This window comes from Sulfitobacter sp. 1A10359 (assembly GCF_043558145.1).
Lineage (GTDB): Bacteria > Pseudomonadota > Alphaproteobacteria > Rhodobacterales > Rhodobacteraceae > Sulfitobacter > Sulfitobacter faviae.
The window spans coordinates 1-176,036 of record NZ_JBIFGB010000007.1; the positions used below are offsets into that span (position 1 = coordinate 1).

The 176,036-nt window shown below is 63.8% G+C and carries 174 protein-coding genes and 1 tRNA gene; 106 read left to right on the plus strand and 69 right to left on the minus strand.

From position 1 onward, the window contains the following. The first annotated feature begins 99 nt into the window (after nucleotides 1-99). From ACGYK2_RS14210 to rlmH, 3 genes are all read left to right on the plus strand, one after another. Nucleotides 100-1,455, plus strand: coding sequence for a mechanosensitive ion channel family protein (locus ACGYK2_RS14210; RefSeq protein ID WP_271688773.1), 1,356 nt, complete (start codon nucleotides 100-102; stop codon nucleotides 1,453-1,455). A 186-nt stretch (nucleotides 1,456-1,641) separates the two neighbouring features. Further along, complete coding sequence (rsfS, locus tag ACGYK2_RS14215; RefSeq protein ID WP_067268516.1) at nucleotides 1,642-2,013, plus strand: ribosome silencing factor; 372 nt, start codon at nucleotides 1,642-1,644, stop codon at nucleotides 2,011-2,013. A 22-nt stretch (nucleotides 2,014-2,035) separates the two neighbouring features. Next, on the plus strand, nucleotides 2,036-2,506 hold the full coding sequence (gene rlmH / locus ACGYK2_RS14220) for a 23S rRNA (pseudouridine(1915)-N(3))-methyltransferase RlmH (RefSeq protein WP_271688774.1): 471 nt from the start codon (nucleotides 2,036-2,038) through the stop codon (nucleotides 2,504-2,506). A gap of 11 nt (nucleotides 2,507-2,517) precedes the next feature. Here the strand turns inward: rlmH and ACGYK2_RS14225 are convergent, their stop codons facing one another. Further along, on the minus strand, nucleotides 2,518-2,874 hold the full coding sequence (locus ACGYK2_RS14225) for a hypothetical protein (RefSeq protein ID WP_271688775.1): 357 nt from the start codon (nucleotides 2,872-2,874) through the stop codon (nucleotides 2,518-2,520). A 185-nt stretch (nucleotides 2,875-3,059) separates the two neighbouring features. Here ACGYK2_RS14225 and ACGYK2_RS14230 point away from each other — a divergent pair, with 185 nt between their 5' ends. The 9 genes from ACGYK2_RS14230 to ACGYK2_RS14270 all read left to right on the plus strand — a co-directional run bounded on the left by ACGYK2_RS14230 (nucleotide 3,060) and on the right by ACGYK2_RS14270 (nucleotide 10,708). After that, nucleotides 3,060-4,511: an FAD-linked oxidase C-terminal domain-containing protein gene (locus tag ACGYK2_RS14230; protein WP_271688776.1), complete on the plus strand. Its 1,452-nt coding sequence runs from the start codon at nucleotides 3,060-3,062 to the stop codon at nucleotides 4,509-4,511. Continuing rightward, nucleotides 4,508-5,620 (plus strand): FAD-binding protein, encoded by a 1,113-nt coding sequence (locus ACGYK2_RS14235; RefSeq protein WP_271688777.1) that lies wholly within the window; start codon nucleotides 4,508-4,510, stop codon nucleotides 5,618-5,620. The genes ACGYK2_RS14230 and ACGYK2_RS14235 overlap by 4 nt, the downstream gene beginning before the upstream one ends. Continuing rightward, on the plus strand, nucleotides 5,617-5,985 hold the full coding sequence (locus ACGYK2_RS14240; protein WP_271688778.1) for a hypothetical protein: 369 nt from the start codon (nucleotides 5,617-5,619) through the stop codon (nucleotides 5,983-5,985). Before ACGYK2_RS14235 ends, ACGYK2_RS14240 begins: the two co-directional genes overlap by 4 nt. A gap of 13 nt (nucleotides 5,986-5,998) precedes the next feature. Then, nucleotides 5,999-7,327 (plus strand): glycolate oxidase subunit GlcF, encoded by a 1,329-nt coding sequence (glcF, locus tag ACGYK2_RS14245; RefSeq protein ID WP_276154388.1) that lies wholly within the window; start codon nucleotides 5,999-6,001, stop codon nucleotides 7,325-7,327. A 75-nt stretch (nucleotides 7,328-7,402) separates the two neighbouring features. Next, a complete protein-coding gene (locus tag ACGYK2_RS14250) occupies nucleotides 7,403-8,206 on the plus strand; it encodes a serine protease (protein ID WP_271689910.1) in 804 nt (267 codons plus the stop codon). Nucleotides 8,207-8,355: 149 nt separating this feature from the next. Then, nucleotides 8,356-8,826 carry an Hsp20 family protein gene (locus ACGYK2_RS14255; RefSeq protein ID WP_067268529.1) on the plus strand — a complete coding sequence of 157 codons (471 nt, stop codon included), beginning with the start codon at nucleotides 8,356-8,358 and terminating at the stop codon, nucleotides 8,824-8,826. A gap of 246 nt (nucleotides 8,827-9,072) precedes the next feature. Next, entirely contained in the window at nucleotides 9,073-9,579 is a 507-nt protein-coding gene (locus ACGYK2_RS14260) for a hypothetical protein (RefSeq protein WP_271688780.1), read from the plus strand. A gap of 182 nt (nucleotides 9,580-9,761) precedes the next feature. After that, complete coding sequence (locus tag ACGYK2_RS14265; RefSeq protein ID WP_271688781.1) at nucleotides 9,762-10,436, plus strand: metal-binding protein ZinT; 675 nt, start codon at nucleotides 9,762-9,764, stop codon at nucleotides 10,434-10,436. A gap of 14 nt (nucleotides 10,437-10,450) precedes the next feature. Beyond that, nucleotides 10,451-10,708, plus strand: a complete 258-nt coding sequence (locus tag ACGYK2_RS14270) for a DUF6525 family protein (RefSeq protein WP_271688782.1) — start codon at nucleotides 10,451-10,453, stop codon at nucleotides 10,706-10,708. A gap of 58 nt (nucleotides 10,709-10,766) precedes the next feature. On the opposite strand, the gene ACGYK2_RS14275 is transcribed toward ACGYK2_RS14270, so the two are convergent. After that, nucleotides 10,767-12,242, minus strand: a complete 1,476-nt coding sequence (locus tag ACGYK2_RS14275; protein ID WP_271688783.1) for an NAD-dependent succinate-semialdehyde dehydrogenase — start codon at nucleotides 12,240-12,242, stop codon at nucleotides 10,767-10,769. A gap of 91 nt (nucleotides 12,243-12,333) precedes the next feature. Here ACGYK2_RS14275 and ACGYK2_RS14280 point away from each other — a divergent pair, with 91 nt between their 5' ends. The 3 genes from ACGYK2_RS14280 (at nucleotide 12,334) to ACGYK2_RS14290 (ending at nucleotide 16,464) form a co-directional block, all read left to right on the plus strand. Beyond that, nucleotides 12,334-13,122 (plus strand): alpha/beta hydrolase, encoded by a 789-nt coding sequence (locus ACGYK2_RS14280; protein ID WP_271688784.1) that lies wholly within the window; start codon nucleotides 12,334-12,336, stop codon nucleotides 13,120-13,122. Between the two features lie 128 nt (nucleotides 13,123-13,250). Beyond that, nucleotides 13,251-13,880: a DUF1523 family protein gene (locus tag ACGYK2_RS14285; RefSeq protein WP_271688785.1), complete on the plus strand. Its 630-nt coding sequence runs from the start codon at nucleotides 13,251-13,253 to the stop codon at nucleotides 13,878-13,880. Between the two features lie 76 nt (nucleotides 13,881-13,956). Then, the gene (locus tag ACGYK2_RS14290; protein WP_271688786.1) at nucleotides 13,957-16,464 is read left to right on the plus strand and encodes a cation:proton antiporter; all 2,508 of its coding nucleotides are present in this window, start codon (nucleotides 13,957-13,959) and stop codon (nucleotides 16,462-16,464) included. Nucleotides 16,465-16,576: 112 nt separating this feature from the next. Here the strand turns inward: ACGYK2_RS14290 and ACGYK2_RS14295 are convergent, their stop codons facing one another. Then, entirely contained in the window at nucleotides 16,577-17,089 is a 513-nt protein-coding gene (locus ACGYK2_RS14295) for a PepSY domain-containing protein (protein ID WP_271688787.1), read from the minus strand. 100 nt (nucleotides 17,090-17,189) lie between these two features. After that, nucleotides 17,190-18,767, minus strand: coding sequence for a DUF5928 domain-containing protein (locus tag ACGYK2_RS14300; protein ID WP_271688788.1), 1,578 nt, complete (start codon nucleotides 18,765-18,767; stop codon nucleotides 17,190-17,192). A gap of 170 nt (nucleotides 18,768-18,937) precedes the next feature. Here ACGYK2_RS14300 and ACGYK2_RS14305 point away from each other — a divergent pair, with 170 nt between their 5' ends. The 5 genes from ACGYK2_RS14305 (at nucleotide 18,938) to ACGYK2_RS14325 (ending at nucleotide 24,598) form a co-directional block, all read left to right on the plus strand. Then, entirely contained in the window at nucleotides 18,938-19,756 is an 819-nt protein-coding gene (locus ACGYK2_RS14305) for a sulfotransferase family protein (protein WP_209218525.1), read from the plus strand. 47 nt (nucleotides 19,757-19,803) lie between these two features. Beyond that, nucleotides 19,804-20,292, plus strand: a complete 489-nt coding sequence (gene smpB, locus ACGYK2_RS14310) for an SsrA-binding protein SmpB (protein WP_209218524.1) — start codon at nucleotides 19,804-19,806, stop codon at nucleotides 20,290-20,292. Between the two features lie 320 nt (nucleotides 20,293-20,612). After that, nucleotides 20,613-21,467, plus strand: a complete 855-nt coding sequence (sseA, locus tag ACGYK2_RS14315) for a 3-mercaptopyruvate sulfurtransferase (protein WP_067266820.1) — start codon at nucleotides 20,613-20,615, stop codon at nucleotides 21,465-21,467. A 33-nt stretch (nucleotides 21,468-21,500) separates the two neighbouring features. Beyond that, a complete protein-coding gene (locus ACGYK2_RS14320; protein WP_067266822.1) occupies nucleotides 21,501-22,682 on the plus strand; it encodes an amino acid aminotransferase in 1,182 nt (393 codons plus the stop codon). Between the two features lie 191 nt (nucleotides 22,683-22,873). Further along, nucleotides 22,874-24,598, plus strand: coding sequence for a histidine kinase N-terminal 7TM domain-containing protein (locus tag ACGYK2_RS14325; RefSeq protein ID WP_276154389.1), 1,725 nt, complete (start codon nucleotides 22,874-22,876; stop codon nucleotides 24,596-24,598). 59 nt (nucleotides 24,599-24,657) lie between these two features. Here ACGYK2_RS14325 and ACGYK2_RS14330 read toward each other — a convergent pair whose 3' ends face one another. Further along, nucleotides 24,658-25,965, minus strand: a complete 1,308-nt coding sequence (locus ACGYK2_RS14330) for an ammonium transporter (protein ID WP_271688790.1) — start codon at nucleotides 25,963-25,965, stop codon at nucleotides 24,658-24,660. Nucleotides 25,966-26,236: 271 nt separating this feature from the next. On the opposite strand from ACGYK2_RS14330, the gene ACGYK2_RS14335 reads away from it, so the two are divergent. The 8 genes from ACGYK2_RS14335 to ACGYK2_RS14370 all read left to right on the plus strand — a co-directional run bounded on the left by ACGYK2_RS14335 (nucleotide 26,237) and on the right by ACGYK2_RS14370 (nucleotide 35,336). Then, on the plus strand, nucleotides 26,237-28,486 hold the full coding sequence (locus ACGYK2_RS14335; RefSeq protein ID WP_271688791.1) for a transglycosylase domain-containing protein: 2,250 nt from the start codon (nucleotides 26,237-26,239) through the stop codon (nucleotides 28,484-28,486). Between the two features lie 112 nt (nucleotides 28,487-28,598). Further along, complete coding sequence (locus ACGYK2_RS14340) at nucleotides 28,599-30,335, plus strand: type I secretion system permease/ATPase (RefSeq protein ID WP_271688792.1); 1,737 nt, start codon at nucleotides 28,599-28,601, stop codon at nucleotides 30,333-30,335. Then, nucleotides 30,332-31,642, plus strand: a complete 1,311-nt coding sequence (locus ACGYK2_RS14345; protein ID WP_271688793.1) for an HlyD family type I secretion periplasmic adaptor subunit — start codon at nucleotides 30,332-30,334, stop codon at nucleotides 31,640-31,642. Before ACGYK2_RS14340 ends, ACGYK2_RS14345 begins: the two co-directional genes overlap by 4 nt. A gap of 84 nt (nucleotides 31,643-31,726) precedes the next feature. Next, nucleotides 31,727-32,185, plus strand: a complete 459-nt coding sequence (locus tag ACGYK2_RS14350) for a RidA family protein (RefSeq protein WP_271688794.1) — start codon at nucleotides 31,727-31,729, stop codon at nucleotides 32,183-32,185. Beyond that, nucleotides 32,182-32,937, plus strand: a complete 756-nt coding sequence (locus tag ACGYK2_RS14355) for a glycerophosphodiester phosphodiesterase family protein (protein WP_271688795.1) — start codon at nucleotides 32,182-32,184, stop codon at nucleotides 32,935-32,937. The genes ACGYK2_RS14350 and ACGYK2_RS14355 overlap by 4 nt, the downstream gene beginning before the upstream one ends. Before the next feature lie 48 nt (nucleotides 32,938-32,985). Further along, complete coding sequence (locus ACGYK2_RS14360; protein ID WP_394374323.1) at nucleotides 32,986-34,173, plus strand: GNAT family N-acetyltransferase; 1,188 nt, start codon at nucleotides 32,986-32,988, stop codon at nucleotides 34,171-34,173. Beyond that, on the plus strand, nucleotides 34,170-34,478 hold the full coding sequence (locus ACGYK2_RS14365; RefSeq protein ID WP_209218515.1) for a 4a-hydroxytetrahydrobiopterin dehydratase: 309 nt from the start codon (nucleotides 34,170-34,172) through the stop codon (nucleotides 34,476-34,478). Before ACGYK2_RS14360 ends, ACGYK2_RS14365 begins: the two co-directional genes overlap by 4 nt. Before the next feature lie 12 nt (nucleotides 34,479-34,490). Further along, nucleotides 34,491-35,336, plus strand: a complete 846-nt coding sequence (locus ACGYK2_RS14370; protein ID WP_067266837.1) for a mechanosensitive ion channel family protein — start codon at nucleotides 34,491-34,493, stop codon at nucleotides 35,334-35,336. 221 nt (nucleotides 35,337-35,557) lie between these two features. Here ACGYK2_RS14370 and ACGYK2_RS14375 read toward each other — a convergent pair whose 3' ends face one another. Next, the gene (locus tag ACGYK2_RS14375) at nucleotides 35,558-36,046 is read right to left on the minus strand and encodes a peroxiredoxin (RefSeq protein WP_209218513.1); all 489 of its coding nucleotides are present in this window, start codon (nucleotides 36,044-36,046) and stop codon (nucleotides 35,558-35,560) included. An 88-nt stretch (nucleotides 36,047-36,134) separates the two neighbouring features. Here ACGYK2_RS14375 and ACGYK2_RS14380 point away from each other — a divergent pair, with 88 nt between their 5' ends. The 8 genes from ACGYK2_RS14380 to ACGYK2_RS14415 all read left to right on the plus strand — a co-directional run bounded on the left by ACGYK2_RS14380 (nucleotide 36,135) and on the right by ACGYK2_RS14415 (nucleotide 43,736). After that, entirely contained in the window at nucleotides 36,135-37,340 is a 1,206-nt protein-coding gene (locus tag ACGYK2_RS14380) for an NAD(P)/FAD-dependent oxidoreductase (RefSeq protein WP_271688798.1), read from the plus strand. Next, nucleotides 37,337-37,894 carry a 16S rRNA (guanine(966)-N(2))-methyltransferase RsmD gene (rsmD, locus tag ACGYK2_RS14385; RefSeq protein WP_271688799.1) on the plus strand — a complete coding sequence of 186 codons (558 nt, stop codon included), beginning with the start codon at nucleotides 37,337-37,339 and terminating at the stop codon, nucleotides 37,892-37,894. Before ACGYK2_RS14380 ends, rsmD begins: the two co-directional genes overlap by 4 nt. A 128-nt stretch (nucleotides 37,895-38,022) precedes the next feature. Beyond that, entirely contained in the window at nucleotides 38,023-39,285 is a 1,263-nt protein-coding gene (locus tag ACGYK2_RS14390) for an imelysin family protein (protein ID WP_271688800.1), read from the plus strand. 64 nt (nucleotides 39,286-39,349) lie between these two features. After that, on the plus strand, nucleotides 39,350-39,598 hold the full coding sequence (locus ACGYK2_RS14395) for a bacterioferritin-associated ferredoxin (protein WP_067266845.1): 249 nt from the start codon (nucleotides 39,350-39,352) through the stop codon (nucleotides 39,596-39,598). Then, entirely contained in the window at nucleotides 39,595-40,080 is a 486-nt protein-coding gene (gene bfr / locus ACGYK2_RS14400; RefSeq protein WP_136720255.1) for a bacterioferritin, read from the plus strand. The genes ACGYK2_RS14395 and bfr overlap by 4 nt, the downstream gene beginning before the upstream one ends. A gap of 52 nt (nucleotides 40,081-40,132) precedes the next feature. Beyond that, nucleotides 40,133-41,674, plus strand: a complete 1,542-nt coding sequence (locus tag ACGYK2_RS14405; RefSeq protein ID WP_394374324.1) for a di-heme oxidoredictase family protein — start codon at nucleotides 40,133-40,135, stop codon at nucleotides 41,672-41,674. Continuing rightward, a complete protein-coding gene (locus ACGYK2_RS14410) occupies nucleotides 41,674-42,660 on the plus strand; it encodes an imelysin family protein (protein WP_271688801.1) in 987 nt (328 codons plus the stop codon). The genes ACGYK2_RS14405 and ACGYK2_RS14410 overlap by 1 nt, the downstream gene beginning before the upstream one ends. Then, nucleotides 42,660-43,736: a DUF1513 domain-containing protein gene (locus tag ACGYK2_RS14415; protein WP_271688802.1), complete on the plus strand. Its 1,077-nt coding sequence runs from the start codon at nucleotides 42,660-42,662 to the stop codon at nucleotides 43,734-43,736. Before ACGYK2_RS14410 ends, ACGYK2_RS14415 begins: the two co-directional genes overlap by 1 nt. A 28-nt stretch (nucleotides 43,737-43,764) precedes the next feature. Here ACGYK2_RS14415 and map read toward each other — a convergent pair whose 3' ends face one another. Both map and sfsA read right to left on the minus strand, forming a co-directional pair. Next, entirely contained in the window at nucleotides 43,765-44,595 is an 831-nt protein-coding gene (gene map / locus ACGYK2_RS14420) for a type I methionyl aminopeptidase (RefSeq protein WP_271688803.1), read from the minus strand. 51 nt (nucleotides 44,596-44,646) lie between these two features. Beyond that, nucleotides 44,647-45,354 carry a DNA/RNA nuclease SfsA gene (gene sfsA, locus ACGYK2_RS14425; RefSeq protein WP_271688804.1) on the minus strand — a complete coding sequence of 236 codons (708 nt, stop codon included), beginning with the start codon at nucleotides 45,352-45,354 and terminating at the stop codon, nucleotides 44,647-44,649. Between the two features lie 47 nt (nucleotides 45,355-45,401). Here sfsA and ACGYK2_RS14430 point away from each other — a divergent pair, with 47 nt between their 5' ends. Genes ACGYK2_RS14430 through ACGYK2_RS14445 form a run of 4 tightly spaced genes read left to right on the plus strand, consistent with a single transcriptional unit; the run spans nucleotide 45,402 to nucleotide 48,365 of the window. Continuing rightward, nucleotides 45,402-46,121, plus strand: a complete 720-nt coding sequence (locus tag ACGYK2_RS14430; protein ID WP_271688805.1) for a molybdopterin-binding protein — start codon at nucleotides 45,402-45,404, stop codon at nucleotides 46,119-46,121. Then, nucleotides 46,118-46,834 (plus strand): GNAT family N-acetyltransferase, encoded by a 717-nt coding sequence (locus ACGYK2_RS14435; protein ID WP_271688806.1) that lies wholly within the window; start codon nucleotides 46,118-46,120, stop codon nucleotides 46,832-46,834. The genes ACGYK2_RS14430 and ACGYK2_RS14435 overlap by 4 nt, the downstream gene beginning before the upstream one ends. A gap of 11 nt (nucleotides 46,835-46,845) precedes the next feature. Then, entirely contained in the window at nucleotides 46,846-47,415 is a 570-nt protein-coding gene (locus ACGYK2_RS14440) for a peroxidase-related enzyme (protein WP_271688807.1), read from the plus strand. Beyond that, on the plus strand, nucleotides 47,412-48,365 hold the full coding sequence (locus ACGYK2_RS14445) for an OmpA family protein (protein WP_271688808.1): 954 nt from the start codon (nucleotides 47,412-47,414) through the stop codon (nucleotides 48,363-48,365). The genes ACGYK2_RS14440 and ACGYK2_RS14445 overlap by 4 nt, the downstream gene beginning before the upstream one ends. Nucleotide 48,366: 1 nt before the next feature. Here ACGYK2_RS14445 and ACGYK2_RS14450 read toward each other — a convergent pair whose 3' ends face one another. Next, nucleotides 48,367-48,798: an Lrp/AsnC family transcriptional regulator gene (locus ACGYK2_RS14450; RefSeq protein WP_271688809.1), complete on the minus strand. Its 432-nt coding sequence runs from the start codon at nucleotides 48,796-48,798 to the stop codon at nucleotides 48,367-48,369. Nucleotides 48,799-48,921: 123 nt separating this feature from the next. Between ACGYK2_RS14450 and ACGYK2_RS14455 the strand changes: the two genes are divergently transcribed. Next, entirely contained in the window at nucleotides 48,922-50,163 is a 1,242-nt protein-coding gene (locus ACGYK2_RS14455) for an MFS transporter (RefSeq protein WP_276154390.1), read from the plus strand. Here the strand turns inward: ACGYK2_RS14455 and ACGYK2_RS14460 are convergent. Genes ACGYK2_RS14460 through ACGYK2_RS14480 form a run of 5 tightly spaced genes read right to left on the minus strand, consistent with a single transcriptional unit; the run spans nucleotide 50,160 to nucleotide 53,971 of the window. Further along, the gene (locus tag ACGYK2_RS14460) at nucleotides 50,160-51,074 is read right to left on the minus strand and encodes an ornithine cyclodeaminase family protein (RefSeq protein ID WP_271688811.1); all 915 of its coding nucleotides are present in this window, start codon (nucleotides 51,072-51,074) and stop codon (nucleotides 50,160-50,162) included. The two genes, ACGYK2_RS14455 and ACGYK2_RS14460, sit on opposite strands and share 4 nt — an antisense overlap. Continuing rightward, a complete protein-coding gene (locus ACGYK2_RS14465; RefSeq protein WP_271688812.1) occupies nucleotides 51,071-51,691 on the minus strand; it encodes an HAD family phosphatase in 621 nt (206 codons plus the stop codon). Before ACGYK2_RS14465 ends, ACGYK2_RS14460 begins: the two co-directional genes overlap by 4 nt. A gap of 32 nt (nucleotides 51,692-51,723) precedes the next feature. Continuing rightward, the gene (locus tag ACGYK2_RS14470) at nucleotides 51,724-52,176 is read right to left on the minus strand and encodes a YaiI/YqxD family protein (protein WP_209218498.1); all 453 of its coding nucleotides are present in this window, start codon (nucleotides 52,174-52,176) and stop codon (nucleotides 51,724-51,726) included. Between the two features lie 3 nt (nucleotides 52,177-52,179). Next, a complete protein-coding gene (fghA, locus tag ACGYK2_RS14475; RefSeq protein WP_271688813.1) occupies nucleotides 52,180-53,013 on the minus strand; it encodes an S-formylglutathione hydrolase in 834 nt (277 codons plus the stop codon). A 28-nt stretch (nucleotides 53,014-53,041) separates the two neighbouring features. Next, nucleotides 53,042-53,971, minus strand: coding sequence for an AEC family transporter (locus ACGYK2_RS14480; RefSeq protein WP_271688814.1), 930 nt, complete (start codon nucleotides 53,969-53,971; stop codon nucleotides 53,042-53,044). A 253-nt stretch (nucleotides 53,972-54,224) separates the two neighbouring features. On the opposite strand from ACGYK2_RS14480, the gene ACGYK2_RS14485 reads away from it, so the two are divergent. Beyond that, nucleotides 54,225-54,686 carry an I78 family peptidase inhibitor gene (locus ACGYK2_RS14485; RefSeq protein ID WP_271688816.1) on the plus strand — a complete coding sequence of 154 codons (462 nt, stop codon included), beginning with the start codon at nucleotides 54,225-54,227 and terminating at the stop codon, nucleotides 54,684-54,686. A 9-nt stretch (nucleotides 54,687-54,695) separates the two neighbouring features. On the opposite strand, the gene paaK is transcribed toward ACGYK2_RS14485, so the two are convergent. Both paaK and paaI read right to left on the minus strand, forming a co-directional pair. Further along, entirely contained in the window at nucleotides 54,696-56,006 is a 1,311-nt protein-coding gene (gene paaK, locus ACGYK2_RS14490; RefSeq protein WP_271688817.1) for a phenylacetate--CoA ligase PaaK, read from the minus strand. Then, nucleotides 56,006-56,443, minus strand: coding sequence for a hydroxyphenylacetyl-CoA thioesterase PaaI (gene paaI / locus ACGYK2_RS14495; RefSeq protein WP_067266022.1), 438 nt, complete (start codon nucleotides 56,441-56,443; stop codon nucleotides 56,006-56,008). The genes paaK and paaI overlap by 1 nt, the downstream gene beginning before the upstream one ends. Before the next feature lie 130 nt (nucleotides 56,444-56,573). Here paaI and ACGYK2_RS14500 point away from each other — a divergent pair, with 130 nt between their 5' ends. Then, nucleotides 56,574-56,921, plus strand: a complete 348-nt coding sequence (locus ACGYK2_RS14500) for a DUF2794 domain-containing protein (RefSeq protein ID WP_209218493.1) — start codon at nucleotides 56,574-56,576, stop codon at nucleotides 56,919-56,921. Here the strand turns inward: ACGYK2_RS14500 and ACGYK2_RS14505 are convergent. The 3 genes from ACGYK2_RS14505 to ACGYK2_RS14515 form a co-directional block, all read right to left on the minus strand. Next, a complete protein-coding gene (locus ACGYK2_RS14505) occupies nucleotides 56,918-57,700 on the minus strand; it encodes a C40 family peptidase (protein WP_271688818.1) in 783 nt (260 codons plus the stop codon). The two genes, ACGYK2_RS14500 and ACGYK2_RS14505, sit on opposite strands and share 4 nt — an antisense overlap. Then, a complete protein-coding gene (locus ACGYK2_RS14510) occupies nucleotides 57,697-59,079 on the minus strand; it encodes a M17 family metallopeptidase (RefSeq protein ID WP_271688819.1) in 1,383 nt (460 codons plus the stop codon). The genes ACGYK2_RS14505 and ACGYK2_RS14510 overlap by 4 nt, the downstream gene beginning before the upstream one ends. Before the next feature lie 63 nt (nucleotides 59,080-59,142). After that, complete coding sequence (locus ACGYK2_RS14515; RefSeq protein ID WP_271688820.1) at nucleotides 59,143-59,520, minus strand: hypothetical protein; 378 nt, start codon at nucleotides 59,518-59,520, stop codon at nucleotides 59,143-59,145. 154 nt (nucleotides 59,521-59,674) lie between these two features. Here ACGYK2_RS14515 and ACGYK2_RS14520 point away from each other — a divergent pair, with 154 nt between their 5' ends. After that, nucleotides 59,675-60,325 (plus strand): carbonic anhydrase, encoded by a 651-nt coding sequence (locus tag ACGYK2_RS14520; RefSeq protein ID WP_209218489.1) that lies wholly within the window; start codon nucleotides 59,675-59,677, stop codon nucleotides 60,323-60,325. Nucleotides 60,326-60,403: 78 nt separating this feature from the next. On the opposite strand, the gene ACGYK2_RS14525 is transcribed toward ACGYK2_RS14520, so the two are convergent. The 3 genes from ACGYK2_RS14525 to ACGYK2_RS14535 form a co-directional block, all read right to left on the minus strand. Then, on the minus strand, nucleotides 60,404-61,426 hold the full coding sequence (locus tag ACGYK2_RS14525; RefSeq protein WP_067266005.1) for an aspartate-semialdehyde dehydrogenase: 1,023 nt from the start codon (nucleotides 61,424-61,426) through the stop codon (nucleotides 60,404-60,406). A 108-nt stretch (nucleotides 61,427-61,534) separates the two neighbouring features. Next, the gene (locus ACGYK2_RS14530; RefSeq protein ID WP_082852096.1) at nucleotides 61,535-62,209 is read right to left on the minus strand and encodes a hypothetical protein; all 675 of its coding nucleotides are present in this window, start codon (nucleotides 62,207-62,209) and stop codon (nucleotides 61,535-61,537) included. A gap of 1 nt (nucleotide 62,210) precedes the next feature. Then, on the minus strand, nucleotides 62,211-62,504 hold the full coding sequence (locus ACGYK2_RS14535) for a hypothetical protein (protein ID WP_271688821.1): 294 nt from the start codon (nucleotides 62,502-62,504) through the stop codon (nucleotides 62,211-62,213). Nucleotides 62,505-62,721: 217 nt separating this feature from the next. On the opposite strand from ACGYK2_RS14535, the gene ACGYK2_RS14540 reads away from it, so the two are divergent. From ACGYK2_RS14540 to ACGYK2_RS14550, 3 genes are all read left to right on the plus strand, one after another. Further along, nucleotides 62,722-63,303 (plus strand): hypothetical protein, encoded by a 582-nt coding sequence (locus tag ACGYK2_RS14540; RefSeq protein WP_394374325.1) that lies wholly within the window; start codon nucleotides 62,722-62,724, stop codon nucleotides 63,301-63,303. 124 nt (nucleotides 63,304-63,427) lie between these two features. Further along, nucleotides 63,428-64,057: a ribonuclease HII gene (locus ACGYK2_RS14545; protein WP_067265994.1), complete on the plus strand. Its 630-nt coding sequence runs from the start codon at nucleotides 63,428-63,430 to the stop codon at nucleotides 64,055-64,057. Between the two features lie 88 nt (nucleotides 64,058-64,145). Continuing rightward, on the plus strand, nucleotides 64,146-65,246 hold the full coding sequence (locus ACGYK2_RS14550; RefSeq protein WP_271688823.1) for a site-specific DNA-methyltransferase: 1,101 nt from the start codon (nucleotides 64,146-64,148) through the stop codon (nucleotides 65,244-65,246). A 129-nt stretch (nucleotides 65,247-65,375) separates the two neighbouring features. Here the strand turns inward: ACGYK2_RS14550 and ACGYK2_RS14555 are convergent, their stop codons facing one another. From ACGYK2_RS14555 to mutY, 3 genes are all read right to left on the minus strand, one after another. Next, the gene (locus ACGYK2_RS14555) at nucleotides 65,376-65,801 is read right to left on the minus strand and encodes a response regulator (RefSeq protein ID WP_271688824.1); all 426 of its coding nucleotides are present in this window, start codon (nucleotides 65,799-65,801) and stop codon (nucleotides 65,376-65,378) included. A 68-nt stretch (nucleotides 65,802-65,869) separates the two neighbouring features. After that, a complete protein-coding gene (locus tag ACGYK2_RS14560; protein ID WP_271688825.1) occupies nucleotides 65,870-67,018 on the minus strand; it encodes an alkane 1-monooxygenase in 1,149 nt (382 codons plus the stop codon). Nucleotides 67,019-67,084: 66 nt separating this feature from the next. Next, a complete protein-coding gene (gene mutY / locus ACGYK2_RS14565) occupies nucleotides 67,085-68,149 on the minus strand; it encodes an A/G-specific adenine glycosylase (protein WP_271688826.1) in 1,065 nt (354 codons plus the stop codon). 82 nt (nucleotides 68,150-68,231) lie between these two features. Between mutY and ACGYK2_RS14570 the strand changes: the two genes are divergently transcribed. Genes ACGYK2_RS14570 through ACGYK2_RS14580 form a run of 3 tightly spaced genes read left to right on the plus strand, consistent with a single transcriptional unit; the run spans nucleotide 68,232 to nucleotide 70,581 of the window. Continuing rightward, a complete protein-coding gene (locus tag ACGYK2_RS14570; protein WP_271688827.1) occupies nucleotides 68,232-68,741 on the plus strand; it encodes a DUF721 domain-containing protein in 510 nt (169 codons plus the stop codon). Nucleotides 68,742-68,776: 35 nt separating this feature from the next. Beyond that, the gene (locus tag ACGYK2_RS14575) at nucleotides 68,777-69,463 is read left to right on the plus strand and encodes a DsbA family protein (RefSeq protein ID WP_271688828.1); all 687 of its coding nucleotides are present in this window, start codon (nucleotides 68,777-68,779) and stop codon (nucleotides 69,461-69,463) included. Next, on the plus strand, nucleotides 69,463-70,581 hold the full coding sequence (locus ACGYK2_RS14580; protein ID WP_271688829.1) for a CaiB/BaiF CoA-transferase family protein: 1,119 nt from the start codon (nucleotides 69,463-69,465) through the stop codon (nucleotides 70,579-70,581). The genes ACGYK2_RS14575 and ACGYK2_RS14580 overlap by 1 nt, the downstream gene beginning before the upstream one ends. Here ACGYK2_RS14580 and lpxK read toward each other — a convergent pair. From lpxK to ACGYK2_RS14610, 6 genes are all read right to left on the minus strand, one after another. After that, nucleotides 70,578-71,564: a tetraacyldisaccharide 4'-kinase gene (gene lpxK / locus ACGYK2_RS14585; protein WP_271688830.1), complete on the minus strand. Its 987-nt coding sequence runs from the start codon at nucleotides 71,562-71,564 to the stop codon at nucleotides 70,578-70,580. The genes ACGYK2_RS14580 and lpxK overlap by 4 nt on opposite strands. Further along, entirely contained in the window at nucleotides 71,551-72,795 is a 1,245-nt protein-coding gene (locus ACGYK2_RS14590; RefSeq protein ID WP_271688831.1) for a 3-deoxy-D-manno-octulosonic acid transferase, read from the minus strand. The genes lpxK and ACGYK2_RS14590 overlap by 14 nt, the downstream gene beginning before the upstream one ends. 6 nt (nucleotides 72,796-72,801) lie before the next feature. Further along, nucleotides 72,802-73,044, minus strand: coding sequence for a DUF4170 domain-containing protein (locus ACGYK2_RS14595; protein ID WP_067262181.1), 243 nt, complete (start codon nucleotides 73,042-73,044; stop codon nucleotides 72,802-72,804). A 63-nt stretch (nucleotides 73,045-73,107) separates the two neighbouring features. Next, nucleotides 73,108-73,884 carry a 3'(2'),5'-bisphosphate nucleotidase CysQ gene (locus ACGYK2_RS14600; RefSeq protein ID WP_271689912.1) on the minus strand — a complete coding sequence of 259 codons (777 nt, stop codon included), beginning with the start codon at nucleotides 73,882-73,884 and terminating at the stop codon, nucleotides 73,108-73,110. After that, nucleotides 73,877-75,223, minus strand: a complete 1,347-nt coding sequence (locus tag ACGYK2_RS14605; RefSeq protein WP_136720263.1) for a TldD/PmbA family protein — start codon at nucleotides 75,221-75,223, stop codon at nucleotides 73,877-73,879. Before ACGYK2_RS14605 ends, ACGYK2_RS14600 begins: the two co-directional genes overlap by 8 nt. 112 nt (nucleotides 75,224-75,335) lie before the next feature. Further along, nucleotides 75,336-76,865, minus strand: coding sequence for a DUF2125 domain-containing protein (locus ACGYK2_RS14610; RefSeq protein WP_271688832.1), 1,530 nt, complete (start codon nucleotides 76,863-76,865; stop codon nucleotides 75,336-75,338). 143 nt (nucleotides 76,866-77,008) lie between these two features. On the opposite strand from ACGYK2_RS14610, the gene ACGYK2_RS14615 reads away from it, so the two are divergent. Both ACGYK2_RS14615 and ACGYK2_RS14620 read left to right on the plus strand, forming a co-directional pair. Further along, nucleotides 77,009-77,758 carry an SDR family oxidoreductase gene (locus tag ACGYK2_RS14615; protein WP_067261708.1) on the plus strand — a complete coding sequence of 250 codons (750 nt, stop codon included), beginning with the start codon at nucleotides 77,009-77,011 and terminating at the stop codon, nucleotides 77,756-77,758. Further along, complete coding sequence (locus ACGYK2_RS14620) at nucleotides 77,755-78,369, plus strand: enoyl-CoA hydratase/isomerase family protein (protein ID WP_271688833.1); 615 nt, start codon at nucleotides 77,755-77,757, stop codon at nucleotides 78,367-78,369. Before ACGYK2_RS14615 ends, ACGYK2_RS14620 begins: the two co-directional genes overlap by 4 nt. Here the strand turns inward: ACGYK2_RS14620 and ACGYK2_RS14625 are convergent. Continuing rightward, entirely contained in the window at nucleotides 78,366-78,671 is a 306-nt protein-coding gene (locus ACGYK2_RS14625; protein WP_231886283.1) for an HNH endonuclease, read from the minus strand. The two genes, ACGYK2_RS14620 and ACGYK2_RS14625, sit on opposite strands and share 4 nt — an antisense overlap. A gap of 121 nt (nucleotides 78,672-78,792) precedes the next feature. Here ACGYK2_RS14625 and ACGYK2_RS14630 point away from each other — a divergent pair, with 121 nt between their 5' ends. Continuing rightward, nucleotides 78,793-79,971 carry a TIGR03862 family flavoprotein gene (locus ACGYK2_RS14630; protein WP_271688834.1) on the plus strand — a complete coding sequence of 393 codons (1,179 nt, stop codon included), beginning with the start codon at nucleotides 78,793-78,795 and terminating at the stop codon, nucleotides 79,969-79,971. Here ACGYK2_RS14630 and ACGYK2_RS14635 read toward each other — a convergent pair. From ACGYK2_RS14635 to ACGYK2_RS14655, 5 genes are all read right to left on the minus strand, one after another. Beyond that, the gene (locus ACGYK2_RS14635) at nucleotides 79,968-80,561 is read right to left on the minus strand and encodes a glutathione S-transferase family protein (protein WP_271688835.1); all 594 of its coding nucleotides are present in this window, start codon (nucleotides 80,559-80,561) and stop codon (nucleotides 79,968-79,970) included. The genes ACGYK2_RS14630 and ACGYK2_RS14635 overlap by 4 nt on opposite strands. Nucleotides 80,562-80,580: 19 nt before the next feature. Beyond that, the gene (gene holA, locus ACGYK2_RS14640; RefSeq protein WP_067261716.1) at nucleotides 80,581-81,579 is read right to left on the minus strand and encodes a DNA polymerase III subunit delta; all 999 of its coding nucleotides are present in this window, start codon (nucleotides 81,577-81,579) and stop codon (nucleotides 80,581-80,583) included. Next, complete coding sequence (gene lptE / locus ACGYK2_RS14645; protein WP_271688836.1) at nucleotides 81,576-82,076, minus strand: LPS assembly lipoprotein LptE; 501 nt, start codon at nucleotides 82,074-82,076, stop codon at nucleotides 81,576-81,578. Before lptE ends, holA begins: the two co-directional genes overlap by 4 nt. Next, on the minus strand, nucleotides 82,063-84,609 hold the full coding sequence (gene leuS, locus ACGYK2_RS14650; protein ID WP_271688837.1) for a leucine--tRNA ligase: 2,547 nt from the start codon (nucleotides 84,607-84,609) through the stop codon (nucleotides 82,063-82,065). The genes lptE and leuS overlap by 14 nt, the downstream gene beginning before the upstream one ends. An 82-nt stretch (nucleotides 84,610-84,691) precedes the next feature. Next, a complete protein-coding gene (locus tag ACGYK2_RS14655) occupies nucleotides 84,692-85,186 on the minus strand; it encodes a DUF3576 domain-containing protein (protein WP_067261722.1) in 495 nt (164 codons plus the stop codon). Between the two features lie 280 nt (nucleotides 85,187-85,466). On the opposite strand from ACGYK2_RS14655, the gene ACGYK2_RS14660 reads away from it, so the two are divergent. Together ACGYK2_RS14660 and ACGYK2_RS14665 are read left to right on the plus strand one after the other, a co-directional pair. Further along, complete coding sequence (locus tag ACGYK2_RS14660; RefSeq protein ID WP_271688838.1) at nucleotides 85,467-86,429, plus strand: porin; 963 nt, start codon at nucleotides 85,467-85,469, stop codon at nucleotides 86,427-86,429. Between the two features lie 102 nt (nucleotides 86,430-86,531). Then, nucleotides 86,532-87,185 (plus strand): YggS family pyridoxal phosphate-dependent enzyme, encoded by a 654-nt coding sequence (locus ACGYK2_RS14665; RefSeq protein ID WP_271688839.1) that lies wholly within the window; start codon nucleotides 86,532-86,534, stop codon nucleotides 87,183-87,185. Here the strand turns inward: ACGYK2_RS14665 and ACGYK2_RS14670 are convergent. Beyond that, nucleotides 87,175-87,669 carry a L,D-transpeptidase gene (locus ACGYK2_RS14670; protein ID WP_271688840.1) on the minus strand — a complete coding sequence of 165 codons (495 nt, stop codon included), beginning with the start codon at nucleotides 87,667-87,669 and terminating at the stop codon, nucleotides 87,175-87,177. The two genes, ACGYK2_RS14665 and ACGYK2_RS14670, sit on opposite strands and share 11 nt — an antisense overlap. Next, nucleotides 87,666-88,757, minus strand: coding sequence for a GTP cyclohydrolase II (gene ribA / locus ACGYK2_RS14675; RefSeq protein ID WP_271688841.1), 1,092 nt, complete (start codon nucleotides 88,755-88,757; stop codon nucleotides 87,666-87,668). Before ribA ends, ACGYK2_RS14670 begins: the two co-directional genes overlap by 4 nt. Nucleotides 88,758-88,919: 162 nt before the next feature. On the opposite strand from ribA, the gene ACGYK2_RS14680 reads away from it, so the two are divergent. The 5 genes from ACGYK2_RS14680 (at nucleotide 88,920) to ACGYK2_RS14700 (ending at nucleotide 92,517) form a co-directional block, all read left to right on the plus strand. Beyond that, nucleotides 88,920-89,606: a response regulator transcription factor gene (locus ACGYK2_RS14680; RefSeq protein ID WP_067261731.1), complete on the plus strand. Its 687-nt coding sequence runs from the start codon at nucleotides 88,920-88,922 to the stop codon at nucleotides 89,604-89,606. A gap of 296 nt (nucleotides 89,607-89,902) precedes the next feature. Next, the gene (locus ACGYK2_RS14685) at nucleotides 89,903-90,691 is read left to right on the plus strand and encodes an exodeoxyribonuclease III (protein WP_271688842.1); all 789 of its coding nucleotides are present in this window, start codon (nucleotides 89,903-89,905) and stop codon (nucleotides 90,689-90,691) included. Between the two features lie 54 nt (nucleotides 90,692-90,745). Next, nucleotides 90,746-91,666 (plus strand): thioredoxin, encoded by a 921-nt coding sequence (trxA, locus tag ACGYK2_RS14690; protein ID WP_271688843.1) that lies wholly within the window; start codon nucleotides 90,746-90,748, stop codon nucleotides 91,664-91,666. Nucleotides 91,667-91,693: 27 nt separating this feature from the next. Beyond that, nucleotides 91,694-92,338 (plus strand): LON peptidase substrate-binding domain-containing protein, encoded by a 645-nt coding sequence (locus ACGYK2_RS14695; protein WP_067261736.1) that lies wholly within the window; start codon nucleotides 91,694-91,696, stop codon nucleotides 92,336-92,338. Next, complete coding sequence (locus tag ACGYK2_RS14700) at nucleotides 92,335-92,517, plus strand: Trm112 family protein (protein ID WP_067624385.1); 183 nt, start codon at nucleotides 92,335-92,337, stop codon at nucleotides 92,515-92,517. Before ACGYK2_RS14695 ends, ACGYK2_RS14700 begins: the two co-directional genes overlap by 4 nt. A gap of 15 nt (nucleotides 92,518-92,532) precedes the next feature. Here the strand turns inward: ACGYK2_RS14700 and ACGYK2_RS14705 are convergent, their stop codons facing one another. Next, on the minus strand, nucleotides 92,533-93,759 hold the full coding sequence (locus ACGYK2_RS14705) for an FAD-dependent oxidoreductase (RefSeq protein ID WP_276154392.1): 1,227 nt from the start codon (nucleotides 93,757-93,759) through the stop codon (nucleotides 92,533-92,535). 85 nt (nucleotides 93,760-93,844) lie between these two features. Here ACGYK2_RS14705 and ACGYK2_RS14710 point away from each other — a divergent pair, with 85 nt between their 5' ends. The 4 genes from ACGYK2_RS14710 (at nucleotide 93,845) to ACGYK2_RS14725 (ending at nucleotide 100,217) form a co-directional block, all read left to right on the plus strand. Next, on the plus strand, nucleotides 93,845-95,179 hold the full coding sequence (locus ACGYK2_RS14710) for an amidase (protein WP_271688845.1): 1,335 nt from the start codon (nucleotides 93,845-93,847) through the stop codon (nucleotides 95,177-95,179). A 121-nt stretch (nucleotides 95,180-95,300) separates the two neighbouring features. Next, nucleotides 95,301-96,485, plus strand: a complete 1,185-nt coding sequence (locus ACGYK2_RS14715; protein ID WP_271688846.1) for an aminotransferase class I/II-fold pyridoxal phosphate-dependent enzyme — start codon at nucleotides 95,301-95,303, stop codon at nucleotides 96,483-96,485. Between the two features lie 12 nt (nucleotides 96,486-96,497). Then, a complete protein-coding gene (locus ACGYK2_RS14720; RefSeq protein WP_271688847.1) occupies nucleotides 96,498-99,431 on the plus strand; it encodes a DNA translocase FtsK in 2,934 nt (977 codons plus the stop codon). Nucleotides 99,432-99,611: 180 nt separating this feature from the next. Next, nucleotides 99,612-100,217: an outer membrane lipoprotein carrier protein LolA gene (locus ACGYK2_RS14725; protein ID WP_067261746.1), complete on the plus strand. Its 606-nt coding sequence runs from the start codon at nucleotides 99,612-99,614 to the stop codon at nucleotides 100,215-100,217. Between the two features lie 68 nt (nucleotides 100,218-100,285). Here ACGYK2_RS14725 and ACGYK2_RS14730 read toward each other — a convergent pair whose 3' ends face one another. Further along, complete coding sequence (locus ACGYK2_RS14730) at nucleotides 100,286-100,876, minus strand: lytic transglycosylase (RefSeq protein ID WP_271688848.1); 591 nt, start codon at nucleotides 100,874-100,876, stop codon at nucleotides 100,286-100,288. Nucleotides 100,877-101,180: 304 nt separating this feature from the next. On the opposite strand from ACGYK2_RS14730, the gene hspQ reads away from it, so the two are divergent. Continuing rightward, a complete protein-coding gene (hspQ, locus tag ACGYK2_RS14735; RefSeq protein ID WP_067261750.1) occupies nucleotides 101,181-101,507 on the plus strand; it encodes a heat shock protein HspQ in 327 nt (108 codons plus the stop codon). A gap of 33 nt (nucleotides 101,508-101,540) precedes the next feature. Here hspQ and ACGYK2_RS14740 read toward each other — a convergent pair whose 3' ends face one another. The 3 genes from ACGYK2_RS14740 to ACGYK2_RS14750 all read right to left on the minus strand — a co-directional run bounded on the left by ACGYK2_RS14740 (nucleotide 101,541) and on the right by ACGYK2_RS14750 (nucleotide 104,152). Next, nucleotides 101,541-103,118 carry a gamma-glutamyltransferase family protein gene (locus tag ACGYK2_RS14740; protein WP_271688849.1) on the minus strand — a complete coding sequence of 526 codons (1,578 nt, stop codon included), beginning with the start codon at nucleotides 103,116-103,118 and terminating at the stop codon, nucleotides 101,541-101,543. Between the two features lie 226 nt (nucleotides 103,119-103,344). Further along, nucleotides 103,345-103,809: an ATP-binding protein gene (locus ACGYK2_RS14745; protein ID WP_271688850.1), complete on the minus strand. Its 465-nt coding sequence runs from the start codon at nucleotides 103,807-103,809 to the stop codon at nucleotides 103,345-103,347. Between the two features lie 4 nt (nucleotides 103,810-103,813). Next, on the minus strand, nucleotides 103,814-104,152 hold the full coding sequence (locus ACGYK2_RS14750) for an STAS domain-containing protein (RefSeq protein WP_271688851.1): 339 nt from the start codon (nucleotides 104,150-104,152) through the stop codon (nucleotides 103,814-103,816). An 86-nt stretch (nucleotides 104,153-104,238) separates the two neighbouring features. Between ACGYK2_RS14750 and ACGYK2_RS14755 the strand changes: the two genes are divergently transcribed. The 4 genes from ACGYK2_RS14755 (at nucleotide 104,239) to ACGYK2_RS14770 (ending at nucleotide 107,479) form a co-directional block, all read left to right on the plus strand. After that, nucleotides 104,239-105,411, plus strand: coding sequence for an acetyl-CoA C-acyltransferase (locus tag ACGYK2_RS14755; RefSeq protein WP_271688852.1), 1,173 nt, complete (start codon nucleotides 104,239-104,241; stop codon nucleotides 105,409-105,411). A gap of 75 nt (nucleotides 105,412-105,486) precedes the next feature. Beyond that, nucleotides 105,487-105,945 (plus strand): GAF domain-containing protein, encoded by a 459-nt coding sequence (locus ACGYK2_RS14760; RefSeq protein ID WP_209218454.1) that lies wholly within the window; start codon nucleotides 105,487-105,489, stop codon nucleotides 105,943-105,945. 49 nt (nucleotides 105,946-105,994) lie between these two features. Beyond that, nucleotides 105,995-106,642 carry a pseudouridine synthase gene (locus ACGYK2_RS14765; protein ID WP_271688854.1) on the plus strand — a complete coding sequence of 216 codons (648 nt, stop codon included), beginning with the start codon at nucleotides 105,995-105,997 and terminating at the stop codon, nucleotides 106,640-106,642. Nucleotides 106,643-106,825: 183 nt separating this feature from the next. Next, nucleotides 106,826-107,479, plus strand: a complete 654-nt coding sequence (locus ACGYK2_RS14770) for a peroxiredoxin (RefSeq protein ID WP_271688855.1) — start codon at nucleotides 106,826-106,828, stop codon at nucleotides 107,477-107,479. Between the two features lie 15 nt (nucleotides 107,480-107,494). Here ACGYK2_RS14770 and ACGYK2_RS14775 read toward each other — a convergent pair whose 3' ends face one another. The 8 genes from ACGYK2_RS14775 to rbfA form a co-directional block, all read right to left on the minus strand. After that, nucleotides 107,495-108,496, minus strand: a complete 1,002-nt coding sequence (locus tag ACGYK2_RS14775) for a stealth family protein (protein ID WP_271688856.1) — start codon at nucleotides 108,494-108,496, stop codon at nucleotides 107,495-107,497. A 198-nt stretch (nucleotides 108,497-108,694) separates the two neighbouring features. Then, the gene (gene pnp, locus ACGYK2_RS14780; protein WP_394374326.1) at nucleotides 108,695-110,836 is read right to left on the minus strand and encodes a polyribonucleotide nucleotidyltransferase; all 2,142 of its coding nucleotides are present in this window, start codon (nucleotides 110,834-110,836) and stop codon (nucleotides 108,695-108,697) included. A gap of 282 nt (nucleotides 110,837-111,118) precedes the next feature. Continuing rightward, complete coding sequence (rpsO, locus tag ACGYK2_RS14785) at nucleotides 111,119-111,388, minus strand: 30S ribosomal protein S15 (RefSeq protein WP_067266742.1); 270 nt, start codon at nucleotides 111,386-111,388, stop codon at nucleotides 111,119-111,121. 168 nt (nucleotides 111,389-111,556) lie between these two features. Beyond that, nucleotides 111,557-112,522, minus strand: a complete 966-nt coding sequence (locus tag ACGYK2_RS14790) for a calcium-binding protein (RefSeq protein ID WP_346429133.1) — start codon at nucleotides 112,520-112,522, stop codon at nucleotides 111,557-111,559. 60 nt (nucleotides 112,523-112,582) lie between these two features. Next, nucleotides 112,583-113,119, minus strand: a complete 537-nt coding sequence (locus tag ACGYK2_RS14795; protein ID WP_271689914.1) for a DUF1643 domain-containing protein — start codon at nucleotides 113,117-113,119, stop codon at nucleotides 112,583-112,585. Between the two features lie 6 nt (nucleotides 113,120-113,125). Then, nucleotides 113,126-114,052, minus strand: a complete 927-nt coding sequence (gene truB, locus ACGYK2_RS14800; RefSeq protein WP_276154393.1) for a tRNA pseudouridine(55) synthase TruB — start codon at nucleotides 114,050-114,052, stop codon at nucleotides 113,126-113,128. A gap of 77 nt (nucleotides 114,053-114,129) precedes the next feature. After that, entirely contained in the window at nucleotides 114,130-114,876 is a 747-nt protein-coding gene (locus tag ACGYK2_RS14805; RefSeq protein WP_394374327.1) for a phosphodiester glycosidase family protein, read from the minus strand. After that, nucleotides 114,873-115,316, minus strand: a complete 444-nt coding sequence (gene rbfA / locus ACGYK2_RS14810; protein ID WP_271688858.1) for a 30S ribosome-binding factor RbfA — start codon at nucleotides 115,314-115,316, stop codon at nucleotides 114,873-114,875. Before rbfA ends, ACGYK2_RS14805 begins: the two co-directional genes overlap by 4 nt. A gap of 96 nt (nucleotides 115,317-115,412) precedes the next feature. On the opposite strand from rbfA, the gene dapB reads away from it, so the two are divergent. Continuing rightward, nucleotides 115,413-116,231 (plus strand): 4-hydroxy-tetrahydrodipicolinate reductase, encoded by an 819-nt coding sequence (gene dapB / locus ACGYK2_RS14815; RefSeq protein WP_271688860.1) that lies wholly within the window; start codon nucleotides 115,413-115,415, stop codon nucleotides 116,229-116,231. Nucleotides 116,232-116,310: 79 nt separating this feature from the next. After that, nucleotides 116,311-116,670, plus strand: a complete 360-nt coding sequence (locus ACGYK2_RS14820) for a dihydrodipicolinate reductase (RefSeq protein WP_271688862.1) — start codon at nucleotides 116,311-116,313, stop codon at nucleotides 116,668-116,670. Nucleotides 116,671-116,675: 5 nt separating this feature from the next. On the opposite strand, the gene ACGYK2_RS14825 is transcribed toward ACGYK2_RS14820, so the two are convergent. Then, nucleotides 116,676-116,876, minus strand: coding sequence for a DUF1674 domain-containing protein (locus ACGYK2_RS14825; protein ID WP_271689916.1), 201 nt, complete (start codon nucleotides 116,874-116,876; stop codon nucleotides 116,676-116,678). A 199-nt stretch (nucleotides 116,877-117,075) separates the two neighbouring features. Between ACGYK2_RS14825 and ACGYK2_RS14830 the strand changes: the two genes are divergently transcribed. Continuing rightward, entirely contained in the window at nucleotides 117,076-118,347 is a 1,272-nt protein-coding gene (locus ACGYK2_RS14830; protein ID WP_271688864.1) for an RsmB/NOP family class I SAM-dependent RNA methyltransferase, read from the plus strand. A 3-nt stretch (nucleotides 118,348-118,350) separates the two neighbouring features. Here the strand turns inward: ACGYK2_RS14830 and ACGYK2_RS14835 are convergent, their stop codons facing one another. Continuing rightward, the gene (locus tag ACGYK2_RS14835) at nucleotides 118,351-119,100 is read right to left on the minus strand and encodes a phosphate/phosphite/phosphonate ABC transporter substrate-binding protein (RefSeq protein WP_271688866.1); all 750 of its coding nucleotides are present in this window, start codon (nucleotides 119,098-119,100) and stop codon (nucleotides 118,351-118,353) included. Between the two features lie 164 nt (nucleotides 119,101-119,264). Between ACGYK2_RS14835 and ACGYK2_RS14840 the strand changes: the two genes are divergently transcribed. From ACGYK2_RS14840 to ACGYK2_RS14865, 6 genes are all read left to right on the plus strand, one after another. After that, complete coding sequence (locus ACGYK2_RS14840; protein ID WP_271688868.1) at nucleotides 119,265-121,013, plus strand: heparinase II/III family protein; 1,749 nt, start codon at nucleotides 119,265-119,267, stop codon at nucleotides 121,011-121,013. Nucleotides 121,014-121,029: 16 nt separating this feature from the next. Continuing rightward, on the plus strand, nucleotides 121,030-122,616 hold the full coding sequence (gene purH, locus ACGYK2_RS14845; RefSeq protein WP_271688869.1) for a bifunctional phosphoribosylaminoimidazolecarboxamide formyltransferase/IMP cyclohydrolase: 1,587 nt from the start codon (nucleotides 121,030-121,032) through the stop codon (nucleotides 122,614-122,616). 15 nt (nucleotides 122,617-122,631) lie between these two features. Then, nucleotides 122,632-123,120 (plus strand): signal peptidase II, encoded by a 489-nt coding sequence (gene lspA, locus ACGYK2_RS14850; protein ID WP_271688870.1) that lies wholly within the window; start codon nucleotides 122,632-122,634, stop codon nucleotides 123,118-123,120. A gap of 52 nt (nucleotides 123,121-123,172) precedes the next feature. Beyond that, on the plus strand, nucleotides 123,173-123,685 hold the full coding sequence (locus tag ACGYK2_RS14855; RefSeq protein ID WP_271688871.1) for a DUF3035 domain-containing protein: 513 nt from the start codon (nucleotides 123,173-123,175) through the stop codon (nucleotides 123,683-123,685). Between the two features lie 64 nt (nucleotides 123,686-123,749). Then, nucleotides 123,750-125,096, plus strand: a complete 1,347-nt coding sequence (locus tag ACGYK2_RS14860) for a pitrilysin family protein (protein WP_271688872.1) — start codon at nucleotides 123,750-123,752, stop codon at nucleotides 125,094-125,096. Then, on the plus strand, nucleotides 125,093-126,415 hold the full coding sequence (locus tag ACGYK2_RS14865; RefSeq protein WP_271688873.1) for a pitrilysin family protein: 1,323 nt from the start codon (nucleotides 125,093-125,095) through the stop codon (nucleotides 126,413-126,415). Before ACGYK2_RS14860 ends, ACGYK2_RS14865 begins: the two co-directional genes overlap by 4 nt. 56 nt (nucleotides 126,416-126,471) lie before the next feature. On the opposite strand, the gene ACGYK2_RS14870 is transcribed toward ACGYK2_RS14865, so the two are convergent. Together ACGYK2_RS14870 and deoC are read right to left on the minus strand one after the other, a co-directional pair. Next, complete coding sequence (locus tag ACGYK2_RS14870) at nucleotides 126,472-128,817, minus strand: aldehyde dehydrogenase family protein (RefSeq protein WP_271688874.1); 2,346 nt, start codon at nucleotides 128,815-128,817, stop codon at nucleotides 126,472-126,474. A 44-nt stretch (nucleotides 128,818-128,861) separates the two neighbouring features. Beyond that, the gene (deoC, locus tag ACGYK2_RS14875; RefSeq protein ID WP_271688875.1) at nucleotides 128,862-129,875 is read right to left on the minus strand and encodes a deoxyribose-phosphate aldolase; all 1,014 of its coding nucleotides are present in this window, start codon (nucleotides 129,873-129,875) and stop codon (nucleotides 128,862-128,864) included. 177 nt (nucleotides 129,876-130,052) lie between these two features. Here deoC and ACGYK2_RS14880 point away from each other — a divergent pair, with 177 nt between their 5' ends. The 12 genes from ACGYK2_RS14880 to ACGYK2_RS14935 all read left to right on the plus strand — a co-directional run bounded on the left by ACGYK2_RS14880 (nucleotide 130,053) and on the right by ACGYK2_RS14935 (nucleotide 143,173). Further along, nucleotides 130,053-131,042, plus strand: a complete 990-nt coding sequence (locus ACGYK2_RS14880; protein WP_271688876.1) for a metal ABC transporter solute-binding protein, Zn/Mn family — start codon at nucleotides 130,053-130,055, stop codon at nucleotides 131,040-131,042. Nucleotides 131,043-131,045: 3 nt separating this feature from the next. Further along, the gene (locus ACGYK2_RS14885; protein WP_271688877.1) at nucleotides 131,046-131,840 is read left to right on the plus strand and encodes a metal ABC transporter ATP-binding protein; all 795 of its coding nucleotides are present in this window, start codon (nucleotides 131,046-131,048) and stop codon (nucleotides 131,838-131,840) included. Next, nucleotides 131,837-133,042: a metal ABC transporter permease gene (locus ACGYK2_RS14890; protein WP_067266713.1), complete on the plus strand. Its 1,206-nt coding sequence runs from the start codon at nucleotides 131,837-131,839 to the stop codon at nucleotides 133,040-133,042. Before ACGYK2_RS14885 ends, ACGYK2_RS14890 begins: the two co-directional genes overlap by 4 nt. After that, complete coding sequence (locus tag ACGYK2_RS14895; RefSeq protein ID WP_271688878.1) at nucleotides 133,039-133,968, plus strand: metal ABC transporter permease; 930 nt, start codon at nucleotides 133,039-133,041, stop codon at nucleotides 133,966-133,968. Before ACGYK2_RS14890 ends, ACGYK2_RS14895 begins: the two co-directional genes overlap by 4 nt. A gap of 296 nt (nucleotides 133,969-134,264) precedes the next feature. Continuing rightward, nucleotides 134,265-136,154, plus strand: coding sequence for a DNA mismatch repair endonuclease MutL (gene mutL, locus ACGYK2_RS14900; RefSeq protein WP_271688879.1), 1,890 nt, complete (start codon nucleotides 134,265-134,267; stop codon nucleotides 136,152-136,154). Beyond that, a complete protein-coding gene (locus ACGYK2_RS14905) occupies nucleotides 136,151-137,395 on the plus strand; it encodes a DNA recombination protein RmuC (protein ID WP_271688880.1) in 1,245 nt (414 codons plus the stop codon). Before mutL ends, ACGYK2_RS14905 begins: the two co-directional genes overlap by 4 nt. After that, on the plus strand, nucleotides 137,396-138,409 hold the full coding sequence (locus ACGYK2_RS14910; protein WP_271688881.1) for a pyridoxal-phosphate dependent enzyme: 1,014 nt from the start codon (nucleotides 137,396-137,398) through the stop codon (nucleotides 138,407-138,409). 136 nt (nucleotides 138,410-138,545) lie between these two features. Beyond that, complete coding sequence (locus tag ACGYK2_RS14915) at nucleotides 138,546-139,865, plus strand: NAD(P)/FAD-dependent oxidoreductase (protein WP_271688882.1); 1,320 nt, start codon at nucleotides 138,546-138,548, stop codon at nucleotides 139,863-139,865. Beyond that, nucleotides 139,862-140,650, plus strand: a complete 789-nt coding sequence (locus ACGYK2_RS14920; RefSeq protein ID WP_271688883.1) for a DUF1365 domain-containing protein — start codon at nucleotides 139,862-139,864, stop codon at nucleotides 140,648-140,650. The genes ACGYK2_RS14915 and ACGYK2_RS14920 overlap by 4 nt, the downstream gene beginning before the upstream one ends. Further along, complete coding sequence (locus tag ACGYK2_RS14925) at nucleotides 140,647-141,882, plus strand: MFS transporter (RefSeq protein ID WP_271688884.1); 1,236 nt, start codon at nucleotides 140,647-140,649, stop codon at nucleotides 141,880-141,882. Before ACGYK2_RS14920 ends, ACGYK2_RS14925 begins: the two co-directional genes overlap by 4 nt. Then, a complete protein-coding gene (locus ACGYK2_RS14930) occupies nucleotides 141,879-142,445 on the plus strand; it encodes a DUF3833 family protein (protein WP_067267771.1) in 567 nt (188 codons plus the stop codon). Before ACGYK2_RS14925 ends, ACGYK2_RS14930 begins: the two co-directional genes overlap by 4 nt. After that, a complete protein-coding gene (locus ACGYK2_RS14935) occupies nucleotides 142,442-143,173 on the plus strand; it encodes an SDR family oxidoreductase (protein WP_271688885.1) in 732 nt (243 codons plus the stop codon). Before ACGYK2_RS14930 ends, ACGYK2_RS14935 begins: the two co-directional genes overlap by 4 nt. Before the next feature lie 3 nt (nucleotides 143,174-143,176). Here ACGYK2_RS14935 and ACGYK2_RS14940 read toward each other — a convergent pair whose 3' ends face one another. From ACGYK2_RS14940 to ACGYK2_RS14950, 3 genes are read right to left on the minus strand one after another with little or no spacing between them, the layout of a single operon-like run. Then, nucleotides 143,177-144,232: a saccharopine dehydrogenase gene (locus ACGYK2_RS14940; RefSeq protein WP_271688886.1), complete on the minus strand. Its 1,056-nt coding sequence runs from the start codon at nucleotides 144,230-144,232 to the stop codon at nucleotides 143,177-143,179. Continuing rightward, nucleotides 144,229-144,852, minus strand: coding sequence for a glutathione S-transferase family protein (locus ACGYK2_RS14945; RefSeq protein ID WP_271688887.1), 624 nt, complete (start codon nucleotides 144,850-144,852; stop codon nucleotides 144,229-144,231). The genes ACGYK2_RS14940 and ACGYK2_RS14945 overlap by 4 nt, the downstream gene beginning before the upstream one ends. Nucleotides 144,853-144,877: 25 nt before the next feature. Next, complete coding sequence (locus ACGYK2_RS14950; protein WP_209218422.1) at nucleotides 144,878-145,528, minus strand: histidine phosphatase family protein; 651 nt, start codon at nucleotides 145,526-145,528, stop codon at nucleotides 144,878-144,880. A gap of 173 nt (nucleotides 145,529-145,701) precedes the next feature. On the opposite strand from ACGYK2_RS14950, the gene fdhF reads away from it, so the two are divergent. Continuing rightward, nucleotides 145,702-148,467 (plus strand): formate dehydrogenase subunit alpha, encoded by a 2,766-nt coding sequence (gene fdhF, locus ACGYK2_RS14955; RefSeq protein ID WP_271688888.1) that lies wholly within the window; start codon nucleotides 145,702-145,704, stop codon nucleotides 148,465-148,467. 15 nt (nucleotides 148,468-148,482) lie between these two features. Further along, a complete protein-coding gene (locus tag ACGYK2_RS14960; protein ID WP_271688889.1) occupies nucleotides 148,483-149,676 on the plus strand; it encodes a Zn-dependent hydrolase in 1,194 nt (397 codons plus the stop codon). Between the two features lie 6 nt (nucleotides 149,677-149,682). Here the strand turns inward: ACGYK2_RS14960 and ACGYK2_RS14965 are convergent, their stop codons facing one another. Beyond that, complete coding sequence (locus ACGYK2_RS14965) at nucleotides 149,683-150,399, minus strand: response regulator transcription factor (RefSeq protein ID WP_271688890.1); 717 nt, start codon at nucleotides 150,397-150,399, stop codon at nucleotides 149,683-149,685. Continuing rightward, complete coding sequence (locus ACGYK2_RS14970) at nucleotides 150,396-152,306, minus strand: PAS-domain containing protein (protein WP_271688891.1); 1,911 nt, start codon at nucleotides 152,304-152,306, stop codon at nucleotides 150,396-150,398. Before ACGYK2_RS14970 ends, ACGYK2_RS14965 begins: the two co-directional genes overlap by 4 nt. 127 nt (nucleotides 152,307-152,433) lie before the next feature. Between ACGYK2_RS14970 and ACGYK2_RS14975 the strand changes: the two genes are divergently transcribed. The 9 genes from ACGYK2_RS14975 to ACGYK2_RS15015 all read left to right on the plus strand — a co-directional run bounded on the left by ACGYK2_RS14975 (nucleotide 152,434) and on the right by ACGYK2_RS15015 (nucleotide 163,450). Then, a complete protein-coding gene (locus ACGYK2_RS14975) occupies nucleotides 152,434-152,856 on the plus strand; it encodes a cytochrome c (protein ID WP_271688892.1) in 423 nt (140 codons plus the stop codon). 159 nt (nucleotides 152,857-153,015) lie between these two features. After that, nucleotides 153,016-154,986: an AMP-binding protein gene (locus ACGYK2_RS14980; protein WP_271688893.1), complete on the plus strand. Its 1,971-nt coding sequence runs from the start codon at nucleotides 153,016-153,018 to the stop codon at nucleotides 154,984-154,986. 50 nt (nucleotides 154,987-155,036) lie between these two features. Beyond that, nucleotides 155,037-155,855, plus strand: coding sequence for an ABC transporter ATP-binding protein (locus tag ACGYK2_RS14985; RefSeq protein WP_271689917.1), 819 nt, complete (start codon nucleotides 155,037-155,039; stop codon nucleotides 155,853-155,855). 56 nt (nucleotides 155,856-155,911) lie between these two features. Further along, entirely contained in the window at nucleotides 155,912-156,901 is a 990-nt protein-coding gene (locus ACGYK2_RS14990; protein ID WP_271688894.1) for a branched-chain amino acid ABC transporter permease, read from the plus strand. 159 nt (nucleotides 156,902-157,060) lie between these two features. Beyond that, nucleotides 157,061-158,137, plus strand: coding sequence for a branched-chain amino acid ABC transporter permease (locus ACGYK2_RS14995; protein ID WP_067267750.1), 1,077 nt, complete (start codon nucleotides 157,061-157,063; stop codon nucleotides 158,135-158,137). An 82-nt stretch (nucleotides 158,138-158,219) separates the two neighbouring features. Further along, nucleotides 158,220-159,500, plus strand: a complete 1,281-nt coding sequence (locus tag ACGYK2_RS15000) for an ABC transporter substrate-binding protein (RefSeq protein WP_271688895.1) — start codon at nucleotides 158,220-158,222, stop codon at nucleotides 159,498-159,500. Between the two features lie 67 nt (nucleotides 159,501-159,567). Then, nucleotides 159,568-160,404 carry an ABC transporter ATP-binding protein gene (locus tag ACGYK2_RS15005; protein WP_067267747.1) on the plus strand — a complete coding sequence of 279 codons (837 nt, stop codon included), beginning with the start codon at nucleotides 159,568-159,570 and terminating at the stop codon, nucleotides 160,402-160,404. Between the two features lie 94 nt (nucleotides 160,405-160,498). Then, nucleotides 160,499-161,725 (plus strand): phenylacetate--CoA ligase family protein, encoded by a 1,227-nt coding sequence (locus ACGYK2_RS15010; protein WP_271688896.1) that lies wholly within the window; start codon nucleotides 160,499-160,501, stop codon nucleotides 161,723-161,725. Between the two features lie 165 nt (nucleotides 161,726-161,890). Further along, the gene (locus ACGYK2_RS15015; protein WP_394374328.1) at nucleotides 161,891-163,450 is read left to right on the plus strand and encodes an ABC transporter permease; all 1,560 of its coding nucleotides are present in this window, start codon (nucleotides 161,891-161,893) and stop codon (nucleotides 163,448-163,450) included. A gap of 447 nt (nucleotides 163,451-163,897) precedes the next feature. Here ACGYK2_RS15015 and ACGYK2_RS15020 read toward each other — a convergent pair whose 3' ends face one another. The 4 genes from ACGYK2_RS15020 to ACGYK2_RS15035 all read right to left on the minus strand — a co-directional run bounded on the left by ACGYK2_RS15020 (nucleotide 163,898) and on the right by ACGYK2_RS15035 (nucleotide 166,322). Then, the gene (locus tag ACGYK2_RS15020) at nucleotides 163,898-164,914 is read right to left on the minus strand and encodes a Fe(3+) ABC transporter substrate-binding protein (RefSeq protein ID WP_271688898.1); all 1,017 of its coding nucleotides are present in this window, start codon (nucleotides 164,912-164,914) and stop codon (nucleotides 163,898-163,900) included. A 129-nt stretch (nucleotides 164,915-165,043) separates the two neighbouring features. Further along, nucleotides 165,044-165,919, minus strand: coding sequence for a glutathione-dependent disulfide-bond oxidoreductase (gene yghU, locus ACGYK2_RS15025; protein WP_271688899.1), 876 nt, complete (start codon nucleotides 165,917-165,919; stop codon nucleotides 165,044-165,046). Between the two features lie 126 nt (nucleotides 165,920-166,045). Beyond that, nucleotides 166,046-166,171 carry a type B 50S ribosomal protein L36 gene (ykgO, locus tag ACGYK2_RS15030; protein ID WP_005850168.1) on the minus strand — a complete coding sequence of 42 codons (126 nt, stop codon included), beginning with the start codon at nucleotides 166,169-166,171 and terminating at the stop codon, nucleotides 166,046-166,048. Between the two features lie 76 nt (nucleotides 166,172-166,247). Further along, nucleotides 166,248-166,322: transfer RNA gene (locus ACGYK2_RS15035), tRNA-Val, on the minus strand. 145 nt (nucleotides 166,323-166,467) lie between these two features. Between ACGYK2_RS15035 and ACGYK2_RS15040 the strand changes: the two genes are divergently transcribed. Further along, nucleotides 166,468-167,328, plus strand: coding sequence for an N-formylglutamate amidohydrolase (locus ACGYK2_RS15040; protein ID WP_209218410.1), 861 nt, complete (start codon nucleotides 166,468-166,470; stop codon nucleotides 167,326-167,328). Between the two features lie 2 nt (nucleotides 167,329-167,330). Here ACGYK2_RS15040 and ACGYK2_RS15045 read toward each other — a convergent pair whose 3' ends face one another. Then, nucleotides 167,331-168,584, minus strand: coding sequence for a DNA polymerase IV (locus ACGYK2_RS15045; protein ID WP_271688901.1), 1,254 nt, complete (start codon nucleotides 168,582-168,584; stop codon nucleotides 167,331-167,333). Nucleotides 168,585-168,644: 60 nt separating this feature from the next. Here ACGYK2_RS15045 and ACGYK2_RS15050 point away from each other — a divergent pair, with 60 nt between their 5' ends. Beyond that, the gene (locus ACGYK2_RS15050) at nucleotides 168,645-169,061 is read left to right on the plus strand and encodes an NUDIX hydrolase (protein WP_271688902.1); all 417 of its coding nucleotides are present in this window, start codon (nucleotides 168,645-168,647) and stop codon (nucleotides 169,059-169,061) included. Between the two features lie 181 nt (nucleotides 169,062-169,242). On the opposite strand, the gene pyrF is transcribed toward ACGYK2_RS15050, so the two are convergent. Together pyrF and ACGYK2_RS15060 are read right to left on the minus strand one after the other, a co-directional pair. Beyond that, on the minus strand, nucleotides 169,243-169,938 hold the full coding sequence (gene pyrF / locus ACGYK2_RS15055; protein WP_271688903.1) for an orotidine-5'-phosphate decarboxylase: 696 nt from the start codon (nucleotides 169,936-169,938) through the stop codon (nucleotides 169,243-169,245). Nucleotides 169,939-170,182: 244 nt separating this feature from the next. Then, a complete protein-coding gene (locus ACGYK2_RS15060) occupies nucleotides 170,183-170,497 on the minus strand; it encodes an orotidine 5-phosphate decarboxylase (protein WP_067265831.1) in 315 nt (104 codons plus the stop codon). A gap of 355 nt (nucleotides 170,498-170,852) precedes the next feature. On the opposite strand from ACGYK2_RS15060, the gene clpB reads away from it, so the two are divergent. Continuing rightward, entirely contained in the window at nucleotides 170,853-173,468 is a 2,616-nt protein-coding gene (gene clpB / locus ACGYK2_RS15065) for an ATP-dependent chaperone ClpB (RefSeq protein WP_271688904.1), read from the plus strand. Between the two features lie 74 nt (nucleotides 173,469-173,542). On the opposite strand, the gene ACGYK2_RS15070 is transcribed toward clpB, so the two are convergent. Beyond that, entirely contained in the window at nucleotides 173,543-173,977 is a 435-nt protein-coding gene (locus ACGYK2_RS15070) for a DUF302 domain-containing protein (RefSeq protein WP_271688905.1), read from the minus strand. A 123-nt stretch (nucleotides 173,978-174,100) separates the two neighbouring features. Here ACGYK2_RS15070 and msrP point away from each other — a divergent pair, with 123 nt between their 5' ends. Next, nucleotides 174,101-175,006: a protein-methionine-sulfoxide reductase catalytic subunit MsrP gene (msrP, locus tag ACGYK2_RS15075; RefSeq protein WP_271688907.1), complete on the plus strand. Its 906-nt coding sequence runs from the start codon at nucleotides 174,101-174,103 to the stop codon at nucleotides 175,004-175,006. 64 nt (nucleotides 175,007-175,070) lie between these two features. Beyond that, entirely contained in the window at nucleotides 175,071-175,718 is a 648-nt protein-coding gene (gene msrQ, locus ACGYK2_RS15080) for a protein-methionine-sulfoxide reductase heme-binding subunit MsrQ (RefSeq protein WP_271688908.1), read from the plus strand. Nucleotides 175,719-176,036: the final 318 nt, after the last annotated feature.

Sequence of the window (176,036 nt, forward strand, 5' to 3'; positions counted from 1 at the left end):
CATAAACCACGACGCATAACTGAGGGTGGGTCAAATCTCGGTGAAAATACCGGGTCAGTTCTCAGTGACAATCAACATCCCTAGCCACAAAGGCCGTCCATGATCCCCGAATCCCACCCTTTTTCGAACTTCCTGCTGTCGCTACAGGCTTTGTTCGACGGGGTGCTTGGCTTTGGGGAAAGCATCCTCAGCCCCGGCTGGCGGCAAAACCAAATACTGATCCTGCTGGCCTTGGTGGCGTTGGCGTGGGTGTTGCACCGGGTCACCGGCGTGATGTTGCAAAACTGGGTCCGCTCCCGCGAGGGCTGGTCCAAGTGGCAGTTGCGCGTGGTGGTGCAGGTCAAGCGGCGCTTGGGGTTGATCTGGTTCGCTTTGCTGGCGGGGCTGCTTTATCAGGTGATGCAGAACGTGACTTGGCCGTCGCGGTCGTACCTCATCGGTTTGGCAGCGACGCTGGCGGCGATCTATGTGGGCATCGCTTTCGCCGCGCGTCTGGTGCGCAACCGACCCTTGCGCCGCATGGTGACATGGGGGCTGTGGATCTATGCCACGCTCTACATGTTGAACGTCGCCGATGATGTGGCTTTGTTTCTGGACGGGGTCGCGCTGACTGTGGGCGAATTCCGCCTTTCGGTGCTGACCATTATGACCGCGCTGGTGGTTGTCGGTGCGCTTTTGACCATGGCGCGGCTGGTCAGCACGACCACCGCCGCGACGATCCGCAAGAACGAAGACATCAGCCCCTCCATGCAGGTGCTGGCCGTGAAGGGGGTGCAAATCCTGCTCTACGGGCTCGCGTTCTTCATCGGTGTGCGGGCGGTGGGGATTGACCTGACCGGGCTTGCGGTACTGTCGGGCGCAATCGGTGTGGGCCTTGGTTTCGGTCTGCAAAAGGTGGTGTCGAACCTCGTCTCTGGCGTGATCATTCTGCTCGACAAGTCGATCAAGCCCGGCGATGTGATCAGTCTGGGAGAGACCTTTGGCTGGATCCAAACGCTCGGCGCGCGCTATGCGTCTGTGGTGACGCGGGATGGCAAGGAATACCTGATCCCGAACGAAGATCTGATCACCGGGCAGGTGGTGAACTGGTCGCATTCCAATGACTTTGTGCGGCTCGATATCTATTTCGGCACGGCCTATTCCGACGATCCGCATCTGGTGCGCAAACTGGCGGTGGAGGCGGCCAAGGGCGTCGACCGGGTGCTGAGCTACAAGGCGCCGGTCTGCCATATTGTGGGCTTTGGCGATTCGTCGGTGGATTACATCCTGCGCTTCTGGATCAAGGATCCGACCGGCGGGCTGACCAACATTCGCGGCAATGTCTATCTGGCGCTTTGGGATGCGTTCAAGGAACACGGCATCTCCATCCCCTTCCCGCAGCGCGAGGTAAAAGTCATCGAAGACAGTCAACTGGCCCTGTCGCGCGCCGCGGCATCGCGGGATATGCCTGAGTGAGCGGGGATTTGCGCCGTGGTTAACGCTATGGCTACGCGATCCATTGAAAAATAAACCCCGGGTCGCTAAATTGGGGCTGCTCGGCACCGGGGCAAGCGTTCAGCATTGATGGTGCTATTTACGAAGGAGGACAATGTCCTGTCTCTTAACGTTGACGCAGCGCAGGCTGCTGACCATGGGGCTGCAATGACTGCCGCCTCGCAAATCGCAACCAGCGACGACCTGCTGGCGCTTATCCTTTCCTCGCTGAATGACGACAAGGCCGAAGATATCGTGCAGATCGATCTGCGCGGCAAGACGGCCATCGGCGACTATATGGTGATCTGCTCGGGCCGCTCCACGCGGCAGGTTTCGGCGATCTCGGAAAAGCTGGCGCAGGCCGTCAAAGACGCCACCGGACGCACGTCCAAGATGGAAGGCCGCGAAACCGGCGACTGGGTCTTGATCGACACAGGCGACGTTGTCGTGCATGTCTTCCGGCCCGAAGTGCGTGAATTCTACCAGCTTGAAAAGATGTGGCTGGGCGGCGACGACGCGGCCACAGCGGCACCTCACTGATCCCGCTTTGCGGGCCTAGGTCATGCGGGTTCACATCTGTGCCATGGGCCGGCTTCGCGCCGGTCCGGAAAAATCCCTTGTCGATGATTATCTGACCCGGTTCGACCGGACCGGGCGCGGTCTGGGCCTTGGCCCCGCGCGCGTGGTCGAGATGGAAGACAAGAAGAACGGCGGCATGGCCGCCGAAGCCGTGCTGCTACGGCGCGCGATCCCCCAAGGGGCGGTGATCTGCGTGCTAGATGAACGCGGCAAGGTCGAAACCTCCCCCGCATTTGCCGAACGGCTTGGCAATTGGCGTGACGCCGGGCGGGGGGATTTGGCCTTTGTCATCGGCGGGGCCGATGGCATCGACCCCAGCCTGCGGGCTAAGGCGGATCATGCCCTCTCTTTTGGCAAGATGGTCTGGCCGCATATGCTGGTGCGGGTCATGCTGGCCGAACAGCTTTACCGCGCCGCCGCGATCCTCTCGGGCGGGCCTTACCACCGGGTCTGAAAGGGCGTAGGTCAGGGCAGCGGGATCGTCACCAATTCCGAAGACCAGCCGCTGACGCTGTCGCGCGCCTGAATGCTGACCTCCGTCATCCCCTCGGGGATGCGCACGCCCGAAAGCGAGCGGGTGAAGGGCTGCTCTTTCACATGCGGATGTGCCAGATTGCGGGTGCCCAAGGGTTTCCCATCGGGCCCCAGAATGCGCCAAGCGTCGGCATAGTGGTCCCAGCCACTGTCGTTGTGCCGAATGGTGACGTCAAACTTCCACAAGTCGCCCTGTCGATCGACCGTGACATTCAGAATGGCGGGCGGATCGGCGAAACCCGGCGCGGCAAAGGCCAAAAAGGCGAGAATGAGGCTACGTTTGAACATGGGACACCAATAAAACAACGAACTGAATATAGCGCATTTCGGAAAGGTTCCAAGGTAGGCGGAAGTTGGGCCCGGTGCAATTCACCCTGAAGCCGCAATTTAGTGGTGCAATTGCACCAGGCGCGCGGCAAACTGGCCAAACCCGCGCCATAGGCTCTATGCTGCGGGCCAGAGGAGGGACCGCAATGCAGATGCCAACACCCGATGCCGGGATCATTGCGCGCAAGGCGCGTGTCGTGGCGCGGCTGCGTGCGGCGCTGCCCCGCGATGCCGTGATCGACGATGCGCATGAGACCCGCGCCTATGAATGCGACGCGCTGACGGCCTATAAATGCCCCCCCTTGGCCGTGACCCTGCCTGCCAGCTCCGAAGAAGTCTCGTCAATTCTGGCGATCTGCCATGAGGAGGGCGTGCCGGTGGTGCCGCGCGGCTCGGGCACCTCGCTTGCCGGAGGGGCCTTGCCCACTGCCGATAGCGTGGTGCTGGGGGTGGCGCGCATGGCCGAGGTGCTTGAGGTCGATTACGACAACCGGCTTATGCGCGTGCAGACCGGGCGCACCAACCTCAGCGTCACCGGCGCGGTGGAGGAAGACGGCTTTTTTTACGCGCCTGACCCTTCCAGCCAGTTGGCCTGTGCCATCGCGGGCAATATCGCGATGAACTCGGGCGGGGCGCATTGCCTGAAATACGGGGTCACCACCAACAACCTCTTGGGCGTCACCATGGTGATGATGGACGGCGAAGTGGTCGAGATCGGCGGCGGCTATATGGACGCGGCTGGGCTGGACCTTTTGGGCGTGATCTGCGGCTCCGAGGGGCAGTTGGGCGTGGTGACCGAAGCCACGCTGCGCATCCTGCCCAAACCTGAAGGCGCGCGGCCCGTGCTCATGGGCTTCGACGACAACGCCGTCGCCGGGGCCTGTGTCAGCGACATCATCAAGGCGGGTGTGCTGCCCGTGGCAATCGAATTCATGGACCGCCCCTGCATCGAGGCGACGGAGGCTTTTGCCCATGCGGGGTACCCGATGTGCGAGGCGCTGCTGATTGTCGAGGTCGAAGGCTCGGATGCCGAGATCGACCACCAATTGGCCCTGATCACCGAGATTGCCCGCCGTCACAACCCGGTGGAACTGCGCGAAAGCACCAGCGCCGAGGAAAGCGCCGCGATCTGGCTGGGGCGCAAGTCCGCCTTTGGCGCGATGGGGCAGATCAATGACTACATGTGCCTCGATGGCACCATCCCGGTGAATGAGCTGCCCATGGTGCTGCGCCGCATCGGTGAGATGTCCGATGACTATGGGCTCAAGGTCGGCAATGTTTTTCACGCGGGCGACGGCAATATGCATCCGTTGATCCTGTTTGACGCCAACAAACCCGGCGATTTGGAGAAATGCGAGGCCTTTGGCGCCGACATCCTGCGGCTCTGCGTCGAAGCGGGCGGTTGCCTGACCGGGGAGCATGGGGTTGGGATCGAGAAGCGCGATCTGATGCATGAGCAATACGCCCCCGCTGATCTAGAGGCGCAATTGATGGTGAAGGATGTCTTTGACCCGGCATGGCTGTTGAACCCGGCCAAGGTCTTCCCCCTCGACGTGACGAAAGGGCGGCGCGGCAGCGGCGCGTCGGTGGCGGCGTGACGGTGACTTCCGAGGCGGAACTGGCCGAGACGATCGGTGGCGCAGATGCGCCCCTTTCCCTGCGTGGCGGCGATACGCGCGGCATGGCAGGGCCGGGTGCGGCACTGTCGCTTGCCGGTCTGCGGGGGATCACCCTTTACGAGCCGGGCGCGCTGACGCTGGTCGCGCAGGCGGGCACGCCGGTCTCCGAGATCGAGGCCGCTTTGGCCGTCGAGGGGCAGCGGCTTGCCTTTGAGCCGATGGACCATCGCGCCCTTATGGGCCGCAGCGGCACGCCGACCATCGGCGGGGTCTTTGCCGCAAATGTCAGCGGCCCGCGGCGGCTTGCCGTTGGGGCCGCGCGGGATTTCCTGTTGGGGGTGCGGTTCGTCGATGGGCAGGGGGCCATCATCAAGAATGGGGGCCGGGTGATGAAGAACGTCACCGGCTATGATCTGGTCAAGCTCATGGCCGGGTCGCAGGGCACCTTGGGCGCGCTGACCGAAGTCTCGCTGAAGGTGCTGCCGAAACCCGAAACCAGCGCGACGCTTGTGCTGTCCGGGCTGAACGACCCCGCCGCCATCGCCGCGATGGCGCAGGCCATGCGCAGCCCCTTCGAGGTGACCGGCGCGGCCCATGACCCGGCGCAGGGCCGAACGGTCCTGCGGTTGGAGGGGTTCGAGACCTCGGTCAGCTACCGGATCGGGCGGCTGAAGGATCTGCTCGCCGCCACGGGGGGCGAGATTGAGGTGCTTGCAGAAGGTAGCTCAGAGACCCTCTGGCAGGGTTTGCGAGATGTGGCACCTTTCCATGGGGCGGCGGGCGATGTCTGGCGCCTGCATTGCCGCCCGACCGAGGCTCCGGCGCTTGCGGCAAAGGCCGGGGCGGAGGCGCGGCTCTATGATTGGGCCGGGGGGCTGCTATGGCTGCGCATGGCCCCCGGCACGGACCTGCGCGCGCGCTTGGGGCGGTATGACGGCCACGCGACCTTGTTGCGGGCCGAGGCGGCGGGGGCGCTGCCCCGACAGGAACCCGAAGCGCCGGGGGTGGCGCGGTTGACGGCGGGGCTCAGGGCCAAGTTCGACCCCCGTGGCCTGTTCAACGCCGAAGCCTTGGCCCGCAGCGCATGACTTTGGTGCTGGTCTTCCTCATCGTCTTTCTGATCGGCCCGTTTCTGTTCAAGGCGCTGATTGCCGTGCCGCCTTCGCTTAGGGTCATCCGCGCCTTGGCGGCGATGGTGCTGGTGACCTTTCTCATCGCGCTTGCCCTGCGCTATGGTCTGCTGCGCTATTGGGGTGACAGCGCTTGGCTGTTGGGGGCCATCGCCTTGGCGCTCTGGGCCGCTTGGATCGGGGTGATTGCGCTGGTGGTCCAAGCCCTGCGCCGGGCCGATCCGCGCCCGGCAATGCGCCGGTGGAGCGGGGTTTTGGGAGCCGTGGGCACGACGGTGCCGTGGTTCGGCCTCGTCCTCGCCAATCTGATGCGCAGCACATAGGAACGGAGCCGCCATGCAAACCACCTTCACCCCTGAGCAGTTGCAGGATCCTGATACGCAGCGCAGCAATGAGATTCTGCGCGCCTGTGTGCACTGCGGCTTCTGCACGGCGACCTGCCCGACCTATCAGGTCTTGGGCGATGAGTTGGACAGCCCGCGCGGTCGCATCTACCTGATCAAGGACATGCTGGAGAACGACCGCGACCCGGACCCGAAAACGGTTCAGCATATCGACCGCTGCCTGTCTTGCCTCGCCTGTATGACGACCTGCCCCTCGGGGGTGCATTACATGCATCTGGTCGATCACGCCCGCGCCTATATCGAAGAACGCTACAAGCGCCCCATGGGCGAACGCGCCCTGCGCTGGATGCTTGCGCGGATTCTGCCCTATCCCACACGTTTTCGGCTGGCGCTGCTTGGGGCCAAGATCGGGCGGCCCTTTGCCCGGCTGATGCCCGACGCGCGGCTGCGCGCCATGCTGGAAATGGCGCCCAAGACGGTCCCCCCGGTCAGCCGCAACGACGACCCGCAGAGCTTTCCCGCCCATGGCAAGCCGCTGCGCCGGGTGGCCCTGATGACCGGCTGCGCCCAAAAGGCGCTGAACACCGATATCAACGACGCCACGATCCGGCTGCTGACCCGCGCGGGCTGTGAGGTGGTGGTGGCCCAAGGGGCGGGCTGTTGCGGCGCGCTGACCCATCACATGGGCAAGACCGATGAGAGCCACGCCCACGCCGCCCGCAACATCCGCGCATGGCGGGCCGAGATGGACGGCGAGGGGCTGGATGCCATTGTGATCAACACCTCGGGCTGCGGCACCACGGTCAAGGACTACGGCCATATGTTCCGCAATGGCCCGCTGGCAGAGGATGCGGCACGGGTTTCGGCCCTTGCAAAAGATGTGACGGAACTGCTGGCAGAGCTGGAGCTGCCCTTCGCCGAACCGGCAGCGCCGGGCATGGTCGTCGCCTATCACGCGGCCTGCTCGCTGCAACATGGGCAACAGATCAAGGCCGTGCCGAAGACCCTGCTGAAACAGGCGGGATACACGGTGGTGGAACCGGCGGACAGTCACCTCTGCTGCGGCTCGGCGGGCACCTATAACCTGATGCAGCCCGAGATTTCGGCCAAGCTGAAAGAGCGCAAGATCAAGACCTTGGAGGCCAAATCACCGGATGTGATCGCGGCGGGCAATATCGGCTGCATGATGCAGATCGGATCGGGCACCGGGGTGCCGGTGGTGCATAGCGTCGAACTGCTCGATTGGGCCTGCGGTGGGCCAAAACCACCCGCGCTCAGCCGCGATCCCGACGCGCCTGCGCAGGTGCCGCGTTTGCGTTAAGCCTGCGCCGTATTTTCGCCGCAACTCCCCTATATCCGCCAAGGAAACAAGGTTTTGAGGTGCATTTTGCGACAATTGTTGGCGGCTATCTTCGGCGTCTTTACCCTAGCCACGGCGGCGCTGGCCCAAGACAGCGCGCTCAAAGCGCTCGACAACGGTGTAGATGCCGCCGCTTGGGAGGCGGTGGGCCGTCTCGACATCGGCGGGACCGGCTTTTGCACCGGCACGCTGATCGCCCCGCGTCTGGTGCTGACCGCTGCGCATTGCCTGTTTGACCGCGAAACCAAGGCCCGGATCGACCATGGTGAGGTGCAGTTCCTCGCCGGTTGGCGCAATGGCCGCGCCGGGGCCTACCGCGACATTCGCCGTGCCGTGGTGCATCCCGATTACGTCTACGACGGTGAGGTCTCTTCGGGACGGGTGCGCAATGATCTGGCGCTTCTGGAACTCTCCCGCCCGATCCGCAACACCACCATCCGGCCCTTCGGCACCGCCGCGCGTCCGCGCCCCGGCGACCGTGTCGGCGTGGTCAGCTATGCCCGCGACCGGGCCGAGGCACCATCATTGCAAGAGGTCTGCAAGGTGCTGGCCCAGCAAGAGGGGGTTCTGGTGACCTCCTGCGCGGTCGATTTCGGCTCTAGCGGCGCGCCGATCTTTAGCTTCGTCGCAGGCGAGGCGCATATCGTCTCCGTCGTTTCGGCCAAAGCCGAGGTCGAGGGCGCGCAGGTCTCGCTCGGCACGGCGCTTGGCGCGCCTTTGGCGCTGCTGCAAGCGGAACTGGTGGCTGGCAAGGGCGTGTTTCTGGATTCCAACCCCGCAGGCAAGCGCATCCGCGTTGGCGAAGAGCGCGGCACCGGGGCGAAATTCATCCGCCCGTAATTCTGCGCGGCAGGACTTGAAAGCGCGCAAACCCTTTCCCACATGAGCTTTGCCGAGGTGCCTCAATAGGGCTTCGGCGCTTGAACAACCGGGTCTGTCCAATGGTGGAAGGCCCGATATGTCAATCGCTCACTGATGAGGATGAACACATGCGTAGCTTTGATTTCGCACCCCTTTACCGCTCCAGCGTTGGTTTCGACCAGATCGCCAACATGATGGACCGGGTTCTGACAAACGATGGGGCCACCCCCAGCTATCCCCCCTACAACATCGAAAAGCTCGACAACGATGCCTATCGCATCTCGATTGCCGTCGCCGGTTTCTCGGATAGCGATCTGAGCGTCGAAGTGCGTGAGAAGGCGCTTATCGTTTCGGCCCGCAAGGCGGATGAGGATGAGGCCAAGACCTATCTGCACCGTGGCATCGCCACCCGCGCCTTTGAGCGTCGCTTCCATCTGGCGGACCACGTTCAGGTCATCGGCGCGGCCCATGCCAATGGCATGCTGCATATCGAGCTTGAGCGTCAGGTGCCCGAGGCCCTGAAACCGCGCCAGATCACCATCTCTTCCGAGGTGAAGGCGATCGACAAGGACGTGGTTGACGCCAAATCCGTGAACTAAGCGCGACCGTTCCAGCGCTTTGCGAAGGCCCGCTTTTGGCGGGCCTTTTTTGTGGGCGGTCGCCTCCCAAGCTCGACCCTTTCGTGGGTGAATATCTGCCGAAGCTTGGGGGCGAAAACGGCGGCTTTCTGCTGCGCGGGGGGCGGGGTGAAACCAAGCAAAAGCTGTCGGGTTGAGTGGGGGGCCGGGCAGGCGTGCCCGGACAACAGCGTGCAGAGTACCGTACGCGCAATGAAAGGAAGAACCATGACGACCTATGCAAATTCCCTACGCAAGCTTTCCCTGACCACGGCTGTCGCCGCTCTTATGGCGGCCCCAGTCGCCGCACAGACGCTGGACGCCGGTGTTGGCACCGATGCGACCGCCGATCTGGCGGGCACGGAATTGGACACCACAGCCGGGGCCGAGGCGAATGGCACCCTGACCACCGAAGAGGCCATCGACCAAACCGCGACCTCGGACATTGATACGGATGCCGATATCGCGCTGGATGGCAGCACCGTGGCCGTCGCCTCAGATGATACGGTCATCGGCACCATCTCAAACGCAGAGCCGCAAGCGGACGGTTCCATGCGCTATTCCATTGATCTGGCCGAGGAATTCGCCGCCGATAGCGACCGTGCGGTCGTGCAGATCGACCAAGATGTCGACGCCGATGGCCAGCTGCTCATCGGCATGACGGGCGAAGAATTCGCCGCGGCCCTGTCCCAGCAAGTGAATGCGGACGGCGCGGCGCAGACCCGGACCAACTAAGACGGGTCACCCCAGGGCGGATCTCTCCCCCGCCCGAAAGCCGACAGCATGAAAGTGCTGTCGGCTTTTTCATGTTCGGGCTAGCGGCCATCGGGTTGCAAACTCTCCGGGACAGGGCTACTCCGCGCTAGTTATGATATAACATATCGAATCATGACGCAGGCCAACCTACGGAGAACGACATGCCCCAAACATCCGCATCCCCGCTATTCTTCCTGACGCTCAGCGCGGGCCTTGCCCTTTCGGCCCCGGTCGTGGCCGAGACGAAAGAGGCATCGCATGACCACGATCATTCCCATGCGCATGACCACGCCCACGACCAGAACGACATCTACAAAGGCTACTTCGACGACGCGCAGATCAAGGATAGGCCCCTGTCGGATTGGGCGGGCGACTGGCAATCGGTCTACCCGCTGTTGCAGCAGGGCGCGCTGGACGCGGTGATGCAGCACAAGGCCGAGCACGGCGACAAGACGGCGGCGGAGTACAAGGCCTATTACGAGGTTGGCTATGCCACCGATGTGGACCGCATCACCATCGACGGCAATGCCGTGACCTTCTTCCGGGACGGTGATCCGGTGCAGGGGCGCTATGCCAGCGATGGCTATGAGGTACTTACCTACAAGAAGGGCAACCGCGGCGTGCGCTATGTCTTTGCCAAAGAGGGCGGCGATGCCGAGGCGCCGGAATATATCCAATTCAGCGACCATATCATCGCGCCGCAAAAGGCCGATCACTATCACCTCTACTGGGGCGACGACCGTGCCGAGGTTTTGGAAGAGTTGACCAACTGGCCGACCTATTTCCCCGCCGAGCTGAGCGCGTCTGAGATCGCGGCGGATATGCAGGCGCATTAAGGGCGGCCCGCGGCATGACTGGCAAAAAGCGAAACCTGCGGAGCGGGCTGAAACAGCGGCGGCGTCAGGGGAACCCGATGGCGGCCTTTGACCAACTGCCGCCGCCCCTGCGGGCATGGCTGGCGCAGGCGGCGCTGCCGTGGTCGCCCCGTTCGGCGCATCGGCTGTGGTGTCGGGCGTTGCAGCGTTGCGAAGGTGATGTCGCGCAGGCGGTCTCGCATCTTTCGCGGGCGGAGCGCCGGATGCTGGCACAGGACCGGCTGACGCAATAGCCCGATGCAAAACGGGGCGCGCCATGGCACGCCCCGTTTCTTTAACTTCCGCCGGTGCTTAGACCGACAGGCAGACGTATTTCATCTCAAGATAGTCTTCGATCCCATGGTGCGATCCTTCGCGCCCGAGACCGGATTGCTTGACCCCGCCAAAGGGCGCAAGCTCGGTCGAGATGATGCCGGTGTTGACGCCGACGATGCCATATTCCAGCGCCTCGGCCACCTTGTAGACGCGGCTGAGGTCCTTGGCGTAGAAATAGGAGGCAAGGCCGAAGATCGTGTCGTTCGCCATGGCGATCACGTCGTCCACATCCTCGAACTTGAAGAGCGGCGCGAGGGGGCCGAAGGTCTCTTCCTTGGCGACCTTCATGTCCTGCGTCACGCCGGTCACGATGGTGGGCCCGAAGAAGTTGCCGCCCATATCGTCCTTGGCATTGCCCAGAATGATCTCGGCCCCGTTGTCGACCGCGTCCTTGATATGCTCTTGCACCTTGTCCGAGGCTTCGGGGTTGATGAGCGGGCCAAGGTCGGTGCCCTCTTCAAGGCCGTCGCCCACCTTCATCTGGCTCACGCGCTCCTTCAGCTTGGCCGCGAAGGCGTCATAGACACCCGTCTGCACATAGATCCGGTTCGCGCAGACGCAGGTCTGGCCGTTGTTGCGGAACTTGCACATGATCGCGCCCTCGACCGCCGCATCCAAATCGGCGTCGTCGAAGACGATGAAGGGCGCGTTGCCGCCCAGTTCCATCGAGCATTTCATCACCTGATCCGCGGCCTGTTTCAACAGGATGCGCCCGACCTCCGTGGAGCCGGTGAAGGTGAGCTTGCGCACGGCGGGGTTCTCGCAGAACTCCTTGCCCACGACGGAGGAGGAGGAGGATGGCACCACGTTGAACACGCCCGCCGGGATCCCTGCGCGTTCCGCGAGTACACCCATGACGATGGCCGACAGCGGCGTCTCCGCCGCCGGACGCGCCACAAAGGAACAGCCCGCCGCCAGCGCTGGCGCGGCTTTGCGGGTGATCATCGCGTTGGGGAAGTTCCACGGGGTGATCGAGGCCGCGACGCCGATGGGCTGTTTCATCACCATGATGCGCTTGTCGCGCTGGTGGCCGGGGATCATCTCGCCGTAGACGCGCTTGGCCTCTTCGCCGAAGAATTCAATGAAGGAGGCGCCATAGGCGATCTCGCCCTTGGCTTCGGCCAGCGGCTTGCCCTGTTCGGCGGTGAGGATGGTGCCCAGATCGTCTTGGTTCTCCATCATCAGGTCGAACCATTTGCGCAGCACGGCGGCGCGCTCTTTGCCGGTCCAAGCGGCCCAGTCCTTCTGCGCCTTCTCGGCTTGGGCAATCGCGCCCGCGACCTGCGCGCGGCTGAGGTCGGCGACCTGTGCGATGACATCGCCCCGCGCGGGATTGGTCACGTCAAATGTACCGTCGTCGCCTTCGACCCATTGGCCGCCAATATAGGCGCGGGTTTCAAGCAGGCTGGGGTCTTTCAGCAGTGATTTCAGATCCGTCTTAGCATCAGTCATGTCATCTCTCCGCTATTCTCTATAGCCTCCAAAGCAACAACGAGTATGATTGTCCAGTTAAGTTTGATCAAATCCGGGGTGGGAGACCCAAATGATGCTAGATGACGCCTATGCAAACGCTGCCTATATCGACGGGGCCGACGGCTTTCCGCCCCGCTGGGAAAAGGAGGCAGAGGCATTCCGCGCGTCATTGGGGGCGCGCGCGCAGCTTAACGTGCGCTATGGCCCTTCGGACCGTCAAAAGTTCGACTTTTTCCAGCCCGAGGGCGTGTCGCGCGGCACGGCGGTCTTCGTGCATGGTGGCTATTGGAAGGCTTTCGACAAGAGCTATTGGTCGCATCTGGCCGCCGGTCCGCTGGCGCGGGGCTATGCCGTGGCGGTGCCGTCCTATGACCTTTGCCCCGAGGTGCGCATTTCCGAGATTTCCACCCAGATCGCCGCGGCGCTGACCGAAGTGGCGAACCGCACGCAGGGCACCATCGTGTTGTCGGGCCATTCGGCGGGGGGGCATTTGGTGGCCCGCATGACCGACCCGCTGCTGCTGGGGGCCGAGGTGCGCGACCGGATCACGCGGATCGTGCCGATCTCCCCCGTGGCTGATCTGGCGCCCTTGTTGCAAACCGAAATGAACGACACTTTGCGGCTGGATGAGGCCGAAGCCGCCGCTGAAAGCCCGATCAAGATGACCCCGCCCCATGGTGTGGACGTCACCGTCTGGGTCGGCGCGGCGGAGCGGCCCGCCTTCCTCGAACAGGCCGAGAATTTCGCCCGCAGTTGGGGCGCGAAACATGTGGTGGCCGAGGGCAAGCACCATTTCGACGTGATCGATCCGCTGTCAGAGCCGGACAGCGACCTGACCAAAGCGCTGCTGGGCAGCTAAGGCCCGAATTTTGCGGCAAATGTCCCGCCTTATTGCGCGTAAGGCATTTGCCGCAGCGCCGCGGAAACACTATGTCAGAAGGGCAAAGGCCCCTGTCCGGCCGCGCGACCTAATGGAAAGGGCCGAAGATGAGAATCGTTAAATGGGTGTTCTGGGTGACCGTCTGGGTGCTGGTGGGGGCGTTCTTCCACTATACGCTGCCGCAGACCGATATCGTCCGCGTCACGGACACCTATGAAAAGCGGATCGACTTCGGCAACAATTCGATCTTCTGGTCCGGCTCATCGACCGATAGCGCTGGCCAAGCAGTCAACCGCGATGTTTTTTTCATCCAGACCCGGCGTGCCAAGGGCGATGTCATGGTCTACCGCAACGAAGACACCGGCTGGGGCTGGCCGCCCTATTTCAAGTTCGACACCGCCAACCTTCAGGCCGAGGCAGCCGATGCCCGCAGCACCACCGGCGCGCCGCAGTATTACGCGCTGAAACACTATGGCTGGCGCAGTGAGCTACTGTCGATCTACCCCAATGCCATCTCGCTCCGCCCGGTTGAGGGGCCGGAAGCGAGCAAGGGTATCCCCTTCGTAACCATCATCGTGCTGACCCTCGCCGCGGCGCTGTTCTATGCGATCTGGGTGCGCTGGCGGCGGTTCCGCCGGGCGCGGCTGGACCCCAAGATCGAGGCGATCGAGGATGACATCGCCGCGCGGCGGGGCCGCTTTGCCCGCTGGCGGGCCGAACGTCGCGCGCGGAAATAACCTCACCACGAACTGCAGGCGCTGAGCGGGGCAAGAAACGCCCTGCATTCAGCTAAATTCTGGTATTCCATCCTATATGGACATCATCCTCGTCACCACGGTCATCGCGTCGCTCTTTGTCGTCATCGGCTTGGCCGAGCCCTTGGCCGCGCGATTGCGACTGCCGTTCAGCGTGATCTTGGCGGTCGTCGGCATCCTCATCGGGGCTTCGGCGATCTTTTTCCTGCGCACTGATCTGACGGATGCGTTGAACCCGGTGGCGGCGGCCATTCTGGGGCTGCCGATCCGGTCGAACGTCTTCCTCTATGTCTTCCTGCCGACGCTGCTGTTTCAGGCGACACTGGGGATGAACCTGCGCCGCATGGTCGACGACTGGGTGCCCATTCTGGTGTTGGCGGTCGTGGCCGTGGTGGTGGCGACGGTCAGCATTGGCTACGCGTTGTTCTGGGTCAGTGCGATCCCGCTGGCGGCCTGTCTGCTGATCGGGGCCATCGTCTCGACCACGGACCCCTCGGCGGTGGTCTCGATCTTTCGGTCGATCTCGGCCCCGCGGCGGCTGGCGCGGATCATTGAGGGCGAGAGCCTGCTGAACGACGCCGCTGCCATCGCGCTTTTCGGTCTGTTCATGGGCTATGTCATGCTGGGCATTCCCGACCCGGAACTGGGCAGCGCGCTTGCGCAATTCCCGATGCTGATCGCAGGCGGGGCGCTGGTGGGCTGGCTGGGCGCGCGGATCGCGGTTTGGGTCATGGCGCTGTTTGCGCGGCATGAATTGGCGCAACAGTCGATCTCGGTCGCGCTGCCCTATCTGGCCTATATCGTGGCCGAGCAAAGCGTCGGCGCGTCGGGGGTGATTGCCGTGGTGGCGGCGGGGCTGACGCTGAACCTCACCGCGCCGGGGCGGCTGCCGCCGCAGGCGTTGACCAACCTGCGCGAGCTTTGGGACGTGCTGGCCCATTGGGCGGGGGCGCTGATCTTTATCCTCGCCGCCCTGCTGATCCCGCGGCTGCTTGAGGAAGTCCGGCTGGAGGATTTCTTTCTCATCGCCGTGGTCGTGGTGGCCGCCATTTTCGCCCGCGCGGTGATCCTTTTCGGCCTGCTGCCCCTGTTGACGGCGGCGAAGCTTTCGCCCGCGGTCGAGCGGCCCTACCGGGTGGCGATCCTCTGGGGCGGCTTGCGCGGGGCGGTCACCTTGGCGCTGGCGCTGGCGGTGACGGAAAGCGTGCGGGTGCCGGATGACATTCAGCGGATCGTGGGTATTCTGGCCACCGGCTTCACGCTCTTCACCCTGCTGGCCCAGGGTACGACGCTGCGCTGGATCATCGGGCGGCTGGGGCTGGATCAACTCTCGCCCATCGACCACGCCCTGTCGCGGCAGGTCATCGCCGTGGCCCTGCAGACCGTGCGCGAGGACGTGGCCCAAACGACCGAGAATTACGACCTGAACCGCGACATCGTCCGCTCTGAGGCGAAACGGTTTGGCGAGCGGCTTGAGACAGCGGTCAAGACCGCGGAGGAGGCGACCGATATCCTCGACCGCGACCGCATCGCGCTTGGGCTGATCGCGTTGGCGGGGCATGAGCGTGACACGATCCTTGCGCGGGTGCGCGAGCGGACGATCTCGGCCCGGATGGCCGATCTGGTGCTCTCGGATGCGGACCGGCTAATCGAAGGGGCGCGAACCCAAGGGCGCAGCGGCTATCAACGCGCGGCGCGGCGCAGCGTGGCCTATGGGCGCACTTTTCGCGCGGCGGCAGTGCTGCACGGGCGCTACGGCGTGTCGGGGCCGCTGGCGCGGATGACGGCGGACCGCTTTGAAATGCTGCTGTCGCAACGGTTGATCCTGCGGGATCTGGGCACTTTTATCGATGGCCGCATTCGCCGGATCCATGGGCGGCGGGTGGCCGAATTGCTGCACGACCTGTTGGCGCGCCGCATCGAAGGGATTGAAACCGCGCTGGAGGGGCTGCGCTTGCAGTATCCCGGCTATGCTGAGGAGTTGGAACGGCGTTTCATCCGCCGCACGGCACTGCGTTTGGAAGAGCGCGAATATACATTGATGCGCGAAGACGGTCTGTTTGGGGCCGAGGTCTATACCGCCTTGATGCAGGAACTGGCGACCCGGCGCACCGCGGCAGAGGGGCGGCCGGGCCTTGACCTTGCAGTGCGGCGCGGGGCTTTCATCGAGCAGTTTCCGCTGTTTGCGGATCTGGAGGAGGGCGCGCTCAAACGGCTGAGCCGGGCGCTCAAGACCCGCTATGTCGATATCGGCGACGTGGTTTTGCGCAAGGAAAGCCCCGCGCGCAGCGTGTTTTTCATCGCCTCAGGCGCTGTCGAATTGGAAAGCGCGGGTCAGACTTGGCGTTTGGGGCGGGGGGAGATGTTTGGCCAAATGGCCATCCTGACGAACCGCGTCCGCCGGGTGGATGTGCGCGCCATCGCGCCGACCACGCTTTTGGTTCTGGACGAGGACCGGTTCCGGCGCCTGCTGGAACGAAGCGCGGCCCTGCGCGAGGCGGTGCGTGCCAGTGCGGAGAAGCGCGGGATCGATCCGGTGGATCTGATCTCGGGCGGGCGGGGGTAGCTCGGCGCGTCAAACGTTGGGGGGCGTTTGGGGCGGTGTTGTGCAGGGTATTTGAGAAAGGATGAAGATAGGGGGGTGCGGCCGGTAGAGGCGGCCGCACCTTTGGCTGGGGTTAGTCGTCGGGGGTGATTTCGCCGGTGGTGGCGTCGATCAGTAGTTCGCGTTCGCCGGTGGCGTCGGTCAGTTCGACTTCATAAACCATGCGGTCATCTTCATCGTCGAGCGAGACTTCCTCGATCCGTGTGCCGTCTTGGCCTTCCAGCTCGGTCAGCGCGGTCATCAGCACTTCGCGGGCCGTGCCAGCGACGCGCAACTCGTCCTCTTGGAAGAGGCCGCTGAGGAAGCTTGTGAGTTGCTCTTCGGACTGCTTCATCACATCGCCGGTGGCGGCATTGACGGTGACTTCGTACACGGATTCGCGGCGGACGAGGTCGATCTCATAGACCAGCGCGTCGCCTTCGGTTTCGATTTCGGCTTCCAGCACGCCGCCGTCGATGCTGCTTTGCGCGGATTTGATGGCTTGGGACATGCTGATGCGCTCAGCCTTGGGGGCAGTCTCTTGCGCGAAGAGGGCTGCGGGGGCGAGCAGGAGCGATGTGGCGAGGGCGGTGAGCTTATGTGTCATGGAAAAACCTCTTGCGTTGTGGTGCGTCGGGCCGCGTGGCGGCGTTCTTGGTTCAACGCTTGGCGCGGGGGGCTGTTCCGGACGGTAGGGGCGGGCGGCGCTAATCTGCGAAGAGGCCTGCGGGCTGGACGATCGCGCGGGCCTCGCCTTCGGTCAGCTTGAGGAAGTGGGCGAGGGCTGCGGCGTTGGTTTCGGGGTTGGCGTATTCGGAGAGGCGGCTGTAGTTTGCGAATTGGGCATCGCGGATTTGGTCGACCTCATGCAGCATGTTCCCGCGGATCGTAGGGAGCAGGCGGGACAGGTTTTCTTGCGATGTTTGCGCGCCGCTCAGGCCGATGCGCCGGGCGTGGCCGCTGAGATAGGCGTCGGTCAGTTTGCATTCGACTTCGAGCATGCGCACCTGCGCGCGGTCCGAGGCGAAATCGCGCAGCAGGTCAAGGTTCGACGTGTCGATGCAGACGATCAGCCGCGTGCTGTCGTAGTAGTCGTAGAGCATCCGCATCAGGGCGCGGCGGTGGCGGGTGCGTTTTTCCAGCGTGGTTTGAATGCCGCCGAGGTCGGGCAGAGGGGTGTCTTCTTCGTTGAAGAGGAAATCCACCGCCGGGAGGCCGGTTTGCTGGCGTATCCGTCCCACGAGCCGTTTTGCCACATGCCATTTCTTGGCGATGATGATCAGCAGTTCACGTTCGCGGCCAAGGCTGGATTCCCTCTCCCAAAAGCGGGGGGCGAAGCGGCGGCCAATGCGGCCCCGCGCGGTGAGGAATTCGAACAGGTTGCGGCCTTCGTCGCTGATCTGGAAAGGCACCCCTTGGGCGGCATAGAGCAGGCCGAGGCGGCGTTTGAGGTCCAGTGCCTCGGGGCTGATTTTGCGGGCGAAGAGGTGGTTCTGGCCGAGCAGCAGGTCATAGTGGTCATTGTAGAAGGTGACCGGCATGCCGTAGTCGGAAAACAGCAGAAAGGTCAGGCTGCGGTTGGCGATTTCACCTTCGGGGACGAGGTGGCGCACGAGGGTTTGAAAGAAGGTCTCATCTGGGATCCAAGTGCTGCGGAAAAAGCGGATGACATCGGGGCGTTCGTGGCTGAATGCCATCAGCGCCTCCACGGTGCGGCGGCGCAGGCACCACCATTGGCTGCCGATCTGCACCTGAAGGTCGGCAGGGATCTTGCGGGTCAGGCCGAGACGCTTTTGCGCCTCGAACATTGCGTAGAAGCGTTTGCGTTGTGTGCGTTCGTTGAACCAATGGCGATAGATCAGCCGCTCTTCTTTCCAGCCGGTCTTGATCCAATCGCTTTCGAAGTAATCCACGCTTTCGATGAAGTCGGTGTCATTCTCATCGAGGAACCGATGCGCGTATTCGGCGGATTTGATCGCCATGCAATCGCCAGAGAGCAGGTAGAAATGCGTGGCGCGCGGGAAGGCTTCCATCGCGGCGGTAAGCGTGTCGAGCGTGGCTTGCACCAGTGACCATTCGCCCCAGCCGCAGCGGATGCGTTTGCGCGGGAAGGCGACGTTGGGGTTGTCGCGCAGGGCCGCGGTGACCTGGGCGTAGTCTTCGGCGCTGGCGGAGGCGTCGAAATGGATCGCCATGTAATCGCCCACGGCGGTCAGCCGCTCGGCTTGCCGGATGATGGCCTCCGGATCCTTGTGGCACAGCAGGATATAGGCAATTTTCGCCATGCAGGATACCGAATGTCCTTGTCGCGGCCCGCTTGCATCGGCCTTTTGTCGTGGATCACCTTTCTAGTTAATCCTGAAGACCGATTGAATAAACAGCATTTCTTTGCTTTTTTGCACCGAGGTCTGACTGTTGCTTAAAACAGCCAGCGCCAGCAGGAGGCAGGACGCGCATGGGTTTTCCCGGAACATGGATGACGGAAAGTGAGAGCATGGTGTACCGCGTGGTGCCAAAATGCGCCTGTTCGACCATCGGCCAGATCATGTATTATTCCGATCATGGCGAATTTTTTGACGGCGACATCCATGATGCCAAATCAGGCATTCATAAATGGGCCTTGGATGGGTCGCAGGGGCCGATCACCGAGAATGTGACGGCGCGCAAGTCCTATGCCTTTACCTGCGTGCGCAACCCTTACACGCGAATCCTGTCGTCTTTCTTTGACAAGATTTGCGGCATTCAGCGCAACGGGCGGCGCTATCGCGGCAATCTGGTGCCGCTGCTGGTGCAGAAATACGGGATCGACGTGGGCGGTGAGGACGGCAAGGAGGAGTTCGACCAGATCGCGAGCTTCCGGCGGTTCCTGCTGTTTGCCCGCGATACCATTCGTTGGCGGCGGCCAATGGACCCGGACATTCATTGGTCGGCGGTCTCGGGCCATGTCAGCACCTTTATCGTCAATGGCGGCACCTACGACCAGATCTTCTGGACCGAGCGGTTCAACGATGGGATGCAGCAGGTGCTTGATGCCGTGGACACGCCGCACCCTGTCGATCTGGCGGCGATCCCGCGCTTTAACGAGAGTGAGGGCCATGGGCCCAAGCGGGCGCATCCGGTCGAGGATTACTTTGACGATCTGTCGATGCATCTGATGCGCGAGATCTACAAACGCGACTTCGATCTGTTCAAATATGACTTTGACAACCCCGGCAATAAGCACCCCCTGGGGGAGATCGATTTGGATGAGGTGCACGCCAAACTCGGTGACTGAGCGGCAGCATCTTGCACCGGGGCGGGGGGCGCTCTACATGCTTTGGCATGTCACAGGTCAAATCCAGTTCCAAATCCGATCCGAATTACAAGGTGATCGCCGAAAACCGCCGCGCGCGGTTTGATTACGCGATCGAAGAAGACATCGAATGCGGTATTATCCTTGAGGGATCCGAGGTGAAATCCCTACGCGAAGGCGGGGCGAATATTGCCGAGAGTTACGCTGCCGTAGAGGATGGCGAACTGTGGTTGGTGAACTCCTATGTGGCGCCCTACAAGCAGGCCAAGACCTTTCAGCATGAAGAACGGCGCCGGCGCAAACTGCTGGTCAGCCGCAAGGAATTGGCCGATCTGTGGAACGCGACGCAGCGCAAGGGCATGACGCTGGTGCCCTTGGTGATGTATTTCAACCATCGCGGCATGGCGAAGATCAAGATCGGCGTGGCCAAGGGTAAGAAGCTGCATGACAAGCGCGAGACGGCGGCCAAGCGCGATTGGTCGCGGCAGAAGCAGCGGTTGCTGAAAGATCACGGGTAGGTTTCGCTTCGACCGAGATTACCACCGGCCCGGAATGAAGCCGCAGGCGCCGGGCCATCGCCTGCCCGCCCGTCTCGCCAAAGGCGTGCCAGATTATACTAGGCGCACCTTTGGTGCGACCGGGTAGGCGATTTGGCGAGGCTGGGCGTGACCTCGTGAGCGCACATCGAAGCTGAACCATAAAGTGGCATGTGGCACCGTCACATCGCCCACCCGCGGGCAGGCGATGGTCCTCAGCACGCCTCACCGCCCCCCTTCCACTTGCCAGCATCCCCCGCCGGTTATAGGCATGGGCAACGCCCGCGACGAAGGAGGCCCCCATGGCCGACGATCCCAAGACATTGGTTTCAACCGATTGGTTGGCTCAGCATCTGAAAGACCCGGACCTGCGCATCCTTGATGCCTCGTGGTATCTGCCCGACGCCGGGCGCGATCCGAAGGCGGAGTATGACGCCGCGCACATCCCCGGCGCGCGCTTTTTCGACATCGACGATATCTCGGACGCGCGTTCGGACCTGCCGCATATGGCCCCGCCGATCGAGAAATTCATGTCGCGGCTGCGCGCCATGGGCGTGGGTGACGGGCATCAGGTGGTGGTCTATGACGGCGCGGGGCTGATGTCCGCCGCGCGGGTCTGGTGGCTGTTCCGCCTGATGGGGCAGGAAAATGTCGCCGTTCTGGATGGCGGGTTGCCGAAATGGCAGGCCGAGGGGCGCGAGACCGAAGACATGCCCCCCGTGCCGCGCGACCGCCATATGACCGTGCGCTTCCAGAACCAATTGGTGCGCGATGTGACACAGGTGGCCCATGCCTCCAAACTCGGCGATCCGCAGATCGTCGACGCCCGTGCCGCAGCACGTTTCCGCGGCGATGCGCCTGAACCGCGCGAGGGGCTGCGCGCAGGCCATATTCCCGGCGCGCGTAACGTGCCCTTCACCGAATTGCTCAACGACGACAAGACGATGAAAACCCCCGAAGAGACCCGCGCCATTTTCGAGGCGGCGGGCGTGGACCTGTCGAAACCCGTCATCACCTCCTGCGGCTCGGGCATCACCGCCGCCGTGCTGGCGCTGGCGCTGGAGCGGCTGGGCCACCGCAAATGGTCGCTCTACGATGGCTCATGGGCGGAATGGGGAATGTTCCCCACCGTGCCCGTGGCCACTGGCGCGGCTTAATCCTTTACCGTTACCTTCCAACCGGAGAACCCAATGTTCGAGACGCTCAAGGCGCAACCCGCCGATAAGATCCTCGCCCTTGTACAGGCCTACCGCGAAGACCCGCGCGACACGAAGATCGACCTCGGCGTCGGTGTCTACAAAGACGCCAGCGGCAACACCCCGGTGATGCGCGCCGTCAAAGCCGCGGAGCAGCGCATCTGGGAAAACCAAGACACCAAGGTCTACACCGGTCTGGCTGGCGATCCGACCTATACCAATGCGATGGCTGCGCTCGTTCTGGGCGATGCCGTGCCGCGCGGCGCGATTGCCGCTGCCGCCACCCCCGGTGGCACCGGTGCCGTGCGTCAGGCCTTTGAACTGGTGCGTATGGCCAACCCCGAAGCGCGCGTTTTCGTTTCTGATCCGACATGGCCGAACCACCTGTCGATCCTGTCCTATCTGGGCATGGAAGTGGTGAACTACCGCTATTTCGACAGCGCGACCGGCGGCGTGAACTTCGACGGCATGATCGAAGACCTCAAGACCGCCAAGAAAGGCGATGTGGTCCTGCTGCACGGCTGCTGCCACAACCCCACGGGCGCGAACCTCAACAGCGCGGAGTGGGACGCGGTGATCGAAGTGCTGCAAAGCACCGGCGCCGTGCCGATGATCGACATCGCCTATCAGGGCTTTGGCGACGGGTTGGAGGCGGATGCCGCTGCGACGCGCAAAGTGGCCGCCTCGGTGCCGGAATGCCTGATCGCGGCAAGCTGCTCTAAGAACTTCGGCATCTACCGCGAACGGACCGGCATTCTGATGCTGGTGGCCGCCGAGGCGGCGCAGGGGCTGAACCAAGCCACTTTGGCCTTCCTCAACCGCCAGAACTACAGCTTCCCGCCCGATCACGGCGCGCGGATCGTGTCGACCATCCTGACCGATGATGAGCTCAAGGCCGATTGGATGGCCGAGCTTGAGGATGTTCGCAACGCCATGCTGGGTCTGCGTGAGCAACTGGCGGGTGAGTTGCAGAAACTTTCCGGGTCGGACCGCTTTGGCTTCCTCGCCCAGCACCGGGGCATGTTCTCGCGGCTTGGCACCACGCCGGATAAGGTCGACGCGCTGCGTGAGAAACATGGCATCTATATGGTCGGCGACAGCCGTATGAACATTGCCGGGCTGAATCAAAACAGCGTGCCGATCCTCGCCCGTGCGATCATCGACGTCGGTATCTAATCGCGCTCCGGGCCGCGCATGTCGCGGCCCGGTCAGCCTTCGATTGTTGCGGAACAATCGCCCTATGCCTCTATTCTGGCCTCTTTTAATCAAAACTTGGTCGAAATGGCATGTTTGGATAGCTTGAGTGAAAACTCAGGGTCGGGCCAATTTTAGAATCATTCTTACAGTGCATCCGCTTGGATGTGAGCTTGCCAGCGGTAGAGCTGGTGATCGTGACAGCCACGCTTGTCACCGTGTTGGGCTATTGGGTGCGTGGGCACAGCAGCCTACCCGGTAAACATTGGTTTTTGCTGGCCATTCTGGCCATGGACCTCTGGCTTCTGTCGGTCGGGGTCGAGCTTTCCGCCACCTCTGCCGCCTGCGCCTTTGGGGTCAGCCGTTGGGCGTGGATCGGCTTTGTGCTGCTGCCGACCTTCTGGGCTTTTTTCCTCTATGAATATGCGCTTGGGGCCAAGGTGCCGCGATGGCTCGTGCCGCTTTGCGCGGGGCTTGCGCCTGCGCTGATCACCCTCGCCGCGGTGACGAGCGGCTGGCATGAGACATTCTATGGCCCCGAAACCAAGTGGTTGCTGAGCGCAGAGGGGGCCTATGTCCAATCCGACCACGGCCCGCTGTTCTTCATCGCGATCACCTATCTTTACATGGTCATCATGGCGGCGGCGGTCGTGGCGGGGCGGGCGGTGCGTTCGGCCAACCCCGCAGTGCGCAGCTTTTTCCTCAAGCTTTTTGCCGCGACGCTGATCCCCATGGTGGCCAATCTGGCCTATATCTTGGGCGGCATCACCCTGTTCAATACCGATCCGACGCCTTTCTCATTCGCGCTTTCGCTGACGCTGGTGGTCTGGCTGGTGGCCGATAATCGCTGGATCGACGTGAACGCAATCGCGCGCGAGCTGTTGTTCTACAACAGCACCGATCCGGTTTTCGTGGTCGACCCGAGCGGCGCTGCGATTGAGACCAATCCAGCCGCCGCCGACCTCTTGCGCCGGGAGGCCGATCCCGAGGCCCCGCTGAGCGCCTTTGGGGAGTTGGGGCCGATCATCCGCTATCTCGCGGCCCATGGCGGCCTACCCGATGTGACCGATATCCAACTGGGTCACCGCCATTTCGCCGTGCGCGCCCATGCGATTTCTCTGGGGGCGGGGCAAAAACAGGTGGGCTGGGCCGTGGCGCTTTTGGATGTGACCGTGCAAAAGATCGCCGCCGAAAAGGCCATCGCCGCCGAGCAGATGCAGGCGCAGTTCCTCGCCACGGTCAGCCATGAGCTGCGCACCCCGCTGACGGTCATTAACGGCGCGCTTGGCCTGTTGTCGCAGGGCGGGGCCAAGGTGAGCGATGCGCAAAAGGCGCGTCTGCTGGCAAAGGCCGCAGGTAGCTCCGAGACGCTGACGACCTTGGTCAATGATCTGATCGACACCCAAAGCCTCAGCAGTGCCGAGTTCAGCATCGACCTGCAGCCTGCCGCTCTCGCCCCGCTGGTGCAAAAGGCCGTGGTCCGGGCGGAGAGCCTGCAACCGGAGAAGGATATACGCTTCCGTTGCGAGATGCCCGAGGCGGTGCTGACGGTCCAAGCCGATGCAGAGCGGTTGGGGCAGGTCTTTGGCAACGTGCTGTCGAACGCGGTGAAATTCTCTGCCCCGGGCGGGCAGGTGGAGGTTAGCCTTCAGCAGTCCGAAGGCATGGCGCATGTGCAGGTCAGCGACAGCGGCTGTGGCATCCCGCCGGGCGCGGAAGAGCAGGTCTTTGCGCCCTTTTCGCAGGTCGATGGCTCCGACACCAAGGTCGCCTATGGCAGCGGTCTGGGGATGCATATCACCCGGCAGATTCTGGACCGACACGGCGGCAGCATCCGCTATGTCAGCGCCCCGGGTGTCGGCACGACCTTTACCATTTCTTTACCTCTAGTGGCCTAACGCAAACCGCCCGGCCATTGCGGGCCGGGCGGTCGATTGTTTGGCGATGTCGCCGGGGCTTAGCCCTTGGCGAACTCGGGGTAGGCTTCCATGCCCAGTTCGGACATGTCCAGACCGGTGATCTCGGCCTCTTCGCTGACACGGATGCCACCGGCGGTTTTAAGGATCAGCCAGACGACGAAGCTGACGATGAAGACAAAGAGGCCAACCGCGGCGAAGCCGATGATCTGTGTGACGAAGGATGTGCCTTCGGTATAGACCGGCACGACCAGCGTGCCCCAGAAACCGGCGATCAGGTGAACCGGGATCGCGCCGACCACATCGTCGATCTTGAACTTGTCGAGCATCGGCACGGTCAGCACCACGATGACACCGCCCACGGCACCGATCCAAAGCGCACCAAACAGCGTCGGGTCAAGCGGCCCTGCAGTGATCGAGACGAGACCGGCCAGCGCGCCGTTCAGCACCATGGTCAGGTCGACTTTCTTGTACATCACCTGCGTCAGGATCAGCGCGGCGACGGCACCGGCAGCAGCGGCCATGTTGGTGTTTGCAAAGATCTGCGCCACGGCGTCCACGTCTTCGATGGTGCCCATGGCAAGCTGCGACGCACCGTTAAAGCCGAACCAGCCCATCCACAGGATGAACGTGCCCAAAGTGGCGAGGGCAAGGTTGGAACCCGGCATCGGCACAACGCGGCCATCCTTGCCGTATTTACCCAAACGCGGCCCCAGGACGATGGCCCCGGCGAGGGCGGCAAAGCCACCAGCGGCGTGCACGAGGGTCGAGCCGGCGAAGTCGCTGAAGCCCATGGCGGAAAGGAAACCGCCGCCCCACTGCCAGGACGCTTCGATCGGGTAGATGAAGCCGGTCAGCACGACCACGAAGATCAGGAAGGGCCACAGCTTGATCCGCTCGGCCAGTGCACCCGACACGATGGAGGCGGTGGTGGCGCAGAACATCAGCTGAAAGAAGAAGTCGGAGGCGTTGGAATAGCCGCCTGCGTCGATCTCGGTCTTGATATCCTTGGTCGCGAAGGTGCCAAAGACGCCTTCCATGATCCAATTGCCGTCACCGGGATACATGATGTTGTAGCCCACCAGCCAATACATGACCGCGGCAAGCGCAAAGAGGCCCATGTTCTTGGTCAGCTGCGTGGTGACGTTCTTGGAACGCACCAGCCCCGCTTCCAGCATGGCGAAACCCGCCGCCATCCAGAAGACGAGGAAACCGCCGATCAGGAAAAGCAGGGTGTTGAAGATGAAGGTCGTATCCGCCAGCGTCGCGTATTCCGCGTCCTGTGCCAGCGCCAGCCCGGGCAGGGCGCTGACCGCCGCTGCGAGGGGAAGTATTAAGATGGGTTTCATATGGTCGTTTCCTGTCTGCGGGTCCGAATGCGTGCTTACCGAAGCGGGCGGCTGCCCGTGCAGCATGAGAAAACCGGATATCGGGCGCTCTTGGACAGGTTTGCCTGCCATACTTGCGCCATTGCGTGGCAGTGCCGCCTAAAAAGCGGGCGCAGGCTGGAATCTGCCTATAAATTAATCAGACATTTGACGACGATTGGACCTTGCAGCGCTAAACAAACCGCTGCAGTCAGGCTAAAGTGGCGAAAAATAGGGCCGAGCAGGCGATATTATGACCGACAAGAACAAGCGCAAACGCCCTTTGGTGGCCGACAAGCGGTATCCCGGGAAGGCCAAACCCAAGGCCAAGACCGCAGCGCGGGGCAAACCGGCCACGCGCAAGGCCGCGCCCGCCCGCCGCAAAGCCGCCCGTCCCAAACGCCCCCGGCGCGGCGGTATCCTTGGCTTTTTTGCGGGGGTGGCCCGTTGGATTTGGCGGCTGATCTGGACCATCACATGGCGGGTGAGCCTTGTGGTCTTCCTCGTCCTCGCCTTGGCCGTTGGCTATATCTACACCACGATCCCGCCCCTCGAAGCGTTGTTGGATGGCCGCGCGCGCGGGTCTGTCACTATGCTTGACCGTGAGGGAGAGGTCTTTGCATGGCGCGGCGATCAGTTCGGCGGCGTGGTTTCAGCGGAATCGGTCTCTAGACATCTGAGAAACGCGGTCATCGCCACCGAGGATAAGCGATTCTATCGCCATCTGGGCGTCAGCCCGCGGGGCATCGCCTCGGCTGTGCGCATCAACCTGAGCGAGGGGCGCGGGCCGCTTTCCGGCCACGGCGGTTCGACCATCACCCAGCAGACAGCCAAACTGCTTTGTCTGGGCGAGCCCTATGACCCCAGCAGCGGCATGACGGAAAAGGAATATGAGGCGGAATGCCGTCGTTCGTCCTTGGGTCGCAAGGCCAAGGAAGCGCTCTTTGCCATCGCGATGGAGTTGAAATACACCAAGAACGACATCCTCTCGATCTACCTTAACCGCGCCTATATGGGCGGCGGTGCCTTTGGGGCGGAGGCCGCGGCGCAGCGGTTCTTCGGCAAGCCCGCAGCGGCCCTCTCGCCCGCCGAAGGCGCGATGCTGGCCGGTCTTTTGACCGCGCCCACGACGCTTTCGCCCACCAACAATCTGGACCGGTCGCAAAGCCGCGCCGCCACGGTGATCCGCCTGATGGAAGAGCAGGGCTATCTCTCTGCCGCCGAGGCTGATGAGGCCATCGCCAACCCCGCGCAACTGTCCGAGGCGGCAGAGGCCGAGGCGGGCGGTTATTTCGCCGACTGGGTCATGTCCTCGGGGCCCGAATTCTTTACCCGCAACACCACCGAAGATGTGATCATCAAGACCACCCTCGATCAGCGCATCCAGCGCGCAGCCGAGGAAGGTTTGAAATGGGTGTTCGAGAATAAGGTCCGCGAAGGCTCCAAGGCGCAGGCGGCGATCGTGGTGATGTCTTCTGATGGCGCGGTGCGTGCGCTTGTGGGCGGGCGCAAGACCAAGGTCGCGGGCGCCTTCAATCGCGCCACGCAGGCGATGCGTCAGACCGGCTCGGCCTTCAAACCCTTCATCTATGCCGCGGCGCTCGATCTGGGCTATTCGCCCGATGACATCATCGTGGATGAGCCCTATTGCCTGAACATACCCGGCTCGGGACAATGGTGCCCCAAGAACTACACCAAGAGTTTCAAGGGGCCGGTGACCCTGACCGAGGCGCTGAAAAGCTCGCTGAACATTCCGGCGGTGAAAGTCTCGGAAAGCGTGGGCCGCGAAACGGTGAGTTCGGTCGCCACGCAGTTCGGCATCAAAAGCGATCTGGCCGCTGGTCCGGCGCTGGCGCTTGGCGCATCAGAGAGCACCCTGCTTGAAATGACCGGCGCCTATGCCGGTATCCTCAACGGCGGCTCATCGGTGACGCCCTATGGGTTGGTCGACCTGCGCCTTCTGGGCGAGACGGAGCCGCTGATGGGCACCGGCGGCGGCATCAACGAACGTGTGATCCAAGAAGATGCCGCACGCCAGTTGGTCTATATGATGGAAAAGGTGATCTCTGAAGGGACCGGCCAGCGCGCCAAGTTTGGCGGGCGGCAATTGGCGGGCAAGACCGGCACCACCTCGGCCAACAAAGATGCCTGGTTCGTGGGCTTCTCGGCGGATTATGTGGCCGGGGTCTGGATGGGCTATGACGACAACACGCCGCTCACCGGGGTCACGGGCGGGGGCCTGCCCGCAGAGATCTGGCGCGAAACCATGAGCCGCGTGCATGAGGGGATGCCCCTCAAGGAGTTACCGATGCAGGCGCCCGCCCCGCCCAGCAACCTGAGCGAGGCACAGCCCGAACCGCAGCCACAGCCGCAACCCCAAGGCGGTGGCAACCAAGGCGGCGGCGCGGACAATGTGATCGACAGGGTTCTGCGCGATATCTTTGGCGGCGGCAGCAGCGGCAGCGGGGCCAGCGCGCCCGCGCCGAACTTCCTCGACCGCTGAGGCGGTCGGGGGCGGGCCGAAAAATCAATAGCATTGGGTTGTTAAACTCAGTATCAATTCCCCAAAGGCGGGAAGGTGCTGCGCGCGTGGCGGGCAGCGTTGAAGGGGTTTGATGCAAAGCGATGTGGTGAACAGGGGGCTGTCCGAGCTGCGTCGCGTGCGCAGGCGCAGCCGCGGGCTTTATTGGGCGGTGGCCTTGTTCAGCCTTTTTGCCAATATGCTCATGCTCACCGGCCCGCTCTATATGTTGCAGGTCTATGACCGCGTGCTCGGCTCAGGGTCAGAGGAAACGCTGATCGCCCTCTCGGTTCTCGTCGTCTTTCTCTATGCGGTGATGGGGCTTTTGGATTACACGCGCGGTCGGATCATGGCGCGGGTGGGGGCGCGGTTTCAATCCGATCTCGACCGGCGGGTGTTCGACGCGGTGGTGCGCAAATCCGCCGTGGCCCCGGATGTGAAAACCAACGCGGGCCTTGCCGATCTCGAAGCCGTGCAGCGCCTCATGACCTCCCCGGTGCTGATGGCCGCCTTTGACGCGCCATGGACGCCGATCTTCTTTGCCGCGATCTTTCTGTTCCACCCGATGTTGGGCTGGCTGGCCTTGGGCGGTGCCGCCGTGCTGGTGGCAATCGCGGTGGCCAATCAAATGCTGTCGCGCGAAAGCCAAGCCCGGGCTGGCATCTCGGGGCAGGCGGCGGATGCCATGTCGGGCCAGATCAGGGTCGAGGCCGAGATGGTGCAGGCCATGGGGATGCGCGATGCCGCCTTTACCCGCTGGCAGCAGGCCCGGGGGCAGACGCTGGCGCAGCAGGTGAAATCGACCGACGTGGGCGGCACCTTTACCGCGATGACCAAGACGCTGCGGCTGTTTCTGCAATCCGCCATGCTGGGCCTCGGCGCTTGGCTGGTCTTGAAAAACCAGATGACGCCGGGCGCGATGATCGCAGGCTCGATCCTCTTGGGCCGGGCGCTGGCGCCGGTGGAACTGGCGTTGAACCAATGGCCGGTCGTGCAGCGGGGCCGGGCCGGTTGGGCCAATTTGGCGCAGCTTCTGGGGGCGGTGGGGGAGGAGCCCGCGCGCACTGCCCTACCACAGCCTAAGGCAAAACTCGCCGCAAAAGCGCTGACCGTCGTGGCGCCGGGTGAGAAACAGGCGGCGCTCAAGTCGATCAACTTCACCGTTGAGCCGGGGCAGGCGGTTGGCGTGATCGGCCCCTCGGGGGCGGGGAAATCGACCTTGGCCCGCACGCTCACCGGGGTTTGGCCGCCTGCGGGCGGGTCTATCCGCCTCGACGGGGCCGCGCTGGAGCATTACGGGAGCGAGACCTTGGGGCGGCATATCGGATATCTGCCGCAGCGCGTTCAGTTGTTCGACGGCACCATTGCCGAAAATATCGCCCGCCTCTCCCCCAATCCTGACGACGCCAAAGTGGTCAAGGCGGCCAAGATGGCGGCGGCCCATGAGATGATTCTCGAATTCCCGCAAGGCTATGACACGCCCATCCGCGCGGGGCAGGTGCGGCTTTCAGGCGGGCAGATGCAGCGGATCGGGCTGGCGCGTGCGCTTTATGATGACCCGGTGATCGTTGTGCTGGATGAGCCGAACTCGAACCTCGACAATACCGGCTCTCAGGCGCTGAACCACGCGATCCGACAGATGAAGGCCAGCGGGCGGTCCGTGCTGATCATGGCGCATCGTCCGGCGGCCATTCAGGAATGCGACACGCTGCTGGTGCTGGATAACGGCATGCGCAAAGCCTTTGGCCCCAAGGATGAGGTGCTGGCCGGGATGGTGCAAAACCACCGCGAGATTCAGAAAGCGCCCGCGCGCTCGGGAGGCGTGGTATGAACGCCCGCGAGGACAAGCGCTGGTCGGCGAGGCGGCCCCTGATCCTTGGGTTCATCGGGCTGCTCCTGCTCTTCGGCGGTTTCGGCACATGGGCGGTGACCAGCCAAATCGCCGGGGCGGTCGTGGCCTCGGGCCGGATCGAAGTCGACCGCAACCGGCAGATCGTCCAGCATGAGACCGGCGGTGTCGTGGCCGACATCCTTGTGGATGAGGGCGACAGCGTCGCTGCCGGGGATGTGCTGCTGCGGCTGGATGCGGAGCAGTTGACCTCGCAATTGGCCATCGTCGAGGGGCAGCTTTACGAGCTTATGGCTCGGCGTGGGCGGCTCGAAGCGCAGCGCGATGAGGTCGAGACGGTCACATTTGACGAAGAGTTGCTGACCGCCGGGGCGACGAACCCTGACGTGCAGGAATTGGTGGACGGGCAGCGCAACCTCTTTGACGCGCGCCGCGTCAGCGTGGCGCAAGAGCTTGAGCAATTGGGCAAACGCCGGGCGCAGATCAACGCGCAAATCCGCGGGGTCGACGCGCAGGAGGCCGCGCTTTCGCGGCAGTTGGAGTTGATCGAAGAGGAATTGGCCAACCAGCAATCGCTGCTGGACCGGGGCCTGACGCAGGCCTCCGCCGTGCTGACCCTCATGCGCGAACAGGCCCGCCTGCGCGGCCAGATCGGAGAGCTGTCGGCGCAAAAGGCGCAGTCGCAAGAGCGGGTGACAGAGATCGACATCGAACGGCTCAAACTGCGCTCCGCCGGGCGGGAAGAGGCGATCACTCAACTGCGCGATCTACGCTACCGTGAGTTGGAGATGGCCGAGCAGCGCCGCGCGCTTAGGGCCGAGATCGACCGCCTTGATATCCGCGCGCCGGTGTCGGGGGTGATCTATGGCATGCAGGTGCAAACCCCGCGTTCCGTCGTCCGCGCGGCGGAGCCGCTGATGTATCTCGTCCCGCAGGACCGTCCGCTGATCATCGCCTCGCAGGTGCAGACCATTCACATTGATCAGGTCGCCGTGGGCCAAGAGGTGAACCTGCGTCTTTCGGCGCTGAACCAGCGCACCACGCCGGAACTGGTGGGCAAGGTCCTTCAGGTCTCTGCCGACTCCATCGAGGATGACGCCACCGGTCAGAGCTATTACCGGGCCGAGATCGCGCTGAACCCCGGTGAGACGGATAAGCTGGAGGAGGGCACCATTCTCCTCCCCGGCATGCCGGTCGAGGCCTTTATCCGCACCGGGGAGCGCTCTCCCATGGCCTATTTGCTGAAACCGATGGCCGACTATTTCGCCCGCGCCTTCCGCGAAAGCTGAGGCGGGGCAGGTGGCAAAGGGGCTTTCCCTTGGCGCGGCGGGCGGTTAGCGTCCGCCCAGAACCGCAACCAAAGGAAGCCCGTCATGTCCCTGACCGCCCGCCTTGCCGAACTCGGCATCACCCTGCCCGACGCGCCCGCACCCGCCGCGAACTACGTGCCCTTCGTGGTCACCGGCAATACCGTCTATGTCTCGGGCCAGATCTCCAACGGGCCGGATGGGTTGATCACCGGGCGTTTGGGCGCTGATATGGATGTCGACGCCGGTGCCGCCGCCGCGCGCAGCTGTGCGCTGAGCCTTCTGGCGCAGGTCCGCGCCGCCTGTGATGGCGATCTGGACCGGCTCAAGCGTGTGGTGAAATTGACCGGCTTCGTGAACTCCACCGCCGATTTCACCGACCAGCCCAAGGTGATCAACGGCGCCTCCGATTTCATGGTCGAGGCGTTGGGCGATGCGGGCCGTCACGCCCGCTCGGCGGTCTCTGCCGCGTCGCTGCCGCTGGGTGTCGCCGTCGAAATCGAAGGCATCTTTGAGATCGAATGACCCTTCCTGCCGCCTTTTTGAACATTCCGCTGGCGCATCGCGCGCTGCATGACCTTGCCGCCGGACGGCCCGAAAACAGCCGCGCCGCCGTGTGCGCGGCTGTCGATGCGGGGCTAGGCATCGAGATCGACCTGCAACTCAGCGCCGATGGCAAGCCGATGGTGTTCCACGATTACGGGTTGGAGCGGCTGACGGAAGAGCAGGGCGCGGTTCGGCTGCGCGACGCAAGTGCCCTTGCCACGATCCCGCTGAAGGGTGGTGATGAGGGGATTCCGACGCTTGAGGACATCCTCGACCTCGTTGCCGGGCGCGTGCCGCTCTTGGTGGAGTTCAAGGATCAGGACGGTGCCATGGGGCCGGATGTCGGTGCGCTTGAGGCCGCCGCGGCGGAACTGCTTGGCCGCTACCGGGGTGATCTGGCGGTCATGTCCTTCAACCCGCATTCGGTGCGCGCGCTGGCCCGGCTTTTGCCCGAGGTGCCGCGCGGCCTGACCACCAGCGCCTATCGCCCCGATGAATGGCCGCTGCCCGAAGCGACCTGTGACCGGCTGCGCGAAATTCCCGATTACGCCGACAGCGGATCCTGTTTCATCAGCCATGAGGCGGACGATCTGAACCGCCCCCGCGTGGCGGAACTGAAAGCAGAAGGGGCGGCGGTGCTCTGCTGGACGATCCGCAGTCAAGCGGAGGAAGAGATCGCGCGTCAGGTGGCGCAGAACGTGACCTTTGAGGATTATCTGCCGCGCCCTTGATCTGCGAGGCCGAGGCCACACATAGGACGCAAGGCAGGCAAGGCTCAGATGAACGCGCAGGAAATCGAGATTACCGTGGTGCCGGAATTGGCGCAGATCGGCCAAGAGGATTGGGACGCCTGCGCCTGTCCCGAGGCCGCGGATGGGGGCCGTCCGCGCGACCCTTTCACCACCTATCGCTTCCTTTCGGCGCTTGAGTGCAGCGGCTCGGTCGGCCCCGGCACCGGTTGGCAGCCGCAGTATCTGGTGGCGCGGATCGCAGGCCAAGTGATCGCCGTCGCGCCGATGTATGCCAAATCCCACAGCCAAGGCGAATATATCTTCGATCACAACTGGGCCCATGCCTATGAGCGCGCGGGCGGGCGCTATTACCCGAAACTTCAGATCGCGGTGCCGCATACCCCCGCCACCGGGCGGCGTTTTCTGATGCGGCCCGGGTTCGAAGAGGCGGGCACCGCCGCGCTGGTTCAAGGCGCGGTGCAGTTGACCGACAACAACGCGCTGTCGTCGCTGCATGTGACCTTTTGCACCGAGGGCGAAGTCGCGCGGGCCGAAGAACTCGGCTTGATGAGCCGCAAGAGCCAGCAGTTCCATTGGCACAAACGCGACTATGCGGATTTCGACGGGTTCCTCGCCAGCCTGTCCTCGCGCAAGCGCAAGAACATCCGCAAGGAACGCGCGCAGGCGCAGGACTTCGGCGGCAAGATCCATACCTTCACCGGCGACCAGATCGAGCCGGAACATTGGGATGCCTTCTGGCAGTTCTACCAAGACACCGGCGCGCGGAAATGGGGCTCACCCTATCTCACGCGGGAATTCTTTGACCATGCGCAGGAAAATCTGCGCGACGATATCGCATTGGTGCTGGCCGAACGTGACGGGCGTTGGGTGGCCGGGGCGCTCAACTTCATCGGGCGCGAGACGCTCTTTGGCCGCTACTGGGGCTGCACCGAACACCACCCCTTTTTGCATTTCGAACTGTGCTATTATCGCGCCATGGATTTCGCCATTGCCCATGGGCTTGCCCGTGTCGAGGCGGGCGCGCAGGGCGAGCACAAGCTCGCGCGGGGCTATCTGCCTTCGCCCACATGGTCGCTGCATTGGATGCGCGACCCGGGCTTTGCCGCCGCCGTGGGGGAGTATTTGCAGGCCGAACGCGACGCCGTGGACGAAGAGATCAGCGTGCTGACCGACTACGGACCTTTCAAAAAGAAGACGATCGAGGAACAAGAATGACCGAAAGATTGAGTATCGAAACCCGCAAGACCCTCCTTCAGCCGCTGTTCAACACGGGCTGGGAGATGGTGGAAGGCCGGGATGCGATCCACAAGACCTTCAAGTTCAGTGATTTCGTGGATGCCATTGGCTGGATGACAAGGGTAGCAATCTGGGCGGAAAAATGGAATCACCATCCGGAATGGAGCAACGTTTACAACCGGGTGGAGGTAACGTTGATCACCCATGATGTGGATGGGCTCAGCTCGCTCGACGCGAAGCTGGCGCGTAAGATGGATGGTCTCTTTGGGGCCGGCAAAGACTGACGGAGAGACCGGATGCAAGATTTGTTTGAAACCGAGTTGTGGCAGGGCAAGACAGTTGCCGATCTGCTGACGCTGGAGTTCTTGGCCAGCGCGGCGGGGTCGGTGATCGCCGCGATTGCCATTTTGCTGCTGGGCTGGGTCATCTCCAGTTGGCTGCAACACCGGGTCGAGAATCTGGGCAAACGGCATAAGCATCTCGATGAGATGCTGTTCGAATTTCTCGCTTCCATCGTGCGCTATGTGGTGCTGGGTTTCACCGTTCTCTTTGTGCTCAATACCTTCGGGGTCAAGACGACATCGGTCGTGGCGGTCATTGGTGCCGCGGGTCTGGCGATTGGTCTGGCCCTGCAAGGCACCCTGTCGAACGTGGCCGCGGGCGTCATGCTGATCCTGTTCCGCCCTATCAAGATCGGCGATTTCGTTGTGATCGCGGGCGAGATGGGGACGATCAAACAGATCAACCTGAACTACACGGTTCTCGCCGATCTCAGCAACGTGCAGGTCATCGTGCCGAACTCCGAGGTTTGGGGCAATGTGATCACCAACTATTCCGTCAACCCGACGCGCCGGGCGGAGTGGACCTTTGGCGTGGGCTATGGCGCGAACCTCAAGACCGCCGAGGATATCATCCGCAGCACAATCATGTCGGATGAGCGCGCGCATACGGATCCCGAGCCCTTCATTCAGGTGAACAACCTCAACGATAGTTCGGTGGATTTCCTTGTGCGGGTCTGGTGCAGCGCGGACGATTACTTTGCCTTCAAGGCCGATATGACCCGCAAGGTCAAAGAGGCGCTGGATGAGGGCGGGGTGGATATCCCCTTCCCCACGCGCACAATCGTTCAGGCGGCGGAGTAAGGCGGCTGAAGGGCGTTGCCTGCTGAAACGAAGGGCATCGCCCTCCCTGGGGGGCGATGAGGGGCTCGCTGTATGGCGGGCCGGTTCACCCTAAATTGAGGTTCCGTCTGCCAGACCCTTGCAAAATCGCCCTCCGGGGGGAGGGAGGGCGATGCCCGGTGTGCCACCGGGCGGATCGTTGAATGGGCAGCGCCTGATCCGCTTAGCCGCTGCCCGTCACTTTACATATTATCCAGCAACGCTTCACCGCCGGAAATCTCGCAGGTGCCTGCGCTTTCTTCGGGCTGCCAGAGCGTGACCTTACCGTCTTCGACCAGCATCGCATAGCGTTTGGACCGGCCCACCAGCCCGGCGCCCTCGGCGTCGAACTCCATGCCGATGGCGCGGGTGAACGCGCTGCTCGCGTCGGCGAGCATGGTGATCCCGGCCTCTGTCGCGCCGGTCGCCTCGCCCCAAGCCTTCATCACGAAAGGATCATTGCAGGAGATGCAGATCACCTCATCCACGCCCTTGGCGTCGAACTGATCCTTGGTGCGCACGAAGCTGGGCACATGGGCAGAGTGGCAAGTCGGCGTGAAGGCGCCCGGCACGGCAAAGATCACCACTTTGCGGCCTTTTACCTTGTCGGCCATCTGCACCGGCTCGGGCCCGTCGGCGCCCATCTGAACCAGTTTCGCGTCCGGCAGTGTCGAACCTTGAGAAATCGTCATGGGATAGCCTCTCCTGTCATTGCGGTTGTCTTGGGGCCAGATATAGGCTTTGACCGCGACTGAGACCAGATCAATCGGGGGGTGGCAGATGCAGCATGTGGTGGTGATCGGAGCCGGGCAGGCGGGAGCGTCATGCGTGGCAAAACTGCGAAGCGGCGGGTTCGAGGGGAAAATCACCCTCATCGGCGCCGAGCCGTGCCCCCCTTACCAACGCCCGCCCCTGTCCAAAGGCTACCTGCTGGGGGAGATGAGCCAAGAGCGTCTCTTGCTCCGGCCCGAGGCATTCTACGCCGATCAAGGGATCACGCTGAAAACCGACTGCCGCGTCACGGCGATTGACCCCGAGGCGCGGGTGCTGAGCACCTCCGACGGCGCGGTCGCCTATGACGAACTGGTGCTCGCCACCGGCTCGACCCCGCGCCGCTTGCCCGCCGCGATCGGCGGGGCGCTGGAGGGTGTCTTTACCGTGCGCGATCTGGCGGATGTCGATGCCATGGCCCCGCGTTTCGTCAAAGGTGCGAAAGTGCTGATCGTCGGCGGCGGTTATATCGGGCTGGAGGCGGCGGCGGTCGCGGCCAAGCTGGGGCTTGAGGTCACGCTGGTGGAAATGGCCGACCGGATCCTGCAACGGGTGGCAGCGCCGGAGACCAGCGATTATTTCCGCGCCCTGCACGAAAGCCACGGCGTGCGCCTGCGCGAAGGCGTGGGGCTGGAGCGGCTTTTGGGCGAGGGCCATGTCACCGGCGCACGGCTGAGCGACGGCACAGAGATCGCCGCCGATTTCGTCATCACCGGCGTCGGCATCGAACCCGACATCGCGCTGGCCGCCAGCGCGAGGGTCGAGATCGACAACGGCATCAAGGTCGATGCGCAGGGCCGCACGAACCTGCCCGGTATCTGGGCGGCGGGGGACTGCACCTCGTTCCCCTATCGCGGCGGGCGCATCCGTCTGGAAAGCGTGCCAAACGCCATCGATCAGGCCGAGGTCGTGGCCGAAAACATCCTTGGCGCGGGCAAGGACTATGTCGCCAAACCGTGGTTCTGGTCTGACCAATATGACGTGAAACTGCAAATCGCTGGGCTAAACGCAGGCTATGATCGCGTCGTTACCCGCCGGGGCGCGGGCAGCGCGTCCTTCTGGTATTACCGCGGTGAGACTTTGCTGGCCGTCGATGCGGCAAACGATCCACGGGGCTATATGGTCGGCAAACGGTTGATTGAGGCGGGCAAATCGCCTGACCCCGCCTTGGTCGCGGACCCTCAGGCGGACCTCAAGGCGCTCCTGCGGGCATGAGGATCATCGCTGGGAAATACCGGGGCCGCCCGCTGGCGGCACTTGGCAAGGGCGACGCCGGGGCGCATCTGCGCCCGACCTCGGACCGGGTGCGCGAAAGCCTTTTTTCGATGCTGACCCATCACGACGTAATCGAAGGCGCGCGGGTGTTGGACCTCTTTGCAGGCACCGGCGCGCTAGGGTTCGAGGCGCTGTCGCGCGGGGCCGCCTCGGTTTGTTTCGTCGAGAATGGCCGCAGCGGGCAGCGGCTGATCGGGGAGAATATGCGCAAGCTGGATGCGGCGGCGGACACGCAACTGCTGCGCCATGATGCCACGCGGCTGGGGCCGTGGGCGCAGGCGGCTTTCGATCTGGTCTTTCTTGACCCGCCCTATGGCAAGTCCATGGGGCAAAAGGCGCTTGCCGCGGCGGCCGAAGGCGGCTGGCTCACCCCCGGGGCAATGGTCGTTTGGGAGGAAAGCGCCCCCATGCAGGCGCCTGAGGGATTCGCCCGGATCGACACGCGCAAATATGGCGATACCCATGTGACCCTGTTGGAAAGGGCCACCAACTAACGGGGTTCCCTAGGTTCAGCCCGCGTGAGGTTGTACCTTGTATTTTCCGACAAAATAAGTCACCTATTGCCCGAAGGCCCGATACGCCCTGTGTCGGGACCATGGTGATTTTCAAGGAAGGACATCCGATGCGCCTCAAAGCGTCCACGGCCATTGCGCTGATCACATTCGCCGCCGCCCCGGCATTCGCCCAAGGCAAGGCCGAGGTGCTGGACACCTATGCCGACATCGCGCAGGCCGGATACGAAGACAGCCTGACCACCGCGCAGACCCTGCAAGCCGCCGTCGAGACGCTGATCGCCTCCCCCTCTGCTGAGGCGCTTCAGGCGGCGAAAACCGCATGGCTGGCCGCCCGCGTGCCCTACCAGCAGACCGAGGTGTTCCGCTTTGGCAATGCCATCGTCGATGACTGGGAAGGCAAGGTAAACGCATGGCCGCTGGACGAGGGTCTGATCGACTATGTCGACGCCTCCTATGGCGGTGAAACAGATGAGAACCAACTGGCGGTTCTGAACGTCATCGCCAACCCGACATTCACGCTCGGCGGGGAAGAGGTGGACGCCACCGAAATCACCCCCGAACTGCTCGAAGGGCAGTTGCATGAGGCGGGCGCGGTCGAGGCCAATGTCGCCACCGGCTACCATGCCATCGAATTCCTGCTCTGGGGCCAAGACCTGAACGGCACCGACCACGGCGCGGGCGACCGTCCTTGGACCGACTACGCAGCGGGCGACGACTGCACCGGCGGCAATTGCGACCGCCGTGGGCAATACCTCAAGGCCGCCACCGATCTTTTGGTCAGCGATCTGGAATGGATGGCCGGGCAATGGGCCGAAGGCGGTGAGGCACGCGCCGCCGTGCTGGCCGACGAAGACGCCGGGATCGACGCGATCCTGACCGGCATGGGCTCGCTCTCCTACGGCGAACAGGCCGGGGAGCGGATGAAGCTGGGCGTCATGTTGAACGACCCCGAGGAAGAGCATGATTGCTTCTCGGACAACACCCACAACAGCCACTACTACGATGGCCTGGGTGTGCGGAACGTCTATCTGGGCGAATACCTGCGCGTCGATGGGCGCGTGGTCTCGGGCGCGTCGCTGTCCGATCTGGTGGCCAGTGCCGATGCCGGTGTCGACGAAGACCTGCGCGCCAAGCTGAACGCCTCCATGGTGGAACTGGGTCAGATCAAGACCGCCGCCGAAGCGGGCTTCAGCTATGACATGATGCTTGAGCGCGGCAATGCCGAGGGCGAGGCACTGATCATGGGCGCGGTCGACGCGCTGGTGAACCAGACCCGCGCCATCGAACGCGCAGTGACGGCTCTGGGCGGTGACGAGATCGCCTTTGAAGGCTCCGACAGCCTCGACGCGCCGGAGGCCGTCTTCCAGTAATCCTAAACTTTCCCCCGGGGCGCGCGTGTCGCGGCCCGGGGCCAGCCAAGGAATACGCAACACCATGATTGTTTGTCACTGTCAGAACATCACCGATCGCGACATCAACAATGCCATCGACTGGATGCGCGCCTCAGACGCACGCACGGTCATCACGGCCGGTAAAGTCTACCGCGCCTTGGGCAAAGCGGCCGATTGTGGGGGCTGTATGCCTCTGTTCTTGTCTACCATGCGCGGAAATGGCAACTTTTCCGTGCCGGTGCTGACAACCACTCTATGTCAGGCAAAACCAAACAAGGAGACAGGTTCATGAAGGGCGACGACAAGGTCATCGAATATCTCAACGCTGCACTGCGCAGCGAATTGACAGCGGTCAGCCAGTACTGGCTGCATTACCGGCTGCAAGAAGACTGGGGCTATGGTCGGCTTGCCGATAAATCGCGCGAGGAAAGCATCGAAGAGATGAACCACGCCGACAAGCTGATCGAGCGGATCATCTTCCTCGAAGGGCATCCCAACCTGCAAAAGCTGGACGCGCTGCGCATCGGTGAGACGGTCAAGGAATGTCTGGAGGCCGATCTCGCCGCCGAGCATGAGGCCCGCACCCTCTATATCGAAGCGCGCAATCACTGCGATCAGGTGGGCGACTACGTTTCGAAGAACCTGTTCGAAGAATTGATCGCCGATGAGGAAGGGCATATCGACTTCCTCGAAACCCAACTGGCGCTTCAGGCGGAACTGGGCGAGGCCGTCTATGGCCAGCTTCAGGCCAAGCCGACAGACGACAGCAAGTAACCACGACAGGCAGGCCCGGTTTCGGGCCTGCCGCTTATCCAAGGCATTCCCCATGCGTTTCCTCATTCCGATGCTCATGGTGGCCGCCGCGAGCATGGCCGCCGCCGCTCCGCAAGCCTTGGAGGAACCGCATCTAAAGGTGATCCCCCGCACCGCGGAAGAGGCCGCCCGGATCGCTAAGGTCACCGCCCCCGCGACCGAATTCGACAAGCCCGAACCCTTTGAGACGAACCCGGCAGGGGCCGCCACGGTCAGCCCGCGCGGCAATGCCGATGCGTTTTCGCTGCCTTCAGGCAATATCCCTTTCGAGCGTGAGTTGGACTTCAAGGTCGGCAACGGTCTGTTCAAAAAACTCTGGGTCTCTTCGCCCTCGTCGACGCTGGCCTCTGACGGGCTGGGGCCGCTCTTCAACGCGCGTTCCTGCCAGCGCTGCCACCTGAAAGACGGGCGCGGCCATCCGCCCGAGGGGCCTCAGGATGATGCGGTGTCGATGTTCCTGCGCATCTCGGTCCCCACGCCCCCCGAAGAGGCGATGAGCGAGATCGAGGCCTTCCTGCTCTCGGTCGGCGATGAGACCCCGCGCACGCGGCCCGATCCGGTCTATGGCGGGCAATTGCAGGATTTCGGGGTGGCGGGCCATCCGGCGGAATACCGTCTGGGCGTGAGTTATGAAGAGGTGGAAGTCGCCCTGTCGGAGGGGGAGACAGCCAGCCTGCGCCGCCCGACCTACAGTGCCGAAGACCTCGGCTATGGCCCCTTGGCCGACGGCGCGATGCTCAGCCCCCGCGTCGCCCCGCCGATGATCGGCTTGGGCCTGTTGGAGGCCATTCCGGCGGCAGATATCTTGGCGCTGGCCGACCCGGAGGACGCCGATGGCGACGGCATTTCGGGCAGGGCGCAGATCGTCTGGTCCTTTGAACATGCGCGTCCGATGCTGGGCCGCTTCGGCTGGAAAGCCGGGGCGCCGACGATCCGCGAACAATCGGCCAGCGCCTTTGCGGGGGACATCGGCATTTCCTCCCCCATTTTCGACGCGGCATGGGGCGATTGCACGGCAGAGCAGACCGCCTGCCGCGCGGCACCCCATGGGGATGGTGACGACCGTGGCACCGAGATCGACGCCGAGGGGCTGGATCTGGTGACCTTCTACAGCCGCAACCTTGCCGTGCCTGCCCGACGTGATGTCGGCGCGCCTGAGGTGCTGCGCGGCAAGGCGGTGTTTCATGAGGTCGGCTGCACTTCCTGCCACCAGCCGAAATTCGTGACCGAACGGCTGGAGGATCAGCCCGAGCAGAGCTTCCAACTGATCTGGCCGATGACCGACCTTTTGCTGCATGACATGGGCGAAGGGCTGGCCGACAACCGTCCCGAGGGCCGCGCGAACGGGCGCGAATGGCGCACCGCGCCGCTTTGGGGCATTGGCTTGACCGAACAGGTCAACGGCCATACCCAATTCCTGCACGATGGGCGCGCGCGGTCACTGCTCGAAGCGGTGCTCTGGCACGGCGGCGAAGCCCAGCCCGCCCGCGATGCCGTGGTCGACATGCCCAAAGCCGACCGTGACGCCCTGATCCGCTATCTGGAGAGCCTCTGATGCGCAGCCTGCTGACCGCCACCTTCCTTCTGACTGCCGCCCCCGCCCTCGCCGGGGTAGAGGAGGTGATCCAAGATCACGCGCTGCCCGGCACCGCCCGTTTCGCCTCGGCCACGGCGGCGCTTGATGCGGCGGCGCAGGCCGATTGCACCGATGCCGCCCTGCGCCCGGCCTATCAGGAGGCTTTCGACGCATGGCTCGGCATCGCGCATCTGACCCTTGGACCGCTAGAGGAAGACGGGCGCGGGCTGGCCATCGCCTTCTGGCCCGACACGCGCGGCATGGTGGGGCGCAGCGTGGCGCGGATGGTGGCCGAAGAAGACCCGATTGCGACAAGCGGTGATTACGCCGAAGTCTCCATCGCCGCGCGCGGGCTCTTTGCGCTGGAACGGCTGCTTTATGACGATGACTTCGCGGGCTACGAGGCTGACAGCTATAGCTGCGCATTGGCCCGCGCGATGGCAGCAGATCTGGCGGAACTGGGGCGGGAGGTCGACACCGCATGGCGTGAGGACTTCGCCGCCACGCTCCGCAGCGCAGGCGAGGCGGGCAATGACCGTTTCCTCAGCCCGCGCGAGGCGTCTCAGGCGCTCTATACGGCTTTGGCAACAGGGCTGGACTTCGTCGCCGACCAACGTCTGGGCCGCCCGATGGGCCGTTTCGACTCCCCCAAACCGCAGGTGGCCGAGGCGCGCCGTTCGGGCCGCAGCCTGCGCAATGTGGTCCTGTCGCTCGAAGCATTGCATGGTCTGGCCGACACGCTGTCGGACGCGCCCACCCCCAAGACCGACGCCGCATTCGACCGCGCCTTGAGCGCCGCGCGCGCGTTGGAAGACCCCGTTTTTGCCGGAGTGGCCGATCCGATCAGCCGTATCCGGGTCGAGGCGCTGCAAAACGATGTGCGCGCCATTTCCGAGGCGGTGGGGGCAGAGATCGCCCCGGCGCTTGGCGTCTCGGTCGGGTTCAACTCGGCGGATGGGGATTGATGCCCTCGCGCCGCCATTTCCTCGCCGGTCTCGCCGCCGCGTCGAGCCTGCCGGCGATGGGCTGGGCCGCCGCCGGGAGCCCTGTCTATCTTGCCGCCGCGCGTGATCCTTCGGGGGCCTATGCGCTTTTCGGGCTGGACGGGACCGGCCACGACATTTTCCGCATTCCGCTGCCCGACCGGGGCCATGCCGCTGCCGCCCATCCCACCGCGCCCGAGGCGGTCGCCTTTGCCCGCCGTCCGGGCCGGTTCGCGCTGGTGATCGACTGCGAGAAGGGCCGTGTGGCCCATCGGCTCGACGCGCCAGAGGGGCGGCATTTCTACGGGCATGGGGCGTTTTTGCAGGGCGGGGCCATCCTCGCCACCAGTGAGAATGAGATCGACAGCGGCGAAGGGCGCATTGGCCTGTGGTCCCGCGCCGATGGCTATGCCCGGATCGGAGAGATCGCCTCGGGCGGGGTCGGCCCCCATGAAATCCGCCGCTGGGCCGAGGATGTGCTGGTTGTGGCCAATGGCGGTATCCGAACCCATCCCGACAGCGGGCGGGAAAAGTTGAACATCGACGTGATGCGGCCCAACCTGTCTTATGTCAGCTTCTCGGGCGAAGTGCTGGAGCAGGTTTCGCTGCCCGATGATCTGCATAAGAACTCGATCCGGCATCTGGCCTTGGCGCCGGACGGGCAGGTGGCTTTTGCGATGCAATGGCAGGGGGAGCCGGGCGACGGCGTGCCGCTGCTGGGGCTGCATCGTCGCGGGGAAGACCCGATCTTGGCCGAGGCCGATCTGGCCGAGCAAATCGCGATGCAGGGCTACGCGGGCAGCGTGGCATTTGCCGTCGATGGCGGGGCGGTCGGGATCACGTCACCGCGCGGCGGGCGGCTGCATGTTTTTGACAACAAGGGTTCTTTCCTTGCCAGCCATCGCCGCGCCGATGTCTGCGGGTTGGCACCGGGCCGGGGGGGCTTCGTGGCTACGGATGGGCTGGGCGGTATCCTGTCGCTGCAAGAGGCGACGCTGTCGCGGCTGACCACGGCCAAACGGGCGTGGGACAATCATTTGGTTGCCATCGACGCATAGGCGGGCGGGGGCCGTGCCCCCGCTGCATTTAGTCGGTCTTGTAGGTCGGGTGGAACAAACCACCGGGCGAGAGGGTGAAGATCTCCACCCCGTCTTCGGTCACGCCCACCGAATGTTCGAACTGTGCCGAGAGGGATTTGTCGCGGGTCACCGCGGTCCAATCGTCGGCCAAGGTCTTGGTTTCGGCGCGGCCAAGGTTCACCATCGGCTCGATGGTAAAGAACATGCCCGGCTCAAGCACAGCACCGGTGCCGGGGCGGCCATAGTGCAGCACGTTGGGCGGCGCGTGAAAGACCTGCCCCAGACCGTGACCGCAGAAGTCGGTCACGACCGACATGCGGTGGCCTTCGACAAATGTCTGGATCGCGTGGCCGATGTCTCCAAAGGTGTTGCCCGGCTTCACCGCTTCGATCCCGCGCATCAGGCTGTCGTGGGTCACGTTGATCAACCGCTCGGCCTTGCGCGACAGTTTGCCCGCCACATACATGCGGCTGGTGTCGCCGAACCAGCCATCGACGATCACGGTCACGTCGATGTTCAGGATGTCGCCGTCTTTCAGCTTCTTGTCGCTGGGGATCCCGTGGCAGACCACATGGTTCACCGAGATGCAGCTGGCGTGTTTGTAGCCCTTGTAGCCGATGGTGGCGGATTTCGCCCCGGCGGCGTTGACCTTCTCTTCGATCAGGCGGTCCAACTCTCCGGTGGTTTGACCGGGGAAGACATGCTCTGCGATCTCGTCGAGGATGGTGGCGGCGAGACGGCCCGCTGCCTGCATCCCGGCATGATCGGAAGGCTCGTAAATGCGAATGCCGTCGCGCGTCTGGCGGCCTCGGTGTGCGTTGTTCACCGCTCTCTCCATGCTTGTGTTCGCTCCTACTTAACGTGGCTTTCGGGCGAGGGCCAGAGCGGCTCAGCCCGCGAAGGGGATCGGTTGCGCCAGTGTGACGGCTTGGGGCGTGATATGGGTGCCGATGGCGTAGATTTCCAGCCCCGCCGCCCGCGCGGCATGGGAGGCGGCGGCATAGGTCGGGTCGATATCGGCAGCGAGGCGCATCTGCGAGCAATCGGTGCGCTGCACCAGATAGAGCAGCACGGCGCGGTGCCCGGCCTGCGCCATCCGCGCCAACTCGCTCAGATGTTTCGCCCCGCGGGCGGTCACGCTGTCGGGGAATTCGGCCAGCCCGGTTTCGCGTGACAGGGTGACGGATTTCACCTCGACATAGGCATCGGGCAGGCCATTGCCGCTGAGCAGGAAGTCGATGCGGGAGTTTTCGCCGTATTTCACCTCGGGCCGCACCTCGGTATAGGCGGCGAGCGGGGCGACCTCACCCGCGAGCAGCGCTGCCTTCATCGCGCGGTTGGGCAGGGCGGTGTCGACGCCAGTGAAATGGCCGTTCTCATGGTCCACCAACCGCCAGCCGTAGTTCAGCTTTTTCTTTGGATCGTCGTTCGGCTCCAGCCAGATGCGGCTGCCCGGTTCCGCCAGCCCCATCATCGAGCCGGGGTTGGCGCAATGGGCCACCACCTCTTCGCCCGTCTCCTCAAGCCTGCAATCGGCCAGAAAGCGTTTGTAGCGGCGGATCAGCCGGGCGGGGACAAGTTGGGTTTGAAAGCGCATGGGGCGCGGCCTATACCGAAGGGACGCCATCCTCAAGGAGCCGCCCCATGTCAAACCCCACCGCCGCGATGATCGTGATCGGCGACGAAATCCTCTCGGGCCGGACCCGTGACAGCAATATGCATCACCTTGCGGGGGAGTTGACGAAAGTGGGGATCGACCTGCGCGAAGTGCGCGTGGTCTCGGACGATCATGGGGCGATCATCGCCGCCGTGCAGGCGCTGTCTTCGGCCTATACCCATGTCTTCACCTCGGGCGGGATCGGGCCGACCCATGACGACATCACCGCCGATTGCATCGCCGCCGCCTTTAACCGCGACATCGACGTGCGCGACGATGCGCGCGAGATTTTGGCAGAACATTATGCCCGCGCGGGGACCGAGATGAACGCGGCGCGCCTGCGCATGGCGCGCATCCCTGAAGGCTCCGCGCTGATCGAGAACCCGGTCTCTGCCGCGCCGGGGTTTGTGGTTGAGAATGTGCATGTCATGGCCGGGGTGCCTGCGGTTTTTCAGGCGATGGTTGCCAGTGTTCTGCCGGGGCTGACCGGGGGGCAGCCGCTGATCAGTGAGACCCTGCGCATCGACCGCGGCGAGGGCGATATCGCCGGGCCACTGGGGGCGCTGGCCGAGGAATATCCGCATCTGTCCATGGGCAGCTACCCGTTTCAAAAGGACGGCGTCTTTGGCGCGCATGTGGTGATCCGGGGCAGCGATCCGGGGATGGTCGAAGCCGCAATGGCCAAGCTCAAGGCCGCCTTCGCATGAGCGAGGCGCAGGCGTTTTTCGACGCGGGTGACGCGACATGGCCCGCCGCGCGGCGCTTCGAGCACGGCCCCTGGACCCTGCGCGAAGGGCAGGGCGGCGGCAAACGGGTCTCGGCGGCGACGGCGCGCGGGGCGATAACCGACGCCGACATTCCGACCGCCGAAGCCGCGATGCGCGAGATGGACCAGCGCCCGCTGTTCATGGTGCACGCGGGGGAAGATGACCTCGACGCGCTGCTGGCCGCGCGGGGCTACGGCGTGGTCGACCCGGTCACGGTGCTGAGCGCGCCGATCACTCGGCTTACGGATGTGCCGATGCCCCCGGTCACCGCTTTTTGTATCTGGGAGCCGCTGGCGATCATGGCCGAGATCTGGGCCGCCGGAGGGGTCGGTCCCGCCCGCCTTGCCGTGATGGACCGTGCCGCGACCAAAACGGGCATTCTCGCCCGCTGGAACGAGAAACCCGCGGGGGTGGCCTTTGCCGGGGTGCACAATGATATCTGTATGGTCCACGCGGTCGAGGTGCTGCCCCATCAACAACGCCAAGGCGTGGCGACTTGGCTGATGCGGGCCGCCGCCCATTGGGGGCAGGCGCAGGGGGCCGCGCGGCTTTCGGTGCTCTGCGTCGATACCAATATCCGTGCGCAGGCGCTCTATGCCAAGCTGGGCTTTGCACCGGTCGGGCACTATCATTACCGTCAAAGCACCGAGTGAAGGATAAGCCCATGGCCAACGACATGCCCACCGCCCTTGATCTGCCGATGGTCGATCCGCTGCCAGAAGCGACGCAGAAGTATTTCGATGTCTGTCAGGAAAAGCTCGGGATGGTGCCCAATGTGCTGCGCGCCTATGCCTTTGACATCGACAAGCTGAACGCCTTTACGGGCATGTATAACGATCTGATGCTGGCTGACAGCGCGCTCAGCAAGCTTGAGCGTGAGATGATCGCGGTGGCGGTGTCTTCGGTCAACAAATGCTACTATTGCCTCGTGGCCCATGGGGCGGCGGTGCGCGAAATGTCGGGCGATCCGCAGTTGGGCGAGGCGCTGGTGATGAACTACCGGGTTGCCAAGATCAGCCCCAAACAACGCGCCATGCTGGATTTCGCCGTCAAGCTGACCGAGGCGAGCGCCAAGGTCGAAGAAGCCGACCGTCAGGCGCTGCGCGACGCAGGCTTCACCGACCGTGACATTTTCGACATCGCCAGCGTGGCGGGTTTCTTTAACATGACCAACCGGGTGGCCAGCGCCACCGACATGCGCCCCAACGACGATTACCACGCGCAGGCGCGATGAGCCGGGCGCGCGTCGTTGCGGCTCTGGTCGGGGTGCTGCTGGCGGCCCCGGCGGCGGCGCTTGAACTGGCGCTGCCCAGCACCGCGCGCCTGACGGCTGAACGCAATACCGCACCGGATCGCTATGCGGCACCGGTCGGGGTCTATGCCGAAGGGCAGGTGGCGCGGGTCAATGTGGATGGCGACCTGCGCCGCGCCGCATGGCGGATGGACACGCCGGGGCTGACCGCCTTGCAAGTGATGCGCCCGCTGCGGCGGCAGCTTGAAGAGGCGGGTTTCGACATTGTGCTCGACTGCGCGGCGCGGGAGTGCGGCGGCTTTGATTTCCGCTTTGCGATAGAGGTGCTGCCGGGGCCGAATATGTATGTGAACCTGCGGGCCTTCCACTTCATCACCGCCCTGCGACGGGGCGAGGACGGAACGCCGACCGAGGCGATCAGCATCCTTGCCAGCACGGCGGCGACCTCGGCCTATGTGCAGATCATCCAAGCCCGCAGCGGCGACGCGGCGGAGGGTGACAGCCCCCCTGTCACGCCTGCGGCTACGGGGGAGGTGCCGCTTGCCAGCGCCACGGGGGATTTTGCAGCGACGCTAAAGACCGAGGGGCATAAGGTGCTGAACCGGTTGGAGTTCGAAACCGGCACCTCCGCGCTTGGCCCCGGCCCCTTTGCGACCCTGGCGCGGCTTGCCGAATTGCTCAAGGCCGAGCCGGGTCTGCGGGTGGCGCTGGTGGGGCATACCGATGCGGTGGGCAGTCTCGACGCCAATACCGCCCTGTCGCGCAGGCGGGCAGAGGCGGTGCGGGACCGGTTGGTTGAGAGCTATGACGTGGCCCCCGACCGGCTGGAGGCGCAGGGCGCGGGCTATCTCGCGCCGCGCGACAGCAACCTGACCGAAGCGGGGCGCGAACAGAACCGGCGGGTCGAGGTGGTCGTCCTTTCGGTGCAATAGCCTAGGTCGTGACCGTCATCTGCGTGGCCAGCAGCAGGTTCGTCTCGCTGGAACTCACCCCCTGAATGCGGCGAATTTGGCCCAACACGCTGTCGAGTTCTTCGACGGTCTCCGTCCCCGTCTCGACAATCAAATCCCATTTGCCATTGGTGGCATGGATCGCCTGCACCGCGGGCATGCCTGCAAGAATGCGTTTGATCCGGTCGGTGCCCGCGCCTTCGATGGCCAAGAGCGTATGGCCCCGGATTGGGCTGTGGCGTATGTCTTCTTTCAGGATCAGCGTGAACCCCAAAATCGCGCCCGAGCTGACCAGACGCTCCACCCGCGCCCGCACCGTCACCCGCGACAGGCCGGTGGTGGCGGCCAGCGCGGAATAGGACATGCGCGCGTCGCGGCGCAGTTCCGCGATGATCTTGTTGTCGATCTCGTCCATCAGCTTCCCGTCTTTTGCACGGGGCCATGTTTACGGCAGCGCGGGCGGGCTGGCCAGTCTTTGGAGATGCGCAATTGACGACGCCCGGGAAACCCATAATCTGCCGTGGAAAGGAACACTTCCATGCAAAGCCGCGCGCCCCTGTTCACCCCGGTCCTGATGGTCGGATGTATCATCATCATGGTCAGCTTCGCCGTGCGGGCCTCCTTCGGCGTGTTCCAGATCCCCATTGCCGAGGAATTCGCATGGGCGCGCAGCGAGTTCTCCCTCGCCATCGCGATCCAAAACCTCGCTTGGGGCATCGGGCAGCCGATCTTTGGCGCGCTGGCCGAGAAGATTGGCGATAGGCGGGCGATTATCATCGGGGCGGTGGTCTATGCGGTGGGGCTGCTCTTGTCGGCCAATTCCGCGACGCCGATCGAACATCAAACCTATGCTTGGCTCGTCGGCTTCGGCATCGCGGGCACCGGGTTCGGCGTGATCCTCGCCGTTGTGGGGCGGGCGGCCTCGGACGAGAACCGCTCGATGGCGCTGGCGATTGCCACGGCGGCGGGCAGCGCGGGCCAAGTCTTCGGCGCGCCAGTGGCGGAATGGATGCTGGGCTTCATGTCCTGGCAGATGACCTTCGTGAGTTTCGCGGGGGCGATCCTGCTGATGCTGCTCACTCTGCCGATGATGCGCGCGCCCGCGATGGCGAGCCGGGCGGAGCTTGAAGAGTCGATGGGCCAGATCCTCGGCAAAGCCTTCCGCGACCCCTCCTATACGCTGATCTTCCTCGGGTTCTTCTCCTGCGGCTACCAGTTGGCCTTCATCACCGCGCATTTCCCCGCCTTCGTGACCGAGATGTGCGGCCCGATCCTAGCGGGCGGCGTGCTGCACAACATCGGCATCACCACCACCTCGGCGCTTGGCGCGGTGGCGATTTCTCTCATCGGTCTGGCCAATATCGCGGGCACGCTGCTGGCGGGCTGGGCGGGCAAGCGCTATTCCAAGAAATACCTGCTGGCGGGGATCTATGTCGGGCGCACGGTGATCGCGGCGGCCTTCATCATGTTCCCGATCACGCCGATGACGGTGATCCTGTTCTCTGTGGGCATGGGCGCGCTCTGGCTCGCCACGGTGCCGCTTACCTCCGGCCTCGTCGCGCATATCTACGGGCTGCGCTACATGGGCACGCTTTACGGCATCGTGTTCTTCAGCCACCAGTTGGGCAGTTTCCTCGGCGTTTGGCTGGGCGGGCGGATGTACGACATCTACGGCAGCTATACCGGCGTCTGGTGGGTGGGCGTGGCCGTGGGGGCTTTCAGCGCCGTGGTGCATCTGCCGATCCGCGAGAAACGGCTGGAGGGGCTGGTGACCGCTTAACGCGCGCGCCAGCGTTCGAGGATGTGGTTGGCGGTCATCAGGTCCAGATGCGCGCCGCCGCCGTTCTTGAACAGGGTGATTTCATCATCGCTCTGCCGGGTGAAGGCCGAAAGGTCGTAGTAATCCGCGATCAGGTGATCGCGGGCGATGGTGCCTGCCTCAAGCGGGATGTTGATCTCTCCGATATGGCCGATGGTGGTGTCGAAGCTGTCGACGAAGACGCGGGCGCGCAGCAGCGCCGTGTCGTCCACCTCGCGCATGTCGGGGCGGTAGGCGCCGATGAGATCGACGTGCTGGCCGGGCTGCAACCAATCGCCCTTGATCAGCGGGTCGGTCGACATGGTGGCAGAGGTGACGATATCTGCGGCGCGCACCGCCTGCTCCAGATCGGTCGCCACGTTGATCTTGAGCTCTGCGGCCATCGCCTCGGCGTTCTTGGGCGTCCGGTTCCAGACCGTGAAACGCGCCTGCGGGAAGGCCGCGGAATAGGCCGCGTGCAGCGCGCGGCCTTGGGTGCCCGCGCCGACGATCAGGATGTTCTCGCTGTCCGGTCGGGCAAGACGGCGCGCGGCCAAGAGGCTGTCACCCGCGGTCTTCCACTTGGTGACGAGGTGGAAGTCCACGATTGCGGAGAGCGTGCCGGTTTCGTCATCGAAAAGCGAGACGCCGCCGTTGACCATCGGCACCTCCCGGTCGGGGTTGCCGGGGAAGATCGTGGCGGATTTCACCGCCATGCCCAGCCCGTCGATCCATGCCGCGCGGCTTAGAAGCGTGTCCTTGCCGCGATAGAGGAAGGTGTCGCCGATCTCGGCCTTCGGCAGGTCGTGGCCCGTGGCCAGCGCATCGGTAAGCGCGATCCAATCCAGCAGCGCCTCCCCCGCGTCGAAGGAGATGTTCGGGATGTCGGTCATGCGGCCTCCTCCCGGGTCAGCAGACCGGCGGCGACCAGACGGTCGGCCCAGCCTTGTGGTCCGGTGAAATGGTGGGTTTGCCAGCCCCGCGCGGCGGCGGTGGCGATGTTGTCGGCGCGGTCGTCGGTGAAGAGCAGGGCCTCGGGCGGCAGGCCGCTGCCTTGCTCCACGGCCTCGTAGATTGAGGGCGCGGGTTTGATCATGCCGAGGTGGCCGGAAATGAAATCACGGTCGAATTCGCGCAGGAAAGGGTAATGGGTCGCGGCCAGATCATAGCTTTGGATGCCGAAGTTGGTGAGCGAGAAGACCGGGACGCCGCGCGCTTGCAGCGCATTCTTCAACCGCAGGGAGTGGTCGATCACCGGGGCGGCCATCTCGATCCAGCGGTCGTGCCAGAGGCGGATTTCATCGCCCCACTCAGGCGTCGCCTCGGCCATGGCATAGATCGTGTCGCGGAAATTCTCGCCGCTGTCGACGCGGTCGTTCATGCCGTGCAGGTCCACGGCGTCGAACATGGCGCGGCGGCGATCTTCGCCGATGACGCTGTCGTAAAACCGCTCCGGTTGCCATTCGATCAATACGTTGCCGATGTCGAAAACGACCGCCTGTGGTGTCATATCACTTGCCCTAACAATTGCTTAACGCGGGCCTACCCCCGCGCCGCCGCGCGCAGTTCCCGCTCCAATGCTTCGAGGAAACGGGAGCGGTCGGCCTTTGTAAACCCCTTGCCGCCGCCTTGGCGAAAGGGGTCGGCGGCGCGCAGGTCGGCCATCAGGTCGCGGGTGGCCAGCACGTTGCCGATGTTGCGCGCGGTCAGCGCCTCGCCGTTGTGTTTCAGCACCCTTGCCCCCGCTTCGACGCATTTGGCTGCCAGCGGGATGTCCCCCGTCACCACCACGTCACCCGGTCCGCACCGCTCGGCGATCCACATGTCGGCCACATCGGGCCCGTCGGGCACGATCACCACCTCCACCAGCGGGTTCTGCGACAGGCGCAGCCCGCCGTTGGAGACGAGGAACATCTTGATCTTGTGCCGGGTCGCCACCCGCTCGGCCTCGGCCTTCACGGGGCAGGCGTCTGCGTCGATGTAGAGCGCGGTCATGGCTCAGCCCGCGTAGAGCGCGTCGGCATGGAAGGCGACGTGATCCTCCATGAAACTCGCCACGAAGAAATAGCTGTGGTCATAGCCCCGCTGCATGCGGAAGCTGCCCTGCTGGCGTTTGGCGGCCATGGCCTCGGCCAGCGCCTCGGGCATCAAGAGGTCAAGGAACTGGTCGCTCGCCCCTTGGTCGATCAGCACCGGCCCGTCGAAGCCCTTCTCACGCATCAGGAGCGTGCTGTCGTGTTTCGTCCATGTGCTCTCGTCGGACCCGAGGTAGGCGCTGAGCTGCTTTTTGCCCCAGTCGCTCGCCGTTGGATGGGTGATCGGCGCGAAGGCCGAGACTGAGAGGAAGCGCCCCGGCAGGTTCATCGCGAGCGTCAGCGCGCCGTGCCCGCCCATGGAGTGGCCGGTGATGCCTTGACGCTCCATATCGAGGGCGAAATTTTCGCCCAGCAGGGCGGGCAACTCCTCGGCCAGATAATCCCACATCTGGTAGTGCGCCGCCCAAGGGTCTTGGATCGCGTTCACATAGAACCCCGCGCCCTTGCCAAGGTCGTAAGCGTCATCATCGGCCACAGCTTCGCCACGCGGGGAGGTGTCGGGGAAGACCAGCGCGATGCCGTGTTCCGCGGCCCAAGCCTGCGCGCCCGCCTTGGTCATGGCGTTCTCATGGGTGCAGGTCAGGCCTGAGAGATACCAGAGCACCGGGACCGGGCCGTCCTCCGCCTCGGCAGGGAGAAACAGGCCGAATGTCATGTCGCAGCCACAGGTGTCGGAGACGTGGGAGTAGACCCCCTGCGTGCCACCGAAACAGGCGTTTTCCGAGATGGTTTTCATGGCAGCGTTCCTTTCGAACTTGAGTGTGTCACAGGGCCGAGACCCAGCCTACGACAAGGCTGACGGTCACGATACTGACCGTGGTTGAAACGAGAATGGCGGCAGAGACCCGCTGAGGGGCGACGCCGTAGTGTTGGGCGAGCATATAGACATTGCCCGCGACCGGGAGAGAGGCCGTGGCGATGATGACCCCGGCTTTATACGGGTCAACGCCAAAGAGAAACAGCGCGCCGAAGGCCACGAAGAGCGGATGTAGCACAAGTTTGCAAAAGGTCAGCCAGCCCGCGATCTCAATCCGCTCGGCGGATTTTGAGGCCAGCGAGGCGCCGATGGCAAAAAGGGCACCGGGGGTGGCAGCGCCCCCGAGGATGGCCAGAAATTCGTTCAGCGGCACGGGGATCGGGATGCCGAAGCCGGACCAGAGGAACCCCAGCGTGATGGCGACGATCATCGGGTTTTTCAGCAGGCCAATCCCGACGGTTTTGAGTGTCGCCAGCCGCAACTGCCCCTCTCGGGAGCCGGTGATCAGGATCACGATGAGGCTGGAAAAGATGATCATGTCGACGGTCAGCGCCAGCAGCACGGGGCCGATGGCATCCGGCCCTAAGAGCAGCGTCAGCATCGGCACGCCCAGAAAGCCGGTGTTGCCGATCACGGCACATTGCGCCTCGATCCCATTGGTGGCCACGTCGAGCCCGCGCAAAAAGCCGACGAGGCTGGCGATGGCATAGACGAAGGCCGTCCCCCAGAGGTAGGCGGCGACAAGGCGGCTGTCCCAGACCTCGGCCAAGGACAGATTGGCGGAAAAACGGAACAGCATCGCCGAGAGGGCGAAGTAGAAGACGAATTTGGTGAGATAGGCCGTCGCTTCGGCAGAGAAGAACCGCGTGCGCCCGGCCCAGTAGCCAAGGCCGATCAGCGCAAAGAACGGCAGGGTTTTCAGGAAGATCGCGACCATGGGTCAAGCATTAGCCAGCCCGCCCTTGGGGTGCAATGGGGCAGGGGCGTGGCCTTGGCTGAACCGATCGGCACCACCCGCGCGCTCAGGCGGCTGCGGCCAGCGGGATCGCCCCGGGCGGCTCCGTGATCTCGCTGCCACAGCAGTCCTATTGGCAGGTTCCAGCAAGGGCAAAGCGCCCGGCCCTTGGCGGGGCGGGTCAGGGAGCTACCTGTTGCGGGATGGACGCCACGCGAAGAACGAGGTTTGGAATATGAGAGTATTTTTCTTGGCACCCCTAGTGCTGGCCGGTTGCGCCGAATTATCGACAGCGCCGGTGCAGAACCCGATCCCGGCCCCCGCGCCTGTGGCGACCACGCCCGCGCCGCCACCGGCTGTCTCTAAGCCATCGGCCCCTGCGCGGTCCGAAACCCCCAGCAGCCCGGCCAAGCCCAAGCCCCTGCCGGATTCGGTGGTCAATGCGGTGAATGACACCTCCAGCCCCTCTGAGGACGACGGTCAGGAAGAGCTCGCAGCCGCCGAGCGCCCGACCGACACCTGCAAAGAAGGCAGTTGGTGGGGGCTGATCGGCCGCCCGAAGTCGGCGGCGAGCATCGTTTCCGAGCCCAAGCGCGTTTATACCGAGGGCGACCCGGTGACCATGGATGCCAACCCCAACCGCACCAACATCGTGTTGGACGCGGAGGGGAAAATCGCCAAGGTCACCTGCGGCTAGGGTGTGCCCCTAGCCCTTTGGCCGATTGTCGAGAATGCGCACGGCTTTGCCCTCTGACCGGGCAACGCCGCCCACATCCATCACCTCAACCGTGACCGAGATGCCGACCGTCTGCTTGATCTGCGCCGAGAGCGCTTTGATCGCGGTGGCGCGGGCGTCGGTGGTCACGCTGGCATCGGCGCATTCGCATAGCACGCGCATCTGATCCATCCGGTCGGGGCGTGTGAGCTCGATCTGGAAATGCGGGGCAAGCCCCGGCGTCGCCATCAGCGCTTCTTCGATCTGGGTGGGGAAGACATTCACCCCGCGCAGGATGATCATGTCGTCGCTGCGGCCCGTGACCTTTTCCATCCGCCGCATGGAGCGCGCCGTGCCCGCCAGCAGACGGGTCAGGTCGCGGGTGCGGTAGCGGATGATCGGGAAAGCCTGTTTCGTGAGCGAGGTGAAGACCAACTCGCCCATTTCGCCATCCTCGACCGGGGCGCCCGTCTCGGGGTTGATGATCTCGGGGTAGAAGTGGTCTTCCCAGATGTGCAGCCCGTCCTTGGTTTCCACGCATTCCATCGACACGCCGGGGCCCATGACTTCGCTGAGCCCGTAGATGTCGACCGCATGCATGTCGAAGGCCTGCTCGATCTCCTGCCGCATGGCGTTGGTCCAAGGCTCGGCCCCGAAAATGCCGACTTCGAGCGAGGATTGACGCGGGTCGATGCCCTGTTTGGCAAACTCATCCAAGATCGACAGCGCGTAGGACGGGGTGACCGTGATGCCCTTGGGGGCGAAATCTTCGATCAGGCGCACTTGGCGCGGGGTCATCCCCCCCGAGATCGGCACGGTCGATAGGCCAAGCGCATCGGCGCCAAGGTGGATGCCCAAGCCGCCGGTGAACAGCCCATAGCCATAGGCATTGTGCAGCATGTCGCCCGGGCGCATCCCCGCCGCGCGTAGGGAGCGGGCGACGACTTGCCCCCAGTTCGCCAGATCGTCCTTGGTATAGCCCACCACGGTCGGCTGCCCGGTGGTGCCGGAGGACGCGTGAATGCGCGCCACCTGATCACGCGGCACGGCGAACATGCCAAAGGGGTAATTGTCGCGCAGGTCGGTCTTTACCGTGAAGGGAAAGCGCGAAAGATCGGAAAGCTGTTTCAGATCATCGGGATGCACGCCCGCCTCATCGAAGCTTTGCTTGTAGAAGGGCACGTTGTCATAGGCATGGCGCAGGGACCATTTCAGTCGGTCCAATTGCAGGGCGCTGATCTCGTCCCGGCTGGCGATCTCAATCGGGTCGAGCGTATCCTTCGCGGGGGTCAGGTCTTTCATCAGGTCGGCTCCTCCTCGGTAAATAGCTGGCCCTTGATGCTGCGGGAGAGCCCGCGAAACAGGGCCACGACACGGTCATCCTCGCCCGTGACGGTCACATCATAGATGCCCGACCGACCGCTGCGCGACACTTCGCGGGCGGTGGCGGTCAGCCGCTCCTCCGGCTGGCCGGGGCTGAGATAGGTGATCTGGTTCTGCTGGGCGACAGTGGTCTGGTTGTAGCTGTTGCAAGCAAAAGCAAAGGCGCTGTCGGCCAGCGTGAAGATGAAACCGCCGTGGCAAATCCCATGCCCGTTCAGCATGTCCGGGCGCACTGACATCGACAAAACCGCGCCGCCGGGGGTGACCTCGTCGATCCTCATGCCCAATCCGGCCGAGGCGGAATCTCGGGCGAACATCACCTCGGCACATTTGCGGGCGCGGGCGTCTGGGGTCATTCCGTCATGCCTTTGTGTTTCATTTTTCAGATTGGTTGCACAATTCTGTAACGCTTTCAAGAAATTTTGAGCCGCGCTTTCGGCCATGTCAGGGCTTGATTTGGCCCCCGTCAGGGTCAACTGTAAAGCCATGAGCATAGAGCCCCCATCGCCAATCACGGCTTTCGAGCGCCCTGCCGAACAGGTCGCTTTCCACCGCACCGAACTGTCGCTGATCCTATCGCTCTACGGGCGTATGGTCGCGGCGGGGGAGTGGCGGGACTACGGGATTTCGCACCTTAAGGACGTGGCCGTCTTTTCGGTCTTTCGGCGCACGGCTGAGATACCGCTTTACCGGATCGAAAAACGGCCCAAGCTGCGCAATCGGCAGGGGATGTATGCAGTGGTCGGCACCGGCGGGCAGGTGCTGCGCCGGGGCCATGATCTGAAGGCCGTGCTGCGCGTGTTGGAGCGCAAGCTGATCCGCGCGGTGGATTAAACGCCGGGGCGGCGATGTGCGGTGACCGGCCCGTCACCGCCCGCTTCGATCCGGGCGATGGCCTCGGCGATGTTTTCATAGCTCACGGCCATGGCGTGGGCATTGGCGTGGATCATCGTCTCGCCGTCCACCACCAGCGCGACATGGCCTTTCCAGAACAACAGATCATTGCGCTGATAGGCGTCGCTGACGGGGGCGCCCACGGTCTTTTCCTGCTGGTCGCTGTCACCGGGGCAGGGGATGCCGCAGGCCAGCAGCGCCGCTTGAACAAGGCCCGAACAATCGATCCCCCAACGGCTGTTGCCGCCCCAGAGATAGGGCGTGCCAATGAACAGCGCCGCGATCTGCGCCGGGTCGGCCTCTCGGCTCTCGACGGGTGCAAGATGGCCCAGCGGAATGTGCCCCTGCGGGGTTTCGGCGAAATCCTTGGTCTCTGCCGTGACTGTGACGCGCGCAGCGTAGCTGAGGCTCAGCAGGTCCGGCGATTTCAGATCGGCGTCGCGATAGGCATGGGTGGCAGGCACGCAGACGCGATGCGTGGCCTTGCACGGGGTGCCGAGGGTGCTTTGCAGAACATGCCCGCAATAGCCATCTTTCTCGGCCTTCACATAGGCCCAGCCCGACGCCTCATGCAGCACGGTCACCTGCTCGCCGAACAACAACTGCCGGTCGCGTGGCCCGTCAGGGCGGCGGCAGAGGTCGGCCACCGGCACCGCCACCTGCGCGGGGCGGTTCTGGGTCGCCAGTGCCGGGTCCGGGGTGAGACGCGGATCGCTCATGGTTTCAGCAAGGCGGGCAGGGCGGCATAGATCGCGCGGGTGCCTTGGCCGGTGCCGCCTTTTGGGCGGGCGGGGGCGTCGGCAGGTTGCCAGCCGTAGATGTCGAAATGCGCGTATTTGCTGTCGGTCACAAAGCGGCGCAGGAAGAGCGCGGCGGTGATCGACCCGGCAAAGCCGCCCTTGGGCGCGTTGTCGAGGTCGGCGATGCCGGGCTCGATCAGCGCCTCGTAGGCGTCGTGGAATGGCATCCGCCAGACCGGATCGGCAGACCCGGCCGCGGCGCTTTCCAAGGCCGAGACGAAGGCGGCGTCGTCACTGTAGTAGGGCGCGAGGTCCGGCCCCACGGCCACCCGCGCGGCCCCGGTGAGTGTCGCCATCGAGATGATCTGATCGGGCTTGTCCTCATCCGCCAGCGCCAGCGCATCGGCCAGCACCAGACGCCCTTCGGCATCGGTGTTGTTGATCTCAACCGTCAGCCCCTTGCGCGAGGTCAGGATGTCGCCGGGGCGGAAGGCATTGCCCGAGACGGAGTTCTCTACCGCCGGGATCAGTACGCGCAGCTGCACCTCCATGCCGGTGGCCATGATCATATGCGCCAGCCCCAGCACGGCGGCGGCCCCGCCCATGTCCTTTTTCATCAGCGCCATCGACGCGCCGGGCTTGAGGTTCAGCCCGCCGGTGTCAAAACAGACGCCCTTGCCCACCAGCGTCAGCTTTGGCCCCGCCTCGCCCCATGCCATGTCGATCAGGCGCGGCACGCGGTCGGCGGCGCGGCCCACGGTGTGGATCATCGGCAGGTTGTTTTCCAGAAGGGCATCGCCGGTGGTCACCTCGATCTGCGCGCCATGCCGCTCGGCCAGTTTGCGCGCGGCGGCTTCAAGGTCGGGCGGCCCCATGTCGGAGGCGGGTGTGTTGATCAGGTCGCGGGTCAGCATCTCACCCGTGGCCAGCGCGGTGATCTGTTCGGCGTCGACCCCCTCGGGCGCGACGAGGCGGGCGGTCAGCGGGGACTGCTCGCGGTAGCGGTCAAATCGGTAACCCGCCAGCAGCCAGCCAAGCGCCTCTGTCGCCGCCTGATCCTCGGGCAGGCCGCTTTCGATCCGGTAATCCCCGGCAGGAAGCTTGGCTGCAGCGGCGGCGAGGTGAAAGCGGCTCCGGCGGCGGGCAGCCTCGGACCCGTAGCCCGCCAGTGCCATCACCGGCGCGCCCTCGGCACCCGGCACGACAAGCGCCTGACCAAGGCCGCCCGCAAAGCCGCTGGCCTTCACCCATGCCTGCACCGCGCCGGGCTGATCGGCAAGCCAGCCTTCAAGCGCGGTCTCGCTCAAGACATGAAGCGGCAGGGCATTGGCGGAGGAGGTGGCGAATTCGGCGGACATGACAAACCTTTGCAAATCTGGATTTGCGCGCAGCCTACCTTTTCCATCGCCACCCGCAAGCGATCAGATCGTGATCTCGGGCAAGTCCCATATCGCGGTCAGCGACCGTTCGCCGTTGCGGATCAGCCGCGACAGCGTGGCTGCCGTGGCGATGTCATCCCCGTCGTCGATACAGACCATCACATCCGCCGCCACCCGGGCGACGAGCGCCATGCCGATTTGATCGGCGATGGCGATCAGGCGGTGCACGCTTTTGCGCAGGCCGGCGCGGTCTTGGCCCTCATGGAGCCTTTTGCAATGGGACAGGCGCAGGGCCAATTCCTCCATCGCGCGGCAGAGAACATCTTCGGCCCCCACCTCACCCAGTTGTGTGTAGAGCAGCGCCAGCCGCTCTTGATCGACGCAGACCTGTTCGGTCGGGCGAATTTGCATAAGTTGCATTCCAGTCATCCTTCGATCGCCCCCACGGCCTAAGGGCAATATGGCGCGTGAAGGTGTGCAAAGGGTTGCGATGATTGTGCCTTTTCTCTCGAATTCGTATGGCATTTGCGCTATCTGCGCTAAAACCGCATTTCGCATTAGGGGACGTTTACACATGGACAAGGCCAAGGCTCTGCCGTCGTATCTGTTGCAACGCTATCAGGGGTGGAAGGCGACCGGCTATGCCGAGAACCAAACATGGTATCGCCGATTGGCCGCCGAGGGGCAGCGCCCGCGTGCGATGGTGATCTCCTGCTGCGACAGCCGCGTGCATGTGACCTCGATCTTCGGGGCGGATCAGGGGGAGTTCTTTATCCACCGCAACATCGCCAACCTTGTCCCGCCCTATGAGCCGGATGGCAAGCAGCACGGCACCTCGGCGGCGGTGGAATATGCTGTCAACGCGCTGAAGGTCGCGCATCTGATCGTGCTGGGCCATTCCAGTTGCGGCGGCGTGGCGGGTTGCATCGAAATGTGCAAAGGCAACGCGCCCGAGCTTGAGAACCAAGACAGTTTCGTGGGCCGCTGGATGGACCTGCTGCGCCCGAAATACGAGACGGTGGAAAAGGTCGAAGACCCAGCGGAGCAGCAGCTTTTGCTGGAGCGTCAGGCGGTGCTAACCTCGCTCGAAAACCTGATGACCTTCCCGTGGATCAAGGAAAAGGTCGAAGACGGCACGCTGAGCCTACACGGCCTGTGGACTGACATCGGCGAGGGCAGCTTGGAATATTACGACGCCAAGGCGCAGAAATTCGAGCCGGTCTGACGCTCGCGCAGACAGATGGCAGAGACGAAAAAGGGGGCCGCTTGGCCCCCTTTCTTATTCCTAGACTGTGGCTGAACCTCAGCCCTTTTTCAGCACTTCGCGGCCCAGCAGTTCGGCGATCTGTACGGCGTTCAGGGCGGCACCCTTGCGCAGGTTGTCGCTGACGCACCACAGGTTGATGCCGTTGTCGATGGTGCTGTCCTGACGGATGCGGCTGATGAAGGTGGCGAAATCGCCGACGCATTCCACCGGCGTGACGTAGCCGCCGTCTTCGCGCTTGTCGATCACCATGATGCCCGGCGCTTCGCGCAGGATGTCGCGGGCTTCGGCCTCATCAAGGTGGTCTTCGAATTCGATGTTGATCGATTCCGCATGGCCCACGAAAACCGGCACGCGCACGCAGGTCGCGGTGACCTTGATCGACGGATCGACGATCTTCTTGGTCTCGGCGACCATCTTCCATTCTTCCTTGGTCGACCCGTCTTCGAGGAAGACGTCGATATGCGGAATCACGTTAAAGGCGATCTGCTTGGGGTAGACCTTGGCCTCGTAATTGTCGGTCGGGTTGTAGACCGATTTGGTCTGGTCCCAAAGCTCGTCGATCGCCTCTTTGCCCGAGCCGGAAACCGACTGGTAGGTCGAGACGACGACGCGCTTGATCTTGGCGCGGTCATGCAGCGGCTTCAGCGCCACGACCATCTGCGCGGTGGAGCAGTTGGGGTTGGCGATGATGTTCTTCTTGGAATAGCCGTGCACGTCTTCGGGGTTCACCTCCGGCACGATCAGCGGCACTTCGTTGTCGTAGCGGTAGAGCGAAGAGTTATCGATCACCACGCAGCCCGCTTTGGCAGCGGCAGGCGCGTATTTCTTGGTGGCCTCGGAGCCCACGGCAAAGAGCGCCATGTCCCAGCCGGTGAAATCGAAAGTGTCGAGGTCTTTGGTCTTGAGGGTCTTGTCTCCGAAGGTGATCTCAGTCCCGAGCGAACGGCGGCTGGCAAGGGCCACGATCTCGTCCACGGGGAACTGACGCTCCGCAAGGATGTTCAACATTTCACGGCCCACATTGCCTGTGGCACCGACGACGGCGACGCGATAACCCATCTGATTACTCCAGTCTGTCCAATTTAATTTGACGCCATTTAACGTGCCTGCGGGGCATTGGCTAGGGCCAGCCGCGTGAGGGCGGGGCAGGGCGGTGCTTAGCCGGGGTCAGAGAACCTTGATCACGTCCTTGTTGATCGCCAGCATATAGCCGCGCCGGGCGATGTTCTTGACCAGCAGTTCCGACACCAGCTGGTTGCCAAGCGTGTCGCGCAGGCGTTTGATCCGCGTGGCGCCCGCGGCCTCATCACAGTCGGCAGGGCTGCGGCCCGAGATCATGCCTTCGATCTCGGAGCCCGACAGCACGTCGTCATCCATCCGCGCCTCGGCAAGGACCGACATCGTCTCCATCGCGGCGGCGGTCAGTTTGAAGCCGAGGTTGTTGAGATAGACGGTATTCTCTTCCCGGCTGATCAGCAGAGAGTTCACTTGAATGCCCGTCCGCTCGATCTGGGCCATGCGGCGGTTGAAGCCGATCAGCATGAACAGAAACACCATCGCCGCGACCAGCATGGCGCTGGCAAAGACCAAAAGCACCACGATCACGATGCGATAGCTGGCCAAAGTCTCGGAAAAGGCGGTGCCGGACTGGGCGAGGATTTCCAGCAGCTTGATCTCGGCCTGGGTGGTCAGATCGTCGTTTTCGATAAAGATCCGCTCGACCCGGGCGTTAAAGACGTTCGCATCCGGCAGCGCCCAAAGCAGGACAAGCGCCCCTACCAAAAGCACGGCGACCACGGCGGCGATGCCGCCGATCACGAAACGCCCGCCAAATCTGCGCATGTCAGAAGCGGAGGTAGAATGTTCCTGCACTGTCTTTCCTTTGATCCAAGCCTTCGTCACCGAAAACAGACAGCACATTCAACAATGTCCAGCCCTCCGCTGCAAGACGCGGCGTGAGTTCGGTTTCGGCGGAGGCTGGCTCACAGGCCCCGGAGATCTGCGCCACCCCATAGTGAAGGCGCAGCGGATTGTCTTGCTTGGCCTTGTAATCGGCAAAGCATCCGGCTGTTGCCGCGGCGGGCAGGGCCAGAACGACCGCTAGTGCGGTCAGCAAGGAGAGACATGGGTTTTTCATATGTTTTTAATGCGCTTTTGCCCGCTGATATTCAATAACCAAGGCGTTTTGAGCGTCTTGTTATTGGATAACGACCCCCTGTTATTGCCTGTCTTTGGCCCTCATCCCAATTTGGTGGCACCAACAGACACACGAACCGATACGCGGCCCCCGAGTTATGGCCGCAGAGGATCAAGGGCGCAGCAAAACGCGCCGATAACGAGAAGGGACCAGACCCATGTACCGCAAGTTCATTGCTACCATCGCCGCCCTGTCGGTTGCCATCACCGCCTTTGGCGCCCGCCCGGCTGCTGCCGATGAAAAAGAGGTGCTGCGCACGCTCGCCGCGATTGCGGGTGTCGCGATCGTGGGCAAGATGATCTACGACAACAACAAAGAGCGCAAAGAGCGTGAGACCGTGACCCGCCGCCGCGCCGCGCCGGTCTATGAGGCGCCCCGGTATTACCCCACGGTTTCCAAGCGACCCCATCCGCGCCCCTATGTTAACCCGCGCCCCGCGCCGCGTCGCGGCGACTGGACCCGCCCTGAGCGCGACCGTACCACCTACCCTGAGCGCGAAGTGCGCCCCCTGCCTGAGCGCGTGGACCGCAAGCTGCTGCCGCAGCAGTGCTTCCGCAGCTATGAGGGCGATGAGGGCAAGGTCATGATGTTTGGCGAGCCCTGCCTTGAGAAAAATTACTCCTATGCCGATCGCCTGCCCCGCTACTGCGCCAAACGCGTCAGTACCGCCGAGGGCGCGCGCTATGGCTATGACGCCCGCTGTCTGCGCGACTCGGGTTACAGCTTGGCGCGTCGGTAAATCCGGCGTGCCTTGACCGAGCGGCACGTCCCTGTCGCTCGGGTTTTGAAAGGGGGGGTGTTCGGGCGCCTCCCCTTTCTCTTTTTTGTTGCACCTTTTGGGCGCATGCGGTTTCACCAGCCCCATGATACCTGACTATGAACTCGAACGCGGGGCGATGACCCGCGGCTTTCGCACCATCGCCGGTGTGGACGAAGTGGGCCGTGGCCCGCTGGCCGGGCCGGTCACTGCCGCTGCCGTGGTCTTTGCCGAAGGGCAGATCCCCGAGGGGCTGAACGATTCCAAGAAACTGACCGCCCGCGCCCGCGAAAAGCTTTATGAAGAAATCATGTCGGTCGCCGTGGTCTGCGTGGCCCATGCCACGGTCGAAGAGATCGAGGAACACAACATCTTGCGTGCCAGCCATCTGGCCATGACCCGCGCCTTGGCCGGTTTGGCCTGCAAGGCGGACTATGCGTTGATCGACGGCAATATGCTCCCGCGGGATCTGGCGCTGCCCGCGCAACCTGTGGTGAAGGGCGATGCGCGCTGCCTGTCGATCTCAGCGGCTTCTATTGTTGCGAAAACCGTACGCGATAACCTCATGGTGGATTTGGCGCAACAACATCCGGGTTACGGTTGGGAAACCAATATGGGCTATGGCTCGAAAAGCCACATCGCCGCCCTGCAGGATCTTGGTGTCACCCCACACCATAGACGTTTGTTCAAGCCGGTACACAATATCTTGTATCAAGCGAATTTGTTAACCGATTGATTCAAAAAAGAAATTGACCGCGATTCTCTGATGGCTCATTTTATCCACAACCAATGAGCGCTTAAGCGCCGGGTAATGAGGCAGAGATATGAAAACGATGACAAAGGGCGCCGCGGCGCTTCCCTTGAACACTATTGTTGCGGGCGATTGCATTGAGGCAATGAACGCCCTCCCAGCAGAATCGGTGGATCTGATCTTCGCGGATCCGCCCTACAACTTGCAGTTGCGAGGTGATTTGCATCGCCCCGACAACTCCAAGGTCGATGCAGTTGATGACGAATGGGACCAATTCGCCAGCTTCAAAGCCTATGACGAATTCACCCGCGCATGGCTTAAAGCCGCGCGGCGTCTGCTCAAGCCCGATGGCGCGATCTGGGTGATCGGCAGCTACCACAACATCTTCCGCGTCGGTGCCGCGCTTCAGGATCAGGGCTTTTGGATCCTCAACGACGTGGTCTGGCGCAAATCCAACCCGATGCCGAACTTCCGTGGCAAGCGTTTCACCAATGCCCATGAGACGATGATCTGGGCCGGTAAGAGCGAGAACAGCAAATACACCTTCAACTATGAGGCGCTGAAGGCGCTGAACGAAGGTATCCAGATGCGCAGCGATTGGGTGCTGCCGATCTGCACCGGCCATGAGCGTCTGAAGGATGAGGGGGGCGAGAAAGCGCATCCGACGCAAAAGCCAGAAAGCCTGCTGCACCGCATCCTCGTTGGTTCGACCAACCCCGGCGATGTGATCCTCGACCCGTTCTTTGGCACCGGCACCACCGGGGCCGTCGCCAAGATGCTGGGCCGTGACTTCATCGGGATCGAGCGTGAGGAAGCCTATCGCAAGGTTGCAGAAAAGCGGATCTCGATGGTGCGCAAATTCGACAACGAAGCGCTGCAAACCACCACTTCCAAACGCGCCGAGCCGCGGGTGCCCTTCGGCCAGTTGGTCGAGCGCGGCATGCTGCGCCCGGGTGAGAACCTCTATTCCATGAATGGCCGCCACAAGGCCAAGGTCCGCGCTGATGGCACCCTGATCGGCAGCGATGTCAAAGGGTCGATCCATCAGGTGGGCGCGGCCTATGAGAAAGCACCCAGCTGCAACGGCTGGACCTATTGGTGCTACAAGAAAGACGGCAAGAATGTCCCCATCGACATTCTGCGTCAGCAGATCAGGGCCGAGATGGCGAACTGATCCACCCCGGATAATTGAACACCGCCGGCACCCGTGGCCCCTCTGCGTGAGGGGCATGCACACGGGTGCCTACCTTGACCCCGCCCGATGGCGGGGTTTTTTTGGTTCTGCTTTTCACGTGAGGCTGGCCTAATGCATCTGCCGGTTGCGGCCCTGAAGCGCGCGCAGCGCAGCGGCGAGGTAGCTGGCATCGAAATCGCATTTATTCACCACATAGAGCACCCCGGCCGAGGCGGCTTTCTCCCACATGACCGGAGAGGGCCAATCGCTGAGCATGATGACGGGGGTTTGAGCGTGGCGATGATCACAGGCCAGTTCCAGCGCGAAATTCGCGCCTAGCCCATCGGGCAAGTTGTTGTCGAGCAGGATCAGCGCCTTGTCCCCGGCGCTGAGCGCCCGGCGTGCCGCTTCGATGCTGGGGGCGAATTCGACCTGCATCCCGCCATAGGCGCGGGCCAGAACGCGGCGCAGCCTTTTTCGGTCAAACTCACTGTCTTCGACGATCAGACAGGTGCCATCATAGGCCGCCCGCGCGGGCGCGTCTTGGTGCTGCATCAATACCACTCCACAGGTAACAGTCGCAGCTTTTCTGGCAGGCAAAGTTTAACTTTGCGTTGCCGTGTTCAGAGCCGGGGCAGGGGATTGCTGGCCTTGTTGTAGGCTTTCCAATCGGTGATCTCGGGGTAATACATCTCGCGCCATTTGCGCACCCGCGGGTTCATGACGCGCCGCCACAGCGGCGGCACCATGGCGGCCATGGTCATCACCGGATAGCCATAGGGAAGCTGCGGCGCATCGCCCGTGCCATAGGTCTGCAAGACCGGAAAGCGCCGGTCGGGTTTGTAATGGTGATCGGAATGGCGTTGCAAGTTGATCAGCAGCCAGTTGCTGGCCTTATGCGCCGCGTTCCACGAATGGCGCGGTTGGACATGTTCATATTTCCCGCCGCCCAGATGTTTACGCGTCAGCCCGTAGTGTTCGATGTAATTGACCAGTTCCAATTGCCAGATCGCCACCCCGGCTTGGACAAGGAACAGGCCCAGACCGCTCCACCCGCCCAAGATCAGCGCCAGCAGCAAAAAGGTGGCTTGCAGCGCCCAGTATTTGAAAAAGGGATTGCCCGGATCGGTCCAGGGCAGCCCCTTGCGGGCCAGCATGTTCTTCTCCGCTTGAAAGGCCGAGGTCAGCGACTCGCGCAGTACGCGGGGGTAGAAGCGATGAAACCCTTCGTTGTAGCGCGCCGTCACCGTGTCGCGCGGGGTGCCGACATGGCGGTGGTGCACCAACAGATGCTCAGACCGGAAATGCGAATATAGCACCATGGCCAGCAGGATATCCGCCAGCCGCCGTTCGGTCTTGTTCCGCTGGTGCATCAGCTCATGGCTGTAGTTGATCCCGATGGTGCCGGTGATGACGCCGACGCCGAAGAACAGAAAGATCCGCTCTGCCGTGTCTAGATGCCCGGCGCGGGTGGCGTAGTAGATCAGGCCAAAGACGGTCAGGCATTGCAGCGGAGTCCAGAGCAGGGTGACGAGGCGGTACCAATAAAGATCATCCTCCGTCGCTTCCAGATCGGCGTTGTCGAGGTTCAGCCCCAGCACCGCGTCGAGCATCGAAAACAGATACCATGTCACCAGCGGTAGCAGCGCGATGGTCCAGCCGCCCTGTGTGGCGCAGAACCATGCCAGCGGGATCAGCAGCAGGGACATCCAGAAAGGCAGCGCGCGGGACAGGCGGGCGAGGTCTTGGGCGGCGATGATGCGGTTGGCCATGGGGCACCTCATAGTTGCGCGCCAGATATACCGCAGTTTGCCCGAGGCTCAAAGCCTGACGCGGCGCTAGCGCGCGAGGTCGAAAGCTTTGCGCATGACGGTGGGCAGATCGCTGGGGCGGAACTGGTTCTGGCCGATGAATTCACCGTTTTCGGGGCGGCTGTCATGGCCCACCCGGGCGTGCTGCACCGTCAACATCAGATGGAAATGGGTGAAGGTATGGCGCACCTCCCCGGGCAGGGCGCGCCAATCGGCGGCCAAGGGCGGCGTGCCTTCCGGGCGCGGCTCTGACGTGTCGACCCAGTCGGAGCCGGGCCAGCCGAGCATGCCGCCAAGCAGCCCCTTCTCGGGCCGCGTCTCTAGCAGCCATGCGCCATCCTCGCGCTCTGCCAGATAGACGGTGCCGTGCCGAATGGGTTTCGGTTTCTTCGGCGTCTTCTTGGGCAAGAGCGCTGCCGTGCCTTCCGCCCGCGCGGCGCAGGGATCGCGCCAAGGGCAGATGCCGCAGGCGGGGGATTTCGGGGTGCAGATCGTGGCGCCCAGATCCATCACCGCTTGGGCATAGTCGCCGGGCCGGGCCGCCGGAGTCAGGGCGGCGGCCCGGGCCATCAGCTCGGGCTTGGCGGCGGGCAGGGGCGTGTGGATGTCATAGACCCGCGCCATCACCCGCTCCACATTGCCGTCGAGCACCGCATGGGGCAGATCGAAGGCGATGGAGGCAATCGCCGCCGCCGTATAGGGCCCGATCCCCGGCAGTTTCAGCAGCGCGTCGTGATCCGCGGGGAAATTGCCGCCATGCTCATCCACCACCACCCGCGCGCATTTGAGCAGGTTGCGGGCGCGGGCGTAATAGCCAAGCCCGGCCCATTCGGCCATCACATCGGCATCCTCGGCAGCGGCGAGGGCGGCGACATCCGGCCAGCGGGCGGTGAACCGTGCGAAGTAATCCTTTACCGTGGCCACGGTGGTCTGCTGCAACATGACCTCGCTCAGCCAGATGCGGTAGGGGTCGGGCATGACCCCGGCGATCCGGTCCTGCGGCGGCACCCGCCATGGCAGGGCGCGGGCGTGGGTGTCGTACCACTCTAGCAGGATCGGCGGCAGCTCGCTGACGCGGGTTTTCTCACGCAATGTTTAGGCCTTTCGACGGGTCGGGGGCTGGTGACGCTGGGGCAAATGGTTATGTATGTCAGCACATTCGGGAAACAAAGCCATGCCGCCACGTCGTACGACTACAAAAGGGTTCAAACGCACCAACAGCCTGCTGTCGCAACAGATCCGCAAGGCGAGCGAGACGCGCGGCTTTGCGCAATCGCGTCTGCTGACCCATTGGGCCGAGATCGCGGGCGAGGCAACCGCCGCCATCTCGCGCCCTGTCGAGGTCAGCTATGGCCGCAAGGAGGGCATCGGTGCCACTCTGACCCTGCTGACCACCGGGGCCAATGCGCCCATGCTGGAAATGCAGAAAGAGCAACTGCGCGCGCGGGTCAACGCGGTCTACGGCTACAACGCCATCGCGCGGGTGCGGATCACCCAAACGGCGGCGACCGGATTTGCCGAAGGGCGGGTGGCCTTCGATCACAAGCCCAAGGGCGAGAAGCCCCGCCCCAACCCCGCGTTGCAACAAAAAGCAGCCGAAGCCGCCAAGCCGGTGGCCGATGAGGGGCTGCGCGAGGCCCTTGCACGTCTGGGCGAGAACATATTGAACAAGAACCAAAGCTGACGATCTGATAGCTGGTCAAACGGAAGGAACATCCTATGAATCGCAGAAACGTAATCCTTGGCGGTCTTGCCACCCTCGGCGTCGGTGGCTGGTTCGCTGCCAGCAGCTTTGGCTCGGCCCCCCTGGGCAGCACTGCGCTGACCCCCTTCGTCGGCGCCGCGAACGCGCAAACCACCGAGGGCGAAGTCGACACCTCCGGCATCACCGAGATGGTCTTGGGCGATGAGAACGCGCCGGTGACGGTTGTCGAATACGCCTCTTTCACCTGCCCGCATTGCGCGACCTTCCACAACGAGACCTTCAAAAAGCTGAAGGCCGATTACATCGACAGCGGCAAGGTCAAGTTCATCTACCGCGAAGTCTATTTCGATCGCTACGGTCTCTGGGCCTCCATGGTGGCGCGCTGCGGCGGGCAGGAGAAGTTCTTTGGCATCGCTGACCTGATCTACAAATCGCAAAGCGAATGGACCCGCGCTGGCGAACCTGCCGCCATCGTCGATGAGCTGCGCAAGATTGGCCGTCTGGCCGGGCTCGACAACGAGACGCTGGATGAATGCCTGAAAGACGGTGAAATGGCCGAGGCGCTGGTGGCATGGTACACCGCAAACGCCAAAGAGGATGACATCTCAAGCACGCCGAGCTTTGTCATCGACGGCAAGAAACACTCCAACATGTCCTATGCCGACATGAAGGAAATCCTCGACGAAGCGCTGGCTGGCTAATGACCGCACCGCTCGCAGGACTGAAAGTCGTCGAATTGGCGCGTGTTCTGGCTGGCCCTTGGGCCGGTCAGACACTGTCGGACCTCGGATGCGAGGTGATCAAAGTGGAAAGCCCGGCGGGGGATGACACCCGCCAATGGGGGCCACCCTTCGTCACCCGGGACGAGGATGTCACCGCTTCCTATTTCCACTCGACCAACCGGGGCAAAGCCTCGGTCACCGTGGATTTCCGCACTGAGGAAGGTCAGGCGCAGGTCAAAGAGCTTTTGGCCGATGCGGATATCCTGATCGAGAATTTCAAGACCGGGGGATTGGCGAAATACGGGTTGGACTATGCCAGCCTGTCTGCCCAGTTCCCGAAGCTGATCTATTGTTCGATCACGGGGTTCGGCCACACCGGGCCTTATGCCCATCGCGCGGGTTATGATTTCATCATCCAAGGCATGTCCGGCCTGATGTCGATCACCGGAGAGCGGGACGGCCAGCCGCAGAAATCCGGCATGGCGATCACCGATATCTTTACCGGGGTCTATGCCAGCACCGCGATTCTGGCCGCCGTTCACCAGCGCCACCAAACCGGCGTCGGGCAGCATATCGATATGGCCCTGCTCGACTGCGCCGTGGCGATCACCGGCAATCAGGCGATGAACTATCTCACCACCGGCAAGGCACCGACGCGGATGGGCAACGCCCACCCCAACCTGACGCCCTATGAGGTGTTTGAGTGTTCCGACGGCCATCTCATCATCGCCACGGGCAATGACGGGCAGTACCAACGCCTGTGTCAATTGCTGGGGCTCGATGACATGGCCACCGCGCCGGAGTACCTCAAGAACGCCGACCGTGTCGCCAATCGGCCCGAGATGATCCGTCGCCTGACCGGGGCCACTCGTCTGCGCAGCCGTGATGATCTGCTTGCCGCCTGCGAGGCGCATGGCGTGCCTGCCGGGCCGATCAACGACATGGCCGATGTCATGGCCGATCCGCAGGTCGTGGCGCGGGGCATGCAGATTGAACTGGACGGTGTGCCGGGGCTGCGGTCACCCTTCACCTTTTCGGGGGCCGAGCTTTCGCTGCACCGGCCTGCGCCGAAACTGGGCGAAGACAACAAGGCCTAAGGCGGTGGCAGCCTGTCCAGCGCTGCATGCAGCGCGTTGCCTTCGGGCAGGGACAGGCGCACCGGCAGGGTCAGCACCTTGGCGCGGAACTCCATCGGCAGGCGCACCGCGTCTTTCTCGGTTGTAACAAGCTGGGCGCCGCGCATCGCGGCCTCGGCCTCCAGCCGCAACATCAGCCGCGAGGTCAGCGGCTGGTGATCCTCCAGCGCCTCGGCGTGAAGGATCGTTGCCCCCAGCCCGCGCAGGGTGGCGAAAAATTTCTCGGGATGGCCGATGCCCGCAAAGGCGAGGACTTGGGAATCCGACCAATCCATTCCGGTTTGCAGCGGGGCGAGTTCGGCGCGCGCATGGGGCAGGTCTGTCTTAGGCAGCCGTTTCGCAAAGCGCGCCTGCGCCGCCTCATCCCCGATAGAGAGCAACAGGTCAGCCCGCGCCAGCCCTGCCGCGACAGGCTCACGCAACGGCCCGGCAGGCAGGCAGAGGCCGTTGCCGAACCCTTTCACCGCATCCACCACGACGATGCTCAGATTCTGCACCAACGCGGGGTTCTGAAAGCCGTCATCCAGCACCACCACCGTGGCCCCCGCCGCTTCGGCGGCTTGCGCCCCCGCTGCGCGATCCCGGGCGACCCAGACATCTGCAAAGGCGGCGAGCAGCAGTGGCTCGTCCCCGACCTCCTCGGCGCTGTGCTGCAGGGGGTCGACCCGCACTGGCCCCTCTAGCGTGCCGCCATAGCCGCGTGAGACGACATGCGGGCGATGGCCGCGCTCCAGCAGATATTGCAGCACAGCCATCACCGTGGGCGTCTTGCCGGTGCCGCCTGCGTTGATGTTGCCGACGCAGATCACCGGCACCCCCAACCGCAGCGGCCTGCCGCCCGCCAGCCGCCGCGCGGTGGCCGTGGCATAGAGCGCGCCCAGCGGTTGCAACAGCCGTGCGCGCCAGTCGGGGCGGGGCAGATGCCAGAAATCAGGCGCGCGCATCGGATGCTCCCATTTCTTCGTCGAGCCGGTCTTGCACCATCTCAATCACCCTATCGGCCAGTTCGGCCCCTTCGCTGATCACGTCCCAGCCCGCATGGGCCATCGTGGCGGCCTGATCCGGCGCGATCAAACGCGACACCGCATTGCCAAGCGCGCCCGCGTCATTGACGATCCGCGCCGCGCCTGCCGTGGCGAGCCGCCCGTAAGAGGGCAGGAAGTTGCGCACCTTGGGGCCGTAAAGCACCGCCGAGCCAAGCGCCGCCGCCTCGAACGGGTCGCAGCCGCCGTGGCCCGAGACCAGCGAAGACCCGAGGAAAGACACCGGCGCCACCCGAAAGAACAACCCCCGGTCGCCGGGATCGTCCGCCACCATGACCTGTGTCGTCTCATCGGGGTAGGGGTCATCGCCCCACCGCATCGTGGTGAACCCCCGCGCGCGGGCGCGCTCATAAGCGATATCGGCGGTCGGGTAATCATGGGTGTGCAGGATAAGCAGCAACCGATGCGAGAGGCGCAGCGCTTGGCGATGGGCAGTGAGAATGACGGGTATCTCTTCAGCCAAAACCTGCGTCGCATACCAAACCGGACGCCCGACAAGGCAGGCCGACATATCCGCCAAATCCGATTCCGCGCAGCGCAGCGCCTGACCACCCGCCAACAGCGGCGAGGTCACCTGCCCCTTGTTGCGCGGCAGGCCCAGTTGCACGAGACGGCGCAGCACGGCGGGGGAACGGGTCAACACCTGATCGAAAGCCGCCAGTAACTGCCGCGTCACATCGGGCAGCCAACGGTCCCGGCGGCCATCGAAACCGGCGCTGTCGGCGTCGATCATCATCATGGGGCAGCCGCGCCCTGCGGTCTCCAACACGAGGTTGGGCCTCAGCCCGCCCCATGTCCACAGGCAGAAATCAGGCCGCCAATGGTCAAGGAAGCGCGCCACATTGTCGGGGTGTTCGCTGGGGGCGGGGAGGATGAACAGATCGCGCGTCTCGGGCGTGGGCAGCTCTTGGGCCGCCGCGCTTTCCGAGAGGGTGACCAGCACCGCGGCCCGGTCGCGCATCGCCATGAACCGTTTGGCAAGGTCGAGCACGGCCAGCACGTTGCCCGCTTCGGCGGCATGCATCCAGACCAGTTCCCCCTCGGGGCGCGGGATATAGGGCGGCGCGTCTTCGGCCCCGCCCCGGCGCACGAGGGCGCGATAGGCTGCAAGCCCCAGCGACCGCGCCGCCATGGTGGTTTATTCCAGCTCTTCGGTGGGCGAGGCCGATGTCTCTTCGTCGCGCAGGCGGTGCAGATGGGCGATGTAATAGCGCATATGCGCGTTATCGACGGTGCGATGCGCTTCGGATTTCCATGCGTCATAGGCGCTGGCATAGTTGGGGAAGATCCCGACGATGTGGATGTCATCGACATTCTTGAACGCGTTCTTGGTCGGATCGACAAGTTCGCCACCGAAAACAAGGTGCAGGCGTTGGGTCATGAAGCTGTCCTTTGATCTGTCAAAGCTGCGGTGCTGCGCATAGTGCCTAGCAGATGAGGCCGGTCACGCAAGGGCGTCGATCAGCGCGCGCTGCACCGAAGGGCCACCCGCCACGATGCCATCGACACGCGGGTCGCGGTTGTTGAACCTGAGCGGTGCGCCCGTGGCGGTGGTGCAACTGCCACCCGCTTCGGCCACGATCAACGTGCCTGCGGCGATGTCCCATTCCCATGTGCGGCGCAGGGTGATCATCGCGTCGAAGGATGCATCGGCCACCAGCGCCATACGGTAGGCCAGCGAGGGGCGGTAGCTGCGTTTGAACACCGGTGCCGCGCCGCCGTGCCAGCGTTCGGCCACCAGCGCGGGCCGCGCGGCAAGCACCGTCGCCTCGGCCAGTTTGCCGACCTCGGAGGTGCGGATCGGCGCGCCGTTCAACGTGGCCCCGCCTCCCCGGTGCGCGGCATAGAGCATGTCGCGCATCGGCAGATAGACCACCGCCGCCGTCACCGCGCCGCCCTCGGCTATCGCCAGCGAGTGCGCCCAAGTGTCGGACCCTTCGACAAAGCTGCGGGTGCCGTCGATCGGGTCGATGATAAAGACCCGCTCATGAGAGAGTCGATCGGTATTGTCCTCGGTCTCTTCGGACAGCCAGCCATAGTCGTGCCGCGCGCTGCGCAACTCTGACAGTAGCAGATCGTTCACCGCCAGATCGGCTTCGGTCACCGGGCCTGCGTTATCGGGCTTGTCCCAGCGTTTCGCCGTGGCCCCGACAAAGCCGCGCGCCACGGCACCCGCCTTGCGGGCGGCGTCGATCAGCAGGGTGAGATCGTCCTTAGGCACCGGCAAGGGTCATTCCCGGCACCAGCAGCGAGGGCACGACGCGGCTAAGATGCGTCCGCGCGTCATTGGCGGGGATCATCGCCCGCAGCATGTCGCGCAGGTTGCCCGCGATGGTGCATTCGTTGATCGCATGGGTGATCTCACCATTCTCGACCCAGAGGCCCGAGGCGCCGCGCGAATAGTCGCCCGTGTTGGGGTTGATCGTGCTGCCGATCATGGAGGTCACCAAAAGCCCCGTGCCCATCTCGGCAATCAGATCGTCGCGGCTGGCCTCGCCTTGGGTCAGCGCGATGTTCCAGTTCGAGGGCTGAGGGCCAGAGCCGGGGCCGCGCGCGGCGTTGCCGGTGGGGCTGAGTTCCAGCTTGCGGGCGGTGGCGAGGTCGAGTGTCCAATCTTGCAAGATGCCTTTGTCGACGATGGCCCGCCGCTGGGTCGGCAGCCCTTCGGCGTCAAAGGGGCGCGAGCCGGTGGCGCGGATGCGGGTCGGGTCTTCGATCAGGGATAGGGCTTCGGGCAGCACCTGTTCGCCCTTGGCATCGCGCAGGAAGGACGCGCCGCGCGCAATCGCCTGACCGTTGATCGCCCCCAAGAGGTGCCCGATCAGCGAGGCGGCGATGCGTTCGTCAAACAGCACCGGGTAGCTGCCGGTGGGGGGCTTGCGGGCATCGAGCCGCGCCAGCGCGCGTTCGCCCGCGCGGGTGCCGATCTCCTGCGCGTCGCGCAGATCGGCCTGAAAGATGCGGCTGTCGCCGTCGTAATCCCGCTCCATCCCGGTGCCGCTGCCTGCGATGGCGACACAGGACAGCCCGCGTTCGCTGCGGGCATAGCCGCCCTCGAACCCGTTTGTCGCGGCGAGGTAAATCTCTTGCGCGCCATAGCCCGCGCCCGCCGATTGCACTTGGCTGACCCCTTTGACGGCCAGTGCGGCGGCTTCGGCGCGGGCGGCGTCCTCTTGCAGGGCTTCGGGGGAAGGTTCGGGCGTGGGATCGCAAAGCTCCAACCCTTCGGCATCGCGGCGGGGTGAGAGTTGATCGGGATCGGCCAGCCCGGAATAGGGGTCTTCGGGCGCTTCTCGGGCCATGGCGACGGCGCGTTCGGCCATCTCTTCGATCGTGCGCGATGACGTGTCGGAGGCCGAGACATTGGCCGAGCGTTGGCCGACGAAGACCCGCAACCCGATGTCCGTCCCTTCGGAGCGTTCGGCCTGTTCCAGCGCCCCGCCGCGCACTTCGATCGAGACAGAGCTTGCCGTGATCGCCATGGCATCGGCCGCATCCGCCCCGGCCTTGGTCGCCGCGTGAAGGAGGGACTTGGTCAATGCATCAAGGGCGTCTGGCATGGTCTGGCTCCTTTTGGGGTTGGAAAAGGGGTAATCCCCCGCCCCGCGGGGGGCAAGGGCTGGGCTCTATTTTCCCAGATAGGGCAGGCGCGGCGCAGGGCCGCGCCGCCGGTTATTTGATCTGCTGACCGTTGGCGAGGATGCCGCCCTCTTCGGTGAACTCGATTCTGGAGGTCAGGGAATCTTCGCCCTCGCCCGGTACGGTGAAGAGGCCCATCATCATCCGCGCGCCCATCGCCTGATCCTGCGGCACGAGGCCCATCGCCACCAGTTTGTCGAGCAGGGCCACGCCGCCGACCAGCGACAGGTCCAGCGCGCCCAGAGGTTTCGGCATGCCGGCCACGGTTTGCATATCGTCATTGTCAAAGGTGATCGCGCCCGAGGCGTCGAACTCGGCCCCGGCCACGTCCAGCGACACTTCGTTCACGTTAAGCGCGTGAATCTCGCCCGGGGCCTCATCGCCCATGGTGGCGGTGACTTCGGGGTCCATCAGTTCGAACAGCAGTTTGGCCTTGCCCGACAGGTCCACGACCAAGGTCGCCGGGTCGCGGGGCAATTGGCCGGTGGGGTCGAAGATGCCCCAGATCATGTCCGACATCTCAAAACGGTCGAGCGTAACGCCAAAGGCGAAATCCTGCGGCTCTTCGGACTTCAATACCGGCATTTTGAGGTTAAAGGCGCTTTCTGCCATGCTGAACTGGATCGGGAAGGGCATGTCGGCGGCGGTCACGCTGACTTCGATGTCCTGCTGGCCGCCGTCATAAGAAAGCCCCTCAGGCCCCATGGCCACGCCGAGTTTTGCCCCGGTCGAGCTTGAGATCAGTTGAAACTCCCCATTTTCGGGGTCGGAAACCTGCATGTCGGTGCGGCCCGCGCCAGCGGTAAAGCTGCCGTCGAAGGCAAGGCCTTCGCGCATCATCGCGGCCACGTCGGCGCCTGCGTCGATCATCGGCAAGGTGCCGCTGCCGTCAAAGACCACCTGATCGACCCCGCCTGTGACGGCGACGCGGGCCGGGTCTTCGGGGGTTTTCATCACCACGTCATATTGCAGGCTGTCGATGCGGCCCGATTGGTCATAGCGGCGCGTCTCGGTCCCGGTCATCTCGGTCCGGCTGCTGACGCCGGTGCCGATCAGAGTGAACTTGGCTTCTTCCTCGGTATAGCTTTGCTCGCCCACTTTGAGCCCGGCCAGCGTGAGCGAAATGCTGTCGGCGGCATAGTCGTATTGCAGTGCCTCGGCGCTGCCGCTGGCGCGCATCACCGGCGCGGTCTGGGCGTAGTTCAATACCATCGACACCGGTTCATCCTCGGGCGTTTCGGGCGCGACGTTGATCGTCATCGGCATGACGGTGGGCATGCGGATATTGACCGCCCCGTCGCCTTCGGGCTCAAAGCTCAGCGTGCCGAGCGACATGGAGAAATCGCCGCCCTCTTCGGCCATGTCCATTTTCAGGGTCACATCGCTGACGGTCAGGTCATCGCCGTTGAAGGCTTCGCTTGCCTCGACCTCATAGCCCATGCTCTCCATATACTGGCGCCAATCGCCCCAGACGTCGGAAGGGGTCAGATCGGCCCAGAGGGGCGTCGAAGCCAGCGTGACCGGCAGGGCGAGGAACAGCGACGCGGTGGAAATGCGAGACATCGGAAAATCCTTTTCGGCAATGAGTTACGCATAGGGTCTGCCAATCCCCGCGCAGGGTCAAGCGATGCGAGGCTAGACCCGGGTTGATCGGCAGATTACCACAGCCCTCAAGCAATGTACAAAACAAGCGGAAGGATCCCCCCATGGACATGACAGGCAAGACGATCATGATTACCGGCGCGAGCCGGGGCATCGGCGCCGCCGCCGCGCGTGTGTTCGCCGAGGCGGGCGGCAATGTCGCCCTGTTGGCGCGCAGTCAGGATGCCATCGCCGAATTGGCCGGAGAGTTGGGCAAACAGGCCATCGCCATCCCCTGCGACGTGACCCGCTATAACGAGATGACCTCGGCGGTCGAGACCACGCGCCGGGCCTTTGGTGGCCTCGACGTGCTGATCAACAACGCAGGCGTGATCGACCCGATCTCGCTCATGGGAGAGGCCGATCCCGCGGATTGGGCCAAGGCAATCAACATCAATGTCACGGGTGTCTTCCACGGCATGCGCGCGGCGCTGCCCTTGATGAAGGAAAACGGAGGCGGCACGGTGCTGACGATCTCTTCGGGCGCGGCGCATAACCCGGTCGAGGCGTGGAGCCACTACTGCGCGTCAAAGGCGGCGGCGAATATGCTGACCCAGTGTTTGCACCACGAAGAGGGCGGCAACGGCATCCGCGCCATCGGCCTGTCCCCCGGCACCGTGGCCACCGACATGCAGCGCGACATCAAGGACAGCGGCGTGAACCCGGTCAGCCAGTTGGATTGGGACGTGCATATCCCCGCCGATTGGCCCGCCCGCGCGCTGCTGTGGATGTGCGGCCCGGAGGCGGATCGCTTCTTGGGCGATGAGATTTCCCTGCGCGACGAAGGCATCCGCAAGGCGGTGGGCCTGATATGATCGAGCTTGACCGCGCGGGCGACATCTGGTCCATCACGATCAACCGCCCCGACAAGGCCAATTCCCTGACCCATGCCATGCTGGTCGAACTCGCCGAGATCATGGAAGAGGCGCAGGCCGCCCGCGCGGTGATCCTGACCGGGCGCGGCAAGGTGTTCAGCGCCGGGGCTGATCGGGACGAAGCCCGCGCGGGCCTTGCGAAATCGGATGTTTGGGAGCGTCTCTCGGGCGCGGTGGCCGCCTTGCCGGGGCTGAGCATCGCCGCGCTTAACGGCACGTTGGCGGGCGGTGCGATGGGCATGGCGCTGGCCTGTGATCTGCGCATCGCGGTGCCGGGGGCGAAGTTCTTCTATCCGGTGATGAAGCTGGGCTTTTTGCCGCAGCCCTCTGACCCGGCGCGAATGGCGGCGCTGATCGGCCCTGCGCGGACCAAGCTCTTGCTGATGGGCGGGCAAAAGATCACGGCGGAGGAGGCGCTGACTTTTGGCCTGATCGACCGCATAGTCGCGGCGGAGGAGGTGCAAGATCACGCGCAGTCGCTGGCCGTCGACACAGTGGCGGCAAGTCCGGACGTCGCGCAGGAAATCAAACGGATGTGCGGCCCCGCCTAACGTTTGCGCGTGCCTCCGGGCACTTTGGAGCGGAAACCGGGCGGGCGTTTCGCCACCCATGCGGCGAATTTGGCAAGCCTCGGATGACTGCGCAGTGCTTCGGGCGTGTTATAGTGCCGCGCCAGTTCGGTCTCGGTCAGGGCGGCGTGCACCTCTCGGTGGCAGATGTGATGCATCAGCACCGTCGGCCCGCCCTTGCCACCGCGCAGTTTGGGGATCAGGTGATGCAGGCTCTGCGGCACGTCCTCAGGGATGGGCCGGTGGCAGAGCGGGCAATGTGGCACGGTTTCGCCTTGGGTCACGGTCCTCCCTTTCGCTTGCATTGCAGGGCCACGGCAGGCAAGAGGATGTGTCAAATCCTCCCTAAGGCAAGGACAGGCCCATGGCTTCCCCGTCAGAAAACCAGATCGAAGAGCGCGCCGCGTGACCCGCGCCTTGGTCATCGGGGGCGGCCCGGCGGGGCTGATGGCGGCAGAGGTCATGGCGCAGGCGGGGCTGTCGGTCACGCTTTGTGAGGCGAAACCTTCGGTCGGGCGCAAGTTCTTGATGGCGGGCAAATCCGGGTTGAACCTGACCAAGTCCGAGCCCTTCGCCCCCTTCCTCGCCGCCTATGAAGAAGCGCAGCAAGCCTTGCGTCCGATGCTGGAGGCCTTTGATGCCCAAGCGGTGCAGGACTGGGCTGAAGGGCTGGGACAGGAGGTCTTTACCGGCTCCACCGGGCGGGTTTTCCCCCGGGCGATGAAAGCCTCGCCCCTGCTGCGGGCATGGCTCGCGCGGCTGGCGGAAGACGGAGTGACGATCAACACCCGTTGGCAGTGGCGTGGCTGGGAGGGGGACGCACTCACCTTCGATACGCCCGGCGGGCGGGAAGCGGTCGAGGCCGATGTGACGGTGCTGGCGCTTGGCGGGGCGAGTTGGCGGCGGCTTGGCGCCACTGGCGAATGGGCGCCCCTGCTGGTGGCGCGTGGCGTGGACCTGCAGGATTTCGCCCCGGCCAATGTCGGGCTGTTGGTCGATTGGTCCCCGCATATGACGCGCCATTTCGGCGCAGCGCTCAAGGGGGTGGCATGGCAGGCTGGCCCCTACCGCTCGCGCGGGGAGGCGGTGATCTCGGCCCGTGGGCTGGAGGGGGGCGGCATCTATAGCGTCTCGCGCGGGCTGCGCGAGGGGCAGGGGCTGACGCTTGATCTACTGCCGGACTTGCAGGCCGACGAGGTGACGGCGCGTTTGGCAAAGCCGCGCGGCAAGGACAGTCAGGCCAACCATCTGCGCAAACGGCTGAAGCTGAGCCCCGCCCAGATCGCGCTGCTGCAAGAGATGGCGCGCCCGCTGCCGCAGGAGGCCGGGGCGCTGGCCGCCTTGCTGAAAGACCTGCCCATCGCCCACGCCGGGCTGCGCCCGATGGATGAGGCGATTTCGACGGCGGGGGGCATAGCGCTCGACGCGCTGGACGCGGGGCTGATGCTGCGCGCGCTGCCGGGCGTCTTTGCCGCAGGGGAAATGCTGGATTGGGAAGCGCCCACGGGCGGCTATTTGCTCAACGGCTGTCTGGCGACCGGCCATTGGGCAGGCCGCCATGCTGTGGAATGGGCGCGGGGTTAACCGCCTTCCTTGGCCATCGCGGCGAGGAAAGCGGGGCGTTCGCGCAGGGATTTCGCCCAGAGGTTCAGCTTGTCATCCACCCGTGGAAACTTCGCGCCGATCGACCAATTGATGCAATGCACCGCCAAAAGGTCGGGCAGGGTGATCTGATCGCCCATCAGGAAAGGCCCCTCAAGCCGGTCGGACAGGGTGCTGGCCGCACGCTCGAACTCGGCCTTCAGGCTGTCCTTGATGGCGGGCACGCGGGCCTCTTCGGGCAAGACGAAACTGTGCTTTGCCGCGGCCCAAAGCACCGCGTCGAATTCGTCGATCAGCCAAAAGGTCATCGCATCCTGCCGCGCCCGCGCGGGCGTTCCGGCGGGGGCGGTGAGCGCGCCGTGTTTGTCGGCGAGATAGGTCATGACGGCAACGGAATCGGTCAGCACCTCATCGCCGTCCACAAGCGCGGGGATCTTGCCCGAAGGGTTGTATTTGCGCGCCTCGTCCGAGCGGGGTGCCGCGGGGTTCAAATCGTAGGGCTGGCCCAATTCTTCGAGCATCCACATGACGCGAAAGGCGCGGGTCTTGGTGCCGCCGATGACTGTGTACATTGAATTTCCTCTCCCAAAATCAACGTTGTGCGCCCAGCATCGCCAGACGGATAAAGGCCCGTTCGACCAGCGCCAGCGCTGGCGCGTGCTGCCCGGCGGAGCGCAGCTTGAGGTCCGTCTCGGTCAGCACCGCCAGCGCGGTTTCCAGCTTCACCGCGCCCCAGTTGCGCGCCTGTCGCATCGCACGGTCGCGGTCGCGCACGCCGTAGATCGGCGCGCCGGGGTTGGCGGCGATGCGGTAGAGGGTGCGGAAATGCCGGGTCGCCATGATGGTCAGGGTCACCGGATTCACGCCTTGGCCTTGTAGCTTGCTCATCACCGGGCCGATTTCGGCGGCGCGGGTCTCGGCCACGACATGCAGGATGTCGTCGACCTCGGCCTCGGTCGAGGTGGGGGCGCAGGCGGCGATATCATCCAGCCCGATGTTGCTGCTGTCGCCCAGTTTATAGAGCGTGATCTTCTCCAGCGTTTGCCGGAAATCGCCGGGGTCGAGGGTGCGGGCCAGATCGGTCAGGGCGGCCATGGCGTCGGCCTCAGGCGTGAGCTTCGCGTCCTTCAGCATCTGCTCGATCTCGGCCCGGTCGGGCGGGTTGTCATAGATCGCGGTGGCAAAGGCGTTGGGGTGGCTCTCAAAGGCCTTCAGCACCTTTGAGGTTTTCTTGAGATCGCCGCCGGTGACCACGATCTGCGCATCGCCCGGCTGCCATTCCTTCAGCGCGTCGAGCAGGATTTTCGCGATATTGTCATTCGCCTCTTCCACCAACGCGGCACGCGGACCGGGGAAGAAGCCGACCGCCTTGATCGCGTCCAGTAGCATCGCCGGATCGCGGCGCAATTCGCCCGCGGGCATCCGGCTGAGGCGCATTTCCTCTTCGGCATTGGGGCCGAGCAGGTTTTTCAGAAACTCCTGCCGTTTCAGCGCCACGCGCATCGCGTCGCTGCCATAGATCAACAGCCCCGTGCGCGCGGGATCGGGCCGTGCGAAATAGGGTTTTGCCTCGCGCGGGGTCAGCTTCATTGGGGCAGGTCGGCCGCATAAAGGCGGCTGATCACGAGGTCCGCGAGGATGGTCATCAGACGTTCCTGCGCGTCCAGTTCCGCCGCGCGGGTCGCCACGGTGGTGCCGGTGGCGGAATAGCCGGTGAAGCTTTCGACCTTGCCCGAGGTCACGATCTGCCCGCTGTCGAGGTCGCGCAGCGCATAGGCGGTTGTGCCGACAAGGTTGTAGCGCCGCGTGTTGCCTTCGCTGTCGATGGCCAGGCCGTCTTCGACCGTGGTGGTGGTCAGCGCCAGCCCCCAGCGGGGGGTGGCCGCGCGTCCAAGGCGGCTTTCCACCTCGCGCACCAGAAAATAGCCAAAGCGGTCTTCCGGCGCGTCCACCAGCACGCGGTTTTGCAATGCCGTGCCCGCGCCGCCGGGTCCATAGACCGGCTCGAACCCGCAGGCGGCAAGCGCCAGTAGGGGCAGGGCCAGCAGGAAGCGGCGGCGCATATGGGTGGTCTTAGGCAACGACATTCACAATCCGTCCGGGCACGACGATGACCTTTTTCGGCGTGGCCCCGTCCAGCGTTCGAATGACAGCTTCATGCGCCAGCGCGGTTTTTTCAACCTCTTCCTTCGGCATATCGGCGGGCACTTGGATTTCCGCCCGGCGTTTGCCGTTGATCTGGATCGGCAGGGTCACGGTGTCGTCGACCAGCATCTTCTCATCCGCCTTGGGCCATGGGGCCTTGGCGATCAGCCCTTCGCCGCCCTGATGCGCCCAAATGTCTTCCGACAGGTGCGGGGTCATCGGCGACATCAACTGCGCCAGTGTCATGATCGCTTCGCGCTGCGCGGCATAGCCCGCCTTGGATTTCTGCAAGGTCGCGGTGAAGGCATAGAGCTTGGCAATCGCGGCGTTAAAGCCGAAGGATTCGATGCCCATGGTCACGTCATGGATCGTCTTATGCATGGCGCGCAGCAACTCGTCGTCGCCCGAGCCCGCCGCCTCGCGGTCCATCTCGGCCACGCGGTCACAGATGTTCCACACGCGCGAGAGGTGTTTATAGGCGGCTTCCGCGCCAGAGGCGGTCCATTCCACGTCCCGCTCGGGGGGCGAATCGCTCAGAACGAACCAGCGCGCGGTATCGGCGCCGTAGTTCGAGATGATGTGCAGCGGGTCGACGACGTTCTTCTTGGACTTCGACATTTTGGCGGAAGGGATGATCTCAACCTCGGTGCCATCGGCAAGTTTGCCATCGGTCACCTCTTCGGGCAGGTGATAGACCGGGCGGCCATTATCATCGCGGGTCTGGTAGATTTCATGGGTCACCATGCCTTGGGTGAAGAGCGCGTCAAACGGCTCCACCGCGCTTTCGGGCAGATGGCCGGTGATCTGCATCGCACGGGCGAAGAAGCGCGAGTAGAGCAGGTGCAAAATCGCATGCTCGATGCCGCCGATATATTGATCGACGTTCATCCAGTATTGCGCGTCTTCCATGACGGTCGGCGTCTCGGCACGCGGCGCGGTGAAACGGGCGAAATACCACGAACTGTCGACGAAAGTGTCCATCGTGTCGGTCTCGCGCAGGGCGTCCTTGCCGCAGGCGGGACAGGCGCAGTTGCGCCATGTCGGGTGCCGGTCCAGCGGGTTGCCCGGCGTGTCGAAGCTGACGTCGTAAGGAAGCTCGATCGGCAGGTTTTCTTTCTTTTCGGGCACCACGCCGCAGTCGTCGCAATGCACAACCGGGATCGGGCAGCCCCAGTAGCGCTGGCGCGAGAGGCCCCAGTCGCGCAGGCGGTATTTGGTGACGCCGTGGCCGATTCCGTTTTCCTCGCAAAAGGCGATGGCGGCGTCGACACCCTCTTCGCCGGTCTGCCACTGGTCGCCCGCGAAGCCCCGGTTGTAGAACACCTTTTCGGTCTTCGGCGGGACGAAAGCGACGTCCAGCTCGGGCGCGGCATCCTCGGACGGCAGGAAGGTCGAGATGATCGGCAGGTCGTATTTCGTGGCGAACTCGAAGTCGCGCGGGTCATGGCCCGGGCAACCGAAGATCGCGCCGGTGCCATAGTCCATCAGGATGAAGTTGGCGATATAGACGGGCAGTTCATGGGCCGTGTCGAAGGGGTGGCGGACGCGGATGCCAGTGTCCATCCCGAGCTTCTCGGCGGTCTCGATCGCTTCCTCGGTGGTGCCGCCCTTGCGGCATTCGGCGCAGAATGCGGCCACCGCTTCGTCGTCGCGCTCCAGCGTCTTGGCGAGCGGATGGTCGGGCGAGATGCCGACGAAGGAAGCGCCAAGCAGCGTGTCGGGGCGGGTGGTATAGACCTCGATCCGGTCAAAGCCCTCGGGCGCTTCGATGGTCGAGAAGGCAAATTGCAACCCGCGCGACTTGCCGATCCAGTTGGCCTGCATCAGCTTTACCTTGGCAGGCCAGTTGTCGAGGCTGTCGAGTGCCGAGAGCAACTCTTCGGAGTGGTCGGAGATCTTGAAGAACCACTGCGTCAGCTCGCGCCGCTCCACCGGCGCGCCGGAGCGCCAGCCGCAGCCGTTCTCGACCTGCTCGTTGGCAAGCACGGTCATGTCGACCGGGTCCCAGTTCACCACGGCGTTCTTGCGGTAGACCAGACCCTTCTCGAGGAAGTCCAAAAACAGCGCCTGCTGCTGGCCGTAGTAGCCGGGATGGCAGGTGGCGATCTCGCGGCTCCAGTCGATGCTGAGGCCCAAGGGCTTCATCTGCTTCTTCATCTCGGCGATGTTGTCATAGGTCCAATCCGCCGGGTGGCCGCCGATGGCCATGGCGGCGTTCTCGGCGGGCATGCCGAAGGCGTCCCAGCCCATCGGGTGCAGCACGTTATGCCCGGTCGCGATCTTGTAGCGCGCGATCACGTCGCCCATCGTGTAGTTGCGCACATGGCCCATGTGGATGCGCCCCGAGGGGTAGGGGAACATCTCAAGCACATAGTATTTCGGCTTGTCAGCGTTGCGAACGGCCTGAAAAATGCCGTCCTTTTCCCAGGCTTGCTGCCAGCGGGCTTCGATCTCGGCGGGGGTATAGCGGGGCATGAGGGGACCTTCGTGACATGAAAAACGCCGGGCTGCTGTTTTCACAAGGCCCGGCGTTGGAACGGTGTTGAGTTAAGCGGGCTCAGAATTTGCTGTCGGACACGCGCATCTCCCGCGCTCGGCTGAGGATCGCATCCTCGACCGCGCGGGTGGTGGCCCGTGCCACGGGCTGGCCGCCCGAAGATTGCAGCGCCACATTGAGCGAGCGTGCATCAAGCGCCGGATCGTCGATCAGAACGGTCGCGCGATAGGCGCGGCCACCGCCCGGCGGGGTGCCATAGCCTGTGACGATCACCCCGGTGAAAGGATCGACCGATTGCACAGGCAGGAAGTTCAGCACTTCGAGCGAGGCCGACCAGAGGTATTTGTTCACCGAAACACTGGTGTCTGTGTTCTTGCGGTTAAAGATCGACCAGATCGTATTGTCGGGGTTGGTCTCAATGTTATTGGGGTTGTTCGGATTGGTGTATTGATCCGGCCGATCTGTGGCCGGGCTGCCAAAGCTCCCGCCACAGGCGGTCAGCGCGCTGAGCGCCAGAACGGAGATTGCCATCTTGCAAGCGGTACGAAGGGCCATTGCAGCTTTCCTTTGCCTGTTTGCGCTCCGGTCTATCCAAGCAGGCCCTTATCGGCAAGGTCTATGTCATAGGAGCGCGCTGCGCGGCATCGGGCGCCGCCATAGGCAAAGCCGCGGCCCTGGGGTGAAGGAACTGTGGCATAGCTGCACCAACCCCGGCGACATTGCGGGTGGGGAGGCCGTGAACCTTGCCAAGTGCAGGGGATTGGGGGCAAACAGCCTGCATACCCTTACCGGATTCCCCGGTCTGGGCATATGAATTCAAACCGAGGGAAAACTCATGAAAAAAGTTCTCTTCGCTACAACAGCCCTGGTTGCGACCGCCGGTGTAGCAGCAGCAGACGTGACATTCGGCGGCTACGGCCGTTTCGGTATCATGTACAACGACAACGACTCCACTGGTGGCGACAGCGACACAGACGTTACTTCGCGTCTGCGCCTGCAGATCGACGCGACAGCTGAGTCCGACGCTGGCGTTGTCTTCGGTGCGCGTATGCGCATCCAGCAGAACAACTCTGACGACAACGTGAACGTCGCCAAAGGCCCTGATGGTGTTTACGGTACAGCTGACGACGTGACCACAAGCGGTGGTCCTGCCGGTACAGGCATCAACGGTGTGCGTTTCTTCGCTCGCACCGGTGGCTTCGAAGTTGGCGTTGGTAACATCTTCGGCGCTCTGGAATCCATGCCGGGTCAGTACCCCGTCGACATGGGTCTGACCGGTCTGGGCTATGACTACACTGCGTTTGATGACCGTGGCGACCAGTATTCCTCTGGCGGTAACGGTGCAGCTGGCTCCAACGGCGTTGAAGTCCTTTACTCCGCTGGTGATCTGGCAGTGCACGTGTCGGCTTCCGACATCAACGACCGCGTTGCTGGTTACGTTGCTTACACATGGAGCGGCTGGACCTTCGCAGTTGGTGGCCAAGACTCCGACGCGGCAAGCGACACCGAGTGGACAGCGACAGCTGGCGGTTCCTTCGGCATCGCAGACGTAACTCTCGCCTATGCTGATAACGGCACCGGTGGTGACCGCGTTGTTCTGGCTGGCCGCTTCGACGTAGGCGCTGCAACAGACATCGAAGTCTATGTTGCTGACAACGACGGCGGCACAGAAGACGACACCGGCTACGGCATCGACTTCAACCACGACTTGGGCGGCGGCACCTCGCTGCGCGGCGGTGTGGTTAAGCAGTTCGACGGCGACACCGTTGCCGACATGGGTGTTCGCTTCAACTTCTAAGTTGAACGACATACTCTGAATATTGGGGCAGGCCTTTCGGTCTGCCCCTTTTCTTTTACTCAAGGCTGTTGTTTTCTGCGCGCCTGACATGGAGGGCCGAAAATGAGTCTGAGCGACATCCAAAACCGCATCTCGAAAGCCGAGGCCGAAGCTAGCCGCGCGGCAGGATCGGTCAAGCTGATCGCCGTCAGTAAGGTTCAGCCCGATGCGCGTGTGCGTGCGGTCTTGGAAGAGGGGCACCGCTCTTTCGGAGAGAACCGCGTGCAAGAGGCGGCGGCCAAATGGCCCGGTTTTCGCGAGGATTTTGACGGGATCGACCTGCACATCATCGGCCCATTGCAAAGCAACAAGGTCCGGCAGGCGGTGGAACTGGCCGAGGCGATCCACACGGTCGACCGCCCCAAACTGGCCAAGACCATCGCGCGGCTGGCGCAGGAGATTGGCCGCTGTCCCGACCTCTTTATTCAGGTGAATACGGGCGAGGAAGAGCAGAAGGCGGGCGTGATGCCCCGCGACGCGGATGCGTTCATCGCCGAGTGTCGCGCGCTTGACCTGCCGATCAAGGGGCTGATGTGCATTCCGCCGGTGGATGAGGCGCCGTCCCTGCATTTCGCCTTGCTGGCCAAGATCGCTGCGCGCAACGATCTGAGCGGCCTGTCGATGGGCATGAGCGGTGATTTTGAGCAGGCCATCGCACTTGGGGCGACCCATGTGCGCGTCGGCTCCGCCATCTTCGGCGAAAGGGTTAGCGGATAATCAGCCGCGTCGCCGGGCCCACGCACGCGGCGATTTCATGTAGGTCGTTCCGTGCAAAGGCGATGCACCCTTCGGTCGGATAGCCGGGCCGCCGCCACTGATGGATAAAGATCGCGGAGCCGCGCCCTGCCGCGGCGTCGGGCCAGTTCCAATCGGTCAGGATCACCAGATCATAAAGCGGATCGGCGCGGCGCAGGGCCTCATGACTATGGGGGTAGGGGGCGCGGACGCGATGGTTGTAGTCGGGCTGGCCGCTGGCATCTGACCACAGATCGCCCGGACCGATCGGCTGGGCCCAAGCGCTTGGCGCCGGGATGCGGTCGGGCCGGTAGAGCATCCCCACCAGACGATGCGCCCCGCGTGGCGTGGCGCCATCGCCCTCGCGTTTGTCATCGGTCAGCCCACCCTTGCCGATGCTACAGGCATAGCGCCGCCCCTGAAACCGCAGCCCCGTGGGCGTTAGAACCATGTCATTCGGGGTCATAGCAGATGCCCCGATTTCGCGGCTTTGGTGGCCAGATAGGCGCTGTTGTGGCGGTTCTCGCCCACGGCCAGCGGGACACGCTCGCTCACGGCGATGCCGCTTTGCTCCATCATGCCCACCTTGCGCGGGTTGTTGGTCAGCAGGCGCACGGCGGAGAACCCCATCGAGCGTAGGATGTCGGCGCCGAGGCGGAAGTCGCGTTCGTCATCCTCGAACCCCAGCCGGTGATTGGCTTCGACCGTGTCAAAGCCCTGATCCTGCAAGGAATAGGCGCGCATCTTATTGGCAAGACCGATGCCGCGGCCCTCTTGGTTGAGGTACAAAAGCACGCCATGCCCTTCGCCGCCCATCTGCGCCAGCGCGGCGCGTAGTTGTGGGCCGCAGTCGCATTTCAGGCTGCCCATCAGGTCACCGGTGAAACAGGCCGAATGCAGGCGGCAAAGCACCGGCGTGTCGCGGACAGGGCGGCCGATTTCGATGGCGTAATGCTCCTCGCCGCCATCCTCGGGGCGGAAGATATGCAGGCGCCCGGCCTCGGAAACCTCCATCGGCAGGCGCGCGTTCACCACCGGATGCAGCGCGCTGCGCTCGGCAAGGATCGGGGCGGCGGCGGTAAGGTCGATCAAGGTCAGCCCATGCATCCGTGCGAAATCCGCGCCCTGCGGCAGGTCAAGGACCAGTGCGGCGGGCAGCATCCGCGCGGCTTTCACCAGATCGAGTGCGGCGCGATGCGGCGCGGTATCACCACCTCGCGCGGTCTGAAGTGGCCCTTTCATCGGCGCGCGCAGGTCATCCGCCGGATCGGCGATGCTTTGCACCCAAGCCGGGGTGGCCCCCGCAGGCAGCAGCACGCGGGCAAGCTGGCCATCATAGGCCCGTGCCTTAAGCGTTTCGGCCCGCCGCGCCGTGATCGCCAGCACCGGCGCACCGCCCAAGGCCAGCACATCCGCAAGGCGCTGTGCGGTCAGCGTCTCTGCCGCCAGCACGAGGGCGGCCTGCGCCGCATCCGCCAGAATCACGGGCACGCCCATGCGCAGATCGGCCCGCGCACGCGCCAGTTGTTCGGTGATGTCCGGGGCGAAACTCATGGTTTGTTGCAACTCCGCAAAGGCTTCCCCGTCTATCTAGGTTATATCGCAAGGAATTGAAACATTTCACGCTTTGTTGACACGAGGCTGTGAGACAGTGGTCACATCCCTTGTCCGGGCCCCGCCCAAGGCGCATGTATAAGACAACAGACGGAGAGACAGATGGCCCAGCTTAAGAAAATCCTGCTTGTCGATGACGACGATGACCTGCGCGAAGCGCTGAGCGAGCAGTTGATCATGACCGAGGATTTCGACGTTTTCGAAGCGGCCAATGGCACCGAGGCGATGACCAAGGCGAAAGAGGCGCTTTACGATCTCATCATCCTCGACGTAGGCCTGCCCGATACCGATGGCCGCGAGCTGTGTCGCCTGATGCGCAAACAGGGGGTGAAAAGCCCAATCCTGATGCTGACGGGCCATGACACCGATGCCGACACGATCCTCGGCCTTGATGCCGGGGCGAATGACTATGTCACCAAACCGTTCAAATTTCCCGTCCTTCTGGCCCGCATCCGCGCGCAGCTGCGCCAGCATGAGCAATCCGAAGACGCGGTGTTCCAGCTGGGGCCCTATACGTTCAAACCCGCGATGAAGGTGCTTACCACGGAGGACGACCGCAAGGTGCGTCTGACCGAGAAAGAGACCAATATCCTCAAGTTCCTCTACCGCTCCAACGACGGTGTGGTGCCGCGCGATGTGCTGCTGCATGAGGTCTGGGGCTATAACGCGGGCGTCACGACCCATACGCTTGAAACCCATATCTACCGCCTGCGGCAGAAGATCGAGCCTGACCCCTCGAACGCCCGTTTGCTGGTGACGGAATCCGGTGGCTATCGCCTGATGGCATAAAAACCGGGAACCAATTCCGACCCCCGTGGTTGGAATACCTGAGAGGCGGGGTTTTCATGACCCGCACCTCGGTTTGAAGCCCGACTTTTGTACCCGGGTAAAGGTACATACCTCCCTGTTGGACTGGCCGGGCCTTTGCGCCCGGTCTTTTTTTGGGGAGGCGGGGAGATCGTCACTCCGGACCGAAATCAAGCCGTAGGCGATGGCCCTCACCGCAAGGAAGCCCCATTTCCGCATGGCACCCCCGCGCCGCCCGCGTTACTGTGCCGAACCACCCCCAGACCGGAGCCTCCCCCATGTCCTTTACCCTCGCCACTTGGAACATCAACTCCGTCCGCCTGCGCGAGCCTTTGGTGCTGAAACTGCTGGCCGAACACGGGCCAGATGTTCTGTGCCTGCAAGAATGCAAAAGCCCCGTGGACAAGATCCCGGTCGAGGCGTTCAAGGCGGCGGGCTACACCCATATGGTCGCGCGGGGGCAGAAGGGCTATAACGGGGTGGCGATCCTGTCGAAACTGCCGCTGGTGGATGCGGGTGATCAGGATTTCGCCATGCTGGGCCACGCCCGCCATGTGGCGGCCAAGCTTGAGAATGGCGCGACGATCCACAACTTCTACGTCCCCGCAGGCGGCGACAAACCCGACCGCGAGATCAATGAGAAGTTCGGCCAGAAGCTCGATTACCTCTCTGAGATGCGCGACTGGTTCCATGGCGACAAGCCCGAAAAGTCGATCCTTGTGGGGGACCTCAACATCGCCCCGCGTGAGGATGACGTTTGGGATCATAAGAAGCTGCTAAAGATCGTCAGCCACACCCCGGTCGAGGTCGAAGCGCTTGGTGCGGTGCAGGATGCGGGCAATTGGGTCGACATCACGCGGCAGGATGTGCCGGAGGGCAATCTCTATAGCTGGTGGTCCTACCGCGCCGCCGATTGGGATGCGGCCGACAAGGGCCGCAGGCTCGATCATATCTGGGCCACATCGGATATCGCGCAGGCCGGACACTCCAGCCACATCGTCCGCGATGCGCGCGGATGGGAGAAACCCAGTGACCACGCGCCGGTTTTTGCCAGTTTTGACCTTTGAATCGCGCCCCTGCACATCCATATAAGGCCAAACGCGATTAGCGAGGATAACGATATGACCGACCTGAACCTTTCCACCGCCGCCCCCGCGGATGCCGATCTGATCAAGGACACGACCGAGGCGACCTTCATGGCCGACGTCGTCGACGCCTCGCAAACGGTGCCGGTCATCGTTGATTTCTGGGCGCCGTGGTGCGGCCCTTGCAAGACGCTTGGCCCGATGCTGGAAGACGCCGTGCGCGCGGCCAAAGGCGCGGTGAAGATGGTGAAGGTCAACGTCGATCAGGCCCAGAACATCGCCGGTCAGTTGCAAATCCAATCAATCCCCACGGTCTATGCCTTCTACAAAGGCCAGCCGGTCGACGGTTTCCAAGGCGCGCTGCCGCAGTCCGAGATCAAAGCCTTCGTCGACCGTGTGGTAAAAGCGGGGGGCGGCGAAGCGCCCGGTGACACGCTGGCCGATGCCGTCGCCGCCGCCGAAGAGATGCTGGCCGAAGGGGCCGCCACCGACGCGGAGCAGACCTTTGCTGCGATTCTCGAAGAAGACCCGATGAACGCGCCCGCCTATGGCGGCATGGTTCGGTCTCACATTGCCATGGGCGCATTGGATCAGGCCGAAGCCCTGCTAAACGGCGCGCCGATCGAAATCTCCAAAGCCCCCGAACTCGAAGCCGCCCATGCCCAGTTGCAACTGGCCCATCAGGCTGCCGATGCCGGCCCCGTGGCCGAGTTGACCGAGAAGGTCGAGGCCAACCCCGACGACCATCAGGCGCGCTTCGATTTGGCCCAAGCGCTCTATGCCCATGACAATGCCGAGGCTGCCGTCGAGCACCTGCTAGAGCTTTTCCGCCGCGATCGGGAGTGGAACGAAGGCGCCGCCAAGACGCAACTTTTCACTATTTTCGAAGCACTTAAGCCCAATGATCCGGTGGTGCTGAATGGCCGTCGCAAACTGTCATCAATGATATTTGCCTGAGGCGTCGGTCGCGCTAAGTCCCTTGTCATGATCAAGCCAGCAGAACTGCCCAAGACTATTGCGATCTTTCCGTTGGCAGGGGCGCTGCTGCTGCCCCGCTCACGGCTGCCGCTGCATATCTTTGAGCCGCGCTATCTTCAGATGATCGAAGACGCGCTCAAGACTGACACGCGGTTGATCGGCATGGTCCAGCCCAACGAACTGCCCGGTCGCGACGGCCATGGGCTGCACCAGATCGGCTGCGCGGGCCGCATCACTCAGTTTTCCGAGACCGAGGATGGCCGTTATATGGTGACCCTTGGCGGCGTCTCGCGCTTTCGCGTGGTGGAGGAGATCGAGGGCTTTTCCCCCTATCGCCGCTGCGATGTGAATTGGTCGGGCTTTGACCGCGATCTGGGCGAGGATGAGGTCGACGATAGCTTTGACCGGGCGCGGTTTCTTGACCTTCTGGGGCGCTATTTCGATAGCCGCGGCCTCTCCGCCGATTGGGACACGTTGAAAGATGCCGAAGATGAGTTGCTGATCAACTCCCTGTCGATGATGCTGGAGTTCGAGGCCGAAGATAAACAGGCGCTGTTGGAGGCGCCTTCGCTGGAAACCCGGCGGGAGACGTTGGTGACATTGATCGAATTCGCGATGCGCGGCGGTCAGGAAGAGGGCTTGATGCAATGACGGATGCGACCGTTCAATTCGACCGCCGGATGCTGGAGGCATTGATCTGCCCGCGCACCCAGACGACGCTGACCTATGACGCGGAAAAGCAAGAGCTGGTGTCGAAAGCTGCCGGACTGGCCTATCCGATCCGTAACGGCATTCCCGTTATGCTGCCGGATGAGGCGCGGACCCTGTAACGGCCCGCAACCCGGTCAAAGGGGCTTGCCACGCATCAATCGAGGCAGGTCACCCGTCAGCCCCGCCGCTTCGCGGATGAAAGTGCGGCGTAGACCGGGCAGGGCGTTAATCGCGGCCATGCCCATGTCGCGGGCCAACCGCAAAAGCGCATTATCGTTCGAAAACAGTCGGTTGAAACTGTCGGTCGCCAGCGCGAGGCTGGCATTGTCGAACCGCCGCCATTCCTGATAGCGCGCCAGTACCGCGTCATTTCCGGGGTCTTCGCCCCGGCGAACCGCATCGGCAATCACCTCGGCCAAGGCGGCCACATCGCGCAGGCCCGCGTTCAGCCCCTGACCGGCGATGGGATGCACCCCATGGGCCGCGTCGCCCAAAAGCGCCACGCGCGGGGCGGTCATGGAATGGGCCAGCGACAAGCCCAGCGGATAGCTGTAGCGCGGGCCGGTCAGCGAAAGCTCCCCCAAAAAACTGCCAAAGCGCGGGCGCAGCACCTCAAGGTATTGCGCATCCGGCAGGGCGTTGATCGCCGCAGCATTGGCGCTGGCTTCGCTCCAGACAATGAGCGACCGGTTGCCGGTCAGCGGCAGGATCGCCAGCGGGCCGGGGGGCATGAAGAATTGATGCGCGATGCCGTGGTGCGGCTTTTCGTGATCCACCACGCAGACCAGCGCCGTCTGACCATAGGACCATGCGACACGCTTGATGCCCGCGCGCTCCGCCGTGCCGCTGCCGCGGCCATCGGCCCCCACCGCCAGTCTTGCGCGCAGGGTCTTGCCGCCCTCAAGCGTCAGAGTGATGCCGGTCGGCGCCACCGATTGCCCCGTAACGCGGGTGTCGTTCATCATCGTGATCGCCGGATCGGCGGCCGCCGCTTGCAGCAGCGCGCGGCGCAGATGGCGGTCTTCGACCATCTGGCCCATCGGGCCTTCTTCGATCTCGGCATGATCGAAATGCATGAACATGGGCGAGGGGCCGGTTCCGGCACGCCCATCAGTGACCTTGATCTCAAGCATTGGCTGGGCGTCATCCGCGATGTCGGGCCAGATGCCGATGCCTTCCAACAACCTGACCGAGGTCAGCGCCAGCGCATAGGCGCGCCCATCAAAGGCGGCGTTCTCAAAGGTCTGTGCGGGCTGGGCGTCAATCACCGCCACGCGCAATCCCGCGCGGCTAAGGGCCAAGGCAAGGGCGGGGCCGTTCAGCCCCCCGCCGATGATCGCGATATCGTGGTCAAAATCCATGGCCCTAGATATGACCTGCGCGCGGGGATTGTCCATGCGCCGAACGGTCGCTAGGTTCGCCAAGAACAGCGGTAAGGGGCATGACATGCAAGAATGGTTGGAAATGACGGCGGCGGATTTGGGGCGCGGGATCGCGGCGGGCGATATCGACCCGGTGGCGCTTTGCGATGCCTATCTCGATGCCATCGACGCACATCCGATGCGCGACCGTATCTATGCCCGCGCCACCCCTGACCGCGCCCGCGCCGAAGCCGCCGCCGCGGCTGAGCGGGCCCGCGACGGTCAGCGCCTATCGCCGCTCGACGGGGTGCCGATCTCTTGGAAAGACCTCTTCGATACCGCCGGAACGGGCACCGAGGCGGGCTCTAAGCTGCTGGAAGGCCGGGTGCCAGAGCGTGACGCCGAAGTGCTCGCCAGCGCGACGGCCTTGGGGCTGGTCTGCTTGGGCAAGACGCATATGAGTGAATTGGCCTTCTCGGGTCTTGGCCACAACCCCAGCACCGCCACACCGCCCTGCGTCAACGAGCCGGACAGCGTCTCGGGCGGGTCGTCCTCAGGCGCGGCGGCCTCGGTCGCCTTTGGCTTGGCGGCGGCGGCGATCGGGTCCGACACCGGCGGGTCGGTGCGCATCCCGGCGGCGTGGAACGATCTGGTGGGGCTCAAGACCACCGCGGGCCGTGTCTCCCTTGCCGGGACCGTGCCGCTCGCGGCGAAGTTCGACACGGTTGGCCCGCTTTGCCGTTCGGTCGAAGATGCGGCGCTGCTGCTTGCCGCCTTGGAGGGGGCCAAGCCTGTCGATCTGCAAGAGAGCGAATTGGAGGGCTGCCGTTTTGCGGTGCTGACCAATGTTGTCATGGATGAGCTTTCCGATGAGCCCAAAGCCGCTTTTGACGCGGCGGTAGCGCGGTTGCGCGAGGCCGGTGCCACGGTTGACGAGATCGCCGTGCCCGAAGTCGAAGAGGCGATGCCGCTGAGTTCCTGTCTCTACACCACCGAAGCCTATGGGCTATGGCGCGATGTGATCGAAGCCGACCCGGAAGCGATGTTCAGCGAAATTCTTGAGCGTTTCCGGTTGGGTAAGGGGTTCTCCGGCCCCGATTACGTTGCCGCTTGGGCCAAGCTCGATCTGACGCGGGCCGGCTATGACCGGGCCGTGGCAGGCTATGACGCCGTGCTGGTGCCCACAGCGCCCATGCTGCCGCCGAACATCGAACGGCTGAACAGTGACCACGACTATTACCTCGCGCAGAATCTCCTATCCTTGCGCAACACGCGAGTCGCGAATCTCATGGGGCTTTGCGCGCTTACCTTGCCGACCGATACGCCCTCTTGCGGCATTTCTCTGATGTGCGCGCCGGGGGCCGAAGAACAGCTTTTGCGCCTTGGTGCAGCGGCTGAAGCGGCCCTGCGCGAGGCCTAAGAGCGCACGACCGAAAAGCCACAAGGGCGGCAAAACTCCCCGGTTTTTCTGGACGGGAGAGGCGCCCTTGGGTACCTTGGGGCAAACGGGGCGCGAATGATCCCGATCCGAGGCAGTTTTGATGATGTATACCGAGCGGTTTTCGAACCTTCCGGCCCACGTGTGGCCGCGCCTGCGCGCATTGCTTGACGGGCATGAGGGCGGCGGCACGCCGATCCATATGACCATCGGCGAGCCGAAACATGCGTTTCCGGCTTGGGTGACCGATGAGATCACGAAACACGCCGCAGGGTTCAACAAATACCCGCCGAACGACGGTTCGCCCGAATTGCGCGCGGCCATCGCCGCATGGATCGCGCGGCGCTACGGGGTCGAGATGGACCCCGACAGCGAGGTGATGGCCCTGAACGGTACGCGCGAGGGGCTCTATAACGCCGTCATCGCGCTTTGCCCGCCCACCAAGAATGGGGAGAAATCGGCCATCCTGATGCCGAACCCCTTCTACCAAGTCTATATGATCGGCGCGATTTCCGGTGAGGCGGACCCGATCATGGTGCCCGCGACCGCAGAGACCGGGCATTTGCCAGATTTCGCCAGCCTGCCTGAAGAGGTGCTGCGCCGGACTACGGCGGCCTATCTCTGCTCCCCCGCCAATCCGCAGGGCGTTGTCGCCTCGCGCGATTACTGGGCCGATCTGATCGCGCTGGCCGAGAAGTATGATTTCCTGATCTTCGCCGATGAATGCTATTCCGAGATCTACCGCGACACGCCGCCCACCGGCGCGCTGGAAGTGGTCAAGGAACTGGGCACCGACCGCAACCGCGTGGTGATCTTTCACTCGCTGTCGAAACGCTCAAACCTGCCGGGGCTGCGGTCGGGCTTTGCCGCCAGCGGGGCCGAGACGATGCGCCAGATCAAACAGTTGCGCAACTACGCGGGCGCGCCGCTGCCGCTGCCCCTGCAGCAGGCCGCCGCCGCCGTTTGGGCGGATGAGGCGCATGTGGAAGAGAACCGCGCGCTCTACCAAGAGAAATACGCCATCGCCGACCGCATCTTTGGCAATGTGCCGGGCTATGTGAGCCCCGAGGCGGGGTTCTTCCTCTGGCTTCCGGTCGAGGATGACGAGGCCGCGGCGCTGAAACTCTGGCGCGAGACCGGCGTGCGGGTGCTGCCCGGCAGCTATCTGGCGCAGAACGTCGCCGGGGGGAACCCCGGGCAGAATTACATTCGGGTCGCCTTGGTGGCCCCAAAAGACGAAACGACGCGCGGATTGGAAGCGATCCGCGACTGTCTGTATTCGGCATAAGCGAGGGACGACATGGCATATCAGACACGGGGACGCGATCCATTGCTAGACAGCAACATGGCCGAGGCAATCGAAAAGCGCGGTCGTGAACTGCTGGGGCTGGCGCTGATCATGCTGGGCATCATGGCCGCCATGATGATCGGCAGCTACACGCCCGACGATCCCAACTGGATGGTTTCGACCGATGCGCCGGTGCAGAACTGGATGGGCCGGATCGGTGCCTCTATCGCCGCGCCGCTGTTCATGATCGTCGGTTGGGGCGCTTGGGGCATCGCCATCGTCCTGCTGTTCTGGGGCGGACGCTTCGCGTTGCATCAGGGCGATGACCGCGCGCTTGGGCGGCTGATCTTTGCCCCCATCGCCGTCGCACTTGGCGCGATCTACGCCGCGACACTGGCCCCCGGTCAGGAATGGCTGCTGACCCATAGCTTCGGTCTGGGCGGGCTTTTCGGCGATACCGTCATGGGCGCGCTGCTGACGATCCTGCCCATCGGTTCGACCCTGACGGTCAAGCTGATGTCGCTTTTGATGGGGGTCGCTATCCTTGCGTTGGGCGCCTTCGTCTTGGGCTTTACCAAGGCCGAGTTGTTCCGCATTGCGCGGTTCCTGCTGGTCGGTCTGATCATGGCCTATGCCGGGCTGATGACCCTTCTGGGCCGCGGGGCCAATGGGGCCGTCGTGGCCGCGCAGAACCTCTCGGCCCGTCAGGCCGAACGTCGTGAGCGCCGCCGTCAGGAAGCCGAAGACGCCGAAGCCTGGGCCGCGCAGGAAGCCGAGCAGAGCTATGCCGCGCAGCACGCCCCGGTGCCCGAGCCGGAAGCCGAACCGCGCAGCCTGTTCGGTCGGATGCCCGGGCTGATCAAACGGCCCGAACCCGAAGACGACATGCCCGAGCCGGAACTGATCGAGACCTACAGCGACGCCATCGTGGATGAGACACCGGGCGAAGAGCGCATCAAAAGCAAGATCGCCGATGTCATCAAGAACCGCGTGCGCCATGCCAATGCGATCCACACGCCGACAACCGCGCCCTTGACCAAGGGCCGGGGCCGTGGCCCGGATCCGCTGGTGCTGAACACCAGCCCCGCCGCCCAGCCCGCCGGGCTGCGTGCCGAACCGCCCCTGACCGCCGAACCGGCCACCCTGCGCCCCGAGCCGCTGCTGCGCAGGCCGCAGGCCCAGCCCGCGCCCGCCCCGACGCCTGAGCCGATGGTTCAGGAACCGGCAGCGCAGGCGCCGATGGCCGCGCCCTACGAAGACACCGTGGCGTCTGAGACCCTGCCGTTGCAGCAGGCGCCCGCGCCTGAGGCGATGAAGATCCCCGTGGCGGAACCGCGCAAAGTGGTGCAGCAGCCCGCCCGCAAACCCGTCCAGCCCTCGAAACAGGCGCAGGTCGAAGCGCAGCCCACCCTGACCTTCGACGACACGCACCCCGGTTTCGAACTGCCGCCACTGAGCCTTCTCGAAAGCCCCGAGAGCGTGCAGCGCCTGCACCTGAGCGACGAGGCGTTGGAGGAGAACGCGCGGATGCTGGAAACCGTGCTCGACGACTACGGCGTGAAGGGTGAGATTGTCGCGGTGCGCCCCGGCCCCGTCGTCACCATGTACGAACTCGAACCCGCGCCCGGTCTCAAGGCCAGCCGCGTGATCGGTCTTGCGGATGACATCGCGCGCTCCATGGCCGCGCTTTCAGCGCGTGTTTCCACCGTGCCGGGCCGCTCGGTGATCGGCATCGAACTGCCCAACGAGAACCGCGAGAAGGTGATCCTGCGCGAGATCCTCTCAAGCCGCGACTTCGGCGACGGCAACCATCGCCTGCCGCTGGCGCTCGGCAAGGACATCGGCGGCGACCCGGTTGTGGCCAACCTCGCCAAGATGCCGCACCTGCTGATTGCGGGGACCACAGGCTCGGGTAAGTCCGTGGCGATCAACACGATGATCCTGTCGCTGCTCTACAAGCTGACGCCGGAAGAATGCCGGATGATCATGATCGACCCCAAGATGCTGGAACTGTCGGTCTATGACGGCATCCCGCATCTGCTGAGCCCGGTCGTCACCGACCCCAAGAAGGCCGTCGTGGCGCTGAAATGGGTCGTGGGCGAGATGGAAGAACGCTATCGCAAGATGTCCAAAATGGGCGTGCGCAACATCGAAGGCTACAACGGCCGCGTCCGCGAGGCGCTGGCCAAAGGCGAGATGTTCTCGCGCACCGTGCAGACCGGTTTCGACGAAGACACCGGCGAGCCGATCTTTGAGACCGAGGAAAACACCCCCGAGGCGCTGCCCTATATCGTCGTCATCGTCGACGAGATGGCCGACCTGATGATGGTCGCAGGCAAGGAGATCGAAGCCTGCATCCAGCGTCTGGCACAGATGGCGCGGGCCTCCGGCATCCACCTGATCATGGCCACACAGCGCCCTTCGGTCGATGTGATCACCGGCACGATCAAGGCGAACTTCCCCACGCGGATTTCCTTCCAAGTGACATCGAAAATCGACAGCCGCACCATCTTGGGCGAGATGGGGGCCGAGCAGCTTCTGGGCATGGGCGACATGCTGTATATGGCGGGCGGGGCCAAGATCACCCGCTGCCACGGCCCCTTCGTCAGCGACGAAGAGGTCGAAGAGATCGTCAACCACCTCAAGCAATTCGGCGAGCCGGATTATGTCTCGGGCGTGGTCGAAGGGCCGTCCGAGGATAAGGAAAGCAACATCGACGCGGTGCTGGGCCTTGGCGGCAATACCGATAGTGAAGACGCGCTTTATGACACCGCCGTGCAGGTGGTGATCAAAGACCGCAAATGCTCCACCTCCTACATCCAGCGCAAACTGGCGATCGGCTATAACAAAGCCGCACGACTGGTCGAGCAGATGGAGGAAGAGGGGCTGGTCTCTCCGGCGAACCACGTCGGCAAGCGTGAGATTCTGGTGCCGGAACAGGCATAGGGCTACCTCCCCCTCCCCTGTCGGGGGGGGGGGGCGATCATGCAAAGCACCGTCGGGCCAATCTCCCGGCGGTGTTTTTTTATGGGGCAGGGCGGGCGATAGCGAAAAACCGCGCCCTGATATCGAATATCACGCCCGCCCGCCCTATGTCAGAACGTGAGGCAACACAGGACGAACAACATGCGTAAACTAACTTCTGCGATTCTGGCGGTTGGACTGGCCGTATCGGCCCCCCTCGCGGCGGCGGCGCAGCAACTGTCGCTGAATGAGATTTCGGGCTATCTGAACCAGCTTCGCACCGCCGAGGGCGACTTTACCCAGATCAACGATGACGGGTCGATCAGCACGGGCACGATCTATATCAAACGCCCCGGCAAGGTACGTTTCGAATATAATGCGCCCGATTCTGGGCTGGTCGTCGCGGGTGCGAATACGGTCGTGATCTACGACAAGAAGTCGAACCAACCGGCGGAGACCTATCCGTTAGCGCGGACCCCGCTTTCGATCATCTTGGCCGACAACGTCAATCTAGGCCGCGCCAAGATGGTGACAGGCCACAGCTATGACGGCACCGCCACCACGGTCACGGCCCAAGATCCCGCCAACCCGCAATATGGCAACATTCAGATGAAGTTCACCGGCAACCCGGTGCAGCTGCGTCAGTGGATCATCAACGATGGCAACGGCAGCGCCACGACGGTCGTGCTGGGTGACATGCAGGTGGGGGGCAATATCTCTAACAGCCTGTTCGACACCGCGGGCGCACGGGCAGGCGGCAGACGCTAAGCGCCCTGTTGAAACAAAAAACGCCCCGGCTGATCAGGCCGGGGCGGTTTGCATTGGAGTGGGCGGGTTTACCAGCGGCCCAGACGGCAACCGGCGATCTGCCGTTGATAGAGTTTGGCGCGGGAATCGACCTTACCCGCGACCCCGACCAGCCACGCCTTGCTATTATAGCTCTTGCGGGCAAAACCGGTGTGGCCCTCGTGATAGGCGAGGTATTGGTTGCGGGCGTCATGCAGGGAGACGCCGTTCCGCTCACGCGTCAGGTTCATGTACCAGCCCATGAAATCGCTCGCGTCGCGAATCCGGTCGCGTTTGGCGCGCCAGCGGCCCTCGGATTCCAGATACTCATCCCATGTCGCGTCCAAAGCCTGCGAATAGCCAAAGGCGCTGGATTGGCGGCCCATCGGAATCACGCCCAGCACATATTTGAACGGCGTCCGGGCATCCGCCACGAATTTGCTCTCTTGGTGGATCGTGGCCATCTGAACGTGGATGGGCACACCCCATTTCCGCTCGGTCGCGCGGAATGCGCGCAGGTAGTCGGGGTGATCTTTCAGGATCGTGCAGGCGTTATCCAGATCACGCGGGGCCGTTTGAGGCCCGCCGCCGCAGGATGCCACCAGCAGTACGATCATCATTGCGCAAAAATGCTTGGTCATCTGCCTCTCGCCTCTCGTTTTTTATTAGGGTCGTTTTTTCGAAGGAGTTTAACCGATTCACCCCCTCCATCACATCACTAAATTGGGAAAATGCTCGGTTTGCTGGGCGGTATTGCGCTGACCATGCGGCCCCGCGCAGGCGGTATTTCGCGGAAATGCAGCAAAGCGGTTGATCCCCAGCTATGATGCCGCCGGAAACCCACTGTCGGCGCGGCGTTCACAGTCTGTTTCCCCGCGCAGAGCCGCTGTGATTGGACAAAAGCCCCTTGAAAGGGCTACCGTCGAGGGGTAGGGGCAGCATGTTATGATACGAACACGCGCAAAATATCACCTCGGGCAGATTGTCCGTCACAAGAAGCATCCCTTTCGGGGCGTGATTTTTGACGTCGATCCGGAATTCGCCAACACCGAAGAATGGTATGAGGCGATCCCCGAAGAGAACCGTCCGGTGAAAGACCAGCCGTTCTATCATCTCTTGGCCGAGAATGATCAGAGCTACTATGTGGCCTATGTCTCCGAGCAGAACCTCGTGGCTGATTATTCGGGGGAGCCTGTGGACCACCCCGATATCCCCGATCTGTTCGGCCCCTTCACCGACGGTGCCTATCCGCTGCATTTCCAGATGAACTAAGCCCGGCGGGCCTTCGCCAGCCCAAGCGTTTCATCAATAGCCCAAGGCGCAGCCGTCCTTGCGCGGATCGCTCGCGCCTTCCAGCACGCCATCTTCGCGGATGCGGATCGCCTGCGCCCCGCCGATCGCCGTTTCGGGCACTTCGACTCTATGGCCCAGATCGCTCAAGGCTTGGCGCACATCGTCGCCAAAGCCGCGCTCGACCTTCATCACCTGCCCATCGGCAAAGGCGCGCGGTGCGTCGATGGCGCTTTGCACATCCATGCCGAAATCGGTGAGGTTCGAGGCAAAGCGCGCATGGCCGCAGGGCTGATAGGCCCCGCCCATCACGCCAAAGGGCATGGTCACCCGGCCATTCTCGCGGATCATGCCGGGGATGATCGTATGCATCGGGCGTTTGCCGCCTTTCAGCTCATTCGGGTGGCCTTCCTCCAATGTGAAACCCGCGCCACGGTTTTGCAGCAGGATGCCGAACTTGTCCGAGGCGATGCCAGAGCCGAAGCCGTGGAAGATCGAATAGATGAGCGAGACCGACATGCCGTCGCCGTCGACCACGGTGATATAGATCGTGTCTTTATGCACCGCCTCGCTGATCGGGGCGGCGGCGGCCATGGCGCGTTTGGGGTCGATCAGGGCCGCAAGGGCGCGGGCGGTTTCGGGGGCGAGCATATGCTCCAGCCGCGCGGTGTGGTCCGGGTCGGCCAAAAAGCGGTTGCGCGCGTCATAGGCCAGTTTGGTGGCCTCAGCTTCGATATGCAGGCGCTCGGCCCCCAATGGGTCCATCCCGGCGATGTCGAAGTGATCGAGGATATTCATCAGCAGCAGGGCTGTCGCCCCTTGGCCATTGGGCGGATGTTCGACCACTTCGAGGTCTTTGTACTGGCCTGACACGGGCGTCGTGACCTCGGCGCGGGCCTGGGCGAAATCCGCGGCGCTGTGGCTGCCGCCTGCGGCTTGCAGGCTGGCGATCATGTCCTCGGCGATCTCTCCGGTGTAGAAGGCATCGCGGCCCTGCACGGCCACGCGGCGCAGCACTTCGGCCTGTCCCGGCGCGCGGAAGATGTCGCCGGTGCGGGGCGTTTTGCCGTTGATGAGGAAGTGATCCCGCGCGCGTCCCTGAAGGGTGCCGCCGTCGGTGGCCCAGTCAAAGGCCACGCGCGGGGCGACGGGCACCCCCGCCTCGGCATAGTGGATCGCGGGGGCGAGCAGGGCGTCCAACCCCAATTTGCCGGCGCTTTCCGAGAGGTGGCAGAAGGCGTCGATGGCCGTGGGGATGGTCACGGCATCCGCCGAGCGGAGCGGCACCGTCTGCTCGCCCTTGTCCCGCAGTTTCGCGGCATCCAGCGCCGCTGGCGCGCGGCCGGACCCGTTAAGGGCATGGACCTCCTCGCTCCCCGCCGGGGAGTAGAGCACGAAACAGTCGCCGCCGATCCCGGTCATCTGCGGCTCGCAAATGCCTAGCAAGACCGCCCCGGCGATGGCCGCGTCCATCGCGTTGCCGCCTCGCGCAAGGATATCGACCGCCGCCCGCGCGGCTAGCGGATGCGATGTGGCGCAGATGCCGTTGGTGGCCAAGACCGGTGACCGGCCGGGAAGGTGAAAATCGCGCATGTGCTGCCCCTCGCTGAATTACGTCAGCGTGACCCTAGACGGAGATCTCGGTTCTGCCAATGCGGGGGAAAGTTCCTCGGCACCGCGTACTGGGTGGGGGCTATTAAACACGGCACCGAGGGAAGCCATATGCAGCTACAGCACCGTTTATGACCGGCAACCAAGGCGCAATTGTGATCCCAGCGGGGCCGTTTTGCGAAATATGCGGGACGCCCTGCCGCAGGTGTTAACGCGGCGGTAACCCGACCGGGAGCCGCAGGTCGATCCGGTTCTCTTGGGCCAAGCGGCGATAGGTCAGGTCTTTCGCCAGATCGCGGATCAGGAACCAGCCAAAGCCGCCTTCGGGCAGGTCGCAAACCGGGCGGTCGATCTCTTGCGGCAGGCCCAAGGGCACTTGCAGATCGGGCATCGGCAGCCCTTCGTCCGACACGGCAAGGTGCAGGCCGTCGGGCGCGTGATGGCAGGCGATATGGATGGGGCCGGGGGGGTGCGGGTCGGGGTAGGCGTGTTCGACGATATTGTTGAGCATTTCGGCGACAACCAAACGCACCACGCAGACCTCCTCGGCCCCGAGCGAAAGGCAGCTAAGCGCGTCCAGCAAAAGCGTAAGCGCCTCCCGCGCGGCCTGCGGGCCGCTGTGAACGGTGATCTCGAACGGGCAGAGCGCGGACCGCGCGGCGGAGAGCCGCATCGCGCTATCCCCGATACGCTGTAAGGGCGGCGTCCAGCGTGTGAAAAATGCCGAAAACCGTACCCATACGGGTCAGGGTAAAGACCTTTTCCACCGCCGGGGTCAGCCCGGCCAGCACCAGCGCGCGCTTTGGCGCGAGATGTTTCATAACCGCGATGATCGCGCCCAGCCCGCTGGAATCGATGAAATTCACCCGGTGCAGATCAAGGATCACCACCGGCGGCGCATGGGCCGTGGCGCGGCGCATGGCATCCTTGAACTCCAACGCGGCGGCGGCATCGATGCGGTCGTGCAGCACGCTGACGAGGCAAAAGCGGTCTTCTGTTTTCGCGGAAACTTCCATAAACATGCCTCAAGACTTGAAGTTCGAGACGTGATTAGCCGTAAAACCTTACCATCCGGTATGCGGTGCAACTCTAGGAGAACGTGATGCGCAATGTCGTGATAACCGGTGCAGCCAGAACCCCGATGGGCGGTTTCCAAGGGGCCTTCGAGGGGCTGACCGCCGCCGAATTGGGCGGCAGCGCGATCAAGGCGGCCCTGGGCAAGACGGATCCTGCCGAGGTGCAAGAGGTTCTAATGGGCTGCGTGTTGCCCGCGGGGCAAGGCCAAGCGCCCGCGCGTCAGGCCGGGTTCAAGGCCGGTCTGGGCGAAGAGGTGCCGGCCACCACGCTCAACAAGATGTGCGGCTCGGGCATGAAGGCGGCGATGATGGCCTTTGACCAGATCGCGCTTGGCCAGACCGATGTGATGGTCGCGGGCGGCATGGAAAGCATGACCAACGCGCCTTATGTGCTGCCGAAAATGCGCGGCGGCGCGCGGCTGGGGCACGGTCAGGTGATCGACCACATGTTCCTCGATGGTTTGGAAGATGCCTATGACAAAGGCCGCCTGATGGGCACCTTTGCCGAGGATTGCGCCGAGCGTTTCCAGTTCACCCGTGAAACCCAAGACGACTATGCGCTGGCGTCGCTATCGCGCGCCATCGAGGCGCAGGAGGGCGGCGCCTTTGAAGATGAGATCGCCCCGGTCGAGGTGAGGTCGCGCCGCGGCAGCACCACGGTCAGCGCTGACGAACAGCCCGCAAGTGCCCGGCCCGAGAAGATCCCCCAGCTAAAACCCGCCTTCCGCGAGGGCGGTACGGTGACGGCGGCGAATTCCTCGTCGATCTCCGATGGGGCGGCGGCTTTGGTTTTGGCGGATGAGGACAGCGCCAATGCCAAAGGGCTGCACATCCGTGCACGGATCGTGGGCCACGCCAGCCATGCCCAAGCGCCGGGGCTTTTCACAACAGCACCCGTGCCCGCCGCGCAAAAGCTGCTGGAGCGGATCGGCTGGAAGAAAGAGGATGTCGATCTGTGGGAGGTCAACGAGGCCTTCGCCGTTGTGCCGCTGGCTTTCATGCATGAAATGGACCTCTCGCATGATATCGTGAACGTCAACGGCGGCGCCTGCGCGCTTGGCCACCCAATCGGTGCCTCGGGCGCGCGGATCATGGTGACCCTGTTGAACGCGCTAGAAAAACGCGGGCTGAAACGTGGTGTCGCGGCGATCTGCATCGGCGGTGGCGAAGGCACCGCCATCGCCATTGAGCGCCCCTGATCCTACGGGCCGACTAGAGTATTTATGGGGGAGGCGGTTAGCCTCCCTTTTCCCGTCTGCAATATGAGTATCCCCATGACCGTCGACTACCAAACCCTCGCCAAGACCATCGCCGCCCTGACCGAGGGCGAAGACGATGCCGTGGCCCTGATGGCCACCATCGCCTGCGAAGTGCATCACGCGGATGACCGCTTTGACTGGACCGGCTTTTACCGGGTGACCGCGCCCGAATTGCTGAAGATCGGCCCCTATCAAGGCGGGCACGGCTGTCTGGTCATCCCCTTTTCGCGCGGGGTCTGCGGGGCCGCGGCGCGCACGGGCGAGGTGCAATTGGTCGAGGATGTCGATGCCTTTCCGGGCCATATCGCCTGCGCCTCCTCGACACGTTCGGAATTGGTGCTGCCGGTCTGGAACGGCGCGGGGGAGTTGCTGGGCGTTTTCGACATCGACAGCGACCAGCCAAACGCTTTCACCCAAGCCGATGCCGATGCGCTGAGCGCGATCCTCAAGGATAGTTTCGCCGCCGTCGCCTGACGGCCACGCCCCCGCTTGATCCGCGGGGCTGCATCTGCGAGGGGGAGCCATGGATAGCGAATATAACCCGCCGCAGGACCCGCTGGTCATTCTGCATGAAGATGCCGAAGTTCTGCTGGTCGACAAACCGTCAGGGCTGCTCAGCGTGCCGGGGAAGGGCGAACATCTGGCCGATTGCCTGATCACGCGGGTGCAGGCGGTCTTTCCCCAAGCGCTGCTGGTGCACCGGTTGGATCGTGACACTTCGGGCGTGATGATCTTTGCCCTGACGCCCCATGCGCAGCGTCACCTTGGGTTGCAGTTCGAAAAGCGCATGACCCGCAAGACCTATGTCGCGCGGGTCTGGGGGGTGCCAGCGGAGAAATCCGGCAGTGTCGATCTGCCGCTGATCGTCGATTGGCCCAACCGCCCCCGGCAGATGGTCTGCCATCAGACCGGCAAACCTGCGCAGACCGACTGGAAGATGGTCAAGAACGATGGGGAGACTGCGCGCCTTCGGCTTTTCCCCAAGACCGGGCGCAGCCATCAGCTACGCGTGCATATGCTGGCGCTTGGGCATCCGATTTTGGGCGACCCTTTCTATGCCACGGGGGCCGCGCGGGATTTTCCGCGGTTGATGCTGCATAGCGAGGAATTGCGGTTCAACCATCCGCAGGGTGGCGCATCGACGAAGGTGCGGGCCAAGGCGCCTTTCTGAGCTGCGCTCCCTGCCCGGCCTTGCGCCGTGAGGTGGGGGCGGGATTGGTATTTAAGAAAGGATGAAGGGGAAGGGGCCGTGGCGCTGCGGTGAAGTTGGGCTTTGTGGCGATCGGGGGGTGAAACCGGCGGGGTTTGCGATTACCTCTGACCTATCTGTTCACAGATTGACCCGGAGGATATCATGGGCTTGCGTATCAACGACACTATTCCCGATCTTACAGTCGAAACCGATCAGGGCAGTTTTTCCCTGCATGACTTCGTCGGTGACAACTGGGCGATCCTGTTCTCGCATCCGAAGGATTTCACCCCGGTTTGCACCACCGAGTTCGGCGCCGTGGCGCGGCTTTCCGAGGAATGGGAAAAGCGCGGCACCAAGGTGATCGGCGTCAGTGTTGACGGTGTTGAAGAGCATAAGAAGTGGAAGGGCGATATCGAGAAGGTTGCAGGCGCCGAGGCCGGTTTCCCGATCATCGCGGATGCGGGGCTGGAGGTGTCGAAAGCCTTTGATATGCTGCCTGCGGAGGCCTATCTGCCCGATGGCCGTACGCCCAATGACAGTGCCACGGTGCGGTCGGTTTTCATCATCGGGCCGGATAAGCAGTTGAAGCTGAGCATGACCTATCCGATGAACGTGGGCCGGAACTTTGCAGAGGTTCTGCGGGCTTTGGACGGGTTGCAGACGGCGGCGAAGAACGCTGTGGCGACGCCTGCGGATTGGCAGGTGGGTGAGGATGTGATCATCCCCGCGACGGTGTCGGATGAGGACGCCAAGGCGAAGTTCGGGGCGTTTGAGACGGTGTTGCCCTATTTGCGCAAAGCCAAATTGAAGGCCTAAGGGGCGCGGGGAGGTTTATGCCCCCGCGCCCAGCATTCTCATATCGAGATAGGGCTGATAGATGTCGACAAGACCGCTGAATAGCCGAGCGGTCTTGTCGGGGTCGATTTCATCCAAGCTCTGCATGCAGCCAAAGTCGTAACCTTCGGCCAGCAGTTGGCTGAGCATTGTATCGACATGGCGCCCGGGTTTTGCATAGGCCACACGGGGCGGTTCGTAGGCTGTTACTGTCGTGAGATGATTGTGTAGTGAGATCGGCCAATGCTGTTCGCGCACACGGAAGCGCGGACGGACCTGTTTGGCAAACTCCTCAGGGTTCTCTTCGTAATAGCGCGCAAGCGTCGTGGTTCGCATCGGGTGGGGCCAATGCTCTTGGTGAATGAATGTGCGTTGGTTTCTTACGGCGAGAGCGCCGTTCTCCTGAGCTGTGCGGAAGGAGGCGCGACCCCAGTGATTTGGACGGAGCTTGCGCAACAGGTCGTGCTTTAGCCAGTCGATACCGCCCGTGGATCGCATACTGAGGATTCGCCCCCGGACTTTTGGATGCCCATCCTCGTCGAAAAAGTAGGACGGAGGCAGGCTCGATTTGACAAACATATCGTCGTTAAAATAGATATGCCGGTCCGCCAGCCCCGGAATGCGCCAAAGCGCGGCTTCGATTGTCAGGCTGTTAAAGGTGGGCAGAGCCTCCGGATGGTCACCCAGAATATCACGGTGATCGACAATCCGGATTTTGTCCGCCGAGCAATGCCCAGACGTTGCGAAATTATCGATGAACGGCGGTCGCTGGCCGTCGGTCACGATCCAGATGGTGCGAATGAACGGCAAGAACTTGAGGATCGAGGCCACGCAGACGTAAATCTCGCCTTGGCTGTCGAAGCGTGTAGCGGCCTGCGATGTCTTGTGCCGGACGCCGTCTTCGGCCGCATAACGGCGGCGTTTTTCCGCGTGGGCGGGGTCGTTCCCATCGACCCAGGCGATGACGGCATCAATTGGTGAAAGCGTTTTCTCGGTCATGCGCGCTAGATAGCTTCATCAGACGGCGGCGCAAGTCGATAAAGTCTCCGTAGCGCGGGAGGCACGTCATGCGGACCGGAGCAATGTGATCAGCATGCTTGCGGGATGGCTAGGTTCGAGAGGTTGAACCTTCATGCTACGAAAATGGCCCCCGCGCGGCTGCGCAGGGGCCTTCGTTAGTCAGGTCGCGGTCGGGGTTTAGCCCTCTGCCGCTTCTTTCTTCTCGGCAGTGATCTCTTCGCCGGTCTCCTGATCGACGACTTTCATCGACAGGCGCACCTTGCCGCGATCGTCGAAGCCCAGAAGCTTGACTTTCACTTCCTGACCTTCCTTCAGAACGTCCGAAGGGTGGTTCAGGCGGCGGTTTTCGATCTGGGAGACGTGGACCAGACCGTCGCGCTTGCCGAAGAAGTTCACGAAGGCGCCGAAATCGACGATTTTCACGACGGTGCCGGTGTAGATGGCACCCTCTTCGGGCTCGGCCACGATCGAATAGATCATGTCATAGGCTTTCTTGATCGCTTCGCCGTTGGGGCTGGCGATCTTGATGGTGCCTTCGTCGTTGATGTCGACCTTGGCGCCGGAAACCTCGACGATCTCGCGGATCACCTTGCCGCCGGAGCCGATCACTTCACGAATCTTGTCGGTCGGGATCTGCATGGTCTCGATACGCGGGGCGTGAACGGAGAAGTCCGCGGCGCCGGAGATCGCCTTGTTCATCTCGCCGAGGATGTGGATGCGGCCTTCTTTGGCTTGTGCCAGGGCTTTCTCCATGATCTCGGGCGTGATGCCTGCGACCTTGATGTCCATCTGCAGCGAGGTGATGCCGGCTTCGGTGCCCGCGACCTTGAAGTCCATGTCGCCAAGGTGGTCTTCGTCACCCAGGATGTCCGACAGGATCGCGTAGGAGCCGTCATCTTCGAGGATCAGACCCATGGCCACACCGGCCACGGCCGATTTCAGCGGCACGCCCGCGTCCATCATAGACAGGGAGCCACCGCAGACCGATGCCATCGACGAGGAGCCGTTGGATTCGGTGATCTCGGAGACCAGACGGATGGTGTAGGGGAAGTCGGTCGCCGCGGGCAGAACCGCCTGCAGGGCGCGCCATGCAAGCTTGCCGTGGCCGACTTCGCGGCGTCCGGGAGGGCCCACGCGACCCACTTCGCCGACCGAGTAGGGCGGGAAGTTATAGTGCAGCAGGAAGTTCGATTTGAAGTTGCCGTGCAGCGCGTCGATGAACTGCTCATCGTCGCCGGTGCCGAGCGTGGCCACCACGAGGCCCTGCGTCTCACCACGCGTGAAGAGCGCCGAACCGTGGGTCCGCGGCAGGATGCCGGTTTCGGCCACGATGTCGCGGATCTCGTCGGTGCGACGACCGTCGATACGCTTGCCGGTTTTCACCACGTCGCCGCGCAGGATGCTGGCCTCAAGGCCCTTCATCGCGGAGCTGAGGTTCTTGTCCTCAAGCTGCTCTTCGGTGAGCTTGCTCTTGATGGTTTCGCGGGCGGCAGCAACGGCGGCGGTGCGCTCTTGCTTGTCCACGATCGCGAAAGCGGCACGCATTTCGTCTTCGCCAGCGGCTTTCACGGCAGCCGACAGATCGGAATAGTCTTCGGGCTGGAAGTCGAAGGGCTCCTTCGCGGCTTCCTCGGCCAGATCGATGATCAGGTCGATGACCGGCTGGATCTGCTCATGGGCGAATTTAACGGCGCCCAGCATTTCCTCTTCCGACAGCTCATAGGCTTCGGATTCGACCATCATCACCGCGTCCTTGGTGCCCGCGACCACGAGGTCGAGGCGCTGGTCGGGGTTGGTGCGCAGGTCTTGCATGTCGTCGATGGTGGGGTTCAGCACATAGTCGCCACCCTCATAGCCCACACGGCAGCCCGCGATCGGACCCATGAAGGGCGCGCCCGAGAGTGTCAGCGCGGCGGAGGCAGCGATCATGGCGACCATGTCGGGGTCGTTGACCAGATCGTGGCTCAGCACGGTGCACATCACCAGAACTTCGTTTTTGAAACCGGGGACGAAGAGCGGGCGGATCGGACGGTCGATCAGACGCGCGGTCAGGGTTTCCTTCTCGGTGGGGCGGGCCTCACGCTTGAAGAAGCCACCCGGTACTTTACCGGCGGCATAGTATTTCTCTTGGTAGTGCACGGTCAGGGGGAAGAAATCCTGCCCGGGCTTTTGCTGACGTGCATACGTCACGTTGGCCATGACGCTGGTCTCACCCAGCGTGGCAATCACCGACCCGTCCGCCTGACGGGCAACCTTACCGGTTTCCAGTGTCAGCGTCTCTTCGCCCCACTGGATCGATTTTTTCGTTACATTAAACATCTACGTTTCCTTTTTGGCCCATTGGCCATTGCATAGGGGCCGTATTGCCCCTGACTCCGGTATCTTCTTTTTCAGGCGCTGGAGTCCGGGCGCCGGATTTCAGATTGCGCGGGCATACATGTTTTCATGGCAAATGGGAAGTGTTCTGTCGCCTCGGGGCCATAAGCGGCGGGTTCTCTCCGCCGCAGCGCGCTGCGGTCTGCGCGCAACAAAAAACCTCCCGGCGGGGGCCGGGAGGTTTTGGTCGTCCTGTCACCGGAACTTCCGGCGGCTTGCGCGCGATTAGCGGCGCAGGCCGAGGCGTTTGATCAGGTCCTGATAGCGGGACTCGTCTTTGGCCTTAACGTAATCCAGCAGCTTGCGGCGCGTCGCGACCATTTTCAAAAGACCACGGCGGCCGTGGTTGTCTTTCTTGTGGGTCTTGAAGTGCTCGGTCAGCGTGGTGATGCGCGAGGTCAGAATGGCAACCTGAACTTCGGGCGAACCGGTGTCGCCTTCTTTGGTGCCGAATTCTTTCATGACTTTTGCTTTTTCTTCAGCAGTGATCGACATCGGGGTCTCCTTTCGAAAAGAGTTAAAATGGATGGCGCAGGCCGGGATGTCGTCCAGCGCAGGCCCATGGAGATATCACCCGCTGACGGAATCAGCAGGCGATGGGGGCGTATAGGAGGAATTTTCGCCTTTGGCAAAGGGTGATTTGCGCATGGGCTCCGCCCCGCCTTAGGCCGCGAGGCCGAGGTCGAAGGCTGCAGAGAGCGGGATCAGCGCGATATCGTCCAGCGTGATGCTGTCCCCCGCCACCCGCGCGACGATGATATCATCCAGCAGGACGAGGGTTTGGCCCGCATCCTCCGGGTCGGGCAGGATGGAGAGCGGCGGCTCCGCCCCGCCCGCGCTGCTGTCGTCCCAGACAAAGAGCAGCGAATCGTCCGCCGCGTGGTAGTCCGTGATCTGCGCCGCCCCGCCTTGGCCGATCCAGTCCCCCAAGGCGATCTGATCGGTGCCGTCGCCCGAGGTCACCACATCCCCGGCGCCCGCGATGATCAGGTCGTCGCCGCCGCCGCCGTTCAGGAAATCGGGGCTTTGTTGGTCATCCGCCCCGGTGAGCGTGTCGTCGCCCCAGCCGCCAAAAAGCGTATCCATGCCCGCGCCGCCGCGCAGCGCATCGTCGCCAAGCCCGCCTTGCAGGGCATCGTTTCCGGCATCGCCCTCCAGCAGGTCATCCCCCGCCGCGCCTTGCAGCGCATCATCGCCCGCCCCGCCATAGAGAAAGTCATCGTCATTGTGGCCAAAGAGGCTGTCGTTGCCCGCGCCGCCAAAAAGGTCGTCATCCCCGTCATTGCCATGCAGAATGTCGCCGCCCGCGCCACCTTGGAGCGTGTCATTGCCGCCGTGGCCGTGCAGGTCATCATCCCCGCCGCCGCCACGAAGCAGGTCCTCCCCGCCGTAGCCGCCAAGCTGGTCGTCGCCGGGGCCGCCCTGCACCGTCTCACCGTCATCGCTGCCTAACAGGATATCTCCGACCGTGGTGGTGCCGCCGCCCGGGCTGTCCCCCTCCGGCAGCTCGTCCTCCGGCGGTGTTTCGATTTCCACGAAAGTGACGGCGCCGACCGCCATCAGACCCATTACTCCAGCCAGCCACAACATCCGCAGTTCCACCCGTTGATTGCTTGATGCCCCACACATCGTCCCAGCTTCAAAAGGGCATGTCGTGGCTGTAAAATCAAAGGAATAGCGGGGAAATGGTTAACGAATGCCTGCCCGCGCCGGGGGCTCGGGCTGCCACAGAACCGGCTCTTGGGTGTAGGGCAGGTAAAGCGGATGGCGGGGATGCCCGGCTTTGGAGAGGCCGAGGTGGTAGAGCGGTTTTGCCCCCTCAGCCAGCCGAGCCGCGACGGCGAGACCGCGGTCGAGATGAGCACCATGCACGCCCCAAGCGGCGATGATGCGGTCGGCCCAATCGGCCCCCTCGACCAGCGTGGCGTCATTGTCGGGGCCGATGGGATCGGGGGCGGCGCGCATGTCGCGCGGGTCGGTGGCGCGGAAGGCGAAGATATTGGTCACCCGGAAGCCGCCAAAGCCCAGCACCCGCGCCCGACGCTCGCAGCGCTCGACCGTCGGGTCGTTCTGCACCTCGGTCGCGGTGGAGGGGTTGAGCATCACGAACATCACCCGCGGTGCCGCGCTGTCCCAAACCCGCGTGAGGCTGTAGCGGTACTGCTCGCAGGGCGAATAGACCGCCGTCGAGGGCGCGTCGCCCTTGGTGTGGCTGCGGGTGATCAGGGCCATTCAGCCCTCATTCGCGTCCGACGACAGGTTGAACACCCGGCTCGGATGCAGCTCTCCCGCCTTGAAGCGACCCACGGCGACAGGCAGCCCATCGAGCGAGGCCCAGCACTCATCGCCATATTCCACGTCATGGGCGATGACCATGCCGGGGTTGCCGTTGCGCAGGCGGGTGGCGCCTTCGGGGGTGGCTTTGACTTCGGGCAGCTCGGCCAGCCCTTCGGCCAGCGGCAACAGATAGGTGTCGAGTTCCGGTGTCCGGGCCAGTTCGTCCACCTGCGCCAGCGTCAGGGCGTTGCCTGCCTCGAACGGGCCGGACCATGTGCGGCGCAATTCGCGGACATGGCCGAGACAGCCAAGCTTCTGCCCCAGATCGCGCGCGATGGAGCGGACATAGCCGCCCTTGCCGCAGACCATTTCAAGCGTGACATGATCGGCATCGGGGCGGTCGACCAGCAGCAGGCTTTCCACCCATAGGGGGCGGGCGGCGATCTCCATCTCTTCGCCGTCGCGGGCGCGTTTATAGGCGCGTTGGCCGTCGATCTTTACGGCGGAGAACTGCGGCGGCACCTGCTGAATGTCACCGATGAAGCCGTTCAGCGCATCCTTGATCGCGGCATCATCGGGGCGCAGGTCAGAGGTGCCGATGGCTTCGCCTTCGGCGTCGTCGGTATTGGTGGCGATGCCGAGCCGCACGGTGAACTCATAGGCTTTGAGCGCGTCGGTGATATAGGGCACGGTCTTGGTCGCTTCGCCCAAGGCGATGGCCAGAACGCCGGTCGCTTCGGGGTCGAGCGTGCCTGCATGGCCCGCCTTCTTGGCCTCCAGCGCCCAGCGGACCTTGTTGACCACGGCGGTCGAGGTGGGGCCAGCGGGTTTGTCCACCACCAGCCAACCAGAAATATCGCGACCCTTGCGTTTGCGTGCCATGTCTTGCCCCTTCGCTTTGTGGTGCTGCCCTCTATCGGAGCCGCGCCGCGCTGCCCAGCCCCCAAGCGGGGAAAAGCTTACTTTGCGGGCGTCACGATGCCTACGATCGGCCCCAAGGTGGTGAAGCCCGCCCCGCTGCGGCGCAGGCTGGGGGCGCGCAGGCGCGAGATATTGCCGTCGAAATACAGCGCGTTAGGCAGGTCCAACTCATCCCGGTAGAGCCGGGCGAATTCGTGAAAGGTAACCACGTCATTAGAAATCGCGAAAACCGCGCGCTTGCCATCTGCCGTGGTGCCAACCCCATTTCGGATGTAGCGCGAGGTGCTGTCGGGCAGGAATCGCGGGTGCAGCGCCCCGTCGATGACCAGCATCGGGCCGGATTGCGTGGCGAAACGGCAGTTCGGCTTGGCCTTGAGATAGCGCTTGGTCTCGATCACATCGGCGCGGCCCTCGCGCAGGCAAAAGACCCCATTGGGCAGCAGGCCGAAATTGCCGGGGCCTGCGCTGTCGATCACGCCGCGCGTTTCGACCCCTTCTTCGATGTAATGTCCGACCGGAGAGCGGTCTTCGTGGTACATGCCCGCGTTCATGGCAAAGCCAAGCCGCAGCCCCTGCGCTTTCAGCGCCTCGTCAAGCGAGCCGAAGAACCCATAGGGCGCGCCCGCCTCATTGTTAAGAAAGAGCCGCAGGTCATCCCGCTCCAGATCGACTTCGCAGATCGTGTAGGAACTGCCGTCAAAGGTAATGTTGCGGCATTCGGCAGCGTCCGCTGGCGTGCCTTTCAGCGCCAGGAGCGCGAATGCGATCAGGCCCGCGCGGATCACTGATCCGGCGCGCCGTCGGCACTGTCATCGGCGCCGTCGTCATCGGGGGCATCCGCATCGCGGCGCACCACCTCTTGGTTCAGCATGCGGCGGGTGTCGTCCATCCGGTCAAAGGTCTGGTCCAACTGAAAGCGCAGATCGGGCGAGAATTTGAGCGTCAGTTTCTTGGCGACCTGACGGCGCAGTTCGCTTTTGTTGCGGGCCAGCAGTTTGAGCACATCTTCCTGACCTTCACCGCCCAAGGGCAGCACATAGGCTGTGGCGATCTTGAGGTCGGGAGAGATGCGCACCTCGCCCACGGTGATCGACATCCGATTGAGATCGGTGTCATGCACATCCCCGCGTGCGAGGACATCGGACAAGGCGCGGCGGACGGTTTCGCCCACGCGGAGTTGTCGTTGCGACGGGCCGGGGCCCTCATGAAACTTGTTCTTTGCCATGCCCCCCATCTAAGGCTTCGGTTGCACTTTGCCAAGCGCTCCGCGACGGGCTAAACCGGCCCTGCCAGTCACGGCCAGAACCGCAGGAGACCGAGTATGACACAGACCCCCGGCATTGCCGTCACCGGCGCCTCTGGCCGCATGGGCCAAATGTTGATCCGTGAGATCAACGCAAGCGACAAAATGCATCTGGCCGCGGCGCTAGAGCGTCCGGGCCATGACTGGATTGGCCGCGATCTGGGCGAGGCGATGGGCGGCACGGCCTCGGGCGTGACTGTGACAGACAATGCGGCAGAGGCGTTTGGCAAGGTGCAGGCCGTCATCGACTTCACCGCGCCGCAGGCCACCATCGCTTTCGCCGGTGAGGCCGCCAAGGCTGGCATCGTCCATGTCATCGGCACCACCGGCATGACCGAAGACGAGATCGCGCAGCTTGCCCCCGCTGCCGAACAGGGGGCCGTCATCGTCCGTGCGGGGAACATGAGCCTCGGCGTGAACCTGCTGACGCAGCTGACCCGGCAGGTCGCCGCCGCGCTGGACGTGGATTACGACATTGAGATCATCGAATCGCACCACAATCAGAAAGTCGATGCCCCCTCGGGCACTGCATTGATGCTGGGCGAAGCCGCCGCCGAGGGGCGCGGTGTCAAACTGGCGGATGTTTCGGACCGGGGCCGCGACGGGATCACCGGCGCGCGGCAAAAGGGCGATATCGGCTTCACGGCGATCCGGGGCGGCGACATTGTGGGCGAACATGACGTGATGTTCGCCGCCGCCGGAGAGCGGATCATCCTGCGCCACATCGCCTCGGACCGTGCGCTTTTCGCCCGCGGGGCGCTCAAGGCCGCGCTTTGGGGGCAGGGCAAAGCGCCGGGGGAATATGACATGTTGGACGTGCTTGGCCTGAAGGGCTGAGGCGCAGGCAAATTATCTGAAACTTTACCTTCCTTGGCTACGTGAGTGCCTCAGGCAACTCACCCCAAGGGAGGTTTCGATGAAGATTACCTTTGCACTGGCTGTGACAGCGATGCTCGCGGCTGTTGGTCTGCCCGCTGCGGCGGAATATGCCCGTATTCAAAATAAGTCAGACTTCATCGCCGCAGTGAATGGCAAAAGGCTAACCCGCCCGCTGGTCGATCTGCGGGTCACCTCAGGCGGGGCCATTTCCGGCAGGGGCGCGGTTTGGGAGGTGACCGGCAAGTGGTCGTGGAAAGACGGCTATTTCTGCCGCACGCTTGTCTGGGGCGGCAAGGATCTGGGCTATAACTGCCAATTGGTCGCCCGCGATGGCGCGAAACTCCGCTTTACCTCTGACAGGGGCGCGGGGGAGTCGGCGGTGCTGACCCTGCGCTGAGGCGCTTAAAAATCGACGGCGATGCCTTTCTTTTCCCAATCGCCATAGCGCACAGGCTCTGGCCCATCGCGCCCGCCAAGTTCGGTGGGCATGTCGAGCGCGGCTGCCGCCTCACGCCGGGCGGCAGCCTCGGCCAAGGCGCGCTGGGCGGCGGCGGGCAGATCGGGGCCGGGGGCTGGCGTCGGGTCTTGCGGCGTGTCGGGGATCGGTTTCGGCCGCGGTTTGGGCTGCGGGGGCAGGTCCGGCGCGGGGCTGGGCGTGGGATCAGGGCCGGGTTTGCTGTCGGGAATGGGGCGTTGATCGGGCATCATGGTCCTCTTGAGCCAAGTTCTCCCTTGATATACGTCGCCCGCTGGCCCAGACAACCCGGCAACCCCTCAAGCCAGACCCAGATAGGATATGACCATGGCAGACACAGGCGTTCAGGCCCGCAGAAGCGCGGTTTATCTGCTGGATCAGATTTTGGGCGATGAGCCGCGACTGATGTCCGAGCTTCTTGCCGCGGGCGCGCTGGACAAGCTGCCCCCCGATGATCGGGCGCGGGCGCAGCGTTTGGCGCAGGACACGCTGCGCGGGTTGGAACGGGCGGACCGGTTGCTGCAAAAGCACCTGCAAAAGGCACCGCCGCTGACCGTGCGCAATGTGCTGCGGGTCGGCGCGGTCGAGCTTTGTCAGGGCGGGGCCGCGCATGGGGTGGTGAACGCGATGGTGAACCTCGTCTCGCAACACCGCACGCTGAGCCATCTCAAAGGGCTGACCAACGCCGTGCTGCGCAAAGTCGCCGCTCAGGGGCCCGAGGCGTGGGGTGCCCTGCGCGCGCCGCGCCTGCCCAAATGGCTGCGCGGACCGCTGGCCGAGGCTTGGGGCACCGATGCCATGGCCGCGATGGAACAGGCGCATTTTGCGGGCGCACCGCTTGATCTGACCGCCAAGGGCGATGCTGCCGCCTTGGCCGAGGCGGTGGGCGGCACGCTGCTGCCGACAGGCTCCGTCCGGGTGACGGATGCCGGGCAGGTCTCTACCATGCCGGGCTTCGCCGAGGGGGACTGGTGGGTGCAAGATGCCGCCGCCGCGATCCCGGTGCGGGTGCTGGCCCCGAAGGAGGGCGAGACGGTGCTGGACCTCTGCGCCGCGCCGGGGGGCAAGACCATGCAGCTTGCCGCTGCGGGGGCGGTCGTTACCGCTGTCGACCAGTCGCATCCCCGGATGCAGCGGGTGAAGGAAAACCTTGCCCGCGTGGGGTTGAAGGCCAAGACGCTGACCAAGGATGCGCGCGCCGTGCAGGGCACATTCGACGCCATTCTGCTGGACGCGCCATGCTCCGCCACCGGCACCATCCGCCGCCACCCGGACCTGCCTTATGCCAAAGACGGATCGGAATTCGGTGATCTGATCGAGTTGCAATCCGAGTTGATCGACCATGCCTGGAGCCTACTCAAGCCCGGCGGGCGGTTGGTGTTCTGCACCTGTAGCCTGCTGCCGGACGAGGGCGAGGTGCAGGTCGACGAAGCCTTGGAGCGGCATGGCGACATGACCGTCGACACCGCCGCGCTGGAGGTGCCCGGCGTCGAGGCCGACTGGCACACCGAAGAGGGCGGGCTGCGCCTGCGCCCCGACTTCTGGGCCGATCAAGGCGGGATGGACGGGTTCTATATCGCCTGTCTGCGCAAGGACTGACCCTCACGCCCCGTCGGGTGGGGAGGGGACGGCGAGATAGGCCGCTTTCGGGATGTCTATGAGGCCGCGGAGCCCTAGCGTGGCGGCATCTGCTGCCGTGAGTCCGCCAATGGCCGCGCGCACCGCCGCGGCTGTTGCCACCGCATCGGCACCCGCTGCCGCAATATAGGGCAGGCCGGGGGTGGGGGCCGTGCGTTCTAGCACCCGCAGGTCGCCCGCGAAAGCGTCATGGCTTTCGATCAGCCGCCAAGAGACTGCATCCAGCGCCGCGATCTCCGCGCGCGCCTCGGCCACGGCCTTGGCCGAGGCGCGGTGACTGTGGCTTTGGCTACGCTCTGCAAACCAAAAGCCCCGCGCCCGGCAATGCGCGTAGGGGGCGGCATAGCCTGATTGCGAGAACGTCTGGTTGTAGGTGAAGCGCGCCGCGTGGAAATCGGAAATTGTTTCACGGGGATCATTGGCGCGAACCACGAAAACGCTGTTGTAATACCCCGGCGGGCAGCCTTCGACGCCAAAGTCCGGCGTGCCGATCAGCGTGACACGGTCGTGCAGCCACAGGCGGTAAGGCATCCCGCAGGTCTGGGAAAGGGTGAGGTCCAGCGCGGTCCAGACGGCGAATTCCTCGGCATCATCGCTCAGCCTTTCCGGGGCCGGGATGCCCTGTGCGCGCAGCGCGTCACGGATTAACGCCCAGTAGCGCCCTGTCGCCTCGGCTGTCTCGGGGCGCAGGTACATCATCAGGCTGGCGATCATCGGCGGCTCCGCTTGGGGTGTTCCTGTTTAGGCCGCGCCGCCGCGCGGTGGCAAGCGTCGGTTCCCCGCCGATCCTCCGCCGCGCGGGGAAAATCCGGTGACTCATTGTGGGGCCGCGGTTATGCTGCCGCCAAACGCCAGCAGAGCGTCAGGGGCAGCTTGATATGATTAATCTTTCCAGCGTCATGGCCCGCAGGGCGCGGTTTCTGAACCGCTGGCACGCTTGGCGTGCGACCCGGGGCCGGGGGCGGGTCGTCGCGTTCACCTCCTCGCCCGAGCCGCGCACCATCGGCTCTTTCGCGCGGGGGCGGCAGTTGATGGCGGGCAATTACCTCTTTGCCGGCAGCCTGCTGACCGCGCCGCAAGCCGCCATGTGGGACCTTAGCCCGCCTGACCCCGCCTTTGCCGCGGAACTGCACGGTTTTGCGTGGCTCGATGACCTCGCTGCGGTGGGCGATGCGCGGGCGCGGGGGGCGGCGCAGGCGTGGCTTTGGGGCTGGATCGACCGTTTCGGGCGCGGGCAGGGGCCGGGCTGGACCCCGGCGCTGACGGGGCGGCGGCTGATCCGGTGGATCAATCACGCGCTTTTTATGCTGCGGGGGACGGAGACCGAGCAGAGCGATGCCTTCTACCGATCCCTCGAACGGCAGACCCGGTTCCTGTCGAAACGCTGGCGCGGGGCGGCCCCCGGCCTGCCGCGTTTTGAGGCGCTGGCCGGGCTGATCTATGCCAGCCTGTCGCTTGAGGGGCTGGCCGAACTGGCCGATCCGGCGGTCAAGGCCCTCGCCCGGGAATGCGCCAGCCAGATCGATGCCGAGGGGGGGCTGCCCACGCGCAACCCCGAGGAACTGCTGGCCGTCTTCACCCTGCTGACATGGGCCGCCGCCGCGCTGAGCGATGCGGGCCGCAGCACGCCCAGGGAGCATCTGACCGCGATCGAGCGCATCGCGCCGACCCTGCGCAGCCTACGCCATGCGGATGGGGCGTTGGCGCGGTTTCACGGCGGCGGGCGCGGCATGGAGGGCTGGCTGGACCACGCGCTGGCGGCGGCAAAGGTCAGGACGCGGCAGCCCGATGGGCTGGCCATGGGCTTTGCAAGACTGTCCGCAGGCCGCACCAGCGTGATCGTCGATGCGGCAGCCCCGCCAAGCGGTGCGGCCTCGACCAATGCCCATGCCTCCACATTGGCATTCGAGCTCACCTCGGGGCGGCGGCCCTTGGTGGTGAACTGCGGCTCCGGCGCGTCCTTCGGGCTGGAGTGGCGGCGGGCGGGGCGCGCCACGCCGTCGCATTCGGCCCTGTCGCTCGTCGGCCATTCCAGCGCGCGACTGGCGGAGCCTGATCCGCATAGCGGGGCGGAGGCGTTGATCGCGGGCCCGCGCCACGTGCCCGTCGAGATCGGAGAGGCGGCGGATGGGCTGCGTTTCGAAGGCGCGCATGACGCCTATCTGCGCAGCCACGGTCTGACCCATGCGCGGCGGCTGGAGTTGACCGCAGACGGGCGCGGCCTCTCGGGGGAGGATATGTTGCTGGCGATCGAGGGGGCGGAGAAGCGGCGCTTTGACAAGGTGCTGAACGCTGCCCAGTCAAAGGGGGTCGCCTTCGACATCCGGTTTCACCTGCACCCGGATGTGGATGCCACGCTGGACCTTGGCGGGGCTGCAATATCCATGGCGCTGAAAAGCGGGGAGATTTGGGTGTTTCGCCATGATGGCACCCATAATCTGTCTTTGGAACCGGGGGTTTACCTTGAGACGACCCGCTTAAAACCGCGCGCCGCGCAGCAGATCGTGCTCTCGGGCTATGCCATGAACTATGCCACGCGGGTGCGCTGGTCGTTGTCAAAAGCGCAGGAAACTGCGATTGGCGTGCGAGATTTGTCGATCGACGATCCCTATGCTGATGAAGACTGACCAAGGAACCAGCCCCATGCCCGACCTCTATCCCATCAAACGCGCCCTGCTTTCCGTATCCGACAAGACCGGTCTTTTGGACCTTGGCAAGGCTTTGGCGGCGCGGGGCGTCGAATTGCTCAGCACCGGCGGCACCGCGAAAGCGCTGCGCGACGCGGGGCTTGAGGTTCTGGATGTGGCCGATGTGACCGGCTTTCCCGAGATGATGGACGGGCGCGTGAAAACGCTGCACCCGGTCGTGCATGGCGGTCTGCTGGCCCTGCGCGACAATGACGAACACGTCGGCGCGATGAACGAACACAACATCGGCGCGATCGATCTGGTGGTGGTGAACCTTTACCCGTTTGAGGAAACCGTCGCCAAGGGCGCGGAATACGCCGAGGTGATCGAGAACATCGACATTGGCGGCCCGGCGATGATCCGCTCGGCGGCGAAGAACCACGGTTTCGTCAATGTGGTGGTGGATGTCGAGGACTACGCCGAGGTGATTGCCGAGATGGAGGCCAACGACGGTCAGACCACCTACGCTCTGCGCCAGCGTCTGGCCCAGACCGCCTATGCCCGCACCGCGGCCTATGACACCGCCGTCAGCACATGGATGGCCGCGCAGGTCGAGGCCACGCCGCGCCGCCGCACCTTCGGCGGCACGCTGGCCCAGACCCTGCGCTATGGCGAGAACCCGCATCAGCAGGCGGCCTTCTACACCGATGGCTCCAATGCCCCCGGTCTGGCCAACGCCGTGCAGCACCAAGGCAAGGAACTGTCCTACAACAACATCAACGACACCGACGCGGCCTTTGCGCTGGTTAGCGAGTTCGACCCCAAGGACGGCCCCGCCTGCGCGATCATCAAACACGCCAACCCCTGTGGCGTGGCGCGCGGGGAGACCCTGCTCGAGGCCTATAAACGGGCCTTCGACTGTGACCGCACCTCGGCCTTCGGCGGCATCATCGCGTTGAACCAGCCGCTGGACGGGCCAACGGCAGAGGCCATCGCCGCGATCTTTACCGAAGTCGTCATCGCGCCGGGTGCGGACGAGGATGCCAAACGCATCTTCGCCGCCAAGAAGAACCTGCGTCTGCTGACTACCGAAGGTCTGGCCGACCCGACTGCCGCTGCGCTCGCCGTGCGGCAGGTCTCGGGCGGGTTCCTCGTGCAGGACAAAGACGTGGGCCGTATCACCCGCGATGACCTGAAAGTGGTGACCAAGCGCAAGCCATCGGATCAAGAACTCGATGACATGCTCTTTGCCTGGACCGTGGCGAAACACGTCAAATCCAATGCCATCATCTATGTCAAAGACGGTGCCACCGTAGGCGTGGGCGCAGGCCAGATGAGCCGGGTGGACAGCACGCGCATCGCCGCGCGCAAGGCGCAGGACATGGCCGAGGTGATGGATATCGCGGCACCCCTGACCCAAGGGTCGGTCGTGGCCTCCGATGCCTTCTTCCCCTTCGCCGACGGTCTGATCACCGCGGCAGAGGCCGGTGCCACGGCGCTGATCCAGCCCGGCGGCTCCATGCGCGATGACGAGGTGATCGCGGCAGCCGATGAGGCGGGGCTTGCCATGGTCTTCACCGGCATGCGCCACTTCCGGCACTAGGCAAAGGGGAGCCCCATGCGGACATTCGGCATCGCGGCCTTCGTGGCCTTTCTGATCGACCAGATCAGCAAATATGTGGTCATTCACATGATGGAACTGGCGCGTGTCCGCTCCATCGACGTGCTGCCGCCGGTGCTGAATTTCCGCTATGGGGAAAACCGGGGCATCAACTTTGGCCTTGGCGGCGACATGAGCCAATGGGTGCTGATCGTGGTGGCGCTGGTGATCTGCGCGGGCGTCACCCTATGGCTCTGGCGCAGCCCGCATGGGCGTTGGGCGCAGCTCAGCGGTGGCCTGCTGGTCGGCGGGGCGCTAGCGAATGTGGCAGACCGGCTGATCTATGGCTATGTGCTGGACTTCCTGAACAACTCCTGCTGCGGCATCAACAACCCCTTCGTCTACAACTTGGCGGACGTCTTTATCTTTGTCGGCGCCCTTGGCCTGATCCTCTTTACCGGAGAGCCGAAAAGCGCGCCCAAACGCCGGGGCAAAAAAGGTCAGTGACATTGCCCGCTTGCCTGCGATATTGAACAAGCAGACCCCGAAAGGAGACACCATGCGCCGCATTGCCCTCATCAGCTTGATCCCGCTGGCCCTCGCCGCCTGCAGCAATCAGGGCCTTCGCGATTTGCAGCCGACTTCTGAAGGGCCTGATGAGTTCCTGATCCAACCGGTTAAGCCGCTGGAGCGTCCCGACAACCTGAACACCCTGCCCACGCCGGCGCCGGGGCAGGCGAACCTGACCGACCGCTCGGCGGTGGCCGAAGGGGTGGCGGCATTCGGCGGGCGTTTGGATACCTCTGCTGGCATCCCGGCGGGAGATGCGGCGCTGGTCCAACATGCGGGCCGGATGGGCGTGCAGCCCGGCATCCGTGAGAGCTTGGCCGAGGCCGACGCGAAATTCCGCAAGCGCAAGGGCCGCTTTACCCAATTCCGCATTGTCCCGGTTGATCGCTACGGCCAAGCCTACAAGCGCATGATCCTCGACGCCCATAGCGAGGCGGAGCGCTGGCGCAGGGCAGGCGGGCGGACGCCGTCCTACCCGCCGCAGGACACACGTTTTCGCTAGGCTTCTTGAAAGTAGCGCCAGACCGCGTAGGTAATGCGAGAGGCGATATATTTCGAGGTAAGCAATGATCCGACTGCCGATGATGGCGGCCCTGGTGGCAACGCTTTTCACAGCCCCCGCCGCGCAGGCGGGGCAGACCGAGAACGAAGCGGTCACCCATTTCACCCTTGATAACGGCATGGAGGTCGTGGTCGTCGAAGACCACCGCGCCCCGGTCGTGCAGCAGATGGTCTGGTACCGCGCAGGATCGGCGGATGAACCCAAAGGGTCATCCGGCGTGGCGCATTTCCTTGAACACCTGCTGTTCAAAGCCACCGACAAGCTGGAAGCGGGCGAATTTTCCGCCACGGTGGCGGCCAACGGCGGGCGCGACAACGCTTTCACCAGCTACGATTACACCGCCTATTACCAGCGCGTCGCGGCAGACCGCCTTGGCCTGATGATGGAGATGGAGGCCGACCGGATGAAGAACATCCGTTTGACCCCCGAAAACATCGAAACCGAACGCGATGTGATCCTCGAAGAACGCAACCAGCGGACCGAGAACAACCCCGCCGCGCTGTTCAGCGAACAACTCAACGCCGCGCAATATCTCAACCACCGCTACGGCGTGCCGATCATCGGCTGGAAACATGAGATGGAGGAGTTGGACCTCGAAGATGCGCTGTCGTTCTATGAACTCTACTACTCGCCCAATAACGCCATCCTCGTGGTCTCCGGCGATGTGACGCCGGAAGAAGTGCGCGAACTGGCCGAGGCCACCTATGGCCAAATCCCCGCCAACCCCGCCTTGCCGGAGCGTCTGCGCACCGAAGAGCCGCCCCAGATCGCCGAGCGCCGGTTGATCTACAAAGACGCCCGCGTGGCCCAGCCCTATGTCCGCCGCTCCTACCTTGCGCAGGAACGCGACAGCGGCGAACAGGAGGAAGCGGCGGCGCTCTTGCTGCTTAGCGAATTGCTGGGCGGCGGCACCACGTCCTACCTTGCCGAGAAACTGCAATTCGACGCGCAGATCGCCAATTACACCGGCGCCTTCTACAAGGCCGACACGCTGGACGACACGACCTTTGACCTTGTCGTGCTGCCCGTGCCCGGCGTCAGCCTGCAACAGGCCGAAGAGGCGCTGGACGAGGCGCTCGCGCAGTTTATGGAGGCCGGTGTCGACCCGGAACACCTCGAACGTCTCAAGGCGCAGTTGCGTGCCGATCAGATCTACGCCCGCGACGACGCGGACCGCGTAGCGCACCGCTATGGTTCGGCCCTCGCCATCGGGCTTACGGTCGAGGACGTGCAGGCATGGCCCGATGTGCTTCAGGCCGTCACCGCCGAGGACATCATGCAGGCCGCCCGCGACCTGTTCGACAAACGCGCATCGGTCACCGGTTGGCTGATGAAGGAGGACGCGCAATGAGACTGATCTACGCCCTGATCCTGACGGTAATTGCCGCACTCCCCGCCCGCGCCGAGGTCGATATTCAGGAGGTGACCAGCCCCGGCGGCATCACCGCTTGGCTGGTCGAGGAGCCTTCGATCCCCTTCGTGGCGTTGGAAATCCGTTTCCGTGGCGGCGCGTCTCTCGATGCCCCCGGCAAACGCGGTGCGATCAACCTGATGACCGGCCTCTTGGAAGAAGGGGCGGGCGAGATGGACGCCCGCGCCTTCAGCCGCGCGACCGAAGCGCTGGCCACGAACCTCAGCTTTGATGTCTCTGACGATGCGCTTTCCGTCTCCGCACGTTTCCTGACCGAGAACCTCGCGCCCTCAATCGACCTTCTGCGCGCGGCCCTTCAGGAGCCGCGTTTCGACGAAGACGCCATTGAGCGGGTGCGCGGCCAAGTGATTTCGAACATCCAGTCGAACCAGAAAGACCCCAACAAAATCGCCCAACAGACCTTTGACCGGATCGCCTTTGGGGATCACCCCTATGGCAGTTCGCTCAATGGCACATTGGAAAGCGTCGCTGGCCTGACCCGTGACGATCTGCTCGCCGCGCATCGCGCGGTGCTGGCGCGGGACCGCATCATCGTCGGCGCGGTGGGCGACATCACACCCGAGGAGTTGGGCCAGATGCTCGACAAACTGTTGGGGGGGCTGCCCGCCGAGGGTGCGCCGATGCCGCCCCGGGCCGAGGTCGATATCCCCAGTGGCACCACCGTGGTCGATTTCGCCACCCCGCAGTCCGTCGCGCTTTTTGGTCAGCCCGGCCTCGCGCAGGACGATCCCGATTGGTTCACCGCGACGGTGCTGAACCACGTCCTCGGTGGCGGCGGTTTCGAATCCCGGCTGATGACCGAGGTGCGCGAGAAACGTGGCCTGACCTACGGCGTCTATTCCTACCTCGCCCCGCGTGATCTGGCCGAGACCTACCTCGGCTCTGTCAGCTCGTCCAATGACCGCATCGCCGACGCGATCGAGGTGATCCGCGCCGAATGGGCCAAGGCCGCCGCCGAAGGCATCACGCAAGAGGAACTGGACGCCGCCAAAACCTATATCACCGGCGCCTATCCGCTGCGCTTCGATGGGAATACGCCCATTGCCAATATCCTCGTCGGCATGCAGATGCTGGGCCTGCCAACCGACTATATCGCCACCCGCAACGACAGGGTCGAGGCGGTCACGCTCGAAGACGTCAAACGCGTCGCTGCCGAGCTGTTGGAGCCTGAAAACCTGCATTTCGTTGTTGTCGGCCAGCCCGAAGGGCTAGAGGCCGCAGACACAGCGCAGGAATGAAAAAAGCGCCGCTCCCGAAAGGGGGCGGCGCTTCTGCTTAGGCCGGGCGGTGGGCGTTATTCGCCGTAGGGCACCCAGATATTCTTGACCTCGGTCGCGGCCTGCAGGAAGTCGCGCCCCGCGCCCTCGGCCCCGAACCAATCCCGCGCCATGCCATGGTTGACCCAGCTGCGTTTGATGTTGCTCGCGGCCCCTTTCTCGACAATGCCGGAAAGCGCCGCGGCGCCGAAGGACCAGACCGCATCCACATCCATATGACGCGCCATCGCCTCGGCCAGATCCGCCTGCGGGCCGGTCAGGATATTCACCACGCCCGCGGGCATGTCCGATGTCTCAAGCACCTGAACGAAGTCCGTCGCCGCCAGCGGGAAGGGTTCGGAGGCCGAAAGGATCACACGGTTGCCCATGGCGATGGCGGGCGCCATGCAAGAGATCAGCCCCAGCAAAGGCGCCTCGGCAGGACAAAGCGCGCCGATCACACCCACGGGTTCCTTCATCGCCAGCGCCACGCCGCGGATCGGCACCCCATGCACCTGCCCGTCGTATTTGTCGGCCCAAGCGGCATAGGTGAACAGCCGGTCGATGGCCGCATCGACCTCCTTGCGGCCCGTCTTCGTGCCCTGCATCGCATCCAGACGTGCTGCGAATTCATCCCCGCGCGCCGAAAGGTTCTCGGCAATGTAGTACAGAATCTGCGCCCGCAGATGGCCGGTGGTTTTCGACCAGCCCTTCGCCGCATGTGCCGCCTCGACCGCATTGCGCAGGTCCTTGCGGTTGGCGAGGCTCACATGCCCCAAAAGCCCGCCGGACTTGCCCCAGACCGGCGCGGAATAGCCGCCATCGGGCCGCGCCTGTTTGCCACCGATATAAAGCTTCGCGGTGCGGTCGATCCCCTCCTCCGGCGCGCCCTCACCTGAGAAAGCTTCGATCTCTTTCAAGGGCTTCGCGGAGGTCTTCGGCTTGGTATAGCCCGCCAGACCTTCCCAACCACCCTCGCGGCCAAAGCCGCTTTCACGCTTGCCGCCGAACCCGGCTGCGGCATCCATCATATTGGTGCCATTGACCCAAACGATCCCGGTCTCCAACTTCGGCGCGATGTCGAGGGCAAGGTTCACATTCTCGGTCCAGACCGTCGCCGCCAGACCGTAGCGCGTGTTATTGGCCAGCTGCACCGCCTCGCCGGGCGTGCGGAAGGTGGTGGAGACCAGCACAGGCCCAAAAATCTCTTCCTGCATCAGCCGATCCGCCGGGTTCAGCCCGGTAATCAGGGTGGGCGGATAGAAACAGCCATTCTCAGGCATCGCCCCCGGTGCCACGAAACGCTCACCGGCGGTATTGGCCTCGACCATCTCGTTCACGCGCTTGTATTGCACCGGGTCGACCAGCGCGCCCACGTCGATGCTTTTGTCCAAGGGATCGCCGACGCGCAGCTTCTCCATCCGCGCGCGCAGCTTGGCATAGAACCGATCCGCCACCGGCTCATGCACCAGCAGGCGCGAGCCGGCACAGCAGACCTGCCCCTGATTGAACCAGATCGCATCGACCAGCCCTTCGACGGCGCTATCCAGATCGGCATCGTCGAAAACGATGTAAGGTGATTTTCCGCCCAACTCCAAGGTCAGCGCCTTGCCGGACCCCGCCGTCGCCTCGCGAATGCGGCGGCCAACGGCGGTGGAGCCGGTAAAGGCGATCTTGTCGATATCCTGATGGCCGACGATCATCTCGCCCACGGTGCCATCGCCCGTCACGATATTGACCACACCCTTGGGCAGCCCCGCTTGACGGCAGATATCGGCAAACAAGAGCGCGGTCAGCGAGGTGTATTCCGCAGGTTTCAACACCACGGTATTACCCATCGCCAGTGCGGGCGCGATCTTCCACGCCAGCATCAGCAGGGGGAAGTTCCAGGGGATGATCTGCCCGCAAACCCCAAGCGCCTGCGCATCGGGCAGTTCGCTCTCCATCAACTGCGCCATGCCCGCGTGATAATAGAAATGCCGCTGCGCCAAGGGCACGTCAATATCGCGCGCCTCACGAATGGGCTTGCCGTTGTCCAAGACCTCCAAAACTGCAAACAACCGCGCGTGTTTCTGCAACAGCCGCGCTAGCGCATAGATATGCCGCGCCCGGCCATGGCCGCCCAGCTTCTCCCACTTGGGCTGCGCCTTGCGCGCCGCCTTCACGGCGGCGTCAATATCGCCCTGCGACGCCTGCGTTAGACTGGCCAAGACCTCACCCGTCGCCGGGTTCGTGCTGTCAAACCCCGCCCCCGGCGCAGTGAAGGCGCCATCGATGAAATGGCCAAACCGCCCGCCCTGATCGACGATCCACGCCAGCGCATCTGCCGCCGATTCCGGGGCTGGCCCGTATTCCATGCTTTCGAATATGTCGGACACGCTCATGCCTTCATCCTTTTCCAAATACCTTCCCGCAGCCAGCAACGGGCTCAGGAGGTCGCGTGGCGGTAAGCCGCCGAATAATTGCCGGTCACATGATGCTCCAACTGCCGCTCGATATCGCCCAAGAGCGAGGACGCCCCAAAGCGGAACAGGTCAGGCTGCAACCAACGGTCGCCCAGCTCTTCCTTCATCAGCGCCAGATAGGTGATCGCATCCTTGGCCTTCGAGATGCCGCCCGCGGGCTTGTAGCCCACGCGCACGCCGGTGCGCGCGTAATACTCGCGGATCGCGCGGATCATGACGAGGCTCACGGGCAGGGTGGCGTTAACACTTTCCTTGCCGGTCGAGGTCTTGATGAAATCGGCCCCGGCCATCATGCAAACCAGCGACGCCCGCGCCACATTGCGCAGCGATCCCAATTCGCCGGTGGCGAGGATCGCCTTTACATGGGCCTCGCCGCAGGCCTCGCGGAAGGCGCGCATTTCATCGTAAAGCGCCTGCCAGTCGCCCGAGAGCACATGACGGCGCGAGATCACGATGTCGATCTCACTCGCCCCGGCCTCAACACTCATCTCGATCTCGCGAATGCGCAGTTCCAAGGGCGACAGCCCTGCCGGGAACCCGGTTGAGACGGCGGCGATGGGGATGTTCGTCCCCTCCAGCGCGCGCCGCGCGGCGGGGATCATCTCGTGATAGACGCAGACCGCGCCGGTGGTGATCGGCGCCATGCCAAGCGCGTCGAGCAGATCGGGCGCAATCGGTTGCCGCGCCTTGGCGCAAAGCCGTTCGACCCGGCGTGCGGTGTCGTCGCCCGAAAGGGTCGTCAGGTCGATACAGGTCACCGCGCGCAGCAGCCACGCAGCTTGGTGGTCCTTTTTCAGCGAACGGCGGGCGGGCAGGGCGGCGGCGCGGCGTTCGATCGCCGAGGTATTCGCCTGCACCGAGCGCAGCCAATCCATATCAAGCGGCATCGGTTCGACGCGGGGTTCGGTGACCTGGGGCAGATGGCCCGGCGCGTCGGTCTCTGTCTCACGGTGCTGCGGGGTCGTCTGGGTGGCCATCGGGGTCTCTCCGGTTTGGTCAGGCGCGCAAAATGGCATGGGGCAGGGGCCAAAGCAAGCGACGCTAACCCCGCGTCACCGGTCGAATGCCTGAAAAACAGGCGAAATGTGGAAATTGTTAATGAGAACCATTCTCAACTGTTGACTTAATTGAGAATCGTTCTCATTAATACCTCCATGACACATGCATCTGATCTGTTTCGCCCGTCCCGCCGCACCGCTTTAATCGGCGGCTTGAGCGCATTTGCCCTGCTCGGGGCCGCGCCCGCTGCCTTTGCCGCGCCAAAGCTCAACGTCGTTGCGACCACCGGCATGATCGCTGACGCCGCCCGGCGGATCGGTGGCGATCTGGTGGAGGTCCGCTCGCTCATGGGGTCGGGCGTCGATCCGCACAGCTACCGCCAGACACGCAGCGACATCGTGGCGCTGACCCGGGCCGATCTGGTGCTCTGGCACGGCCTTTACCTTGAGGCGCAGATGGAGCGGTTCTTTGAAGATCTGGGCCGCAAACGCGCCGTGATCGCCGTGGCCGATGCGCTGCCCAAGGATGGTTTGCTCAGCCACCCGGATTACGAGGGCCGCTATGACCCGCATGTCTGGATGGACCCCAACACATGGATCGCCGTGGTGAATGAGGTGACCCGCGCGCTGAGCGAAGCACATCCGGCGGGGGTCGAGACCTTTGCCGCGAATGCCAAGACCTACCGCGCGGAACTGGACCAACTCGCAGCCTATGCCGCCGAGACCGTGGCGCAGGTGCCCGAAGGCCAGCGTGTCTTGGTCACGGCGCATGACGCTTTCAGCTACTTCGGGCGCGCCTTTGGGTTCGAGGTGATCGGCATTCAAGGCATCTCGACCAACAGCGAGGCGGGGCTCAATCGCATCTCTTCGCTCGTCGATGAGCTTGTCGAACGCGAGATCGGCGCGGTTTTCGTCGAAACCTCGGTGTCCGACCGTAACATGCGCGCACTGGTCGAGGGGGCTGCGGCGCGCGGTCATAAGGTCGTGATCGGCGGGTCGCTCTATAGTGACGCCATGGGGGAACCGGGCAGCTATGAGGGCACTTATATCGGTATGATCGATCACAACGTCACCACCATCGCCCGCGCGCTCGGCGCGCCGGTGAATGCGGGCGGGATGACCGGCAAGCTGGCACAGGGAAGCTGATCCATGACACTCGAACTCGCCCGTACGCGTGAGACCGCGCCGACCGCCCGCGCCGACAGCCCGCTCGCCCTGCGTGGGATGACCGTTTCCTACGGGCAGAAGCCTGCGGTCTTTTCGGTGGATATGACCGTCGAGCCGGGCAAGATGACGGCGATCATCGGGCCGAACGGGGCGGGGAAATCGACGCTGCTCAAGGCCGCTTTGGGCATCCTTACCCCGCTGGCGGGCACCGCCACCGTCTATGGCAAGCCGGTGGCCGAGCAGCGCCACCGCATCGCCTATGTGCCGCAGCGCGCGAGTGTGGATTGGGATTTCCCAACCCGCGTGATCGACGTGGTGCTGATGGGGCTTTACCCGCAACTGGGCCTTTTGGGCCGCATCCGCCCCGTGCACCGCGCCCGCGCCGCCGATTGTTTGGCCCGCGTCGGGATGGAGGATTTCGCCACCCGCCAGATCGGCCAACTCTCGGGCGGCCAGCAGCAGCGGGTGTTCCTTGCGCGGGCCTTGGCGCAGGATGCGGATCTCTACCTGCTCGACGAACCCTTTGCCGGGGTCGATGCGGCGACGGAAAAGGCGATCATCGCTGTGCTGAAATCCCTCCGGGATGCGGGCAAGACGGTCGTCGCCGTGCACCATGATCTGTCCACGGTGCCTGAGTATTTCGACAATGTCTTCCTGATCAACACCCACCGCGTGGCCGAGGGCAGCGTCGCGGAGGTTTTCAAGTCCAACCACCTGCAAGACGCCTATGGCGGGCGTTTGGCGGGCGCGCAGATGGATGCTTTGCAGTTGTCATGATCTGGGACGCGCTGACACTGCAACTGGGCTATAACGCCACGCTGGTGACGCTGGGGGCCACGCTTTTGGGCATGGCGGCAGGCGTCGGCGGCACCTTCTTGTTTCTGCGCAAACGGGCGTTGGTGAGCGATGCAATTTCGCATGCGACACTGCCCGGCGTGGCGCTGGCCTTCATGGTGATGGTCGCTTTGGGCGGCGATGGGCGCAACCTGATCGGCCTGCTGCTGGGGGCTGCGCTGTCGGCAGGGGTGGGGCTGCTCTTGGTCTCATGGCTCAGCAACCGCACGCGACTGGCCGAAGATGCGGCGATCGGGTCGGTCCTGTCGGTTTTCTTTGGCCTTGGCATCGTGCTGCTCACAGTGATCCAGACCATGAGCGCGGGGCGTCAGGCGGGGCTGGAGGATTTCCTTTTGGGCTCTACCGCCGGGATGCTGCGCAGCGATGCGCTGATCATCGCCGTGGCGGCGGCGCTGACGCTGGCGCTGGTGCTGCTCTTGCGCCGCCCGCTGACGCTGGCCTCCTTCGATCCTGAATATGGCACCGCCATCGGGCAGAACGTGCCGCGCACGGATCTGGCGATGATGGGGCTGGTGCTGGCCGTGACGGTGGTCGGGCTCAAGATCGTGGGGCTGATCCTGATCGTGGCGCTGCTGATCATCCCGCCCGTCACCGCGCGTTTCTGGAGCGAGCGAACCGACCATGTGGTGCTGATCTCGGGCGCGCTCGGCGGCATTGCGGCCTATATCGGCGCGGCGCTGTCAGCGGCCCAGCCGAACCTGCCAACGGGGCCGATCATCGTTCTGGTGGGCTTCGCGCTCTTTGCGCTGTCGCTGCTGCTGGCACCGGGGCGCGGGGCGCTGTCGGCGCTACTGCGGCACCGGCGCTATCAGCGTCGGGTCCATCTGCGGCAGGGGCTTTTGGCCTTGGCCCATGGGCAGCCGATCTACGAACAACTTACCCTCCGCCTGCTGCGGGCCGAGGGCTACGCCCTGCCCGATGGGGTCGCCACCAAGGCGGGCCGGGGCCGCGCGGCCAAGGCGCTGCGCGATGAAACCCGCTGGCAACTGATCCGCCGCGATCCAGCTTACGAGGCGGCGGCCCAGCAATATGACGGTCTGACCCCCATCGAGACGGTGCTGACCGCCGACCAAATCCGCGAAATCGACAGCCGCATCGACATGCGCGGCGGGGTGATGGCATGAACGGTTCCGAATTCGTCCCCCTGTCTTTGGTGCCGATGCTGACGGGCATCTTCGTGGCGGTGGCCTGCGCCTTGCCGGGGAACTTCCTTGTCCTGCGCCGCCAAGCGTTGATCGGCGATGCGATCAGCCATGTGGTGCTGCCGGGGATCGTGGTGGCGTTCCTGCTGACCGGTGTGGTCAGCACTTGGCCGATGCTGCTGGGCGCGGCGGGCGCGGCGCTGGTCGCCGTGCTGGCCATCGAAGGCGTGCGCCGTTTGGGCAAGATCGAATCCGGCGCGGCCATGGGCGTGGTCTTTACCGCGATGTTCGCGGGCGGCGTGCTGCTGCTGGAACAATCCGACACCAGCAATGTGCATCTCGACGTGGAACATGCGCTTTATGGCAACCTCGAAAGCCTGATCTGGCTGGATGCGACCGGCTGGGGGGCGCTGCTCGACCCCGAGGCGCTGGCGACCATCCCGGTGGAGCTGCCGCGCATGGCGATCACGTTTCTTTTCGTTGCGCTTTTCACGGCGGTGTTCTGGCGTCCGCTCAAGATCAGCACATTCGACGAAGGCTTTGCCCGCACCATCGGGATGAAGACCGGCCCTTTGGGCCTTGGGCTGGTGATCGTCGCCGCCATTGCCGCCGTGGCCGCCTTTGACGCGGTGGGCAGCATCATCGTGATCGCCATGTTCATCTGCCCGCCCGCTGCGGCGCGGATGATGACCAACCGGCTGGAGCATCAGATTGCATGGTCGGTGGGTTTTGCCACGGTGGCCGCGATTTTGGGCTATGTCTTGGCAGGTTACGGGCCGCTGTGGATTGGGCTGCGGGATTCGGTCTCGGCGGCGGGGATGATCGCGACTGTCTCAGGGCTGATCCTTGGCGCCGCGGCAGTGATGGGGCCGCATCGGCATAGAGGCGCCGCCGCGCCCACTGCTTAACCGAATCGCAACGATTCGTTTTATCGGCGACTGATTCGCTTTTGCTTTGACCTGTGATTCGTCCTGCGTCTATACAGGTGACAAGCTCCGCCGGAGACGACTTGTACCCGGGTCGCCCGCCGCTCTGATAAGACCGGAATAACAAAAGCACCAGTGCGCCGAGTAGCCGACCCAGCAGCGGATCGCCCCACCTTTGGCGGCGGTCCGCTGACTTTGCCCAGAACCTCTGATACCCGGCTCTCATAGACGCATTCACATCTGGCAGAATCAAAAGCCGCCATGCTAGGTCTTGCGGTATGCCCAGCCCGACCCCCAATATAAGCGAAGTTCGCCCCGTCATCCGTCAGTTGGACGATTCCGCGATCAACCGCATCGCCGCGGGCGAGGTGGTCGAACGGCCCGCCTCGGCGGTCAAGGAATTGGTCGAGAACGCCATCGACGCGGGCGCGCGGCGCATCACCGTGGAATATGCCGATGGCGGCAAGACGATGATCCGTGTCACGGACGACGGCTGCGGCATCGCGCCCGAAGATTTGCCGCTGGCCCTGTCGCGTCATGCGACCTCCAAAATCGACGGTTCCGACCTGCTGGATATCCACACCTTCGGCTTCCGCGGCGAGGCGTTGCCCTCGCTCGGCGCTGTCGGGCGGCTCACGATTACCAGCCGCGCGGCCGGGTTCGACGGGGCCGAGATCACCGTCGACGGGGGCCGCATGGGCGAGGTGCGCCCGGCGGCGTTGAACGGGGGCACTATCGTCACCCTGCGCGATCTGTTCTTCGCCACGCCTGCGCGGCTCAAGTTTCTGCGCACCGACCGGGCCGAGGCGCAGGCGATCGGCGATGTCATCAAACGGCTGGCCATGGCCGAGCCTTTCGTGCGTTTCGTGCTGCGCGATGTCTCAGGTGACGGTAAGGGCCGCGATGTGTTCCGCGCCGAGGCCGAGCAGGGCGATCTCTTCGATGCGCTGCATGGCCGACTGGCGCAGGTGCTGGGGCGCGAGTTTGCCGAGAATGCCCTGCCCATCGACGCCATGCGCGAGGGGTTGCATTTGACCGGTTTCGCTGCTCTGCCGACCTACTCGCGCGGCTCTGCCGTGGCACAATATCTCTTCGTGAATGGCCGCCCGGTGCGGGACAAACTGCTGACCGGAGCTTTGCGCGGGGCCTATTTCGATTTCCTGAGCCGGGACCGTCACCCGGCGGCGGCGCTATTTGTGGAATGCCCGCCGACGCTCGTCGATGTGAACGTGCATCCCGCGAAATCCGAAGTGCGCTTTCGCGATCCGGGGCTGGCGCGGGGGCTGATCGTCTCGGCCCTGCGCCACGCGCTGGCTGAAGCGGGACACCGCGCTTCGACCACCGTGGCGCAGGCGACCCTGGGCGCGATGCAGCCTGAGCCGCAGGGCGCGCGGGTCTATCAGATGGACCGCGCGGGCATGGACCGCCCCAGCCCCGCCGCACGGGAGGCCGCCTATCAGACGCAGGCCCCCGGCTTTGCCGAGACCGCAGGCGTTTGGGGCCGGGTGGAGGGCACGCCGCTGCCCGAGACCCCCGCGCCGAGCCATGCCGCCGCCCCCGAAGCGGAAGAGGCCGCGCCCACCCCCGATTACCCGCTTGGCACCGCGCGGGGGCAGGTGCACGAAAATTACATCATCGCCCAGACCGCCAATGGCATGGTCATCGTCGATCAGCATGCGGCGCATGAGCGGCTGGTCTATGAAAAACTCAAGCGGCAGATGAACGAGAACGGCGTCGCGGCCCAAGCGCTGCTGATCCCCGAGATCGTCGAACTGTCCGCCAATGACTGCGCGCGCCTGCTGGAACTGGCGGAGGAACTGGCGAAACTTGGCCTTGGCATCGAAGCCTTCGGCGGCAGCGCCATCGCTGTGCGCGAGACGCCTGCGATCCTCGGCACCGTGAACGCCCGTGCGCTGATCCTCGACGTGCTCGATGAGTTGGCTGAGGGCGAGAGCAGCAACATCGTTCAGGCCAAGATCGAAGCGATCCTAAGCCGGGTGGCTTGTCATGGCTCGATCCGCTCGGGCCGCTGGATGCGCGCCGAAGAGATGAACGCGCTCTTGCGCGAGATGGAGGCGACGCCGCATTCGGGCCAGTGCAACCACGGGCGGCCCACCTATGTTGAACTCAAACTCGCCGATATTGAACGGCTCTTCGGGCGCACTTGATGGAGCTTGGCGGCACGACCCTGACCCTCTCCAACCCTGTAACGCTCTTGGCCCTTGCGGGCGCGGGGCTGCTGTTGCTCATCGTCATCCTGCTGATCATGGCGGTCCGCGCCGCGGGCCGTTCGGCCCGTGTGGCCGCCCCCTTGGCGCAGCAGATGCGCGTGCTTGGCGGCCATGTGCAGCAATTGGGGCAAGGGCAGGAGCAGCTGCGCGGCGGGTTGCAAATGGTCTCGGACACGCAAAGCAACACCCAAGCGCAGATGATGCAGACGATGGAAGCGCGGCTGGCCTATGTGCAGCAGCAGATGCAGGACCGGCTGGCCGACAACGCTGCCCGCTCGGCGCGCTCGCTCGCCGAGATGCAGCAGCGCATGACCGAGACGCTGCACGGCTCGTCCAAACGCACCACCTCCAGTCTTGCGCAGTTGCAGGAGCGTCTGGCCTCGATCGACAAGGCGCAGGATAATATCACCAAACTGTCGGGCGACGTGCTGTCGCTCCAAGACATCCTCAGCAACAAGCAAACGCGCGGATCCTTCGGTGAAATCCAGTTGCAGGATATCGTGTCGAAAGCCCTGCCAAGCGACAGCTATTCGCTGCAAGCCACGCTCAGCAACGGCAAGCGGCCCGATTGCCTGATCCATCTGCCCAACCCGCCCGGGCCGATCGTGATCGACAGTAAATTCCCGTTGGAAGCCTATGAGGCCCTGCGCCGCGCCAAGACCGAAGCCGAGACCCGCGCCGCCGCCCAACAGATGAAGACCGCCGTGCGGGTGCACCTCAATGCCATCGCCGACAAATACATTCTGGAGGGGGAGACGGCGGAAGGCGCCTTGATGTTCCTGCCCTCCGAGGCGGTCTATGCCGAGTTGCACGCGAATTTTTCCGAACTCGTGCGCGAAGGCTTTGAGAAACGCGTCTGGATCGTCAGCCCGACCACCTGCATGGCCACGCTCAACACCATGCGCGCGATCCTGAAGGACGCGCGGATGCGCGAACAGGCAGGCGCGATCCGCAAAGAGTTGGGCAATCTGAACAAGGATGTAGAACGTCTGGCGACCCGGGTGGGCAACCTCGACCGGCATTTCACCCAAGCGCGGCGGGACGTGGAAGAGATCAAAGTCAGCAGCGAAAAAGCCGCCAAACGCGCGGGGCGCTTGCATAATTTCGACTTCGAAGAACTGGCAGAAGCCAAAACCGAGGCTATTGTTCCCCTAAGGACACCCGAAGGGAACGGCTGAATGAACGACGTGGACATTACCGGGATGACGCTGGAGGCGATGCAGACGCGGGCCGCCGCGTTGCGGGGCGATATCGTGCAAACACCGGTGGTGACGCTCTCCTCTCCCATGGTCGACGAGGTGCTGGGCGGCGCGCGGGTCGCGCTCAAACTGGAGTGTTTCCAGCATACCGGCACCTTCAAGGCCCGCGGCGCGCTGTCGGTGGCGCGACAGCTTGACGATGACACCCGCGGGCGCGGGATCACCGCGGCCAGCGCGGGCAACCACGCCATTGCCGCAGGCTGGGCCGCGGCCAAGCTTGCCATCAGCGCCAAGGTGGTGATGCAGGACAATGCCAACCCCTTTCGCGTCGCCCTCGCCCGTGCCACCGGGGCCGAGGTCATCCTGAAACCCGCCGGGCAAGAGACCTTTGCCGAGGCCGAGCGGTTGGTGCGCGAAGAGGGGCGGTTCTTTATCCATCCTTTCGAGGGGCTGCACACCTCGCTCGGCACCGCCGGGGTGGGGCTGGAACTGATGGCGCAGGTGGCGGATTTGGACGCGGTCGTCGTCTCGGTCGGCGGTGGCGGGCTGATCAGCGGTGTCGCCGCCGCGGTCAAGGCGATCAACCCCGCTTGTCGGGTCTATGGCGTGGAGCCCGAGGGCGCCGACAGCATGTCGCAAAGCCTCGCCTCCGGCGCGCCGGTGACGATCCCTCAGGTCAACACAATCGCCGACAGCCTTGCCCCGCCGATGGCGCTGCCTTTCGGCCATGCGCTTTGCGCGGTCTATGTCGATGACGTGGTGACGGTCAGCGACGATGCGATCTGCGCCGGGATGGTGGTGTTGCAACAGGCGGCAAAACTGGCGGTGGAACCTGCCGCCGGGGCCGCGATGGCGGGCGCGTTCGGCCCCCTGCGTGGTCAATTGGCTGGGCGGCGCGTCGGCGTGATCGTCTGCGGGGCCAATATCGACACCGACAGCTATTTGGGCCAGCTCAGCCGCGGGCAAGCGGCGCTCGACAGCCTGCTGTCCTAGTGCCCTCCAAGGGCTTTGCACGCGGTCGCGGTGCTGCGTGCATTCTTCCAAGAAAATCTATCGGGCGCTGCAACTTTAACTCCCCTTTACCCGTGGGTGCCCCATATCCAAAGTTCCGGACCAAAGCAGGACGCCTATGCCTTTCGAAGCTCTGAACGACAGTACCCTCCCTCCACAGCCGCTTGGGCGGCGTGTCGCCGTGATTGGCGGCGGGATTTCCGGCATGGGGGCGGCGCATATGCTGGCACCTGCGGACCGCGTCACCCTCTATGAGGCGGGGGCCAAGATCGGCGGCCATGCGCGGACGGTGATCGCGGGCAAGAATGGCGATCAGCCGGTCGATACCGGTTTCATCGTGTTCAACTATGCCAACTACCCGCATCTTGCGGCGCTGTTTGCGGAATTGGACGTGCCGGTCGTACCCTCGAACATGAGCTTCGGCGCGTCGATTGATGGCGGGCGGCTGGAATATGCGCTGACCAATTTCAACGCGGTCTTCGCCCAGAAACGCAATATGTTCAGCCCGCCTTTCCTGCGGATGCTGCGGGACATTCTGCATTTCAACAAGAACGCGCTGGCGGTGTCGCGCGACCCGTCGATGACCATCGCAGAGTTTCTCGACCAGCTGGGCACCGGGCCATATTTCCGCGACTTCTACCTGTCGCCCCTGTCGGGTGCGATCTGGTCCACCCCGACGGAAAAGATCATGGATTTCCCCGCCCATGCCATGGTCAATTTCTTCGAAAACCACGCGCTGCTGAATTATTCCGGCCAGCACCAGTGGTACACGGTCAAAGGCGGCTCGCGCCAATATGTCGACCGGTTGGAGAGTGCGCTGCGCACCAAAGGTGTCGACCTGCGCACCGACAGCCCTGTGCAGGCGGTGCGCCGCACGGCGCAGGGGGCCGAGGTCCGCGCCTATGGCGGGGAGTGGGAGACTTTCGACGAGGTGATCTTTGCCACCCATTCCGACGACACGCTGTCGATGTTGTCCGACCCGACCGAGGCCGAGCAGCGCGCCCTCGGCGCCATCCGCTACCAGCCCAATGACATCGTGCTGCATGCCGATGCCAGCATCATGCCCAAGCGGCGCTCCACTTGGGCATCGTGGGTTTATACCGAGGATCGTGAGCAGAAGTCCGACCGGATCGACCTGACCTATTGGATGAACTCGCTGCAACCGATCCCGCAGGACGATCCGCATTTTGTCACGCTCAACACCAAACGCACCATCCGCGAAGAGCTGATCTATGACCAAGTGACCCTGCGCCATCCGGTCTATGACCTTGCCGCCTTAGCCGCGCAGGACGAGGTACGCGCCTTCAACGGCAGCCATAACACATGGTTCTGCGGTGCATGGTTGCGCAATGGCTTTCACGAAGACGGGCTGGCCAGCGCGGTGGATGTGGTCGAACGGATGCAGGCCGCGCGGGCGGCGCCCTTGGCGGCGGAGTGACGGCTCAGGTCGATCATATCCGCGGCCAGACCTTCCATGGCCGCAAGGGCGCGGTCGAGAACCGTTTCCGCTATTCGGTCGACTATGTGATCTGCGACGCCGAGACCGGGGCGTTAAGGACGCCCACGCTTTTCGCCCGCAATGGTGCGAATGTGACCAGCCTGCACGACAGCGACCACGGCGGCGCGCCGGGGCAGGGGCGCGGCGCCCCTTGGGTGCGCGAGGTTTTGGCGGCGCATGACATCACCGGGGTCGCGCGGATCGAACTTCTGGCGCAGCCGCGGATGCTGGGCCATGTCTTCAACCCGGTCAGCTTTTGGCTCTGCCGTCGGGCCGATGATGCGCTGATTGCCGTGATTGCCGAGGTCACGAATACCTATGGCGACCGGCATTCCTATCTCTGCCATCACCCCGACCTGCGCCCCATCGCGCCTGAGGATCGCTTGCGGGCTGCAAAGCTCATGCATGTCTCGCCCTTTCAGGACATCTCGGGCGGCTATGTCTTTCGCTTTGACATCAGTGCTGAGCGGATCGGCATCTGGATCGATTTCTCGGATGGGGAGAACGGGTTGATCGCCACCTTGACCGGGCCGCGTGCGCCGCTGACCAATGGCCGTATCCTATGGTCGCTGCTGCGCCGCCCCTTTGGGGCGCGGCGGGTGCTGGCGCTGATCCATTGGCAGGCGCTGAAGCTCTGGCTCAAGGGGGCGGGGTTCCGCAACCGCCCCGAGGCACCGCAGGTCGAGGTTTCCCGCGATGCGGCCCATGGCGCGGGCGGGCGATGAGGGCGCGCGCGGCCCGGCTGCCCGCCTATGCGCTTTTCGCCGCATTGCTCGCCGCGGCGGGGCTGCCAATCTACATTCACGCGCCGAAGTTCTATGTCGATGAATACGGGGTTTCGCTGACGGCGCTTGGCTCTGTGCTTTTTGGATTGCGGCTGTTGGACGTGGTGCAAGACCCCGCGCTTGGATGGCTGGCCCAAGCGCTGCGCCACAAACGCGGGCTGGCGGTGACGGTGGCGGGGGCGGTGATGGCGCTGGCGATGCTGGGGCTTTTCGCGGTGCCCGCGCCAATGGCGCCCGTGCTGTGGTTCGCCCTGATGCTGACGCTGGTCTTCTCGGCCTTCAGCTTTCTGACCATCTGTTTCTATGCCCAAGGGGTGGCCAAGGCCGACAGCCTGCCGGGGGCCGGACATCTGACCCTCGCCCGCTGGCGCGAGACCGGGGCGCTTTTGGGCGTCTGTCTCGCCTCTGTCGCGCCCCTGCTGCTGGGCTTGGCGCTGGACCGGCCTTTTGCCGGTTTCGCGATCGGGTTCGCGGTTCTAGCGCTCTGGGCCGTGGTCGCGATGCGCAGGGAGTGGCGGGCGACAGGGTTGCCGGGGGCGAGCGGTTTCGGCATCGTCTTGCGCGACGGGCAGGCGCGGCGGCTGTTGCTGATCGCTCTGGTCAATGCCGCCCCGGTGGCCGTGACCTCGACCCTGTTTCTCTTTTACGTCGAACTGGCGCTTGAGGCACCGGGATGGGAGGGGCCGCTCTTGCTGCTGTTTTTCATCGCAGCGGCGGCGGCAGCTCCGCTTTGGGGGATGCTGGCCGAACGCCACGGCCCGCGCCGGGTACTTTTGGCGGCGATGGCCTTGGGCATCGCCGCTTTCGGCGGGGCGCTGTTTCTGGGTCCGGGGGATGTGGTGCTGTTCGCCTTGGTCTGTCTGGCTTCCGGCGCGGTCTTGGGGGCCGACCTCACCCTACTGCCTGCCATGTTCGCCAACCGCATGGCGCAGATCTCTCCCTCGGCGGCCGAAGGCTTTGGCCTTTGGTCTTTCGTGTCCAAACTGACCTTGGCTTTCGCGGCGGCGGCCCTACTTCCCGCCCTAGAAGGCGCAGGGTTGCAGACCGCGACGGGAACCAGTTCCGACACATCCATCTCCCTGTTGATCTGGTTCTATGCCGGTGTACCTTGCGCCCTGAAATTGCTGGCGATCGCTCTTCTCGCCGGTGCAAAAGACGTGGAGACATCGTGACAGAGCCGCTGATCTTTATCGCTGTCGGGCTGGGCCTTGGTCTATTGCTCACCTTCCTGCGCCGCCGGTTGGGGGAGTTTCACGGGCAATCGCCCAGCGACTATGTGGATTCCTTCCCCGTCTTCGACCTGCGTTTGCATCTGCGCGATGAGATGATCTGCGAGGGCGTGATTTTCGGCCCCCTTGGCCGGGTCACCAGCAGCTTCACGGCCAAGTTCGACGTGTCTTGGGAGGGCGATGTCGCCACAGTTGCCGAGAGTTTTCGCTATAACGATGGTTCGCGTCAGCAGCGCGAATGGACCGTGACACTGGGCGAGAATGGACGTTTCACCAGCACTGCGCCGGATGTGATCGGGGTGGGGCAGGGCGTTCAGGCTGGTCCGACATTGCAGTTGCGCTATCGTATCCAACTGCCCGAGGAACTGGGCAGCCATGTGCTGAAAACCGTCGATTGGATGTATCTCACCCCCGATGGCACCATCGTCAATCGCAGCCAGTTTCGGAAGTTCGGGATCAAAGTAGCAGAATTGGTCGCCACCCTGCGACCGACGGAGGAAAGATGAAAGACTGGCAAGGCAAGACCTATTGGCTGGTGGGCGCGAGCGACGGGCTTGGCGCAGCACTGGCGCATCAGCTGAGCCGCACCGGGGCCGAGGTGATCCTCTCGGCCCGGTCCGAAGACAAGCTGACCGAACTCGCGCAGGCGCTGCCGGGGCGGGCACGGGTGCGGGTCATGGATGTGACCGATGACGAAGACGTCGCACAGGCGGCCAAGGATGTGGGGCCGATCGACGGGCTGGTCTATCTGGCGGGGGCCTATTGGCCCTTTGGCGCGCGGGATTGGGACGCGAAACATGGGGTGACCATGGCCGACGTGAACTTCACCGGCTTGATGCGCGTCTTGGGGCAGGTGGTGCCGCAGATGGTCGCCCGCGATCACGGGCATATCGTCATCACCTCCAGCCTGACCGCCTATCGCGGGCTGCCCGGCTCCATCGGCTATACGGCCTCCAAGGCGGCGACGCTGTCGCTGGCGGAATGCATGCATGCCGATCTGCGCAAGACGGGCGTGCAGGTGCAGGCGATCAACCCGGGCTTTATCAAGACCCAGTTGACCGACAAGAACGATTTCAAAATGCCCTTTTTGATGGAGCCCGATGACGCCGCGCGGCGCGTCTTCGAGCATATGAACAGCGACAGTTTTAAACTGGATTTCCCTTACGGCTTCTCACTGCTGTTCCGTTTGGGGCGCTTCCTGCCGGATTGGCTGTATTACCGGTTCTTTTCCTGAAGGTCAGACCTCGGCGACATGCTGATCGAACAGATCTCGCGCACGTTGCCAGACGGCATGATCCGTCTTTGACAGCGCCTGCAGGGTCGGCAGCAACTGGCCCGCGAAATCCTCTGAGCTTTCGCGCGGCAGCATGGATGGCAGGTTGTCGATGGCCATGACATCCAGCGGCGGCGCGTCATGCACGCGCAGCGCTGGCTCCGCCCAAGTGGTCGCGCGGTCATAGACCTGCACCGGGTTGAAGGCGCTGTCGGGGTCGCAGGCGATGTCGCCGATCACGCGCAGGGCGCGCTCGGCCTGAGGGGCATCGGGGCGGACGAAGGCGGGGGTGTCTGGCCCTGCGAGGATGCAGTTGAAGAAATAGGCGTGGTCGAGGATTTCGGGGAAGGGTCCGCCGTGGGCGGTCTCTGCCATGTCCCAACCGGTGACGGGGATGCCAAGTGCCGCGCAAAGATCGCTCGCCCCGCGTCCCACCCGGCCCAAGGCCCCGATCACGAGCGCGCGGTCGCCGCTCGCGTCGACTTGGGCGAGTTCTTTGCTCAATGCGGCTTTCAGCGCTTCGGCGTTAGCGTAGGGCGCAACCGGCCCGCAGGTCTCTCCGCGCAGCTGCGCGATGCGGCATTTGACCGAGACGGCTGCCCCCGCAAAGCCCGCCCAATAGCCAAAGGCGGCAACGCGGCGGCCATCGTCATCGGTCAGGTACTCCAAATCCAGCAGCGCGCCGCCGCCGGCCTTGAACCGCTCTAGTAGTTTGCGGCCCGAGGATTGGCCCTTGTAGGCATGGCCGAACATGATGTGCGTATGCGGCAGGGGCGTGCCGTCTTCGGGCAGTTCCTTGAGGCCAAAGATCACCGCATCGCGCGGGGCCTCGGGCCAGCTATGGGCCGGAACGATCTCGCACCCCGCCCGCGCATAGGCGGCGGTGGGGATCACGCGGCTGTCACTGTCTTCGATGCTCACCTTCGTGCCGGATGCGATCAGCGCGGCGGCCCCTTCGGGCGTCAGCCCGGTGCGGGTCTCATTGTCGCGCTGCTCGGCGCGGAGCCATAGGTGGGTCATGCCAAGAATCCTTTCGCGCGCATGGCCTTGACGCTGTCGCGGTCTTCCATCCGGGCGGCGAAGGCGTCGAGCCGTGGGTAGGCCGCACGGTCGACCCCGTCACCGGCCAGCCACCCCGAGACGACAAAGAGATAGGGATCGGCCAGCGACAGGGCATCACCCGCCACGAAGTCACCCCTAAAGGCGTGGTTCTCAATATAGGCGGCGCAATCGGCCATGGTCTGCGGCACCTTGGCTTTCATATCGTCAAAGCTGGATTGCTGATCGGCCCAGCGGTGGCCGCGCATTTTATGCGCGTGGGCCACATGCATGGTCGAGGCGAGGTAATACATCACCCCGCGCATATGCGCCGCGCGTTCAGGGTCGGCAGGGACCAGCCCCGCATCGGGCGCACGGGCGGCGACATAGTCCAACAGCGCGCCGGTCTCGGTCAGGGCGCTGCCCGCTTCGGTCACGAGGGTCGGCACGCGGCCCTTGGGGTTCAGCGCCAGATAGGGTGCTGCGGTCTGTTCGGCGCTGGCGAAATCGACCTTCACCGGCTCATAGGCCAGCCCCGCTTCTTCGAGGGCGATGGCAACTGCGACCGAGATCGTGCCGGGGGCGTAGTGAAGTTTCAGCATGGGTCAGCCTTTCGCGGGCGAGGGGTTACATATGCGTTTGTGCAAGGCGGCGGTCGGGCCGGTCAAGATGCGGCACCGCGTTGAACAGCACCGGCGACCAATGGCCGCCGATGGGAAAGAGCCGGTGCATCGAGGTATGCATGATCGCCAGCGCCAGCCGTGCCATCGCCGGGATTCCCACGCCCATCGCCTGCGCCATCGCGAGAGAGATCAGCCCGCCCGAGGTCACCACCAGCGCCGGGCCTTCGCCCTCGGCGATCTCGGCAAGGACGGATTGCACCCGCGTCTCGAAGCTCTCGTAGGTTTCGGGCGTGTCGGCGAGCTTGCCCGCCTTCCAATAGTCGAAGACCTGCGGCAGGTGGTGCACGAACTCGCCCTCGCGCGGGAAGGGCACCTTGTGCTGCTGCTCCATTAGATTGGCGAGGGTGAAATACTCCAACTCGTTCAACCGCGCATCGCGGATGGGCTCCAGCCCGGTGTTCATCCCCTCGGCAGTCTCGATATGGCGGGTCAACGTGCCGGTATAGAGCCTTGTGTGGTAGGTCTCGCTCTGGCGCAGATGGTCGCCCAGCCACGCGGCTTGCTCATGGCCAAGCGGGCTGAGTTGATCATAGCTCAGCTCGTCCTTGGCGGTGGAATTGGCTTGGCCGTGGCGGATCAGGGTAATGTGGGACATCAAATGGCTTTCACTGTTCGCCCAAGTGATAGGGCAGCTTGTCTGGCCATACAATGCACTGCGCCCCAATGCACCGCCGCGGCGTTTATCCGTGACGGGGTGTCGGGATTGGCCCCTGACAAGCGCCGGATTTTGCCTATAGTTTGGGCAATAGCCAAGGGGAGGGGGCAGCCATGGCCGAGAGGATCACATTCACGCTTGATGGGCAGACCGTCGAGGCCGAGGCCGGCATGACCATTTGGGAGGTCGCCAACGGTCGGGGTTTGAAAATCCCGCATCTGTGCCACAAACCCACCCCCGGCTACCGCCCCGACGGCAACTGCCGCGCCTGTATGGTCGAGATCGAGGGCGAGCGTGTGCTGGCAGCGTCGTGCATCCGCGAACCTGCCGAGGGGATGGTCGTGACCACCAACAACGCGCGGGCCGAGAATGCGCGCAAGATGGTGATGGAACTGCTGCTGGCCGACCAGCCCGCGCAGGACGTGGCGCATGACAAGTCGAGCCACATGCGTGAGATGGCGGCGCAGAGCGGCGTAGAGGAAAGCCGTTTTCCCAAGTTGGAGCGCGACCGCGTGCCGCTTTTGGACGACAGCCATGTCGCGATGCGGGTTAATCTCGACGCCTGTATCCAGTGCAACCTCTGCGTTCGTGCTTGCCGTGAGGTGCAGGTCAATGACGTGATCGGCATGGCAGGACGCGGCCATGACGCCTATCCGGTCTTCGACATCGACGATCCCATGGGTGCCTCGACCTGCGTGGCCTGCGGCGAATGCGTGCAGGCCTGTCCGACGGGGGCGCTGATGCCCGCCAGCGTGGTCGACGAGGCGCAAGTGGGTGATAGCGCGGATTATGACCGCGAGGTCGAAAGCGTCTGCCCCTTCTGCGGCGTCGGCTGCCAGATCTCGCTGAAGGTGAAGGACAACAAGGTCAAATATGTCGAGGGGATCAATGGCCCGGCCAACGAGGGGCGGCTCTGCGTCAAAGGGCGCTTTGGCTTCGACTACATCCACCACGAGCACCGCCTGACCAAGCCGCTGATCCGCCGCGACGACGCGCCCGCCAAGGGGCTGAACGTCGATCCGGGCAACTGGGGCGAGGTGTTCCGCGAGGCGTCCTGGGACGAGGCGCTCGATTTTGCCGCCAAGGGCCTGAAAGGGCGCCGGCGCGAGGTGGCGGGTTTCGGCAGTGCCAAATGCACTAACGAGGAAGCCTATCTGTTCCAGAAGATGATCCGGCAGGGGTTCGGGCACAACAACGTCGACCACTGCACGCGGCTGTGCCATGCCTCCTCGGTCGCGGCGCTGATGGAGAATGTCGGGAGCGGCGCGGTTACCGCGACCTTCAATGAGATCGAGAACGCCGACGTGGCCATCGTGATCGGCGCCAACCCGGTGGAGAACCACCCCGTCGCCGCGACCTATTTCAAGCAGTTCACCAAGCGCGGCGGCAAGCTCATTGTCATGGACCCGCGCGGGCAGGGCCTGCGGCGTTTCGCGTCGCATATGCTGCAGTTCCGCCCCGGCACCGACGTGGCGATGCTGAACGCGATCATGCATGTGATTGTCGAAGAAGGCCTCTACGACGAGCAATATATCAAGGCCTATACCGAGAACTGGGAGGCCGAGAAGGCGCATCTGAAGGATTTCCCGCCCGAAGCCATGGCCGCCGTCTGCGGCATTGAGGCCGAGGTGCTGCGCGACGTGGCGCGGACCTTCGCGGGGGCCAAAGCGGGGATGATTTTCTGGGGGATGGGGGTGAGCCAGCACATCCACGGCACCGACAATTCGCGCTGCCTGATTTCGCTGGCGCTGATGACCGGCCACGTCGGCCGCCCCGGCACCGGGCTGCATCCCTTGCGCGGGCAGAACAACGTGCAGGGCGCCTCGGATGCGGGCCTCATTCCGATGTTCCTGCCCGACTACCAGCCCGTCGGCGACGATGGCGTGCGCTCGGCTTTCACCGAGGTTTGGGGGTCGGATGATTTCAGCGCCGAGAAGGGGCTGACGGTGACCGAGATCATGGACGCGGTGCACGAGGGCGAGATCAAGGCGATGTATGTGCTGGGCGAGAACCCGGCGATGTCGGACCCGGATGTCGATCACGCGCGGGCGGCGCTTGCGAAACTCGACCACCTCGTGGTGCAGGACATTTTCCTGACCGAGACAGCGAATTACGCCGACGTGATCCTCCCCGCCTCGGCCTTCGCCGAGAAGTCCGGCACGGTGACCAACACCAACCGGCAGGTGCAGATGGGCCGCCCGGCGGTGACACCCCCCGGAGAAGCGCGCGAGGATTGGTGGATCGAGGTGGAACTGGCCAAGCGGCTGGGGCTGGGCTGGGACTACGAAAGCCCGGCGGAGGTCTTTGCCGAGATGAAACGCAACATGGCCTCGCTCGACAACATCACCTGGGAGCGGCTGGCTCAGGAGAATGCGGTGACCTACCCGTCGCTCAGCGAAAACGATCCCGGGCAGGCCATTGTCTTTAGCGAGGGGTTCCCCCGACCCGAAGGCCGCGCCAAATTCACCCCCGCCGCGATCGTGGCGCCGGATGACGCGCCGGATGACGCCTATCCGATGATCCTGACCACCGGGCGGCAGTTGGAACATTGGCACACCGGCTCGATGACCCGGCGCTCCAAGGTGCTGGATGGGCTGGAGCCGGAGGCGAATTGCTCGCTCCACCCGTCAACGCTGCGCCGGCTCGGCGTGGCCCCGGGGGAACATGTGCGGCTGTCGACCAAGCGCGGCAGTATCGAGATTATGGCCCGCGAGGATCGCGCGGTGGCGCCCGACATGGTGTTCCTGCCCTTCGCCTATGTCGAAGCGGCGGCGAATATCCTGACAAATCCAGCGGTTGACCCCTATGGCAAGATCCCGGAGTTTAAGTTCTCTGCCGTTAAGGTGGAGGCGGCGAGAGGGGCCGTCGCCGCCGAGTAAGGAAAGTTTGGAAGAATGAAGATTGATGCCGCCCGTTTCTTGAAAGACCTGCATGATCTGCGCGCCATCGGCGCTGCGGGTGTGGGCAAGGGCGTGGTGCGCCCGGCCTATTCCGCCGCCGATGTGGAAGCGCGCGAGTGGCTTGCCGGGCGGATGCGCGATGCCGGGTTGAAGGTCGAGGTCGATGCCATGGGCAACCTCTTTGGGCTTGCTGACGGCCCCTCGATCCTGCTGGGGTCGCATTCCGACAGCCAGCCTGAAGGTGGCTGGCTTGATGGGGCCTTGGGCGTGATTGCCGCGCTTGAAGTCGCCCGTGCGGCGGGTGAGGCCGGAGGGCCTGCGGTCTCGGTCGTGTCGTTTCAGGACGAAGAAGGGCGCTTTGGCGTGACCACCGGTTCGACGGTCTGGTCCGGCGCTTTGGATCAGGCCGAGGCCGATGGCTTTACCGACGACGCCGGGGTCAGCTTGGCCGAGGCGCGCCGCGCGATGGCGGGTATGGTCACCGGCCCCGTCGATCCCGCGCAGTTCACCGGCTATATCGAGTTGCACATCGAACAGGGGCCGACGCTGGATGACAGCGGTGAGCAGATCGGTGTGGTCAGCGACATCGTCGGCATCCGCGACATGAAGGTGACCTTTGAGGGCCAGCAGAACCACGCGGGCACCACCCCGATGGCGGTGCGGCGCGATGCTTTTCAGGCGGTGTCGGAGTTTAACAGTCTGTTGAACGACCGGCTGCGCAATGTGGTGACGCCGAGCACCGTTTGGACCATCGGCCACGTCAGCCTGCACCCCAATGCCTCGTCCATTGTGCCGGGCAAGGCCGTGTTCTCCATGCAATGGCGCGACGGGGATAGCGACCGTTTGGGGCGGATGGAGAAGATCATTCGCGAAACCGCCGAAGAGGTTGCCAAGGGCCGCGGGATGGATCTGTCCTTTGGCCCGATACTGGGACTGGAGCCGGTTTCCATGGACGCGCAGCTGCGCGATGCGCTGGCGGAGGCGGCTGAAGCTGTGGCCCCCGGCAAATGGCGCAAGATGCCCTCAGGCGCGCTGCATGACGCGACCAATGTGGCGCGGCTGATGCCGGTGGCGATGCTGTTCGCGCCGTCGATCAACGGGATCAGCCATGCTTTTGAGGAGGACACGGATGAGGCCGATTTGGTCGCGGCAGTCGAGGTGTTGGGGCGGGCGGTGGCGGCGCTTTGAGCGCCGTTAGTCCCAGTCCACATCGCCGAGGAAGATATAGCCCGCGCCGTAGATCGTCTTGATCAACTGCGGGTTCTTCGGGTCTTCGCCAAGCTTCGTGCGCAGCCGCGAGATGCGCACGTCCATCGCCCGGTCGAAGCTTTCCGAGGCGACGCCGCCGAGGCTTTCTTGCATTTGCGCGCGGCTGATCAGGCGTTTCGGCGCGTCGAGGAAGAGCCGCAGCACCTCGCCCTCGGCATGAGAAAAGGTCACCTCGGCGCCCGAGGCGTCCTGTAGCACATAACGGTCGAAATGCGCGGTCCAGCCGTTGAACCGCGCCGTGGTGCCGGCCTGCGGCGTCGGCTTGGCGCTGCGCAGGCGGGCACGGATGCGGGCCACGACCTCAGCCGGGTCGAAGGGTTTGATGATGTAGTCGTCGGCCCCCAACTCCAGCCCCGTGACCCGGTCCTGCACCTGCGCGCGGCCCGAGATGATGATCACGATGGCGCCCTGCTCAAGCGCCAGACGATGCACCAGCGTCAGCCCGTCGGTGTCGGGCAGCGACAGATCGACAAGGCAGACATCGGGCGTATGGCTCGCCAATGCGGCCTCAAAGGCCCGCGCACGGCCAAAGCTGAGCGTGTCAAAGCCCGCTTCCTGCAACGTGTCCGACAGCATCTGCCGGATCTCCGGTTCGTCGTCGAGGATGGTGACCAGCGGGCGGGGGGCGGTATCACGGCTCATGGGGCGGTGGCTTTCAGTGGGGCGATCAAGGCTTGCAGATCGTCTTTTTCAAAGGGTTTGCGCAGCACCGGCGCGAGGGTCTGCGCCTCGACGAAAAGCGGGTGATCGGGGGGCAGGGAGGTCATCAGCAAAAGTGGTAGGCTGCTGCCGACGCGGCGGGCAAGGTCGATCCCGGTGCCCTCGCCCGAAAGCTGGATGTCCGACAGGACCAGCGCGATATCGGGCAGATCGGCGATGAGGGCGGTGGCCTCATCCGCGCTGGTCGCCTCAATCACCGAATGGCCCTGATCCATCAGCATGTCGCGCACCACGGCGCGGATATCGGTGGTGTCCTCGACCAGCAGCACCAGCCCGGTGGTGGCGGGCACGGCGGCACGGTAGGGCAGGCGCAGGCTGATCTGCGCGCCGCCCTCGGGCGCATTGCTCAGCCGCAGATCGCCGCCCGAGGATTTGGTCATGTCGTAGACCATCGACAGGCCCAGCCCCGATCCCTCGCTGCCCTTGGTGGTGAAAAACGGCTCGACCCCACGCTCTAGAGCAGAGGGCGAAAAGCCCGGCCCGGTGTCGTGGATCACCCATTCGATCCAAGTGTCATGCACCAGCCGTTGGGTCAGCGTGATGGTGCCCCGCGCGCCGCAGGCGTCGCGGGCATTGAGGATGAGGTTCAACAGCGCATCCTGCACCCGACCTTTGTCGAGCAGCACCGCGCCTTCGGGCACGTCATTGCGCACCATCAGCGCGCATTTCGGCGGCAGGGTGGGGGCGGCGAGGGTAGAAAGCTCACTCAGCAAAGCGGCGGGGTCGGTGGCCACGGGGCGCAGGGCGCGGGGTTCGGTCACATCGGCGATGGAGCTCAGCAGCGTGCCGCCCCGCCGTGCGGCGGCCAAGGTGCCTTCGACCAATTCGCCCGCTTGTGGCGGCATGTCGGGCAGCCGGGCCAGTTTCGATTGCATGCCGAGGATGATCGTCAAAAGGTTCGAGAAGTCATGCGCCAGCCCAGAGATCATCCGCGAGGCCAACTCGCGTTTCAGCGTCTGTTGCAGGGCGACGCGGGTCTGGGTCTCTTCGGTGATGTCCATCGACAGGATATAGACCCCGCCGCGCCCATCGGGGGTAAAGGCACCGCGAATGCGGCGGGCGGATTCATCATGGGTGAATTCGATTACCGCCGGGCTGCCCGCATAGGCTTGGGTCAGCGCGGGCTTGATCCGCGCATAGGCCGCCGCCCCAAGCGCGTCACTGATATGCAGCCCGTAGATGTTGCTGGGCCGCCCCGGCATCACGCTGCTAAGGCGGCGGTTGGAGTAGATGTAATGTCCGCTCGCGTCGACATGGGCGATATGGGCGGGCATCATCTCGGTCGTGAGCCGGGTGCGGGCCTCGCTTTCGGTGACCTGTCGCTTGGCTTCCTCCAGCGCGGTAATCGTCGCCTCCAACTGGCGGTTCGTGGCGGCCAGTTGTTCGGCATGGGACAGCAGTTGATCGCTCAGCGCGTCTGAACGTGCGCGCAACAGCGCCTCTTGCCGCTTGGTGTTGGTGATGTCGGTATAGACGGTGACCCAGCCGCCCTGTGGCAGGGGCGAGCCTTCGACACTGATGGTGCGCCCGTTCGAGCGGGTCCGCTCCATGTAATGCGGCACGAAGGCGCGGGCCTGTTCCACCCGTTCGGCCACGAAGGCGTCGACATTCCCCACCTCGCCATATTCGCCGGTGCCAGCCAGATGGCGGATCGTATCCTCAAAGGGCGCGCCGGGGGTCACCAGCCGGTCCGGCAGGTCGAACATGGATTGAAACGGGGCGTTGCAGACCGCGAGCCGAAGGTCGCTGTCATAGATGGTCAGCGCCTGAGCGATCAGGTTCAGACCGGCATTGGTCAGCGCTTTGGTTTGGTCGTCGGTGATCTGCATCGGCATCCTTTCGCATAGGGCTAGCACCGCGCGGACGAAAGGCAAAGAGCCGCGCGTAAATCGCGCTTGACCTTCTTGCGCTGGAGGCCCCGAGAAGCGCGCCGAATGGAAACCGGAAAGGCAGAGCATGAACAAGAAAATCGGAGCAGGCGCAGCGGCGGCACTGGTCTTGGCAGGCGGATATATCTGGTGGCAGGCCGAAGACGCCCCGGCCCCCGCTGCCAGCGGCGCGGCCATGGTAAGGGTCACCGTGCCGGAGAGCCTGAGTGGCCCCGCGCAGATCGGCGCGCGGGCGTTCGAGGCGCAATGCGCCGCCTGCCACGGGGTCAACGCCGCCGGGCGCGAGGGGGGTGGTCCGCCGCTGATCCATAAGATCTATGAGCCCAGCCATCACGGCGATGCATCATTCATGGTCGCGGCCACCAATGGCGTGCGCCAGCATCACTGGTCTTTCGGCAATATGCCCCCGGTCGAAGGGATTACCCCGGCAGAGGTGAAATCAATCGTGACCTATGTGCGCGAAGTGCAGCGCGCCAACGGGATCGACTAGCGGAAAATGGGCCGCGGGGGCGCTGTAACAATTCGTTAGAATTCGGAAAAGATCAGGAAAAAGTTGACCTCCACAAAAAAGAGAACGTCACTTGTGGGATCATAGAATCGCACAAGCGATCGAACCCGCCGGGGAGGGCGGGCATGGGAGGAAGACAATTTGGCCAAGCCGCTGACGCGTGCCGACGGACCTCAGTCCGTGCCGGCGCTGTTGCACCGCAACGCAAGTGAATTCGCAAACGCCCCCGCTTACCGGGAGAAGGAATACGGGATCTGGCAAAGCTGGACCTGGTCGCAGACCCGCGACGAGGTCGAGGCGCTGGCCCTCGGGTTTCTGGAACTGGGGCTGAACGAGGGCGATTTCGTCGCCATCATTGGGCGGAACCGTCCCTATCTCTACTGGGCGATGATGGCCGCGCAGATGGCCGGGGCCGTGCCGGTGCCGCTCTATCAGGACGCCAATGCCGAAGAGATGGCCTATGTCATGGGCCATTGCGGCGCGCGTCTTGCCGTGGTGGGCGATCAGGAGCAGGTCGACAAGATCATCGAGGTGCAGGACCAGCTGCCCGACTTCGAGCGGATGATCTACCTCGACCCGCGTGGCCTTCGCAAATACGACCATTCCAAGCTCGACCAATATACCGCCGTGCAGGAGATGGGCCGCGCCAACCGCGAGAAACATATCGCCGAGTTGGAGGCGCGTCAGGCCAAGCTGGATTACGATTCCACCGGCGTGATGCTCTATACCTCGGGCACCACCGGCAAGCCCAAGGGCGTGGTGCTGAGCAACCGCAACGTGATCGAGACGGCGAAGTCGTCGTCGGAGTTCGACGACCTCAAGCGCAATGACGAGATTCTTGCCTATCTGCCGATGGCATGGGTGGGGGATTTCATCTTCTCCGTCGGCCAAGCGCTCTGGACCGGTTTCTGCACCAATTGCCCCGAAAGCGCCGACACGATGCATGTCGACTTGCGCGAGATCGGGCCGACCTATTACTTCGCCCCGCCGCGTGTCTTCGAGACGCAGCTGACCTCCGTCATGATCCGCATGGAGGACGCGAGCCGGTTCAAGAAATGGCTTTTTGACACTTTCATGGCCCATGCCCGCAAGGTCGGCCCCGCCATTCTGGACGGCAAAAAAGTGTCCGCTTGGGACCGCGCGAAATACGCGTTGGGCGAGTTGATGATCTATGGCCCGCTGAAGAACACCCTCGGCTTTAGCCGCGTGCGCGTGGGCTATACCGCCGGTGAGGCGATTGGGCCTGAAATCTTCGATTTCTACCGCTCGCTCGGCATCAACCTGAAGCAGCTCTACGGCCAGACCGAGGCGACGGTCTTCATCACCGCGCAGCCCGATGGCGAGGTGCGCAGCGATACCGTGGGCGTCACCTGCCCGGGCGTGGAGTTGAAGATCGCCGACAATGGCGAGGTCTTCTACCGCTCGCCGGGTGTCTTCGTGGAATACTACAAGAACCCCGAAAGCACCGCCGACACCAAGGACCCGGAAGGCTGGGTCGCCACCGGCGACGCGGGTTTCATCGAGGAAAGCTCGGGCCATCTGCGCATCATCGACCGCGCCAAGGACGTGGGCCAGATGGCCGACGGCAGCCTCTTCGCGCCGAAATACGTGGAGAACAAGCTCAAGTTCTTCCCCAACATCCTTGAGGCCGTGGTCTTTGGCAACCAGCGCACCGAATGCACCGCCTTCATCAACATCGACCTGACGGCGGTGGGCAACTGGGCCGAGCGCAATAATATCGGCTACGCCTCCTATCAGGAACTGGCCCGGCATCCGCAGGTGATGGACACGATCCAAGCCCACGTGGAGGAGGTGAACCGCTCGGTCGCCGAGGACGAGATGCTTTCGGGCTGTCAGGTGCACCGCTTTGTCGTGCTGCACAAGGAACTCGACGCCGACGATGGCGAGCTGACCCGCACCCGCAAGGTGCGCCGCAAGATCATCGAGGAGAAATACGCCGATATCATCGCCGCACTCTATGACGGGTCCGACAAGGTCAGCACCGAGACCGAAGTGACCTACGAGGACGGGCGCAAGGGCTCGATCAAAGCGACGCTCGAAATCCGCGACGCCGCGGTGCAGCCGGTCAGCCGCCGGATGGCAGCGGAATGAGCGCGGCAAGCGTCAGTGCCGGGCAGGCGGGAACTATGGAAAGGGACAGCGTGAAAGATCAGGCTGACAGCTATGTCACCAACGACGGCCGCACCATCGGCCCGACGGTGATGGAGATGAAGAACATCACCCTGCGCTTCGGCGGTGTGGAGGCGATCAAGGATATTTCCTTCGACATCCGCGAGGGCGAGATCCGCGCGATCATCGGGCCGAACGGGGCGGGCAAGTCCTCGATGCTGAACGTGATCAGCGGCTTCTATGTCCCGCAGGAGGGGGAGGTCTGGTACAAGGGCGCCAAGCGGCCCCCGATGAAACCCTATCAGGTGGCCCAGCAGGGCATCGCCCGGACCTTCCAGAACATCGCGCTTTTCGAAGGCATGTCGGTGCTCGACAACGTGATGACGGGGCGTCTGACGCAGATGAAAACCGGGATGCTGGCGCAATCCTTCTGGAAAGGCGCAGCGGAGCGTGAAGAGATTGAGAACCGCGAGATCGCCGAGAAGGTCATCGACTTTCTGGAAATTCAGGCGATCCGCAAGACGCCCGTGGCGCGTCTGCCTTACGGTTTGAAGAAACGCGTTGAATTGGCCCGCGCCTTGGCGGCCGAGCCGACGATCCTGCTGCTGGACGAGCCGATGGCGGGCATGAACGTCGAAGAGAAAGAGGACATGAGCCGCTTCATCCTCGACGTGAACGACGAGTTCGGCACCACCATCGCGCTGATCGAACACGACATGGGCGTGGTCATGGATCTGTCCGACCGCGTGGTCGTGATGGATTACGGCCGCAAGATCGGCGACGGCTCGCCCGACGAGGTGCGCAACAACCAAGAGGTGATCGACGCCTATCTGGGGGTGGCCCATGACTGAGCGCTGCACGATCACCCGCAACGACACTGCCGTTCTGACTTTGGGGAGGGCCAATGATGCCTGAGCAACTGGCGTTTACGATCGAGGTCTTTCTCAACGGGCTGATGGCCGGGGTGCTCTATGCGCTCGTGGCGCTTGGCTTCGTGCTGATCTACAAGGCTTCGGGCATCTTCAACTACGCGCAAGGCGTCATGGCGCTTTTTGCCGCGCTGACGCTGGTGGGGATCATGGAAGGGCAGGTGCCTTTCGGCCATCTGATCAACGCGATCCTTGGCACCGAGGTGCATCACTTCGGCTGGCACATTCCGGCGTTCCTTGCCATCGTGTTGACCATGGTCGTGATGATCGTGCTGGCCTATTGCGTGCAGCGCTTCGTCTTCCGCTACCTCGTGGGGCAGGAGCCGATCATCCTTTTCATGGCGACCATCGGTCTGGCCTATTTCCTCGAAGGGGTCGGCGACCTGATGTGGGGGTCCGAGATCAAGACGCTCGACGTCGGCCTGCCGCAGGGCATTAACGTCTGGATCGACGAATTCACCTATAACGCCACCGGCTACGGCTTTTTCATCGACAACCTCGATATCGTGGCCTCCATCGTCGCGGCGGTGCTCGTGATCGGGCTGGTGATGTTTGCGCAATACACCAAACAAGGCCGCGCCATGCGTGCCGTGGCGGATGACCATCAGGCCGCGCTTTCGGTCGGTGTCTCGCTGAACTTCATCTGGATCCTCGTCTGGTCGCTCGCGGGTTTCGTGGCGCTGGTCGCGGGGATCATGTGGGGTGCCAAGTCGGGCGTGCAGTTCTCGCTCTCGCTCATCGCGCTGAAGGCGCTGCCGGTGCTGATGCTGGGCGGCTTCACCTCGATCCCCGGCGCCATCGTCGGCGGTCTGATCATCGGCGTGGGCGAGAAGCTCTTCGAGTTCCTGATCGGCGCCCCCTTCCTTGGCGGCGCGACCGAGAACTGGTTCGCTTACATGCTGGCGCTGGTCTTTCTTGTCTTCCGCCCGCAGGGCCTCTTCGGGGAGAAGATCATTGAACGGGTTTGATACAGGCTACCCGGAAACTGTCCGGGGGACAGTTTCGCCTGTTCAAAGGGCGAAGCCCCGGGTTGATAACGGCTTGGTGCGCGGCGCGCGCGCACCCTATGGCACGGCATTGCAGGCAAGCGCAGTGCAAATGACTACCGCAGAAGGGAAAGCAGTCTAATGTTCTATCGTGAAGCGGGCGATTTCAACACATCCTACGCCCAGGACCAGCAGACCTTCCCGATCCGGTTCGACCGGTACCGCTACTATCTGGTGCTGTTCATCGCGGTCTTCGTCGTGCCCTTCGTGGTCAACGACTACTGGGTGAACTCGCTGTTCCTGCCCTTCCTGATCTACGCCATCGCGGCGATCGGGCTGAACATCCTCGTGGGTTATTGCGGGCAGGTGAGCCTTGGCACCGGGGGCTTCATGGCGGTGGGGGCTTACGCCTGTTACAAGCTGATGACGGCCATGCCCGAGGTCAGCATGTTCATCCACATCCTGCTGGCGGGCGGCATCACCGCCGCTGTGGGCGCGCTCTTCGGTCTGCCGAGCTTGCGGATCAAGGGCTTTTACCTCGCCGTGGCGACGCTGGCGGCGCAGTTCTTCCTCGTGTGGCTCTTCAACCGGGTGCCGTGGTTCTACAACTACTCCGCCTCCGGCCAAATCAGCGCGCCCGAGCGGGACACCTTCGGCATCCTGATCACCGGCCCCAATACCGAAGCCTGGGCGACCTACATGTTCTGCCTGATCTTCACCGTGGGCTCGGCGCTGGTGGCGCGCAACCTGACGCGCGGCTCGGTGGGCCGTAAGTGGATGGCGATCCGCGACATGGACATCGCCGCCGAGATCATCGGGGTGAACCCGCTGCGCGCCAAGCTCACGGCCTTCGCGGTCAGCTCCTTCTTCATCGGCATCTCCGGCGCGCTCTTCTTCTCGATCTATCTGGGCGCGGTCGAAGTGGGCGAAGCCTTTGGTATCAACAAATCGTTCCTCGTGCTCTTCATGATCATCATCGGCGGCTTGGGCAGCATCTTTGGCAGCTTCGCCGGGGCGGCGTTCCTTGTACTGTTGCCTGTCTTGCTCAAGATCGTCGGCGTGGACTGGCTGGGCTGGCCCACGGATATCGTGGCGCACCTGCAGTTGGTGATCGTGGGCGGGCTGATCGTGGTCTTCCTGATCGCAGAGCCGCACGGGCTGGCGCAGCTGTGGCGCGTGGCCAAGGAGAAATTGAGATTGTGGCCCTTCCCGCACTAAGCGGGAGCCATGAAAAGCGAGGCCGGAGGGAGGAAACCCGGCCCAAACACCCAAGTCGGACAATCCAAGGGAGGAAACACCGATGAAATACAAACTGGGAACACTGGCCGTAGCTGGCCTGATGGCCGCAAGCCCCGTGATGGCGGACCTTGTCTTTCCGTCGCTGAGCTATCGCACCGGGCCCTATGCCGCGGGCGGCATCCCCTTCGCCGACGGCTATGCCGATTACTTCACCCTGCTCAATGAGCGTGACGGCGGCATCGGTGGCGAGCCTATCCGCGTCCCGGAATGCGAGACCGCCTATAACACCGAGAAGGGCGTGGAATGCTACGAATCCACCAAGGGTGAAGGCGCGTTGGTGTACCAGCCGCTCTCGACCGGCATCACCTACCAGTTGATCCCCAAGGTCACCGCCGATGACATCTCGATGCTGACCTCCGGTTTGGGCCGTACCTCGGCCAAGAACGGCAATGTCTTCAGCCATGTCTTCAACTTCCCGGCCAACTATTGGGATGGCGCTTCGGTCGCGGTAAAGCACATCATGGAGCAGGAGGGCGGCAGCCTTGAGGGCAAGAAGATCGCGCTGGTCTATCACAACTCCGCCTATGGCAAGGAGCCGATCCGCACCCTGCAGGAACTGAGCAAGAAACATGGTTTCGAGCTGAAGGAAGTGCCCGTTGACCACCCCGGTCAGGAGCAGAAATCACAGTGGCTGCAAATCCGCCGTGACAAGCCCGACTATGTGATCATGTACGGCTGGGGCGTGATGAACCAAGTTGCCGTTCAGGAAGCCGCCAACATCCGCTTTCCGATGGACAAGTTCATCGGCATCTGGTGGTCCGGCTCCGAGAACGACGTGCTGGCCGCGGGCGCCAAGGCCGATGGCTACAAGGCGCTGACCTTCCACAACGTCGGTTCCGATTACCCGCTCTATGACGACCTTCAGGAATACGTTGTCGACGCGGGCAAAGCCGCGGGCGCAGGCGATCAGGTCGGCTCCGTTCTGTACAACCGTGGCATCTACGCCGCGATGCTGGTGGCCGAGGCCGCGCGCACCGCGCAGGAAATCCACGGCGTGACCGACATCACCAGCGGCCAGATGCGCGACGGTATGGAGCAGCTTGAGATCACCGAAGAGAAGATGGCGGCGCTTGGCCTGCCGGACTTCGGCCCCGAGTTCAGCGTCTCTTGCGAGAACCACGGCGGCGAAGGTTTCGTGGCCGTGACGCAGTGGGATGCCGAGGCCAAGGAGTGGAACCTCGTCTCGGACTTCATGCAGTCGGATCAGGACGTGATCCAGCCGCTGATCGATGCCGACAGCTCGGCCTATGCCGAGGAAAACGCCATCGAGGGCAACTGCTAAGAACCCTGCTCCCGGCCACCTTGCGGGTGGCCGGGGACACCTTCGAACCCCAAGAAAGGTCATGCCCATGCTGGATGCCGCCAACACCAATGACGTCGCAGTCGACAACCTGCTCGAGGTCAACAATATCGAGGTGATCTACAACCACGTCATCCTCGTGCTGAAGGGCGTCAGCCTGAACGTGCCCAAGGGCGGCATCACCGCGCTTCTGGGCGGCAATGGCGCGGGCAAGACGACGACGCTCAAGGCGATCTCGGGTCTGCTGGCCTCGGAACGTGGCGAGGTCACCAAGGGCTCGATCAAGTACCGCGGCGGCGCGATCCAGCATCAAGACCCCGCCGAGATCGTGAAACAGGGGGTCGTGCAGGTCATGGAAGGCCGGCACTGTTTTGAACACCTCACCATCGAGGAAAACCTGCTCACTGGCGCCTACACGCGCAGCGACGGCAATGCCGCGATCCAGCAGGACCTTGAGATGGTCTATAATTATTTCCCCCGTCTGAAGGAGCGCCGCCGATCTCAGGCGGGCTATACCTCGGGCGGCGAGCAGCAGATGTGCGCCATCGGCCGCGCGCTCATGTCCCGCCCCGAGACGATCCTTCTGGACGAGCCGTCGATGGGTCTGGCCCCGCAGCTGGTGGAGCAGATCTTCGAGATCGTGAAATCGGTGAACGAACAGGAGGGGGTGACCTTCCTTCTGGCCGAGCAGAACACCAACGTGGCCCTGCGTTTCGCGCATTACGGCTACATCCTCGAATCGGGGCGCGTGGTGATGGACGGTCCCGCCAAGGACCTGCGCGAGAACCAGGACGTGAAGGAATTCTACCTCGGCATGTCCGACGAAGGCCGCAAGAGCTTCCGCGACGTGCGCAGCTACCGCCGCCGCAAGCGCTGGCTCAGCTAAGCCGGCTTCGCCCGGCCCCGAAGGAAAGACCCAAGAGAAGACCAGAGCGGGCCTATGCCCTCTCCAGTGATGCTATAGCAGGAAAGTGACAGGGATGCTGACCAAGCCCCATTTCGACGATCTGGAAACCCGCAGTGCCGACCAACGGGCGGCCGATCTGGCGCAGGCCTTGCCGCAGCAGATCGCCCGCGCGCAGGGTTTGCCGGGCTATGGCGACACGCTGAAGGATGTGGATGCCACGCAGATCACCTCGGCCGAGGCGCTCGCCGACCTGCCGGTGCTGCGAAAGTCTGAGCTCGGCAAGGCGCAGGCCGGCCAGCCGCCCTTCGGTGGCTTCACCACCAAGCCGGTGCATGACTTCTCCCATGTCTTCCAATCCCCCGGCCCGATTTATGAGCCGTCGAGCAACGATCCCGACTGGTGGCGAATGGGGCGGTTCCTGCATGCTGCCGGGATCGGCGCGGGCGACGTGGTGCACAATTGCTTTGGCTACCACCTGACTCCCGCGGGCATGATCTTCGAAAGCGGCGCGCGCGCCGTGGGGGCCACCGTGCTGCCTGCCGGGACCGGCCAGACCGAGCTTCAGGTCACCGCGGCGCGCGACGTGGGCTCCACCGCCTATGCCGGCACGCCGGATTACCTGAAGGTGATTCTTGAGAAGGCCGATGCCATGGGGGTGAAGCTGAACATCACCAAGGCGGCGGTCGGCGGCGGGGCGCTGTTCCCGAGCCTGCGCGCCTTTTATCAGGAGCGCGGCATCACCTGCCTGCAATCCTATGCCACGGCGGATCTGGGCAATATCGCCTATGAAAGCCCCGCGATGGAGGGGCTTATCGTCGACGAGCAGGTCATCGTCGAGATCGTCACCCCCGGCACCGGAATCCCGGTGGCCCCGGGCGAGGTCGGCGAGGTCGTGGTCACCACGCTCAACCCCGACTACCCGCTCATCCGCTTCGCCACTGGCGATCTCAGCGCCGTGCTGGAGGGTGAAAGCCCCTGTGGACGCACGAATATGCGCATCAAGGGCTGGATGGGCCGCGCCGACCAGACCACCAAGATCAAGGGCATGTTCGTCCGGCCCGAGCAGGTCGCCGCATTGGTCGCCCAGCACGACGAGATCGAGAAGGCCCGCGTCATCGCCAGCCGGGAAGGCGAGGCCGATGTCATGACGGTGCAGATCGAGACCGCCGGAGAGGACAAGGACGCCTATGCCCAATCCGTGGCCGATCTGCTCAAGCTCAAGGGGCGTGTCGAACTGGTTGCCCCCGGCAGCCTGCCGCGCGACGGGCTGGTGATCGAGGATACCCGCAGCTACGATTGAGGCGCGGCGTCGCGCCCTCTGGCATTTCCGAGTGAAATCGTCGAAATAGGGCGCATGACGCTGAACGCCGCCTCCACCGAGACGCCCCATCTGCGCCGCGCCCGCGACGGGCTGCGCGCCCTGTCGGCCGTCGCCCTGACCGTGGCCGTCTTCTGTGCGCTGCCGATGCTGGCGGTGCTGATCGCCGCCCTCAGCGGCGGGACGGAGACGGTGCAGCACCTGATCGACACGGTGCTGGGGCGCTACACGGTCACGACATTGCTCTTGGTGCTGCTGGTCTCTCTGGGCACCTTCGCCATCGGTGTGGGGGCCGCGTGGCTGGTCACGATGACGCGTTTTCCGGGGGCGAAACTTCTCGAAATCGCGCTGGTGCTGCCGCTGGCCTTCCCGGCCTATGTGCTGGCCTATGCCTATACCCATGTGCTGGACCATCCCGGCATCGTGCAGACCGTGCTGCGCGACGTCACCGGCTGGGGGCCGCGCGACTACTGGTTCCCCGAGATCCGCTCGCTCGGCGGGGCGGCGGCGATGCTGGTGCTGGTGCTCTATCCCTATGTTTATCTGCTGGCGCGCGCCGCCTTTCTGCAGCAGAGCGGGACGACCTTTCTGGCCGCCCGCGCGCTCGGCTCCAGCGCATGGGCCGCGTTTTTCAAGGTCAGCCTGCCGCTGGCCCGACCCGCGATTGCGGGCGGCGTGCTGCTGGCGGTGATGGAGACCATCGCCGATTTCGGCACCGTGGCCTATTTCGGCGTGCAGACCTTCGCCACCGGCATCTACACCAGCTGGTTTTCGATGTTCGACCGCGCCGCGGCGGCGCAACTGGCGCTCTGCCTGCTGAGTTTCGCCCTGCTGCTGGCGATGCTGGAGCGCGCACAGCGTGGCAAGGCCAAGTATCACGACCCCGCGCGCCGGACCCAGTCCGCGCCGCCGGCCGAGTTGAAGGGCTGGCAGGCCGCGGCGGCGATCGTGCTTTGCGGGGTGCCGGTGCTCTTCGGGGCGGTGTTGCCGGTGGTGATCCTCGTGACCATGGGGCTCGACAGTGAGCAGAGCCTGTTCAGCCCGCGCTACCTCGGTTTCATGCGCAATTCGGTGACGCTTGCGGGGGTCGCGGCGGTGCTGACGGTGCTGGCGGCGATCAGCGTGGGGTTCTACCGGCGGCTGCGCCCGGGACGGGTCTCGCAGGGTGCGGCCTATGTGGCGCGGCTTGGCTACGCGGTGCCGGGCGGGGTGATCGCGGTGGGGCTGCTGGTGCCTTTCGCGGCCTTCGACAACGCGCTTGACGCTTGGATGCGCGAGACCTTCGACATTTCCACCGGGCTTCTGATCACCGGGTCGATCTGGTTGTTGGTGCTGGCCTATCTGGTGCGTTTTCTGGCCGCGGCGCTTGGCGCCTACGAGGGCGGGCAGTCCATGGTGCATGCTAATATGGACGCCGCTGCGCGCTCGCTGGGGCAGACGCCCCTGGGTACTTTGCGCCGGGTGCATCTGCCGATCCTCGCGCCGAGCCTGCTGACCGCGCTGCTGATCGTCTTCGTCGACGTGATGAAGGAATTGCCCGCGACGCTGATCATGCGGCCGTTCAACTATGACACTTTGGCCGTGCAGGCGTATCGGTTGGCGAGCGACGAGCGGCTCAATGGGGCGGCGGTGCCGAGCTTGGTGATCGTGGCAATGGGGCTGTTGCCGGTGATCCTGATCTGCCGACAGGTGGGGCGTCAGCGGTAGATTTCGAGGGCCAGCGCCTGCCCGTGGGGTGGCGATCCTAACGTGCCTTCGTGCCAATTTATGGTGCCGCCTTGGTGTGACTTAGATGACTTCCACCCAGCCTCACCAAATCGCCCCCCCGTCGCACCAGAGGTGCGCCGTTATTGATCGGCACGCCTTTGGCGTGACGGGACGGGCAGGCGATGGCCCGGCGCCTGCGGCTTGATTCCGGGCCGTCTGGCGATGAGGGCAGCGCCCTCCCTGGGGGGCGATGATCGGCCTGCTTTCTGCATTGTCATTGCCAAGGGCGCAGGCGCTGCGTCATGGGCCAGCGTTGCAAAATCGCCCTCCGGGGGGAGGGAGGGCGATGCCCGTGGTTCCCACGGGCGGGGCGCTAGATGCGGGCAGCGCAGCGCAACAAAAAAAGGCGGGCCCGAAAGCCCGCCTCCTGCGCGATTGCCGTGCTGATTATTCCCAGCCGACCGTGTTGAAGATCTTCTGCGCGGTGCCGATGTTCTCGGCCACGTCCGACAGGTTCACGTCGTCGGCCTTGAACTCACCCAGCTGTTTCACGCTGTCGGCCAGTTCCACGCCTTCCACGGTGGGGAATTCGTCGTTGCCCGCCGAGAAGTAGACCTGCGCCTGATCCGAGGCGAGATACTCAAGGAATTTCACCGCGTTCTCACGGTTCGGCGCGTTCTTGGCCACACCGCCGCCCGAGAGGTTCATATGCGCGCCGTTGCCTTCCTGATCCGGCCAGATCACGCCGATCTTGCCGATATCGGCGCTCACGCCATCGACATCGGTGCGGATCGCACGGGCGAAATAGTAGCTGTTGGAGACCGCGATGTCGCACTCACCGGAAACGATGCCGCGCAGCTGGTCGGTGTCACCGCCCTGCGGGGCGCGCGCCATGTTGTCGACCACGCCCTGCGCCCATTCGGTCGCGGCTTCTTCGCCCTCATGGGTCACGATGGAGGCCAGCAGGGTCTGGTTGTAGGTGTTGGTCGAGGACCGGATGCAGACCTGACCTTTGTACGCCGGATCGGCGAGGTCCATGTAGGTCTCGGGCGGGTTGTCCATCGTCTCTTTGTTGAAGAAGATGATCCGCGCACGCTGCGACAGGCCGAACCACTGGTTGTCGTCGTCTTGCAGGTTCGAGGGGATGCGCTCTTCCAGCGTCTCGCTCTCAACAGCTTGCAGCAGGCCCAAGTCCTTGGCGCGCTTCAGGCGGCTTGTGTCCACGGTCAGCAGGACGTCGGCGGGGGAGTTCGCGCCTTCGGCTTCCATACGGGCCAGCAGTTCGTCGGCCTTGCCTTCGATGCGGTTGATGGTGATGCCGGTCGCTTCGGTAAAGTCGGAGTAGAGCCGCTCATCGGTGTCGTAGTGACGCGAAGAGTAGAGGTTCAACTCGCCATCGGCCAGCGCAGGAAGGGCCAGCGCCATCAGCGCGGCGGCGGCAGTCGATGTTTTGCAGAAGGTCATATCAGGGTCCTGTTCCATTGGGATAACTTGACTGAAACAGTAAGAAACAGATTTCACCCCTTCCTGCAACCAATTCCGAGAGATTTGGTCGGAAAGCCCCCGGCCAAGCCGGGCCGGGGGGCTGCGTGGTCAGTCTTTGCTGCCGATCTTGTCTTGGGTCTTGGTGTCGAAATCGCTGGCGTCGTGACGCTCGTGCAATTGCATCGACAGGTCATCGCCGAAGGCGCGGTTGACCATCCGGCCCCGCGTCACGGCAGGGCGCGCGTCAATCGCCTCGGCCCAACGCATCACGTTCTTGTAAGAGGTCACATCGAGGAATTCCGCCGCGGAGTAGAGCCTGCCGAGAACCAACTGCCCATACCAGCTCCAGATCGCCATATCGGCGATGGAGTATTCATCGGCGAAATATTCGTGCTCGGCCAGATGTTTGTCCATCACGTCAAGCTGGCGCTTGGTCTCCATCGCGAAACGGTTGATGGGGTATTCGAACTTCTCGGGCGCATAGGCATAGAAATGGCCAAAACCACCGCCGAGGTAGGGCGCGCTGCCCATCTGCCAGAAGAGCCACGAGAGCGCTTCGGTCCGGCGGGCGGGGTCTTGGGGCAGGAAGGCGCCGAACTTCTCGGCGAGATAGAGCAGGATCGCCCCCGATTCGAAGACCCGCTGCGGCGTGTCGCCGGAACGGTCCAGCAGCGCGGGGATTTTCGAATTAGGGTTCACCTCGACAAAGCCGGAGCCGAACTGATCGCCCTCGGAAATATCGATCAACCACGCGTCATATTCCGCCGCTTTGTGGCCCGCCGCCAGCAGCTCTTCGAACATCACCGTGACTTTGACCCCGTTGGGCGTGGCGAGGGAGTAAAGCTGAAAGGGATGCTCTCCAACGGGCAGTTCCTTGTCATGGGTCGCACCAGCGATGGGCCGGTTGGTGCTGGCGAATTTGCCGCCGCTCTCTGATTCCCATTTCCAAACCTTGGGGGGCGTATATTCGGGGGTGTCCGACATGATGGTCTTCCTTGTTATTCAAGCCTGCCTTGAAGGTGGGGTTTTGCGCCGGGGTTGCAAGCAGATAGGCGCAACGAAAAAAGCCGCCCCCGAAGGAGCGGCCTTTAAATCGAATAGCTGCGAAGCTCAGCCCTGACGGGCTTTGAACCGGCGCTGCGTCTTGTTGATGACGTAAACGCGGCCTTTGCGACGCACAACACGGCAATCGCGATGCCGATTCTTGAGCGAGCGGAGCGAATTGCGAACCTTCATGGTCGTCTCCTCATGTCGTGGCGCGGGCCAGCGCCTGGGTTGCGGGCAACCCGCCAAGGGCGGGTCGATGAATAAATGGTGGGCGATACTGGGATCGAACCAGTGACCCCTTCGATGTCAACGAAGTGCTCTACCGCTGAGCTAATCACCCACTTTTCAGCGTTTCCGTATCGGCCCCAAAACTAAATGGGGCGCGAAATTTCGCGCCGTTGGGGTCCTATAAAAGGAGTCGGCGGCGGGATCAAGGGCTTTTGGCGCGGAATAAACACGCTATGTTCGACTTAGAGGAATTTATTATGCCGATGACCGCTTACGAAGTACTGCATCCGGACCGAAACCGCTCTTGCGTGGTTTTTGCATCGCCCCATTCGGGGCGGGATTATGCGGCGTCTTTCCTGCGGCGGTCGGTTTTGGACGAACATGCGATCCGTTCGTCCGAAGATGCCTTTGTTGATCTCTTGTTCGACTGCGCACCGCTGCATGGCGCTTCTTTTATCAAAGCCGGGGCCCCGCGGGCCTATATCGACCTCAATCGCGCGCCGGAGGAGTTGGATCCGTCGGTCATCGAAGGCATTCCGCGGCAGGGGCATAACCCGCGCGTGGCCTCGGGGCTGGGGGTGATTCCCCGCGTGGTGGCCAATGGCCGGGCGATTTATCGCGGCAAACTGACCCAAGAAGAGGCGCAGTTGCGAATCGACAGCTACTGGCGGCCCTATCACGCGAAATTGCAGGAGTTGCTGAGCGGGGCGCATCGCCGCCATGGCCAAGCGGTGCTGGTCGATTGCCATTCCATGCCGCATGAGGCGATGGACGGCGTGGCGCGCGGTGGGATGCGGCGGCCCGATGTCGTGCTGGGGGATCGTTTTGGCGCGGCAGCGGGGGGCGAGGTGGTCGACCGGATCGAAGCGGCCTTCGTCGACGCGGGGTTCGTGGTGACGCGCAATTCGCCCTTCGCGGGGGCCTATATCACCCAAGCCTATGGCCGCCCGTCCCGGGGGCAGCATGCGGTGCAGGTGGAAATCGACCGCGCGCTTTACATGAACGAGCGGTTGATTCGCCCCAATGGCGCTTTCGAGGCGGTACAGGCGGCGTTGCAACGCGTCGTGGCCGAGGTGGCGCAGATCGGGCAGGAGCGGCTTCCGCTTGCCGCGGAGTAGGCTCAGCGCAGCGCGCGGCCTTTGACGATGGCTTTTTCACCAAAACGGCTACGGATGCTATCGGCGGCGCGTTCCGCGCGGCTGCGTTGTGCTGCACCGGGGTCGAGCAGATCGCCCGCCATATCCGCCCCTTCCGCACCCGAAAGATCGGATAGGCCCACGCCGATGAGCCGGTACGCGCTTTGGTGGTCGACCTGATCAAAAAGCGCGCGGGCGGTGCGGTAAATCCGGTCGGCCAATTGGGTCGGATCATGCAGCGAGAGGCGGCGCGACAGCACGGTATGATCGGCGCGTTTGAGCTTGAGCGTCACCACCCGGCCCGCCATCTCTTTCGCCTTGGCGCGGTCCGCCACCTTTTCCGCCAAACGCCAGATATGGCCGTCCAGAATCTCCGCGTCGCCCGTATCGTCGGAGAATGTCGTTTCATTACTGATCGACTTCACCGGGCGGTGGCGCGAGACGCGGCGGGTGTCTTGGCCCCGTGCCAGATGCCACAGCCGGTCCCCCATGCTGCCAAAGCGCGCGATGAGATCGGTCTGTTCCCACCGCAGGAGATCGGAAAAGCTGCGGATGCCGGCCTTCTCCAGTGCAGTCTGGGTGGCGGCACCGACGCCCCAGATCATGCCCACGGGTTTGTCGCGCAGAAAGTCCGCCGTTTCCCCCGCGCCGATGACAGAGAACCCATGCGGCTTGTCGAGGTCCGAGGCGACCTTGGCCAGAAACTTGTTGTGGCTCAGCCCGATGGAGCCGGTCAGCCCCAGTTCGGTTTTCATCCGCCGCACCAGCCGCGCCAGCATCATCGCCGGGGGCTGGCCGTGCAGCCGCGCGGTGCCGGTCATGTCGAGAAAGGCTTCGTCCAGCGACAGCGGCTCGATGGCCGGGGTCATCTCTTCCATCATGGCGCGGATCGCACGGGAGGCTTCGACATAGACCTCCATCCGCGGCTTGATGATCACCGCTTCGGGGCAGAGCTTGAGCGCCTGAAACATCGGCATGGCCGAGCGCACGCCGCGAATGCGCGCGACATAGCAAGCGGTCGACACGACCCCGCGCCGTCCCCCGCCGATGATGACGGGTTTGCCCGCGAGTTCGGGATTGTCGCGTTTTTCGACCGAAGCATAGAAGGCGTCGCAATCCATATGGGCGATGGAGAGGTCAAAGAGTTCCGGGTGGGACAGCACGCGCGGGCTGCCGCAGCGCGGACAGCGCCGCGACGGCGGGATTTCAGACAGACAATCGCGACAGAGGGTAGCCATGGGTACACCGGGAGGGCAGGGTTCGGGCGACGATTCTAACCAGATCGCGAGGGATTGAACATGGTCTTTGATGGCGCCAAGCTCGCGCTCTACCTTGGGGACAAGCTGGCCGTGATCCTGCGCGATGACACGCCGGGGCTGCTCTTTGCCGATCACTGGGATTTGCCCGGCGGGGGCCGCGAGGGGGATGAGACCCCGTTGGCCTGCGCGTTGCGTGAATGCCGCGAAGAATTGGGGATCGTGGTGCCTGAAGGTGCCGTGATCTGGGAAGGCAGCTTTGACGAGGGCGGGCGGATCAAATGGTTCTTCGTCGCGCGCTTGCCTGCCGAGGCAGAGGCCCAGATCGTTTTTGGCGACGAGGGGCAGCGCTGGCGCTTGATGACCGTGGCGGAGTTTCTCAACCATCCCCGCGCGGTGCCCGCCTTTCAGGACCGCTTGCGGGTCTATCTTGCGGACACGAAGGTTTCGGGCAAATAAAGGCCCCCCGCCTGCGTGAGCGGGGGGAGGTGACGAACATCAGGAAGAACCAGTTCGTCGGGGAGTATCACCTGGGTTCAACATAACATATGGGGCCGTTTTCGCCTAACGTTGATGAAAGCGCTCGCGCGCATGTTAGCGCGCTGTGGTCGATTTGCTACAGGCGGGGGCGAGCCCGTTGTTAACCTTCGGAAATTTCTTGGAGCACGGCGCGGGCGGCGGCGGCGGGGTCTTCAGCCTGCCAGATCGGGCGGCCTACCACGATGTGATCGGCCCCGTCCGTGATGGCCTGCCACGGAGTGGCGACGCGTTTCTGGTCGCCCAATGCGGCCCCTTGGGGGCGCACGCCGGGGGTGACGATCAGTTTGCCGCCCGCTTCGGGCAGGGCGCGGATCGCGGCGGCTTCTTGGGGGGAGGCGATGACCCCATCCGCGCCCGCGTCCAGCGCCCGGCCCGCCCGGGTCAGCACCAGATCACCCAGATCGCCCGGCTGGATGAGCGCGGCGTCAAGATCGGCACGGTCCAGTGAGGTGAGGATGGTGACGGCGAGGATTTTCATATCGGTGCCCGCGGCCCCCTGTTTGGCCGCGGCCACCACATGCGGGTCGCCGTGGACGGTCAGGAAATCCAGATCGAACTGCGCAAGGCCCCGCACCGCCGCCTCGACGGTGGCGCCGATGTCGAAAAGTTTCATATCAAGGAAGATGCGCTTGCCATGCTCTTGCTTCAGCTCATTGGCCAAGGCCAAGCCGCCGCCGGTCAGCATCCCCAGACCGATTTTGTAAAAGCCCACGGCATCACCGAGCTTTTCGGCCAGTTCCAGCCCCGCGACCGCATGGGGAACATCAAGGGCGACAATCAGACGGTCATCAGACATGCGAGGGCTCCTGCCAAATTTCAAACCGCTTTGACCTACGCCGCGGCGCGGGGCAAGTCCATCATTCATGCGGGGAGGGCGCAAAAAAGAGGCCCGAACGCCGCTGAGCGGGTCCGGGCCAAGTGATCAGAGACTTAGCAGGCAGGCACTGGTCTCTGGTTTGCGGAACGCCACATCGGGACAGATGAGGTGGCGGCAGGTCCGCGGGCAGCCGCGCGGCAGGCAGGCGCCGCGCGGAAGGGGGTCAAGCCGCGTCGCGACCGGGGAGGTGCATGACCTCTTCCAGCCAACGCAGTGGGTCGAAGCTGCGGCGTCCGGCCCGCTGTGCGGGGACGTGGCGCAGAACTTCGGAACTCAGGCCACGCTTTTGTGCGTGGCGACGAAGCGCCTGACGGGACAGCCCGTCGGCGGCATCGTGGTATGACATGGTGATCGGGGCATCAATGGCGCAGGCGTAACGGCGCAGCTGCTCCCCGTCTTGGACGGTCACCAGCGCTTCGAAACACTGAGTGGCCGCATTATAGGTGACATCTGTCAACTGGATCGGGCGCGTCTGCATCGTTTCACCTCTTGCGTTCTTCTGAACCTTGGCAGGCTGCTTTGTCCTGCTCTCCTCTGCTGGGTAAACGCGAGAGGTGGCAAAATGGTTTCATTATGGTTACAGCTTCTGTGGATAAAGGTTAACAATGTATTTATATCAGTAACATAGGGATGTATTTTATGTCTCAAAGTTGCCGTATTTTTGCCTTATTGGCTGATTTTTTCCTATTGGCGGCGCCGCTCTCGGCGGTATTTTGCATCTGGATGGTCTTGAACCGGCAACACCGCTTCCCAAATTGATACCGAGGCTCAGACCGCCGCGTGCCACATATCGGGCGCGGCATTTTGGAGCGCTTGTAGAAAAGGAGATACCCATGGACTTGAGCAAGTTCACGGAAAGATCGCGCGGCTTCATTCAGGCGGCGCAAACCATTGCAACACGGGAAAGCCACCAACGGTTGGCCCCGGAACATGTCCTCAAGGCACTGTTGGACGACGACCAAGGACTTGCGCGGAATCTGATCGCCGCGTCGGGCGGCGACGGTGCGCGCGTGGTGCAGGCGCTTGACCTGGCGCTTGGCAAGATCCCTAAAGTCACCGGCGATGCAGGGCAGGTCTATCTGGACGGCACCACCGCCAAGGTGCTGGCCGAGGCCGAAGCGATTGCCAAGAAAGCAGGCGATAGTTTCGTCACTGTCGAGCGCATTCTGACCGCGCTTTGCATGGTGAAATCCGGCGCAAAGACGGCGCTGGAAGCGGGGCAGGTGACCGCCCAAGGGCTTAATGCCGCCATCAATGATGTGCGCAAGGGCCGCAAGGCCGACAGCGCCACTGCCGAAGACAACTATGAGGCGCTGGAGAAGTACAGCCTCGACCTGACCGCGCGGGCCGAAGAGGGCAAGATCGACCCGATCATTGGCCGGGACGAAGAGATCCGCCGCGCCATGCAGGTGCTGAGCCGCCGCACCAAGAACAACCCAGTGCTGATCGGCGAGCCCGGCGTCGGTAAGACCGCTATCGCCGAAGGATTGGCGCTGCGCATCGTGCATGGTGACGTGCCTGAATCCCTGCGCAACAAGCGTCTGCTCGCGCTCGACATGGGGGCGCTGATCGCCGGCGCGAAATACCGTGGTGAGTTCGAAGAGCGTTTGAAAGCCGTGCTGACCGAGGTGACCGAAGCCGCGGGCGAGGTGATCCTCTTCATCGACGAGATGCACACGCTGGTCGGTGCCGGTAAGGCCGATGGCGCGATGGATGCGTCGAACTTGCTGAAGCCTGCGCTGGCGCGGGGGGAATTGCACTGTGTCGGTGCCACCACCCTCGAAGAGTACCGCAAATATGTTGAGAAGGACGCAGCACTTGCGCGGCGGTTCCAGCCGGTGATCGTGCAGGAGCCGACGGTGGAAGACACCGTCTCGATCCTGCGCGGCATTAAAGAGAAGTATGAGCTGCACCACGGCGTGCGCATCAGCGACACCGCGCTGGTCGCGGCGGCGACGCTGAGCCATCGCTATATCACCGACCGTTTCCTGCCCGACAAGGCGATTGACCTGATGGACGAGGCGGCAAGCCGCCTGCGGATGGAGGTCGACAGCAAGCCTGAAGAACTGGATGCGCTGGACCGTCAGATCCTGCAGCTTCAGATCGAGGCGGAGGCGCTGAAGAAGGAAGACGATGCCGCGTCCAAGGATCGGCTGGAGGCTTTGCAAAAAGACCTCAGCGATCTGCAAGACCGCAGCGCCGAGATGACGGCGCAGTGGCAGGCCGAGCGTGACAAGCTCGCCGGGGCGCGTGACATCAAGGAGAAGCTCGACCAGGCGCGGGCCGAACTCGACATCGCGAAACGCGAAGGCAACCTCGCGCGTGCGGGCGAGCTATCTTATGGCGTGATCCCGCAGTTGGAACGCGACCTTGAAACCGCCGAAGGCCGTGAGGATGACATGATGGTCGAAGAGGCCGTGCGCCCGGACCAGATCGCCTCCGTCGTCGAGCGTTGGACAGGCATCCCGGCGGGCAAGATGCTCGAAGGTGAGCGCGACAAGCTGCTGCGGATGGAAGAGCAGTTGCATGACCGCGTGATCGGGCAGAACGCCGCCGTGAAGGCCGTGGCCAATGCCGTGCGCCGCGCGCGTGCGGGGCTCAACGACGAGAACCGGCCTCTGGGCTCCTTCCTCTTCCTCGGGCCGACCGGTGTGGGCAAGACCGAACTGACCAAGGCCGTGGCCGAGTTCCTCTTTGACGACGACAATGCGATGGTGCGCATCGACATGTCGGAGTTCATGGAGAAACATGCCGTGGCCCGTCTGATCGGCGCGCCTCCGGGCTACGTCGGTTATGACGAAGGTGGTGTTCTGACCGAAGCGGTGCGGCGTCGGCCCTATCAGGTCGTGCTCTTCGATGAGGTCGAAAAGGCGCATCCCGATGTCTTCAACGTGCTCTTGCAGGTGCTCGACGATGGTGTGCTGACCGATGGTCAGGGCCGCACGGTAGACTTTAAACAGACGCTGATCGTGCTGACTTCCAACCTCGGGGCGCAGGCGCTGAGCCAACTGCCCGAGGGCGGCGATATGGCGGCGGCCAAGCGTGACGTGATGGATGCGGTCCGGGCGCACTTCCGGCCCGAATTCCTGAACCGTCTGGACGAGACGATCATCTTTGACCGTCTGGGCCGTGCGGATATGGACGGGATCGTCGATATCCAGATGGCGCGGCTGCTCAAGCGGCTTGCCGGGCGGAAGATCACACTCGATCTCGACGACGCCGCGCGAAAATGGCTGGCGGATGAGGGGTATGACCCGGTCTTCGGGGCGCGTCCTTTGAAGCGGGTGATCCAGCGTACTGTGCAGGACCCGCTAGCTGAGATGCTCTTGGCCGGGGATGTGAAGGATGGGGATACTGTCACCGTCCGCGCCGGGGCCGATGGCTTGATCATCGGCGATCAGGTGGCCGCGTCGAACCGGCCCAAGCCGGATGATGCTACGGTGCATTAAACGCCCAAAACATTGAGAAAGGCCGGGGTTTTCCCGGCCTTTTTGCTTGGACTAAAGCCCGCGAAAGGCGCCCATTATTCCCCGATCGCCTCTTTCACGATCTGGTCGAGCAGGCTCTGCACCTCTTGCATCGCGCCATCGGGAAAGGCGCGGTAGCCGATGGTCACCTCTTCACTCTCGGGCAGTTGCATGACGAATATGTCGTAGGGGCAAAAGCCGATGTTCATCACATCCGCCTCCATTACCTTGCGCGACAGCGCGGCCGAGCAAAAGCTGAACACCTCCGCGGCCTCGAACAGCACCACGTCCGACCCGACATCGGCGCGGGTGCGGTCGAGCATCTCACCGACATGGCTGACGTTCTCGGGGATGAGCCCTTGGTTCAGGATCGCGTTCTCCACCCCGAAGGTCACATCACCAAAGCTCTGGTCGGTGGTATAGGTGACCATCTCATCCGCTTGGGCGGCGCTGGCCCAAATCAGACCGGCGGCGAAAAGAAAACGGATCATGGCGGCACTCCTTTGAATAACGGCGCCTGACATTCCGGTGTGCTGGCTGAAATCCGGGCGAAAGGATTTGGTATGGCTTCCGGCGGGCGCTAACTTTGCATGAGTATAGTAGGGAGCGCTGAAATGGCCAATCGCTGGATCAATCGACTGACGGACCGTGACGTGACCGACGAGGCGCAATACCTCAACCGGCGGCAGATCATGGGCGGCGCGATGGCGGGGCTGGGTCTTGCCGGGCTGGGGCAGGGCGCCGCGGCCCAAGAGGGGCTGACCCCGAATGACTATGAAGACATCACCCAATACAACAATTACTACGAGTTCGGCACGGGCAAGGACGATCCCGCGAAATACGCAGGCGGGCTGACGACCGCCCCTTGGACCGTGACCATCGCGGGCATGGTCGACAAGCCGGGCGATTACGCTTTCGAGGATATCATGAAGGCGATGACCATCGAAGAGCGCATCTACCGGTTGCGCTGTGTCGAGGCGTGGTCGATGGTGGTGCCGTGGAATGGGTTCGAACTGGCCGATCTGCTCAATATGGCCGGGGTGCAATCCGGCGCGAAATACGTGGCCTTCGAGACCGCCTACCGCCCCGAAGAGATGCCGGGCCTGCGTTTCCCCGTGCTCGACTGGCCCTATGTCGAAGGGCTGCGGCTGGATGAGGCGATGCACCCGCTGACGATCATGGCCACCGGCATCTATGGCAAGGACATCCCGAACCAGAACGGCGCACCGCTGCGGTTGGTCGTGCCGTGGAAATACGGGTATAAATCCATCAAATCCGTGGTGCGCATCACGCTCACCGACACGCAGCCGCCCACCAGTTGGAACAAGGCTGCGCCGCGAGAATATGGTTTCTACAGCAATGTGAACCCCAAGGTCAGCCATCCGCGTTGGTCGCAGGCCGATGAGCGCCTCATCGGCGGCGGGCTCTTCGCACGGCGCCAGCCGACGCTGATGTTCAACGGCTACGAAGAAGAGGTGGCGTCGCTTTACGAGGGCATGGACCTGACGGCGAACTTCTGATGCCTGCCGCGATATATATGCCCCGTCCTTTCGTCCAAGCGCCTCAGTCTGGCGTGGCCGCAACATGACGCGCCTGACCGATGCCCTGAACCGGGCCGCCCGCCGCACCCCGGTCTGGGCAGTCTATCTCCTGCTGGCCCTGACCATCCCGTGGTTCTTTTACCAAGGACTCACCGGCGGGCTGGGGCGCGATCCGGTAAAGGGGCTCGAACACCTCTATGGTCTCTGGGCGCTGCGCCTGCTGATCGCCGGTCTGGCGATCAGCCCGCTGCGCCGGGTATTTGGGGTGAACCTGCTGCGCTTTCGCCGGGCGATCGGTGTCATGACCTTCGTCTATGCGCTCGCGCATCTGGCGGTCTGGGCGCTGCTCGACGTGCAGGGGCTGTCGCGCATCTGGGCGGATATTCTCAAACGGCCCTATATCACCATCGGCATGGCGGGGTTCCTCTGCCTTGTGCCGCTGGCGGCCACATCCAACAATTGGTCGCTGCGGAAGCTGGGGGCGCGTTGGCGCAAGCTCCACCGGCTGACCTATGTGGCAGCGCTCTTGGCAGCCCTACATTTCCTATGGCTGGCGAAAGGGTTTCAGCTAGAGCCGCTGGTCTATGCCGGCCTTGTCGCGGGGCTTTTGATCTATCGGCTGCCGTTAAGTGGCCTTTGGCAGAAAGGCCCGCGGGGATGGGCGACTCGGAAGGGGCAACAGAGGTCGTGATTCACGCGTCTGAAACGCGCGATTCCGGGCTGTGGCATGTGGATAACTGATGGCGTTAACATAACGGCGGCAGATCACGGGGGTTTAGGTTAACCTCTGCAGTGTCTCGCATGCCATAAATCACTGTTTTGAAGGGCTTTTATAAGGCTTTCACAAAAACTGCACAAAACTTCAAAAAACGGCTTGCGGCTTTGCCCCAGTAACCTTAGAACCCCCTCTACCGGCGGCGCTGAGACGCACCGCTGGGGCGCCAGACGGGGCGGACGGCAGCGGAGACGCGGTGGTTCGGATCACGAGGCGGATAAGAATTCGAGGTAA

What these genes read in the sequence shown, in the direction of transcription:
- ACGYK2_RS14210 (WP_271688773.1), top strand. Translation starts at nt 100, where the DNA reads ATGATCCCCGAATCCCACCCTTTTTCGAACTTCCTGCTGTCGCTACAG.
- rsfS (WP_067268516.1), top strand. Translation starts at nt 1,642, where the DNA reads ATGACTGCCGCCTCGCAAATCGCAACCAGCGACGACCTGCTGGCGCTT.
- rlmH (WP_271688774.1), top strand. Translation starts at nt 2,036, where the DNA reads ATGCGGGTTCACATCTGTGCCATGGGCCGGCTTCGCGCCGGTCCGGAA.
- ACGYK2_RS14225 (WP_271688775.1), bottom strand. Translation starts at nt 2,874, where the DNA reads ATGTTCAAACGTAGCCTCATTCTCGCCTTTTTGGCCTTTGCCGCGCCG.
- ACGYK2_RS14230 (WP_271688776.1), top strand. Translation starts at nt 3,060, where the DNA reads ATGCAGATGCCAACACCCGATGCCGGGATCATTGCGCGCAAGGCGCGT.
- ACGYK2_RS14240 (WP_271688778.1), top strand. Translation starts at nt 5,617, where the DNA reads ATGACTTTGGTGCTGGTCTTCCTCATCGTCTTTCTGATCGGCCCGTTT.
- glcF (WP_276154388.1), top strand. Translation starts at nt 5,999, where the DNA reads ATGCAAACCACCTTCACCCCTGAGCAGTTGCAGGATCCTGATACGCAG.
- ACGYK2_RS14255 (WP_067268529.1), top strand. Translation starts at nt 8,356, where the DNA reads ATGCGTAGCTTTGATTTCGCACCCCTTTACCGCTCCAGCGTTGGTTTC.
- ACGYK2_RS14260 (WP_271688780.1), top strand. Translation starts at nt 9,073, where the DNA reads ATGACGACCTATGCAAATTCCCTACGCAAGCTTTCCCTGACCACGGCT.
- ACGYK2_RS14265 (WP_271688781.1), top strand. Translation starts at nt 9,762, where the DNA reads ATGCCCCAAACATCCGCATCCCCGCTATTCTTCCTGACGCTCAGCGCG.
- ACGYK2_RS14270 (WP_271688782.1), top strand. Translation starts at nt 10,451, where the DNA reads ATGACTGGCAAAAAGCGAAACCTGCGGAGCGGGCTGAAACAGCGGCGG.
- ACGYK2_RS14275 (WP_271688783.1), bottom strand. Translation starts at nt 12,242, where the DNA reads ATGACTGATGCTAAGACGGATCTGAAATCACTGCTGAAAGACCCCAGC.
- ACGYK2_RS14280 (WP_271688784.1), top strand. Translation starts at nt 12,334, where the DNA reads ATGATGCTAGATGACGCCTATGCAAACGCTGCCTATATCGACGGGGCC.
- ACGYK2_RS14285 (WP_271688785.1), top strand. Translation starts at nt 13,251, where the DNA reads ATGAGAATCGTTAAATGGGTGTTCTGGGTGACCGTCTGGGTGCTGGTG.
- ACGYK2_RS14290 (WP_271688786.1), top strand. Translation starts at nt 13,957, where the DNA reads ATGGACATCATCCTCGTCACCACGGTCATCGCGTCGCTCTTTGTCGTC.
- ACGYK2_RS14295 (WP_271688787.1), bottom strand. Translation starts at nt 17,089, where the DNA reads ATGACACATAAGCTCACCGCCCTCGCCACATCGCTCCTGCTCGCCCCC.
- ACGYK2_RS14300 (WP_271688788.1), bottom strand. Translation starts at nt 18,767, where the DNA reads ATGGCGAAAATTGCCTATATCCTGCTGTGCCACAAGGATCCGGAGGCC.
- ACGYK2_RS14305 (WP_209218525.1), top strand. Translation starts at nt 18,938, where the DNA reads ATGGGTTTTCCCGGAACATGGATGACGGAAAGTGAGAGCATGGTGTAC.
- smpB (WP_209218524.1), top strand. Translation starts at nt 19,804, where the DNA reads ATGTCACAGGTCAAATCCAGTTCCAAATCCGATCCGAATTACAAGGTG.
- sseA (WP_067266820.1), top strand. Translation starts at nt 20,613, where the DNA reads ATGGCCGACGATCCCAAGACATTGGTTTCAACCGATTGGTTGGCTCAG.
- ACGYK2_RS14320 (WP_067266822.1), top strand. Translation starts at nt 21,501, where the DNA reads ATGTTCGAGACGCTCAAGGCGCAACCCGCCGATAAGATCCTCGCCCTT.
- ACGYK2_RS14330 (WP_271688790.1), bottom strand. Translation starts at nt 25,965, where the DNA reads ATGAAACCCATCTTAATACTTCCCCTCGCAGCGGCGGTCAGCGCCCTG.
- ACGYK2_RS14335 (WP_271688791.1), top strand. Translation starts at nt 26,237, where the DNA reads ATGACCGACAAGAACAAGCGCAAACGCCCTTTGGTGGCCGACAAGCGG.
- ACGYK2_RS14340 (WP_271688792.1), top strand. Translation starts at nt 28,599, where the DNA reads ATGCAAAGCGATGTGGTGAACAGGGGGCTGTCCGAGCTGCGTCGCGTG.
- ACGYK2_RS14345 (WP_271688793.1), top strand. Translation starts at nt 30,332, where the DNA reads ATGAACGCCCGCGAGGACAAGCGCTGGTCGGCGAGGCGGCCCCTGATC.
- ACGYK2_RS14350 (WP_271688794.1), top strand. Translation starts at nt 31,727, where the DNA reads ATGTCCCTGACCGCCCGCCTTGCCGAACTCGGCATCACCCTGCCCGAC.
- ACGYK2_RS14355 (WP_271688795.1), top strand. Translation starts at nt 32,182, where the DNA reads ATGACCCTTCCTGCCGCCTTTTTGAACATTCCGCTGGCGCATCGCGCG.
- ACGYK2_RS14360 (WP_394374323.1), top strand. Translation starts at nt 32,986, where the DNA reads ATGAACGCGCAGGAAATCGAGATTACCGTGGTGCCGGAATTGGCGCAG.
- ACGYK2_RS14365 (WP_209218515.1), top strand. Translation starts at nt 34,170, where the DNA reads ATGACCGAAAGATTGAGTATCGAAACCCGCAAGACCCTCCTTCAGCCG.
- ACGYK2_RS14370 (WP_067266837.1), top strand. Translation starts at nt 34,491, where the DNA reads ATGCAAGATTTGTTTGAAACCGAGTTGTGGCAGGGCAAGACAGTTGCC.
- ACGYK2_RS14375 (WP_209218513.1), bottom strand. Translation starts at nt 36,046, where the DNA reads ATGACGATTTCTCAAGGTTCGACACTGCCGGACGCGAAACTGGTTCAG.
- ACGYK2_RS14380 (WP_271688798.1), top strand. Translation starts at nt 36,135, where the DNA reads ATGCAGCATGTGGTGGTGATCGGAGCCGGGCAGGCGGGAGCGTCATGC.
- rsmD (WP_271688799.1), top strand. Translation starts at nt 37,337, where the DNA reads ATGAGGATCATCGCTGGGAAATACCGGGGCCGCCCGCTGGCGGCACTT.
- ACGYK2_RS14390 (WP_271688800.1), top strand. Translation starts at nt 38,023, where the DNA reads ATGCGCCTCAAAGCGTCCACGGCCATTGCGCTGATCACATTCGCCGCC.
- ACGYK2_RS14395 (WP_067266845.1), top strand. Translation starts at nt 39,350, where the DNA reads ATGATTGTTTGTCACTGTCAGAACATCACCGATCGCGACATCAACAAT.
- bfr (WP_136720255.1), top strand. Translation starts at nt 39,595, where the DNA reads ATGAAGGGCGACGACAAGGTCATCGAATATCTCAACGCTGCACTGCGC.
- ACGYK2_RS14405 (WP_394374324.1), top strand. Translation starts at nt 40,133, where the DNA reads ATGCGTTTCCTCATTCCGATGCTCATGGTGGCCGCCGCGAGCATGGCC.
- ACGYK2_RS14410 (WP_271688801.1), top strand. Translation starts at nt 41,674, where the DNA reads ATGCGCAGCCTGCTGACCGCCACCTTCCTTCTGACTGCCGCCCCCGCC.
- ACGYK2_RS14415 (WP_271688802.1), top strand. Translation starts at nt 42,660, where the DNA reads ATGCCCTCGCGCCGCCATTTCCTCGCCGGTCTCGCCGCCGCGTCGAGC.
- map (WP_271688803.1), bottom strand. Translation starts at nt 44,595, where the DNA reads ATGGAGAGAGCGGTGAACAACGCACACCGAGGCCGCCAGACGCGCGAC.
- sfsA (WP_271688804.1), bottom strand. Translation starts at nt 45,354, where the DNA reads ATGCGCTTTCAAACCCAACTTGTCCCCGCCCGGCTGATCCGCCGCTAC.
- ACGYK2_RS14430 (WP_271688805.1), top strand. Translation starts at nt 45,402, where the DNA reads ATGTCAAACCCCACCGCCGCGATGATCGTGATCGGCGACGAAATCCTC.
- ACGYK2_RS14435 (WP_271688806.1), top strand. Translation starts at nt 46,118, where the DNA reads ATGAGCGAGGCGCAGGCGTTTTTCGACGCGGGTGACGCGACATGGCCC.
- ACGYK2_RS14440 (WP_271688807.1), top strand. Translation starts at nt 46,846, where the DNA reads ATGGCCAACGACATGCCCACCGCCCTTGATCTGCCGATGGTCGATCCG.
- ACGYK2_RS14445 (WP_271688808.1), top strand. Translation starts at nt 47,412, where the DNA reads ATGAGCCGGGCGCGCGTCGTTGCGGCTCTGGTCGGGGTGCTGCTGGCG.
- ACGYK2_RS14450 (WP_271688809.1), bottom strand. Translation starts at nt 48,798, where the DNA reads ATGGACGAGATCGACAACAAGATCATCGCGGAACTGCGCCGCGACGCG.
- ACGYK2_RS14455 (WP_276154390.1), top strand. Translation starts at nt 48,922, where the DNA reads ATGCAAAGCCGCGCGCCCCTGTTCACCCCGGTCCTGATGGTCGGATGT.
- ACGYK2_RS14460 (WP_271688811.1), bottom strand. Translation starts at nt 51,074, where the DNA reads ATGACCGACATCCCGAACATCTCCTTCGACGCGGGGGAGGCGCTGCTG.
- ACGYK2_RS14465 (WP_271688812.1), bottom strand. Translation starts at nt 51,691, where the DNA reads ATGACACCACAGGCGGTCGTTTTCGACATCGGCAACGTATTGATCGAA.
- ACGYK2_RS14470 (WP_209218498.1), bottom strand. Translation starts at nt 52,176, where the DNA reads ATGACCGCGCTCTACATCGACGCAGACGCCTGCCCCGTGAAGGCCGAG.
- fghA (WP_271688813.1), bottom strand. Translation starts at nt 53,013, where the DNA reads ATGAAAACCATCTCGGAAAACGCCTGTTTCGGTGGCACGCAGGGGGTC.
- ACGYK2_RS14480 (WP_271688814.1), bottom strand. Translation starts at nt 53,971, where the DNA reads ATGGTCGCGATCTTCCTGAAAACCCTGCCGTTCTTTGCGCTGATCGGC.
- ACGYK2_RS14485 (WP_271688816.1), top strand. Translation starts at nt 54,225, where the DNA reads ATGAGAGTATTTTTCTTGGCACCCCTAGTGCTGGCCGGTTGCGCCGAA.
- paaK (WP_271688817.1), bottom strand. Translation starts at nt 56,006, where the DNA reads ATGAAAGACCTGACCCCCGCGAAGGATACGCTCGACCCGATTGAGATC.
- paaI (WP_067266022.1), bottom strand. Translation starts at nt 56,443, where the DNA reads ATGACCCCAGACGCCCGCGCCCGCAAATGTGCCGAGGTGATGTTCGCC.
- ACGYK2_RS14500 (WP_209218493.1), top strand. Translation starts at nt 56,574, where the DNA reads ATGAGCATAGAGCCCCCATCGCCAATCACGGCTTTCGAGCGCCCTGCC.
- ACGYK2_RS14505 (WP_271688818.1), bottom strand. Translation starts at nt 57,700, where the DNA reads ATGAGCGATCCGCGTCTCACCCCGGACCCGGCACTGGCGACCCAGAAC.
- ACGYK2_RS14510 (WP_271688819.1), bottom strand. Translation starts at nt 59,079, where the DNA reads ATGTCCGCCGAATTCGCCACCTCCTCCGCCAATGCCCTGCCGCTTCAT.
- ACGYK2_RS14515 (WP_271688820.1), bottom strand. Translation starts at nt 59,520, where the DNA reads ATGCAACTTATGCAAATTCGCCCGACCGAACAGGTCTGCGTCGATCAA.
- ACGYK2_RS14520 (WP_209218489.1), top strand. Translation starts at nt 59,675, where the DNA reads ATGGACAAGGCCAAGGCTCTGCCGTCGTATCTGTTGCAACGCTATCAG.
- ACGYK2_RS14525 (WP_067266005.1), bottom strand. Translation starts at nt 61,426, where the DNA reads ATGGGTTATCGCGTCGCCGTCGTCGGTGCCACAGGCAATGTGGGCCGT.
- ACGYK2_RS14530 (WP_082852096.1), bottom strand. Translation starts at nt 62,209, where the DNA reads ATGCGCAGATTTGGCGGGCGTTTCGTGATCGGCGGCATCGCCGCCGTG.
- ACGYK2_RS14535 (WP_271688821.1), bottom strand. Translation starts at nt 62,504, where the DNA reads ATGAAAAACCCATGTCTCTCCTTGCTGACCGCACTAGCGGTCGTTCTG.
- ACGYK2_RS14540 (WP_394374325.1), top strand. Translation starts at nt 62,722, where the DNA reads ATGTACCGCAAGTTCATTGCTACCATCGCCGCCCTGTCGGTTGCCATC.
- ACGYK2_RS14545 (WP_067265994.1), top strand. Translation starts at nt 63,428, where the DNA reads ATGATACCTGACTATGAACTCGAACGCGGGGCGATGACCCGCGGCTTT.
- ACGYK2_RS14550 (WP_271688823.1), top strand. Translation starts at nt 64,146, where the DNA reads ATGAAAACGATGACAAAGGGCGCCGCGGCGCTTCCCTTGAACACTATT.
- ACGYK2_RS14555 (WP_271688824.1), bottom strand. Translation starts at nt 65,801, where the DNA reads ATGCAGCACCAAGACGCGCCCGCGCGGGCGGCCTATGATGGCACCTGT.
- ACGYK2_RS14560 (WP_271688825.1), bottom strand. Translation starts at nt 67,018, where the DNA reads ATGGCCAACCGCATCATCGCCGCCCAAGACCTCGCCCGCCTGTCCCGC.
- ACGYK2_RS14570 (WP_271688827.1), top strand. Translation starts at nt 68,232, where the DNA reads ATGCCGCCACGTCGTACGACTACAAAAGGGTTCAAACGCACCAACAGC.
- ACGYK2_RS14575 (WP_271688828.1), top strand. Translation starts at nt 68,777, where the DNA reads ATGAATCGCAGAAACGTAATCCTTGGCGGTCTTGCCACCCTCGGCGTC.
- ACGYK2_RS14580 (WP_271688829.1), top strand. Translation starts at nt 69,463, where the DNA reads ATGACCGCACCGCTCGCAGGACTGAAAGTCGTCGAATTGGCGCGTGTT.
- lpxK (WP_271688830.1), bottom strand. Translation starts at nt 71,564, where the DNA reads ATGCGCGCGCCTGATTTCTGGCATCTGCCCCGCCCCGACTGGCGCGCA.
- ACGYK2_RS14590 (WP_271688831.1), bottom strand. Translation starts at nt 72,795, where the DNA reads ATGGCGGCGCGGTCGCTGGGGCTTGCAGCCTATCGCGCCCTCGTGCGC.
- ACGYK2_RS14595 (WP_067262181.1), bottom strand. Translation starts at nt 73,044, where the DNA reads ATGACCCAACGCCTGCACCTTGTTTTCGGTGGCGAACTTGTCGATCCG.
- ACGYK2_RS14605 (WP_136720263.1), bottom strand. Translation starts at nt 75,223, where the DNA reads ATGCCAGACGCCCTTGATGCATTGACCAAGTCCCTCCTTCACGCGGCG.
- ACGYK2_RS14610 (WP_271688832.1), bottom strand. Translation starts at nt 76,865, where the DNA reads ATGTCTCGCATTTCCACCGCGTCGCTGTTCCTCGCCCTGCCGGTCACG.
- ACGYK2_RS14615 (WP_067261708.1), top strand. Translation starts at nt 77,009, where the DNA reads ATGGACATGACAGGCAAGACGATCATGATTACCGGCGCGAGCCGGGGC.
- ACGYK2_RS14620 (WP_271688833.1), top strand. Translation starts at nt 77,755, where the DNA reads ATGATCGAGCTTGACCGCGCGGGCGACATCTGGTCCATCACGATCAAC.
- ACGYK2_RS14635 (WP_271688835.1), bottom strand. Translation starts at nt 80,561, where the DNA reads ATGTACACAGTCATCGGCGGCACCAAGACCCGCGCCTTTCGCGTCATG.
- holA (WP_067261716.1), bottom strand. Translation starts at nt 81,579, where the DNA reads ATGAAGCTGACCCCGCGCGAGGCAAAACCCTATTTCGCACGGCCCGAT.
- lptE (WP_271688836.1), bottom strand. Translation starts at nt 82,076, where the DNA reads ATGTCGTTGCCTAAGACCACCCATATGCGCCGCCGCTTCCTGCTGGCC.
- leuS (WP_271688837.1), bottom strand. Translation starts at nt 84,609, where the DNA reads ATGCCCCGCTATACCCCCGCCGAGATCGAAGCCCGCTGGCAGCAAGCC.
- ACGYK2_RS14655 (WP_067261722.1), bottom strand. Translation starts at nt 85,186, where the DNA reads ATGGCCCTTCGTACCGCTTGCAAGATGGCAATCTCCGTTCTGGCGCTC.
- ACGYK2_RS14660 (WP_271688838.1), top strand. Translation starts at nt 85,467, where the DNA reads ATGAAAAAAGTTCTCTTCGCTACAACAGCCCTGGTTGCGACCGCCGGT.
- ACGYK2_RS14665 (WP_271688839.1), top strand. Translation starts at nt 86,532, where the DNA reads ATGAGTCTGAGCGACATCCAAAACCGCATCTCGAAAGCCGAGGCCGAA.
- ACGYK2_RS14670 (WP_271688840.1), bottom strand. Translation starts at nt 87,669, where the DNA reads ATGACCCCGAATGACATGGTTCTAACGCCCACGGGGCTGCGGTTTCAG.
- ribA (WP_271688841.1), bottom strand. Translation starts at nt 88,757, where the DNA reads ATGAGTTTCGCCCCGGACATCACCGAACAACTGGCGCGTGCGCGGGCC.
- ACGYK2_RS14680 (WP_067261731.1), top strand. Translation starts at nt 88,920, where the DNA reads ATGGCCCAGCTTAAGAAAATCCTGCTTGTCGATGACGACGATGACCTG.
- ACGYK2_RS14685 (WP_271688842.1), top strand. Translation starts at nt 89,903, where the DNA reads ATGTCCTTTACCCTCGCCACTTGGAACATCAACTCCGTCCGCCTGCGC.
- trxA (WP_271688843.1), top strand. Translation starts at nt 90,746, where the DNA reads ATGACCGACCTGAACCTTTCCACCGCCGCCCCCGCGGATGCCGATCTG.
- ACGYK2_RS14695 (WP_067261736.1), top strand. Translation starts at nt 91,694, where the DNA reads ATGATCAAGCCAGCAGAACTGCCCAAGACTATTGCGATCTTTCCGTTG.
- ACGYK2_RS14700 (WP_067624385.1), top strand. Translation starts at nt 92,335, where the DNA reads ATGACGGATGCGACCGTTCAATTCGACCGCCGGATGCTGGAGGCATTG.
- ACGYK2_RS14705 (WP_276154392.1), bottom strand. Translation starts at nt 93,759, where the DNA reads ATGGATTTTGACCACGATATCGCGATCATCGGCGGGGGGCTGAACGGC.
- ACGYK2_RS14710 (WP_271688845.1), top strand. Translation starts at nt 93,845, where the DNA reads ATGCAAGAATGGTTGGAAATGACGGCGGCGGATTTGGGGCGCGGGATC.
- ACGYK2_RS14715 (WP_271688846.1), top strand. Translation starts at nt 95,301, where the DNA reads ATGATGTATACCGAGCGGTTTTCGAACCTTCCGGCCCACGTGTGGCCG.
- ACGYK2_RS14720 (WP_271688847.1), top strand. Translation starts at nt 96,498, where the DNA reads ATGGCATATCAGACACGGGGACGCGATCCATTGCTAGACAGCAACATG.
- ACGYK2_RS14725 (WP_067261746.1), top strand. Translation starts at nt 99,612, where the DNA reads ATGCGTAAACTAACTTCTGCGATTCTGGCGGTTGGACTGGCCGTATCG.
- ACGYK2_RS14730 (WP_271688848.1), bottom strand. Translation starts at nt 100,876, where the DNA reads ATGACCAAGCATTTTTGCGCAATGATGATCGTACTGCTGGTGGCATCC.
- hspQ (WP_067261750.1), top strand. Translation starts at nt 101,181, where the DNA reads ATGATACGAACACGCGCAAAATATCACCTCGGGCAGATTGTCCGTCAC.
- ACGYK2_RS14740 (WP_271688849.1), bottom strand. Translation starts at nt 103,118, where the DNA reads ATGCGCGATTTTCACCTTCCCGGCCGGTCACCGGTCTTGGCCACCAAC.
- ACGYK2_RS14745 (WP_271688850.1), bottom strand. Translation starts at nt 103,809, where the DNA reads ATGCGGCTCTCCGCCGCGCGGTCCGCGCTCTGCCCGTTCGAGATCACC.
- ACGYK2_RS14750 (WP_271688851.1), bottom strand. Translation starts at nt 104,152, where the DNA reads ATGGAAGTTTCCGCGAAAACAGAAGACCGCTTTTGCCTCGTCAGCGTG.
- ACGYK2_RS14755 (WP_271688852.1), top strand. Translation starts at nt 104,239, where the DNA reads ATGCGCAATGTCGTGATAACCGGTGCAGCCAGAACCCCGATGGGCGGT.
- ACGYK2_RS14760 (WP_209218454.1), top strand. Translation starts at nt 105,487, where the DNA reads ATGACCGTCGACTACCAAACCCTCGCCAAGACCATCGCCGCCCTGACC.
- ACGYK2_RS14765 (WP_271688854.1), top strand. Translation starts at nt 105,995, where the DNA reads ATGGATAGCGAATATAACCCGCCGCAGGACCCGCTGGTCATTCTGCAT.
- ACGYK2_RS14770 (WP_271688855.1), top strand. Translation starts at nt 106,826, where the DNA reads ATGGGCTTGCGTATCAACGACACTATTCCCGATCTTACAGTCGAAACC.
- ACGYK2_RS14775 (WP_271688856.1), bottom strand. Translation starts at nt 108,496, where the DNA reads ATGACCGAGAAAACGCTTTCACCAATTGATGCCGTCATCGCCTGGGTC.
- pnp (WP_394374326.1), bottom strand. Translation starts at nt 110,836, where the DNA reads ATGTTTAATGTAACGAAAAAATCGATCCAGTGGGGCGAAGAGACGCTG.
- rpsO (WP_067266742.1), bottom strand. Translation starts at nt 111,388, where the DNA reads ATGTCGATCACTGCTGAAGAAAAAGCAAAAGTCATGAAAGAATTCGGC.
- ACGYK2_RS14790 (WP_346429133.1), bottom strand. Translation starts at nt 112,522, where the DNA reads ATGTGTGGGGCATCAAGCAATCAACGGGTGGAACTGCGGATGTTGTGG.
- truB (WP_276154393.1), bottom strand. Translation starts at nt 114,052, where the DNA reads ATGGCACGCAAACGCAAGGGTCGCGATATTTCTGGTTGGCTGGTGGTG.
- rbfA (WP_271688858.1), bottom strand. Translation starts at nt 115,316, where the DNA reads ATGGCAAAGAACAAGTTTCATGAGGGCCCCGGCCCGTCGCAACGACAA.
- dapB (WP_271688860.1), top strand. Translation starts at nt 115,413, where the DNA reads ATGACACAGACCCCCGGCATTGCCGTCACCGGCGCCTCTGGCCGCATG.
- ACGYK2_RS14820 (WP_271688862.1), top strand. Translation starts at nt 116,311, where the DNA reads ATGAAGATTACCTTTGCACTGGCTGTGACAGCGATGCTCGCGGCTGTT.
- ACGYK2_RS14830 (WP_271688864.1), top strand. Translation starts at nt 117,076, where the DNA reads ATGGCAGACACAGGCGTTCAGGCCCGCAGAAGCGCGGTTTATCTGCTG.
- ACGYK2_RS14835 (WP_271688866.1), bottom strand. Translation starts at nt 119,100, where the DNA reads ATGATCGCCAGCCTGATGATGTACCTGCGCCCCGAGACAGCCGAGGCG.
- ACGYK2_RS14840 (WP_271688868.1), top strand. Translation starts at nt 119,265, where the DNA reads ATGATTAATCTTTCCAGCGTCATGGCCCGCAGGGCGCGGTTTCTGAAC.
- purH (WP_271688869.1), top strand. Translation starts at nt 121,030, where the DNA reads ATGCCCGACCTCTATCCCATCAAACGCGCCCTGCTTTCCGTATCCGAC.
- lspA (WP_271688870.1), top strand. Translation starts at nt 122,632, where the DNA reads ATGCGGACATTCGGCATCGCGGCCTTCGTGGCCTTTCTGATCGACCAG.
- ACGYK2_RS14855 (WP_271688871.1), top strand. Translation starts at nt 123,173, where the DNA reads ATGCGCCGCATTGCCCTCATCAGCTTGATCCCGCTGGCCCTCGCCGCC.
- ACGYK2_RS14860 (WP_271688872.1), top strand. Translation starts at nt 123,750, where the DNA reads ATGATCCGACTGCCGATGATGGCGGCCCTGGTGGCAACGCTTTTCACA.
- ACGYK2_RS14865 (WP_271688873.1), top strand. Translation starts at nt 125,093, where the DNA reads ATGAGACTGATCTACGCCCTGATCCTGACGGTAATTGCCGCACTCCCC.
- ACGYK2_RS14870 (WP_271688874.1), bottom strand. Translation starts at nt 128,817, where the DNA reads ATGAGCGTGTCCGACATATTCGAAAGCATGGAATACGGGCCAGCCCCG.
- deoC (WP_271688875.1), bottom strand. Translation starts at nt 129,875, where the DNA reads ATGGCCACCCAGACGACCCCGCAGCACCGTGAGACAGAGACCGACGCG.
- ACGYK2_RS14880 (WP_271688876.1), top strand. Translation starts at nt 130,053, where the DNA reads ATGACACATGCATCTGATCTGTTTCGCCCGTCCCGCCGCACCGCTTTA.
- ACGYK2_RS14885 (WP_271688877.1), top strand. Translation starts at nt 131,046, where the DNA reads ATGACACTCGAACTCGCCCGTACGCGTGAGACCGCGCCGACCGCCCGC.
- ACGYK2_RS14890 (WP_067266713.1), top strand. Translation starts at nt 131,837, where the DNA reads ATGATCTGGGACGCGCTGACACTGCAACTGGGCTATAACGCCACGCTG.
- ACGYK2_RS14895 (WP_271688878.1), top strand. Translation starts at nt 133,039, where the DNA reads ATGAACGGTTCCGAATTCGTCCCCCTGTCTTTGGTGCCGATGCTGACG.
- mutL (WP_271688879.1), top strand. Translation starts at nt 134,265, where the DNA reads ATGCCCAGCCCGACCCCCAATATAAGCGAAGTTCGCCCCGTCATCCGT.
- ACGYK2_RS14910 (WP_271688881.1), top strand. Translation starts at nt 137,396, where the DNA reads ATGAACGACGTGGACATTACCGGGATGACGCTGGAGGCGATGCAGACG.
- ACGYK2_RS14915 (WP_271688882.1), top strand. Translation starts at nt 138,546, where the DNA reads ATGCCTTTCGAAGCTCTGAACGACAGTACCCTCCCTCCACAGCCGCTT.
- ACGYK2_RS14925 (WP_271688884.1), top strand. Translation starts at nt 140,647, where the DNA reads ATGAGGGCGCGCGCGGCCCGGCTGCCCGCCTATGCGCTTTTCGCCGCA.
- ACGYK2_RS14935 (WP_271688885.1), top strand. Translation starts at nt 142,442, where the DNA reads ATGAAAGACTGGCAAGGCAAGACCTATTGGCTGGTGGGCGCGAGCGAC.
- ACGYK2_RS14940 (WP_271688886.1), bottom strand. Translation starts at nt 144,232, where the DNA reads ATGACCCACCTATGGCTCCGCGCCGAGCAGCGCGACAATGAGACCCGC.
- ACGYK2_RS14945 (WP_271688887.1), bottom strand. Translation starts at nt 144,852, where the DNA reads ATGCTGAAACTTCACTACGCCCCCGGCACGATCTCGGTCGCAGTTGCC.
- ACGYK2_RS14950 (WP_209218422.1), bottom strand. Translation starts at nt 145,528, where the DNA reads ATGTCCCACATTACCCTGATCCGCCACGGCCAAGCCAATTCCACCGCC.
- fdhF (WP_271688888.1), top strand. Translation starts at nt 145,702, where the DNA reads ATGGCCGAGAGGATCACATTCACGCTTGATGGGCAGACCGTCGAGGCC.
- ACGYK2_RS14960 (WP_271688889.1), top strand. Translation starts at nt 148,483, where the DNA reads ATGAAGATTGATGCCGCCCGTTTCTTGAAAGACCTGCATGATCTGCGC.
- ACGYK2_RS14965 (WP_271688890.1), bottom strand. Translation starts at nt 150,399, where the DNA reads ATGAGCCGTGATACCGCCCCCCGCCCGCTGGTCACCATCCTCGACGAC.
- ACGYK2_RS14970 (WP_271688891.1), bottom strand. Translation starts at nt 152,306, where the DNA reads ATGCAGATCACCGACGACCAAACCAAAGCGCTGACCAATGCCGGTCTG.
- ACGYK2_RS14975 (WP_271688892.1), top strand. Translation starts at nt 152,434, where the DNA reads ATGAACAAGAAAATCGGAGCAGGCGCAGCGGCGGCACTGGTCTTGGCA.
- ACGYK2_RS14990 (WP_271688894.1), top strand. Translation starts at nt 155,912, where the DNA reads ATGCCTGAGCAACTGGCGTTTACGATCGAGGTCTTTCTCAACGGGCTG.
- ACGYK2_RS14995 (WP_067267750.1), top strand. Translation starts at nt 157,061, where the DNA reads ATGTTCTATCGTGAAGCGGGCGATTTCAACACATCCTACGCCCAGGAC.
- ACGYK2_RS15000 (WP_271688895.1), top strand. Translation starts at nt 158,220, where the DNA reads ATGAAATACAAACTGGGAACACTGGCCGTAGCTGGCCTGATGGCCGCA.
- ACGYK2_RS15005 (WP_067267747.1), top strand. Translation starts at nt 159,568, where the DNA reads ATGCTGGATGCCGCCAACACCAATGACGTCGCAGTCGACAACCTGCTC.
- ACGYK2_RS15010 (WP_271688896.1), top strand. Translation starts at nt 160,499, where the DNA reads ATGCTGACCAAGCCCCATTTCGACGATCTGGAAACCCGCAGTGCCGAC.
- ACGYK2_RS15015 (WP_394374328.1), top strand. Translation starts at nt 161,891, where the DNA reads ATGCTGGCGGTGCTGATCGCCGCCCTCAGCGGCGGGACGGAGACGGTG.
- ACGYK2_RS15020 (WP_271688898.1), bottom strand. Translation starts at nt 164,914, where the DNA reads ATGACCTTCTGCAAAACATCGACTGCCGCCGCCGCGCTGATGGCGCTG.
- yghU (WP_271688899.1), bottom strand. Translation starts at nt 165,919, where the DNA reads ATGTCGGACACCCCCGAATATACGCCCCCCAAGGTTTGGAAATGGGAA.
- ykgO (WP_005850168.1), bottom strand. Translation starts at nt 166,171, where the DNA reads ATGAAGGTTCGCAATTCGCTCCGCTCGCTCAAGAATCGGCATCGCGAT.
- ACGYK2_RS15040 (WP_209218410.1), top strand. Translation starts at nt 166,468, where the DNA reads ATGCCGATGACCGCTTACGAAGTACTGCATCCGGACCGAAACCGCTCT.
- ACGYK2_RS15045 (WP_271688901.1), bottom strand. Translation starts at nt 168,584, where the DNA reads ATGGCTACCCTCTGTCGCGATTGTCTGTCTGAAATCCCGCCGTCGCGG.
- ACGYK2_RS15050 (WP_271688902.1), top strand. Translation starts at nt 168,645, where the DNA reads ATGGTCTTTGATGGCGCCAAGCTCGCGCTCTACCTTGGGGACAAGCTG.
- pyrF (WP_271688903.1), bottom strand. Translation starts at nt 169,938, where the DNA reads ATGTCTGATGACCGTCTGATTGTCGCCCTTGATGTTCCCCATGCGGTC.
- ACGYK2_RS15060 (WP_067265831.1), bottom strand. Translation starts at nt 170,497, where the DNA reads ATGCAGACGCGCCCGATCCAGTTGACAGATGTCACCTATAATGCGGCC.
- clpB (WP_271688904.1), top strand. Translation starts at nt 170,853, where the DNA reads ATGGACTTGAGCAAGTTCACGGAAAGATCGCGCGGCTTCATTCAGGCG.
- ACGYK2_RS15070 (WP_271688905.1), bottom strand. Translation starts at nt 173,977, where the DNA reads ATGATCCGTTTTCTTTTCGCCGCCGGTCTGATTTGGGCCAGCGCCGCC.
- msrP (WP_271688907.1), top strand. Translation starts at nt 174,101, where the DNA reads ATGGCCAATCGCTGGATCAATCGACTGACGGACCGTGACGTGACCGAC.
- msrQ (WP_271688908.1), top strand. Translation starts at nt 175,071, where the DNA reads ATGACGCGCCTGACCGATGCCCTGAACCGGGCCGCCCGCCGCACCCCG.